Below are 230,686 nucleotides of genomic sequence, written 5' to 3'. Positions count from 1 at the left end.
CTGGAGCATGACGGTGTTGCGACGCTGGAAGACGCGACCGAACTGGTGAACCTCTACCGTGACGCACTGGATGCCGGCGAGTGTGTCGTGAAAGAGTGGCGTCCGATGAACATGCACTCTTTTACCTGGTCGCCGTACCTCAACCACGAATGGGATGAGAGCTACCCGAACAAGGTCGAAATGAAGCGCCTGCAGGAACTGGCCAAACGCATCAGTACGGTGCCGGAATCCATCGAAATGCAGGCCCGCGTTGCAAAAATTTACAACGACCGCCAGGCGATGGCGTCGGGCGAGAAACTGTTCGACTGGGGCGGCGCGGAAAACCTGGCCTATGCGACTCTGGTTGACGAAGGTATCTCCGTCCGTCTGTCCGGTGAAGATTCTGGTCGCGGCACGTTCTTCCATCGTCACGCGGTTATCCATAACCAGGCCAACGGTTCAACCTATACGCCGCTGCATCACGTCCACAATAGCCAGGGGCCGTTCAAAGTCTGGGACTCCGTTCTGTCTGAGGAAGCGGTTCTGGCGTTTGAGTACGGTTACGCCACCGCAGAGCCGCGTACCCTGACCATCTGGGAAGCGCAGTTCGGTGACTTTGCCAACGGCGCTCAGGTGGTTATCGACCAGTTCATCAGTTCCGGTGAGCAGAAATGGGGCCGTATGTGTGGTCTGGTGATGCTGCTGCCGCACGGTTACGAAGGCCAGGGTCCGGAGCACTCCTCCGCGCGTCTGGAGCGTTATCTGCAGTTGTGCGCTGAACAAAACATGCAGGTCTGTGTACCGTCAACCCCGGCACAGGTTTACCACATGCTGCGTCGTCAGGCGCTGCGCGGTATGCGCCGTCCGCTGGTTGTCATGTCGCCGAAATCGCTGCTGCGCCACCCGCTGGCGGTCTCCAGTCTCGATGAACTGGCGAATGGCACCTTTATGCCCGCGATCGGTGAGATAGACGCCCTTGATCCGAAAGGGGTTAAGCGCGTCGTTCTGTGTTCTGGTAAGGTTTATTATGACCTGCTTGAACAGCGTCGTAAGAACGATCAGAAAGACGTCGCCATTGTCAGGATTGAGCAGTTGTATCCGTTCCCGCACCAGTCGGTGCAGGAAGCGCTGAAACCGTATGCGCATGTACAGGATTTTGTCTGGTGCCAGGAAGAGCCGCTCAACCAGGGCGCATGGTACTGCAGCCAGCATCATCTGCGAGAAGTGATTCCGTTTGGGGCAGCCCTGCAATATGCAGGTCGCCCGGCCTCCGCTTCGCCAGCGGTAGGATATCTGTCCGTTCACCAGAAACAGCAACAAGCTCTGGTCAATGACGCGCTGAACGTCGATTAATTAAAGGATAAATAATGAGTAGCGTAGATATTCTTGTACCCGACCTGCCTGAGTCCGTTGCTGACGCGACTGTTGCGACCTGGCACAAAAAACCGGGCGATACCGTCCAACGCGATGAAGTGTTGGTAGAAATCGAAACTGACAAAGTGGTACTGGAAGTACCGGCATCGGCAGACGGCATTCTGGACGCAGTGCTGGAAGATGAAGGCACTACCGTAACGTCACGCCAGATTCTGGGCCGCCTGCGCGAAGGTAACAGCGCAGGTAAAGAGAGCAGCGCAAAATCTGACGCCAAAGAGTCTACCCCGGCTCAGCGCCAGCAGGCGTCTCTCGAAGAGCAAAACAACGACGCGCTCAGCCCGGCTATCCGTCGCCTGCTGGCCGAGCATAATCTTGAAGCCAGCGCCATTAAAGGCACCGGCGTCGGTGGCCGTCTGACTCGCGAAGATATTGAAAAACATCTGGCGAAAGCACCGGCGAAAAAAGAAGAAAGTAAACCCGCCGCGCCGGCTGCAGCACCTGCTGCACCGCAACTGGCGGGCCGCTCTGAAAAACGCGTGCCGATGACCCGTCTGCGTAAACGTGTAGCGGAGCGTCTGCTGGAAGCGAAGAACTCCACCGCCATGCTCACGACTTTTAACGAAGTGAACATGAAGCCGATTATGGATCTGCGTAAGCAGTACGGCGATGCCTTTGAAAAACGTCATGGCATCCGCCTGGGCTTTATGTCCTTCTACGTAAAAGCGGTGGTGGAAGCACTGAAACGCTACCCGGAAGTGAACGCCTCTATCGACGGTGACGATGTGGTGTACCACAACTATTTCGATGTCAGCATGGCGGTCTCTACGCCGCGTGGCCTGGTAACCCCGGTTCTGCGCGATGTGGATACCCTGGGCATGGCCGATATCGAAAAACGCATTAAAGATCTGGCGGTGAAAGGGCGTGACGGCAAACTGACTGTTGAAGACCTGACCGGTGGTAACTTCACCATTACCAACGGCGGTGTGTTTGGTTCGCTGATGTCTACGCCAATCATCAACCCACCGCAGAGCGCCATTCTGGGTATGCATGCCATTAAAGACCGCCCGATGGCTGTAGATGGCAAAGTTGAAATTCTGCCCATGATGTATCTGGCGCTCTCTTATGATCACCGCCTGATTGACGGCCGCGAATCCGTTGGCTTCCTGGTGGCGATTAAAGAGCTGCTGGAAGATCCGACACGTCTGCTGCTGGACGTGTAGTGTCCTTTGCCCGGCGGCGTAATGCTGCCGGGTTACAAAAACGAACACCTGCATTGTAAGCCGGATGCGCGCAGTGCCGTCCGGCGTAACAAGTCTAATGAAGGATGGATAGAACACATGAACTTACATGAATATCAGGCAAAACAGCTTTTTGCCCGTTACGGTTTGCCTGCTCCTGTAGGCTATGCGTGCACGACGCCGCGTGAAGCGGAAGAGGCTGCGTCTAAAATCGGCGCGGGTCCGTGGGTAGTGAAGTGCCAGGTACACGCAGGTGGCCGTGGTAAAGCGGGCGGTGTAAAAGTTGTTAACAGCAAAGAAGATATTCGCGCGTTCGCGGAAAACTGGCTTGGCAAACGTCTGGTGACCTATCAAACAGACGCCAATGGTCAGCCGGTCAACCAGATCCTGGTTGAAGCAGCGACTGACATCGGCAAAGAGCTGTATCTGGGCGCTGTTGTTGATCGTAGCTCCCGTCGCGTTGTGTTCATGGCGTCTACCGAAGGCGGCGTAGAAATTGAGAAAGTGGCGGAAGAAACCCCGCACCTTATCCACAAAATCGCCCTTGACCCGCTGGCCGGCCCCATGCCGTACCAGGGGCGCGAGCTGGCGTTCAAACTGGGCCTGGAAGGTAAGCAGGTTCAGCAATTCACCAAAATCTTTATGGGCCTGGCGACCATTTTCCTGGAGCGCGACCTGGCGCTTATCGAAATTAACCCGCTGGTCATCACTAAACAGGGCGACCTGATCTGCCTCGATGGCAAACTGGGCGCTGACGGCAACGCACTGTTCCGTCAATCCGAACTGCGCGAAATGCGTGACCAGTCTCAGGAAGACCCGCGCGAAGCGCAGGCAGCACACTGGGAACTGAACTACGTTGCGCTGGAAGGCAATATTGGTTGCATGGTTAACGGTGCAGGCCTGGCGATGGGGACGATGGACATCGTTAAGCTGCACGGCGGCGAACCGGCAAACTTCCTCGACGTGGGCGGTGGCGCGACCAAAGAGCGCGTAACCGAAGCGTTCAAAATCATTCTGTCTGACGAAAACGTGAAAGCCGTTCTGGTTAACATCTTCGGCGGTATCGTTCGCTGTGACCTGATTGCCGACGGCATCATCGGCGCGGTAGAAGAAGTGGGTGTTAACGTACCGGTTGTCGTTCGTCTGGAAGGTAACAACGCGGAGCTGGGCGCGAAGCGTCTGGCTGACAGCGGCCTGAATATTATTGCAGCGAAAAGTCTGACGGATGCAGCGCAGCAGGTCGTTGCCGCAGTGGAGGGGAAATAATGTCCGTTTTAATTGATAAAAACACCAAAGTTATCTGCCAGGGTTTCACCGGAAGCCAGGGTACTTTCCACTCCGAACAAGCGATTGCTTACGGTACGCAAATGGTCGGCGGCGTTACGCCAGGCAAAGGCGGCACCACCCATCTGGGCCTGCCGGTGTTTAACACCGTGCGTGAAGCGGTAGAAGCAACGGGCGCAACCGCGTCTGTTATCTATGTTCCGGCGCCGTTCTGCAAAGACTCCATTCTGGAAGCGATTGACGCAGGCATTAAGCTGATTATCACCATCACCGAAGGTATCCCGACGCTGGATATGCTAACTGTGAAAGTGAAACTCGACGAAGCGGGCGTGCGCATGATTGGGCCGAACTGCCCTGGCGTTATCACCCCAGGCGAATGCAAAATCGGCATCATGCCGGGCCACATTCACCAGCCAGGCAAAGTGGGCATCGTCTCCCGTTCTGGTACGCTGACCTATGAAGCGGTTAAGCAGACCACCGACTACGGCTTCGGCCAGTCCACCTGTGTGGGTATCGGCGGTGACCCGATCCCGGGCTCTAACTTCATCGATATCCTGAAACTGTTCCAGGAAGATCCGCAGACCGAAGCGATCGTCATGATCGGTGAAATCGGCGGTAGCGCGGAAGAAGAAGCGGCGGCTTATATCAAAGATCACGTGACCAAACCGGTTGTTGGTTATATCGCTGGTGTGACCGCGCCGAAAGGCAAACGTATGGGTCACGCGGGTGCAATCATCGCAGGGGGTAAAGGGACAGCGGATGAGAAATTCGCCGCTCTGGAAGCCGCTGGCGTGAAAACAGTTCGCAGCCTGGCCGATATCGGCGAAGCGCTGAAAGCGATTATCAAATAAGACTCAATGCCCCTCGTTGAAAGGGGCTGTAATATGTTCGACATGGTTGGCCGCTCCGAAAAGAGCGGCCTTTTTTATGCGCCGATTTTACGCACGCGGGTGTTTTCACCGGTCAATCTTTGGCCGTCAGGCGCGACCGGGGCCATCGGAGGGATGGCCTCACCGGTGCGTGTATCCACCAGCAACGAATGCGGTTCGCCCGGGGCAAACAGATGGCCTTCGCCCCACTGACGTAGTGCGACGATAACCGGAAAGAGTGATTGCCCTTTTTGCGTCAGCACATACTCCTGATACGCCGTGCCGTCAGACGCAGGCTGGGTGGCGAAAATACCCGCCTCGACCAACTTACGCAGACGGTCGGTGAGAATATTGCGCGCCATCCCCAGGCCACGCTGAAAATCGCCAAAACGCCGCACGCCGTCGAACGCGTCGCGCACGATAAGCAGCGCCCAGCGATCGCCGATGATATCGACTGACCGGGCGACCGGGCAGGGCTGGTAAGCGGGGGAGCGTTCAGATGTCATAGCCGGGCCTCGTGAAAAACTTTCAAGTTGCATTTTAAAACTGGTTTATTTACGCTTCAACTAGTTTTCTTTTGCAACCAGGTGGGGCGATGAAAGAAGAGATATGCAGTATGCCTGCTGCACCCCTATGCAGTGAAACCATGAAACCGACAGCGATGCCGCGTAGCCTGGTGTTGCTGTTTGCCATCGCCAGTGGGCTGAGTGTGGCGAATGTTTATTACGCGCAACCGCTGCTCGACATGCTGGCACGGGACTTCGCCATCAGTCAGGCTGCGGTGGGCGGTGTGGTCACCGCCACGCAGGTGGGCTGTGCGCTGGCATTACTGCTGCTGGTGCCGTTGGGGGATATTGTGGAGCGACGGCGCCTGATGTTGTTGCAACTGCTGGCGCTGATTGCTGCACTCTGTATCGTTGTGATGGCGCAATCTGCCTGGGTTTTGCTGGTGGGCATGCTGGCGACGGGGTTGCTCGGCACGGCGATGACGCAGGGGCTTATCGCCTGTGCGGCCAGTGCTGCCGATGTTCAGGAGCGTGGGCGGGTGGTCGGCGCGGCCCAGAGCGGTGTTTTTATCGGTTTGCTGCTGGCGCGTGTCTTTGCCGGTGTGATGAGCGATCTGGCGGGATGGCGCGCAGTATATGGCGCTTCTGCGTTAATGATGCTGGTACTGCTGCCGCTGCTCTGGAGACAACTACCGCGCTTTGGTGTGCATCCCGAATCCGTCAGTGCGAGACAACTGCTGTTCTCGATGCTGACATTACTCTGTACCGATCGCGTATTGCAAATTCGCGGCGTGCTGGCGTTGTTAATGTTTGCCGCCTTTACGATTTTCTGGAGTGCGATGGTGCTCCCGCTAAGTGCGCCTCCCTATGGTTTTTCACATACGGTGATTGGGCTGTTTGCGCTTGCCGGTGTGGCGGGAGCCCTTGCCGCGACCCGAGCCGGGCGCGATGCCGATCGCGGTCATGGGCAGCGCACCAGTTTTTATGCGCTGGTGCTGCTCTTACTGGCATGGTGGCCCCTGTCACAGCTTGAGCATTCCCTGGCACTGTTATTGGTAGGGATTGTGCTGCTGGATTTGGGTGGGCAGGCGCTGCATGTTACCAATCAGAGCATGATTTTGCGCACGTCAGCGGCACACGGGCGGCTGATTGCCCTCTATATGCTGTTCTACGCCACGGGAAGTGGGGTAGGGGCTATCGCGACCACTGCGGTATTTGCTCACTATGGCTGGCAGGAGGTCTGTTTATTAGGGGCGACGGTAAGTCTACTGGCGCTGATGATATGGGCGTTAACGCGGCATCTGATGCCAGATGAGAATTAAGACAACAGGGGTAATAAGATGAACGAACGGGAACTGCTGGCTGAGGCTGATGAGCGCGGCTTACGTTATCTGGAGGGGAACAGCACGCGACGCGTTTTTCCTGATGCTGATGCTATCGCCGCGCTAGGCGCGTTTGATGAACCGCTACCGCAGGCAGGGGAATCTGCTGAGCAGACGCTGGCCCTGCTGGATGATATCGGTTCACCTGCGACTACAGCATCGAACGGGCCGGGTTATTTTGGTTTCGTGGTGGGGGCGACATTGCCTTCCGCCTCAGCGGCTGAGCGGTTAATGGTCGCCTGGGATCAGTGCGCGTCGTCGTTTCTGAACTCACCGGTAGCCGACACGGTGGAACGTGTTGCGGGCCGCTGGGTGCTGGAAGCGCTGGACTTGCCGCGTGAAAGCGCCGTTGGTTTTGGCACCAGCGCAACGGCATGTACCTTAGCCGCTCTGGCGGCAGCGCGCCGTGAGCTGCTGGCACGTGAAGGCTGGGATATCGACAACGACGGGTTGCCCGGCGCGCCGGAAATCAAAGTGGTGGTCTCTGAGTTGGTTCACATCACGGTGAAAAAGGCGCTGCGTATTCTGGGGTTCGGCATGTCGCGACTGATTATTGCGCCAGTAGACGCGTTCGGGCGTGTTGACGTGCAGCAACTGCCGCCGCTTGATGCCCGTACCATACTTTGCCTGCAGGCAGGGGAGGTGAATACAGGTGAGTTTGATCCTTTCGCGCAGATTATCCCACGGGCCCACGCGGCAGGGGCATGGGTCCATGTTGACGGCGCCTTTGGTCTCTGGGCTCGCGCGTCATCACAGGCGGCGCTGACACAGGGCATTGAACTGGCTGACAGTTGGACCACCGATGCTCATAAGTGGCTCAACACGCCTTATGATTGCGCGATGGTCATTTGTCGCGATCCTCAGGTTCTGGCCGGGGCGATGAACAGCGATGCGGTCTACATGAGCGCCAGTGCCGATGCGCAGAAGAATCTGACGCTGGAGTTTTCTCGTCGCCCACGAGGAATCCCGGTCTGGGCCGCGCTGCGCGTGCTGGGGCGTGAAGGGGTACGCGAGATGGTCGACAGACACTGCATGCTGGCTCGCGTCATCAGCGAGGGGCTGAAACAGCTTGGGTTTGAGGTGCTGAACCGTGTGGTGATTAATCAGGTACTGTTTCGTTGCGGAAGTGACGCGCAAACGGAGGCCGTACTGGCTGCGGCACAAGCCTCGGGTAAAACCTGGTTTGGCACTACCCGCTGGCAGGGAAGGCCAGCGCTACGTATTAGTGTTTCATCCTGGCGCACACAGCGGCAGGATGTGGATGCGCTTCTGGAATTGTTGGGACAAATTAATGCGGAAAGCCAACAATCATAACCTTGAGGAATGTTAATAAGCCGTTCCTGTTAGATTTTTACTTAAGGCTGCGTAACACTGCGCGGCCTTTTTTATTGAATAGTAACCTTGTGGTGTTAAATATTTTTTTCTGAAAGTGAAATTATTGTGAAATAAATGAGGGGGAATAACATCACCTCTTTTTACCTGAGCGATCGGACCTTTTTTGCAAGCCGCAATGCACACCCAGGATTAAACGTTAAATAAGCGGGTAATTATTTCTCTTTCGCGACCGTTTGATAACGGTTGTCTGCGTTAAGATATACATATTGTTAACACCTTTTTTACTAAAAGGATGTCGTGTCTACAAAATTAACAGAAAGTGATGAAATTGATTTAAATCAATATTTAAAAGCTTGGAAAAGGCATCAAAAATAGTTAAATTGTCGCCGATCAAATTGGCTTAAAACTGCTAAATTCAGTATAAATTGATCACTGTCGAAAAACGTAAAACAAACACAATAAAAACCTTTTTATTGTAAGGGGTTTGCGGAGTAATATATTCGAGAGATCAATTTGGGTTTTTTATTAACGTAGTTGTAACTTTTTTGAATCAGCATCAACGTTATTGCTGATGATGATTTAAAAGTGCAACAACTTTTGTATTGGGGCATGCGCGTAAACCTTCGCTGACGAGGTTTACTCTCGGAGTCTTCATGCGATGAGCAAGGAGTCATGATGTTAGATATAGTCGAACTGTCACGTTTGCAGTTTGCCTTGACCGCGATGTACCACTTCCTTTTTGTGCCACTGACGCTCGGTATGGCGTTCTTGCTGGCCATTATGGAAACGGTCTACGTCCTCTCCGGCAAACAGATTTATAAAGATATGACCAAGTTCTGGGGCAAGTTGTTTGGTATCAACTTTGCACTGGGCGTGGCCACTGGTTTGACCATGGAGTTCCAGTTCGGGACTAACTGGTCTTACTATTCTCACTACGTTGGGGACATCTTCGGTGCGCCACTGGCCATTGAAGGTTTGATGGCCTTCTTCCTCGAGTCCACTTTTGTAGGTCTGTTTTTCTTCGGTTGGGATCGTCTGGGCAAAGTACAGCATATGGCAGTGACCTGGCTGGTCGCGCTGGGCTCCAACTTGTCCGCGTTGTGGATCCTTGTGGCAAACGGCTGGATGCAAAACCCGGTTGCTGCAGATTTCAACTTCGAAACCATGCGTATGGAAATGGTCAGCTTCGCCGAACTGGTACTCAACCCGGTTGCTCAGGTGAAATTTGTCCATACCGTGGCCTCTGGCTATACCTGTGGTGCTATCTTCATCCTCGGTATCAGCTCTTACTATCTGCTGCGCGGTCGTGACATCGCGTTCGCGAAACGCTCCTTTGCTATCGCAGCGAGCTTCGGTATGGCTGCTGTACTGTCCGTTATCGTACTGGGTGATGAATCTGGTTACGAAATGGGTGACGTGCAGAAAACCAAACTGGCGGCCATCGAAGCAGAGTGGGAAACCCAACCTGCACCGGCAGCGTTTACCCTGTTTGGTATTCCGGACCAGGATGCGCAGAAAAACCATATGTCCATCCAGATCCCTTACGCGCTGGGCATCATCGCTACCCGTTCTGTCGACACGCCGGTTATCGGCCTGAAAGACCTGATGGTGCAGCATGAAGAGCGTATCCGTAACGGTATGAAAGCGTATCACCTGCTTGAACAACTGCGTTCCGGTTCGAAAGACCCGTCCGTACGCGATGAGTTCAACAACGTGAAGAAAGACCTGGGTTACGGCTTGCTGCTCAAACGCTATACGCCGAATGTGGCGGATGCGACCGAAGCGCAGATTAAACAGGCAACGCAGGACTCCATTCCACGTGTGGCGCCGCTGTACTTCGCCTTCCGTATTATGGTGGCGTGTGGCGTGCTGATGCTGTTCATCATCGCCGTGTCGTTCTGGACCGTTTGCCGTAACCGCATCGGCGAGAAAAAATGGCTGCTGCGTGCTGCGCTGTATGGCATCCCGCTGCCGTGGATTGCTATCGAATCCGGCTGGTTTGTGGCGGAGTACGGTCGTCAACCGTGGGCTATCGGTGAAATGCTGCCGACCGCCGTGGCGAACTCGACCCTGACCGCAGGCGACCTGCTGTTCTCGATGATCCTGATTTGCGGTCTGTATACCCTGTTCCTGGTGGCTGAAATGTTCTTGATGTTCAAGTTCGCACGCCTGGGCCCAAGCAGCCTGAAAACTGGCCGCTATCATTACGAGCAGTCCACTGTGGCTTCTCAGCCGGCACGCTAAGACAGGAGTCGTCAAATGATCGATTATGAAGTATTACGTTTTATCTGGTGGCTGCTGGTTGGCATTCTGCTGATCGGTTTCGCCGTCACCGACGGCTTCGACATGGGGGTGGGCATGCTCACCCGTTTCCTGGGTCGTAGCGATACCGAACGCCGTGTGATGATTAACTCCATCGCACCACACTGGGACGGTAACCAGGTATGGCTGATCACGGCGGGTGGTGCATTGTTCGCTGCCTGGCCAATGGTCTATGCCGCCGCGTTCTCCGGTTTCTATGTGGCGATGATCCTGGTGCTGGCTTCTCTGTTCTTCCGTCCGGTAGGTTTTGACTATCGCTCTAAGATCGAAGAGAGCCGCTGGCGCAACATGTGGGACTGGGGCATTTTCATCGGTAGCTTTGTGCCGCCGCTGGTCATTGGTGTTGCCTTTGGTAACCTGCTGCAGGGCGTACCGTTCAGCGTCGATGAATATCTGCGTCTGACCTACACCGGGAACTTCTTCCAGTTGCTTAACCCGTTTGGTCTGCTGGCCGGTGTGGTAAGCGTGGCGATGATCATCACCCAAGGCGCAACCTATCTGCAAATGCGTACGGTGGGTGAACTGCATCTGCGTGCACGTACTACTTCGCAGGTTGCTGCACTGGTTACTACGATCTGCTTCGTGCTGGCCGGGGTGTGGGTGGTCTACGGTATTGATGGTTATGTTGTGACTTCCGCCATGGATCACCATGCTGCTTCCAACCCGCTGAATAAAGAAGTGGCGCGTCAGGCCGGTGCCTGGCTGGCAAACTTCAATAACATCCCGTCATTGTGGGCGATTCCTGCACTTGGTGTGGTGTTGCCGCTGCTGACGGTGCTGACTTCGCGTGCGGAAAAAGGCGCACTGGCGTTCGTGTTCTCTTCACTGACGCTGGCCTGCATTATCCTGACTGCGGGTATCGCGATGTTCCCGTTCATCATGCCGTCAAGCATTATGATGAACGCCAGTCTGACCATGTGGGATGCTACCTCCAGTCAGATGACCCTGAACCTGATGACCTTTGTGGCGCTGGTCTTCGTACCGATCATCCTGATTTACACCGCTTGGTGTTACTGGAAAATGTTCGGTCGTATTACGAAAGAAGACATCGAAAGCAACACCCACTCTCTGTACTAAGTAAGGAGCTGATAATGTGGTATTTCGCATGGATTTTAGGAACGCTTCTTGCCTGTGCTTTTGGAGTGATTACGGCGCTGGCATTTGAACACGTGGAAGCGCTGAAAGCCGGTAAGCAAGAAGAGCATTGATGAACGAGATTATCGCGAAACTTTATGCGGTAATGGATAAGCGCCCGTTAAGGGCGCTTTCCTTAATTATGGCATTAGTGCTGGCAGGCTGTATCTTTTGGGATCCCTCGCGCTTCGCGGCAAAGACCAGCGACCTGGAAATCTGGCATGGCTTTCTGCTGATGTGGGCCGTCTGCGCTGGTGTGATTCATGGGGTAGGATTCCGTCCCCGCACGATACACTGGCAAGGCATTTTTTGCCCGCTGATCGCAGACCTGGTAATGCTGGCAGGTTTGATTTTCTTCTTCTTTTGAATAAGAAATCTCCGCTTATGATATGGGCTTGCAAAAGCCCATATATTTTTACTCTCCGTTTACTTCTACCCATTCCAAACCATCTTCCCCGCGCGTATAGTAGCGAAGTTTAAAAGCTCTAACTTGAGGTTGAGTCCTGCCATTGTTCATCAGCGCCATCCGCGAACCATGACAGGACACAATTTAATTGCATTACCGGGATGTAAAGTGAATACAACGCTGTTTCGATGGCCGGTTCGTGTCTATTACGAAGATACCGACGCCGGTGGTGTGGTTTACCACGCCAGCTACGTGGCTTTTTATGAACGAGCACGCACTGAGATGCTGCGCCACCATCACTTTAGCCAGCAAGTCTTGCTGGCCGAGCGCGTCGCATTCGTGGTACGCAAGCTCACGCTGGAGTATTTTGCGCCCGCCAGACTCGACGATATGCTCGAAGTCCAAACGGAAATTACATCAATGCGCGGGACCTCTCTGGTCTTCACGCAGCGGATCGTCAACGCAGAGAATACAGTTCTGAACGAAGCTGAGGTACTGATTGTCTGTGTTGATCCACTCTTAATGAAGCCTCGTGCGCTTCCCAAGTCTATTGTCGCGGAGTTTAAGCAGTGACTGACATGAACATCCTTGATTTGTTCCTGAAGGCTAGCCTTCTGGTCAAACTTATCATGTTGATTTTGATTGGTTTTTCAATCGCATCCTGGGCCATCATCATCCAGCGAACGCGCATTCTCAACGCAGCCGGTCGTGAAGCGGAAGCCTTTGAAGACAAGTTCTGGTCGGGCATTGAACTGTCGCGTCTGTACCAGGAAAGCCAGGGGCGTCGTGATAACCTGACGGGTTCGGAACAAATCTTCTACAGCGGGTTCAAAGAGTTTGCGCGTTTACACCGTGCCAACAGCCATGCGCCGGAAGCGATTGTCGAAGGGGCATCCAGGGCGATGCGCATTTCGATGAACCGCGAGCTGGAAAACCTGGAAACGCATATCCCTTTCCTCGGTACCGTCGGCTCCATCAGCCCGTATATTGGTCTGTTTGGTACGGTGTGGGGGATCATGCACGCCTTTATCGCACTGGGTGCGGTGAAGCAGGCAACCTTACAGATGGTTGCGCCGGGTATCGCCGAAGCGTTGATCGCCACCGCAATCGGCCTGTTCGCAGCGATTCCGGCGGTAATGGCCTACAACCGCCTGAACCAGCGCGTGAACAAACTGGAGCTGAACTACGACAACTTTATGGAAGAGTTCACGGCTATTCTGCATCGTCAGGCGTTTACCAGCACCGAGAGCAACAAGGGGTAAACCATGGCCAGAACGCGTGGACGGGGCAGCCGTAACAGTCGTGGCCTCAAATCCGAAATCAATATTGTTCCGCTGCTGGACGTGCTGCTGGTGCTGTTGCTGATCTTTATGGCAACCGCACCGATCATCACCCAGAGCGTGGAGGTTGACCTGCCGGATGCGACAGAGTCGAAAACCGTCAGCACCAATGACGATCCTCCGGTCATTATTGAGGTTTCCGGTGTCGGACAATACAGCGTGGTGGTGGAAAAAGATCGCATGGATCAGCTACCGCCAGAGCAAGTGATTGCAGAAGCGCAGCGTCGCCTGCAATCAAATCCGAAAACCGTTTTCTTGATCGGTGGCGCAAAAGAAGTGCCTTACGATGAAATCATTAAAGCGCTAAACCTGTTACACAGCGCGGGTGTTAAATCGGTTGGCTTGATGACGCAGCCTATCTGATCACCGGCTTAACAGGCGGCAGTTTTTGGGAACCGAGAGTGTCAAAGGCAACCGAACAAAACGACAAACTTAAACGAGCGATAATCATTTCGGCGGTGTTGCATGTGATTCTGGTTGCACTGCTGATCTGGAGTTCGTTTGATGAAAATATTGATGCTTCTGCGGGTGGCGGCGGCGGTTCTTCTATTGATGCGGTAATGGTCGATCCCGGTGCCGTTGTCCAGAATTACAACCGTCAGCAGCAGCAACAGGCCAGCGCAAAGCGTGCGCAAGAGCAACGTGACAAGCAGGCCCAGCAGCAGGCAGAAGAACTGCGTGAAAAACAGGCTGCCGAGCAGGAGCGCTTAAAACAGCTTGAGCAGGAACGTTTGCAGGCGCAAGAAGCTGCCCGTGAGCAGGCCGCAGAACAGAAAAAAGCAGAAGACGCCGCGAAGAAAGCGCAGGAAGCGCAAAAACAGGCGGAAGAAGCTGCAGCAAAAGCCGCTGCTGATGCAAAAGCGAAAGCGGATGCACAGGCAAAAGAAGCCGCGGAAGCCGCGAAGAAAGCGGCGGCAGATGCACAGAAAAAAGCAGAAGCCGATGCAGCTAAAGCGGCGGCTGATGCGAAGAAAAAAGCCGAAGCTGAAGCGGCCAAAGCTGCAGCCGATGCTCAGAAGAAAGCCGAAGCCGAAGCCGCGAAGAAAGCTCAGCAGGATGCTGAGAAGAAAGCGGCTGCGGACGCTGCGAAAAAAGCCGCAGCAGAGAAGGCCGCCGCTGAAAAAGCCGCGGCTGCCGAGAAGGCAGCGGCAGAGAAAGCCGCCGCTGAAAAAGCCGCTGCTGCTGAGAAGGCCGCTGCAGATAAGAAAGCCGCTGCTGAGAAGGCTGCTGCCGACAAGAAAGCCGCTGCCGAGAAAGCTGCTGCAGCCAAGAAAGCGGCTGCAGAGAAAGCGGCTGCCGCGTCAGGCGTTGACGATCTGCTGGGCGACCTGAGTTCCGGTAAGAATGCGCCGAAAACAGGTGGTGGTGCAAAAGGGGCTAATGCCGCCGCCGGGAGTGGTAACACGAAAAATAATGGTGCGTCCGGGGCTGATATCAGCAACTATGCGGGTATGATCAAATCGGCCATTGAGAGCAAGTTTTATATGGATCCGTCCTTTACTGGCAAGGTTTGTACGTTACGTATAAAACTTGGCCCTGATGGTACGCTGAAAGACATTCAGTCTGAAGGTGGGGATCCTGCGCTTTGTCAGGCTGCACTGGCAGCGGCACGCCAGGCAAAAATTCCTAAGCCACCAAGCCAGGCGGTTTACGAAGTGTTTAAAAATGCGCCACTGGACTTTAAACCTTAGTAACGTTTTTCTCATGTAAAAGAGAAAATACGAGCTAAGTTGTACCAGTGTGTGAAGTAGTTTTGTCTATTTGAGTTTGTTAACATTCTGCTAAATTATCGCGGGTTTTCCGCCCGGATAAGGGAGATGAGATGAAGCAGGCATTACGTGTAGCGTTTGGTTTTCTGATGCTGTGGGCAGCGGTGCTGCACGCAGAAGTACGTATCGAGATCACCCAGGGGGTGGACTCGGCACGCCCAATCGGTGTTGTGCCCTTCCAGTGGGCAGGCCCTGGCGGCGCGCCTGAGGATATCGGCAATATCGTGGCGTCGGATCTGCGTAACAGCGGTAAATTCAATCCTCTGGATCGTTCTCGTCTGCCTCAGCAGCCGGCGACGGCCCAGGAAGTTCAGCCCGCAGCATGGTCTGCGCTGGGTATTGATGCCGTCGTTGTGGGCCAGGTCAGCCCGAACCCGGATGGCACCTATAAAGTGGCTTACCAGTTGGTCGACACCGGCGGTGCGCCGGGTACCGTACTGGCACAGAACTCCTTCAACGTCAGCAAACAGTGGCTGCGCTATGGCGCGCACACTGCCAGTGACGATGTGTTCCAGAAACTGACCGGCATTAAAGGTGCATTCCGCACCCGTATCGCGTATGTCGTGCAGAGCAGTGGCGGCCAGTTCCCGTACGAACTGCGCGTCTCAGACTACGATGGTTTCAACACTGCCGTTGTTCACCGCTCTTCGCAGCCGCTGATGTCTCCGGCGTGGTCGCCAGATGCCTCTAAACTGGCGTATGTGACCTTCGAAAGTGGTCGTTCTGCGCTGGTGATTCAGGATCTGTCCAGCACCGCGATTCGTCAGGTTGCGTCTTTCCCGCGTCACAACGGTGCGCCGGCGTTCTCTCCGGATGGTTCTAAAATTGCCTTTGCGCTGTCAAAAACCGGTAGCCTGAACATCTATGTGATGGATCTGGGGTCTGGTCAAATCCGTCAGGTCACCGACGGTCGCAGCAACAACACTGAACCCACCTGGTTCCCGGATAGCCAGAATCTGGCGTTTACTTCCGACCAGGCAGGTCGTCCACAGGTTTATAAAATTAACGTTAACGGCGGCGCTGCGCAGCGTATCACCTGGCAGGGTTCACAAAACCAGGATGCTGACGTAAGTTCTGACGGTAAGTTTATGGTAATGGTGAGCTCCGATGGCGGTCAGCAGCACATTGCCAAGCAGGATCTGGTAGCGGGTGGCGTGCAGGTTTTATCGTCAACGTTCCTGGATGAATCGCCGAGTCTGGCACCTAACGGCACGATGGTAATCTACAGCTCTTCTCAGGGGATGGGATCCGTGCTGAATCTGGTTTCTACAGATGGGCGTTTCAAAGCGCGTATTCCGGCGTCTGATGGACAGGTGAAATCCCCTGCCTGGTCGCCGTATCTGTCTAAATAATAATTGGTAATTAAAGGAATTAACGAAATGCAACTGAACAAAGTGCTGAAAGGCCTGATGCTGGTTCTGCCGATCATGGCAATCGCGGCCTGTTCTTCTAAAAAAGCAACCAACGACCAGAATGGCGAAGGTATGCTGGGTGCGGGCACTGGTATGAACGGCAACGGTAACATGTCTTCTGAAGAGCAAGCTCGTCTGCAGATGCAGCAGCTGCAGCAGAACAACATCGTCTACTTCGATCTGGACAAGTATGACATCCGTTCTGATTTCGCTGCGATGCTGGACGCGCACGCTAACTTCCTGCGTAGCAACCCGTCTTACAAAGTCACCGTAGAAGGTCACGCGGACGAACGTGGTACTCCGGAATACAACATCTCCCTGGGCGAACGTCGTGCTAACGCCGTTAAAATGTACCTGCAGGGTAAAGGTGTTACCGCTGACCAGATCTCCATCGTTTCTTACGGTAAAGAAAAACCTGCAGTACTGGGTCATGACGAAGCGGCTTACGCTAAAAACCGTCGTGCCGTACTGGTTTACTAAGAGAATTGCATGAGCAGTAACCTCAGACATCATTTATTGAGTCTGTCGTTACTGGTTGGCATAGCGGCCCCCTGGGCCGCTAATGCTCAAGCGCCAATCAGTAGTGTCGGCTCAGGCTCGGTCGAAGACCGTGTCACTCAACTCGAGCGTATTTCTAATGCTCACAGCCAGCTTTTAACTCAACTCCAGCAACAACTCGCTGATAACCAGGCGGATATTGACACCCTGCGTGGCCAAATTCAGGAAAGTCAGTACCAGCTTAATCAGGTTGTTGAACGTCAGCAGCAAATTCAGCAGCAGATCGGTAGTCTGAGTAACGGCGGTGCGGCAGGTCAAACGCAGCAGGCTTCGGGCGATCAGGGTGGGGCAGCGGCACAGGCAGCGCCTGACGAAGCGGCAACCTCTGGCGCACCGGTACAAAGCGGTGATGCCAATACCGATTACAATGCTGCGATTGCCCTGGTACAGGATAAATCTCGCCAGGATGACGCGATTGCCGCATTCCAGAACTTTGTTAAAAAATACCCTGATTCAACCTATGTTCCGAATGCCAACTATTGGCTTGGGCAGTTGAATTACAACAAGGGTAAAAAGGATGATGCGGCGTTCTATTTTGCCTCCGTGGTGAAAAATTACCCAAAATCACCGAAAGCACCAGATGCGATGTTTAAAGTCGGCGTGATCATGCAAGACAAAGGTGACACGGCGAAGGCGAAAGCCGTTTACCAGCAGGTGGTCGCGAAGTATCCGGGTACTGAAGGTGCAAAACAGGCACAGAAACGTCTCGGTTCTATGTGATGAATAGCACATGACCAGAAATCGCTTTTTTTCTGGTCTTGTCGCGTGAATCATAAGCAGTCAGGTGATCTTCCTCGAAATTCTTGTTGCGCTGCGTTCTTAAATCAGTAATATATGCCGCCGTTGCCACGGGATATCAAACAAACCAAAAGCAACGCAAAAGTGGGTCGTTAGCTCAGTTGGTAGAGCAGTTGACTTTTAATCAATTGGTCGCAGGTTCGAATCCTGCACGACCCACCAATCTTTCTGGTGGAAAGCGGTAGTTAAACGTGAAGGATAACGTTGCGTCAGCAACGGCCCGTAGGGCGAGGCGAAGCCGAGTCATCCTGCACGACCCACCACTAAGTCAGTATCCAGCGTAGTATCGGGTGATTAGCTCAGCTGGGAGAGCACCTCCCTTACAAGGAGGGGGTCGGCGGTTCGATCCCGTCATCACCCACCACTCGGGTCGTTAGCTCAGTTGGTAGAGCAGTTGACTTTTAATCAATTGGTCGCAGGTTCGAATCCTGCACGACCCACCAATTTAACGCTTTACTCCAGTGTTAAACGTGAAGGATCTCGTTGCGTTAGCAACGGCCGAATGGCGATGCAAAGCCGAGTCATCCTGCACGATCCACAGCTTTATGTGGTTCCGAGTAAAAATCTTTCAGATGACACCCGTATGGGTCGTTAGCTCAGTTGGTAGAGCAGTTGACTTTTAATCAATTGGTCGCAGGTTCGAATCCTGCACGACCCACCAATTCCAAGGTGGTCACTGGTAGAGAACGTGAAGGATAACGTTGCGTCAGCAACGGCCCGTAGGGCGAGGCGAAGCCGAGTCATCCTGTACGCCCCACCACTCTGAATGATTAAAGCAGTAAAATCCCGCAAGGGGTCGTTAGCTCAGTTGGTAGAGCAGTTGACTTTTAATCAATTGGTCGCAGGTTCGAATCCTGCACGACCCACCAATGTAAAAAAGCGCCCTAAAGGCGCTTTTTTGCTATCTGCAATATACAAGATTCGAGCCTGCTGCAGGTTCGGGTCGAACGCAGTGAGACAACGGAGCCGCCTGCGGCGACGACCCGGAGGGCGAGGCGAAGCCGAGTTATCCTGCACGACCCACCAAATTTTATGTGGCATCCTGTTATCAGGATGTGCAGGATAACGGAGTCGTTTACGACGACGGCCCGAAGGGCGAGGCGAAGCCGAGTCATCCTGCACGACCCACCAATGTAAAAATGGCGCTGGCGGCGCTTTTTTGCTATCTGCAATGCGCCCATTCATCGCTTTCCCTTGCACTTCATCACCCATCCGTTCATTTCTTGTGACTTTTACCCCTTAATCCGCTATCTTGTTTAGTATATAAAACACATTCGCCTTACCTTTGCCGCGCTGTCGTAAAAGAAAGGCATTTTGTTAAGCCAGTAAAACGAGTAAGCATGATGAGCGTAATGTTCGATCCGCAAGCCGCAATCTATCCTTTTCCCCCTAAGCCTCTCCCGCTGAGCCGTGATGAAAAAGAATTTTATCGGGAAAAAATCAAACGCCTGTTAAAAGAGCGTGATGCCGTGATGGTTGCGCACTACTACACGGACCCGGAAATTCAGCAACTGGCGGAAGAGACGGGTGGCTGTATTTCTGACTCACTTGAGATGGCGCGCTTTGGAGCTAAACATCCGGCCTCAACGCTGCTGGTAGCTGGCGTGCGCTTTATGGGTGAAACCGCCAAAATCCTCAGTCCCGAAAAAACCATCCTTATGCCGACACTCAACGCCGAGTGTTCGCTGGATTTGGGCTGTCCGATTGAGGAGTTCAGCGCTTTTTGCGATGCGCATCCTGACCGTACCGTTGTGGTGTACGCCAACACCTCAGCGGCAGTGAAAGCCCGTGCTGACTGGGTTGTGACATCCAGTATTGCCGTTGAGTTGATTGAACATCTGGATAGCCTCGGCGAGAAAATCATCTGGGCGCCTGACCGCCATCTCGGCAGCTACGTACAGAAACAAACGGGTGCGGATGTACTGTGTTGGCAAGGGGCCTGCATCGTACATGACGAATTTAAAACACAGGCGCTGACTCGCATGAAGGCGCTTTATCCGGATGCCGCCATCCTGGTGCACCCGGAATCTCCGGATTCTGTGGTCAAACTGGCCGACGCGGTCGGTTCCACCAGCCAGTTGATCAATGCCGCAAAAACACTTCCACATAAGCAACTGATTGTCGCCACTGACCGCGGTATCTTTTATAAAATGCAGCAGGCGGTGCCAGAGAAAGAGTTACTTGAGGCGCCGACCGCCGGGGAGGGAGCAACCTGCCGTAGCTGTGCTCACTGCCCGTGGATGGCAATGAATGGTCTGAAGGCCATTGCCGAAGGGTTGGAGAACGGCGGCGCGGCGCACGAGATCCATGTCGACGCCGCGCTGCGTGAAGGCGCTTTGTTGCCACTGAACCGTATGTTGGATTTTGCGGCTACACTACGTTCTTAATGAGGAAAAATGCGTAGGAATACGCTCTGGGGAAAAGATGGATTTTTTTAGCACACAGAATATCTTGGTACATATCCCGATCGGCGCCGGAGGCTACGATCTTTCATGGATTGAAGCAGTAGGGACGGTGGCGGGACTGTTATGCATCTGGCTCGCCAGCCTGGAAAAAATCAGTAATTACGCATTTGGCTTAATCAACGTAACGCTGTTTGCCATTATCTTCTTCCAGATCCAGCTCTACGCCAGCCTGTTGCTTCAGCTGTTTTTCTTTGCCGCCAATATCTACGGCTGGTACGCCTGGTCGCGGCAAACAACCGCCAACGAGGCAGTTCTGCAAATCCGCTGGTTGCCTTTACCCAAGGCTTTAGCCTGGCTGGTTGTCTGCGCGCTTGCTATCGGTTTTATGACCTTCTTTATCGATCCGGTCTTTGCGGTGCTCACGCGCGTGGCGGTCTCGATGATGCAGACGGTGGGGCTGAATGTGGCGATGCCCGAACTGCAGCCAGACGCCTTCCCGTTCTGGGATTCCTGCATGATGGTACTTTCCATCGTCGCCATGGTTTTGATGACGCGGAAATATGTCGAGAACTGGCTGCTGTGGGTCATTATCAATGTCATCAGCGTGGTGATTTTTGCCCTGCAAGGCGTCTGGGCCATGTCGCTGGAATATATGATTCTGACCTTTATCGCACTCAACGGTAGCCGGATGTGGATAAATAGCGCCCGTGAGCGCGGCTCTCACGCGTTCTCGAACTAATGATGGTGTGAATGGCTGTGGTCTGGCTGCGTCTCGCTGAGATGGCAGTCAGGCCCGCTACAGGGCTGGTACTCCATCTGAATGGTGACATGCTCAATCTGATAGTGATGCACCAGAAAATGTTCAATTTGCCGCAGTAGTCCGTCGTGATCGTGCGGTGGAATAACCTGGACATGTAACGTCATCAGCGCTTTTTCTCCCACCAGCCAGACATGCACATGATGGACATCGCGCACTTCGCTAATGGCCCGCCGCAGATGCCGTTTCAGGGCGTTGATATCCAGTGAAGTGGGCGCTCCCTCCAGCAATTCATTGACGCTTTCACGCAAGAGTGCCCACGCGCTGCGTAATACCAGCACCGAGACCAGTATGGAAAGTATCGGGTCGGCGGGTGTCCAGCCGGTAAACATAATGATCAGCGCAGCGGCAATGGCGCCCACGGAGCCCAGCAGATCGCCAAGAACATGCAGGGCTGCCGCCCGGACATTCAAATTCCGTTCTTCATTACCACGATGCAGCAGCCAGAATGCCAGGATATTCGCCAGCAATCCCATGACGGCAATCACCATCATTGTCATACCTGCCACGGGTTGAGGATGGTAAAAGCGCTGAATGGCTTCCCAGACGATAAAAAAAGTAATCAATACAAGCGCAATGGCATTAACAAAGGCAGCCAGCGTGGTCAGACGAAGCCAGCCAAAAGTGCGTCGGGGTCCTGAAGGGCGGTGGGCAAAATGCACTGCCAGCAGGGCAAAAAAGAGTGCAGCAGCATCCGTCAGCATATGCCCGGCATCGGCCAGTAACGCCAGTGAGCCTGAAACCAGTCCCCCCACCACCTCGACCAACATGAACAATGCTGTGACGCTAAAGGCCAGAAGTAATCGCCGCGCATTGGCGTCAGCAGGGAGATGAGAGTGAGAGTGTGAATGCGCCATAATGAGCCGTCCCGTGTAATTGGCGTTAGCAGCGTCTTACATCATTGCAGATCTTTTGCTAATCAGCAGAAAAAATTGAGGAGAGCCGAAGCTCTCCCCATTGTGGCCGCAGACTATTTTTACTGCGTTGTGCCGTCGGTTTTGGTATCTGTGTCATTGTTAATACCGTTACCGGTCTGAACTTTCTTATTGATATCCGGGCACTTACCGTCTTTACACTGAGAGTTTTTATGGATCTCATCTTTTGTCATGTGCTGAGTACCGACATGAGAGTTGGTGTGTTTCTCCGTGTTCAGTTTCATGCCTGAAGAATCAGAACCATTTGTTGAGGTATTTGGCGCAAGGTTCTCTTTCGCATCCGGCGCTGTCTGTCCCGCGCTGGCGGCGGCGTTTGCCTGACCATTATTGTTTTGAGAGGTAGAATCCGCAGCGAATGCCGCACCGCTTGCCAGGGTCAGAGTTGTCGTTAAGAAAAGTGTCGCTAATTTATTCATTTTCATCATGATGCTCCTGTTCTGGTCATTGTTTACCGATACGAATCATCGGCCTGACATGCGCGAACGAACTATCACGCTCAGTAGTGAAACATGTTATATACTGCCGATTAAGGCAGAATATAATCTTGAAAAATAAATCAAACTAAGTATTAACACTTAAAAAGTGTAGCGTCGTTATCGCTATTCGCTACTTTCTGACGGTTTTTAGGGGAATTCCAGGAATTTTCTGCCCGAACTGTAAATTCGCGTTTACACTACCTGACTGACAAGTTAGATTGGAGAGATTGCATTCATTAAAATAAGTATGGCAACGCTGGAACGATCATGAATTATCAGAACGACGATTTACGCATTAAAGAGATTAACGAGTTATTACCTCCTGTCGCGCTTCTTGAGAAGTTTCCTGCTACCGAAACTGCGGCCAAAACGGTCTCTCATGCCCGCAAAGCGATTCACAAAATTTTGAAAGGCAATGACGATCGCCTGCTGGTGGTGATTGGCCCGTGCTCTATTCACGATCCGGCTGCGGCCAAGGAGTACGCAGCGCGTCTGCTGACGCTGCGTGAAGAGCTCCAGGGTGAGCTGGAGATCGTGATGCGCGTTTACTTTGAAAAACCGCGCACCACCGTCGGCTGGAAAGGGCTCATCAACGATCCGCACATGGATAACAGCTTCCAAATCAACGATGGCCTGCGTATTGCGCGTAAGTTATTGCTGGATATCAATGACAGCGGATTACCGGCTGCCGGTGAATTCCTTGACATGATCACCCCGCAGTACGTTGCCGACCTGATGAGCTGGGGCGCTATTGGCGCGCGTACCACTGAATCCCAGGTTCACCGTGAGCTGGCCTCTGGCCTTTCTTGCCCGGTGGGATTCAAAAACGGCACTGACGGCACCATCAAAGTCGCCATTGACGCGATCAATGCGGCGGGAGCGCCACACTGCTTCCTCTCCGTGACCAAATGGGGTCACTCCGCGATTGTTAACACCAGCGGGAATGGCGACTGCCATATCATTCTGCGCGGTGGTAAAGAGCCGAACTACAGTGCAAAACATGTAGCAGAAGTGAAAGTGGGGCTGGAAAAAGCCGGTCTGCCTGCACAGGTGATGATTGATTTCAGCCATGCGAACTCCAGTAAGCAGTTCAAAAAGCAGATGGAAGTGGGGGCAGATGTCTGTCAGCAGATTGCTGGCGGCGAGAAAGCAATTATCGGCGTGATGATTGAAAGCCACCTGGTGGAAGGCAATCAGAGTCTCGAAAGTGGCGAACCGCTGGTCTATGGCAAGAGCGTGACCGATGCCTGCATTGGGTGGGAAGATACCGACACGGTCCTCCGTCAACTAGCGGCAGCAGTAAAAGCGCGTCGCCAGTAACTACACTTCATCCTTAAGCCTGTCTCTTTATTGGCTGCACTCAGAAACCCCGGTCACAGAGTTATCTATGCTCTCGGGGATTTCTTTCTTTGCCGCTCCGGCACAGCCTCAAATGATGTTGTGTATTGGCGCCACAAAGAAAAAAAGCGTGGATTGCTCCACGCTTTTTTTATGCTTTGCGAAAATTACTTCGCTTTACCCTGGTTGGCAACGGCAGCCGCTTTTGCAGCGATCTCGTCGGCGTTCCCCAGGTAGTAGTGTTTGATAGGCTTGAAGTTTTCGTCGAACTCATACACCAGTGGCACACCAGTCGGGATGTTCAGTTCGAGGATTTCGTCTTCACCCATGTTATCCAGGTATTTCACCAGCGCGCGCAGGGAGTTGCCGTGTGCGGCGATGATGACGCGCTCACCGCTTTTCAGGCGCGGCAGAATGGTTTCGTTCCAGTACGGCACAACGCGTTCGATAGTCAGCGCCAGGCTCTCGGTAGTCGGCAGCTCTTTCTCGGTCAGTTTTGCATAACGCGGATCGTGGCCCGGGAAACGCTCATCATCTTTCGTCAGCTCCGGTGGCGTAACAGCAAAGCCGCGACGCCACTGTTTAACCTGCTCGTCACCGTATTTCTCAGCGGTTTCTGCTTTGTTCAGACCCTGCAGCGCACCGTAGTGACGCTCATTCAGTTTCCAGGATTTCTCTACCGGCAGCCAGGCCTGATCCAGTTCGTCCAGCACATTCCACAGGGTGTGGATGGCACGTTTCAGCACAGAGGTATACGCAAAGTCGAAGCTGAAGCCTTCATCCTTTAGCAGTTTACCTGCTGCTTTGGCTTCGCTAACGCCTTTCTCGGACAGATCAACGTCGTACCAACCGGTGAAGCGGTTTTCATTGTTCCACTGGCTTTCGCCGTGACGAACCAGAACCAGTTTAGTAACAGCCATACACTTACTCCTTCATAAGCCTGATTGAATGATAACAATTCTCATTATATTGCCCTGTAATGACCAGCAGCAACGATTACCCTTAACCATAGCGAAAATAGTGGCCCAGTGTAAGGTGCTTGTGAATTAGTGGTTACCATTTTGTCGATGAGTGGCCGATATTTCAGCGAAATGGGCAAAAAAAACCCTCCGCGTGGAGGGTTGGTTATCAGGCGGGAATAAAGTGATATTCCGTCAGGCTGACATATTCATCACCGGGTTGCAGAATGCAGCTATCGTGAGGGTAGTCCGGGCGGTTCGGGCTGTCGGGTAAAAACTCGCTTTCCAGCGCCAGACCCTGCCACGCACTGTAGGCCGTATTGCCGCGTGCGGGTGTCCCTTCAAGGAAATTCCCGGAGTAAAACTGTAGCGCCGGGGCTGAGGTATAAACAGACATTTGCAGCTTATTGTCCGCCGACCAGACGTGTGCGGCAGGCTGGCTGGCATCGCCTTTGGCCTGCAGCAAAAACGCATGATCGTAACCTTTTACCACGCGCTGATCGTCATCGCTTAAGAAATCCTGTGCCAGCGTTTTCGGCTGGCGGAAATCAAAGCTGGTCTGCGCCACGTTTTTCAGATCGCCCACCGGGATGCCCATGCTGTCGACCGGTAGATAAGCATCCGCCAGCAATTGCAGCCTGTGGCTGCGCACGTCGCTCTGATCGCCGTTAAGGTTGAAGTAGGCGTGGTTGGTCAGATTCACCGGGCAAGGCTTATCCGTGGTCGCGCGATACTCAATAGCGAGGCGGTTATCTTCGCCAAGACGATAAAGCACGCTGGCGTTTACTTTACCAGGAAAACCCTGGTCGCCATCAGGCGAGGTTAATGAAAGCAGCGCTTCACTGTCATTTTGTCGCTCAATCCGCCAGCGGCGCTTATCAAACCCTTCCGGGCCGCCGTGCAACTGGTTTTCACCCTGACTTGGCACGAGCGTATAAGTTTCCCCGTCGAGGATAAACTGGCTTTTGGCGATACGGTTCGCGTAGCGCCCCACCGAGGCGCCCAGAAAGGCGTTCTGGTGGATATAGTGTTCGGGGGTGGCACAACCGAGCAGCGCTTCACGCACTGAACCATCGGAAAGCGGGACCCGTGCCGACAGCAACGTTGCGCCCCAGTCCATGACGGTGACCACCATCCCTGCGCTGTTGCGCAGGGTAATCAGACGGAAGGGCAGTCCATCTGGCGCTGCCCCGGAAGATTCATTTAGCACTGTCCCGCTCCCTGTGAAGGTTTGCACACGTAAAAGGTTTCTTTAATGCCGGTTTTAGCTTCGTACTGTGCCGCAACGGCCTCTTTCACCGCAGGCACCAGCGCTTCCGGCACCAGCGCGACCACGCAGCCGCCAAATCCGCCGCCGGTCATGCGCACGCCGCCTTTATCGCCGATGGTGTTTTTCACGATCTCCACCAGAGTGTCGATGTGCGGTACGGTGATTTCGAAATCATCACGCATGGAGGCATGGGATTCCGCCATCAGGACGCCCATACGCTGCAGGTCGCCTTTTTCCAGCGCGCTGGCGGCTTCCACGGTACGCGCATTCTCGGTCAGCACATGGCGGACGCGGCGGGCAACCACCGGATCCAGTTCGTGCGCGACGGCGTTGAACTGATCGATATTCACGTCACGCAGCGCTTTTTGCTGGAAGAAACGCGCGCCGGTTTCGCACTGCTCACGACGGGTGTTGTACTCGCTGCCCACCAGGGTGCGTTTAAAATTACTGTTAATGATGACGATGGAGACGCCCTCCGGCATGGAGACCGCCCTGCTGCCCAGCGAGCGGCAGTCGATCAGCAGCGCGCTGCCTTTTTTACCCAGCGCCGAGATAAGCTGGTCCATAATGCCGCAGTTACAGCCGACAAACTGGTTTTCCGCTTCCTGGCCGTTCAGGGCGATTTGCGTGCCGTCCAGCGGCAGGTGGTACAACTGCTGGAACACGGTGCCGACCGCCACTTCCAGCGAGGCGGACGAGCTCAGGCCCGCGCCCTGCGGCACGTTACCGCTGATCACCAGATCCGCCCCGCCAAAGCTGTTGTCACGCTTTTGCAGATGTTTCACCACGCCACGCACATAGTCTGACCACTGCTGTGAAGGGTGGGTCACAATGGGGGTGTCGAGTGAGAATTCATCCTGCTGGTTGTCGTAATCGGCGGCGATAACGCGCACGGTACGATCCTGACGCGGTGAACAACTGATCACGGTCTGGTAATCGATGGCACAGGGCAGCACAAACCCGTCGTTATAATCGGTATGTTCGCCGATCAGGTTTACGCGCCCCGGCGCCTGGATGGTATGGGTGGCAGGGTAGCCAAATTTTTCAGCAAACAGGGACTGTGTTTTCTCTTTCAGACTCATGGTTAAACTCCGGATTCGCGGAAATGAATATCGCTGACCGCGCGCAGACGTTCGGCCGCCTGTTCTGCCGTCAGGTCACGCTGCGTCTCAGCCAGCATTTCATAACCGACCATAAACTTACGTACCGTGGCGGAGCGTAATAACGGCGGGTAAAAATGCGCGTGCAACTGCCAGTGGCTCTGATCCTGCTGGGTGAAGGGGGCCCCGTGCCAGCCCATCGAGTAGGGGAAGGAGCACTGAAACAGGTTGTCGTAGCGGCTGGTCAGTTGCTTAAGGGCCAGCGCCAGGTCGCCACGCTGCGCGTCGGTTAAGTCGGTGATCCGCAGGATATGCGCTTTGGGTAACAGCAGCGTTTCAAACGGCCAGGCCGCCCAGTAGGGCACCACGGCCAGCCAGTGTTCGGTCTCAACGACGGTGCGGCTGCCGTCCTGGCGCTCGCGTTCAGCGTAATCCACCAGCATGGGGGAGCCGTACTGGCGGAAATAGGCGTTCTGCAGACGGTCTTCGCGTTCGGCTTCATTGGGCAGAAAGCTGTTGGCCCACACCTGTCCATGCGGGTGCGGGTTCGAGCAGCCCATGGCCGCGCCTTTGTTCTCAAAAACCTGAACCCACGGGTAAGTGCGGCCCAGATCGGCGGTCTGTTCCTGCCAGGTTTTCACCACCGCTTCCAGCGCGCTCAGGCTCAGTTCCGGCAGGGTTTTGCTGTGATCCGGCGAGAAGCAGATAACGCGGCTGGTGCCGCGCGCGCTCTGGCTGCGCATCAGCGGATCGCTGCTTTGCGGCGCATCCGGCGTGTCGGTCATCAGTGCCGCAAAGTCATTGGTGAAGACATAGGTGCCGGGGTAATCGGGGTTTTTATCGCCGGTGACGCGCGTGTTCCCCGGACACAAAAAGCAGTCGGGATCGTGGGCCGGCAGGGTCTGTTTCGCCGGGGTTTCCTGAGCCCCCTGCCAGGGGCGTTTGGCGCGGTGCGGCGACACCAGAACCCATTGATCGGTCAGCGGGTTGTAACGGCGATGCGGATGATCGACCGGATTAAATTGCTGCGTCATAACCCTTCCTTTAATCGCTGTAACCCTGCGGGTGGCGGGACTGCCAGCGCCAGGTATCTTGTGCCATTTCATCGAGCGTACGGGTCACACGCCAGCCCAGTTCATTATCCGCTTTGCTTGCATCTGCCCAGTAGGCAGGCAGATCGCCATCGCGGCGGGGAGCAAAATGGTACGCCACCGGCTTACCGCACGCTTTACTGAATGCGTTAACCACGTCAAGCACACTGCTGCCAACGCCTGCGCCGAGGTTATAAATATGGACGCCTTGCTTGCCCGCCAGTTTTTCCATCGCCACAACGTGCCCGTCGGCTAAATCCATCACATGGATGTAATCGCGAACGCCGGTGCCATCAGGCGTCGGGTAGTCATTACCAAATACCGCCAGAGAGTCGCGACGGCCCACGGCCACCTGGGCAATGTAAGGCATCAGGTTGTTCGGGATACCCTGCGGGTCTTCACCCATATCTCCTGACGGATGAGCGCCCACCGGGTTGAAATAACGCAGCAGCGCAATGCTCCAGTCCGGCTGGGCTTTTTGCAGGTCGGTCAGGATCTGTTCGACCATCAGCTTGCTTTTGCCGTAGGGGCTTTGCGGGGTGCCCGTCGGGAAACTTTCGACATAAGGGATTTGCGGCTGATCGCCATACACTGTTGCGGAGGAGCTAAAAATGAGGTTTTTGACGTTGGCCGCACGCATGGCATTCACCAGGCGAAGCGTGCCATTGACGTTGTTGTCGTAGTACTCCAGCGGTTTGGCTACTGACTCGCCAACGGCTTTTAACCCCGCGAAGTGGATAACCGCTTCGATTGCATGATCGTGCAGGATTTCAGCCAGCAGTGCTTCATCACGAATGTCACCCTGGATAAACAGGGCGGATTTGCCCCCCAGGCGTTCAAGCACCGGCACGACACTGCGTTTGCTGTTACACAGGTTGTCGAGGATGATGACGTCGTGGCCATTTTGCAGCAGTTGCACACAGGTATGGCTTCCAATGTAACCGCTACCACCTGTAACCAAAACTTTCATATATCACTCCATCAAGCGTATGTTATGAATTAACTTTAGCATAACAGAGATGGCAAAACTGTGATATGTGATTAATTAGTGGAATCGTTTACACTGCGATGTGTTATGTATTATCTGCCAATCCAACCTATTATAAATCAGATAAATAATGATGCAATGATGCATAAATTCTGAAAATGTTCTGAAACAGAGGCGGGGGGATGCCCCGCCTGTGAAAAACTCACTCAAACTGGTAGCGCCAGTTGTCGCCGTCTGGGACAAACTGTAAACGATGCGTGATACAAGAAGGGGCATCACTGGCATGGTGGGAGACAAACAATAATTGCGTTTCGCCTTCGCCAATCAGCACATCAACAAAGCGGCGAATCAACTGACGGTTCAGCGGATCCAGCCCTTGCAGCGGCTCATCGAGGATCAGTAAGGTCGGATGTTTAACCAACGCACGGACAATCAGCGCCAGACGCTGTTGGCCCCATGACAGGCTATGGAACGGCGCATCGGCGGTTTTCGCATTAAACCCGGCGATGTCCAGCCACTGTTGCGCCAGTTTACGCTGTTTGTCCGAAATAGCCTGATAAATGCCAATGGAGTCAAAATAGCCGGAAAGAATGACATTGCGCACGGTCGTACTAACGCGATAGTCCAGGTGCAGGCTGCTGCTGACGTAACCGATGTGCTTCTTAATATCCCAGATGGTTTCGCCGCTGCCGCGACGGCGGCCAAAAAGGGTTAAATTGTTGCTGTAGCCTTGCGCATGATCGCCGGTTACCAGGCTGAGCAGTGTCGATTTTCCCGCGCCGTTCGGCCCGCTAATTTGCCAGTGTTCCCCTGGTCGAACGGTCCAGTTGAGATGATTGATAATCGGACGATCGTTATAGGAGACGACACCCTCTTTCAGCACAATCAGCGGCTCACCGGCGGTCAGTTGATCGCGCGCTGGCGGCGCATCTGGCTCCGGCAGCGCCATTCCCGCCAGGTTCTCGCTATGCGCCAGTTGTGCGATGAGCGCCTGCTGTAACAATGCCGATTTTTCGCCGATTTCCGTTAGCGCGCAGTCAGCCAGCACGCCCGCATTCTGCACAAAATCCGGGATCTCATCGAAGCGGTTCAGAACCAGCACCAGGGTGTAACCTTCTGCATTAAGCTCGGCGAGGAGAAGAGCGAGATTTTGCCGTGAATGAACGTCCAGGCCGTCAAAAGGCTCGTCCAGAATCAGTAAATCAGGTTGCGACATCAGCGCCTGGCAGAGAAGTGTTTTGCGCGTCTCTCCTGTGGAAAGGTATTTAAAGCGGCGTGAGAGCAGGGACGTGATACCAAAACGTTCGGCCAACTGCTGGCAGCGCGCGGCGTCTTTGACCTCATCCTGGATGATTTCTGCGGTGGTGCGTCCGGTGTCATCTTCACCGGGGCTTAGCATATCGGTGTTATTACGTTGCCACTCTTCACTGACCAGTTTTTGCAACTGTTCGAATGACAGACGGGTAATGCGTGAAAAGTTACTCTGGCGATCCCCTTTAAGGAGCGTCAATTCGCCAGCCAGTGCTTTAGCCAGCGCCGATTTCCCGCTACCGTTTGCACCGACAAACGCCCAGCTTTCACCCGACTGCAGCGTTAAATGATCAATCGACAGCGTTCGGGTGTCGCCAAGACGAAACGTGCCTTGCGAAATTTGCAATGATGACATTATGTATCCCATTTTTTGCAGCGATACAGACAGGGATACGTGCTGGCAGGCAACTTGTCAATCTACTTAGCACAACGTGGCGAGAATGACCTTGTCAGCATTAAAATATGCCGTGACCTCAGCCGCTTCCTTTAGATCTTGCGCCTGCTGTGCGGGCACGGTCGCACATAACTGCTGGCCGTCGGGTAGCGCCATCAGAACTTCGTACTGCAGTTCGCCACGCTCAATATGGCTGATTCGCCCACGGAGCTGATTATCGGCCTGCTGCGCAGTGGCATGGTCGGTTGTAATGCCTACCCACGGGGCTTTCAGCAGCACCAGCACCTCTTTGCCTTGCGTCAAATCCAGGCGCTGCGCGCTTTGCGCAGTAATGGCGACTTTGAGTGATGTCGTACCATCCGCCAGAAGCACATCGACATGTTGCTGTACCTGCTGGTGGTCGAGGGCGGTAATGGTACCAAACCACTGATTACGGGCGCTGGTTTGCAGCGAAAAACGGGAAATGGCCGCCAGCAGGCTATTCAGCGGCAGGGCATCGTCGTCGCTTAACACATCAAACGCTTTTTGCTGAATCTGACCCAGTAAATCATAGAGTTGAATAAGACGCTGACCGTAGCGGGTGATAACCGCGCCGCCGCCGCCTTTTCCCCCTGTCGCGCGTTCCACCAGCGTCTGTTCGCTGAGCTGATTCATTTCATTAATGGCATCCCAGGCACTTTTATAGCTGATGTTTGCATTCTTCGCCCCCTGGCTTATGGAACCCGTCTGTTCTATCTGTTTGAGTAAATTAATCCGGCGCGGGTCAGCGAACAGCCGTTCCTGGAGCTTAAGGGTAAGAAGAATTTCAGCCTGCATAGCTTAGTGTCCTGATGTAAAAAGAATAGTGTGAAGGAAAATCGACCTGGAGCCTAGTCTTCACCTGCACGCATTGTTTTTCTAAAGATAATGTCACAATTGTCGATAGGGGAAAGAGACACTCCACTGAAGGAACAGAATATGGCAGTTAAAAAACGCCCGGCCTTGCAAGGCGAATTGGACGGAGCCTGTGGTTTTTACGCCATCGCGAACGGCATACATTTACTGGAACCAGAACTGGCGCTCCCGGAAATCTTCCCGATAATTTTGCAGCAATACGTTTTTGATGGCGATCCAATGGGGTTTGTTAACGGCATTGCTCGCGGTTCGCTTAAAAATACCCTGAGTCGGACGATGGCGCTGTTGAACGCTGAGTATGAATTTTACGACCCGAAAACCCGCGAACAATGGCAGTTCACCTTCAGCATGCCCTACTGGCATAACGATAAACCTCGCGATCGCCGGGATATCCTCGATACGTTAAGTCTGGCGAACCATAAAGAAGGGCGCGTGATTATTCAGGCTTACGATTATAATGATGGTGAGCAGGAATATAGCCACTGGACAGTCATTTCGAAAGTGACGGACGAGGGGCTGGCCACCTGGGATTCAAGCAAAGAAGTTAAATGCATTCCATTTGATAAAATACGAGTCGATAGCATTCAACATTCGAATATTGCCCGGCCATGGAATATTCGCAGCGCGGATACGTTTGTACTGAGTCGTCAACCCTTGTAAAAGGTGAGCGACGATGGCACAAAAGGCGAGTGTTTTTCTGCCAGATGCGGTTAGAATGCCCCCTTAACACTAAATGGAGTTGACCATGTTTGAGTTATTGAAAAGCTTAGTTTTTGCCGTAATCATGGTCCCTGTGGTGATGGCTATCATCCTGGGGTTGATTTATGGCCTGGGTGAGGTATTCAACCTTTTTTCAAATGTTGGTCATCGCGACCGCCCCGCGCAACGCCGCTGAATTTAAAAAACGCCCGCAATCGCGGGCGTTTTGCTATTCAAGTTCGGCATAAGCTTGCCGATATCTCATAAATCTCAGTAATTCTTGATGAGTATGACCTCACTCGGTGAATCTCTGGTAGTATCGTTATATTTCCAGTTATATAACGATACTCACAGGAGTTACAGATGACACGTACATGGTTACGCCTTTTTGCCGGGGCGACTTTATCGCTTTCTGTTGCCGGACATGCGCTGGCTGATGAAGAGAAAATTACCGTTTTTGCGGCAGCGTCGCTGACCAATGCAATGCAGGACATTGCCGCTGCGTATAAGAAAGAGAAAAACGTCGAGGTGGTCTCGTCGTTTGCTTCGTCTTCCACGCTGGCACGTCAAATCGAAGCGGGCGCGCCTGCGGACCTGTTCATTTCTGCTGACCAGAAATGGATGGATTACGCGGTTGATAAAAAGAGTATCGATACCGGCACGCGCGTAACCTTGCTGGGTAATAGCCTGGTTGTTGTGGCGCCGAAGAGCAGTGCGCAGGACGATATTACCGTTGATGCGGCCACTGACTGGGCAACCTTGTTGAAAGGCGGCCGCCTGGCGGTTGGCGATCCGGAGCATGTCCCGGCAGGTATCTATGCGAAAGAAGCGCTGCAAAAGCTGGGGGCGTGGGATAAATTGTCCCCGAGCCTGGCGCCAGCAGAAGATGTACGTGGTGCTCTGGCACTGGTTGAACGTAGCGAAGCCCCGCTGGGTATCGTCTATGGTTCTGATGCCGTGGCCAGTAAGGGCGTGAAAGTGGTCGGGACTTTCCCGGAAAACTCTCACCAGAAGGTGGAATATCCGATGGCGATTACCGAAGGTCATAAAAACGCAACGGTTAGCGCGTTCTATGACTATCTGAAAACCCCGGAAGCTTCCGCCGTGTTTAAACGTTACGGATTTACGACACACGAATGATATTAACGGATCCCGAATGGCAGGCAGTGATACTTAGCCTGAAAGTTTCATCCCTCGCAGTTGTTATTAGCTTGCCCTTTGGGATTTTCTTTGCCTGGTTACTGGTGCGCTGTACCTTTCCAGGCAAAGCCCTGCTTGACAGTCTCCTGCATCTTCCCCTGGTTCTGCCTCCGGTTGTCGTGGGGTATTTACTACTTATTGCCATGGGAAGACGTGGATTTATCGGCCAGTGGCTCTTTGACTGGTTCGGTATAACCTTCGCTTTTAGCTGGCGAGGCGCGGTGCTTGCGGCGGCGGTGATGTCCTTTCCGCTGATGGTGCGTGCCATTCGCCTGGCGCTGGAAGGCGTTGACACCAAACTCGAACAGGCCGCCCGTACCTTAGGTGCCGGGCGCTGGCGCGTGTTTATGACGATTACGCTGCCCTTAACATTGCCGGGAATTATTGTCGGCACCGTGCTGGCCTTTGCCCGTTCGCTGGGTGAATTTGGGGCGACCATCACCTTTGTCTCAAACATCCCTGGCGAAACGCGTACCATTCCTTCGGCGATGTACACCCTTATTCAGACACCCGGCGGCGAAATGGCGGCGGCGCGTTTGTGTGTGATCTCCATTATTCTGGCGCTTGTCTCGCTGCTCATTTCGGAATGGCTGGCGCGCGTTAGCCGTGAACGGACCGGGAGATAACGATGCTGGAGCTGAATTTTAGTCAGACGCTGGGAACGCACCGTCTGCAGGTTGCCGAAAACCTGCCAGCTAGCGGTATCACGGCGGTATTTGGCGTATCGGGAGCGGGGAAAACCTCTCTTATCAATGCGATTAGCGGCTTAACGCGCCCGGAGCAGGGGCGTATCGTGCTCAATGATCGCGTGCTGTATGACGCTGAGAAAAAAATCTGCCTGCCGCCGGAAAAGCGCCGGGTCGGTTATGTCTTCCAGGATGCGCGCCTGTTCCCGCATTACAACGTGTTGGGCAATTTACGCTACGGCATGGCGAAATCCATGGCCGGGCAGTTTGACAAGCTGGTGGCGCTTCTGGGGATCGAACAGCTTTTAGAGCGCCTGCCAGGCGGGCTGTCGGGTGGGGAAAAGCAACGCGTGGCGATTGGTCGCGCCCTGTTAACCGCGCCGGAATTGTTGTTGCTGGATGAGCCGTTGGCATCGCTGGATATTCCGCGTAAACGTGAGCTGTTGCCGTATCTGCAACGCCTGGCGCGGGAAATCAATATTCCTGTGCTGTATGTCAGCCACTCGCTGGATGAGATCCTGCACCTTGCCGATAAAGTGATGGTGCTGGAAGCGGGGGCGGTGAAAGCCTTTGGTAACCTCGAAGATGTCTGGGGGAGCAGCGTGATGAATCCGTGGCTACCTCAGGAGCAGCAAAGCAGTATTCTGAAAGTCAGCGTGCTGGAGCAGCATCCGCATTACGCCATGACGGCGCTGGCGCTGGGCGACCAGCATATTTGGGTGAACAGACTGGATAAGCCGCTTCAGGCTGCTGTGCGTATTCGAATTCAGGCAACGGATGTGTCGCTGGTGCTGCAACCTTCCGGCAATACCAGTATTCGTAACACTCTGCGGGCGAAAGTGGTGCAAAACTACGATCTGGACGGGCAGGTGGAAGTTCAGTTGGATGTAAGTGGAAGGACGCTGTGGGCGCGAATTAGCCCGTGGGCCAGGGATGAGCTCAATATCAAACCTGGCCTGTGGCTCTATGCACAAATTAAGAGTGTATCGATCACCGCCTGATCAGAGCAGATGGCTATAGATAAAGCTGGCAATGCTGTCGGTGGTGTTATCGCCAATCACAACGTTGGCGCGGGCTTTGACCGCGTCATCGGCATTTCCCATCGCGACCCCAAGGCCCGCCGCCTCCAGCATGCTGATGTCGTTGTAGTTGTCTCCAAACGCCACCACCTCTTTCATCGACAAGCCCTGTGAGGTGACCCACTCGGTCAGGCGTTTGCCTTTGCTATTGCCCGTGCGCGCGATATCAACCTGATCATGCCATGACCACTCGCACTCCAGTCCCAGTGTTTGCTCAACCGTGTGGGCAAACTGCTTAAGTTTATTGGTGTCTTCGTCGGTCAGGGCGAATTTCCAGATAGCGTCAACGTCACTGGCGGCAGCGCGCAGCGAGTCCACCTGGGTGAAGACCGGGCGCTGTTCCGGCGGCAGAGTTTGTGCCCAGTTATTGGTGCGAATGACATGACCGGTTGGCTTTTCATAGAGCATGGCATTATCGACATACATCAGACCGTGGACATCGTGGGATTCGAGCATTTCAATCAGTTTAACGGCTTGCGAAACTGGCAGAGGATCGGCTGTTAACACTTTTTTTGCCTGATAATCATACAAATAAGTGCCATTACAGCAAATTGCAGGTGTATCAAGCGCCAGTGCCTGATAAAAAGGATGGATGGCAACGTGATGCCGTCCGGTAACAATAATTAACTGATAGCCCGCTGCTTTTGCCCGGGCAAGCGCCTCGATAGAAGAGGGGAGCAGCGTTTTTTTAGGCGTCAGTAAGGTACCGTCTAAATCCAGTGCTAATACACGCGAGGTCATGTCGTTTTCCGTGGTCAATGTTGAATTTGGCTTTTTCGGGATGGTACACCGAGTCGCGCCATGGGCAAAATTTGCGCGTGAAATTCAGCATTAACCACGAAAAAAGGCTATCCTGGTAAATTAACGCAGTATCAAGGAAAGGAGTATTCATGAAACAAACCGTTTATACCGCCAGCCCGGAAAGTCAGCAGATTCATGTCTGGCGTTTGAATCCCGAAGGCACCCTGACGCTTGTGCAGGTGGTGGATGTTCCCGGCCAGGTTCAGCCGATGGTCATAAGCCCTGATAAACGTTACCTCTACGTGGGCGTACGCCCGGAATTCCGCGTTATTGCTTACCGTATTGCGCCAGACGATGGTGCGCTGACCTATACCGCAGAAGCGTCGCTGCCAGGTAGCCCGACGCACATCTCAACCGATCACAGTGGTCGTTTCCTGTTCAGCGGTTCCTATAACGCGGGTTGTGTCAGCGTAACACGTCTCGACGATGGCGTGCCGACCGAGACCCTGGACGTGGTAGAAGGGCTGGAAGGTTGTCATTCTGCCAATATTTCGCCTGACAATCGCACCCTGTGGGTTCCGGCGCTGAAACAAGATCGTATTTGTCTGTTTACGCTGTCCGAAGATGGCAATCTGCAACCGCAAGACCCGGCGGAAGTGACCACCGTTGAAGGGGCTGGCCCGCGCCATATCGCCTTCCATCCGAACAAACGTTTTGCCTACTGTGTGAATGAGCTGAACAGCTCTGTCGATGTATGGCAGCTTAATGATGCGCACGGGAAGATTGAATGTGTGCAGACGCTGGATATGATGCCGGCTGACTTCTCCGATACCCGCTGGGCGGCGGATATTCATATTACGCCGGATGGCCGTCACCTCTATGCTTGTGACCGTACCGCCAGCCTGATCACTGTGTTCAGCGTGTCAGAAGATGGCAGCGTACTGGCTATCGAGGGCTTCCAGCCGACAGAAACGCAGCCGCGTGGCTTTAATGTCGATCACAGCGGTAAATTCCTGATTGCGGCAGGGCAGAAATCCCACCATATCGCGTTGTATGAAATTACCGGCGAGCAGGGGCTGCTGACCGAGAAATCCCGTTATGCGGTGGGCCAGGGGCCGATGTGGGTCGTGGTTAACGCGTACTGATTTTCAGGCATAAAAAAACCTCGCCGCGGCGAGGTTTTTTCGTTTCAAAATGCTTACTTTTTCGGTTCAGCAACAACCTGGCTGCCTACGCCACGGTTGTTGAATTCCCACATGCGGTTGAAGCGCGCATCGTTCAACTGACGCTGGATATTACCTTTATCATCCACCGCGCCCGTATTACCGGCAAACGCGCGACCAGAAGCCGCTGCGGCTGCCCACGGTTTCGCCACGTTGAAGCCTTCGTTGATCACGCTATCGCGAATCACAACCTGACCGTTGGTATTGGCATCCACGTCCAGCGAGCGGCCCAGTTGCGCCACGCCATTACCGGTCGCGGTAAAGCGGCTGTTGGTCGCCAGGAAACCGAAATTAACGCTGGACAGGGTTGCCGGTGCGAACACGTAGCCTTCTTGTTGGGTACGGGAGTTCACAACGCGGAAATCGGTGTTATCAAACACAACCGCGCCGCGGCCTGCAACGATATCCACATCCCCTTCTACATAGCTGTTGGTGACCAGCGTACGGGTCTGGCGATCGTTACGCAGGGTGTTATCGACACCGCTATTGGTCACGAAGAAGGTGTTCTGGCGACCCAGGATATTGACGTTATTCAACTGAACTTTGTCGCCGTCGCTGCGGAACGCAACCGCCTGATGGTTACCGGCGTCAACGCTGTCGCCAAGGCTATTCTGGATGGTGAGGTTCTGCAGTTGCAGACCATTGTTCTGTGACCAGAAAACAGCGGAGCACATCACGCCAACGGTGGCGTTACGGTTGCTCTGGCATTTATCAAACATATACCAGGCAGGTTTACCCGGCATGTATTTGCCTGATGGATTGACCAGTTTACGCCAGGTCGTGCTGTCCATTTCAGAGTCAATAGCCAGCCCGATTTTCACGTCCAGCGGTTTTTCGCCGGTACCGTAAATGGTCACGCTGCCAGACGCCGCAGGAACATACACCGTGCCTTCGTAATCACCCGGCATCACGGCAATATACTGACGATCGCTGGAGTGTTTGTTGATGGCTGCGTCAACCGCTGCCTGAATGGTGTTGTGCGTTACGCCAGGCGTGCCCGCGGGGCCAACCACGAAGTTTGCCTGTGCAGGCAGACGGATAGCGTAAGGCTTCCACGCGGCTGCGTTCGGCGTCAGGGAGGCGAAGTAGTTATCCGCAACGAAGTTTTTCGCTTCGCCCGCCGTCAGAACAGGGCGCGATGCCGTGCCCGGCGCAGTTTGTTGAGAAGGCTGTTGATCCGGCGGCGTTGAGCTACAGGCGGTCAGTGTCACGCCAAAAGCCAGTGCCAGCGTCAGACGAGAAACCGAGAATGTGTTCAAGGGGTACTCCAGGCTGTGCAAGTTTAAATGATTTCGTCAGAAGCCTGCTTTTTTATACTAAGTTGAGCGAAACGGGAAGCCGATTGTGCAAATCGGCCTCAAATGAATGGTTTTTTAGCTAAAAAGGGCGGTGATGGAGGCGCTGGCGAGAGAATGGAAATGCACATTAAAGCCGACCATCGCACCGCTGGCGTCGGCATCGACCTCTATAGCCGGGACATCTAACGCATAGACGGTAAAAATATAGCGGTGGGTTTCACCTTTCGGCGGTGCCGCGCCGCCATAACCGGCTTTGCCAAAGTCGGTTCGTGTCTGGATAGCGCCATCCGGCAGCGCGCTTATCCCTGAACCGGCTCCTTGTTGCAATACGCGGGTATCGGCGGGCAAGTTCGCGACGACCCAGTGCCACCAGCCGGACCCCGTGGGGGCATCCGGGTCGTAGCAGGTAACCACAAAACTTTTAGTTGCAGCGGGAACATCATCCCAGGCCAGATGCGGCGAAATATTGTCGCCGTCGTAGCCCATGCCATTGAAAACGTGGCGGTGGGGCAGTTTGCCCCCGTCCTGTAAATCATGACTGATCAGTTTCATTTCACCTCCTGTCAGCGATGCAACAACTTGACGATTTCCTGTGCGGCAGCGGCCGATGACGCCGGGTTTTGCCCGGTAACCAGGTGACCGTCGGTGATTGCATACACGCCCCAGTCTTCACCGCGCTCGTACAAGCCTCCGGCCTGTTTTAACGCATCTTCAACCAGGAATGGCACAACCTGTGTCAGGCCGACGGCTTCTTCTTCGCTATTGCTAAAACCCGTCACGCGTTTGCCCTGGACCAGTGGGCTGCCATCTGGCTTATGGGCATGGCGTAGCACGCCCGGCGCGTGGCAGACGGTTCCTACCGGCTTGCCTTCGGCCCAATATTTTTCGATAAGCGCGATAGATACAGGATGTTCTGCCAGATCCCACAGCGGACCGTGCCCGCCGGGGTAAAACACCGCTTCATAATCCCCTGCGGCGATATCACTCAGTTTGTGGGTGTTTGCCAGGGCGAGCTGTGCGGCTTTGTCTTTGCGAAAGCGCTCGGTGTCCTGGGTTTGGGCATCGGGCGCATCGCTTTTCGGATCCAGTGGCGGCTGTCCGCCTTTGGGTGTGGCAAGCGCAACCTCCAGCCCTGCATCGCGAAAAACATAATACGGTGCGGCAAATTCTTCCAGCCAGAAACCGGTCTTTTGCCCGGTGTCGCCGAGGGTGTCATGCGAGGTCAGTATCATTAAAATCGCCATTATTCCTCCTGATTCCGGGATGAGTTAACCCTCCAGAGTGTAGCATCCCGGAATCAGGCGGGCGTTAAATCAGACAATGAACATCTCGTCCATGGCGACGGCGGCATTCACGGCCTGGGTTAAGCGCGTCAACTGTTCGCGGCTTATCGCATAAGGCGGCATCAGGTAAATGAGGCGGCCAAACGGGCGGATCCACACGCCTTGCCCAACAAAGAAACGTTGCAGCGCCGCCATGTTTACAAGTCGCCTGGTCTCCACTACACCGATTGCCCCCAGTATGCGAACGTCCTCCACGTTGGCGCTATCGCTCGCCGCTGCGAGCTCGTCGCGTAACTGGCGTTCAATCGCGGCCACCTGGGATTGCCATTCACCGCTTTCCAGCAGGCCGAGACTGGCCGTTGCCGCCGCACAGGCCAGCGGATTGCCCATAAACGTCGGGCCGTGCATAAAGCAGCCCGCTTCGCCGTTGCTAATAGTCTCGGCCACATGGCGCGTCGTAAGCGTGGCGGAAAGCGTCATTGTGCCGCCGGTTAAGGCCTTGCCAAGACAGAGAATATCCGGAGCAACCCCGGCGTGTTCGCAGGCAAACAGCTTGCCGGTGCGACCAAAGCCGGTGGCAATCTCATCGGCAATCAGCAATATCCCTTCCCGGTCGCACATTTTACGGATCCGCTTAAGCCACTCAGGGTGGTACATGCGCATCCCGCCGGCGCCTTGCACGATGGGCTCAAGGATCACCGCGGCAATTTCATGGCGATGCGCCGCCATCAGGCGGGCAAAACCCACCATATCGCGCTCGTCCCATTCACCGTCGAAACGGCTTTGCGGCGCGGGGGCGAAGAGGTTTTCCGGCAGGTAGCCCTGCCACAGGCTGTGCATGGAGTTGTCCGGGTCGCACACCGACATCGCGCCAAAGGTGTCGCCGTGGTAGCCGTTACGGAAGGTGAGAAACCGCTGCCGGGGCTCGCCTTTCGCCTGCCAGTATTGCAGGGCCATTTTCATCGCCACTTCCACGGCCACCGAGCCAGAATCAGCGAGGAAAACGCACTCCAGGTTGTCCGGGGTCATCGCCACCAGCTTACGGCACAGGGCGATGGCGGGTTGGTGGGTGATGCCGCCAAACATCACGTGCGACATGGCATCAATTTGCGCTTTCATCGCCGCGTTCAGTACCGGGTGATTGTAGCCGTGAATGGCGGCCCACCAGGAAGACATCCCGTCTACCAGCCGCTCGCCGCTGGCCAGCGTCAGTTCGCATCCTTGTGCGGATTGCACCGGATAAACAGGCAGCGGAGAGGTCATGGAAGTGTACGGGTGCCAGATATGGCGCTGGTCAAAGGCAAGATCGTCCGTTGTCATAATCGACTTGTAAACCAAATTAAAAACATTTAGGTTTACAAGTATAACCCGAATCGAGATTTAACAACACCCTTTGGAGAAGCCCAATGGCTCACCAGACACGCTGGACACTGTCGCAAGTCACCTCCCTGTTTGAAAAACCGCTGCTGGAACTGCTGTTTGAAGCGCAACAGGTTCACCGCCAGCATTTTGATCCCCGCCAGGTGCAGGTCAGCACGCTACTTTCGATCAAGACCGGGGCCTGCCCGGAAGACTGTAAATACTGTCCGCAAAGCGCCCGTTATAAAACCGGGCTGGATGCTGAAAGGTTGATGGAGGTGGAGCAGGTACTAGACTCGGCCCGTAAGGCGAAAAACGCCGGTTCAACGCGCTTTTGTATGGGCGCGGCCTGGAAGAACCCGAACGATCGCGATATGCCGTATCTGGAACAGATGGTTGAAGGGGTTAAGGCAATGGGCCTGGAAGCCTGCATGACGCTCGGTACGCTCACTGACAGTCAGGCGCAGCGTCTGGCGCATGCCGGGCTGGATTACTACAACCACAACCTGGACACCTCACCGGAATTCTACGGCAACATCATCACCACCCGAACCTATCAGGAGCGCCTGGATACGCTTGATAAAGTGCGTGATGCGGGAATCAAAGTCTGCTCTGGCGGCATTGTGGGGCTGGGCGAAACGGTCACCGATCGCGCCGGGTTACTGTTGCAACTGGCAAACTTGCCCACACCGCCGGAAAGCGTACCCATCAACATGCTGGTGAAAGTGAAAGGCACGCCGCTGGCGGAAAATGAGGATGTCGACGCTTTTGATTTTATCCGTACCATCGCCGTTGCCCGTATCATGATGCCCACCTCGTATGTGCGTCTGTCCGCAGGGCGCGAGCAGATGAACGAACAGACTCAGGCTATGTGCTTTATGGCCGGGGCAAACTCCATTTTCTACGGCTGTAAGTTGCTGACCACCCCCAACCCGGAAGAGGACAAAGACCTGCAACTGTTCCGTAAGCTGGGGCTGAATCCGCAGCAGACCGGGGTGCTCAACGGCGACAGAGCGCAGCAGGAACAACTGGAACAGCAGCTCGTGCATGCGGATACCGATCAGTATTACAACGCGGCTGCGCTATGAGCTGGCAACAGCGCATCGATGAGGCGTTAGCGGACCGTCGGCAGGCCGATACCTTGCGAATGCGCCAGTGCGTGGCGCAGGGGGCCGGGCGCTGGCTGGTTCGCGACGGGCAGCGCTATCGCAACTTCTCCAGTAACGATTATCTGGGCTTAAGCCAGCATCCGGCGGTTGTTCGCGCCTGGCAGCAGGGGGCAGATAAATACGGGGTTGGCAGCGGCGGTTCTGGTCACGTGAGCGGCTACACCCTGGCACATCAACAGCTTGAGGTCGGGCTTGCCGACTGGCTGGGGTATCCGCGCGCGCTACTGTTTATCTCAGGATTCGCTGCTAATCAGGCGGTGATTGCCGCGCTGGGTAAGAAAGAAGACCGTATTGTTGCCGACAGGCTAAGCCACGCCTCGTTGCTGGAAGCGGCCAGCCTCAGCCCGGCAGAACTACGCCGCTTTGCCCATAACGACGCCACGCATCTTGCGGCTCTGCTGGCAAAACCGATCGGTGGCGAACAACTGGTTGTTACCGAAGGGGTGTTCAGTATGGACGGCGACAGCGCGCCGCTGGCTGACATCGCCCGGGTGACCCGACAGGCAAATGGCTGGCTGATGGTCGACGATGCGCACGGTATTGGCGTATGCGGCGACGAGGGGCGCGGTAGCTGCCACGCCCGCCAGGTCACGCCGGATATCCTGATTGTCACGTTCGGCAAAGGGGTTGGCGTGAGCGGTGCGGCGGTGCTGTGCAGCGAATCGCTGGCCGATTATCTGACACAGTTCGCCCGCCATCTGATTTACAGCACCAGTATGCCGCCCGCCCAGGCCGCGGCAATCAGCGCCTCACTTGCTGTTATTCGATCCGAAGAAGGCGCACAACGCCGCCATAAACTGAATGCGCTGATTGCGCAATTCCGTGCGGGCGCACAGGCGCAGAAACTCCAGGTAACAGCATCTGACAGTGCCATTCAGCCGCTGATTGTGGGCGAAAACAGCCGTGCGCTGCACCTGGCCGCGCAGTTACGGGGGAACGGTTTTTGGGTAACCGCGATTCGCCCGCCAACCGTCCCGCCAGGTACCGCCAGGTTGCGCTTAACGCTCACTGCCGCCCATGAGCCGGAAGACATTACGCAGTTGCTGGAGATATTGCATGACGCGCGTTGATAAACAAGCCATTGCCGATACCTTCGGTCGCGCCGCCCACCGCTACGACCAACACAACGGATTGCAGCAACAAAGCGCAGAATTACTGCTTTCCCGTCTCCCTTCTGCCCCTGTTGAACAGGTGCTTGACGCTGGCTGCGGGCCGGGGTTGCTGAGTCGCTACTGGCGAGAGCAGGGGGCTCGGGTGACGGCGCTGGATATCTCTGCGCCCATGCTGGAGGAGGCCCGGCGCAGGCAGGCGGCAGAACGCTATGTGCTGGCGGATATCGAAGCCATGCCTTTTGCCCGCGCTGAATTTTGTCTTGCCTGGAGTAACCTGGCGGTGCAGTGGTGTGATGATGTGCGTCAGGCGCTGGCGGAGTTATACCGCGTGGTGCGCCCCGGTGGACATATTGCGTTTACCACCCTGGTGAGCGGCTCGTTACCTGAATTGAATGAGGCATGGCGCGCGATTGATGACCAGCGTCATGCCAATCACTTTCTGGCCGCTACGCAACTCCACGATGCGCTATCCGGCTGGCGCTATCAGGCGGGTATTGAGCCCATCACGCTCCATTTTGCGGGGGCACTGGAGGCCATGCGATCGCTTAAAGGGGTGGGGGCGACCCATCTGCATGCCGGACGCAGGCAAGGGCTTACGCGAGGGGGGCTGCAACGCTTGCAACTGGCCTGGCCGCAACAGCAGGGAGCATTCCCGCTGACCTATCAACTTTTCTGGGGAGTTATCACGCGTGACTGAACGCTATTTTGTCACCGGCACGGACACCGAGGTCGGAAAAACGGTGGCGAGCTGCGCGCTTTTGCAAGCGGCAAATCTTCGGGGGCTGCGAAGTGCAGGTTACAAACCGGTGGCCTCGGGCAGCGACATGACCGCACAGGGGCTGCGCAACAGTGACGCGCTGGCTTTGCAGCACAACAGCAGCGTGATGCTCGATTACGACCAGGTAAACCCCTGGACTTTTGCTGAGCCGACATCGCCGCACATTGTCAGCGCAGAGTCCGATATGCCCATTACGCTTGAGGGGATGTCTGCCGGGCTGCGGGCGCTGGAAGCGGAGGCCGACTGGATATTGACAGAAGGGGCTGGTGGGTGGTTTACGCCGCTTTCAGAGACATTCACTTTTGCCGATTGGGTGGTGGCCGAGCGATTGCCGGTGATTCTGGTGGTGGGCGTTAAGCTTGGGTGTATTAATCATGCAATGTTGACCGCACAGGCGATAGAGCAGGCGGGGTTGCGTTTTGCAGGCTGGATTGCCAATGATGTTCAGCCGCCAGGTAAACGGCATACCGAGTATCTTGCGACGCTACGGCGCGTGTTAAAGGCACCTTTTATGGGAGAAATTCCCTGGCTTGCCCACGCGCCGTTCGCTACACAAAACGGTCATTATCTCGATCTCAACGTGCTGAATCAGGCGACATCCAGTGCGACAGAAGCTGATCGTCAAGCTGTCTGACATCCCCTTCGGCGACATTGCGACCACGATGTAACAGACAGAAACGGTCAGCAACCCGGCGTATAAACGACAGATGTTGTTCGGCCAGCAGGATAGTCATACCGAAATCCTGGTTGAGCCGGACAAGTAAATTGCCGAGTTTATGGATAAACGCCTGTCCAAGCCCGCGTGTGGGTTCGTCCAGAATCAACAGCCGCGGGCGATTGACGAGCGCGCGCGCCATCGCCAGTTGGTGCTGATTATCCTCAGACAGCCCAGCGCCTTTCACCTGACGTAGCCCGTAGAGTTCGGGAAACAGGTCATAGATCTCACGATTGACGGTACTGCGCGGTTCACCAGAGGCCAGCATGGCGATATGCAAATTCTCCTCAACGGTCATTTGTGAAAATATCCGCCTGTCCTGGGGAACATAGCCTATGCCCATTGCGCTGCGATGCTCCGCCTGCAGGTTGAGTAAATCCCTGGGCGGCGCCCCCGCTTCTTGCCAGACCATGCTACCGCTCTCCACGGGCAGATAACCGGTAATGCAATTGATAAGCGTCGTCTTGCCCATCCCTGGGAGGCCAATAACAGAGGTGCATACACCGGGGGAGAGGTCGAGGTCGACATTCCACAGCGTATGTTGATTGCCGTAATACTGATTGACTGCACGTAAACTCAACACGGTTCGCTCCTTATCTCTGATCGGGTGACAGAGAAGATGTTGTAAAAGTCTGTGCAAAAGCCTTGCCAGAACCTAAAAGCGAGATTTTTTTCGGAACCCGCTGATGAATAAGAGAGTAAAAGTGCTTTTTGCGGCTGGCAGGCGAAAATATATGCTCTTTGACAGTGCCAGGGATGGTGGGAAATGGTGCAGTCAATTGGTGAAATGTGAGCAGGATCGCATGATAATTCACCGATTCGTTAGCAGATATTCTGCGAAAATAAGCGAGAAAATTTTTTTATTGACCTCAAAGAGGCTGCCAGGTGGTTTTTCGCGACAGGCGAGGCATATGGGCTGGAAGCAGTTATCCACTATTCCTGTGGATAACCTTGTGCATTAGAGTTAGAAAAAGTGCGAGAAGCGAGTAAATACGCGGCTTGCGCCTGAATTGCTGCGAAAGGCGTCTTTTGAGATATTCCTTTATTTTTTAATTAGTTAAATAAAAGCAATCCTTGTAAGAAATCTGTCACCCACTGCCACAAAACTTTCATTACCTGTCTTGACAAGTGTTAAAAAAGGAAATGTTCTGGGGATAACCCGCTTTTGCTGGTGTTTTGTACCGTCCCAGATGATTTTCGAGGTGTGCTCATCGTGCCGGGCCAGTGAGTAGAAGAGATTCCTGATTATGCCACTGTTTTTACATCCAGTATTTTTTATTGGCAAATCTCGCTGTGGTGAGTAAAATTACTTTCCTGCCCGCTCATTCCTTCATCAGGTAGCCGTCCATGAGTAAACCATTCAAACTGAATTCCGCTTTTCGTCCCTCCGGCGATCAGCCAGAAGCTATTCGTCGCCTGGAAGAAGGTCTCGAAGATGGTCTGGCTCATCAGACTTTGCTGGGCGTGACCGGTTCAGGGAAAACGTTCACCGTGGCGAATGTGATTGCCGATTTACAGCGCCCGACGATGGTGCTGGCGCCGAACAAGACCCTTGCGGCACAGTTGTATGGCGAAATGAAAGAGTTCTTCCCGGATAACGCGGTGGAATATTTCGTCTCTTACTACGACTACTATCAGCCGGAAGCCTATGTGCCGAGTTCGGACACGTTTATTGAAAAAGATGCCTCGGTGAACGAACACATTGAGCAGATGCGACTGTCGGCCACTAAAGCGCTGCTTGAACGTCGGGATGTCATTGTGGTGGCATCGGTCTCTGCGATTTACGGTCTGGGCGATCCGGACCTGTACCTGAAGATGATGCTGCACCTGACAAAAGGGATGATCATCGATCAACGCTCCATACTGCGTCGGCTGGCGGAGCTGCAGTATACCCGCAATGATCAGGCGTTTCAGCGCGGCACCTTTCGCGTGCGCGGCGAAGTGATCGATATCTTCCCGGCAGAATCGGACGATATTGCCCTGCGCGTTGAGCTGTTTGATGAAGAAGTTGAGCGTCTGTCGCTGTTTGATCCGCTGACCGGGCACGTTGAGTCGACCATCCAGCGTTTTACGGTCTATCCCAAAACTCACTACGTCACGCCGCGTGAGCGCATCGTTCAGGCGATGGAAGAGATCAAGGTCGAGCTGGCCGAGCGGCGCAAAGTGCTGCTGGAGAATAATAAGCTGCTGGAAGAACAGCGGCTGACCCAGCGCACCCAGTTTGATCTGGAAATGATGAATGAGTTGGGCTATTGCTCCGGCATCGAAAACTATTCGCGCTACCTTTCCGGGCGCGGGCCGGGCGAGCCGCCGCCGACGCTGTTTGATTACCTTCCGGCGGATGGCCTGCTGGTGATTGATGAATCCCACGTCACCATTCCGCAAATTGGCGGTATGTTCCGCGGCGACCGCGCGCGTAAAGAGACGCTGGTGGAGTACGGTTTCCGTCTGCCGTCAGCGCTGGATAACCGCCCACTGAAATTCGAAGAGTTCGAAGCGCTGGCACCGCAAACCATTTATGTATCGGCGACGCCGGGCAACTATGAGCTGGAAAAATCCGGTGGCGATGTGATTGACCAGGTTGTGCGCCCGACCGGCTTGCTCGATCCGATTATCGAAGTGCGACCGGTGGCAACCCAGGTGGACGATCTGCTCTCCGAGATCCGCATACGCGCTGCCATTAACGAGCGCGTGCTGGTCACGACACTGACCAAACGCATGGCGGAAGATCTGACCGAATATCTGGAAGAACACGGTGAGCGGGTGCGTTACCTGCACTCCGACATTGATACGGTCGAACGTATGGAGATTATCCGCGATTTACGCCTTGGCGAGTTCGATGTGCTGGTGGGCATCAACTTGTTACGTGAGGGGCTGGATATGCCGGAAGTGTCGCTGGTGGCAATTCTGGATGCGGATAAAGAAGGGTTCCTGCGTTCTGAGCGTTCGCTGATTCAGACCATTGGTCGTGCGGCGCGTAACGTCAACGGGAAGGCCATTCTCTACGGCGATAAAATTACCCCATCCATGGCGAAGGCGATGGGGGAAACCGAGCGTCGTCGCGAGAAACAGCAGCAGTACAACGAAGAACACGGCATCACCCCGCAGGGGTTGAACAAAAAAGTGGTGGATATTCTGAGCCTCGGCGAAAGCCTGGCGAAGACCAAAGGCAAAGGTCGCGGTAAATCGCGCACACCGGCTCAGGTGGAAGCTGCCGAACTGGCATTAACCCCGAAAGCGCTGCAGCAGAAAATTCACGAGCTGGAAGGGCAGATGATGCAACATGCGCAGAATCTCGAATTCGAAGAGGCGGCGAAATGCCGCGATCAACTGCATCAACTGCGGGAATTGTTTATTGCCGCCTCGTAACACGATGCCGCTCACGAAATTGACCTGTGTATCTTAATGTTTGCTTAATGAAAGCCGATTACTCTCCTGTGAAAAATCAGGAGAGTATCTATGCACAAAGAAAATCTGGCTCAGTATCTGGCCATTGCCCTGTCCCTCGCCATTATCATCGGTTTTACCCATCTCTGGGTGCTGTCTTACTGAGTTCCCCTTAACGTGCAATGGGGTTGAGTTTCACCCATGCGCGAACACCGGGGCCAGGCTGACGGTTGTGCAAGAAGAATTGCGCGTCATGAAGCTGCGCGATGCGTGAAACGATACTCAATCCAAGCCCTGAACCACCGTAGCGACTATCCATTCGCACAAAAGCTTTGCTTAACTCTCCGCTGCGGGATTCATCCACGCCTGAACCCTCATCTTCCACCGACAGCACCGGCGTCGGGCCAGCGATAAGGCTCACGATAATGGTGGTGCCGGGCGGGCTGTACCGGTGGGCGTTTTCCACCAGATTTCGCAGCAGTACTTGCAGGAGTGTGGCATCGCCTGCCACGGCGATATCTTCTGTCATTTCCGGCAACTGTAAGTGCTGCTGACGGGTGTGCAGCATTCTCTCCAGCTCACTGTGGACAGGCATGACCACATCTTCCATCAACATCACCTGCTGATAGCTGCCAGCGGAAAAAGATTGCCCGACGCGGGCGAGTTGTAGCAACTGGGCAATATTTTCGGTCATCTGGTCCAGACGCTGAAGCAGGGGGGCGACATCCAGAGCATGGCTTTTGGCCATCAACTCCAGGTGCAGACGCAGACCTGCCAGCGGCGTACGCAACTCATGGGCTACGTCGGCGGTAAACAGACGTTCGCGATCCAGTGTGACGGTAAGGCGTGAAACCAGTTGATTGATGGCAGAGGCAACGGCTTCGACCTCACGGACCGGGTTTTCCAGAACGATGGGTTCAAGGTTGCCCGGCGCACGCGCATCCAGCTCGCGCTGTAATGCTGAAAGAGGGCGGGTTATGGTTTTCAAGGCCTTAAAACAGAGCAGCAGGGCGAGACCAATGATCAGCAGGCTTGGCACCAGCAGACTGGCGACCGCCTCGTGCACTTCATGCTCCACCTGTTTGTGGTTGTTATGGCTGTGAATCGCGCTTTCCACTAATAGCTGGACTTGCTCTTTGCTCTCATGCCATAGCCAGAACACGCTGACCAGTTGACACACCACCAGAATGGCCCCGACGGTGAGCAGCAAGCGGCTTCGCATTGACCAATTCCTGAACTGAAAGATCGCCATGCTTATTCCTGTTTATCGGCGTGGATCAACATATACCCATAGCCGCGCACGGTACGGATACGCGATTTGCCGATTTTGTCACGCAGGTTATGGATATGCACTTCCAGCGTATTTGTCGCCGGTTCGTTGTCCCAGTTGTAAATGTCGTTATAAAGAATTTCACGGTGTACCGGCGTACCCACTTTCATCAGCAGGCGTGACAGCAACGCGTACTCTTTTGGCGTAAGCTCCAGTAACTCTTCGCTGAGCCATACCTGACGGCGGGTCAAATTCAGCCGCAAATTACCGTTTGTTAATTCGCTGTCTGCCTGATTATTGTGACGGCGCAGCAGGGCACGAATACGCGCGTTAAGCTCTTCAAGTGCGAAAGGCTTAACCAGATAATCATCCGCACCGGTGTCCAGCCCGGAAATACGATCGGAGAGTGTGTCCCTGGCGGTCAAAATTAGTACCGGCAGCGTGAATTTCTCGCGGCGAACACGCTCCAGGAAATGGAGGCCATCTTCGTCCGGAAGGCCAAGGTCAAGCACCATCAGACTGTAGTGTCCGGTTGCCAGACTCAGGCCCGCTTCATGCGCGGTGGATACGCCATCGCAGGCGTATCCTTCACTTTGCATGGCCAGAATCAATCCCTGTAATAACAGTGCATCATCTTCGACGACCAGAATTTTCATTTCGGCTCTCCACGACAGGCAGTCAAAATATCATCTTGCGCACGGTATTCCTTCGTACTGACCCCTGTCATACCCAACATGGTCGAGAAGAGATTATCCTGCGAAAAGTTCTTTTGCTGTGCCTCTTTTTGCAGGCACTGATTATCTACGCCGTAACGCTTTTGATAATCCTCAGACAGCCAAATAAGCATCGGAATATGTTTTTGCGTTTCCGGGGCGATGGAATAAGGCAAACCGTGTAAATAGACACCGTCTTCACCCAGCGATTCACCATGGTCGGAAAGGTAAACCAGGCTGGTGGTGAATTTATCCTGTTTCGATTGCAGTAATTTAATGGCTTTGTCGACAATATAATCAATGTACAAAATGGTGTTATCGTAAGTGTTCACCAGTTGTTCCTGCGTGCAGGTCTGAATCTGGCTGGTATCGCAGGTCGGGGTAAATTTACGAAATGCCGCCGGGTAGCGGTTATAGTAGGTTGGCCCGTGGCTACCAATGGTGTGCAATACAATGACGCCGTCATGTTGCAGATTATTGATATAGTCTTCGAGCTGATGAAATAACGCTTCATCCTGACATTCACCGTCAATACATAACCCCGGCAGATTCAGCGCAGTCACATCCTGATGAGGAACGCGATCGCAGGCGCCTTTGCAACCGCCGTCGTTTTCATTCCACAATACCTGAATACCCGCGCGCTGAATAATATCCAGCAACCCTTCCTGATGATGGGCCAGTTCTTCGTCGTAATTCTGGCGCGGCATATTAGAGAACATGCAGGGCACGGAAATGGCCGTTGCCGTCCCGCAGGAGGTGGTGTTCGGGAAATAGACCACATTATCCTGTTTTAAACGCGGGTTGGTATCATGAGCATATCCACCCAGAGAAAAGTTGGCGGCACGCGAGGTTTCACCCACGATCAAGATGGTCAGATTCTTACGCGGGCCGTTTTGCATCTGCGCACGTTGTTGTGCATCTTCACCGATACGCACCAGCGGTAAATTATCCATGCGATGATGGCTATACCAGGATAAACCGGCGGTGATGCTGTTTGACGGGCTGAGGGATTTAACCAGTTCTTTATTATTGCGAAACAGTGAGGCGTAATCTTTATAGAACAGCAGCGCGACGAAAACGATCAGTAATGCGGAAACCGCAATGCTCACGAGGCGGCTGATAATACTACGCCAGGCTGAGACCGGCGCTTTGATTTTAATCCACCAGGCGATAAGCACCATTAACGCGCCTGAGAGCAGCAGCACCACAACCATTCGTGGCGATAGCAGGGCGAAACTCTCTGCCGGGGTGGTATCGAGAATATTGGTCACCATTGAGCGGTCGATAATAATGCCAAAGCTCATGATGAAATATTGCGCCGCCGCGCTGACCAGGATAAAGAGGCTGATCGTCAGACGGTCCAGGCGTAAAAATGAAGTCAGAGTGAGCGCAATATTGATGACGCTAAAGGCCACGACGGGCATGGAGGCAAATACCAGCGCGTTATGCAATGAGTCTACCGGCAATAATCTAAATGCCTGGCGATAAAACGCGATGTTTAAAATCAGTGCGATATAAAGCGCGAACAAAATCAGAAAGCTCAGGCGGCTTAAGCTAGGCCGGCGAAGACGAAAAGTAGGCATGACAACGATCCTGACAAAGACAGGATGACTATTCTGGACAAGGATCTTTAAGACAACCTTAAGAAATTAAGGAAACGTGATGGCGCGAGCACAAATCGTGCTCGCTGCGCGATTAACCCAGCGCCTGAACCGCTTTTTCCAGCGCTTCACGCAACAAATGCCTGTCATGACGATAGGGGATATCGCTGGCCTCCAGAACCCCCTGAATAACAACCCGGTCGGAAACTGCAGAGACATCCACTTTCGGACCAACGATAACGGCATCAATGATCGGTTTACCCACATACTGCTCCATGATCGTCAGCTTATCTTTAAGCGTCAGGTTGGCGGCGGCCACGCTCAATTCTCTGCCGAGATTACCGATATAGACCACGGGCGCGGGGGGGCGGCGCAACGCCTGAGAAAGGTCTTCCAACAGCAGTAAAGGCAGCAGGCTGGTATAAAAACTCCCCGGACCAATTAAAATCAGATCCGCCTCGGCAATCGCCTGAACGGCTTCCCGCGTGGCGTGTACTTTGGGAAACAGCATCAATTCCTGTACCGGGGATTCCAGCAGGTCGATATTCACTTCGCCATAGACCATATGGCCTTCGTTGTCTGTTGCCATTAAATCAACGGGTTGTTCAGACATCGGAATAAGAAACGCATCGACCTTGAGCAGGTTGCGAATGAGATTGATCGCCTCCAGAGGCCGCACGCTGAGGTGATCTAACGCCTTTAACATCAAGTTTCCGAGGTTATGGCCGGAAAGTTCGCCATTACCGCTAAAACGGTACTCAAACATCGCCGAAGCGACGCTGGGTTCGGTAATAAGCTGGTTTAAACAGTTGCGCATATCGCCCCAGGCGATCCCTCCCTCAGATCGGCGAATCCGCCCGGTAGAACCGCCGTTATCGGTGGTCGTCACAATACCGGTGAGTCGTGAACCTAACGATGATAAAGCTGACATCACGCGGCCCAGACCGTGCCCACCGCCAAGCGCAACGACGCGATCCAGATCCGCAAGAGTGCGATTACGCATAAACCTTCCTTATAAATGATTACCGCGCTACGTTAACCTAAATACCACCTAATGACGATGCCGCGCAGGGTGGAAAATGACGTATATCAAAGCAAAAAAGGGATTTTCACGTACTCTGTTATGAAAATGCGCGATCATGTCGCTATATACATGTTTATATAGCGATAATGATGTTGGCGAAACAAAACGCTTCGCGCTACTATCGCCATAACGAATTTATCTCGTTACGCACAACATACACTCTAGCCTCTGTACCTACGTCTGACGATATGGTGCTTTGGCCGTGGCGATACCACCGGTATCAGCCGCCAGGGTGCAGGAAGAAATGACTGCATCTCCCGTATTTGGAAAGGTGTACATGGCCACACAACTGACTGACACGTTCGCGCGTAAGTTCTTTTACTTGCGTTTGTCGATCACTGATGTATGCAACTTCCGTTGCACTTACTGCCTGCCCAACGGCTACAAGCCAGGTGGCGTCACCAATAAAGGTTTTCTCAGCCTGGAGGAGATTCGTCGCGTTACGCGTGCGTTTTCTGCTATGGGGACAGAGAAAGTCCGTCTGACCGGTGGCGAACCTTCGCTGCGTCGCGACTTTACCGACATTATTGCTGCCGTGCGGGAAAACCACGCCATCCGCCAGATTGCCGTCACCACGAACGGCTATCGGCTGGCACGCGATGTGGCGCACTGGCGTGATGCCGGGCTGACGGCGATTAACGTCAGCGTCGACAGTCTCGACGCGCGCCAGTTTTTCGCGATTACCGGACAGGATAAGTTTAAGCAGGTGATGGATGGCATTGATGCTGCTTTTGCGGCAGGCTTTGAGAAGGTCAAAGTCAATACCGTGCTGATGCGCGACGTCAACCACCACCAGCTTGATACCTTTCTTTCCTGGATCAAACCTCGCCCCATTCAACTGCGTTTTATTGAACTGATGGAAACCGGCGAAGGCAGCGATCTCTTTCGAAAACACCATATCTCCGGCGATGTGCTGCGCGTCGAGCTGCTTAAACGTGGCTGGATCCAGAAGCTGCGCAGCCGCAGTGACGGCCCGGCTCAGGTTTTCTGCCACCCGGACTATGCCGGAGAGATCGGTCTCATCATGCCCTATGAAAAAGACTTTTGCGCCAGTTGTAACCGGCTGCGGGTCTCTTCCGTCGGCAAGCTGCATTTATGCCTTTTTGGCGACGGGGGCGTAGACCTGCGCGATCTGCTGCAGGATGACTATCAGCAGGCCGCGCTGGAAGCGCGCATTGCCGCGTCCCTTGCGCATAAAAAACAGACCCATTTTCTGCATCAGGGTAACACCGGCATTACGCAAAATCTGTCTTATATTGGCGGATAATGGCCGCAAGGAGAAAAAGCAATGAGTCAGGTTAGTACTGAATTTATCCCTACCCGTATCGCGATTCTTACGGTTTCCAGCCGTCGTGGCGAAGAGGATGACACCTCAGGCCATTTTCTGCGCGACTCAGCGCTGGAGGCGGGGCATAAAGTGGTGGCGAAAGCCATTGTCAAAGAGAATCGCTATGCCATTCGGGCGCAGGTCTCAGTGTGGATTGCCAGCGATGACGTCCAGGTGGTGCTGATTAACGGCGGCACCGGTTTTACCGAGGGCGACCAGGCACCGGAGGCATTATTGCCGCTGTTTGACCGTGAAGTAGAAGGGTTTGGTGAACTGTTCCGGATGCTCTCTTTCGAAGAGATAGGCACCTCTACGCTGCAATCACGTGCGCTGGCGGGTATCGCCAACAAAACGCTGATTTTCGCGATGCCGGGCTCTACCAAAGCCTGTCGCACCGCATGGGACAATATCATCGCGCCGCAACTCGATGCGCGCACGCGTCCGTGTAATTTTCACTCCCACATTAAGCCTTAATTTATGTCGCAACTGACCCATATTAACGCCGACGGCGAAGCGCATATGGTGGATGTCTCCGCCAAAGCAGAAACCGTGCGGGAAGCGCGCGCCGAAGCGTTTGTTACCATGCAGCCACAAACGCTGGCGATGATTATTGACGGCAGCCATCACAAAGGTGATGTCTTTGCCACGGCGCGTATTGCGGGCATCCAGGCGGCAAAACGCACCTGGGATTTGATTCCGCTGTGTCACCCGCTGTTGCTTAGCAAAGTGGAAGTGCAATTACAGGCACAGCCGGAACATAACCGGGTTCGCATTGAGTCGCTGTGCCGTCTGACGGGCAAAACGGGCGTGGAAATGGAAGCGCTGACGGCGGCGTCGGTAGCCGCATTGACGATTTACGATATGTGCAAAGCCGTGCAGAAGGATATGGTCATTGGCCCGGTACGTCTGCTGGCGAAAAGCGGCGGTAAGTCCGGTGATTTCAAGGTAGAAGCAAATGATTAATGTACTTTTTTTCGCGCAGGTGCGCGAACTGACCGGGTGTGACCGGTTGACGCTGGACGAAGTGTTTCCATCTGTCGAAGCGTTACGCCAACACCTTGCCGCGCGTAACGAGCGTTGGGCGCTGGCGCTGGAAGAGGGCAAACTGCTGGCGGCGGTAAACCAGACGCTGGTGAGCTTTGACACTCCCCTTACCGATGGCGACGAAGTGGCGTTTTTTCCGCCGGTGACCGGAGGCTGAGATGGCGCAGACACGTATCGTGGTTGGCCACGCGCCGTTTAACGTCGGCGAAGAGTATCAATGGCTGAATGCGCGTGATGAAGACGGCGCGGTAGTGACCTTTACCGGCAAAGTGCGTAACCATAACCTTGGCGATAATGTCAGCGCTCTGACGCTTGAACACTATCCGGGGATGACTGAAAAGACGCTGGCCGGGATTGTTGATGATGCGCGTGAGCGCTGGCCACTTGGTAACGTCACGGTGATTCATCGCGTGGGCGAACTCTGGCCTGGCGACGACATCGTCTTCGTCGGCGTGACCAGCGCACACCGCAGCAGCGCCTTTGAGGCAGGGCAGTTCATTATGGATTACCTTAAGACGCGTGCGCCGTTCTGGAAGCGCGAAGCCACGGCGCAGGGTGAGCGCTGGGTAGAGGCGCGCGATAGCGATAAACAGGCGGCGCAACGCTGGTAACGCTTTGTCGGGATTGTGTTAATCTTGAAGATGGGTATCCACTTTTTGAGGAGTCATTATGGACAGATTCCCGCGTTCCGATTCTATCGTTTCACCCGCCCGTGCCGGTTTGCAAACCTATATGGCGCAGGTCTATGGTTGGATGACCTGTGGGCTACTGCTGACGGCTTTTATCGCCTGGTATACGGTATTTAATGAAGCCGTATTAATGGCTATCTACTCCAGCCGGGTGGTCTTCTTCGGGCTGATTATTGCGCAACTGGCGCTGGTTTTTGTGCTCTCAGGCCTGATCCACAAACTCAGCGCGGGCATGGCGACCACGCTGTTTATGCTCTATTCCGCCCTGACCGGGCTGACGCTTTCGGGCATCCTGTATGCCTACACCGCGGAGTCTATTGCGGCGACCTTTGTCGTTACCGCCGGGATGTTCGGCGCGATGAGCCTCTACGGCTATACCACCAAACGCGACCTGAGCGGTCTTGGCAGTATGCTGTTTATGGGGCTAATCGGTATCCTTCTGGCTTCCCTGGTTAACTTCTGGCTGAAAAGTGAAACGCTGATGTGGGCGGTGACCTATATCGGGGTGGTTATTTTTGTCGGGCTGACCGCGTATGACACCCAGAAACTCAAAGACATCGGCACACAGCTTGATGTGAATGATAAAGCGCATTTGCGGAAATATTCGATTTTAGGGGCGTTAACGCTCTATCTCGACTTTATCAACCTGTTCCTGATGCTGTTGCGTATCTTCGGCAACCGTCGTTAATGTTATCCCGGCTTGGGGACGTCAGATAGCCAGTGAAAAGCATAAGCCGCACCCGGTTATGTCCGGGTGCGGCTTGTTCACCTCAGGGAGAAGAGATGAAACCTTTTGGTTGGCTTTCGCCGCCGCACATTAAGCCCACGGAACTTATCGTTAATATCTGCCTGTGGCTGGCTGCGGGCATGGTGCTGGGTATCGGTGTTGCCTGGCTGGCGCTGCATCTTCCCGTTATTCGGGCATGGTTTATTCCCGGCCCTGCCATCCTTGTGATGATTGCCGCCTTATTTATCAGCGGTCTTCTCCTTTACTGCCTCTTTGAGCGCTTTAGTACGCCGCTGGCGCTGTTCTGGCTCATCTTGATGAACCTGCTGACCGGGCTACTTTTTGCCTGCATCTTCTCCTGGGCGGGAATCGCCTTAGCGCTGGGCGTAACTGGCGCGATGTTCGCCATCAGCGCGGTTATCGCCCATTATGCGGGCAGCAATATCAGCGGCGGTGGCTATTATTTGTTGATGTTGCTGGTGGGGCTTAGCCTGACGGTGCTGGTTAATATCGGGTTGCACAATGGCCCATTGGAGTGGATTGGCTGCCTGGTGATGGTATTGCTGTTTGGATTAACGACGGCGGGCAGCAGTTCACGGATTCAGATATCCGCCCGCGAACTCTATATGAAACAATTTACCACGGTACAGGCCTGCGCCATCCATGGCGCATTGCGGGTCTGGCTGAATATTGCCAGTCTCGTGTTTGAACTGCTACGTCTGGCAAGCTATGTGATTGATGGCATACGCTCCCGCTAATCAACCTTTTGCCATCGCCTTTTCATTTTTCGCGCGCAGTTTCTTCGCCCGACTTTCCAGTATCAGATAGGCAATCAGCGCCAGCAGTAGCGGGATAAAATAATAGAGTACGCGGTAGGCCAGCAGGGCCGCGATGATAACCCCTTGTGACATATGTTCCCCGGCCAGCAGTGCCAGAAAGACGGCTTCCAGCACGCCAATCCCCGCCGGGATATGGACAATCACGCCGGCGATACTGCTGACCAGCAACACGCCCAGCACAAAGAAGAAGTTGGCCTGGTGCCCCATCAGTAGCCAGATAATCACCCCCATAGCTATCCAGTTGGCGCTGGAAATGGCCATCTGGGCAAGGGCAAATTTCCACGAGGGAATCACTAACTTCTGTCCTCTAATCGTGAAATGGCGACGTTTCGCAAAACCGCAGGCCCACAGATAGAAGGCGATAAAGAGTAGCAGCACCACGCCAATAATGCGCAGTGTCGTGTCGGAGATGTACCAGTGCGCCGGGATATCCACCACGCCAAAGGTAAAGATGATGCCGCCGAGTAAAATATACCCCAGCCAGTTGGTGGTGATGCTGAGCGAGAAAATCCGCGTGATGGTGCTGCTGGGTAATCCAAGGCGGGAATAGAGACGATAACGCATGCCGATCCCGCCCACCCAGGTGCTGAGCGTCAGGTTAAAGGCATAGCAGATAAACGACACCAGCATTACCTGGCGTTTAGCCAGTTTATGTCCGCAATAGGCGCGACCCAGCAGGTCGTAGCAGCCATAAATCAAATAACTGACCACGACCAGCGCGGCGGCACCCAATAACACGATGCGGTTATAGTCGTGAATAACCTTCCAGACATCATCCCAGTTGACCTTCTGGGCATACAGCACTAACAGGACGGCAACGGCGATAAAAAAGAGCCAGGTGAGAACTTTTTTTGCCAGCCGCCAGCGTGGATGTGATTTCGCCATCAGGATTTCCCTCCGGAATTTTCAGAAGCGACGCGATCCTGAGTCTCTATTTCCGGCTGGATGGGGGGCTTCACCTGGGCCAGCCTTGGCGTATGTGCGGGCAGCCAGCCAACGAGTGCAGGAAAATGGCGCAGGAAGTGGAACACCACCACGCTCTTGGCGAGATTCCACCAGGTCCGCTTAGGTGCCATCGATTCGTCCACTCGTAGGCAGTCTTTGGCGATAATCGCGTTGAGGTTGTCGCGCAGCGTCTGGTTGAATTCCCGATCGTGAATGATCAGATTGGCTTCAAGATTTAGCGACAGACTTAACGGGTCAAGGTTGCTCGACCCGACGGTTGCCCAGTGATCGTCCATTAACGCCACCTTGCCATGCAGTGGGCGACGGCGATATTCGTAGACCTGAACGCCCCCTTTCAAAAGATAGTTATAGAGCAGTTCGGCGCCAACTTTGACAATTGGCATATCCGGCTCGCCTTGTACGATGAGCTTCACTCGTACACCCCGGCGGGCCGCGTTTTTCATTGCATGCAGCAGGCGGTAGCCGGGAAAGAAATAGGCATTGGCGATAATCACTTCGCGCTTCGCATTGGCGAGCATTTTCAGGTAGTGGCGTTCAATGTCATCACGGTGATCGTCATTGTCGCGCCAGACAAACAGCGCCTGAGCTTCACCGGGCGTGCGGTTATCCTCCGCCTGGTGGCGACGTCGTTGCCACCAGCGTCTGACCGGCGCGTTTTCAGGCAGATTTTCCACTTCAAATTGCAAAATGTCAGCCACCACCGGGCCTTCAACCCGTACGGCATAGTCCTGCTTGGCTTCGGGGCCGTAGCTGGTGACATGTTCAGCGGAATAATTAATGCCGCCGACAAATGCCACCGTGTTATCGATCACCACGATTTTACGGTGCATGCGGCGAAAGACATTGGTCCGCAAACCGAACAGACGTGGACGGGGATCGTAGTAGCGGAAGACGACGCCAGCAGAGGTGAGCGTATTGACGAATTCATCGCTGAGATCCGGCGAACCATAGCCGTCGAGCAACACTTCGATATTCACGCCGCGACGGGCCGCTTTGAGTAAAACAGCATGCAACTCACGTCCTACTTCATCTTCAAACCAGATAAAGGTTTCGAGGATAACTTTCTGCTGTGCCTGCTCAATAGCGGAATACACCGCCGGGTAAAAGTTTTCGCCATTTTCGAGAAGCTCAATACGATTACCCTCTTTCCATGTGCATTTCATAGGTGGATCTCCGCACTCAGAGGGGCATGGTCGGATAAATGACGCCAGTTGCGCAGCGGCAGTGCTGTGGGCGAGCTGACACCAGCATTTTTGACATAGATACGGTCCAGACGTAACAGCGGCAGGCTGACCGGAAAGGTGCGGGCAGGGCGGCCATGGGCGCGGGTAAAGATCTCTTCCAGCCCGGCCTGGACTTTTAACGGATGGTTCGCCCGCTGCCGCCAGTCGTTAAAGTCGCCAGCCACCACCACCGGTTCATTTTCCGGCAGCGAATTTACCCATTCCGCCAGCATCGTGAGCTGTGCCTGGCGATGGGCTTCACGTAAGCCCAGATGCACACAAATCACATGCACCGGCCGCTCAATATCAGGCGGCACGATACGACAATAGAGCAGGCCGCGTTTTTCACTGCCGTCCACGGACACGTCGCGGTTCTCATAGTGTTCGATAGGAAAACGGGAAAGCACGGCGTTACCGTGGTGGCCTTCAGGGTAGACAGCATTACGCCCGTAGGCGTAATCGCTCCACATAGCGTCAGCAAGAAATTCGTAGTGGGTGGTATCCGGCCAGTTCTCCACATGCAGCGGATGAACCTCATGCGCGCCCATCACTTCTTGCAGGCAAACAATATCGGCGCTGACGGTGCGCACCGCGTCGCGAAGTTCCGGCAAAATGAAACGCCGGTTAAAGGCAGTAAAGCCTTTATGGGTATTTATGGTGAGTACTTTCAATGAAAATTGACGAGTTTGTTGGGTCATAATTCTCCTGCCAGCCTCACTATCCTGATGAAAATAAATTGTAGTCTCTGTCACAAAAAGATGCGGGGTTACGGAATTTTCTGTAAATATCAGTACTCTTTGTTAAGAGAAAAATTCGTCAGGAGAGATGCCATGAAGTGGCAACAACGTGTTCGTGTCGCAACCGGTCTGAGTTGCTGGCAGATTATGTTGCATATGCTGGTTGTGGCGGTGTTAGTAACAGCCTGGATGAGCGGCGCGCTGGTGCGGGTCGGCCTGGGTCTGTGCGTCCTTTATAGCGTAACGGTGCTGTTGATGCTGTTTTTGCAGCGCCACCACGAAGAGCGCTGGCGCGGCATTGGCGATGTGCTGGAAGAGTTGACCACCACCTGGTATTTCGGGGTTGCCATGATCGTGCTGTGGCTGCTGTCACGCGTCATGCAAAACAACCTGCTGCTGGCCCTGGTCGGGCTGGTTATCCTCGCAGGCCCAGCGGTGGTCTCCCTGCTGGCAAAAGAGAAGCGTATCCCGTCCAAATCCTTCAAAGTTTAAGGTGCGAGCGGCGTAAGGTTACATCACCTTACGCCGGAACATCGCATAGGCCGCTGAACCCGTGGTGGCCGTTATCACCAGTAGCGGCCAAACGCTTTGCCAGACAATCGCGAAGCTCGCATCCTTCAAATAGATCTGCTTGGTAATGTCCGTAAAATGGCGGATAGGGTTAACCCATGTCAGATCCTGCAGCCAGACCGGCATATTCTCGACCGGCGACACATATCCCGAAAGCAGAATAGCGGGCATCATAAAGACAAACACCCCAATAAACGCCTGCTGCTGTGTTGAGCACAGGGACGAGATCAGCAGGCCAAACCCTACCAGCGACAAGCCGTAAATCAGCATCGTGAAATAGAACAGCAGTAGCGATCCGGCAAAGGGGATGTTATAGGCAAGGATCCCGGCGAGCAGCACGATGGTAGCCTGGAACGTCGCCACCACCAGCGCAGGTACCGCTTTGCCGACAAAAATTTGCCAGGTCGCCAGCGGTGAGACCAGCAGTTGATCCAGCGTACCCTGTTCCCGTTCGCGAGCAACCGAGAGTGAGGTAACGATCATCACGCCAATGGTGGTGATCATGGCGATAAGCGATGGCACCACGAACCATTTGTAATCCAGGTTTGGGTTGTACCAGTTGCGGATCACCAGTTCGCTGTTGTTCGGTTTCGTTTTCCCCTCTATCAGTTCCTGTTGATACTCTTTAACGATCTCTTGCAGGTAATTGGCGGCAATCTGCGCGCTGTTAGAGTTTCGTCCGTCGAGAATTAGCTGTAGCGGTGCCTGGGTGAAGGTATCCAGCTTGCGGGAAAAGTCAGCCGGAAAACGCACCAGTAGCAGCGCTTTTTGCTCGTCGATTGTCGGGCGAATCTCCTGTGGGCTTTTCAGCATCAGCACATGGGTGAAGGCTTTTGCCCTGGCAAAGCGCTGGGTCAGCTCCACCGCATGTTTGCCGTTATCTTCGTTATAGACGGCAATGGTGGCGTTAGTGACCTCCAGCGTCGCGGCAAACGGGAACAGCAACACCTGGATGACAACCGGCAGAATCAAAATGGCGCGGGTCTGCGGTTCGCGCAGCAGCGACTGCAACTCTTTGCGAATCAGTGTCCATAAGCGATGAAACATGGTGCCTCCCTAATCCAGCCGCCGTTTGGTTTTCACCCACGTCAGGCCAATAAACATGATTGCCGAAGCCAACAGAAACAGCACATTGATGACCAGAACCACCGGGATATTGCCTGCCAGAAACAGGCTTTGTAGGGTACTGACGAAGTAGCGCGCCGGAATAATGTAGGTCACCGCCCGGATCACCGCAGGCATACTGTCAATCTGGAAGATAAACCCGGACAACATGATCGACGGCAAAAAGGCGGCGTTAAGCGCCACCTGTGCGGCATTGAACTGATTTCGCGTAATGGTCGAAATCAGTAACCCCATCCCCAAAGTGCTGAGCAGAAACAGGCTGGTGATGAAAAACAGGATCACCAGCGAACCGCGATACGGCACCCCGAGAATAAATACCGACACCAGCATACACAGCAACATGGCCAGCATTCCGAGGAAGTAGTAGGGGATAAGCTTGCAGAGCAGAAGTTCAGTACGGGTAACTTCGGTAGAAAGCAGCGCCTCCATGGTGCCGCGCTCCCATTCGCGCGCCACCACCAGCGAGGTGAGGATCGCGCCGATCACTGTCATGATGATGGTGACCGCGCCGGGGATAATAAAATGCTGGCTGATGGCAGCGGGGTTAAACCAGTAGCGCATCTGTACGTCAATCAGCGGTTCGAAACTTTCGCCGCGATCGTCGGCCCGCTGCTGTTGCCAGACCTGCCAGATCCCCTGTACATAGCCCTGAACGAAGTTGGCGGTATTGGGTTCGCTGCCATCGGTGATCACTTGTAGCGGGGCATCTTCACCGGGGCGCGCCATCTGTTCGGCAAAATTCACCGGAATGACCACCAGCCCGCGAATGCGCCCGGCCTGCATCATCTGAATTAATTGCTGGCGATTATCGTTGACCGTCGCGTCAAACCACGGAGAGCCGGTCATCGTATGGGCGAAGTCCAGCGCCTCTTCGCTGTGCTGCTCCAGTAAAATGCCCACGCGGAGCTTGCTGGAGTCCAGGTTTATGCCGTAGCCGAAAATAAACAGCAGCATTAACGGGATCACCACTGCAATCAGCCAGCTACTGGGATCGCGCACAATCTGGCGCGTCTCTTTGACGCAGAGCGCGCGCACGCGACGCAGGGAGAGAGGGCTATGCATCGTGATGCTCCTTATCCCAGTTATGGATCAGCGTGATAAAGGCATGCTCCATCGTCGGGTCGGTGTGCTCCGCATCGGCCGTTTGCGCTTTCAGGGCATCCGGCGTGCCGCTGGCGATAAGTTTACCGCGATAGACCAGCCCGATGCGGTCGCAATATTCGGCTTCATCCATAAAGTGGGTGGTGACCATGACCGTGACCCCTTTCTCCACCATGCTGTTAATGTGCAGCCAGAACTCGCGGCGGGTCAGCGGGTCGACGCCGGATGTCGGTTCATCGAGGAACAGAATGTCCGGCTCATGCATCAGCGCGCAGGCCAGCGCCAGGCGTTGCTTAAAGCCCAGAGGAAGGGCGTCGGTTGCCTGATTGGCTATCGCCTTAAGGCCAAACGCGTCCACCATCCGTGTGATTTTATCCTGCTGCGCCCGTCCCCGCAGGCCGTAGACGCCGGAGAAAAAGCGCAGGTTTTGCGCCACAGTCAGGTTGCCGTAAAGGGAGAATTTTTGCGCCATATAGCCAAGATGCTGGCGTGCCTGGCCGGAGCTGGTTTTTAAATCCATATTCAGTACCAGCGCTTTGCCGGAGGTGGGGACCAGCAACCCGCACATCATCTTGAAGGTGGTGGATTTCCCCGCGCCATTCGGCCCGAGCAGGCCGAAAATCTCGCCGCGCTTGACGGCAAAATCGACGTGGTCGGTGGCGGCGAAATCGCCAAATTTTTTCGTCAGTTGCCGGGCTTCGATCACTGTCTCATCCGGCGTACCTTCCACGGTATGCAGAATGGCCCCCAGCGGCGACTGGGTGAACGCGGCACCGCCCAGCAGGTCGATAAACGCGTCTTCAAAGCGCGGCGCGGTCTCTTCGATGTCTAACCGGGTCAGTGACGATGCGCTGCGCAGTGCGTCCACCGTTGATTCTTTCGCCAGAATCACCCGCACCGAACGCCCCTGAATCATCCCGTCGCTGACCTGCGGCAGTTTCAGCAGGCGTTGCAATAACTGGCGGTTGTTTTCCTGCGGGCTGCTGGCGAGAAAACTGCGCCCGGCCATGGTTTGCGTCAGCGCGCGCGGTTCGCCCTGATAAAGCAATTCCCCTTCGTTCATCAGCAGCACATCGCGGCACTGCTCGGCCTCGTCCAGATAAGAGGTGCTCCATAAAATCAGCATGCCGTCCCCGGCGAGGGTATGCACCATCTGCCACAGTTCACGGCGTGATATCGGGTCCACGCCGACACCGGGTTCGTCCAGCAACAGCACTTTCGGTTGCCCGACCAGGGTGCAGGCAAGCCCCAGTTTTTGTTTCATGCCGCCGGACAACTTGCCCGCCAGCCGCCCGGTAAAGGGGGCGAGGGCGGTGAATTCAAGCAGTCGGGCAAAAGTCTCCTGGCGCTGTTCCCCGGTGACGCTGCGCAGATCGGCGTACAGGTTGAGGTTTTCTATCACCGTGAGATCTTCATACAGGCCGAATTTTTGCGGCATGTAACCGAGCGAGGCATGCAGTTCGCTGTTGTTGGCGATGGGATCCAGGCCAATAACCTCCGCGCTGCCTTCATCGGGTTTCATCAGCCCGGCGAGCATACGCATCAGCGTGGTTTTCCCCGCGCCATCCGGGCCAACCAGCCCCGTGACGTATCCGGCTTTCACGGTGCAGTCCAGACGGGCGACGGCGGGTTTCTCCATCCCGGCGAAGCGCTTGACCAGGCCGTTCAGACGGATGGTTGCCTCACTCATTCCGTGCTCCATTGTCGAAGCTCACGGTAACCGGCATCCCCTGGCGCAGAGCGTCATCGGCGTCGGTGACGATAATGCGCAGCCGATAGACTAAATCGGTACGCAAGTCCGGCGTTTCCACGGTTTTCGGGGTGAATTCAGCCGTCGGGGAAACAAAGCCAATTTTGCCGTGGTAAGGCTTATTGGGGCGGCCATCAACGTACAACAATACCGTCTGACCGGGCTGGGCCTGATGTAAATTGGCTTCACTGATGTAGGCGCGAACCCAAACCGGGCGGGTCAGGGAGAGCGTCAGAACGGTGCTCCCGGCATTCAACATACTACCCGGCTCCACGGCGCGGGTGAGCAGAGTGCCATTAGAAGGCGACACCAGTTGGGTATCCTGCAAATCCAGTTGTGATTGCGCCAGTTGCGCCTGTGCCTGTTCGAGGCTGGCTTTGGCCTGGGCTATCTCCTGCGGGCGATTACCAGTACGGTACTGGCTGAGTTTATCTTTTGCCGATTTCAGTGTGGCTTGCGCCTGGTCGCGGGAGGAACGCGCATTTTCCAGGTCGTTGGCGGAAATGGTCCGGCTTTTCCATAGCCCCTGCTGGCGCTGATAAAAGTTTTGCGCGTAATCATAGGCCGCCTGCGCCTGATTGACCGCCGCCGCCGCCTGGGCAATCTCTTCATCGCGATAGCCCGCGGTGACCAGATCGTATTTTGCCTTCGCCGTCGAGACATTGGCTTGTGCCTGCATAAGGGCATTCTCGTAAGGGGCTTTGTCGATTTCGCCAAGCTTCTGCCCGGCGGTTATCGCATCCCCCTCATCTACCGCAAGTGAAGCGAGACGTCCGCCGACCCGGAAACTGAGGTTTACGGTGCGAATATCCACATTCCCGTAGAGCGTGAGGGTGGCTGCCTGTCGGCTTTGATACCACATCCAGCCCCCGCCAAGCGCGGCGAGTACGATAACGACAATCAACACGATGACGACAGGCTTTTTCATAACCCGGAACTCCTTGTTAATCCCTGAAGGATAAGATCGATATGGCACGTGATGACCTGGCAAATCAGGTCGGCTTTCTCATCGTCGAATTGCGCCCATCCGGTGCGCAGTAAAATGGTTTCCCGACCCAGGCGGAAGGCGAGGATCTCGCCGATCAGCGCATGGGTGTGCAAAATGGTTTGCGTATCATTGGCTTCTCTGCCGGTGTAAGCCGCAATCAGCCGGGTAAGATGGCTGTGCAACGGGGCGATCACCTGGTCATGAACTAACTGGTAGGCGCGGGTAGGGGAGAGCTGTTCGCGCGAGATAAATTTACTCAGATTCAGCGTGTCATCGTGGGTGAGCAGCATAATCATATTCTTGCAGGCCCGATGAATCAGTTCACGTATCGCCTCTTTATCGGGTTCCGCCTGGGTAAACAGGATTTCGGCGGCTTCGGCGTGGGGGCGAAAATTTGCGCCAATAAAATCGGCGATCCACTGGGCGCAGGCGAGATAGAGATCCTCTTTTGAACCGAAGTAGTAGGGGATCGCGGCAATATTCTGCCCGGCCAGCGCAGCGATATCGCGCGTGGTGGCATGCAACCCGTATTCGCCGAACTGTGCGAGGGCAGCGGCAATCAACTGGTTTCTGGCCTGCTCACCTTTACTGGTCGTCGAGTTCATATTCATCGGTGGAATAAAGTTAATCAATCGATTGATTAACTTTATGGCTATTTTTTCACCGTGTCCAGTCGGGTGTTATCACTCTCTTACCGCTAAAAATAGCGTGCCGTTCCCCAGGCCACGGGCCATACGGGTTGGGAAAATCGGAGAAATATTTCTTCAATGATTAGCAGAGCGATATTTTATGCGCTGTGTCACAAAAGCTGTTACACTCCGCCCCTTCATGACATTGTGGTTTTTGTCATCTGTCATATTATTATCTCCTCGAAAACTACACCTGTTATGGTCGGGGCGGTGCGGAGTTGTTATGTCTTTTGATTCCCTTGGCCTGAACCCGGAAATTCTGCGTGCTGTTGACGAGCAGGGCTACCGTGAGCCAACCCCTATTCAGCAACAGGCGATCCCAGCGGTGCTGGAAGGCCGCGACCTGATGGCGAGCGCCCAGACGGGTACTGGCAAAACCGCGGGCTTTACGCTGCCGCTGCTGCAACGTCTGGTACAAAAAGAGCCGCACGCGAAAGGCCGTCGCCCGGTGCGTGCGCTGATCCTGACGCCAACGCGCGAACTTGCCGCGCAAATCGGCGAAAACGTACGTGATTACAGCAAATATCTGAACCTGCGCTCGCTGGTGGTTTTCGGCGGCGTGAGCATTAACCCGCAAATGATGAAGCTGCGTAGCGGTGTCGATATCCTCGTCGCCACGCCGGGTCGTCTGCTGGATCTGGAACACCAGAACGCCGTCAAACTGGACAGCGTGGAGATCCTGGTGCTGGACGAAGCTGACCGTATGCTGGACATGGGCTTTATCCACGATATCCGCCGCGTGCTGGCTAAACTGCCTGCGCGTCGTCAGAATCTGCTGTTTTCCGCGACCTTCTCGGATGACATCAAAGGCCTGGCCGAAAAGCTGCTGCGCAACCCGCTGGAAATCGAAGTGGCGCGCCGCAACACCGCTTCTGAGCAGGTAACGCAGCACGTTCACATGGTCGACAAAAAACGTAAGCGCGAGCTGCTCTCCCAGATGATTGGCGAAGGCAACTGGCAGCAGGTGCTGGTCTTCACCCGCACCAAACACGGTGCGAACCATCTGGCTGAACAACTGAATAAAGACGGTATTCGCAGCGCGGCTATCCACGGTAACAAAAGTCAGGGCGCGCGTACCCGTGCGCTGGCAGACTTTAAATCGGGTGATATCCGCGTACTGGTTGCAACCGACATTGCGGCCCGTGGTCTGGATATCGAAGAGCTGCCGCACGTAGTGAACTACGAGCTGCCGAACGTGCCGGAAGATTATGTACACCGTATTGGCCGTACCGGTCGTGCTGCGGCAACCGGTGAAGCGCTGTCGCTGGTCTGCGTCGATGAACATAAACTGCTGCGTGACATCGAACGCCTGCTGAAAAAAGAGATCCCACGTATCGCTCTGCCGGGTTACGAGCCCGATCCGTCTATCAAGGCCGAGCCGATTGTGAATGGTCGTCAGAGCCAGGGCCGTGGTGGTCGTGGTCAGGGCGGTGGCGGTGGTCGCGGACAACAGCAGCCACGCCGTAACGACGGTGGCGCGCCGAAAGCGAAAGCGCCACGTACTCAGGAAGGAAGTAAACCGGCGGGTGAGAAACCGCGCCGTCGTCGCCCGCGTAAACCCGCGGCGAGCGCCTGACGCCTGATGTGATTAAGAAGCCCTGCCCGCGTGCAGGGCTTTTTGTTTTTGGGTTTGAGTAAGGGGCTGTATGTTCCCCTCACCCCAGCCCTCTCCCTGGAGAGAGAGGGGGCCGATCGAGCTGAGTTCGGCTCTGTTTTTCTCCCTCTCCCTGGAGAGAGAGGGGGCCGATTGAGCAGAGTACAGCTCTGTTTTTCTCCCTCTTCCTGGAGGGATGAGAGGGTCGATCGAGCTGCATTCGGCTCTGTTTTTCTCCCTCTTCCTGGAGGGATGAGAGGGTCGATCGAGCTGAGTTCGGCTCTGTTTTTCTCCCTCTTCCTGGAGGGATGAGAGGGCCGATCGAGCTGAATTCAGCTCTGTTTTTCTCCCTCTCCCTGGAGGGAGAGGGTAGGGGTGAGGGGGAAAAGGAAAAGCTTATACCGCCGTCGGCCTGAATTGTGCAATCCATGCCTGACGTTGTTCCCGCGCCCGCTGGGCCACGCGCGCCTGCGGATCAGAGTTAAAGCCGTGATACGCCCCAGGCCACACATTCATTTCTACCGCCACGCCTGCACGGATTAACGCCTGCGCAAAGCGAAGATTCTCATCAAGAAACAGATCCAGCGTGCCCACGCCGAGCCAGGTAGGTGGCAAATTAGTCAGATCCGTTGCTCGTCCCGGCGCAGCATAAGCCGACACCCCCTCCGAGCCCGGCTCGCAGCCCAACAGCGATCGCCAGCCAAAACGGTTATATTCACGCGTCCAGACAAACTCACCGGTCACCGGATTCGGGTTTTCTTCCGTCACCGTACGATCATCGAGCATCGGAAACATCAGGTTCTGAAAGGCAATACGTGGGCCATTGCGATCGCGGGCCAGCAGCGCCAGCGAGGCCGCAAGTCCGGCCCCTGCGCTGTCGCCCATCAGCCCAATATGGTCAGAATGGATACCGAGTGCGGTGGCCTGCTCGCTCATCCACACCAGCGCGGCGTAACAATCCTCCAGCGATCCCGGAAAGACCGTTTCGGGTGCCAGACGATAATCGACAGAGACAATCACGCAGTCGTGTTGCAACGCGGTGGCGCTGGTCAGCGACAGTGACTGCTCCGGGCTACCGAAAAGATGACCGCCGCCGTGAATATGCAAAATGCCCATTCGGTTCTGCCCCGGCGTAGCGGGGGTAATGACACAGACTCTGACTGCAGGATGTGCGGGTGAGGAGATAAGATGTTCTTCCACCGATAACCCAATGTCCCGGAAACTTTGCACGTTAGCCAGCGCTGCCTGCTGGCGTTGTTGGCGAAGGGCAACGAGAGCGTCTTGTGTCAGGGAGAGGGGGCGGCTATCCGCCAGTGCCGGGCGTAATTCAGGATCGACCAAATTCCATGTGTTCATCATGTAGCCTTGTCTGTCTCGGTAATATTTGCAGAGCGGGAAATCTCCCGCTCCGTCATTACCTTACAGTGTTTCGCCGTTGCTGGCGATAACCTGCTTATACCAGTCAAAGCTGCGCTTTTTGCTGCGTTTTAGCGTACCGTTGCCGTCGTTGTCCTTATCGACATAGATAAAACCGTAGCGTTTTTTCATCTCGCCGGTCCCGGCGCTGACAATATCAATCGGTCCCCACCAGGTGTAACCCATGATGTCGCAGCCATCGGCAATGGCCTCGCCCATCTCACGGATATGCTGGCGACCATAATCAATACGCGCGGTATCGTTGATGACACCGTTTTCATCTGGCTCATCCACCCCGCCATAGCCGTTTTCGACGACAAACAGCGGCTTACGATAGCGGTCCGCCAGTTCATTGCAGACGATACGGAAACCTTTGGCGTCAATCGGCCAGCCCCAGGCGGTTTTTTCGAGATACGGATTGTCCTGACCGACGGTTCCGCCAGTATCGACGCGAAACTCACCGCCAGCCTGATGCAGCACGCTGCGATAATAACTAAAGCCCAGGTAATCGGACGGGTAACGGGCGATAAGGTCGAGATCGCCATCCTCCATGACCAGCTCAATGTTCTGCTCGCGAAACAGGCGTGGTGTCCAGGCCGGATATTCACCCAGCATCATCACATCAGAGTAGAAGAGTGAACGGCGGCGCAACTGCATGGTCGAGAAAATATCTTCCGGGTTGCAGGTGGCCGGGTAGACCGTGCTCAGCGACAGCATGCAACCTATCTTCGCGTCCGGGATAATCTCATGACACAGCTTGTTGGCCAGCGCGTTGGCGACAAACTGATGATGGTTTGCCTGATATAGCTCCTGCGGCGTGGAGCTGGGGTCAACCGCGCCTGTCGCAAAGGGCATCCGGTTCATATTGTTCAGTTCGTTAAAGGTCATCCAGTATTTGACCTTCTCGCGATAACGCCTGAACACCACCTCACAGTAGCGGGTGAAGAAATTCACCAGTTTGCGGTTCTTCCAGCCGCCATACTCCTGATACAGCGCCAGCGGTGTTTCGTAGTGGGAGAGCGTAATCACCGGCTGAATACCATATTTCAGCAGCTCATCAAACAGGTCATCATAAAATTTCAGCCCGGCCTCGTTAGGCGAGGTTTCATCGCCACGCGGGAAGATGCGCGTCCAGGCGATAGAGGTGCGAAAACAGGTAAAGCCCATCTCAGCGAACAGCGCCACGTCTTCTTTGTAATGGTGATAGAAATCGATGGCTTCATGGCTGGCGTAGTATTTATGCGGATCGATAACCGCATCGTGTTTGCCGGAGGCGATACCGCCGCGTACCACATCGGAGATAGACGGCCCTTTGCCGTCCACATTCCATGCCCCTTCTGCCTGGTTGGCGGCAATGGCACCGCCCCATAAAAAATCGTTCGGGAAAACAGACATATCCACTCCTTAATCCGCCAAATCTTCGCCATTGGAGGCGATCACTTTTTTGTACCAGTGGTAGCTCTTTTTCAGGGAACGCTTCTGGGTGCCGTTACCCATGTCATCCTGATCGACATAGATAAACCCGTAGCGTTTGGAAATTTGCGCGGTGCCCGCGCTCACCACGTCGATTGGCCCCCACCAGGTGTAACCAAACAGATCCACGCCATCGGCCAGCGCCTCGCGCATCTGTTCGATATGCAGACGCAGATACTCAATGCGGTAATCGTCGTCGATAGAGCCGTCCGGATTCACCGTGTCCACTGCGCCAAGACCGTTTTCGGCAATAAACAGCGGCTTCTGATAGCGGTCATATAACTGATTTAGCGCCAGGCGCAGCCCTTTCGGATCAATCTGCCAGCCCCACTGGCTGGTGGGCAGATGCGGGTTACGAACACCGCCGGTGATCAGGTTGCCCTCGGCCCCTTCCAGTTTTTCCGGGTGGGCGCTGACGGTGCTGGACATGTAATAACTGAACGAGACGAAATCCACCGGGTGCTGACGCAGGATCTCATCGTCACCCACCACTTTTTGCAGCGTGACGCCTTTCTCTGCCAGCATACGGTCGGTATAAGCCGGGTAGTAGCCGTGCGCCTGCACATCGCTAAAGAACAGCGACACGCGCTGCATCTCTTCGCAGGCCTGCAAATCGTCCGGGTGACAGGTGTGGGGGTAGAGCATCTGGTAGCTGATCATGCAGCCGACTTTCGAGTCGGGAATGATCGCATGGCAGGCTTTAGTCGCCAGGGCGCTGGCGACGAACTGGTGATGCGCCCCCTGGTATTTATCCTGCTCCAGGTGCGGGTTATCCTCTTCAATCACCCCGACGCTGACGTACGGGTGGTGCTTCACGCAGTTAATCTCGTTGAAGGTCATCCAGTACTTCACTTTTTTGCGATAACGGGTAAAGCAGGTCGTGGCGAAACGCACATAGAAATCCACTAACTGACGGTTCGGCCAGCCGCCGTAATCGGTCACCAGCGCCAGCGGCATTTCGTAATGGGAGAGGGAAACAATCGGTTCGATACCGTGAGAGTGCAGGGTGTCAAACACCTCGTCGTAGAACTTAAGCCCGGCTTCGTTAGGCTCGCTTTCGTCACCACGCGGGAAGAGACGCGTCCAGGCAATCGACATGCGGAAGCATTTAAAGCCCATCCCGGCGAAGAGAGCGATATCCTCTTTGAAGTGGTGGTAAAAGTCATTGCCCTTGCGTTTCGGGTAATATTTGGCGCTGTTCGGATCCTGCGCTTCACGCACCTGCGCGTGGGTCATTCCCAGCCATTGATCGAGCCAGCGCTCTTTGGGCGTATTGATGTCAAAGGTATAGACATCGGACACGGACAGCCCCTTGCCATCGACGTTCCACGCCCCTTCGAGCTGGTTTGCCGCCGTCGCGCCACCCCACAAAAACCCTTCCGGAAATGATTTAGAAAATGTCATGCGCTTGCTCCTCATGCCGCTGATGCGGTCAGTGTCAGAAATTCGTCGCGGCTGGCAACATCGCCGTTCGCTTTAACCGGGCTGATATCGCCGTAGCATTCACTGTTGGTCACCACCAGGATGACGCTCGGATCAATGCCTTCGGCCCGTAAGGCGTCAAGATCAAAGGTGACCAGCAGGTCGCCCACTTCGATAAACTGTCCGGCCTCGATATGGCTGGTGAAGTGCCTGCCGCCGAGTTTGACGGTGTCGATACCGATATGAATCAGGATTTCCGCCCCGGTATCGCTTTGCAGCGCCAGCGCGTGGTGAGTTTCAAAGACCGATGCCACCTTGCCGTTAACAGGGGAACGTAACTCACCGGTGGTGGGATAAATTGCCAGTCCTTTGCCGAAAATCTCGTCGGCAAAGACCGGGTCGCTCAGGGTGTTAAGCGCTTTCAGCTCACCGCTTACTGGCGCAAACAGCTTCTCTTCTGAGCGGGCGATGGGCATCGGGCTTACGCCTGCGACCACCGGCTGGGCTGCTTCTTCAAACCCCAGAATCACCGTGAGGGTGGCGGCACAGACAAAGGAGATGGCGATACTGACCAGCGCCCACAAAAAGGTTGGGCCCACCAGCGCCGGAAGACCAGGCAGGCCGCTTAAAGCGAAGGCGTAGGTTTTCACTCCCATCGCCATGGCGAAGGCACCGCCGCAAGCCCCGCCTGCTAACGCTGCGGCAAAAGGCCGTTTGTAGCGGATGTTGACCCCGTACATCGCCGGTTCGGTAATCCCCATCATGGCGCTAAAGCTGGTGGTCAACGCCAGTGATTTGAGCTTTTTATCACGAGCACGCAAGAAGACGCCGAAGGCGGCACCGGCCTGCCCGAGGTTGGCAATGTAAAAAAGGATCTTGATAGGGTCGAAGCCCATGGTACTGATGTTATTGATCATGATCGGCACGATCACATAGTGCATGCCGGTAATGATGATCAGCGACAGCGTGCCGCCGACCACGACGCCTGCCACGATCCCCATATTCTCCACCAGCCAGATAATGCCGCCAGAGAGGGCATTGCCGGTATAAATCCCCACCGGGCCGATGGCGATAAGGGTAATGGGCGTGACAATCAACAGGCACAGCAACGGCACAAACATGGTTTTCAGCGGGCCGGGCATAAAGCGGTCAATGAGGCGCTCAACACGACTAAGCAACCACACGGCAAGCAGAATCGGGATCACCGTTGAGGCGTAATTCACGGTGGGAACCGGTAAGCCGATAAAATTCACCGGCGCGCCGGCTTTAAACAATGTCTGGATAGCCGGATGAAAGAGAACGGCGGCAAGTGCGACCGCAACGTAAGGGTTAGCACCGAATTTCTTCGCTGCGCTAAAGGAGAGCGCTAACGGCATGAAGTAAAAAACGCCGTCACTGATTGCCAGCAGGATTTGATAGGTCTGGTTAGTGGTTTCCACCCATTGCATGGCCACCATCAACGCCAGCATACCTTTCAGAATACCGGCCCCGGCAATGGCCGGAATAATCGGCGAAAAAATACTCGACAGGCCTTCCAGTACCACCGAAACCGGGTTACGCCGTTTGGTGGGGCGAGCGGCATTGTCGAGATCGGGGAGCACTGCGAGTAGGGCTTTGCACAAGGGTTCGACGTCGTTACCAATAATAAGCTGGAACTGGTCGCCGGAAATATTCACACCCATGACGCCATCAAGAGCTTCGAGGGCGGCGCGGTCAGCCTTGTCGTTATCCTTAAGCAGAAAACGCAGGCGGGTAATGCAGTGAAACAGTGAGAGTACGTTCTCTTTGCCGCCAATCCTGTCGATGATTTGGCGAACCGTGTCCTGATAATTCATAAAAATTCCTCCAGACTGAAGTCAAAAACCGACTTCATCCACAATGACCGGCGTTTGCCGGGACCTTGTTTCCTCTGGGGTTTGCCTGATCTACCCGTCTATTTAGGGGATGAACAGTAACAAGCCTGGATGGAATAACGATATGTTTCAGACTTCCTGACGCGTTAAACTTTCCCTGCGTCGGGCACCGTCCGCTGCACAATATTCTCGATGTGCACCGCAAGGTAGAGCTTTTCCGAGTTGCTCATGGGGTGGTGATAATTCTTGCTGACGAACTCATTCATTGCTTCGACACATTTCAGCGTAGTTTGATAACGGCGCTGGACCAGTTCGAAGAACTCTTCGTCGTCATTATTTAACACCACCCCATCAATCACCCGTTGGGCAAAGAACTTGAGATGAGTAATAAATCGCTGGTAATTCAGACTATGCTCATCAAGCGGGATATTAAAAAAATACTTCACAATGTTTTGTAACTGATAAATAAGCCGTGTAATTTGTGCGGTTTTTCCCATGGTGTCATTGAGCCCGGCATTCACAATATGCAGAGCGATACTACACGCCTCGCTGTCGGGTAATAATGTTCCGGTGCGGGCGACAACCATCCCCAGCGCCTGGCGGCCAATGGCGTATTCCGCGGTGTAGAAATGGCGAACTTCCCACTCCAGCGGATTGGGTAAAACTTCATTGTTTTGTTGGCGTTGCAGCGCAAAATGCAGGTGGTCTGCGAGGGTCACATAGAGCCCATCGCTGAGCTTGTGCGTCAGTACGCTGCGGGCGTGAGTGATGATATCGGCGGTTAACTGCAAAATATCCACCGGCACTTCGCTGACCAGGTCTTTAAAACGAGCAGAAATTTGCGAATCTTCCAGACGGAATATTTTATCGATGGCGTCACGGTCGATGCTGGCACCGTTGTGGGTATTAAACCCCAGCCCCCGACCGGTTAAAATAACCTCCAGACCATCCTCATCCACTGCGCTGACAACATTATTATTTAATATTTGTTTGACCAGCATCGCCAACTCCTGAAAACAAAAACGGGCAAGACATAAATACAGATATGGGCGGATTGGCCCCTCAGTCTGCATTTAGGTTTTGCCCGATAGTCGGTAACAAGCGTAATGCAGTTAAAACCTAGCACCGCGAAAAAAATAATTCAATGTGACAAAAGGCGTTGCGTAAATTCGTATGTCAAATTGTGATCCGGTCTGCGAAAACGGGCGCGGCGACGGAAAATGTCTGTCAGGTCGCAACCCGGAACCCTTACCCGGCTTAACCAGGTGAATGCGAAGAACGGTTTTATCCGCGGGAGGCCGGGTGGCGGTTTGCCGAGAGTCATTTTTGCGAGCGGCTTTCCGTAATACGAAAAAGCGTTACCCCTGAAACGTGAAAAATGCCACAATAGTGGCTGTTTATACAGTGTTTCAGGTTTATCGATGGCCCTCACCGCCGCGCTAAAAGCGCAAATTGCCGCCTGGTATAAGGCGTTGCAACAACAGATTCCGGACTTTATTCCTCGTGCACCGCAGCGGCAGATGATCGCCGATGTGGCGAAAACGCTCGCCGGGGAAGAGGGGCGGCATCTGGCCATTGAAGCGCCGACAGGCGTCGGTAAGACCCTGTCGTACCTCATTCCCGGCATTGCCATCGCCCGTGAAGAACAAAAAACGCTGGTGGTCAGTACCGCCAACGTCGCCTTGCAGGATCAGATCTACAGCAAAGATTTGCCGCTGCTGCGTAAAATTATCCCCGATTTGCGCTTTACCGCTGCCTTTGGGCGTGGGCGCTACGTCTGCCCGCGTAACCTGACCGCGCTGGCGAGCACCGAGCCTTCGCAGCAAGATCTGCTGGCCTTTCTGGATGACGAATTAACCCCTAATAATCAGGAAGAGCAGAAGCGCTGCGCGAAGCTGAAAGCCGATCTCGACAGCTACAAGTGGGACGGCTTACGCGATCATACAGATCAGGCTATCGAAGACGATCTCTGGCGGCGGCTCAGCACCGACAAAGCCAGTTGTCTCAATCGTAATTGTCACTACTACCGTGAATGCCCGTTTTTTGTCGCCCGGCGTGAGATCCAGGAAGCCGAAGTGGTGGTGGCTAACCATGCGCTGGTGATGGCGGCGATGGAAAGCGAGGCGGTGTTGCCGGAGCCGAAAAACCTGCTGCTGGTGCTGGATGAAGGCCATCATCTGCCGGATGTAGCGCGTGATGCGCTGGAGATGAGTGCCGAGATCACCGCCCCCTGGTTTCGTCTTCAACTTGACCTTTTCTGCAAGCTGGTGGGGACCTGCCTTGAGCAATTTCGCCCGAAAACCACGCCGCCGCTGGCGACGCCTGAGCGTCTGAATGCCCACTGCGAAGAACTCTACGAACTGATTGCTTCGCTTAACAACATCCTCAATTTATATATGCCCGCCGCCCAGGAGGCCGAACACCGGTTTGCGATGGGGGAGTTGCCCGACGAGGTGATGGCTATTTGTCAGCGGCTGGCCAAACTCACCGATATGCTGCGCGGCCTGGCAGAACTGTTTCTCAACGACCTGAGCGAGAAAACCGGCAGCCACGACATTGTGCGTCTGCACCGGGTTCTGTTGCAGATGAACCGGGCGCTGGGAATGTTTGAGGCGCAAAGCAAGTTATGGCGGCTGGCGGCAATGGCGCAGGCCTCTGGCGCGCCGGTAACAAAATGGGCAACCCGTGAAGTGCGCGACGGGCAACTGCATATGTACTTCCACTGTGTTGGCATTCGCGTCAGCGATCAGCTGGAAAAACTGCTCTGGCGCAGCGTGCCGCATATTGTTGTGACCTCTGCGACCCTGCGCTCGTTGAACAGTTTTTCGCGCCTTCAGGAGATGAGCGGGCTGAAAGAGAAAGCAGGCGACCGCTTCGTGAGCCTGGATTCGCCGTTCAATCATGTTGAGCAGGGCAAAATCGTCATTCCACAAATGCGCTATGCCCCGCTGGTAGAGAACGAGGCGGAACATCTTGCCGAGATGGCGGCTTATTTCCGCGAACAGGTTGAGAGCAACGCTCACCGGGGGATGCTGGTTTTGTTCGCCAGTCAGCGGGCGATGCAGCTCTTTTTGACGTTTGTGACCGATCTGCGCCTGTTGTTGCTGGTGCAGGGCGATCAGCCGCGCTACCGTCTGGTGGAACTGCACCGTAAACGTATCGACGGCGGCGAGCGTAGCGTGCTGGTGGGGTTGCAGTCCTTCGCCGAAGGGCTTGATTTAAAAGGTGACTACCTGACCCAGGTGCATATCCATAAAATTGCCTTCCCGCCTATCGACAGCCCGGTGGTGATTACCGAAGGCGAATGGCTTAAAAGCCTCAATCGATACCCTTTCGAGGTGCAAAGTCTCCCCAGCGCCTCCTTTACGCTGATTCAGCAGGTGGGGCGTTTAATACGTAGCCACAGTTGTCACGGTGAAGTGGTGATTTATGACAACCGCCTGCTCAGTAAAAGCTATGGCAAACGTCTGCTGGACGCGCTGCCGGTTTTTCCTATTTCCCAACCAGATGTACCAGACGTTATAGTGAAGAAACCGAAACAAAGCCGCCGTAAGCGCCGCTGACATTGTGAGCCTGTAAGGAGTTTTGATGGATTACCGCAAAATCATTAAAGAGATTGGCCGGGGGAAAAATCATGCCCGCGATCTGGATTTTGATACCGCCCGGGGGCTTTACACCCGGATGCTGGAGGGTGATGTACCCGATCTGGAATTGGGGGGCATCCTGATAGCTCTGCGTATTAAAGGTGAAGGCGAAGCGGAAATGCTCGGTTTTTACGAGGCTATGCAGCAACGTACGATGCGCCTTACGCCTCCGGTCGCGAAACCGATGCCGATTGTTATCCCAAGCTACAACGGTGCGCGTAAACAGGCAAACCTGACGCCACTACTGGCTATTTTATTGCACAAACTGGGTTTCCCGGTGGTGGTCCACGGCGTCAGCGAGGATCCGACGCGGGTAGTCAGCGAAACCATTTTCGCGCTGCTGGGTATTGAGGCGACGCACCATGCGGGTCAGGCCCAGGCACGGCTCGATGGACATCAGCCAGTGTACATTCCGGTGAGCGCGCTGTGCCCGCCGCTGGAAAAACAGTTAGCGCTGCGCTGGATAATGGGCGTGCGTAACAGCGCTCATACGCTGGCGAAACTGGCCACACCGTTTGAGAAAGACGCCGCGCTGCGCCTCTCCAGCGTGTCGCATCCCGAATACGTCTCGCGTGTGGGGAAATTCTTTAGCGATATCGGTGGGCGAGGTTTGTTGATGCACGGAACGGAAGGGGAGGTTTACGCCAATCCACAACGCTGCCCGCAAATCAATCTGATTGATGCGCAGGGGAGCCGCGTTATCTATGAACGTCAGGATGAACTCACAGATGTCGTTCTGCCTGCGGCCAAAGATGCCGAAACCACGGCTAAATGGATTGAACGCTGCCTGGCCGGAAGTGAGCCTGTTCCTCAGTCGATAAAAATTGAGATGGCGTGCTGCCTGGTGGCAACCGGCGAGTCAGAGACGCTTGAGAGCGCATTAGCGCGTATCGACGCGAGTTTTTAAGCGTGGTTTAAACGAAAAAAAGCCCGTCTCATCACTGGACGGGCCAAAAAGGGTAACAACAACAGGGTCAATGAGGGTTGGAGCAGTGTCCGTCGGAGGGTCGCCGACGGGGTAAAACATTCTTATTTGTAGATAACCGCAGTACCGCTCATTTTATTATTGCTATTCGCGGACGTGATGCTGTAACCCGTTGCGCCAGCGGCGGCTGCTTTCTCAGCCAGTTGTGCTTCAAGGCCGTCCAGCGTGGTCGCGCCGTCAGCAGATACGACACCGACTTTATTCATGCTCTGTGCCTGAGACGGGCTGATGGCCTGTGCAGCGAAAGCACCGAAAGAAAGGGTTGAAAGAGCGATAGCGGCTACAGCATATTTGATGGTTTTCATGGTCATAATCTCGCAGGTTATTCTGTTAAGGAGACGTTGTTCCGTCGATGTGATAAGTATCACAGTTTTTTGCGAGAGAGAAAATCTAAGAGAATTGACGACCTTGTTCTAAAAAATTGAACAATCACCAAGTTAATGAAATTATTGTGATTTATTGATGTAAATTATGTATTTTGCCGTTTCGGCAGCCGCGGGATTTTTTTCTGGCACAGAATGCTACTTTATCTGCGGAATTTTGTGCGCAAGGAAGCAACCGCTTGCGCTGATGAGAGAGGTAAAGAACAGTCAACGAAGCTGGCTATCCTTCGATCCTCTGCGATTATATCCTGCATGTGTAGAGTTATGTAAATCTTTCTGTTGCTGGCATTGCAGACAGAAACGAACGCCGGGAATCGCTTTGCGACGCGCTTCCGGAATCGGTTCGCCGCACTCTGCACACTCTTTAAGGCTTTCTCCTTTCGGCAAGTCGTGACGCGCACGCGCCACCGCATCTTCAATGGTGCTGTCTATTTGATCCTGTACCGCCCCGTCATTTGCCCAACCGGATGCCATTGTGTTTTCTCCTCAGTGAGTAAGGACATACCAGTATAATATTTGCGCAAATATTCGCCATTTCAATGTGTGGGTGAACGAAACAGTGTCCACCTGACACATATTTATACCTTAGCGATCATCCGGACGACGCATATCAAAACGCTGCGCGTCGGTAACAGTGTAATAGGCCGTCGGGCCACCCGCGCGCAGGATCGGCTGCGCTTTGGCCGTCTGATAGATGCCATTTTCAAGCAGGGATTCATCAATATGAATGGCAACCGCCTCACCCAGTACCAGCCAGCTATCCAGCGCCTCACCGTTTGCTTTGGTCAGTTGAATGCACTGAGACAGGCGGCACTCAAAATGCACCGGACTTTCTGCGACACGCGGTGCTTTAATCATGCGGCTGGCAAGCGGGGTCAGGCCGCTAAAGGCGAACTCATCTTCGCCGTGTGGGAGTGAGGCGGATGTCTCGTTCATTCGCTCCGCCAGCGCACGGGTCGTCAGATTCCAGACGAACTCTTTGGTCTCACAAATATTGCGCACGCTGTCTTTCCAGCCGCTGCTGGCAAAGCCGATAATAGGCGGGCGGTAATTGAAACAGTTAAAGAAGCTGTACGGGGCGAGATTCTGTCGCCCTTCGCCATCAAGCGAGGAGATCCAGCCGATAGGCCGTGGGCCGATAATCGCATTGAGCGGGTCGTGGGGCAGGCCATGGCCTTGAGACGGTTCGTAAAAATACATTGCGAGTCCCTTTGGGAAGCGAGTTTCTTTAGCCTCACTTATTTACCCTGCCGCCGTCAACGGGTATCTTACGCCGCTGCCAACAGGAGAAAGCCATGAAAGCCCAGAAGCCGGGATTGCACCCGCGTAACCGTCACAATAGCCGCTACGATCTTGACGCCCTTTGCGCCACGATGCCCCCATTGCGTGAATTTATGATTACCAGTCCGGCGGGCGAACCGACGGTTAATTTTGCCGATCCCCTGGCCGTGAAAGCGCTGAATAAAGCGCTGCTGGCGCACTTTTATGGCGTAAAAGAGTGGGATATTCCGCCGGGCTTTCTTTGCCCACCCGTTCCAGGTCGCGCAGACTATATTCACCATCTTGCCGATTTGCTCGCCCAGGACACGGGCGGGGCTGTTCCGTCGCAGGCCAGCGTGCTGGATATCGGCACCGGTGCAAACTGTATCTATCCGCTGATTGGCGCCCATGAATATGGCTGGCGCTTCACCGGCAGCGAAGTCGACAATGCCGCATTCGCCAGCGCACAGGCGATTATCAACGCCAATCCTGGCCTGAGCCGTTCAGTGCGTTTACGTCGACAAAAAGATCCGGCGGCGATCCTGGCGGGCATCATCCATAAAAATGAGCAGTATGATGCCACGCTCTGTAACCCACCTTTTCACGACAGCGCGCAGGCTGCGCAGGCGGGCAGTGAGCGTAAACGCCGCAATCTTGGGCTTGATAATGACGCAGCGCTCAACTTTGGCGGCCAGCAGCAGGAGCTGTGGTGCGAAGGCGGGGAAGTGGCGTTTATCAGCAAGATGATTGATGAGAGCAAACAGTTCGCGCGTCAGGTTCTTTGGTTTACCTCGCTGGTTTCTCGTGGTGATAATTTACCGCCGCTATATCGCGCGCTGACCCAGGCCGGTGCCGTTAACGTGGTCAAAAAAGAGATGTCACAAGGGCAGAAGCAGAGCCGCTTTATCGCCTGGACATTTCAGGATGAGGCCCAGCGCAAGCGCTGGGCGCAAACCCGATTTAAGGCGCAGGCTGAACAGGCGGCTGCGGCGCGTTAACCGCTTGTGGCGCAGGGGTACTGCCCGGCATGGGCAGTATCTGGTAGGTTTGTACCGGCGCGCGAACGTCGGCTAAATCGAAGTGTTTTTTCACCATGCTGTCCAGCGCAAAGCGCACTGTCCACTGTTTAAGCGGCAGCGTGGTGCATGTCACCCTCAGCGTAAACGCGGTATTGGTTAGTCCGACCAGCCCGGCAAATGTCGGCTCGCCAATAATCAGCCCACGAATATCCTCCATCTCCATCAACTCCGCGACCGCATCTTTTAATGCCTGATTCGCTTTTTCCGTGTTTTCGTGGCGATCCACATCATAGTTGGCGACAACCGAACCGATCCCGCGCACGAAGTTGGCAAAGGTGGTTATCGATGACCACGGAATAATATGGTACGCCCCGGTATCCTGGCGTACGCCAACGGAACGAATCGACATCCGTTCAACCGTACCGGTGAGCGGGCCAATGGTCACGAGATCCCCGGTGTTCATCCCATTTTCAAACTGAATAAAGATGCCGGTAATAATATCTTTCACCAGGGTTTGCGAACCGAAAGAGATCGCCAGACCCAGTGCTCCGGCACCCGCCAGCAGCGGCGCGATATTAACGCCTATCTCCGAGAGCACAATCATCACCGTGATGGTACTGATCACCACCGCCAGCGCGTTACGGAACAGGGTTAACAGCGTACGGGTACGCGCGCTGGGAAGCGGCCTGCCGTGAATATCGGAGGCGAGGCGGTTTTCGATAATGCTTGCCAGCACCGTCCAGCCCACGGCAGAGAAAAACAGAATCAGGGCAATGCGAATAATAATATCAACCGCTTTTTCGCCTGCGCCATAGGTCAGCCAGTACCAGAAATCGAACAGGCCCCAGGCGTTGAGCAACAGCAGTACGGTGGCGCAAACAATGAGGATTCGTGCCGCTTTCATCGACGCAGAAAGCCAGCCGTTAAGCCGCTTTTGCAGTTCCGGGTAGTTACGCTGCACCTGCGGTGACAGGGTGATGGTCTTATTAATCCAGCGCGACAGCATGCCGGAAAGAAACGCCGCGATGCTTAAAATCGCCACACTGTGCAATGACGCTCCCATCATAAATTTCAGGCTGTTGCCGGGATCAAAGAGTGAGAAGAAGAACAGCACGATGAAGTAAGCGCTGGCGAGCCAGTGCCAGATAAGCGCGAAAGCGCGAATAAACAGACTAAAGAAGGCAAGTGAATGGTCCGCCAGATGGATCAGGTTGTGCTGGATGATGCGCTTATTGCGAAAGATCAGATACAGCGCCCAGACGGTAATACAGAGCATGATGGTCACGTTAGCCAGCGCGCCTACCTGCACATTCACCTGATTGGAGATAATCGGCACGGCGACAAGCAAACCGTAGCCGATGAGGCTGCTCAGCGCACTGAGTCGCAGATGCCAGTAGCGGGCGGTGTCGTCCTCAATACGAAATGGGCGCAGCTCCGGAATGCGTGGACAGAAGATAAGCCGCAGAATGGCTTTAAAGAATTCAATCAGTGCAAAAGCATTTAAAAACAGGCTTTGCTGAAAAGCGATGGTCCGGTTTCCATTATTCAGATTGGCGCTAAGTATCTGACCGACAAACAGCGTTAGCGCCAGCAACAGCAGGTCAACGATAAACGCCCCGATAATCATCGCCGGAAGCTGTAACCAGTTATTGCGCTCGCGGTTTTTATTACGCCCCCAGTAGCCCATTTTGCGGTACAACGGCATCACGGCAAGACGCACCAGCAGCCAGAAGGCGAACACCAGTATGGCGAGCAGTAAAAAATGTCCGGCGGCACTGGTAAAGGTTTCCGGGTTAAACGCCTTATGCGGAGAGCCGGTAATGTTGCGATAGAGTTGAGCAAACCGCGACGCGAACTCTTCACCATAGTGGCTGCTGACTTCCGTAACGTTCTCCAGTACCGTTTTTTGCTCAACGATTTGCGGTGGCGTAATGACGGGAACGGGTTCTTGTGGCGGTGTCGCTGCGACTTTGCGCAGTTGATCAATCAGCTCCTGGCGTGATTGCGGGTTATCCAGCACATCGGCCAGCGCGGCATAGGCGGCTTTTTTCTGCTCAATATCGGGGGTTGGGGTTTCGGCGGTGGGCTGTGTGCTCGTGGCCCCGGTTGTAACGCCGGGAATACCAGCCGCCTGCGCGGGCAGCCAAATAAGACTGATGAGTAACAGGATCCACGGCATGGGTGCCTCCGGCGAGAAAGTCCAGCAAAATGATAAGTATAGATGCCGGGAAACGCGTCGAAGGAAATGAGATAAATCCGGGGAGAAGGGAAGATAACCCTCTTCCCGACGGGAAGAGGGTAGCGACAACTCAGGAGACGTGCTGCAAGAATTCCTGCAAGCGCGGGCTTGGCGGGTTCTCGATAAGCGTCTGTGGATTGCCGTCTTCGGCAATACGGCCTTTATCAATGAAGATCAGACGAGAGGCCACTTTCTCGGCAAAACCGATTTCGTGCGTCACGATAACCATCGTCATGCCTTCTTCGGCCAGATCCTGCATGACTTTCAGCACCTCATGGCGCAGCTCCGGGTCGAGTGCGGAGGTCGGTTCATCAAACAGCATCATCTTTGGTTTTACCGCCAGCGCGCGGGCGATAGCCACACGTTGCTGTTGGCCGCCGGACAACTCAGACGGATAGTGATGCGCACGCTCGGCAAGGCCGACTTTCGCCAGCAGCTCTTTTGCCAGTTTCTCGGCTTCGTCTTTTTTCGCACCGCGCACGCGCAGCGGACCAAACATAACGTTTTCCAGCGCGGTCAGGTGTGGGAACAGATAAAACTGCTGAAACACCATCCCGGCTTCCTGACGAATCAGACGCTCGTCAACTTTGGGATCGTTCACTTTCAGGCCATCAACAATCAACTCACCGCTGGTGATCTCTTCGAGCTTGTTGATGCAGCGCAGCAGGGTAGATTTACCTGAGCCCGACGGCCCGATAATCACCACCACTTCGCCCTGGGTAATGTTCAGGTCGATGTTATGCAGCACCTGGGTTTGACCAAAGTGCTTGGAGACATTTTTAAATTCAATCACAGGATTTTCATCCTTCTTTCAAGACGACGCAAAATAAAGCTCAGCACCAGGGTGATGATCAGATAAACAACCGCAACGGCACTCCAGATTTCCAGGGCGCGGAAGTTGCCGGCGATGATCTCCTGGCCCTGACGGGTCAGCTCGGCGACGCCGATAACAATGAACAGAGAAGTGTCTTTAATGCTGATGATCCACTGGTTACCCAGCGGTGGCAGCATACGACGCAGCGCCAGTGGCAGGATAACGTGGCGGATGGTTTCACCCTTAGACAGCCCCAGCGCCAGGCCTGCTTCACGAAAACCTTTATGAATGGACAGTACCGCACCACGGGTGATTTCCGCGATATACGCGCCCGAGTTAATCATGATGGTGATAACGGCGGCGCTAAAGGGGTCGATACGCAAATCGTTGAATGCCATGGGCAGGGCGAAGTAGATAAACATCACCTGAACAACAATCGGGGTACCGCGAATAATCTCAATAAAAACGAGTGCGATGTGGTTGGCGATCCAGCCGCCAAAGGTGCGTGCGAAACCTGCCGCCAGTCCAATAATCAAGCCGCCAACTAAGCCGAGGACCGAGATCCAAAGCGTCATTTTTGCGCCTTCAATCAGAAGCGGAATGGCAGGCCAAATGGCACTCCAGTCAAACTGCATGATGAATTCCTGTAAACCGTGGTGGAAATATACAAACACCCATAGTGCCGGTTTCCCGGCCTACGGGTGATAAGTCTGCTTACGTAGGCCCGGTAAGCTTAGCGCTGCCGGGCAACACTACCGCACAGAACAAAATATTATTTAGGCTCGGTACCGAACCATTTTTTATAGATTTCGTTGTAAGTACCGTTATCGCGCAGCGTTTTCAGCGCGCCGTTCACTTTTTCACGCAGCTCGTCGCTACCTTTCGGGAACGCGATACCGTACTGCTGTGCTTCCAGTGAATCACCTACCGCTTTGAACTGACCGTTACCTGCGGTTTTGATGAAATAGAGAATGTTCGGAGTATCGTGCAGGACCGCATCAGCACGGTTGGTACCCAGTTCCATGTACGCGTTGTCGATGTTCGGGAACTGACGCAGGTCTTTGGTTTTGATATTCGCTTTCGCGTAATCAACAGAACCGGTACCGCTCTTCACGGCAACCACTTTACCGTCGAGATCTTTTACGCTTTTTACGTCGTTATTATTGGCTTTAACCATCACCATCAGGCCGCTTTTGTAGTAGCCATCAGAGAACTCAACCGCTTTCTTACGTTCTTCGGTGATGGTGATACCAGCCAGCGCCAGGTCAACGTTTTTAGTTTGCAGAGCCGGGATGATGCCGCTGAAATCCATCGGCTTTAACTCGTAATCCAGTTTCAGTTCTTTCGCGATAGCGGCCCACAGATCAACGTCGAAACCAACGTATTTGTCGCCCTGCTTGAATTCGAATGGAACGAATGCGGTGTCGGTTGCGACAACCAGTTTGTTTGCAGCCTGGGAAGAAACAGCAAAGGCGAGAGCGAGTGTAGCCAGGGAAAGTTTGAATACAGACTTCATAGTTTTTCCTTTTATATCCACGGGGCGATCCCCTGCGAGAACGTACGCAGTATGAAAAAATCATGCCAGGTTTACAACCTGTTGTTTTGTAAAGAGGCGATCTTCTGAATCTGTGCCCTGAACGAAGCGCAAGTGACGTTATGCACCATTTTGGGGCTTCATATTGGTGCGTATTAACTTCTGCACAGAAAACACGATTATTTAGCGCAGGAATGCACCATTTAACAATCTTTTCTTAACAATTTTGTGAAGTGATGATAACAGTCTGGCGGTCTTTCGAGTGGGGAAGAACAAAATGATGCACCATAAAAGTGCAAACCCCTTTGCCGGGGCGGCAAAGGGGTCATCTGAAGTATTTATGTTAGCGACAGGGCTTATTCGATGTTGGATTCGATAAACCACAGGAATTTATCCAGGTCGCGTGAAGCAGCGGTAAAGATATCTGCGGTATCTTCATCTTTTGCTTCGCTGATGGCTTTGCGTACATCGTTCGCGACGATAGCATAACGGTCAGCCAGTTCTTTCAGGTGATCCTGGACGCTGTGAATGTCCAGCGGGTAACTTTTCAGTGCCGTTTTGCTGTTGATGACCTGCGTTGTGCCCAGTGCGACACCACCTAACTGCACGGCACGCTCTGCCATGGTATCAAGGTGATCAACAAGGGCAGTACGGAAGCCGTCGAGCATTTCATGGACGGCGATGAAGTTAGCACCGCGCATATTCCAGTGAGCCTGTTTTGTGATCAGTGACAGGTCAATGAACTGGATCACCTGGCGATTAAGCAACTCGATAGTCGCTTTTTTATCGCTGTCTGATACATCGTTACGGGTATAAAGCAGATTAGACGCTTTCGTTTTAACCAGTTTAGCGGTACTCATAATCTCATATCCTCTTGATGTTTGTGTCCCAGGTAATTATCGAAACTAAGTATAGCACCAGATTTTTGATTGCTGTTTTGGATATACCTATCGGTTCAATAGCAGCGATAAACATACCTCTATACTGGAGAGTAATAATTATTATTTCGCCATTGACGACGGGTATAAATTATCGGGAACGTGGCTTTGGGATGTAAGAATATATATTGAAGTGTGACAATTTATCGCAATGAAACAGCTTTTATTGGCATGAATGCTTATTCAGCATGATACGATAACCATGCTGAATAATAATTATTATCCCATCTCCACCTTCTCGACTTTTACTTTTCTGCGTAGCGTCATGGTTGAGCCTATTGAGGCAATAACGATGCACATCAGCGCGGCAACCTGTTGAAGGGAAAGCGTTTCACTCAAGAAGACCATGCCTGATACTGCCGCCAGGGCGGGTTCCATGCTCATCAGTGTCCCAAAGGTGCGCGTCGGTAACCGGGTGAGGGCAATCATTTCCAGCGAATAAGGCAGTGCGGTCGATAATATTGCGACCGCTATTCCCAGCGGTAGCACAGACCATTGCCATAATAGAGCGCTGGACTGGAAAGTGCCTAAAGGTACAAAAACCAGCGCGGCTATTAATGAACCCAGTGCAACGGTTGCCGGACCATGTTCTTCCCCGGCCTTATGACCAGAAATAATATATACAGCCCAGCATGCGCCTGCGCCGAGCGCATATGCCGCGCCGGTTAAATCGACATGGGAAACATTGTCACCAAGCGGTAATAAATACCACAGACCGAGCACCGCCAGAATGACCCACAGAAAATCAATGGGGCGACGGGAGCCAAAAAGAGCAACGGACAGGGGGCCGACGAACTCCAGCGCAACCGCAATACCCAGAGGTATAGTCTGAATAGAGAGATAAAACATGTAGTTCATCGCCCCCAGCGATAAACCATAGGCCAGAAGGGGCAGGCGCTGTTCGCGGGTAAAACGCAGACGCCAGGGTTTAAAGATAACCACCAGAATCAGCGTACCCAGTGCCAGACGGAGCGCGGTCATTCCCGGTGCGCCCACTATCGGAAATAGCGATTTTGCCAGTGATGCGCCCCCCTGTATCGAACACATCGCAATGAGCAACACCACCACAGATAACCAAACCGGTATCTTACGAGACGACCCAGGCATCCTTTCTCCTGTCAAATTATGTCAATCAAAGTAAAACCTGCAGTCTACTTGAAATAGCCCCGGCTGGTTGAGACTTTGTTGAAAAACAGTGGCTAAAAATACGTAAAATAGATGACAGTTGATGGTTAATTAACCTGTCCGATTAGGAATAATCTGGATGAACATGCCGGGTAACACGCTTCATAATGGCATGTCCTGCGGAAAAATGACCGTTTAATGAAAGAGTTAGTAAGCTTATGAAATGTTCTGTTACATGAAATGGGCCATTAGACATCGTTTATCCCAAAGAGTTTCTTAACAATTTTTGATATATTTAAAACTTAGGATTTACTTGAAGCACATTTGAGGTGGTTATGAAAAAAATTGCATGTCTTTCAGCACTGGCCGCTGTTCTGGCGGTATCCGCAGGTTCCGCTTTTGCAGCTACTTCCACTGTTACCGGTGGTTACGCACAGAGCGACGCTCAGGGTGTAGCGAACAAAGCAAACGGCTTCAACCTGAAATACCGCTACGAGCAGGACAACAACCCGCTGGGTGTTATTGGCTCCTTCACGTACACTGAAAAAGATCGCACTGAAGATGGCGTCTATAACAAAGGCCAGTACTACGGTATCACTGCAGGTCCGGCTTACCGTCTGAACGACTGGGCAAGCATCTACGGTGTTGTAGGTGTTGGCTACGGCAAATTCCAGCAGACCGTTGACACTGCTAAAACTTCCGATACCAGCGACTACGGCTTCTCCTACGGCGCGGGTCTGCAGTTTAACCCGATGGAAAACGTTGCACTGGACTTCTCCTACGAGCAGTCTCGCATTCGTAGCGTTGACGTAGGCACCTGGATCGCAGGCGTCGGCTACCGTTTCTAATTCGGCTGGCAATAAAAAATCCGCCTCAAGGGGCGGATTTTTTTTGCCTGCTATTCAGAAATTCGCTTAGCGGTGCGTATCGAAAACATCGGTCGCCAGGCGGTCGTAGTCAATTTTCTGTAACTTAAAGTTGGTAATGTAGACTGGCTCGGCTTTTTGCTCGGACATGAACGGGTAAGAATTTTTAATCTCTTGTGTGGTAATCCCCGTCCACTGCGAGAAGAAGCTCAGGAAATCGTTCGCAGAACGGCGCGCTTTAATCACCCGATGCTTTGTGTCATCGCTCGACAGCACCATAAACGGCACCTGGAAGTTTTGTTTAAACAGGTCGTCATGCGCCAGATATTGCACATCCGTCCCACGCTCTCTGAATGTCAGACCATGGTCAGAGAAGTAGACCATTGAGAAACTGTCATTCGTGGCGACCAGTTGGGAGTAGAGTTTACCCAGCAGTTCATCCGTTGCGGTGATGGAATAGAGATAGCAAGAGGTCTCTTTTGACTGGACGAACTCGCTGTATTTACCGCCGGAGCGCTCGCAGGTTGAAGGGTGTGAGCCCATCAGATGCAGCACAATTAACTGCGGCTGGTTGCGTTTGGTGGCCAGTACCTGATTAGTCAGCTTAAGCAGATCGTCATCACGGGTGTTTTTATCCGCTTCGAAATCACCGCTTTTCAGGAACTGCACTTCATCCGCGCGTTTCGCGATACTGGCAATGGCGGTGTCGTACTCGCCAATTTGCCCCTGATTGGAGAACCACCAGGTCTGGAAGCCCGCACGGTTTGCGAGGGTGACAAAGTTATCCTGATACTGCGGCTTATCATCGACCACACGGTTGAGCGTCAGGCCCAGCGATTTCTGTGTCGAGCCGCTGGCAGAGATGTAATCCATAAAGAATGTGCCATTGGCCTGGCTTTCGAACGGCGTGTTGTTCCAGTGGCCGCCAAAGGCGCCCGCCGCGTCACGGCGTACACTCTCGCCAATCACCACCACATAGGTGTGATACTTTGGTTTGACGCCAAGGACGGTCCAGGTGTCCTTCATACTGGCGAGCTGCGCCATGTTTTCCTGCTCTTTCACCACTTCGTAGTTGTTCACTGCCACATCGCGCACGAAGCGCAGCACCGGAACGCCGGTATCAATGAGCCTGAACTCAAAGCCGCGGAAGTGGTTTTGTACCGGGCCAATAAAATAGGACGCAACGCAAAATACCACGCCGAGCGTATCCCATTTCAGCCACGGGGTTGACGGCTGCGTTACCCGGCGACGCATTGACACAATACCCATCGCAAAGATAAATGCTCCGATAGCGTAGTGGTGCCACGGGAAAATAGTCAGAATTTCCGTCGACTCTTCCATATTGGTCGAGTGCAGGGCCAGCAGGGTATTAAAGTTCGGTGCGCCATAGGCCTGGCCAAACGGGAAATAGCTGGCGGCGACAAGCGAGGTAATACCGATGACAATTTTTTGCGCCCGGGGCGCATGCCGCCACAGTACGCACAGAGCACAGGTAAAGACCACGGCGTACAGGACACTAAATTCATAACCAAGAGCAAAATTAATCAACATTGACTGGAGAAAGTAGAAACCTGTCCACGGATTGATCGTCTGGCTGCGGAAGGCAACGGATTCTTTAAGGATTATGCTCATAGATTACTTCACGAAAACGCCATGTGCTCACCCTGGCGAAAGGGTCAAAACCTGCCGGACAGTGCGTGGAGAGGGGAAGAGGTCCGCTTCTGCGAGCCGCAATTTGTGCAGGGCTGCGCAAAGATAAAGTTAGCCGTGCTGAAGGTCAACACCTGCTACCGTGTCGTTTTGGGAGGGCGGTTGCAAATCAAACAAATAAGTGAAAATTATGTGCGGGCAATCCGATGATAACGGGAGAATGTGACGGAAAAATGAAGCGGCGTACCGCGACGCCGCATTAATGAGAAGTTTTATCGTCTTTCTGTGGCTTACCGTTAAACATATCACACAGCATGTTCAGCAGCAGCAGACGAACCTTAAACGGGGAGTGAGTAAACACGCTCATGCACCTCTGAAATTCGTTCATATTGACCTCCTTACTGACTTGTTCGCTCCCGACCATCCATGCCCGGTTGAACGTATTACATACAGATATAGCACAGGCTATATTTTATAGCTATGGCTAAGACGTTAATTTTTTGTGCTGGTTCACCTATGGTTTACAATGTGCCTTCTCTTATATGATGCGGGTATCGCGTCACCCCTCAGAGGAAGCACAATGAACCGTCGCGCAGGTAAGCAAACAATAAAAAAAGTGACGCTGGTAAATGTTGAAGAGCACGTGGAAGGCTTTCGTCAGGTGCGCGAAGCGCATCGCCGCGAGCTGATCGACGATTATGTTGAATTGATTTCAGATTTAATCCGCGAAGTGGGCGAAGCTCGCCAGGTGGATATGGCCGCGCGGCTGGGTGTCTCTCAGCCAACGGTAGCAAAAATGTTAAAACGTCTGGCGACGGTAGGGCTGATTGAGCAAATTCCCTGGCGCGGGGTGTTTCTGACGCCGGAAGGGGAGAGACTCGCCCAGGCCAGCCGCGAACGCCATCAAATTGTTGAAAGCTTTTTACTGGTGCTCGGTGTGAGCCCGGAGATTGCACGCCGTGACGCGGAAGGAATGGAACACCACGTCAGTGAAGAAACGCTTGAGCGTTTTCGTCTGTTCACTTTGCAACAAGGGTTGCCGTCTGAATGAACCTTCCATTCTTTCGCGCGTTACTGCGCGATCGCTTTTTGCACCTCCTGCTGGTTATTGGTCTGGGTCTCTGTTTTGCCGTTCCTTTTGCGCCTGCCACCTGGCCGGGTGCCATTGACTGGCACACCATTATTACCCTCAGCGGTTTGATGCTGCTGACGAAAGGTGTGGAGCTGAGCGGCTATTTTGATGTGCTGGGGCGTCGTATGGTTCGGCGTTTTCGTACCGAGCGGCAACTGGCCATGTTTATGGTCCTGGCGGCGGCACTCCTTTCCACTTTCCTGACCAATGACGTGGCGCTGTTTATCGTGGTGCCGCTTACCATCACCTTAAAAAAACTGTGCGAAATCCCGGTCAATCGGTTGATCATTTTTGAGGCGCTGGCCGTAAACGCGGGTTCGTTGTTAACCCCCATTGGCAACCCGCAAAATATCCTGATTTGGGGACGTTCCGGGATGTCATTCCCGGCCTTTATCTGGCAGATGACACCCCTGGCGCTGGCGATGATGGTGACGCTGCTGGTGCTGTGCTGGTTCTGTTTTTCCAGTAAGACGCTTAATTACCATAGCGGCGTTAAAAACCCGGACTGGAAACCCAGGCTGGTCTGGAGTTGCCTGGGCTTTTACCTGGTCTTTATTACGGCGCTGGAGCTAAAGCAGGAGCTGTGGGGACTGGTGGTGGTGGGTGTGGGCTTCTTATTGCTCGCAAGACGCGTTGTGTTAAGCGTGGACTGGACGTTGCTGCTGGTGTTTATCGCCATGTTTATCGACGTGCATTTACTGATCCAGTTGCCCGCATTGCACCATTTGCTCGCCAGTACCAGCCAGCTTTCGCCGTCCGGTCTGTGGCTTACGGCGATTGGTCTGTCGCAGTTTATCAGTAATGTACCCGCGACCATTTTACTGCTCAATTATGTGCCGCCAGACACTCTGCTGGCCTGGGCGGTCAATGTCGGTGGATTTGGCCTGTTGCCCGGCTCGCTGGCGAATCTGATTGCGCTGCGTATGGCGAATGACCGTCGCATCTGGTGGCGCTTCCACGTTTATTCCCTTCCCATGCTGCTGTGGGCCGCGCTGGTTGGCTACGGACTATTCCTGGTCAGATAGTGCTGATTTGTCAGTTTATCCTGGCAAATGTATAGCTACCGCCTAAGTTTAGTGAACGGCGTAACTGTGACGCCGTTCACTGACAGGACTGTTGCGTACTATGGCAGAACATTCAACCGCCCCTGAGAACGGGCAGGAAACTCAAACAGAAGAGACGCAAAACCGCAAACGCCCCGGTAAAAAGCCCCTCATTATCCTCGGCATTGTGGTGATTGTGATGGTTGTCGTCGCGCTGGTGTGGTGGTTACTGACCCGCAATGAAGAGACGACAGACGATGCGTTCACCGACGGCGATGCGGTCACCATTGCGCCGAAGGTGGCGGGCTACGTCACTGAACTGCGAGTCAAAGATAACCAGCAGGTGAAAAAGGGCGATCTGCTGGTGGTGATTGATCCCCGTGACGCCACGGCGCAGCGCGATCAGGCGCAGGCGCAACTTGGGCTGGCAACGGCGCAGCTCCACCAGGCGCAGGCACAACTGGATTTGTCAAAAGTGCAATACCCGGCCCAGCGCGACGAAGCGCGGGCGCAGGTGTTGAAGGCGCAGGCGGATTTAGCTAACGCGCAGGCTGCCTATAAACGCCAGCGCGGTGTCGATCCTCGCGCCACGACACAACAAAATATCGACAGCGCCAATGCGCAGTTACGCAGCGCGCAGGCACAACTGGCGAGCGCGCAGGCGCAACTGGAAGTGGCGGATCAGGTGCAGTTGCAGATTCGCCAGCAGGAGACCAATGTCGAGGCCCGTCAGCGTCAGGTGGATCAGGCGAAAGCACAGCTTGAAACCGCCGAGCTGAATCTCTCCTGGACTGAGGTCCGTGCGCCGTTCGACGGGTTTGTCACCAAACGTAATGTACAAACCGGCACCCTGGTGCAGGCGGGTACGGCGCTGTTTTCGCTGGTCTCACCGCAAATCTGGGTGACGGCGAATTTCAAAGAATCGCAGCTTGAACGCATGCGTCCGGGCAATAAAGTGACGGTGAAGGTCGATGCCTGGCCGGATCTGGAGCTGGAAGGGCACGTTGACAGTATTCAGCAGGGGAGCGGTTCGAAGTTCTCTGCTTTCCCGTCCGAGAACGCTACCGGTAACTTTGTCAAAATCGTCCAGCGCGTACCGGTGAAAATCGTCATTGATAAAGGGCTGGATACGAACCGTCCGTTGCCGCTGGGTCTGTCAGTTGAACCGAAGGTAACCGTGGAATGACAGACGTTAGCCATGAAAACTGGCGACCGGCCAGTAATCCATGGGCCGTCGCCTGGGTGGTGACGCTGGCGGTCTTTATGGAGATCCTCGATACCACCATCGTTAACGTCGCACTGCCGCATGTTGCCGGTTCGCTTTCCGCCAGTTACGACGAATCCACCTGGGTACTGACCAGTTATCTGGTGGCCAATGGTATCGTGCTACCCATTTCGGCGTTTCTCAGCCGCGTGTTCGGTCGCAAGCAGTTTTTCCTGATTTGCATCGTGATGTTCACGATTTGCTCCTTCTTGTGCGGTATCGCGACGGAACTGTGGCAAATCATTCTTTTTCGCGTGCTACAGGGCTTTTTTGGCGGCGGCTTGCAGCCAACGCAACAGTCGGTGCTGCTGGATTACTTCAAGCCTGAGGATCGTGGCAAAGCGTTTGGCCTCTCTTCGATTGCCATCATTGTTGCCCCCGTAATGGGGCCAACATTGGGCGGCTGGATCACCGATAACTACTCCTGGCGCTGGGTCTTTTTTATCAATATCCCGGTCGGTATTGTCACGGTACTCGCGATTTATCAGCTACTGGAAGACCCGCCGTGGGAGCGTAAATCGGACAAAAAATTGACCATCGACTGGCCGGGGATCGGCCTTATCGCCCTCGGACTCGGTTGCCTGCAGGTGATGCTGGACCGTGGGGAAGATGAAGACTGGTTCGCCTCTGATTTTACTCGCATTTTTGCCGTACTGACGGCAGTCGGCATTGTCGGCGCGATTTACTGGCTGCTATATGCCAAAAAGCCAGTGGTGGATTTGCGCTGTATGGCCGATAAAAACTTTGCTGTCTCCAGTCTGCTGATGGCGGGTATGGCGATGATCCTCTATGGCAGCTCCGTGGTGATCCCACAACTGGCGCAGCAGGATCTGGGCTACACCGCTACCTGGTCCGGGCTGGTACTGTCACCGGGCGCGGTACTTATTGTGCTGACTATCCCGCTGGTGCTCAAACTGATGCCCATCGTGCAAACGCGCTGGATCATCGCCTTTGGCTTTTTCTGCCTCGCGGCCTCGTTCTGGTGGTCGCGTACGCTGACGCCGGATATCGATTTTGAAACCCTGATGCTGTTTCGCAGCGCGCAATCGATAGGCCTGGGCTTCCTGTTTGTACCGCTGACCACCATTGCTTTTATTACCATTCCTCGCCAGCTTAATGCCGATGCGGCCGCGCTGTTCACGATGTTCCGCAATGTCGCGGGATCGGTGGGCATTTCGCTTTCGACGGCGGCGATAACCGAACGGTCGCAGGCGCACAGTGCGCATCTGGCCTATAACATGTCGCCGCTTAATGAACAATTCCAACTGGCGGTGCGCGAATCAGCGCAGGCGATCCGCAATTTCACTGCACTGGTGGGTGACCCGATGAATACAGCGATGGGGCAGATGTATAAAACGATGATCGCGCAGTCGCGTTTTCTGGCCTATATCGACGTGTTCACACTGCTCAGTATTGTCGCACTGTTATTGATTCCTTTTTGTTTACTGCTATCGCCGATTAAGAGCGAAGGCAGCGCAGGAGCACATTAATATGTCCAGGCGTGGTGTTTCACTGACATTTCTCTCTCTTTGGCTGGCAGGCTGTAGCGTGGGTCCGGATTACCAGCAGCCGTCGCCGCAAACCCCAACGCACTGGAACGATCCGGGCGATAAAACCGTGGCCTCGCAGACCGTGTCGCAGGCGGTTAACCCGCGCTGGTGGACCACCTTTCAGTCACCGCAACTTAATAGCCTGATTGAGCGTGCTATCGCCGGGAATCTCTCGTTGCAACAAACGGTGCTACGTATCGCAGGGGCGCGTGAACAGATTAATCAGGCTGGCGGCGCATTTTTACCGGCGGTCAACGGCAGCGTCAAAGCCACGCGCCAGCAACTGGGGCTGGAAGGGGAGCTGAAATCCCACGATGTTTACGGCCAACTGGACAATGTTGACCCGCAAATCGCCGGGGCGCTGGGGGCGTTAACGCAGCCGGTGAACCTTTATCAGGGCAGTTTCGACGCGCAGTGGGAGTTGGATCTGTGGGGTAAAGTACGCCGTCAGGTTGAAGGGGCGCAGGCGCAGCAGCAGCAGGCGATTGAACAGCGTAACGATGCGCTGGTGTCGCTGGAGGCGGAAGTAGCGCGTGCGTGGCTGCAACTGCGCGGCGCGCAAAGCGTTATCTCCACTTTGCAGACGCAAATCGAGACGGCGCAGCAAACCTATACCCTGACGGATAACCGCCAGCGTAGTGGGTTGTCGCCGCAAATGGACGTTGAAAATGCCCGGGCCCAGGTGGGTAGCCTGGAAGCGCAACTACCGCAGTATCAGGCCCAGGAGCGTCAGGCCATGAATGCGCTGGCGATTTTGCTCGGCAAACCGCCAGGTGCGCTGGATAGCGAACTCAGGAATGTGCAGCCATTGCCGAAGCTGCCTGCGCTGGTCTCAACCGGCATTCCGTCGACGCTTGCCCGCAGACGCCCGGATATTCGTGAGGCAGAGGCGTCATTACACGCCGCGACGGCGCAAATTGGCGTCTCTGTCGCGCAGCTTTTCCCGAGCCTGACGCTGAGCGGGCAGTTTGGCTTGCGTAACAGTGAGACCGACTGGCTCACCGACTGGAGCAGCCATTTCTACAGTTTCGGCCCGCAGATTTCTATCCCTATCTTTCAGGGCGGGCGGCTGGTCTCGAGCGTGAAACTGGCCCGCGCGCAGCAGGGGGCGGCGGTGCTCAATTACCGCCAGACGGTGCTGGAAGCGCTGGGGGATGTGGAAAATGCGCTGGTCAGCTATCGCGCCGATCAGCAGCGCGAGGCCGGGCTGGATAAAACCCTTGATGCGCTGCATAACGCCTTTACGCTGGCCAGCGACAGTTATCGGCAAGGTATTGCCAGCTTTATCGATGTGCTTGATGCCCAACGTCAACTGGCGCAGGCGGAGCAGCAACGTGCGCAGGCGCGGGTGCAGAGCAGTCTGGATTTAGTGGCGCTGTATAAAGCGCTTGGCGGCGGCTGGGAGCCTTATCAGCAGGTGCGTTTGCCGGAATATTCTGTCTTTGGCGATGCCCCGCGCGGATAAGGTTTAGAGGATTGGGCAAGAAACAGACAGGATCGCCACATTCCACAGCACGCCGTATTGCGTATAACTATCTGCGTCAACCAACAGTGTGAGGAGACGCCAAATGCGTTATCAAAAACTCGGCAATACCGGTCTGTTTGTTTCTGAACTGTGCCTCGGCACCATGACGTTCGGTGGTGAGGGCGGCATGTGGGGCAAAATTGGGCAACTGGATCAGGCGCAGGCGGACAAGCTGGTCGGCAGCGCGCTGGACGCAGGCATCAACTTTATCGATACCGCTAACGTCTATTCCGAAGGTCGCTCCGAGCAAATCACCGGGCAGGCACTGAAAAACCTCAAGGTGCCGCGTGAAAATGTGGTGGTGGCGACCAAAGTGTTCGGCGAAACCGGCACGGCGGGGGTGAACTCGCGCGGCAGTTCCCGCTATCACATTATTGGCAGCGTGAAAGAGAGCCTGAAACGGATGCAGCTCGATCATATCGATCTCTATCAGTTGCACGGCTTTGACCCGGCGACGCCCATGGAAGAGATGCTCTACGCGCTGGATAACCTCGTACAACATGGGCATGTCCGCTATATCGGCGTATCCAACTGGGCGGCGTGGCAGATTGCCAAAGCACTGGGCATATCTGAACGGCTTGGGCTGGCGCGTTTCGCGTCCTTGCAGGCCTATTACACTATTGCCGGACGTGACCTGGAGCGTGAACTGGCGCCGATGCTGCAAAGCGAAAATGTGGGCCTGATGGTCTGGAGCCCGCTGGCGGGCGGCCTGCTTAGTGGTAAATATAGCCGCGATGGCAAGGGCGAAGAGGGCAGTCGTCGTCTGGCGTTTGACTTCCCGCCGGTGAACAAAGACCGCGCGTTTGACTGCATCGACGTGATGCGCGTTATCGCCGAGGCAAAAGGTGTTTCTGTCGCACAGATAGCGCTGGCCTGGCTGCTTCATCAGCCGGTAGTAAGCAGCGTGATCATCGGCGCTAAACGCCCGGATCAGCTTGAGGACAATATCGCCGCGACCCATATTCGCTTAACGGAAGAGGAGTTGCGCCAGCTTGATGCAGTGAGTGCGTTGCCGCGCGAATACCCCGGCTGGATGCTCGAACGCCAGGGTGAATATCGTCGTAACCAGTTAGCCCACAAGTAACCCCGCATTTTGATTTTTCCCCGGCGGCATGTCGCTGACCGGGGATTTTTCTTCCCACCTAATTTCTCAATCCCGCTCACAAAAACGATCCTTTCGTTTTGCCTGACTTTTCACCTTTGACTATATGACTAGTCATATACATGAAATGACTAGTCATATGATGAGGGAGATGTCCAGATGAGTAAAACGTTGCCGCCAGGCTTTTTATGGGGAAATTCCGTTTCCAGTATGCAGACCGAAGGGGCATGGAATGAAGGTGGAAAAGGGCCATCGGTTTACGACATTCGCGAAGCCAGCGAGTTTGCTTCTGACTGGAAAGTCGCGACCGATTCCTACCATCGTTATCAGGAAGATTTTGATTACATGCGCGATTTGGGCATGAACTGCTACCGCTTTCAGATATCCTGGAGCCGTGTCTGCCCGGACGGTGACGGCGCGTTCAACGAGGAAGGTATCGCCTTCTACGATCGCTTTATCAACGATCTGCTCGCTCGCGGTATCGAACCGATGATCTGCCTGTACCACTTCGATATGCCGCTGGCGCTGGCGGAAAAATACAATGGTTTTACCGATCGTCACGTGCTGGACGCGTTTGTCCGCTATGGGCAGAAGATGATCGACTGCTTTGGCGATCGCGTAACCTGGTGGCTGACGTTCAACGAGCAGAATATCTACCATATGCCGGAAGCGTTTCGGGTTAGCGGCTATCTGCGTGGCGACAAAACGTTGCGTGAGCTGTATCAAATTCAGCACCACGTGATGATGGCCCACGTACAGCTAACCCAGTACCTGCATGAGACCAAACCCGGCAAACTGATGGGCGGTATGCTGGCCCATCAGCTTGTCTATCCTGCGACCTGTAAACCGCGTGATGTTTTTTGTGCCCAGCAATACGACGAGTTTCTCAATCAGAATCTCCTTCGGGTGTTTGCCGGCCAGGGCTATAGCCCGGCGGTGATGGCGGTGGTTGAGCGCGAAGGCTTTAGCGATATCTATCGTGCTGAGGATCTGGCGCTCATTGCCCGTGTGAAAAGCGACTATATGGCGTTTAGCTATTACGCCAGCAAGGCGCTTAACAGCGATGCGATCGCACCAGACGCGCCGGTGAACTATTACCTGCAACAGGGCGATGTGCCTAATCCGTATTTGCACGCCACCGAATGGAACTGGCAAATCGACCCCCTCGGTTTTCGCGCCATTATCACCCGCTACTACAACGACTGGTGCTTGCCGGTTTTCCCTATTGAAAACGGTATCGGCGTGATTGAAACCTGGGACGGGGTGAATCCTATTAATGACGATTACCGCATTGCCTATCACCGTGATCACCTGCAGGCGATGAAAGACGCCATGTTTGAAGATGGCGCGCAGGTGGTGGGCTATCTCGGCTGGGGGCTTATCGACATTCTCAGCTCACAGGGTGATATGCGTAAGCGTTATGGCGTGGTCTACGTCAATCGCGAAAACCATGACCTAAAAGATCTTAAACGCGTGCCGAAACGGAGCTACGCCTGGTTAAAACAGGTGATACACAGCAACGGCCGCGAATTGTAAACAGCAGCGTACCGTTTGATGCCGAACGAAGGGAGACCATGATGCCTGAAACAAAAACAACAGCGAACATGCAGTCTTTTGTGGATAAGTTCGTCGATTTTTCCGCCCGCCTGGCCAACCAGGTTCATCTGCGTTCCTTAAGGGACGCCTTTGCCGCCGTGATGCCGATCTTTATCCTTGCCGGCCTGGCGGTTCTGGTCAATAACGTGGTGTTCCCGTGGATCCTGGAGGGCGAGACGTTAGTGCGCTTCAAGGTCTGGGGGGAAGCGGTCATCAACGGTACGTTGAACATTGCAGCACTATTGATTGCCCCCATGACCGCCTGGTCGCTGGCGCGCAATCGCAACTTTGATAACCCGGTTTCGGCGGTGGTTATCGCGCTCTCCAGCTACATTATGATGATGCCGATGCATCTGGAGGTGGTGCCGGACGGGGCGAAAGCGACCGTTACCGTCAGCCAGATGCTCTCTTTTGCCAATATTGGCTCCACCGGTATTTTCGCCGGGGTGATTATCGGTTTGCTGTCGACGGAGTTGTTTATCCGCATCGCCAGCATTGAAAAGCTGAACATTTCACTGGGTGAAAATGTACCACCGGCGGTGGGTAAATCCTTTTCCGCTCTGATTCCGACCATTATCACCCTGTCGACGTTCGCGGTGATCGCCGCCGTACTGGCTAATGTGCTGCATACCGACTTAATTCATCTGATCACTACGCTTATCCAGCAACCGCTGCGGCTGATTAACACCAGCCTGCCAGGAACCATTTTTATTTATAGCTTCGGCAACTTCCTGTTTACCCTGGGGATTCATCAGTCGGTGGTAAATGGGGTGATTCTGGAACCGTTCCTGCTTATCAACACCAATGAGAATATGCTGGCCTTTGCCAATGGTCAGCCGATTCCACATATCATCAATAATATCTTTGTGCCGACCTTCGGCATGATTGGCGGGACGGGCAGTACGATTTCCCTGTTGCTGGCCATATTCATTTTCTCGCGTCAGAAATCGGCGAAACAGGTGGCGCGGCTGTCGATTTCACCGGGGCTGTTTAATATAAACGAACCGGTTATCTTCGGTCTGCCGATTGTTTTTAACCTGCCGCTGATGATCCCCTTTGTTTTGCTGCCCGCCATCGGCATTTACTTTGCCTGGCTGTGTACCACGCTGGGGTGGATGTCGCGTTGTGTGGTGATGATCCCGTGGACGACACCACCCATTTTAAGCGCCTGGCTGGCGACCGCGGGAGACTGGCGGGCGGTGGTGGTTCAGTTGATAATCATCATCTTTGGTGTATTCTTCTACCTGCCTTTCCTCAAAATAGCCGAGAGAGTGGCCTTAAGAAACAATGGGATAGCTGAATAACAAGAAGGAAAGGCAATGGCGTCGAAATACATTTCTATTGCGCGCGAAATTAAACAACGGATCCTGAGTCAGCAGTACTCGTCCAATGAGCCATTGCCCGATCAGTTTGCCCTTGCGGCTGAATTCAATACCAGCCGCATGACCATCCAGCAGGCGATGCGTCAGTTGATTGTCGAAGGGCTGGTCTATACCCGTAAAGGATTAGGCACCTTTGTACGCAAGAATTTTATGCAACTCTCCCGCTGGGATTTACCGGGCAGCGACTATTACGGTGCGACCAAGACCTGGGAAAACGTTGGCCAGGTCACCAGTAAAATCATCAAATTCGAGCTGCGTTTCCCGACGGAAAAAGAGCAGGACTCGCTACTGCTGGGGCCAGACGAGCCGGTCTACGACTTTAATCGCTTACGCCTGCTGGAAGGGGAGCCGGTGTCGCTGGAATTTACCCTGATGCCGGTAAACCTGGTGCCAGGGCTTAACCGTGGACATCTGGAAAGTTCGGTGTTTCGCTATGTGCAGGACGATCTGGCGCTCAAGATTATGGGGTCTTATCGCATCGTGCGCGCGCTGAAACCTGGCGTTGAGGACCGTGAATATCTGAACTGTGACGAGACGGACCCTGTGCTGGAAGTGGAGCAGGTGATTTATCTGGAGGACGGCACGCCGCTGGAGTATGCCCATTGCCGTTACCGCTACGATCATGGCGGCATTATTGTGGTAAATAACGGATAAAAAAAGCGGGTTTTAAACCCGCTTTTTTCATGCTTGCGCAAGGATCAGTTCACACGAACCGGCATACCGGAGCGGTTCTGGATTGCCTGGTCTACGATGTTCTGGTCAACGTCAGACTGGCTGGTAACGCTCTGTACACTCTTGGTCAGCGCGATCGGCACGATTTCGCCGCCGTTGAACTGCGCTTCGGTGGTGGACAGCGGGTTGTGTACTTCGATGTAGCGGCTGCCATCCGGCTCGGTGGTGGCTTTTACCGGCTCATCAATAAACTGTACGCGCGTGCCGACCGGTACGTTTTCGAACAGGAATTTGATGTCGTCGTTACGCAGACGCACACAACCGTGGCTTACGCGCAGACCGATACCGAAGTTGGCGTTGGTCCCGTGGATCGCATACAGGCGACCAATGTACAGTGCGTACAGACCCATCGGGTTATCCGGACCCGCCGGGACGACTGGCGGCAGCGGTTGACCTGCGGCGGCATATTCAGCGTGCATTTTCGCCGTTGGGGTCCAGGTTGGACCGGCTTTCTTACGTTCTACTTTAGTGGTCCAGGCAATCGGGGTGTCTTTACCCAACTGGCCGATACCGATCGGCAGAACGATAACGGTTTTGGTCCCTGCCGGGTAATAGTACAAACGCATTTCGGCGCTGTTGATAACGATACCTTCATGGACGGTATCCGGCAGAATCAACTGCTGAGGCACGTTCATCACCGTACCGCCTTTCGGCAGATAGGCATCAATACCCGGGTTCGCTTCCAGCATATTGGAAAGACCCATCTGATATTGCGCGGCAAAGTACTCCAGCGGCTGGCTGTTGTTCTCTGGGATGGTTACGACCTGATTTTGACCGATCACTCGGCTGCCATCGGTCGGAAGCGGATAAGTTACAGCAGACGCGGTTTTGCAAAAGCCCACGACGGCAAACGCCGCCGCTAAAAGCGTTGTTAATTTCATATTCATGGTGTGCGAGATTCGTGCCACAGGCCGTTAGGTTAATGGTTCTTTCTAATAGATGGGAGCGCATTATATGTGCATTCCCGCGCACAGGGAATTGAGATGTGTACGAAATCACACTTTTTTCCCGTTGGTTTCATTTTAGCCCTTCGTTTCCGGGCAGGAATCTAATTCGGAATTGTGGCATAATAGGGTGTTTGTCACACATTTCAGGATAATTCCGTGTTAGTCACCAGCAACGTCACCATGCAGTTCGGCAGCAAGCCGCTGTTTGAAAACATTTCCGTCAAATTTGGCGGCGGCAACCGTTACGGCCTGATCGGCGCCAACGGGAGCGGTAAATCCACCTTTATGAAAATCCTTGGCGGCGATTTAGAGCCGACGCTGGGGAATGTCTCCCTCGATCCGAATGAACGCATCGGTAAGCTGCGTCAGGATCAGTTCGCCTTCGAAGAGTTCACTGTCCTCGACACCGTGATCATGGGTCATGGTGAGCTGTGGGAAGTGAAGCAGGAGCGCGACCGTATCTACGGTCTGGCCGAAATGAGCGAAGAGGACGGCTACAAAGTCGCCGATCTTGAAACGCAATATGGCGAGATGGACGGTTACTCCGCCGAGGCGCGCGCAGGCGAACTGCTGCTCGGCGTCGGGATCCCGGTTGAGCAACATTACGGTCCGATGAGCGAAGTGGCACCCGGCTGGAAACTGCGTGTCCTGTTGGCACAGGCACTGTTTTCCAATCCGGACATCCTGCTGCTCGACGAACCGACGAACAACCTGGACATCGATACTATTCGCTGGCTGGAGCAGGTGCTGAACGAACGTAACAGCACCATGATCATCATTTCGCATGACCGTCACTTCCTGAATATGGTCTGCACCCATATGGCTGACCTGGATTACGGCGAGCTGCGCGTTTATCCGGGCAACTACGACGAATATATGACGGCGGCAACCCAGGCGCGTGAACGTCTGCTGGCGGATAACGCCAAGAAGAAAGCGCAAATTGCCGATCTGCAGTCGTTTGTTAGCCGCTTTAGCGCCAACGCCTCTAAATCTCGCCAGGCTACATCACGTGCGCGCCAGATTGATAAAATCAAACTGGAAGAGGTTAAAGCCTCCAGCCGTCAGAACCCGTTCATCCGTTTCGAGCAGGACAAGAAACTGTTCCGTAACGCGCTGGAAGTGGAAGCCCTCGCTAAAGGGTTTGATGAAGGCCCGCTGTTTAAAGGCGTTAACCTGCTGCTGGAAGTGGGTGAGAAGCTCGCGATCCTCGGTGCGAATGGCGTGGGTAAATCCACCATGCTGAAAACGCTGGTGGGTGAACTGGAAGCGGACAAGGGCACCGTGAAATGGTCGGAAAATGCGCAGATTGGTTACTACGCGCAGGACCACGAATACGAGTTCGAAAACGACCTCACCGTGTTTGACTGGATGAGCCAGTGGAAACAAGAGGGCGATGATGAGCAAGCGGTACGCAGCATTCTGGGGCGTCTGCTGTTCAGCCAGGACGACATCAAAAAGCCCGCTAAGGTGCTGTCCGGTGGTGAGAAAGGCCGCATGCTGTTCGGCAAGCTAATGATGGAAAAACCCAATATTCTGGTGATGGACGAACCGACCAACCACCTGGATATGGAATCTATCGAATCGTTGAACATGGCGCTGGAGATGTATCAGGGTACGCTGATTTTCGTCTCTCACGACCGTGAATTTGTGAGCTCGCTGGCGACCCGCGTCATTGAAATTACGCCGGAGAAAGTCATCGACTTTACGGGCAATTACGAAGATTATTTGCGCAGTAAAGGCATCGAGTAATTTCTTTACGCTTTCTTCCATCCGGAAGAAAGCGTTTTTATTTTTTCTGATTCCGTGTAAACCAAATTTTAGTTCTATTTCCTTATTAAGAGAATACGGTAGACTTTTTTAACGTGCGGGATGCACATCTGCAATAAACACAAGGAGCGTTTTTCGTGGAAAGGCATATTGGCAGAACATTTATTATTCCAGTCATTATTTTTATTTATGGTTTATGGCAATATTTGCGGGTGAGCGGCCTGGCGAAGTTGGCTTTTTATTTCCAGGATAATACCGTTATTTTTCGTTACGGCATGACTTGCCTTGGTATTGTCTTTGCTGTCCTTGCAGCCGTTACAATTGGCTATGCTATGGCGTTGTGTCATTTCAGCGCGCGCGCTTCCCGAAAGTCGCAGGATATATTAATTACGAAATTTACCCGTTGCCGACGACTGTTGCCATTTTTAATGGTAGGGGAAATGGTATTTTGTGGGCTGGCCATAGTCTGTATAGCGCTGTCGGAAATAGCATGGTTTACCGATAATTTTCGATTGAACGGCGGGGGAATAAAAATAGTCCTAATCGCCCTGTTTACGCTTTTGAGTATTCTCTGGATGCTGTTTAAAGGCATTCTCTCTATCAAAAAATGTTTCGCTATTTTCCAGCAGGATGATTCACATATTTACGGTGTGAATGTTCTGCGCGACGATGCGCCTGCGCTTTGGTCATGGGTCGAAACGTTGGCGCAGCGCGCCGCGCTTATTGTACCGGACAATATTGTTATCGGTTATTTTGACTGCTTTTACGTCACGGCTAACGCTATTCAACTGGAACAGGGGGCGCGCCTGACCGGGAATACACTGTACCTGCCCCTGGGTTACGCCGCGCTGATGGATAAAGAAGAAATAGCGGCGGTGATCGGCCATGAACTGGGGCACTTCACCGGCAATGATACCCAGTACAGCCTGCGTTTCGCGCCGCTCTACGCTGGCATGATAACCAGCCTGCATGAGATAGCGAATGGGGCGCAGGTTGGCTCGTGGGTGGACAAGGTTGTGCTTATCCCGTCACTGGATATGGGGGCGTGGTTTCTTGACCGTTTTCATGAAACCGTGAGCCACTGGAGCCGCATTCGTGAATATGCGGCTGATGAAGCAGGCGCGCGTGCGGCATCTGCGCCCGCCCTGTCCAGTGCGTTGCTACGCATTACTGCCCTGAGCGAGTATGTGGATAAAAATGCAGATGCGGCGGCGAGCGGTGACGTTTCTCTGGTTGGCTGGGTTGAAAACCTTATCGCCGAACAGCAAAACGGCAAGCCGTTAAAAGTAGAGGCGGGGCTGGAGACGGCGCTTGAGCATCCCATGGACAGCCATCCTGCTACACGGGCACGCATTGAGAATCTCGGCGTCGCACTGCATCCCACTCTTTTTGAGCGCGCGGCTCGTCCGGTCACGCAAGACGGATGGCTGATGTTCAGCGCCATGTTTAACGATCTTCCGAAGTTATGCCTGCCGCTGGCGCAAAAGGTTGAAGCCGAAATTCACCAACAAAAAGCCGCTTATCGGGAGGCGCTTGAGTCCCATGTACAGCAGTCTCAGACGACACTCGATTTTTGGGGGAATAAGGCAGGGGCGTGGTTTTCGCTCGTATTAGGTGGTCTGTTTGGTTTGGGTGGGCTGACGATGCTCTTTTTATCTTTATCCCATAGCGAGCCCTTTTTCCCGCTTCTTGGCTGTATCCTGCTTTTACCCGGATTGCTGCTGATCCTTGCCGGATATAAGCAGATAAAACAGGCTGCGCATCCGCTCTTCTCCTTAAACGAGGAGAGCATTACCAGTTGTTTTATTGCGAAGCCATTGCCGCTACATAACATTGACTCTTTGCTCGTTCGCCAGTCATCGGAAACGGTAACGGTAGAGCTCTATCTTCGCGACGGGTATGAACCCGATATCACGACCAAACGCTTTATGCGCGCCATTCGCTTTGACCCAGGCAAGCGTGCCGTGACCATTTTACTGGCCGGCAAACTTATTCAGAGCGATGAAAACGGCAAACAGAAGCTGGACGGCGCGGAGGTTGCTGAGCGAATTGCGCAGTACCTCTACGCAGTGCATGCGCGGGATGAGCTAAAACAGCTACAGGCAGATAACGCAAGCCTTGCGGGTTAATTATTTGCCCGAAGCAGTATTCACCCTCTCCCTTTTGGGAGAGGGCCGGGTGAGGGGACTACAGCACCCACTCGCTCCGCGCTTCGCCGTTGATCAGAAGCTTACGTCCTTCGCCTGCCGGTAACGATACCTTAAGCGACGGCCATGCCGGACGGTAATCACCGGTTGCGGCGATCGTCAGATTGATAGAGTCCGCGTCGCAGGCCATTGTCCATTCCAGCCACAGAGCATTCCCGTTCTGATAACCCCAGCTCTCACCATCATCTTCAAACAGCAACCCGTCTGAGCGCCCCGTTCCTTTCACCGGAAACAGTTTCAGCTCACGGGTATCATCCGCCGTCGCGCTAACATGCCTGATTCGCGCGCTGAGCGGCAATCCCGCCCCGGCGCGGACCAGCAATGGCAGTTTTTCCAGCGGCGCGTCGCGCACAATCCACTGCCCGCCGCAGAACCACTCGTGAGTGTAAAAATCATACCAGCCGGTCTCGTTCGCAGGTAGCCAGACACGGCGTTCGCGCTGACCTTCTTCGACTACGCTGGCCACCAGAATATCGCGGCCCAGCAGGAAATCGTCGCACTCTTCAAACGTCTGCGTGTCATGCTCGTGATCGAGGAAAGTCGGGCGCAGCATCGGTTCGTCATCCGCATGCGCCTGCCACAACAGGGTATAAAAATAGGGCAGCAGACGGTAACGCAGTTCGATGGCGCTGCGAATGGCCGGTGTCACCCCCGGATACATCCACGGCTCATTCACCGTATGATCGTCATTCCATGAATGGATGGTGAAACGAGGGTGCATCACGCCGTTTTGTACCCAGCGAACAAACAGTTCAGCATCCGGTTTATCCCCGGAGAAGCCGCCCACATCGTGCCCCACGTTATACAGCCCGGACAGACTCATCCCTAGCCCCATTCGCGTGTTAAAGCGCAGCGTATCCCAATTGGTCCGGTTATCACCGCTCCAGGTTTGTACGTAGCGCTGCATCCCGGCGCAGCCAGAGCGGGAGATCAGGTACGGACGTTTATCCGGGGCGAATCGTTGCTGTGCTTCCAGCGAGGCGCGCATCATCAGCAGCGGCATCACCGGGCGAATATGTTTGATGGCAATCTCGCGGCCAAAACCGTAGCAGCGGGCTTCGCCATCCCACACTTCAAACTCGTTGTTATCATTCCACGTAGAGTCGATGCCCATCTCCAGCAGTTGCGTGGTCACGCCTTGCTGCCACCATTTGACGGTCTGCGGATTCGTAAAGTCGAGGTGCGACCCTTCATCGTCCCAGAAGCTCGAACGTTCTGGCGCATCCTTTTCTGAATCGCGAATGAACAGCCCTTTCTCTGCCACTTCGTTATAGCGTGGATGGTCCTGCAGCAGGCACGGCTTGATATTGGCCGCCAGTTTCAGGCCCGCATCGTGGAAGGCCTGGCTCATGACTTTTGGCTGCGGCACCTTGTCGTAGTTCCAGTTAAAGACGTAGCGCTTACCATTAATGGAGGTATAGCCCGAAGAGAGCTGGAACGAATCGCAGGGAATCGCATGCTCAGAACACAGGCGAATAAAGTTCATTAGCTGGTTTTGCGCATCCGGCGCATCGGTGTAATGCATAGTGGATCCGCTGTAGCCCAGACTCCACTTCGGCCCAAACAGGGTTTTCCCGGTCAGGCGGACAAACGCTTTGGTGACATCCAGCGCCCGCGCGCCGGTAAACAGGTAATAATCGATATCGCCCGCTTCGGCCTGCCAGCGGCGATAGGCGGTATGGTAATTATCGATTTCATTACCCAAATCCAGCCAGCAACTGCTCAGGTTGTCATAAAACAGACCGTAGCTGATGTCGTCCCGGCGGGTGAGGGTAAACGGAATATGTTTGTAGAGAGGATCGGTACTGGCTGCGTTATAGCCCATCGCGTCCAGATTGCGCATTTCATAACGTTTGCCGTTACGCTGCAAATTGCCTGCTTTCTCGCCCAGACCATAAAACCGCTCATCGTTTTTACGGCTCAGATAATGCGCCACACCGTCGCCATGCGCATTAAGTTGATAGGCGCTGGTAGGACGATCGCCTGCCAGCCATTGCCACTCCCCGGCCTCATTACGATAGTGCCATTCCAGCCACAGCGGCTGGTGCACGGTGACCCGTAACGCTTCGGTGGCGAGAACCAACTGCTGGTCGTGTTGCTCAAGCGTCCAGTCCGGGCAGGTAAAGCCGCTGATATCTTCACGGTGACGGCCTTCCCATGGCACATCCTGCGTGGGGGCAATACTCCAGGTTCTGTCCAGCGCCAGCTCACCTTTACGTTTTAACAGCACGCGGAACAGCGTTTTTTCCAGCACATACAGGCACAGCGTATGCTGCCCATCCACCAACAGTTCAATATGGTGAGCCGCCTGTTTTTGTAAGGTCCAGTTTTTCAACGTTTTCATATCAGACATCCATTATCAGACGCGTTTTGCGCGACGTTCAGCAATAAATGACACCAGGAAAATGGCCCCAATCAGGTCAAAAAAGCCCATTGCGATAAACAGCGGATTGAAACCGATTTTGTCAGCGGTAACGCCAATCAGCAGAGAGAAGAGGAAACTGGCGATCCATGCCGCCGAGCCGCGCATACCGTTAACGGTAGCCATCTGGCCCTTATCAAAGGATTCCACCACCAGCGCGCTCAGCATGCAGGAGATGATCTGGTGGCCGAAACCGCCAATCGAGATCAGCACGATAGTGATATAGGGATCGCGGGTAATTGCGACGATGCCCAGCGAGATCATCAGAAACGCACCGGTGACGGAGCTTGCCACCACCGAGTTCACCCGAGAGCAGCCGAACCAGCGGGTATACAGTTTGGTGAGATAGCCGCTTGCCACGCTGCCCAGATCGGCGGCAAGGAAGGGGAGCCAGGCAAACATGGCGATTTGCTTAAGATCCATCCCGTGCTCTTTCGCCAGATACAGGGGTACCCAAAAGCTCAGCACGGCCCAGGCGGGTTCCGCCATAAACGCCGGGATGGCGATACCGTAAAAGCGTTTGTTTTTGGCGACGGTTTTCAGCGCGGAAAAGAAGGGCAGTTTGACCGCAGGCGCCTCGTTGTCCTGCTTGATATAGGCCAGTTCCTCTTTGCTCAGGTTCGGGTGTTTTTCCGGGTTATAGTAAAACGCCCACCACAGCAGCACCCACACCAGCGCCAGAACACCGGTAAACATAAACGCGCCCTGCCAGCCAAAAGAGGCATGGGCAAAATAGATAATTGGCGGTGCCAGCATGGCGCCAATCGAGAAACCAACGCCAGCCCACCCTGCGGCAACCGGGCGCTCCGATTTCGGGAACCACTCGCCCAGGGTTTTGGCATTCGCTGGCGTGGCGGCCGCTTCGGATGCCCCCATCGTGAAACGCAAAATAGCCAGTTGCAACCAACTGCTCGCCCCGGCGTGGAAAATACAGGCCAGCGCCCAGATGATGGCACAGACCATAAAGCCCACTTTCAGGCCAATCACGTCAATCAACCAACCGCATAATGGCTGGAAAACGGTATAGGCTAACTGAAAAGCGCCCACAATCCATGAGTACTGCTCGGTCGTAATGCCCATACTGGTTTTCAGTTCGGGGGCAAGAATGCCGAGCGAGTTACGGGTGATGTAGTTCACCGTGACGCCCAGTAAAAACAGGACCAGCACCCACCAGCGTAAGTTTTTGACTATCCGGCGGCTTTTGCTTGCCACCACTTCATTATTGTTGATTCCCTGGCTCATTTTTTTCTCCACGCACCGTTCTGTAGGGAAGTCGTTGCGGGCCATTCGAAATTTGTTATACCGATCTGGACCGCCTGGGGATTTTTTTCTGCTTTAGCCTGAAATACGCCGACAACTAGTATGGAAGTTGTACGACATCTTTACGTTAGGGGAGAAAAAAGGTCAGCCATAGTGGATTTTGTGCAAAGATTCTCATCAATTCGCCAAAGAAAAGGGCACTATGCTTTCCAGATCAGTATTCATGAGGCCTGTGTTTCATGAAAATTTTCCCATTGCGGAAACGGAGCAAGATCACAAAATGGATAAAAAGCTAAAAATCACTGAAATCGCCCGGCGCACCAACCTGTCGACCAGCACCGTTTCCCGTGTGCTGGCGGGTAAGGCCAATACCAGCGAAACGGCCAGACGCCTGGTACTGGGATGTGCGCGTGAGTTAGGGGTAATGGAGGGGATTGCCGCCGGGAGGTTGCTGCTCAATAACCTGGTGATCTTCGCGCCACAGCGGGCGTTCGATGAGCGCTCCGATATCTTTTATTACCGCGTGATTCAAAGCATCAGTAAGGCGCTGGATTCTCATGAGGTGCGGCTGCGTTACTGCCCGCTGGAGGAGCTGGATAGCGATGCTAATGTATTTATTTCACGAATGAATGAGCCGGAAACCCAGGCGGCAATTTTGTTGGGGATTGACGATCCGCATATTCACGAACTGGCCGCGGATTTTGCCAAACCTTGCGTACTGATTAACTGCCGCGATAAGCGGATGCGCCTGCCGACGGTGGCCCCGGATCACCGGGCAATCGGTGAGTTTGCCGCTGACTATCTGTTTGACTCCGGCCATCGCGATATGGTGGTCGTGATGTGTCTGCGCCGCTACACCATGGATCTGCGGCTGGCGGGCATTAAAGAAGCCTGGCAACAGCGAAATCTGCGCTTTCAGAGTAAGCGCGATCTGATCACTGTTCCCAGTTTTAGCGCCAGAGAAGCCCAGCAGCGGGTTGCAGAGTGGCTCGACAGTCCCGCACATAAAAACCCGCCGACCGCGTTTTTAGTCGGGGGAGATTTTATGGCGGAAGGGACCGTGCGGGCGCTGCAACAACGCGGCTTACGCGTTCCGCAGGATGTCTCGGTGATGAGCATTGATGCCTTCAACCTGGCCGCCATTCAGGACGTACCGCTGACGGCGGTTCATGTGCCGCGCGATGAACTTGGTACTGAGGCCGTTCACATGTTGCAGCAACGGCTGATTCGCCCGCAGGCGGCAATTGGCTCGCTGCTGATTAATGGCATGCTGGTAGTGAGGGAGTCGGTACGGCGGATACGTCCGGGACAACGACGTACCGCCGTGGAGCGAGAAGGGCTGTATGACGTTTAGTCTATGCCCAGCGCCCGTTTTCCATAGGCGTTTAAATCGGCCAGCGTGAAGCGCCCCTCCCAGTTTGCTTCATAATCTTCGCGCGGAAAATCACCTGGCGATACGCCATTTTCCAGCGCGACTTTTGCTTTACGCGCCCAGGCGAGGTTTTTCTCGCACAGGGGGGCGGCGGGGATATACATCACGTTACCCCAGCCCTGTTGATCGTTTACCGGGGCGACGGAGTGAATCACATCGCAATGCCACCAGACGGAGTCGCCCGCTTCCAGCGCCGGGATGGAGGTTAACGCCTCTATCAGCAGCGGGTGCCATTTCTCCGAAATGGGGAGCACCTTACCCGGAGCCACACCGCACAGCTCATCTTCCGGCACATCATCCAGCAGTGGGCGTAGCAGAATATAGGCCATTGCCTCCGGGATCGGCACGACATGCAACAACCCCTGGCCTGGGATCATATCGGAGAGCGCCGTCCAGCCCTGGAAGGTACGGAACACTGAACATTTGGTGGTGTTCTCGACGGTATATTCTTCCACCTCGGTACGATGCGCGGCATCCCACGGATCGTATTCGTCCAGTTTGCCGTTAAAGACGTTGGCAAAGACCCGTTGATACGCCGGAAGCAGCCAGCGTTCCAGGGCGCCGGAATCGGTATGGGCACCTAAACCTTTTGACGTCGTTCCCGGCGGACGGCGACGAATACGGTCCGGGTAAATCACGCTGACATCCGGGTCAAACCACGTTGTCCCTTCGCTTTCAAAGCGCCACAGGCGGTTGAGGAACGACTGCACGGCAGCCATTTCGTCGCTCTGGCGTGCCTGCATTTGTGACTGCGACCAGTAGATAGGGTAAATTTCCGGGCGAGAGGCATCGAGAGATCCAAAGAAGTTATCGCCTGGCCCTTTGTAGACATCATCAAAGTGGTTTTGCTCAAGGTAGGCCATCATGTCGCGGTCCCAGCCGAGCGCCCGCTCGCGGGGGAAATGCCCTTTGAACACCGCACAACCGCGTTGTTTAATCAGCGCACGCTGTTGCTCGCTTACCCGCCCCTGTTTTACCGCTTCAAAGGGGATCACCGGCCAGACATCCTCGCCCTGCGCCTTTAACGCGTTGATCTCTGCGACGCGCTGGCTAATCCGCGCGTGGAGTTGATTGAATACGGCTTTTACGTCACCGATTTGCTGGCGCAATTCCTGCTTCATTTGCCGGATAGCCGCTTTATGGTCGACGGGTAAAGTTTCGCTGGTGAACGTCATAATGGCCTCGCAATCTTTCATTCGAAAGTAATTAAGCTTACAAGTGATAATTTAAGTTAAAAATAAGTTAATGCAAGTTTAAAAACTTGATGCAGAGCACAAAGCTGAAAGAAGGGCAGGGAAAGAGAGAAGGGGAAAGGCCGGAGCGACGACTCCGGCCGGGAAAATCACTGGAACGGGGGAGCACCGTCCAGTACCGCCTGAATCACATTCAGCGCGCCCTGGTGGTTGTTGTCATCGGTGCGATGACGGGCAATGGCTTTGATGGCGTCGCTGGCGTTACCCATGGCGAACGAAAACGCCGTCATGCGCAACATTTCGGCGTCGTTGCCGCTATCGCCAATCGTCACACACTCTTGCGGCGACAACTGCCAGCGTTTCAGCAGACGGGTAATGCCGTTGGCTTTGTGCAGACCGGGAATAATCAGGTCGACAAAACCAAAGCCGCTGGTCACAGGCTTCATGATGCCATCCAGCGAAACATGCAATTTATCAATCAGTTGCGGGATGTCACTGTCCGGTAAATTGAGCGAGAATTTGAACAGGGTATCGTTAATCTGGTGGTAGTCGCTGATGCGTTGCAGACGATGATAGTGCTTTGCCATCAGGTCGATAAAGCTATCCGGCGCGTTTTCGCTGACCCAGGCGCTTTCCAGCCCACAGGCGACGAAATTCAGCGCTTTGTCTTTCAGTAACTCGCCGATAACGACCTGGGCTTCATGACGGGTAAGTTCACCGTGAAACAGTTGTTGACCGTGTTCAAAGACCAGCGCGCCGTTTTCGGCGACAAAAGAGATCTGATCTTTCAGTTCCGGAAAAAAGGAGATGAGCTGGTAATACTGGTTGCCGCTGGCGACGACAAATTCAATATCACGCTGCCTGAGTTGGGCAAACTGTGCCATAAAACGATCGCGGTCGTATTGTTTGGCGTCGTCAAGAAAAGTTCCGTCCATATCAGTGACGATAACTTTTACAGTCATACATAAGCTCCTGGTCTGGGTACCACTCGTAACATTGTAATAACAGTGTGACCTGAAGCACAAATTTATTTCATTCGAAAGCAAGGTGAAAGCAAAACGGCAACCCCCTGGTTGCCGTTTTTGGTGTTTGCACCCTCTCCCGTGGGAGAGGGCCGGGGTGAGGGCACCAGACCGCAGAGGTCATGCCAGGGTTAAAGCGTATGCTCGGTACGCGCGATAATATCATCCTGCGCATCCGGTGACAGCGCGGTAAAGAATGCAGAATAGCCTGCTACACGCACCACCAGGTCGCGATATTGATCCGGGTGTTTCTTCGCTTCCAGCAACGTCTCACGGGACACAATATTGTACTGAATATGCCAGCCCTTATGATCCTCAAAGAACGTGCGCAACAGCAACATCAGTTTCTGCCTGTCACTGTCATTTTCAAGCGTTGACGGGTTTAGCTTCTGATTAAGCAACACGCCGCCGAGGATCGCCGCCGTCGGCAGTTTCCCCACTGAACCGATCACCGCTGTCGGGCCGAGATGGTCAGTGCCCGATGCCGGGCTGGCCCCTTCGGCGAGCGGCGTTTTGGCTTTACGTCCGTCCGGCGTCGCCATGGTTGCCGCACCAAATGGCACGTTGGCGGAAATAGACGATGTCCCGGCGTAATAGTTGCCGCCAATCGGGCCGCGTCCGAAACGTGGATTATGGTAATTTTTCAGTTCATCGATATAGGTCTGGTAAGCGCGTACCAGCAGCGCATCCACGCTATCATCATCATTGCCATACTTCGGCGCGTTGTTGATCAAACGCTGACGCAACTGCTCATGCGTCAGACCGTCGAAATCAGCGGCCAGCGCCTCCGCAAGCTGCTGTTGCCCGATGGCCCCCTGTTCGAAGACCAGTTTTTTCACCGCCGCCAGGCTATTGCCGAGGTTGGCGATGCCCACCTGCAGGCCGGACACCCAGTCATATTTCGCGCCACCCTGTTTAATGCTTTTCGCCCGCTCGATACAGTCATCCACCAGCGCGGAACAGAGAATATCGTGGACATTCTCTTCGAGCATGGTGTCGACAACATACTCAATCTCAATCGATTTCCGGGTGTAGTAGCGAATCTGCGTATCCCAGTCGGCCATCACCTCGTCGAAGTGGGTGAAGTTGCCTTTCGACAACGCATGCTCCTGCGGCAGGAACACTTTGCCGCTGGTGGCATCGCGACCGCCTTCCAGCGCTGCCAGCATCACACGGGCAAAGTTGATAAAACTCATCCCGGTGCAGCGATACCCCCATTTGCCACCGACGGCGGTTTCGATACAGCCGATCGCCGCGTAGTCATACGCATCCTGTGGTTCGACGCCAAGCTTAATAAACTCAGGGATCACGATTTCATCGTTGTTAAACGCCGGCATCCCGAAGCCGCAGCGGATCACCTGTACGCAGGCGTCGAGGAAGTCGTTACTCATGCCCGCGTGGTAGCGCACGCTGAGGTTCGGCTGGGTTGAGCGCAGGCGGCCACAGGATTCCAGAATCGCGTAAGAGAGCGGGTTCACGGCATCCATCGGTGCATTGTTGACCAGTTTCTGACCGCCAATGGTGACGTTCTGGTAAAGCGGGCTGCCCGCAGAGGCTTTGGAGTGCGAGCCGGAGCGGATTTTGTTCACTTCCAGCAATTTCAGCCAGCAGCCGTGCAGCATTTCGATGGCCTGCTCGCGGGAAAGCGACTGGTCCAGCTCCACATCGCGGCGATAGTACGGATACAGATACTGATCCATACGGCCAAAGGAGACAGAATGGCCGTTGGATTCGATTTGCAGGATCAACTGAATGAAGTAGCACAGTTGCAGTGCCTGCCAGAAGGTTTTCGGCGGCTCATGGGCTATCACATCGCAGTTTTCCGCCAGCGCCAGCAGTTCATCGCGGCGACTGGTGCGGGTTTCTGCACGGGCCATTTGACGGGCGAGGTTGGCGAAACGCTCAATGTGCAGGCTGACGGCATCCAGCACGATATCAATCGCTTTCAGGAACTGCTCACCGTGCAAATCTTCCAGAACGGTAAGGTTAATACGTGAACGGCGTTCATCCACTTTATGGCGCAGGCCGTCCAGCCCTTTTTCCAGCAGTAGCGGGAAATTCACCGCCAGATGCGCATCGCCCGAGGTCATATTGCCTTCGGCCTTGATGATGCCGGTTTCCAGCAGCGCTTTTTGCTCATCGGTAAACATACCGTAGCAGCGATCCTGCACGGTCTGGCCACGCCACCACGGGCAAATGGCGTGCAGCACCTGTTTATTTTCTTCACTTACCGCAAAGCCAGCCCCTGGACGATCTGCCAGGTCATCGATCTCTTTTTCAATCCAACTGACGGTATATTCCGGAAAGATCGGCGCGGCGCGCACTTCGCTTGCCTGGTTGCCGATGATCAGCTCATCGTGCTTGATCCAGATGGTACGCGCCGCCAGATGATGCGCCAGCGCCAGCGCGCGGCGTACCGGAATGGGCTTATCCATGTGCTGCTGATACATCTCGGTGTAGTGCTGCGCACGCTCGGTACACACCGGGGGTTTTACAATGTGCACCAGTGCGTTCTTATGCGCCTTAATACGGTCGGTCAGGGTCGAGAGTTGTAACGTCGTCATGAGATTATCCTCGTAATATCGCTGTCAGCCCTTTCTCGCAGGCGTAGTTCTGGGCGAATGTCAGTAACGCCGGTGCATCAAGCGGCTTGTCAGGGGCGGTGTAGGGTTGACTGAGTAAGGTGTATTTATTCATGCCCAGCGTGTGATAGGGCAAAAAGTGGATCTCGCGGACGTTCAGTTCGTCGGCGGCAAAATTGGTAATATCGGCAATGGATTTTTCATCGGCATTGAAGCCGGGAATCAACGGCACGCGAATGGTCATCTGCTTACCGGCTTGTGCCAGTCGTTTCAGGTTGTCCAGCACGCGTCTGGCGCTGCCGTCGGTCCACTGTTTAAACGCGCCGCTATCAACATGTTTCAGGTCGGCGAGAAACAGATCCACATAGGGCAGAGAGGGCTCAATGTAGCGCCATGGCACATGCAGGCAGGTTTCAACGGCAGTGTGGATCCCGTGTTCGTGGCTGGCTTTAAAAAGGGAGAAAGCCAGCTCCGGGTGCATAAACGGCTCGCCGCCGGAAAGGGTAATACCGCCGCCGCTGCGGGTATAAAAGGCTTTATCACGCAACACTGTCGCCATGATGTCCTCAACGGATTTATCTTCCCCGCAGACGGTCAGTGCCTGCGTCGGGCAGCAGTCGGTCAGAGCGTTAAGGTCGCTATCCGTCAGATTTTCACGGGCAATAAGCAGGCCGTTAAGCGCCCGGCTAATGGCTTTCGGGGCGGCCTGCTGGCAAAGATCGCAGCCTTCCAGGCACAGTCTGGCATCGAACAGCACTTCGCGTTCGCGGGCGCGGCTCTCCGGGTTCTGACACCAGCGGCAGCCTAATGAACAGCCCTTTAGAAAGACGACGGTGCGAATACCGGGGCCATCATGGGTGGAATAGCGTTGAATATTGAAAATCATAGGTTGCCCTCATCTTGCGTATGAAGATTAAATTACTTTCGAATGAAAGTTATATTGATAAAGGTCAACTCCAGGGCAGGTTGGTGCGTGTTAGTTTTAAAGCATGCTGAATCTCACATTTTGAGGGTGAAAGAATGGAACTGTATCTCGATACATCAGACGTGGCGGCGGTGAAACGGCTGGCGCGCATTTTTCCGCTGGCGGGCGTGACCACCAATCCGAGTATTGTGGCGGCAGGCAAAACGCCTGTTGAGGTGTTGCTGCCGCAACTGTACGACGCGCTGGATGGCAAAGGTCGCCTGTTTGCCCAGGTAATGGCGAACACCGCTGAGGGGATGGTGGCGGATGCTCATAAGCTGCGTGCCATTATTCCCGACCTGGTGGTGAAAGTGCCGGTGACGGCGGAGGGGCTGGCAGCCATTAAATGTCTGAAAGCGGAAGGCATTCCAACGCTTGGCACGGCGGTATACGGCGCCGGGCAGGGGTTGTTATCTGCACTCGCGGGGGCAGAGTATGTCGCGCCGTATGTGAACCGCGTGGATGCGCAGGGCGGTGACGGAGTTCAGACGGTAAATGATTTACAGCGTTTGTTGAGCCTGCATGCGCCAGGGGCGAAGGTGCTGGCGGCCAGCTTTAAGACACCGCGCCAGGCGCTGGCGTGTCTGCTGGCAGGCTGTGAGTCGATTACGCTGCCGCTGGATGTGGCGCAACAGTTTATCGCCGCGCCCGCGGTAGAGGCTGCTGTCGCGAAGTTTGAGCAGGACTGGCAAGCGGCGTTTGGCCGGACATCGATTTAACCCTGTGGGGGCTACACAGGGTTCCACATCAATGTCTTTCCCGGATGGCGGCGTAAACGCCTGATCCGGGCGACCACCGGTTTTCTCCCTCTCCCCCGGGGCTGAGGAATCCCAACAAAAAACGCGAGCACGAACGGTCCCCTCTCCTCGTTGGGGAGAGGGCCAGGGTGAGGGGGAAAATGCGGCTCGGGAGGTGGGTTCCGTTCACCTTATGTTCATGGCGAAATGGACCTCCCGAACACGTGAACGGGTAAAGGGGAACACCGCGTTCCCCTTTACAATCCCCGCGGCCCCGCAAAGAAATCGGTGCTTCGCACTGCGTTCGCCTCCCGCCCCGCTGCCTGCGGTCGGTTTGACTCGACGTCCTGTCTCGACAAACCTCAGACCGCCATCCCTGGCGGCCTGACCTTGTCATCAGGTCTTCGTCTCACCGATTTCAGCGGGGACTTAACCCCCTCGCTGTACGCTCTGCGCCAGGGGGGGACAAAGATGTCGCTATGGTTGCTATGTGGGAAAACGAGTTAGCCGTGGCTAACAAGGTTGAAGACGTTTACAGCATCTACCGGGCAATTTACCCTGTGCGGTCTGATGCCCTCACCCCGGCCCTCTCCCACGGGAGAGGGAGCAAACATTAAAAAGGCAACTTACGTTGCCTTTTGCTGTTTACCTCCGCAGACCTCACACTGGGGGTTGCGCAGCAACTTCATTTCCCGGAACTGGCAGGTCATCGCGTCATACATCACGATTTTCCCGGCGGCGGGCACGCCAAAGCGCGTCAGCACTTTAATCGCTTCCAGCGCCTGTAATGAACCCATCACCCCCACCAGCGGCGCCATCACGCCTGCTTCGACACAGGTCAGCGCGTTTTCACCAAACAGACGGCTCAGACAGCGGTAGCAGGGCTCGCCGTCCCCCCAGGTAAAGACACTGATTTGCCCCTCCATACGAATGGCGGCACCGGAGACCAGCGGAACACTTAGCGCAAAACACCCGGCGTTGAGCTGATTGCGAATGGCGACATTATCCGTGCAATCCAGCACCAGATCGTGGGCGGCAATCTGCGTCGACAGGGCGCTTTCATCCAGTAGGGCGTGAAGGGTGTCGAGCTGAACATGTGGATTGATTCGCGCCAGGGCAGCTTTGGCGGATTCCACCTTTGGCTCGCCAATTGTCGCGTCGCTGTGCAACGTCTGGCGCTGGAGATTAGAGAGCGCCACGGTATCGAAATCCAGCAGCGTCATCTGACCAACCCCCGCCGCAGCCAGATACTGTGCGGCTGCGCAGCCAAGACCGCCTAATCCCACCACCAGCACGCGTGATGCTTTTAACCGCTCCTGGCCATCAAAATCGAAGCCGCGCAGAATAATCTGCCGGTTATAGCGCAGCATCTCTTCATCGCTCAACTCGTCTGCCATCTTAGCCTCCGAAGAGATGGTTAAAGGTTTCAACCTCGACCCATTCACCGGCTTCCACATGACCGCGCTCACGCTCCAGCACCACAAAGCAGTTGCCCTGACTAAAGGAGCTGAAAATATGTGAACCTTGCGGGCCGGTGGTGCTGACAATCAGCTCTCCGTCGCTATCACGGCTGAGGATGCCGCGCTGGAAATCAAGGCGACCCGGTGTTTTCTTAAGGCGGGTTGCCGCACGGGCGCGCAGGCGTAGCGGCAGTGGGCTGGCGGTATTACCGCTCAGCTTCGCCAGCAGCGGCAGTACTAACTGGTAGAAGGTCAGCGCGGCAGAGACCGGGTTACCGGGTAAGCCACAGAACCAGCTATTCTTGAGATGGCCGAAGGCGAACGGTTTGCCAGGTTTGATAGCAAGCTTCCAGAAGGTGATTTCACCCAGCTCATCCAGGATAGTTTTGGTGTAATCCGCTTCCCCCACCGACACGCCGCCGGAGCTTATCACCACGTCGGCCTGCTGGTCAGCCGTGATAAAAGTTTCGCGCAGTGTGGCCGGATCGTCACGCACGATACCAAGGTTGATGACCTCACAGCCCAGTTGTTCCAGCATCAGGTGAACCGTCAGGCGATTGGTATCGTAGATTTGTCCGTCCGCCAGCGGTTGACCAGGCAGTTGCAGCTCATCGCCGGTGGAAAAGAGCGCCACGCGGATTTTACGGACGACTGGCACCTCGGCAATGCCCAGTGAGGCGAGCACCGGAAGTTCGGCGGCGGTCAGTTTCTTCCCGGCGCTGAACACGGCGGCGCCCGCGCGAATATCTTCACCCAACAGGCGGATGTTTTGCCCGGCTTTAACCTTACCGGTAAAGCGCACGCCCGCGTCGGTTTGCTCAGTCTCTTCTTGCATCACTACGGCTTCGCAGCCAGACGGTACAGGGGCACCGGTCATGATGCGCACGCAGGTGCCTGTAGGCCACTCGCCGTGAAAGGGCTGCCCGGCGAACGCTTTTCCGGCAACCGGCAGCGGTTCACCTTTTTCGAGATCGGCCAGGCGTACGGCATAACCGTCCATGGCGGCATTGTCAAAGCCCGGCACATTCAGCGGCGAAATCACATCCTGCGCCACAACGCGACCAAAACAGCTCAGCAACGGTAGGGTTTCGCTCTCGGTGAGTGGCGAAATGCGGGACAGCATTTGCGCCAGGGCTGAATCCAGCGGGATCAAGCCTGCGGTATATTCCATAATTTACTCCAGCACCACGCGTGAAAGGAGCCATTATGGCAGAAAATGAGGCCTGACTGCATGTACTCCTCAAGAGCCATAGTGAGATGCCTGCTTTACATCGCAGGATCGACTTTCTATATTCAAAAATTGTATGAAGCTGTGACGACGATAATGATATTTATAGAAAAAGCAGCAAGCTATCCTGACCGGGCGATAAAAAAATGACCAAAGCGGTAATTGCAATTCACGGTGGCGCAGGGGCCATCTCCCGCGCGCAACTGAGCCCGGAAAAAGAACGGCAGTACATTGCCGCACTATCGGCCATTGTCGAAACCGGCCAGAAGATGCTCAATGCTGGTGAAAGCGCGCTGGACGTGGTGACCGAGGCCGTGCGCTTACTCGAAGAGTGTCCGCTGTTTAACGCGGGCATTGGTTCTGTTTTTACCCGCGATGAAACCCATGAGCTGGATGCCTGCGTGATGGACGGGTATTCACTGCGCGCGGGTGCCGTCGCCGGTGTAAGCCGCTTACGTAATCCGGTGCTGGCGGCGCGTCTGGTGATGGAGCGCAGCCCCCATGTGTTGCTGGTGGGGGAAGGGGCGGAGAACTTCGCCTTTGCCGAAGGGATGGAGCCGGTATCGCCCGAGCTTTTCTCGACGCCGGAGCGTTACGAGCAGCTTCTTGCCGCCCGCGCGGAGGGGCAGACCGTGCTGGATCATGGCGGTGCGCCGCTGGATGAAACGAAAAAAATGGGCACCGTCGGTGCGGTGGCGCTGGATAAGCAGGGAAACCTGGCGGCGGCGACTTCGACAGGGGGAATGACCAATAAATTACCGGGTCGGGTAGGGGACAGCCCGCTGCCCGGCGCGGGATGTTATGCCAACAACGCCAGCGTGGCGGTCTCCTGCACCGGAACCGGGGAGGTGTTTATTCGCACGCTGGCTGCCTATGATATCGCCGCGTTAATGGATTACGGTGGTTTAAGCCTGCACGAAGCCTGTGAGGCGGTGGTAATGGAAAAACTGCCTGCGCTGGGCGGTAGCGGCGGCCTGATTGCCGTCGATCGTGAAGGTAACATTGCACTGCCTTTTAACAGTGAAGGGATGTATCGCGCCTGGGGCTATGCCGGAGATGCGCCAAGCGTAGGGATTTATCGTGAATAAGGAGAGTAGGGTGTCGCACGGGTATGAAACAGACGCCGATGTGGTGCTGGATGTCAGCAATCTGAATGTCGCGTTTCGCCATGACAAACAGCTCACCCAGGCGGTGCGTAACCTGTCGTTTACCCTCAAACGCGGTGAAACGCTGGCGATTGTCGGGGAGTCGGGGTCCGGTAAGTCGGTCACCGCCATGTCGCTACTGCGCCTGCTGGAACAATCCGGCGGCGAGGTGAGTTGCGATCATATGCGCCTGTTGCGCCGTAACCGGGAGCGTGTCGATCTGGCGACGCTCAACGCCTCTCGCCTGCGCGGCGTGCGTGGGGCCGACATTGCTATGATTTTTCAGGAGCCTATGACCTCACTGAATCCGGTCTTTCCGGTGGGTGAGCAAATTGCCGAATCCATCCGTCTGCATCAGGGGCTGGGCAAAGAAGAGGCGATAGCGGAAGCCCGGCGAATGCTGGACCTGGTGCGCATCCCTGAATCACAGGCCATTTTGTCTCGTTATCCGCATCAGCTTTCCGGCGGTATGCGCCAGCGGGTGATGATTGCAATGGCGCTCTCCTGCCGTCCGGCGGTGCTGATTGCCGATGAGCCGACCACGGCGCTGGATGTCACTATCCAGGCGCAGATTCTGCAACTTATCGCCGTGCTGCAAAAAGAGATGGCGATGGGGGTGATTTTTATCACCCACGATATGGGGGTTGTGGCGGATATTGCCGACCGCGTGCTGGTGATGTATCAGGGCGAAGCGGTGGAAACCGGCACCGTAGAAGAGATTTTTAGCGCACCGCAGCATATTTACACGAAAGCCTTGCTGGCGGCGGTGCCGCGCCTTGGCGCGATGAACGGCAGCGATCTGCCGCGTCGTTTTCCGCTGGTTTCGTTACAACATCCTGAAAATCAGGAGCCGGAAACCGAGCAGGACACCGTGGTGGCGGGCGAGCCGATTCTGCAGGTTCGCGACCTGGTGGCGCGCTTCCCGCTGCGCAGCGGGGTGTTAAATCGCGTCACCCGAGAAGTGCATGCGGTGGAAGGGGTGAGCTTCGACCTGTGGCCCGGCGAAACGTTATCGCTGGTGGGGGAGTCCGGCTGCGGCAAGTCGACGACCGGGCGGGCGCTGCTGCGGCTGGTGGAAAGCCAGAGCGGGGTGATTACCTTTAAAGGCGAGCGTATCGATACGCTTCCCGACAGTAAGTTGCAGCCACTGCGTCGGGACATTCAGTTTATTTTTCAGGATCCCTACGCCTCCCTCGACCCCCGGCAGACCGTGGGCTATTCCATCATGGAGCCGCTGCGGGTGCATGGCGTAATGAATGAAGAAGATGCCCAGCGGCGCGTGCTGTGGTTACTGGAACGTGTCGGGCTGAAACCGGAACATGCGTGGCGTTATCCCCATGAGTTTTCCGGCGGTCAGCGCCAGCGTATCTGTATTGCCAGAGCGTTGGCCTTAAACCCGCGCGTGGTGGTGGCAGACGAATCGGTTTCGGCACTGGATGTCTCGATCCGTGCGCAAATCATTAATTTGTTACTCGATTTACAACGGGAGATGGGGATTGCGTTTCTGTTTATCTCTCATGACATGGCGGTTGTGGAGCGAATCAGCCACCGTGTGGCGGTGATGTATCTCGGTCAGATTGTGGAAATTGGCCCACGTCGCGCCGTGTTTGAGAACCCGCAGCACCCTTACACCCGTAAACTTATGGCCGCCGTTCCGGTGGCCGACCCGTCTCACCCGAGGGCGCAACGGGTGTTGTTGTCGGATGAAATCCCCAGCAACATCCATAAACGCGGCGAGACGGTACAGCGTGTGCAGTTACATAACATCGGCCCGGGTCATTTCGTCGCCCGTTCGACACCGGGCAGCACACAATCACGTTTTTGACAGAAACAGGCAGGGACACTCAGGAGAACAACATGACACAACCTTTACCACGTAAATGGCAGATTGCGTTCGCAGTTGCCATCGCGCTGAGCGCCGCGCCAGCACTGGCTGCCAAAGATGTTGTGGTCGCAGTGGCGTCAAATTTCACCACTCTCGACCCCTACAATGCCAATGATACATTGTCGCAGGCTGTCGCTAAGTCATTTTATCAGGGGCTGTTTGGCCTTGATAAAGACATGAAGCTGCATAATGTGCTCGCCGAAAGCTATACGGTGTCGGATGACGGGCTGGTATATACCATCAAGCTGCGTCAGGGAGTGAAATTCCAGGATGGAACCGACTTTAACGCCCAGGCGGTGAAGGCGAACCTCGATCGCGCGAGTAATCCGGAAAATGCGCTCAAGCGCTACAACCTCTATAAAAACATCGCCAAAACCGATGCGGTGGATGCGACAACGGTCAAAATCACCCTGAAACAGCCGTTCTCGGCCTTTATCAATATCCTGGCCCATCCGGCGACGGCGATGATCTCGCCTGCCGCGCTGGAAAAATACGGTAAGGACATTGGTTTTCACCCGGTGGGGACAGGTCCTTATGAACTGGACACCTGGAACCAGACCGACTTTGTGAAGGTGAAGAAATTCGCCGGATACTGGCAAAAAGGGCTGCCTAAACTGGACACCATCACCTGGCGTCCGGTGGTCGACAATAATACCCGAGCGGCGATGTTGCAGACGGGCGAAGCGCAGTTCGCTTTCCCGATTCCCTATGAGCAGGCGGCGGTGCTGCAGAAAAACAGCAAACTGGAGCTGGTGGCCAGCCCCTCGATCATGCAGCGCTACATCAGCATGAACGTAACGCAAAAGCCGTTCGACAACCCGAAAGTTCGTGAAGCCATCAACTACGCCATTAACCGTCAGGCGCTGGTGAAAGTGGCGTTTGCCGGGTATGCAACACCGGCAACCGGCATTGTTCCACCGTCACTGGCGAATGCGCAAACCTATCAGCCGTGGCCTTACGATCCGGCAAAAGCCCGCGAACTGTTGAAAGAGGCTGGTTATCCAAACGGGTTCAGCACCACGCTGTGGTCATCGCATAACCACAGTACCGCGCAAAAAGTGCTGCAGTTTACCCAGCAGCAACTGGCGCAGGTGGGTATCAAAGCGCAGGTGACGGCGATGGATGCCGGACAGCGTGCGGCGGAAGTGGAAGCGAAAGGGCAGAAAGAGAGCGGCGTGAGGATGTTCTACACGGGCTGGTCGGCGTCGACCGGGGAAGCCGACTGGGCGTTGTCGCCGCTGTTCGCCTCGCAGAACTGGCCGCCAACCCTCTTCAACACGGCGTTCTACAGCAACCCGCAGGTGGATAAAGACCTGGCCGACGCGCTGAAAACCACCAATAATGAGGAAAAAACCAGGCTCTACAAGGATGCGCAGGATATCATCTGGAAAGAGTCCCCCTGGGTGCCGCTGGTGGTGGAGAAGCTGGTTTCCGCTCACAACAAGAACCTGACAGGGTTCTACATCATGCCGGACACCGGCTTTAGCTTTGACGAGGCCGACCTGAAATAAGAGCGCATGTCCCCTCTCTTCGTGAGAGGGGAGTGACGGAAGAGACGATGCTGAATTATGTTTTGAAACGCCTTCTGGGTCTTATCCCGACGCTACTGATCGTGGCGGTACTGGTGTTTTTATTTGTTCACCTCTTACCGGGCGATCCGGCACGGTTGATCGCCGGGCCGGAGGCCGATGAGCAGGTGATTGGGCTGGTACGCCAGCAATTAGGTCTCGACAGGCCGCTCTATATCCAGTTCGGGCACTACATTGTTAATGTGCTGCAGGGTGATTTCGGTATCTCGATGGCTTCCCGCCGTCCGGTAGTGGAAGAGATCGCCAGCCGCTTTTTCCCGACGTTCTGGTTGACCATCGCCAGTATGACCTGGGCGATGCTGTTTGGCCTGGTGGCGGGGATTGCCGCCGCGGTATGGCGTAACCGCTGGCCGGACAGGCTCGGCATGGCGCTGGCGGTGACCGGGATCTCCTTTCCGGCTTTTGCGCTGGGCATGCTGCTGATGCAGGTTTTCTCCGTGGAGTTGGGCTGGTTGCCGACGGTCGGGGCCGATAGCTGGCGGCACTATATTTTGCCGTCGATAACGCTGGGGGCCGCCGTGGCCGCGGTAATGGCGCGCTTTACCCGCGCGTCCTTTGTCGATGTGCTCAATGAAGACTACATGCGTACCGCGCGCGCCAAAGGGCTCAGCGAAAAATGGGTCATACTCAAGCATGGCCTGCGCAATGCGCTGATCCCGGTGATCACCATGATGGGGCTACAGTTCGGCTTTTTGCTTGGCGGCTCGATTGTCGTCGAGAAAGTGTTCAACTGGCCCGGCCTCGGGCGTTTGCTGGTGGACTCCGTTGATATGCGCGATTATCCGGTTATCCAGGCGGAAGTTCTGCTCTTCTCGCTGGAGTTTATTCTTATTAATTTAGTGGTGGATGTGCTGTACGCCGCCATTAACCCCGCTATCAGGTACAAGTAAGGATGCGATTGTTAAACTGGCGTCGAGCGGCGATTTTAAACGCCATGCCTGGGCTGAAACCGGACCAGGTGCGTACCCCGTGGCATGAGTTCTGGCGGCGTTTTCGTCGTCAGCCCCTGGCGATGACCGCCGGGTTGTTTGTGCTGATTCTGATTTTGTTGGCTATCGTCGCCCCCTGGATTGCCCCCTTCGATGCCGAAAACTATTTCGATTACGACCGCCTTAATGACGGACCATCGCCATTGCACTGGTTTGGCGTGGATTCCCTGGGCCGCGATATCTTTAGCCGCGTGCTGTTGGGGGCGCGAATTTCGCTCGCAGCCGGGGTGCTGGCGGTACTGATTGGCGCGCTGATTGGTACCGTGCTGGGTTTGCTGGCCGGGTATTACGAAGGCTGGTGGGATCGCATCATCATGCGCATTTGCGATGTGCTGTTCGCTTTTCCCGGTATTTTGCTGGCGATTGCCGTGGTAGCGGTGATGGGCAGCGGTATGGCGAATGTCATCATTGCCGTGGCGGTTTTCTCTGTTCCGGCTTTCGCCCGGCTGGTGCGCGGCAATACTCTGGTCCTTAAACACCAGACCTTTGTCGAGTCGGCGCGCAGTATTGGCGCAAGCGATATGACCATTCTGTTTAGCCATATTCTGCCGGGTACGGTGTCGTCGATCGTCGTCTATTTCACGATGCGTATCGGCACGTCGATCATTTCGGCGGCGAGCCTCTCCTTCCTCGGACTGGGGGCGCAACCGCCCACACCGGAGTGGGGCGCCATGCTCAATGAAGCACGCGCGGATATGGTGATTGCTCCCCATGTCGCGCTGTTCCCCTCCCTGGCGATTTTCCTGACCGTGCTCGCGTTTAACCTGCTGGGCGACGGGCTCCGGGACGCGCTGGATCCCAAAATCAAAGGGTAATTAATACCTCACTCAGGGCCTTGAGAAACGCGGGAAGCACCGGGTTTGGATTGGCCTTTGAGTACACCAGAAAGTTGTGTGCCTGAATATTGACCCCTTCGATGTTCATAAAGGTGACATTGGCCATGCCCAGCGCGCGCGATGATGCAGGCACGATGGCGCATCCGAGCCCGGCATTCACCATTCCGAGGATCGTGTGGGTCTGGGCCAACTGATATTTAAAATCCGGCGTGATGTCGTTAAAGACGAACAGGTCGGTAATGCGGTCGTAAAAGTGGCGCGCTTCATCCGGGCTGTAGAGAAAAAAGGGCTCATTGTTAAAGGCGCTGAGGGGAATTTTTCGCTTGCGTGCCAGCGGGTGATCGCAGTGAAAGGCGGCGACAAATGTCTCCCCCTGTAGAGGCTGATACGCCAGCAGTGGGTTGGGTGGGACATGGCGCACAAAACCAACGTCAATACTGTTATTTTCGACAGAGCTAATTTGTTTGTGCGAGACCTGCTCAAATAGACGGAAATCCACCCCCGGTAATTTCACCGACAGCGCTTTAAGCAACTGCGGAATAAAACTCCAGGCAAATACCGCCGTAAATCCCATAGATAACGTGCCGATTTCGCCGGATGCGCATTGCTGAACGGAGGATTCAAGTCGGTCTGCTAATTTCAGTATTAATCGTGACTCCGTCAGCAAATGTTGACCCATATGGGTAAGCTGCACGTGACGGTTATTCCTTTCAAACAACGCTCCGCCCAGACTCTTCTCCAGAAGCTGTATCTGGCGGCTGAGCGGCGGCTGGGTCATATGTAGGCGGGCTGCGGCGCGTCCGAAGTTCAATTCTTCAGCAACGGCGATGAAACAACGCAACTGATGTAAATCCATAATTCAATTCTTATATTAATGAATACCGGATTTATATTAGACATGAATTATTGCCCTGTCCATCATCTGGTTATTAACTACGCGACGGATGATAGATATGACGAATAATATTGCTCAACAAAAAACACACATTTTATTAACCCAGGCGGTGCCAGCACCAATTGATGAAATATTACGGCGCGATTACGAAGTGCATCGTCTTTACCAGGCGAGCGAGCCGCAAAAAATGCTGGCAGATATTGGCCCACGGATTGAAGGCGTGGTGACCGGCGGCGCAAAAGGGCTTTCCCGGGAGATAATGGAATGTCTGCCGGCGCTTAAAATTATCGCCATCAGCGGTATCGGCACAGATGCCGTCGACCTGGCGTATGCCGCAAAGCACGGTATCTATGTCACCACCACACCCGGCGTGCTGACCGATGACGTGGCGGATATGGCGCTGGGCCTGTTGATTTCCACCCTGCGACAAATGAGCGAAGGTGAGCAGGTCGTCCGTGCGGGGCGCTGGCCGCAAACCAACCTGCCGCTGGCGCGCAAAGTCACTGGCACGACGGTGGGGATTATCGGCATGGGGCGTGTTGGCCAGGCCATTGCCAGACGGGTCGCCGCCTTTGACGCCCGTATTCTCTATACCGACCTCGCGCCGATTGCCGCCCTTGATTACACCTTTATTGCTGATATTCAGGCGCTGGCGCAGGAAGTAGATGTTCTGGTGCTTGCGGCCTCTGCCGATAGCGGCGAGGTGATCATCAGTGAGTCGGTGCTGGAGGCGCTGGGGCCCGAGGGCTATTTCATCAATGTGGCGCGCGGCAAGCTGGTGGATGAAGCGGCGCTGCTTGATGCCCTGACCCACAAGCGTATTGCCGGAGCCGGGCTGGATGTGTTTGCCCATGAGCCGCACGTACCGGAAGGCTTTTTCACCCTCAATAATGTCACCCTGCAGCCGCACCGCGCCAGCGCGACCGTTCAGACTCGCCTGGAGATGGGCAACATTGTGCTGGCGAATCTGGCGGCCTGTTTTAGCGGCAACGTGCCGCCACACCGGGTATAGCCATCGTTTCTGAACCCTACAAATAAAAGTGAGAAAACAATGAGCAAACAAATGGATGTCTCGCTGGAGCAGGTCAAACGGGTCGGACATCACCGCTATTGGGTGCTGGGGTTGATTTTCATCATCACCGTTATCAACTATGCCGACCGCGCGACCATGTCGATTGCTGGCACCTCGGTAGTGAAAGAGCTGGGCCTCGACCCGATGATGTTGGGGATGATCTTCTCCGCTTTCGCCTGGGCCTACGCGCTGGGGCAGATCCCCGGCGGCTGGCTACTGGACCGCTTTGGTGCCAAAAAAGTCTACGGCATGAGTCTGGTGCTGTGGTCCGTGTTCACTATGCTACAGGGCACCGTGGGCTGGATCGGGATGACCGGTAGTCTGGCGGCAATGACCCTGTTTCTGATGCGCTTCATGCTGGGCCTGGTGGAATCCCCCGCATTCCCGGCAAACTCCCGTATCGTCTCCAGTTGGTTCCCGACGCGTGAGCGTGGCGTGGCCTCGGCGCTGTTTAACTCCGGGCAATACATGGCGGTAGTGGTCTTCACGCCGATCATGGCCTGGCTGACCCATGCATGGGGCTGGGAGCATGTGTTTCTGTGGATGGGGGGAGTGGGGCTGGTGCTGGCGACCGTCTGGTTTGCCTGGTATAAGGAGCCGCATAAAGACCCGCGTCTGACAGAAGAAGAGAAAAACCTGATGCGCGAGGGCGGGGCGCTGGTGGATCTGGACAGTGAAGGGGCGGCAAAGGCGAAGAAAACCTCGCTGCGCGATGCCAAATGTCTGTTTACCAACCGCAACCTGTGGGCCATTTATCTGGGGCAGTATTGTATTACCGCGCTGACCTACTTTTTTATTACCTGGTTCCCTATCTACCTGATTCAGGGGCGCGGTATGACCATCATGCAGGCGGGGTGGGTTGCCGCACTGCCTGCCATCTGTGGCTTTACCGGCGGTCTGCTGGGGGGCTATCTGTCTGATATTCTGATTAGCCGGGGCATGCATCCTTCCTGTGCCCGTAAAACACCCTTTGTGCTGGGAATGGGGCTGTCCACTATGCTGGTATTCGCCAATTTCGTCGACAGTAATAGCGCGGTAATTTTCCTGATGGCAATGGCGTTCTTCGGTAAAGGCTTCGCGGCCGTGGGCTGGGCGGTATTGTCCGATGTTGCGCCGAAAACCATGATTGGCCTGTGCGGTGGCGTGTTTAACGGTATCGGTAATATTGCCGGGATCGTGACACCATTGGTGATCGGTTATGTGGTGACGGTGACCGGCTCGTTTAATAACGCGTTGTGGTTTGTGGCGGCGCACGGTGTGCTGGCGGTGGTGAGTTACGTAGTGATTGCGACACGCTTTGAACGTGTTGACGCGGCATAAAGAGAGAAAGGCGCCGCCTGGAAACAGGCGGCGACAGGGTTAGACGCGGCTACCCCACAGATCGTACTCGTCGGCGTTTTCGACTTTCACGCGGATGATATCGCCCGGTTTCACTTTCGTTTCCCCGTTCAGATAGACCGCACCGTCGATTTCCGGTGCATCCGCCATGCTGCGGCCAATTGCCCCTTCTTCATCGACTTCATCGATAATGACCAGAATTTCGCGGCCCACTTTTTCCTGCAGACGCTCAGCGGAAATCTGCTGCTGGAGCTGCATAAAGCGGTTCCAGCGCTCTTCTTTGATCTCTTCCGGCACCTGATCGGCCAGTTCGTTGGCGGTCGCACCGTCTACCGGGCTGTATTTGAAGCAGCCAACGCGGTCCAGACGCGCTTCTTTGAGGAAATCGAGCAGCATCTGGAAATCTTCTTCGGTTTCGCCAGGGAAGCCGACAATGAAGGTCGAGCGCAGGGTCAGTTCCGGGCAGATTTCGCGCCACTGCTTGATGCGCGCCAGTTGACGATCCACGGAGCCAGGACGTTTCATCAGTTTCAGGATACGCGGGCTGGCGTGCTGCAACGGAATATCCAGATACGGCAGGATTTTGCCCTCTGCCATCAGCGGAATGACATCATCAACGTGCGGGTAAGGGTAGACGTAGTGCAGACGCGTCCAGATACCCAGTTTTGCCAGTTGTTCGCACAGACCAACCATGCTGGTTTTTACCGGTTCGCCATTGTGGAAGCCCATACGGTGCTTCACGTCCACGCCATAGGCGGAGGTGTCCTGGGAGATAACGAGCAGCTCTTTCACACCCGCATCCACCAGACGTTTGGCTTCACTTAAAACGTCGCCAATAGGACGGCTTACCAGATCGCCACGCATTGAGGGAATAATGCAGAAGGTGCAGCGATGGTTGCAGCCTTCGGAAATTTTCAGATACGCGTAATGACGAGGGGTCAGTTTGACGCCCTGTTCCGGCACCAGGCTCAGGAACGGGTTGTGCTTCGGTTTCGGCACATAGTGGTGCACATGCTCAAGCACCTGCTCGTAGTTATGCGGACCGGTGATTTCCAGCACTTTTGGATGGACTTCACGAATCTGATCGACTTTGGCGCCCAGACAGCCGGTGACAATCACTTTGCCGTTTTCATTAAGAGCTTCGCCAATGGCTTCCAGCGACTCTTGTACCGCGCTGTCGATAAAGCCGCAGGTGTTGACGATAACCATATCGGCGTCGTTGTAGCTCGGTACCACGTCATAGCCTTCGGTGCGCAGTTCGGTGAGGATGCGCTCGGAGTCAACGAGGTTTTTCGGGCAACCGAGAGAAACAAAGCCGATTTTCGGCTGCAGGGTCACATTGCTCATAGTTCAAAAAATAATCAGTTAAGGGATACTCAGGGCAGGGATTGTACAGATAACGCCGGGAGATTTATAGAGGATTCTCGGCCGGGCAGGGTGAAAAAACGACTGCCTGCCTGGCAACGGCTTCGTTATAATTTAATACGACGAAAATTGCCGCTATCAAAATTCATCAACCGTATCCCGGTCAGCATGAATAACGGTAAACGCTAAATAATCCTGAACGACATTGAAGCTGATACTGGTTTCATAAACATCTTCAATATTCATGTCCTGGCATAAATTAAAGATGAAGTAGTTAATTTGATAATAAAGGACGTAAGTATTGTCGTGTAGATGCTCAACCCTGCTGATAACGAAATCGTTGGTTGAGCGCGCATGCGGGCTGATGAAGGTTAAGTCCATGTTCAGAATAGGGATAAGCGCCGGATTTTGTCGGTTTTGCTCAAGATAATGCTGAAGCTGTACGGCGGAATCTGCATTGTGCTTATGAATAGCGACTGGCAGCGGAAACGTGTTCATAGCGACCCTTGTAATACGGTGTATGGCATTAACATAACACGCACTTCGTGGTTCTTCATAAACCGTTAACGGGGTATTTCGGGGTACGAAATCGGGCTGGGGGAAATACCTCTAAAGGATATCTCTGCGGATTGAATTTGCACCGAAAAGGCTCCGGTGTTTGCGTGTAAATATAAAAACCAAAAAAAAGCCGCTCGGACGAACGGCATAGAGACAACACGGAATTACGCAGAAACATAATGATTTACGAGCTAAATAATAGCTTGCTAATGATATCTTGTCTGCCATATTTATCGCTAAATTTTGGCTAAATGTGCGTTGTGATGGCCGTCAACATAGTATAAAAATCAGACAGAGTATGATTTGTGCCGCTGCGCTCGTGTGAACGCCCGTGTGAAACAGTGGCGGCGTAAAGCATCATGCATTTGCATGCCCCCATGAGCAGAGCCTGGATTTCATGCACATGGGGATTTTCTCTACTCTCTATATATCTCTACATAGAAAGCGTTGCATCACGGGGTACCGTTATTTCCATAGCGCAGGAAAGCAGGGCGCAGATTTAAGCGTTCAAACCATGCCTCCACTGCCGGGAAATCCGGGTGTTCAAAGGGCGTCATCTTCCAGCGGTTCACCGACAATCCCAGCACGATATCGGCAAGAGTGAACGTCTCCCCGGCGGCCCAGGCGCCTGTGCGTTGCAACTGTTGGTCGAGAATACCGACGCAGTGATTCCACTCCCTGATACCGGCGGCAACCGCATTCTGATCGTTGTAGTCAGGGTTTTTACGCACCAGTGCCGGGAAAACGTAGCGCCATGCGCTATTAAAGTCGGTGGCCTGCCAGTCCATCCAGTGCTCCACATTCGCGCAAGCTCGCGGTTCGCCAGGAAGCAGATCGTCGCGGCCTGCTTTACGCGCCAGATAGCGGCAAATGGAGTTGGATTCCCACAGGATAAAGTCATCATCAAGGAGTACCGGCACCATCGCATTTGGGTTCATGGCCCGGAAGGCGTCCGTCTGCGTCGAGGCAAAGCCGCTGCCATAGTCTTCCTGTGAATACGCCAGCCCCGCTTCTTCGCAGGTCCACAACACTTTACGCACGTTAATTGAAGACGTTTTACCCAATATTTTCAGCATGACGCGAATCGCCTTTTGCGAGATTAATCGTTTAAAAACAATACACCAGCAGCGCATCACCTGGCTACAGGGCCCTTGAGCACCAGTATGGTGCGCTGCCTCATTCTGGTTCACCAAAATGGGTACGTTTGCCCTGAGTTATCGCTAAGTTACTGAAATGTCATCAATCGCAACCTGGCATAGTGCTTGCAATAACGCTAACGCAGTGCAACACACAATTTGATAAATAGCTGGCTAGGGTTCCGGTTCGCTAAGGCGGATGTCTGGTCCAAGAGCTGGCGACCTCTGAGAGGTTACACGGCGGGACAAAAACCCGGGAGACAGCAGCACCAGTGGGTGTCGCGCTGCCCCCTTTTTTTGTACCAATCAGAGGTCAATAATGAAGAAATCTCCATTACTCCGCTCTCTCGTGCTGTCGCTGGTCATGCTGACCACTCTCCCAACCTTTGCCGCCGTGAAGAAAGAGTTCAATGTCTGCTGGACCATCTACGCAGGCTGGATGCCGTGGGGCACCATCAGTAACAGCAAAATCATTGATAAATGGGCCGACAAATACGGTATTAAAATCAATATCGTACAACTCAACGACTATATCGAATCTATTAACCAGTATACCGCAGGCCAGTTTGATGGCTGCACCATGACCAACATGGATGCGCTGACCATACCGGCGGCGGGCGGCGTGGATAGCACCGCGCTTATTCTCGGCAGCTACTCCGAAGGCAACGACGGCGTGGTGATGAAAGGCGAGGGCAAAACCCTCAAGGATCTGAAAGGCCAGCAGATCTACCTGCCTGAACTGTCCGTTTCCCACTATCTGCTGGTGCGCGGCCTGGAGAAAGCCGGTCTGGCAGAAAAAGATGTCACCGTGGTGAATACCTCCGATGCCGATATCGTCTCTGCCTTCGCCACCCCGAAAGTGCAGGCGGCTGTAGCCTGGAACCCGCAACTGTCGGTTATCAAAGGCACGCCGAAAACCACCGAAGTCTTTAGCTCCTCGCAGGTACCTGGCGAGCTTATCGACATGATGGTGGTCAACACCCAGACCCTGAAAGATAACCCGGCGCTGGGCAAAGCCCTGACTGGCGCATGGTACGAAATGATGGCGCAGATGAAGGCGCAGAATAAAGAGGCGCTGAGCGCCATGGCGGCGGCGTCCGGCACCGATCTGGCGGGCTATCAGGCGCAGCTTAAAACCACCCATCTCTTCTACACCCCGGCCGATAATCTGGCGTTTATCAGCTCCCCGGATCTGGCGAAAACCATGCAGCGCGTCGCGGCATTCTCCTTTGAAAAAGGGTTGCTGGGTGACGGCGCGCAAAGTGCGGATTTCATCGGCATGGCCTTTCCGGGCAACGTTTCTGCCGGGGATGCCGCCAACGTGAAGCTGCGCTTTGACGACAGCTTCGTGAAGATGGCCGCCGACGGCAAGCTTTGAGCGAATGACAGGAACTCACGCCATGCGACACATTAACCGCCATCCGACCCGGGGCATGCGTCTGACGCTTGTTCTGCTGCCTTTCGTCATTTTGCTGGCGGCGTACTTTCTGGGCTCTGCGGTGCGGCTGGAGGCCAACCCGCAGGATAAGCTGCTGCCTGGCATGCAGCAGATGCTGGACGCAATGTCGCGAATGGCGTTCACCCCGGATAAACGCAGCGGCGACTACCTCTTCTGGATGGATACGCTGGTGAGCCTGGCGCGTCTGTTGACCGGGCTGGCGATTGCCTCGCTGATTGGTCTGTGCCTGGGCATTACCGCCGGGGTCTTTCCGATGTGGCGCGCCTCGCTCTCGCCGCTGATGACCGTGCTGTCGATGATCCCGCCGCTGGCGATCCTGCCGGTGCTGTTCATTGTCTTCGGGCTGGATGAGTTGTCAAAAGTAATGCTGATTGTGATTGGTATCACCCCGATGCTCGCCCGCGACCTTGAGCATCGCGCCTGCGAAATTCCGCCGGAAATCCTGATCAAGGCGCAAACGCTGGGCGCATCAAGCTGGACGCTGGTGCTGCGGGTGGTACTGCCGCAGCTTCTCTCCCGCCTGTTGACCTCGCTGCGCCTGCTGTTGGGATCGGCCTGGCTGTTTCTTATCTCGGCAGAGGCCATCTCCTCAACGGCAGGGCTGGGGTATCGCATTTTTCTGGTGCGCCGCTATATGGCGATGGACGTCATCATCCCCTACGTGGTGTGGATAACGTTGCTGGCATGGCTGATGGACCTCGGCCTGCGCCAGTTGCATAAAACCTGTTTTCCCTGGGCGGAAGGAGGGAAGGCATGAGTTTTATCGAAATCAACAATATCTGGCAAGAATATGGCGCCCATGTGGTGCTCGAACGCCTCAACCTGCGGGTCAATGCCGGGGAGTTTTGCTCAATGGTGGGGGCATCCGGCTGCGGGAAATCGACTTTTCTGCGTCTGCTGCTGGGCCAGGAAGCGCCGAGTCGCGGCACCATTTTGCTTGATGGCAAGCCGTTGCAGGCTGAGCCGGACCGCAGCCGTGGCGTGGTCTTCCAGCGTTACTCCGTCTTTCCCCATTTAAACGTGCTCGATAACGTCACCATTGGTCTTGAGTTGCCGAATGCGCGCTTCCTCGGGCGTCTGTTTGGCGCCAGCAAACGTGAGGCGCGGGAGCGCGCCGTGTGGATGCTGCAAAAAGTGGGCCTTGGCCAGGCGCTGGATAAATACCCGGCCCAGCTCTCCGGCGGTATGCAACAGCGCCTTGCTATTGCCCAGGCGTTCATTATGCAACCGCGCGTGTTGCTGCTTGATGAGCCCTTTGGCGCACTCGACCCCGGCATTCGCAAAGATATGCACGCCCTGTTGCTGCAATTGTGGGGCGAAACCCGGATGACGGTTTTTATGGTCACCCACGATCTCTCCGAGGGCTTTAACCTCGGCACCCGGCTGCTGGTGTTCGACAAGGTGCGTATCGACCCGCACGAACCCAATGCCTACGGCGCGCGCATTACTTATGACATTCCGCTCAATGAAGCGCGTCTGGCGGAAATGACCGACCCGCAGCCCGATAACGTCTACGCATTAAGGAGTTAACTTAATGACTTTATTAGATAAAGAAACATCTGTTCTGCGTGAAGAGACGCTGCCAGGCGGCGGCAGTCTCTCCTTTATTCTCAAGCGCGGGCAGATCCTGCGCATGACCGACACCGAAGGTGGGGCAAACGTCAGCCTGATGATGCTTAACCCGCATGAAAAGAGCGAACGTCTGAACCTGCCCGATACCTTAAAAGGCCAGCACACCGCGCGCCTGACGGCAGGCCACTGTTTTTACTCCGATATGGGGCGTGTGCTGGCGGGGATTATCGCGGATACCTGCGGCTGGCATGACCCGTTTGGCGGCGTGCTGAATGCCGCAGAAGTGAAGGAGAAATATGGTCAGGGGCGTTATCAGGATTTGCGTAACGGTTTTTTCCGCAACGGCACCGACAACCTGCTCGTTGAGATGGGCAAATGGGATTTGAACCTTGAAGACCTGCTGATGGTGGTGAACTTCTTTAGCAAAGTCACGGTGGATGAGCACGGCGCTTTTACCTTCCACAGCGGTGCGTCGAAGGCTGGCAGCTACGTTGAACTGTTTGCGCCAATGGATGTGCTGGTGGTGCTCACTGCGCTGCAACACCCGATGGACCCCGCCGCAGATTATGCGCCGCGCCCGGTACAACTGGCCTGGCGACAGGCGGCAGACGAAAACGCCGCCATTGAGGCTTTGATGACGCGCCCGGAAAACACGCGTGCCTTCACCAACACCCGTTTATTTGCCCTGTAAGGAGCCGCATGATGAATGTCACCAGCCAGAAGCACCCCGACGAGGCCGTTTTTCGCCATGTGATCCCGGCAGGGGAGCCGTACCTGTTTGAAGTGAAAAAGGGCCAGACCCTGCGTTTGCTCGACCTTGAAGGGAACCAGGCCGTGGATACGCTGTTTTATAACGCCGACAACCCCCGGGAACGCTACGATCCGCAGCGCACGTTGCGCCGCCAGGGCAATGCGTATCTGACCACCGGCAGCGTGCTGTGGTCCAATATGGGTAACCCGTTGCTGACCATTGTCGCCGATACCTGTGGCCGCCATGACACTCTCGGCGGCGCGTGCGCCCAGGAGAGCAACACCGTGCGTTATGCGCTGGATAAACGCCATATGCATAGCTGCCGCGATAACTTCCTCTGCGCCTGCCTGCACGATGGACGTCTGCATAAGCGCGACATTGGCGCCAACATCAACTTCTTTATGAACGTTCCGGTGACCCCGGAGGGCGGACTGACCTTCGAAGATGGCATCTCAGCGCCTGGCAAATACGTTGAACTGCGTGCCGAATGCAACGTCATCGTGCTCATCTCCAACTGCCCACAGTTGAACAACCCGTGCAATGGCTGGAACCCGACCCCGGCGGAGGTGCTGGTATGGAACTGAGCCGGGGTGCGCGTCTGCGCCTTTTTATTTACCGCCTGTTTGACGTGCGTGCGAACCGTTTACCGCTCAGTCAGACGCGCCAGACACCACCGCGTCCGTAAACGACCAGCCCCTTATGGACGGCCATAAGGCGAGCCGAATTTCGGCGGGACGACCCGCCACGATTGAGTCCTGACTATGTTTACGAAACTCCTTATCGCTAACCGTGGCGCGATCGCCTGCCGTATCCTGCGCACCTTGCGCACACTCAATGTCACCGGCGTTGCCGTCTGGTCTGAGGCCGACGCCAGCAGTCTGCATATTCGTGATGCCGATGAAGCCATTAGCCTGGGCGACGGCCCGGCGGCACAGACCTATCTGGTCAGCGAAAAAATTATTGATGCGGCCCGCCAGAGCGGCGCACAGGCGATTCATCCCGGCTACGGTTTTCTTTCTGAGAACGCCGCCTTTGCCGAAGCCTGCGAAGCCGCAGGAATAGCATTTGTGGGCCCGACGCCGGAACAACTGCGGGTCTTTGGCTTAAAACATACGGCCCGCGCGCTGGCCAAATTGCATGGCGTACCGATGCTGGAAGGCACAGAGCTGCTGGCAAACCTCGATGAAGCGCAGCACGCTGCCGCGCAGGTGGGGTTCCCGGTGATGCTGAAAAGCACCGCGGGCGGCGGCGGTATCGGGATGCGGGTGTGCTATAGCGCCGATGAACTGGCCGATGCCTTTGACGCGGTAGTGCGGCTGGGCAAAAACAACTTTAGTGACGCGGGTGTGTTTATTGAGAAGTACATCGAGCGCGCGCGTCATCTGGAAGTGCAAATTTTTGGCGACGGTAAGGGTGAGGTGGTTTCCCTTGGCGTGCGCGACTGCTCGGTACAACGCCGTAACCAGAAAGTGCTGGAAGAGACCCCCGCGCCGAACCTGCCGGATGGCATGGAAGCGGCGCTGTGCTCAGCGGCCATCAAACTGGGTAAAGCGGTGAATTACCGCAGCGCCGGGACCGTTGAATTTGTCTATGACAGTGACGCAAAACGCTTTTACTTCCTGGAAGTGAACACCCGTTTGCAGGTGGAGCATGGTGTTACCGAGCAGGTCTGGGGCGTAGATCTGGTGCGCTGGATGATTGAACTGGCCGCTGGCGATCTGCCGCCGCTGACCGAGCTGGTTGCAGGGCTCACGCCGCAGGGACATGCCGTGCAGGCGCGCGTTTATGCCGAAGATCCGGGCCGCCAGTTCCAGCCGTCGCCGGGGCTACTGACCGACGTGGCGTTTCCGGCCGACGATCGCCGCACGCTGCGCATTGACACTTGGGTGGAAGCGGGCTGCGAAGTGCCGCCATTTTTTGATCCGATGCTGGCGAAAATCATCACCTGGCAGCCCACGCGTGCGCAGGCGATTGCCTGCCTGGATGCCGCGCTGGGCGAAACCCGTCTGTATGGCGTAGAGACCAACCGCCAGTACCTGCGCCAGATTTTAGCCTTTGCCCCGTTTGCGGAGGGCGAGCCCTGGACGCGCTGCCTGGAAGGGTTGCGCTACCAGGCCACTACCCTTGAGGTGGTGAGCGCCGGAACTCAAACCACGGTGCAGGATTACCCTGGCCGCCAGGGCTACTGGGCGGTGGGTGTGCCGCCGTCCGGCCCGATGGATGATCGCGCGCTGCGTCTGGGCAATGCGTTATTGGGGAATGCGGCAACCGATGCTGCGCTGGAAATCACGCTCAGCGGTCCGACGCTGAAATTTAATACCGACGCCGTGGCGGTAGTGACCGGGGCGAGTATCGGGGTCACGCTCGACGGTACAGCGCTTGCGATGCATACCGTGTTTACGATTTCCGCGGGTAGCACCCTGCGTCTGGGGGAGGTGAGCGGTGCCGGGGTGCGCAGCTATCTTTGCCTGCGCGGTGGCATTAATGTGCCGGATTATCTTGGCAGCAAAAGCACCTTTACCCTCGGGCAGTTTGGCGGTCACGCCGGGCGCGCGCTGCGTACCGGCGATGTGCTGCATCTCAACCCGCTGACGAACCGCGCAAGCGGTGTTGTGCTCGCGCAGGCGTTGCAGACCACACTGCCTGCCGTGCGTGAACTGCGCGTGATCTATGGGCCGCATGGGGCACCGGAATATTTCACCGGCGCGTATATCAACACCTTTTTTGCCACCGACTGGGAAGTGCACTTCAACTCAAGCCGAACCGGGATCCGCCTGATTGGGCCGAAGCCGGAGTGGGTGCGCGAGAGCGGCGGCGAGGCGGGGCTGCACCCGTCCAATATTCATGACAACCCGTATGCCATTGGCGCGGTGGATTTCACCGGGGATATGCCGGTTATCCTCGGCCCGGATGGCCCAAGCCTCGGCGGTTTTGTCTGCCCGGTGACGGTTATCGAAGCGGATTTGCACCAGCTTGGGCAACTGAAAGCGGGGGACAAGGTGCGTTTTGTCCCGGTGGACGTGGCAACGGCGCGTCGGCTGGCACAGGCCAGCCGCCAGGAAGTGGAAACACTGCAACCTGTCGCCGTCAACTGGCATCCTGCCGCGCTGGCTTCCCCGGTGGTGCTGGAGACCGGGGAAGCGGATAAGCGGCTGGTGGCGCGTCTTTCAGGCGATACCCATCTGCTGCTGGAAATAGGCGAACCGGAACTCGACCTGGTGCTGCGTTTTCGCGGTCACGCCCTAATGCAGGCGCTGGAATCCCGCGCGCTGGAGGGGGTTATCGATCTGACGCCGGGGATCCGTTCATTGCAGGTGCATTATCAGCCGGAAACCCTGGCGCTGAGCCGTTTGCTGGCGATTATTCACGATCTATGGGCCGATGTGTGCCAGCGCGAAGATCTGGATGTGCCGTCGCGAGTGGTCTGGCTGCCGCTCTCCTGGGATGACCCGGCCTGTCAGAAGGCGATTGAAAAATACATGACCACCGTGCGCCGCGACGCGCCATGGTGCCCGAGTAATCTCGAATTTATCCGCCGGATTAACGATCTGGAAAATATCGACGAGGTCTACAAAACCGTCTTTGATGCCCGTTATCTGGTGATGGGGCTGGGAGATGTTTACCTTGGCGCGCCGGTGGCGACACCACTCGACCCGCGTCACCGTCTGGTGACCACCAAATACAACCCGGCGCGTACCTGGACGGCGGAAAACTCCGTCGGCATTGGCGGCGCATACCTCTGTGTGTATGGCATGGAAGGGCCGGGGGGATATCAGTTTGTGGGCCGCACCCTGCAAATGTGGAATCGCTATCGTGCGGTCGCTGATTTTGGCGGTAAGCCGTGGCTGCTGCGCTTTTTCGATCAGATTCGCTTTTACCCGGTCTCTGCCGATGAACTGCTCACCATCCGTCGGGACTTCCCGCTTGGCCGCTACCCGCTGCGCATCGAACAGACCACTCTGCGCCTGGCGGAATATCAACAGTTCCTGGCCGATGAAGCGCAGAGCATTGCGGCGAACCGCACCCATCAACAGCAGGCGTTTGCCGCTGAGCGCGATCGCTGGATTGCCAGCGGCCAGGCCCATTTCGACAGCAGCGATGTGATTGCCGACGAGGGGAACGATGCCCCGCTCAGGGCCGGGGAAAGCGGCGTCGACAGCCCGGTTTCCGGCAACCTCTGGCAGGTCAATGTGGAAGTGGGCTCCGTGGTGAAAGAGGGCCAGACGCTGGTGGTGCTGGAGTCGATGAAGATGGAAATTCCGTTAACTGCGCCGCATGACGGCGTGGTCAGTCAGGTTCGGGTGCAGCCGGGAAGCTCCGTGCGCGCCGGGCAATGCGTAGTGGTGATGGAGAAAGCACAATGACACAGACCTTTGATTTGCGCCTCGATACACTGGCGAAACGCTACCGCAGCGGTGAGATAACGCCGCGTGCGCTTATCATGCAATTGCGCGAGCGGGCGATGGCGCTCAACCCGGAATTTCATCTGTTCATTCATATTCTGAATGAAGCTGAACTGGAACCGTATCTGTCGGTGCTGGAGCAACATCAGCCGGAGGATCTGCCGCTGTACGGCATTCCGTTCGCCATCAAAGACAATATCGATCTCGCAGGCGTTCCCACCACCGCGGCCTGCCCGGCATTTGCTTATATGGCCGGGCAGGATGCCACCCTGGTGCGCCAGTTGATTGCCCTGGGGGCGATTCCGTTGGGTAAAACCAACCTCGATCAGTTTGCCACCGGACTGAACGGCACTCGTTCGCCTTATGGCGCCTGTCGCAACAGCGTTCATCCTGAGTATCCGTCGGGTGGCTCCAGCGCCGGGTCATCGCTGGCGGTGGCGCTGGGCGTCGCCAGTTTTTCATTAGGCACCGACACCGCCGGCAGCGGGCGCGTCCCCGCGTCGCTGAACAATCTGGTGGGGCTGAAAGCCACCAAAGGGCTGATTTCAACGGCGGGCGTCGTGCCAGCGTGCCGAACCCTGGATTGCGTCACCTTCTTTACCGCCACGGCAGCCGAGGCCAGTACCCTGCTGGCGCTGACCGCAATCCAGGACCCGGATGACGACTACAGCCGTTGCAATCCGCTGTGGAACAGCAAACAGGCGTTTGGCGTGCCGCAGGCCGGGTTCCGTTTTGGCGTGCCGGATAAGCTGGAGTTCCTGGGCTGTGCCGAGAGTGAAGCGCTCTTTTATCACGCCAAAGCGCAACTGGAGGCGCTGGGGGGAATACCGGTCGCGCTTGATTTCACACCGTTTCTGGCGGCGGCAAAACTGCTTTATGAAGGGCCCTGGGTGGCGGAGCGCTACCATGTGGCAGGCCATTTGATTGAGCAGCAGCCGGATGCGGTGCTGCCGGTTATCCGCGATGTTCTGCAAAAAGCCCCGACCACCGATGCGGTTAGCGCGTTTGACGGTCTTTATCGGTTGCAGAGCTATAAACGGCAATGCGATGCCTTGCTCGATGCGCTGGATTGCGTACTGACGCCGACCTACCCGCGTCCGGTAACGCTGGCTGAACTGCGCGATGAACCGGTGAAGCGCAATTCTGATCTCGGGTACTACACCAATTTCATGAACCTGCTCGATTACGCGGCCGTCGCGGTTCCGGTCGGGTTTATGTCCAATGGACTCCCCTCGGGCGTGACCCTGTTTGGCCGCGCCTTTACCGATCAGTATCTGCTGAGCGTGGCGGATGCCTTGCAGCGTGTGAATCCGCTGAGCCTGCCTGGGGGCACGACCATCGAGGCTGATGCCCCCACGCATGCTGCGGTAAATGATCGGGTAAACGTGGTGGTCTGCGGTGCACATCTTGACGGTCTGGCGCTCAATTATCAGTTGCGCCAGCGTCAGGGACATCTGGTGGAGGCGACGCTAAGTGCACCTGCTTACCGCCTGTATGCGCTGGCGGATGGCAAGCGTCCGGGGATGGTTCGCGTTAGCGAAGGCGGCAGGGCCATTGCCGTTGAGGTGTGGGCGTTGCCGTCCAGTGAATTGGGATCATTTCTGGCGGGGATCCCGGCACCGCTCGGGTTAGGCAAAGTGGAGCTCGAAGAGGGGCAGTGGCTGACCGGATTCATTTGTGAAAATAATGGATTAGAGGGCGCAACGGACATCACAGAATATGGCGGCTGGCGCGCGTGGCTTGCCAGTCGGGGATAATGTTAAGCAGCCCTAAAGTGTAAAGAAGTTTCGTCTGCGTTTAATAATTGAAGTTGCGCATGCTTTCGCTCAAAAAATAGCCATACTATAAGTTGTGCCTGATGGCTGACAAGGGGGGGAACGTATGACCGTTGACGAACTTACACAATGTCTGTTGGACAAACTGGTCGATGCCAGAGCTGATCTTGCGACCTATATCCAGATGCGAAAAGCGAAAGGGTATATGTCAGTCAGCGAAAACGATCAATTACGCGAGCACTTCTTCGATCTTGCCAGGGAAATACGCGATAACGGTGTGCAACTGAACACATTGCAGGATGCCGATACCCGAGGGGCGCTATATCGCGCGGAGGAGGCTATCTCCTCTGTGGCGGTGTGCCTGTTAAGCGGGCGCCAGGATTGCCCAACCTATATAGCGGTGAACGTCGAAAAACTGGAAAGAGCCTTTAACGTGCTGAATTTCAGTATCAAGTATCTTTCCGAACATGTATCGCTTGCCGAAATCTAAACGCGGGGGAGGCCACTCCCCCCTTTCTTTTTAAGCTTTTGTAAAAATCCCCTTTCGCCTTGCCGTGCTGGCTAACCTTTATGCAAACCATGAATAAAGGAGTGGGTCATGCATCGTTCCGCCGCGTTTATTATTCCTGCGATATTCCTTTCAGCCTCTGTCATCGCAGCCCCCGCGCCCGTGAAGGTTGAGGTGTTACAAACCAAACTCGATCACCCCTGGTCTCTGGCTTTTTTGCCAGGCGATCAGGGCATGCTGATAACGATGCGCGGCGGTCAGTTGCGACAATGGCAGCCGGGGAACGGCCTTTCTGACCCGATAACCGGCATTCCGAAGGTTTGGGCTAACGGGCAGGGAGGTCTGTTGGATGTGGTGCTGGCCCCGGACTTTGCTAAGTCGCGACGGGTCTGGCTGAGCTACGCCGAAGCCGGGCAGGACGGCAAAGCAGGCACAGTCGTGGGGTATGGCCGCCTTAGTGATGATGCAAAACACCTTGAGGCTTTCCAGGTGGTTTTTCGCCAGCAGCCCAAATTGTCGACCGGCAATCACTTTGGCGGACGCATGGTGTTTGACGGTAAAGGCTACCTGTGGATTGCGCTGGGGGAAAATAACCAACGCCCCACTGCACAAGACCTCGACAAATTACAGGGCAAACTGGTTCGTCTGACCGACCAGGGTAAAGTCCCGCCGGATAACCCCTTCGTTGGGAAAGCCGGAGCACGGTCGGAAATCTGGGCATACGGGCTTCGTAACCCACAGGGGATGGCGATGAATCCGTGGAGTCACACCCTGTGGATGCATGAGCATGGTCCGCGCGGCGGTGATGAAATCAATATTGCCGGGAAAGGAAAAAATTACGGCTGGCCGCTGGCGACCTGGGGGATAAATTACAGCGGATTACCCATTCCCGAGGCGAAAGGGGGGAGGGTCGAGGGGACCGAACAGCCCATTTTCTACTGGAAAAAATCGCCGGCTATCAGCGGCATGGCGTTCTATAACTCCGATGTCTTCCCCGAGTGGAAAAATAAACTCTTTATCGGTGCGCTGAAAGATGAAGATGTCATTGTGATGAGCGTAAGCGGCAACACCGTGACCGAAGACGGACGCATCCTTAAAGACCGCAAGGCGCGCATTCGCGATGTCCGCGTCGGGCCGGATGGTTATCTGTATGTGCTGACCGATGCGTCAGACGGTGAACTGCTAAAAGTCAGCCCGGCGCGGTAAGGGGGCACCGGGCAGGCTTATCAGGTTACCGGAATCATCACCACGTCACGAAACGCCGGGCGCTGCGTCAGCGTCTGGTACCAGCGTTCAAGATGTGGGCGTGGCGTCCAGCTTAGCCCGATGTTGTAGAGGTTGTAGATAAAGGGCGCGACGGCAATATCACCGGGGCCGAACTCCGCGCCGGAGAGCCACGGCTGTTGGGCCAGGGCGTCGTCAAGCAGGGCAAAGAGCGCTTCACAGGCATTGATACCCGCTTCAATAGCCGCATTGTCGCGTTTTTCGACGGGGGTGCGCACCAGCCCCACCAGCAAAATACCGTGTTTCGGCGCCAGCGTGGACAGCGCCCAGTCCATCCACTTTTCCCCCTGTGCGCGCACCGCGGGTTCATCGTTCCACAGGCGGCGTTGACCATACTGCGCGGCCAGGTAGCGAACAATGGTATTGGATTCCCACAGCACAACGTCAGTTTCGTCATCGCGCAGCAATGGCACCAGACCGTTGGGATTCATTGCCAGAAATTCGGCTTCGCGGTTCAGGCCAAACGCGCCGCCCGCGAGAATGTGTTCGTACGGCAGTTCAAGCTCTTCAAGTATCCAGCGCACTTTTTTGACGTTGGAGGAGTTATTCCTGCCCCATAGCGTAATCATGTTACCCCCTTGTGTTTACCACCCAGTCTGAGGCCTTCCATGTTGAGATAAAGTTAACGTTCTGGCAACGATTTACAAAATTATCCACGCGCCAGAGCACAACAATATGTTATTGCATAAACTTTACTTTCCAGTGCTTTTATTCACGCTTGTTATGCGCTATTACTCACGGCTTGTTGCTGCACGGTGGTGCGACGTTGATTTCAGAATGGATACCTGGGTGGCCTATATGACGCATTTTTCTTTATTTCCACGCGGCCTGGCGGCGGGAGCCGCATTGATCGTTCTCTTTTCACCTTCTCTGTATGCAGTGGAACAAGCGCCGGAGGCTCCGCCTGTTGATGCCCGCGCATGGATCCTCATGGATTACGCCAGCGGTAAGGTGCTGGCAGAAGGGAATGCCGATGAGAAACTGGACCCTGCCAGCCTCACCAAATTGATGACCAGCTACGTTGTCGGCCAGGCGTTGAAGGCAGGGAAGATTCACCTGACCGACATCGTGACGGTAGGTAAAGATGCCTGGGCTACCGGAAACCCGGCGTTACGGGGCTCTTCACTGATGTTCCTCAAGCCGGGCGATCAGGTCTCGGTGGCTGACCTCAACAAAGGGGTCATTATTCAGTCTGGCAATGACGCCAGCATCGCCATTGCCGATTTCGTGGCGGGCAGCCAGGATTCTTTCGTCAGCCTGATGAACAGCTACTCGCAAAAGCTCGGCCTGACCAACACCACCTTCAAGACCGTCCACGGGCTGGACGCGCCGGGGCAGTTTAGTACCGCCCGCGATATGGCGTTGCTCGGTAAGGCGCTGATTCACGATGTGCCGGACGAGTACGCTATCCACAAAGAGAAAGAGTTCACCTTCAACAAAATTCGTCAGCCGAACCGCAACCGTCTGCTGTGGAGTACCAGCATGAACGTTGACGGGATGAAAACCGGGACAACGGATGGCGCTGGGTACAACCTGGTGGCGTCGGCAACAATGGGTGACATGCGCCTGATTTCTGTGGTGCTGGGGGCGAAAACCGACCGCATCCGTTTTAACGAGTCGGAAAAGCTGTTGACCTGGGGCTTCCGCTTCTTCGAAACGGTCACGCCTATCAAGCCAGACGCCACCTTTGTAAATCAACGCGTCTGGTTTGGCGCGCAAAGCGAGGCAAAACTGGGCGCGGGGGAGGCCGGTTCGGTCACCATCCCGAAAGGGCAACTGAAAAACCTGAAAGCCTCTTATACCTTAACCGAACCGCAGCTTACCGCACCGCTTAAACAGGGGCAGGTTGTCGGCACTATTGATTTTCAGCTTAACGGACAGACCATTGAGAAGCGCCCGCTGATTGTGATGGAAGCAGTTGAAGAGGCCGGATTCTTTGGCCGGATGTGGGATTTTGTGCTGATGAAATTCCACCAGTGGTTTGGCTGGTTCGCCTGATAACGGCACGCCGTGCCCCGTGGGGCACGGTCAGAATACCAGTTTGATCTGCTCGGCTTTGGCGAACTCAACCAGCGCTTCGTCCGGGCGACAGTCGCTGACGATAGCGTCAAAATGGCTCAAATCTCCCATGCACGCCGGACGCACTTTGCCGAACTTACTGTGATCAACTACCAGGACATGAAATTGCGCGCTCGCCATCGCCCAGTGTTTTAGCGGTAACTCTTCCAGATTAAAGCAGGTAACCCCCTGCTCAATGTGAACCCCGGCGGCAGAATAAAAGGCCATATCCGGGCGCAGATAGCTCAGTGTCTCTTTGAAATTGAGCGGCTGAAAAATGGCATTACTGGCATGAAATTCGCCGCCGCTCAGGATGGCACGGCACAGCGGCTTTTCCTGGAGGGCAAGGAACGTATTCAGGGAGTAGCACACCCCGGTGAATGGCAGGTCGGCCGGAATGGCTTCGATAATCCAGGGGGTGGTGGTGCCGCAGTCAAAAAACACCATTTGGTGTGGCTGCACCAGTTGCGCGGCTAATTGTGCCGCGCGGCGCTTTTCATCGACCAGACGGGTTTTCTGATCGCTTAGCAGATAATGGCTGGCGGTGCGCGGCTCAAGCACGATATAGCCGCCCAGTAGCACAACCGGCGCGCTGTTGGCGCTGAGATCGCGGCGAATCGTCATTTCTGAAACACCCAGAAGGGCAGCGGCCTCTTTCAGATGCAGCTTATCGCTGCGCTTGAGCGCCGACAGTAACTGGCTTATCCGTTCGTCACGTCTTGTTTCCATAATACCCCTGAATAAAAGAAAGCCCCGCGTTTAGCAGGGCGTTCATCTTACCTTTGCCGCCGGGCTTAGTCACGTACCCAGCCCCGGCGAATCGGAAAGGCAAAACAGAGGCGGTAAATATGCTGTAGCGTGCGGTGCAGCGCCGGACCGAAGATCTGCCACAGTATCTGCGCGCTCAGACAACCGCACAGACCAACAAACAGACCGCCCACCATATCGAGCGGCCAGTGTACCCCCACGTACACGCGAGACCAGGCAATCGCCAGCGCAACCAGCATCAGTACCGCGCCGGACCAGGCCCGATGCCAGGCAATGAAGGCAATGGCAAACGTAAAAATCACCGTACCGTGATCGCTCGGGAACGAGTAATCCGGCGAATGGGGCAGAAAGTTGTAACCGACATGATCGACAAACGGGCGGTTATGAGGGAACAGATGCCCCAACACCAGCGAAAGACTCATGCTGATCGCCATCGCCATGGTGACTTTAATGACTAACTGGCGCTGTGCGCTAAGCTGTTTACGCGGCCCCCAGAGCCATAGTGCTACGGCAAGTAGCGGCACGATGCTAATTACATCGTTGGCGATAAACCGTGCGGCGGCAATCATCCATGCGGGGGAATCCGGTGTGGCGTTGATCATCGCGAACAGCGTGTAATTCAGATTTTCCAACATGCTCTTTATGACTCCGGGCTCTGGCTGATGTGAATGTTTGATGACAGCGCTCACCTTAAAAGCGGCGCGATAAACGGTAAAGTCGTTTCCGCTTATTTCACGGAGAGTTAGACGATTCTTAAGCCGATTATTGCATTGATGTGACACGGTACGCAGGGATGATTAAGTAAACCTTAAGGTTGAAAAAAGTGCTTTCCACGGTGCGACTGGCATAATTCGCTATCGTCGACCGACTGCTTTGATTACACTCTGCGCGATTTTTCACGTAAAAGAGATGGCATGCAAAACCCTACACTTACTGGTCGCCGCCTGGGACGGCAGGCACTGTTATTTCCCCTTTGCCTGGTCCTGTACGAATTCTCAACCTATATCGCCAACGATATGATTCAGCCCGGTATGCTGGCCGTGGTCGAGCAATATCAGGCAGGGATTGAGTGGGTGCCGACATCAATGACCGCCTACCTTGCGGGCGGCATGTTTTTACAATGGCTGCTGGGGCCGCTGTCGGACCGTATTGGCCGTCGACCGGTTATGCTGACCGGCGTGGTGTGGTTCGTAGTGACCTGTCTTGCCACGCTGCTGGCGCAAACCATTGAACAGTTCACCCTGCTGCGCTTTTTGCAGGGGATCAGCCTGTGCTTTATTGGCGCGGTCGGCTATGCGGCCATTCAGGAATCTTTTGAAGAGGCGGTGTGCATTAAGATAACCGCGCTGATGGCCAACGTGGCGCTTATCGCACCGCTGCTCGGCCCGCTGGTGGGTGCAGCCTGGGTTCATGCCGCGCCCTGGCAGGGGATGTTTGTACTGTTTGCCGTGCTGGCGGCGGTGGCGTTTGTCGGGCTGCAACGGGCGATGCCAGAAACCGCCACCCGGCTGGGTGAACCGCTTTCGTTAAAAGCCCTGTGGCACGACTATGCGCTGGTGATGAAAAACGTTCGCTTCGTCGCCGGGGCGCTGGCAACCGGCTTTGTCAGCCTGCCGCTGCTGGCCTGGATTGCCCAGTCACCGATTATTATTATCAGTGGCGAACAGCTCAGCAGTTATGAATATGGGTTATTGCAGGTGCCGATTTTTGGCGCGCTGATTGTCGGCAACCTTTTGCTGGCGCGGCTGACTTCGCGGCGTACCGTGCGGTCGCTGATTATTCTTGGCGGCTGGCCGATTGCTGCCGGGCTTATCCTTGCGGCCATTGCAACGGTAGCCTCTTCGCATGCATATCTCTGGATGACGGCAGGTTTGAGCCTGTACGCGTTTGGTATTGGTCTGGCTAACGCCGGGCTGGTGCGCCTGACGCTGTTTGCCAGTGATGTCAGTAAAGGCGCGGTTTCGGCGGCGATGGGCATGCTGCAAATGCTGATTTTCACCGTCGGTATCGAAGTCAGTAAACATGCGTATCTGGTCGGCGGCAACGGCCTGTTCAGCCTCTTTAATTTGCTCAACGGCCTGTTCTGGCTGGGGCTGATGGTGATTTTCCTGCGTGATAAAAGCGTCGGGAACTCGCTCGAAAGCTAAGGCTTCCGGCGGGTGAGGGGAGAGCATCATTCGGCAATGATGCGCTTTCGTTACCCGCGTTAGCCTGCGGGCAGCGGGTATCGCGCAAGCCTGCGCCACTCGTTATTCTGCCTGTGATTATATCGACATATCTGTTATCACTTCCGGCGTGTCACCTTTACTGAAAACGCGTATCTTTGATGGCGATATTGCGGAGCACGACGCACCTGCCTGTTCGCAAACTATTCAGAAAAACGTTAGGGACACCACCGATGACCTTCAGAAAGACGCTGATTTCTTTAGTGACCACATACACTCTTTTCCATTTAAGCCCTGTGCTGGCCGCTTCTGCGCCGGCATTCACGCCTGAGCAGGAAGCGCAAATCGGTAAAATCGCCGCCGACTACCTTGTTGCCCATCCGGAGGTGCTGGTGCAGGTCAGCCAGAAATTGCAGCAGCAAGAGCAGGAGCGTCAACAGATGGCGCTTACCCAGAAGGTAATGGAGAACCAGGAAGCCCTCTTGCGTGACAAAGATACGCCGGTGATTGGTCCACAGGATGCGAAAGTGGCGGTTATCGAATTCTTCGATTATCAGTGCATTTATTGCAGCAAACTCGCCCCGGAGCTGGAGAAAGTGATGAAGACCAGTCCGGACGTACGTTATATCTTCAAAGAGTGGCCTATTTTCGCATCGCGCTGGGAGAACTCAGAGAAAGCCGCGCTGCGCGGTCTTGATGTCTGGAAGCAGAAAGGCGCTGCCGGGTATGCCATCTATCACAACAGCATTTACCATACCGGGCATAACGAAGGCCAACTGACCGTCGAGGATATCAATGCTGCTGCGAAGGCTGCCGGTGCCACGGATAAGCTGCAGGCGGATTACAGCAATATCCTTGAGAGCACCAATACACTGGCGCAGACGCTGGAACTCACCGGGACGCCAGGGCTGATTGTGATGCCGGTTAAAGGCGCAACCCCGGAGAACATCACCGTATTCCCTGGGCTGGCGAGCGCGGAACAGATTCAGGCCGCGATTAAAAAAGCCAGCCACTGATTCGCAACATTGCCGTCGGTAAACATTACCGGCGGCAATGCCAGTTATTGGTGTGGTGACGAATTAAAAAAGTATTAAACGTAAAACGCTCTGTTAATTATTTTATCGAAAAAGTAGTCTCAGTACTTTCGGGGGATTTATCTGTTATTCGCCATTCTTTTTTCGCCATTGCCCGGGCGGCGCATTATGAATTTTCTTAAAAGTCTTTGAGAAGCTTTGCTGATCGTCAAATCCGTACTTAGAGGCTATTTCAATAATAGGCATACTGGTTTTTTGTAGATCTGATGTCGCTTCCATGATCTTTTTTTGTCTGATGTATCGAGCAAGGCTGAGCCCTGTATGATCTTTGAAGATTCTTTGCAGGTGCCTTTTAGAATACCCCGCTCTTTTTGCAGCGATTGCTATGGTGATGTTTTTATCCAGGTTGGCGTCAATCCACATTGTTATTTCCATGATTACCGTTGCTTGTAATTGTGGCATTTTTCTGCGCCTCGCCATTATCTCTTTTTCGTCTATCCTCACTCTCCATTTTTGAAAACGTGTAGTTAGAATGTATAGGTGATGGCACCGGTAAAAGAGAACGTATTTCGTCTGAAAACAATAGGGCTATTTGCAACATCATCATTCAGCCAGTTATAACCCGCACTTAAGGTTGTTCCCCAATGCGTGTCAATTTGGTGGTTCCACAGCAGATTTGTACTTATGCCATATAAGCCGCCGCCAGGGGTAAATGTTTGATATCCCGTGCGATCGCTCTGTTTTTGGCTGACACCATAATGAATTTGCATATATCGACGATCGCCGAACATGGCTGTATTCTGCAGTGCGATAGTATCGATTTCATTCTGCAAAGGAATAAGCGTAAAGGAAGCCTGATATTCTACCCCCTGGCTATCAGTGACAGGAAGAATGGCTTTTCCTTCAATGCTTACCCAAGGGGCTATGGACCAGCCAACTGCCAGCGCAGTATTCATGGCCGCTTTAATATTGCCCATTCCTTTTAATTCATTTGCGCCATCCCGCCAGTTGGAATTACGATCAGAACGCCCCAGGCTATAACCCAGCGAGTGTTCTAAATACAGGCCGTTGTCGGCCTGCAGGTCATATCCCAGACCCTTTTCCGAATCAACAAAAAACGCGCCTTTTCGCCCTTGAATAACGGGCAAGATCTGGAAAAATTGATGATTTGACCCGCTGTAACGCGGCGCGTATTGCCCTGCAATCCCCATGGTAAACGTGTCTGTATTAGCGGCAGTCTCATCCGCATTCGCAAATGACGTTACCGAGGTAAGGAGTAAACCTGCCATCAACGGTACTGTTTTTTGGGGGAACATTGAGCATCTCCGGAATCATTAAAAGCGTATTATTTCAGCGCATGGTTTTCTGATAGTTCAGTATGAAGGGCTGTTATCAATAAACAGTCAGGGAATTGTTAAGATACTGTCAAGTTCCGCTTTTTAGCGCGCTGTCTCTGATGAATTTAATCTTCTCCGGGCGGTTTATATCATTTGTCATTTTATTAATGCGCATTGACTGTCATAAAAAGGGTATTGTATGTATTGGCGTAACAGATCGGCAATTGCTGTTCTCTAAAAAACCAGGGTACATAAATGGTTTGTCGAAAAATATTGATAATTGAAGACGATACGGATGCTGCCGACGTACTGGAAGCCTACCTCCGTCGGGATAGTTTTGACGTATTGATAGCAGAAAACGGGACTAAAGGGCTGGAAATGGCGCGGCGGCTTAAACCCGATCTCATTCTGTTGGATATTATGCTGCCGGGCATAAGTGGCACCGAAGTGCTGGCTTCCATTCGGCGCGACAGCGATGTCCCGGTCATTATGGTCACCGCAATGGGGGAGGCGTCGGAACGTATTGGCGCATTGCGCTATGGCGCTGATGATTTTGTTGTTAAGCCTTATTTTCCTGGTGAAGTCGTTGCGCGAGTCCAGGCTGTATTGCGCCGCACCGCGCGCGCTGAAAAACCCGAAGAGACACTTAACTGGCAAAATCTGTCGGTCAATACGGTGGCGATTACCGCCATTGTGACCGATCGCGAAAAACCGGCGATTGTTCTGGATCTTACGCCCTCTGAATTTTCCATGCTGACGACGCTAATGCGCCATCCCACGCGCCCTTTTACGCGGCAATTCCTGCTGGAACAATGCCTTCCGGACAGCGATGCGCTAGAGCGCGTTGTGGATACACATATTTATAATTTGCGTAAAAAATTAGAGAGCGCTGGGGTCACTGGCGTTCTGGCAAACGTGCGCGGTATTGGATACAGGTTCCAGCAACTATGAAAAGCCCCGTTCATCAGTCCCTGTGGCGCTGGATTTGCGCCCGTATCCTTGCCCTTGCCATCGGGACTGTGATTATCATTGCGCTGTGCATGTGGCTACGTTATGCCGTCCAGAATTACTGGGCTTTGCATGATATGCCCGCCAGTGTCAGAGCCGAATTCCTCGCATTGAAAGACAACCCGCATGTGAACCCGGATCGCTTCCATTACATTGTCGACACGTGGTGGGGAATCAGTTACTCGACCCCCTCCATTGCCTCGACCGACTGGATCATGGTTGGCGTACTTGTTCTGGTGATGATCCCTTTTATCGTCATTATGGGTCTACGCTACGCGCGGCCCTTATCCTCTCAGTTCAGCCGGTTACGAGAGGCGGCTGATAAAGTCACACAAGGGCAATTCGGCAGCCAGGCGGAACTTATCAAGGATGCGCCTGCAGAAATGATACGTTTCGCCGTTGATTTTAACAGCATGACACAGCAACTTGCCCTGTATGAACGCGAACTGCGCGCTTCGCATGTGGCGATGGCGCATGAACTTCGCTCCCCGTTAACGGCGGCCATAGGTCGGCTGCAGGGGATGCTGGATGGCGTCTTTAGCCCTACGCAAGAGCAACTGAGTATGGTGATGAACCAGTTGCTACTCCTGAACCGTCTTACCGGGGAATTACACTTACTTTCACTGGCGGACGCCGGACAGTTGACGCTCGATCGCCATCCTCTTTGCCTTGGGGAGCTATTGCGTGAGCGTGCAGCCTGGCTAAAGCTACAGGCGGATACATCAGGCGTGAGTATTAATGTTGTTGATAATGCACCTGCGCTTTTCAATGGGGATGCGCTGCGTCTGGGGCAGGCCTTCACGATTATTATGGAAAATGCCTTGCGCTATGGCCGACAGGGTGGGCATCTAAACATTGGCATTCGTCGGGATGCTGAGGTGTTCAGCATCACTTTTGCGGATGACGGCCCTGGCGTGGACCCCGATTTCTTACCGATCATTTTCGAGCGCTTCACGCGGGCCGATGCATCGCGGGCGCGGCATTCCGGGGGCAGTGGATTGGGGCTATCCATAGCCAGGGCTATTTGCCTTGCCCACGGTGGCAATATTGCCGCGTCTTTACCTGAAAAGGGCGGTCTGTTGATAGAAATAACACTGCCGTCTGACAACAGATAAGTGCATTCTTGATGAATCCTTGATGAAAAATGAAGAGAATCTCGACTTCATAAAGATGTAATGGCGCCATTACCGATCAGGAGTGGCGTTATGTCAGAAGAACTCACCGTGTTATTTCGTCAAAGTGTGCATCATCTTTTTAATGCCGCGCGTCAGTTTTCTATTCTTTCTTTTTTGCCTTTTATCGCCCCGCTGGTGTTCATTTTTTTACTGACCGGCTGTGGCGAGAAGGATACGCACAAGGCTGCGCCGCCGCGGCCCGTTCGCTACGTGGTTATCCAGACGTTATCCTCTTTGCCGGTCGATGTGCGAACCGGAGAAATACGTGCCCACGATGAAACCCTGCTCGCTTTCCGACTGAGTGGCCGCATGGTGAGCCGTCTCGTTGATATCGGCGATCATGTGCATGCGGGACAAGTGCTGGCCACATTAGAAAACCAGACCGGCACAAATGAGCTTTCCAGCGCCAGCGCCGATGTGGAGAGCGCCAAAGCCGCCGAACAAGTCGCGTTGCTGAATTTGAATCGCATGCAAAAATTGTTGCCCTCCGGCGCTATCGCCCGTACTCAGCTTGATACGGCGCGCGCTGACTGGCAATCGGCGGCCTCACGCCTTAAAAGTAGTATGGCCGCGTTGCGCAATGCGCAGGATAACCTTGCCTGGACAAAACTGACTGCGCCTGCAGATGGCGTGATTACCCGCGTCAGTGTTTCTGCAGGGCAGGTCGTCAGTGCAGGACAAACGGTCTTTACCCTTGCGACCAGTGAGGCACGCGATGTGGTATTTGATATTGCTGACCCGCAGCAACTTTCCGCACCCGATGCAAAAGAGCGGGTATTTCAGGTCGCGTTGCTGTCGAATCCAGACGTAAAGACCACCGGCATACTGCGTGATATCAGCCCGCAGGCCGACCCACAAACCCGAACCTGGCAAGTCAGGGTCGCTCTTAACGACCAGCCCGCAATGGCGTTAGGGGCAAGCGCGACCATTGAAATACCGTCGTCAACATTGCCTGGTTATAGGATCCCAGCCTCCGCGCTGAGTCGCAGGGGCGATAAACCCGCCATCTTTGTTATTGGTAATAACGGAGAGGCGCAGTTACGTGAGGTCACTTTATCAGGCTACTCGGCTGCTTCCGCGTTCGTTTCATCCGGCCTGCATCCCGGCGATAAAGTCATTACCGCAGGGGTAAATAAGTTACGCGATGGCGAAAAAATTATTCCGGGGGAGCGCCAGTCATGAAGGCTCCCGATAAAAAGCAACGCTTCAACCTTTCCGCCTGGGCGCTTGAACATCAGCAACTGGTAAGCATGTTTATGATGCTGATTCTCGTGGCGGGGATCCTCTGTTATCAAAAGCTCCCGCGTAATGAAGATCCGGCATTTACCATAAAAACGGCGGTGGTCTCTGCGCAGTGGCCCGGCGCCAACATTGAGGATACGACCCGGCTGGTGACCGATGTGCTGGAGAAAAAACTGCAGGAGACACCCTGGCTTGATTATATAGAAAGTGAAACCCGGGCAGGCAGTAGCGTGATTTATGTGAACTTGCGAGACGACACGCCACCGCAGAACGTTCAGGGGATCTGGTATCAGGTGCGTAAAAAAATGCAGGATATCGCAACCTCGTTACCCGAGGGGGCGCAAGGGCCTGCTGTGAATGATGAATTTGATGATACGTTCGGCACTATTTATGCTTTCACTGCAGACGGTTTCACTTCGCGGGAGTTACGCGATCGCGTAGAAGCTGTCCGGCGTAATCTGATGTCGGTGAAAGATATCGGGAAGATTACGCTTCTGGGTGAACAGCAGGAGCAGATGGTTATCGCCTTTTCCCCCCGACAACTTGCCGGTATGGGATTAGATGTTCAGCAGGTGAGCGAGGCATTAAAGGCCCAGAATGCCGTTGAACCCTCCGGAACGATTCGTACCGGAAACGATAACGTTGCCTTGCGTGTGAGCGGTGCATTGACCTCAGAAGAGAGTCTTCGCGGTGTCACACTGCATATCAATGATCGCTACATTCCCCTGACGGATATTGCGACCGTCACGCGTCAAATTGCCGAGCCCGCCACCCCTGTTTTTCGGGTAAACGGACAGCCTGCGATAGGGCTTGCGATTTCGATGGCCTCAACCGGCAACATGTTGCTTTTCGGTAAGACGCTTAACGCCAGAATGGAGGAGGTCAAAAACCAGTTACCGCATGGTATTGAAATGGTAAAAGTTGCCGATCAGTCTGTGGTCGTGAGCGATGCAGTCAGCAGCTTTGTCCGCGTGCTTATCGAAGCCGTTCTGATCGTTCTGGCTGTTTCATTTATCTCGCTCGGTATGCGCGCCGGGCTGGTCGTTGCTGCGGCAATACCTCTGGTACTGGCAATGACATTTGTCGGCATGATGCTGGCCAATATTGGCTTGCAGCGCATCTCTCTGGGCGCGCTCATTATTGCGCTCGGGCTTCTGGTCGATGATGCGATGATAACGGTTGAAGCGATGGTGGCGCGGCTTGAGGCGGGCGACTCGCGTAAAAACGCCGCCACTTATGCGTTCAAAACCACGGCTTTTCCCATGTTGACGGGCACCCTGGTGATGATAGCGGGGTTTATTCCTGTCGGCTTTGCGGCGTCGAGTGCCGGAGAATATTGCTTCTCACTGTTTGCCGTTGTCCTGATTGCGCTACTTTGCTCCTGGGTCGTCGCCATCCTGTTCTCGCCACTGACCGGTACCTGGTTACTTCCTGCGCATGTTAAGCATCATGGCGGGAGCGCAGGCAGGCTTTCTCAGGCCTATCGTGCGTTACTGGATCGCGTGTTGCGTTATCGGTTGAGGACAATCGGAATTGCCCTGCTGGCGCTTATTTTGTCAGGCGTTGGGGCGACCTACATGCAGGGGGAATTTTTCCCGGCATCGGATCGGCCCGAACTGCTGGTCAGTCTCTCGCTCCCGGCGAATACGTCACAACCCGAAACAGAACGGCAGGCCGAGCGTCTCGAAAAAGCGATAAGCGGTAATGAAAATATTGATCACTACACGACCTATGTCGGATCGGGCGCCGTACGTTTTTATTTGCCGATGGAAGTCTTGCTGGATAATGAAAACACTGCGCAACTCGTTATCGTCGCCAAGGATTTAGCGGCAAGAGACCGTTTACAACGGCAACTCGCGGCTCTGTTAGCCAGCCAGTTTGGCGAGCTGACGACGCGGGTATCCCCCCTCGAATTAGGGCCGCCAGTAGGCTGGCCGATAAAATACCGCGTGAGCGGGCCTGACTATGCCCAGGTGCGCTTAATCGCCAATCGTGTTGCCGCTAAAACGGGAGCATCGCCTTTCACTCGCGAAGTTAACCTGACCGCGGGCGAACCGGAAAGAGTGATCACCTTTAATGTTAACCAGACTGCTGCACGGGCGGCAGGCGTCTCTTCAGAGGATATTGCTCAAACGCTTAATACGGTCTGGTCTGGTCGGACCGTCACCACCGTGCGGGATAATGATCGCCTCGTGGATGTGGTGCTACGTGCAAACGATAAGGAACGTCTTGATATCAGCACGTTATCGTCACTGGTGCTGACAACCTCGGCGGGAAAGAAAATTCCCCTTAGCGAAGTCGCCACGCCCGTATGGGGCGTTGACGATCCGGTTATCTGGCGTCGCCAACGGCTGCCTTTCATTACCGTGCAAACAGACCTGGCGCCGGGCCTTAATGCACAGACCGTATCGTCTGCTCTGCGTGCGGATATCGATACATTACGCGCGCAACTGCCCGCGGGATATCACATCGAAGAAGGGGGCACGGTCGCGGAATCGGAGAAGGGAAATAGCTCCGTTTTCGCGGTGTTACCTGTGACGCTCATCGCCATGCTGGTTCTGTTAATGATTCAGTTGCAGCGTTTCTCCCGCATGTTGCTGGCACTCTTTATGGCGCCTTTTGGCTTGCCTGGCATCGTATTAGCCATGCTGCCGACAGGTACGCCGATGGGGTTTGTGGCATTGCTGGGCGTGATCGCGCTGGCAGGGATGATTATTCGCAATGCGGTCATCCTGATAAGCGAAGTGGACAGTAACCTGGCGCAGGGGATGGCTTCGCGCGACGCTATCGTTGCGGCAGCGGAACATCGTTCTCGTCCCATTGTTTTAACGGCCTGCGCGGCAATACTGGGGATGATCCCCATATCACATCAGGTTTTTTGGGGGCCGATGGCCTATGCCATTATCGGGGGGCTTCTTGTGGCCACGCTGGTAACACTGACGGTATTACCTGCTTCATTGAGCCTGCTGCTAGCCAGAGAAGAGAGGACAACTAAACAGAAATAAATAAGAAAATGCGCGCGCGTTATTTCTGTTGAAGGGTTAGTGATGATCGTCAATCTGATGTTCGATGATCATCCCTTCACCGACGCTTGCCAGATGGCGGGCACGAGGTGCAACGCGGACCACAGGCGCAGGGGCAACGACCTGCGGCGCAACATAGGTTGTTTGCGCTGTCGGGGTGTTGATGGGGACTAACTCGATTTTGTAACCGTCCGGGACATTGACCGTCACGTTTTGCGCCAGAGCGCCGATGGAGAGCGTACTAAACAGCAGTGCCGTTAACAGTTGAATTTTCATTTTCGCCTCGATAATTGATGGTGGCTGGCAGAGCGCCAGCCACGCAGTGGGGCGAAGTATGCGTAATCGATCCCGGCAATGTGTTGCCGCGTGTGCGCATTACTCGGTTGCGGATTGCATGTCGCGCTCCGGCTTTGCTACCGCTTTAGCAACCAGTGCGGCAACCAGCACGAGGCCTAACACCACCAGCATCGCGCTGCGCAATCCGTAGTGTTCCCCTAAGAAACCAAGCAGCGGCGGCCCCACCAGAAACGCCAGATAACCCGTAGTGGCGACTACGCTGACGCGGGTTGGCGCATCGGGGCCGGTATCGCTGGCGGCAGAAATGGTCAGCGGGAAGCCCAGCGATGCACCCAGTCCCCAGAAGATCACCGACATTCCGGCAATCCATGCATTATCGACAAAAATAATCAGCCCAATACCCAATGCGCCCATCATTGCGCTGGCGCGAACCACGGCGACGCGGCTGTAGCGGTCGATAAACCAGCCGCCGGTAAAGCGCCCGACCGTCATGCCGAGGGTAAAACCGGCATAGATCAACGAGCCGGAGGTGGGGTTAAACCCGTGTCCATCGACCATCAGTAGCGGCAGCCAGTCATTGGCAGAACCTTCGGCAAAGGCCATTGCCAGCACCACCACCCCAATCAGCAGCAGTTGAATATCGCGATAAAAGGGCAGGCCCGCTTTGTTACGTGCTTTATCTTCCGGCGTGTCTTTTCCCGTCCCTTCGGGAATGGCAGAAATAGCCAACACGATAGGCGTAATGGCGACCACGGCCGCCAGCAGAATGTGCAAGGTTGCCGGTGTACCCAATGCGGTCAGGGTCATACCAACCCCTGCGCCAGCCAGCGTGCCGAGGCTGTAGAAGCCGTGCATCATCGGCAGAACGGTTTTGTTCATTTCGCGCTCGACCACCGCGCCTTCAATATTTATCGCCACTTCGCCAGCCCCCATACTGCCGCCAAAAAACGCCAGTCCAACGGCAAACAGCAACGGGGAAGCCAGCCACAGGGCGAGACTTAACACCAGCATGCCGGCGATGGCGGCAGCCATACTGGCACGAATGACTTTGCGCGTACCAAAGCGTTTAACCAGCCAGCCGGATGAGAGGATGCCACTCATGGAGCCTACGGAGAGGCCAAACAGCACGGCACCCATTTCCGCCGTTGAGACAGATAAGATGTCGCGGATGGCCGGGGTACGGGTCGCCCACGACGCCATCAACAGTCCCGGGATGAAGAAGAAGGTGAAAAGCGCCCAGAGCCGGTGTTTTAGCGCATTACGATGTGAGGTGACTGGCATTACGTCGCATCCTGCAAGGAAAAGAGAGGACAACACTAGCAAGCATGTGTACATTTGTACACATCTGATTGCGAGGATTTATGAGCCGACGACCGAACGACCCGCAGCGGCGTGAACGCATCCTGGATGCCACGCTGGAGACCATTGCGCAGCACGGTATTCATGCCGTCACCCACCGAAAAATTGCCAGTTGTGCCGATGTGCCGCTCGGTTCAATGACCTACTATTTTACCGGCATTGATGCGCTGCTGGATGAAGCTTTTACCCGCTTTACGCAGCAAATGTCCGCGCAATATGCGGCCTTTTTTACTCAGGTTGATAGCGCCGCAACCGCCTGTGATGCCGTTACTGAGCTGATTTTCAGTGCTCAGGTGACGACACCGCACAATATGGAGTTGATGTATCAGCTTTATGCCCTGATGAGCAAAAAACCGATGCTGAAAAGCGTAATGCAAAACTGGATGCGCACCAGTCAGACCACGCTGGAGCGATGGTTCGATCCGGTAACCGCCCGTGCGCTGGATGCCTTTATCGAAGGGATGACGCTGCATTTTGTGGTGGACCGGGAACCGCTGAGCCGTGCGGATATTCGCGCGATGGTGGGCAGGATTGCGGGTGAGTGAGGGAAGGGGACAGTTTTAAGGCAACAAAAAACCCATCAACCTTGAACCGAAATGGCGGGGTTTTTTGTGCTGCAAATATGCCGACATCTGGCTTAAGCCTTAATGTAATTTATTAATTATAAAAAAATTTAGGCAACGAAAAATAGGGTATCAAGAGTTGGTGCGGCCTGTAGGGTAATGTCCTGATGTGGAGAATCTGAAAAATGCTAACTGGAAAATCAATAGTCGGTTGATTATTCTTTGCACTGCAAATCATTAACTCAAAGGGATTGTATGGATATTTCGCAGATAGCTAATGGTATTGCCGATAGTTTGTCCAGCTTGCCGAGGGGCTTTGGTCTGGGGGTGGTTAGAACATGGGAAGGCGCAGGAATTGTCAACCGTGGGGATAAATACCGCAACGAGGAAGAGAACGAACGGTTTTTCAGAATGATAAAGGGAATGGGTAATCCTGAAACGCCGTTAAGACGGCTTATCACTATAATTATTAATGATTTTTATCAAAAGCTGGGAGCAAAGGGAAAAGAGGCCATTAATAATAAGCTGCTTTATGGTGGTGGTGCCGTAGCGGGAAAAGTTGGGGGGCAGATAGCAGTTGCCCAAACGGCAGCAGCTATCATCATTCGTAAGGTTGTGATCGAAAAGGCATACCAGCATTTTATCAGGTTCGCATCCTCTGCCAGTCTTAACCTTATTATGATTCAGGGCTTGATTGAGGAAGCGGCCAGAGCATCACGCAGAATGAGGGATGAGTACCCTACTGTTTATATGGCTGTTCAGCGTGAAGACCTTGATATGATTTATTTTTTAGTTGAGAAAGAGATGGAGCCATACCTGATGTTTATTAAAGGTCATCCTTTCACTTGCAAAGGAGTAGAGGATGAACTCTGTAAAATCATTTCTGGTTAAAATGACTTCACATGCACTTGAGGGAACCATTACGTTTCTGTCAGTGCTTTTTGCTATGGGTTCACTTTACTGGTTTGAGAGCGGATGGCTTAAGTTTGCAGGAATGGTGGGTTCGTTGATCGCCGGGTATGTGATTACATATTGGGTCGCCCGGATGAGAGATTAGCTTTCATCATATCCAGAGTCGCGGTGTATCTTCTGTTGTCCTCCAAAAAATAAATGTGCCGCCATTTTGCCGCCATATAGCTTTAAACCTGCCAATAAAACGATGTTTTTAAATGGTTATTTTTACAGGCAACAAAAAACCCATCAACCTTGAACCGAAATGGCGGGGTTGATGGGCTCCACAAATTGGGGACATCAAAGAAAAGCAGTGGCACTAGTTATGACTAATGCTGAGAAAAAAAGTTCTCCAGGTGTTAATTATTTTTTTAAGTTAGGAGTTATCCTAAGCCCGGCCAGACAATGATTATCAGCGTCCCCGCCAGCGTAAGCAGTACGTTCGCTATCGCATAGGTGCCCGCGTAACCCAGTGCCGGAATGTTACTGCGCGCGGTATCGCTGATAATCTCCATCGCTGGCGCACAGGTACGTGCCCCCATCAGCGCGCCAAACAGCAGTGCGCGGTTCATTTTCAGCACCCAGGCACCGAACAGGAAACAGATCATCACAGGCACCAGGCTGACAATCAGGCCCGCGATCAGCATCTGTCCGCCCACTTCACCCAGGCTGTTACCAATGCCGCTACCGGCGCTTAAGCCGACACCTGCCATAAAGACCATCAGACCAAACTCTTTCACCATATTCAGCGCACCCTGCGGGATGTAACCAAAAGTCGGGTGGTTGGCGCGCAGAAAGCCGAGCATGATCCCGGCAAACAGCAGGCCCGCCGCGTTGCCGATACCAAAGCTGAAGGTGCTGAACTGGAAAGTGATCATGCCGATCATCAGGCCAACAATAAAGAAAGCGCAGAAGGCGAGCAGGTCCGTGACCTGACTATGAATAGAGATAAAGCCGATGCGGTCAGCGATGGCTTTCACACGACGGGCATCACCGCTCACCTGCAAGACATCCCCTTTATTGAGCAGGATGTTGTCGTCAATTGGCATCTCAATCTGGCTGCGGATAACGCGGTTGAGGAAACAGCCATGGTCGGTCAGCTTAATCTGAGCCAAACGGCGCCCCACCACATTGTGGTTTTTCACCACCACCTCTTCGGTGACAATGCGCATGTCGAGCAGGTCGCGGTCGAACACCTCTTTTCCGTTACGGAAACTGGGGTCGAGGCGCGCATGCGCATCGGGATAACCAACCAGCGCGATTTCGTCGCCCATTTGCAGCACCGCATCGCCATCCGGGTTCGCGAGAATACCGTTACGACGAATACGCTCGATATAACAGCCCGTCTGGCGATAAATACCCAGTTCACGCAGATTTTTGCCGTCCGCCCAGGCCACAAGCTCCGGGCCGACGCGATAGGCGCGAATGACCGGCAGATAGACCTTCCGGTTGGTGTCGGTGTCCAGCCCACGCTCACGGGCGATCTGTTGGGCGCTGGTCTGCAGATCCTGATGCTGCAACTTCGGCATATAGCGAGCGCCGACAATCAAACTGACCAGGCCAATAAGGTAGGTCAGGGCGTAGCCGAGGCTTAAGTGATCGAGTGCTTGTGAAAGCTGGGTACTGTCCATACCCGAATGACGTAGCGTATCACCGGCACCCACCAGTACAGGCGTGGACGTCATTGCGCCTGCCAGCATCCCCGCCGTCAGACCAATATCCCAGCCGAACAATTTGCCGAGCCCAAGGGCAATCAACAATGCGCTGCCGACTAATACCAGCGCCAGCATCAGGTAATTTTTGCCATCGCGGAAAAAAATAGAAAAAAAGTTTGGCCCAGCTTCCACTCCTACGCAAAAAATAAACAGCATAAAACCTAAATTGAGGGCATCAGTGTTTATGCTGAAATGTTGCTGACCTAATAATAAGGAAACCACTAAAACGCCAATGGAATTACCGAGTTGTACAGAACCCAGGCGTAATTTCCCCAGACAGAGTCCGAGCGCCAGAACAACAAATAATAACAGTATGTAATTCCCGTTTAACAAATCTGCGACGTTTATATTCACGGAGGCTAACTTCTTGTTTACTTGTAAGCTATTGAAAGAATGGGTTATTTGGGCTACTGTTTTGCGAAGAATCTGAGTTAGAAAAACGCACTAGTGCGTCCTTATTCCCGGCAACACAATAACTGGCCGATAGTTTAATCGTATTGAATTGCAACGGCTAGTAAGAATCATCTATTCGCGCGGGGGTTTTTCGGCAGGGAGTGCCATAACGCTTTATCTGACCGTTCGTTCATTGCAACGGATGAAGAGTTTGATAGAGAAAAGTCAGGAGGATTGTTTGAAACATAAACGCGGACTTGCAGGCATCATTTGTTGTTTTTTACTTTTCATTGTCGTCTGTTTTTTAGAAGTGACGAATATGAAAGGTGCCTTTCGTGCGTCCGGGCATCCTGAACTGGGGTTGCTGTTTTTTACGTTACCGGGCGCTGTTGCCAGTATTTTTTCACGTCGCCGTAAAGTGATGTTGCCACTGTTTGGCGCGATTCTCGCCGCACCGCTCTGCTTCGTCGTCATGCGTCTGTTTTTTACCCCGGTGCGTTCTGTGTGGCAGGAGCTGGCGTGGCTGTTTAGTGCGGTATTCTGGTGTGCGCTGGGCGCGCTCTGTTATCTGTTTATCAGCAGTTTCTTTGGCAACGGGACGCGTTAAGGCCAGCGTCGCCCCGGTTGTTGCCTCTTTATTTTATTCTACCGAACTGTTTACGAACGAACTTATCGAACTCGGTAAAGCTGCCAATGTGTTTTTGATCGACAAAAATTTGCGGCACCGTTTCGATGGGTTTGCCTGCGGCTTGTTCCAGTGCCGCGCGGGTAACGCCGTCCGCATGGATATCAACATAGCGCCACTCAAAATTATCCTGTGTTTTGCTGACTTTTTCAGCCAACTCTTTTACGCGTGCGCACTGCGGACAACCTGCGCGACCAAATATCACTGTGTACATGAATCCTCCTTAAACCAGACGGTAAGCAGGGATATAATGCGGCTTTTGCGCCCACGCATAAAACAGGTTGTGCCTGTTATGTTAATTTCCGCAACCTTTCAACACATTTTGGCGAGCATTTCCGGCCTGAGTGTTCGCTATAATGGGGGTTTTGTTTCCAGGGAAAACGACCATGACTCCAGTTATCGATCTGCTCCGCGCCCACCGCTCTATCCGCCATTTCACCCAGGAACCCATTACCGCAGCGCAGCGTAAAGCGATTATTGCCGGTGCCCAGGCCGCCTCCAGTTCCAGCTTTTTACAGTGCAGTTCAATTATTCGCGTGACCGACCCGGCGTTACGCCAACAACTGGTTACGCTAACCGGCGGTCAACAACATGTGGCTGAAGCCGCTGAATTTTGGGTGTTTTGCGCCGATTTTAATCGCCATCTGCAAATTTGCCCGCAGGCGCAACTGGGGCTGGCGGAACAACTGCTTCTCGGTGTCGTCGATACGGCCATGATGGCGCAAAATGCCATGACGGCTGCGGAATCACTCGGACTTGGCGGTGTGTATATCGGTGGGATCCGTAACAGCATTGAGGCGGTGACCGAATTACTTCATCTGCCTCAGCATGTTTTGCCACTCTTTGGGCTCTGTCTTGGCTGGCCTGCCGACGATCCGCAGGTGAAGCCGCGTTTACCCGCTGCGCTGGTGGTGCATGAAAACAGCTATCAGCCTGTCGATGCGGACATCCTTGCACAATATGATGCGCAAATTGCCGCGTATTATACGTCGCGAGGCAGCAATACCCGTCAGGATACCTGGAGCGATCATATCCGGCGCACCATTATTAAAGAGAACCGCCCGTTCATCCTCGACTATTTGCATAAACAAGGGTGGGCAGTGCGCTAATTCCCGTTCATCCTGTGTCTCGCTGCGTGTATGATACGCAGGCTTTCTACTCGTCATGCTTCTCGTTGCCAGTGCGTTTGCTATATCACTGTGCGCCCTGGTCATAGCGTTATCTCTGCTGCCGGGGCTAACTGACTTGCCGCCTTCCGGCAACGTGAAAAAGGTAGAGTATTGCCAGTCTATTCAGAGAGGTGCAGGGTGAAAATCGCCATATTGTCCCGGGACGGAACGCTCTATTCATGCAAACGCCTGCGCGAAGCTGCCATTGCGCGCGGGCATCTGGTCGAAATTCTCGATCCGCTGTCGTGTTATATGAACATTGACCCCGCGGCGTCTTCGGTCCATTACAAAGGCCGTCAACTTCCCCATTTTGATGCGGTGATCCCGCGAATTGGTTCTGCTATTACCTTTTACGGTACCGCCGCGCTGCGCCAGTTTGAAATGCTGGGCAGCTATCCGCTCAATGAGTCGGTGGCGATTACGCGCGCGCGTGACAAATTGCGTTCTCTGCAACTCCTGGCCCGCCAGGGGATTGATCTGCCGGTGACGGGGATCGCCCATTCACCGGATGACACCAGTGATCTGATTGCCATGGTCGGCGGCGCGCCGCTGGTGGTAAAACTGGTAGAAGGGACACAGGGGATCGGCGTGGTCCTTGCCGAAACACGGCAGGCGGCAGAAAGTGTGATTGACGCTTTTCGCGGCCTGAACGCCCATATTCTGGTTCAGGAATACATTGAGGAAGCGAAGGGACGGGATGTTCGTTGCCTGGTGGTGGGCAACGAGGTTGTCGCGGCGATTGAGCGGCAGGCGAAAGAGGGCGATTTTCGCTCCAACCTGCATCGTGGCGGCGTGGCCAGCGTGGCGACAATCGCCCCGCGTGAGCGGGAGATGGCGATTAAAGCCGCACAGACTCTCGGTCTGGATGTCGCCGGGGTGGATATCCTTCGTGCCAACCGGGGGCCGCTGGTGATGGAGGTGAATGCGTCGCCTGGGCTTGAAGGTATTGAGAAGACCACAGGGGTGGATATCGCGGGTAAAATGATTGCCTGGATTGAGCGCCATGCCACGCCCGGCTATTGCCTTAAAACCGGCGGGTAGTCGATTTTCCGCGCTACGTAATGGTATGCGGCCTGCTTTTTGCGTAAGCTATGGCTCCCATTTTTTCGTCAGAGGTTGTTTTGCGCATGAATTCACTCGTCGCACCTGGTCTGGACACGCTTCGTCAATGGCTTGATGAACTGGGTATCAGTTTCTTCGAATGCGATACCTGCCAGGCGTTACACCTGCCGCATATGCAGAATTTCGACGGGGTATTTGACGCCAAAATCGATCTGATTAACGACGTTGTCCTGTTTACGGCGATGGCGGAAGTGAAGCCTTCCGCCTTGCTGGCACTGGCCGCCGATCTTTCCGCCATTAATGCCAGTTCTTTGACGGTGAAAGCATTTCTTGATATTCAGGATGATAACCTACCTAAGCTGGTCGTTTGCCAGACATTATCCTCAGGCGCCGGGGTGACGCTCGAACAATTTGCATGGTTCATGCGCCAGAGCGAAGAGCAAATTTCAATGGTGATCCTTGAAGCCCGCGCCCATCAGATGCTGTTTGTTCCCGAAGAAGAAGAGCTCAAAGCTGGCGAAGACGCGCACAATTTTCTTCACTAAACCTGCCTGACATTAGCGCAGTCGCTGCCAGAGCGGCTGCATAATGAATGTTTTAATTCTGCTTTTAACCTTCTTTTAAAGAATTATTCACCGCTATTCCCGCCGTTTCGGCTTATCACATAGACAGAATCTGCATAAAAAATTGATAAAAGGCGTTTTTTAATCTGCCCTATAGCCTCTAACCCTGGCTACAGTTATTCTTGCGGTGCTTTGAAAGCATGCGGCGTCGGCCGAAAGAATTTTCCTCTTCGACCAGTGCAGACTGACAAAATATGCATGAATTTTGCATATCTTAAATGCGTACACTTAGTTCGTATGGTAACGGACTTTCCAGAAGGAATGAGATATGACCGCTTTGAGTAAAAAATGGTTATCAGGTCTTGTTGCGGGTGCATTAATGGCTGTCTCTGCCAGCACACTCGCCGCAGAGCAAAAGACGCTGCATGTGTATAACTGGTCTGACTATATTGCGCCGGATACGGTCGCAAACTTTGAAAAAGAGACCGGGATTAAAGTTGTTTACGACGTGTTCGATTCCAACGAAGTGCTGGAAGGCAAATTGATGGCGGGCAGCACCGGTTTCGACCTGGTGGTGCCTTCTGCAAGCTTCCTTGAGCGCCAGTTAACCGCCGGTGTGTTCCAGCCGCTCGATAAGAGCAAGCTGCCGAACTGGAAGAACATGGACCCGGATGTGCTGAAAATGGTTGCTCAGCATGACCCGGACAACAAATACGCGGTGCCGTACCTGTGGGCCACTACCGGCATTGGCTATAACGTTGATAAAGTCAAAGCGGTATTGGGCGATGTGCCGGTCAACAGTTGGGATCTGGTGCTGAAACCGGAAAACCTCGAAAAACTGAAAAGCTGCGGCGTCTCCTTCCTGGATGCGCCAGAAGAGATTTTCGCGACCGTGCTGAACTACCTGGGTAAAGATCCGAACAGCACCAAAGCGGACGATTACTCCGGCCCGGCAACCGATCTGCTGCTGAAACTGCGTCCGAACATTCGCTACTTCCACTCCTCTCAGTACATTAACGATCTGGCAAATGGCGATATCTGCGTAGCCATCGGCTGGGCGGGCGACGTGTGGCAGGCGGCTAACCGTGCTAAAGAAGCGAAGAACGGCGTGCATGTTAACTACATCATTCCGAAAGAGGGCGCCCTGGCGTTCTTCGATGTCTTCGCCATGCCTGTTGATGCGAAAAACAAAGACGAAGCGTATCAGTTCCTGAATTACCTGATGCGTCCTGACGTTATCGCGCACATCAGTGACCACGTCTTCTATGCTAACGGTAACAAAGAGTCCAAACCGTTGATCAGCGCAGAAGTACGTGACAACCCGGCAATTTATCCGCCGGCGGATGTTTTCGCGAAACTGTATACGCTTAAAGTGCAGGATCCGAAAATTGACCGCGTAAGAACCCGCGCGTGGACAAAAGTAAAAAGCGGCAAATAATCAATCACCTGAACAGTGATTGCGTTGCACCAGGGCGGTGCAATTGCCCTAAACCTGGACAGAGGTCATCGGCCTCTGTCCGGTCATTTGTAGACAACTAGCTGGTACTGGTTGAGTTTTTTTGCCGGAGAGCACTTGAGTGAATGACGCTATCCCCCGCCCACAGGCGAAAACCCGTAAGGATTTAACGCCTCTGCTTGAAATCCGCAATCTGACCAAATCGTTTGACGGCCAGCACGCCGTTGATGACGTCAGTCTGACCATTTATAAAGGCGAAATCTTCGCGCTGCTGGGTGCATCTGGTTGCGGCAAATCAACGCTGCTGCGAATGCTGGCAGGCTTTGAACAGCCAACGACCGGGCAAATTATGCTCGATGGTGTCGATCTGGCGCATGTGCCGCCTTATCTGCGTCCTATCAATATGATGTTTCAGTCCTATGCCTTGTTCCCGCATATGACCGTTGAACAGAACATCGCGTTTGGCCTCAAGCAGGACAGGCTGCCCAAAGCGGAAATCGCCAGCCGTGTTGCGGAGATGCTGAGTCTTGTGCACATGCAGGAGTTCGCGAAGCGTAAACCGCATCAGCTTTCTGGCGGTCAGCGTCAGCGTGTCGCATTGGCCCGTAGTCTGGCAAAACGCCCGAAACTCCTGCTGCTTGATGAGCCGATGGGTGCGCTGGATAAGAAACTGCGTGACCGTATGCAACTGGAAGTGGTGGACATTCTGGAGCGCGTTGGCGTGACCTGCGTTATGGTCACCCACGATCAGGAAGAAGCCATGACCATGGCCGGACGTATCGCCATTATGAACCGCGGTAAGTTTGTGCAAATTGGCGAACCTGAAGAGATTTATGAACACCCGACCACCCGCTACAGCGCCGAATTTATCGGCTCGGTTAACGTGTTCGAAGGCCTGCTTAAAGCGCGTGAGGACGACGGTCTGGTGATTGATTCGCCGGGGCTGGTTCATCCGCTGAAAGTGGACCCGGATGCCTCTGTTGTGGATAACGTGCCGGTCTATGTTGCGCTGCGCCCGGAGAAAATCATGCTCTGCGAAGAGCCGCCTGCTGACGGTTATAACTTCGCGGTGGGTGAGGTGGTGCATATTGCCTACCTTGGCGATCTGTCGATTTACCACGTTCGTCTGCAAAGCGGGCAAATGATCAGTGCGCAGTTGCAGAACGAGCACCGCTATCGTAAAGGTACCCCGACATGGGGCGACGAAGTTCGCCTGTGCTGGGATGCCGACAGTTGTGTGGTTCTGACGGTTTAAGGAGCGGTGATGAGTACACTTGAACCACCGACCCGCGTCGAAAAACCGGGCGGTTTTAACCTGTGGTTGGCGCGTTTTCAGATGAAGCACGGGCGCAAGTTCGTTATCGCGCTGCCCTATATCTGGTTGATCTTACTGTTTTTACTGCCGTTCCTGATTGTCTTCAAAATCAGTCTGGCAGAGATGGCGCGCGCGATCCCGCCCTATACGGATCTGGTGGAGTGGGCCGATAATCAGCTCACCATTTCGCTCAACATCAATAACTTCCTGCAACTGACCGACGATCCGCTCTATTTTGAAGCGTATCTCCAGTCATTACAGGTCGCGGCGGTGTCGACGATCTGCTGTCTGGTTCTGGGGTATCCGCTGGCCTGGGCCGTTGCGCACAGTAAGCCATCAACGCGTAATATTCTGCTGTTGCTGGTTATTTTGCCTTCATGGACCTCTTTCCTGATTCGCGTCTATGCCTGGATGGGGATTCTGAAAAGTAACGGCGTGCTGAATAATTTCCTGATGTGGCTGGGGATTATCGATCAGCCGCTGACGATTTTGCACACCAACCTGGCGGTGTATATCGGTATCGTTTATGCCTATTTGCCGTTTATGGTGCTGCCTATCTACACCGCGCTGACGCGTATTGACTACTCGCTGGTTGAAGCGTCGCTGGATCTGGGCGCGCGCCCGCTGAAAACCTTCTTTAGCGTGATCGTGCCGTTGACCAAAGGGGGTATTATCGCAGGCTCCATGCTGGTGTTTATCCCGGCGGTGGGTGAGTTCGTGATCCCGGAATTGCTCGGCGGCCCGGACAGCATCATGATTGGTCGCGTCCTGTGGCAGGAGTTCTTTAATAACCGCGACTGGCCGGTGGCCTCGGCGGTGGCGATTATTATGCTGCTGCTGCTGATCGTGCCAATCATGTGGTTCCATAAACATCAGCAGAAACAGATGGGAGACAACGCATGAATAACTTGCCGGTAGTGCGTTCCCCGTGGCGTATTTTGATTCTGGTGCTGGGGTTCACGTTCCTCTATGCGCCGATGCTGATGCTGGTCATCTATTCCTTTAACAGCTCCAAACTGGTGACGGTGTGGGCCGGCTGGTCAACGCGCTGGTATAGCGAGTTGTTCCATGATGACGCCATGATGAGCGCGGTGGGCCTGAGTCTGACCATTGCCGCCTGCGCCGCGACGATGGCGGCGATCCTCGGTACGATTGCGGCAGTGGTGATGGTGCGCTTTGGCCGTTTCCGTGGTGCCAACGGTTTTGCGTTTATGATTACCGCGCCGTTGGTGATGCCGGATGTGATCACCGGGCTGTCGCTGTTGCTGCTATTTGTTGCCCTTGGTCATGCGATTGGCTGGCCATCGGATCGTGGCATGCTCACCATCTGGCTGGCGCATGTGACCTTCTGTACGGCTTATGTCGCGGTGGTTATCTCCTCACGTCTGCGTGAACTCGACAGGTCAATTGAGGAGGCGGCGATGGATCTTGGCGCGACGCCGCTGAAAGTGTTCTTTGTTATTACGCTACCGATGATCATGCCAGCGATTATCTCTGGCTGGCTGCTGGCGTTTACCCTCTCTCTCGACGATCTGGTTATTGCCAGCTTCGTTTCCGGCCCGGGGGCGACAACGCTGCCGATGCTGGTCTTCTCGAGCGTACGTATGGGGGTGAACCCGGAGATCAACGCCCTGGCGAGCCTGATACTGGGTGTCGTGGGGATTGTTGGTTTAATCGCCTGGTATCTGATGGCGCGCGCGGAAAAGCAGCGAGTGCGCGATATCCAGCGTGCAAGACGGGGACAATGATTCTAGAATCTTAAACGTTGTGTCACGGATGCCGCGCTTGTCGCGGCATTTTTCACAGGGAATATTGCACATTGGGATTCTTTACTAAAGCGCATCAGTCTCACGCCCGTCCGAATGTACCCGCACTGGTACAAGTGGCGGCTATCGCCATTATTCTTATCCGCTGTGTGGATGTCTTCATGCTCTGCAATGTGCTGGGCATACGGGGAATGATCGACTTCGTGGTACGCAGCGCGCAAACCTGGAGCCTGACGCTGATTTTCTTCGGCAGCCTGGTGCTGGTCTTCGTTGAAATCCTCTGTGCTTTTTCCGTGGTGAAGGGGCGAAACTGGGCGCGCTGGCTGTATCTGTTGACGCAAATTATTGCCACCGGTTATCTGTGGGCGGCATCGCTGGGGTATGGATATCCTGAGCTGTTCAGTATTGCCGGCGAATCAAAACGTGAGATTTTCCGTACGCTAATGATGCAAAAAATGCCCGACCTGCTGGTACTCTTCCTGTTGTTTGTCCCTTCTCCCAGCCGACGCTTTTTCCGTCTGCAATAACGGGGTACAATCGCCGCCCCGCAATTAAGAAGGTTTTATTATGCAGTGCGCACTCTTTGACGCCAGGCGCTGTCACTCCTGTCAGTGGATTGAACAACCGACTGGCGACCAACTCTGTGCAAAAATGACCGATCTCCGCACCTTGCTGGCGGATTTGCCGGTGACAGAATGGTGCGCACCGGTTAGCGGCCCGGAACAGGGGTTTCGTAATAAAGCCAAGATGGTGGTGAGCGGCAGCGTGGAGAAACCGCTGCTCGGCATGTTGCATCGCGACGGTACCCCCGAAGATTTGACCGATTGCCCGCTTTATCCCGCCTCGTTTCAGGCGGTTTTCGCCGTCCTTAAACCTTTTATCGCCCGTGCGGGCTTAACGCCCTACAACGTGGCGCGTAAACGCGGTGAGCTGAAATACCTGCTATTAACCGAAAGCCAGCACACGGGCGGCATGATGCTGCGTTTTGTGCTGCGTTCACAGACCAAGCTTGAGCAGCTTCGTGCCGCGCTGCCGTGGTTACAGGCGCAATTGCCGCAGCTTCGCGTCATTTCAGTCAATATCCAGCCGGTGCACATGGCCATTATGGAAGGGGAGACGGAAATCTTCCTGACTGAGCAGCAGGCGCTGGCGGAAAATTTCAACGGCGTGCCGTTGTGGATCCGCCCGCAGAGTTTCTTTCAAACCAATCCGGTTGTCGCCAGTGCGCTGTACGCTACGGCGCGTGAGTGGGTAAGGGCGCTGCCGGTACGCCATATGTGGGATCTGTTTTGCGGTGTCGGCGGTTTTGGTCTGCACTGTGCAACCCCGGAGATGACGCTCACCGGTATCGAAATCGCCCCGGAGGCGATTGCCTGCGCGAAGCAGTCCGCGGCTGAGCTGGGGCTGACCGATTTGCACTTTCAGGCGCTGGACTCCACCCGGTTCGCGACCGCCCAGACGGATGCGCCACAACTGGTGCTGGTAAACCCGCCGCGTCGTGGAATTGGCCAGGCGCTTTGCGATTATCTGAGCCGGATGGCGCCGCCGTATATCGTCTATTCAAGCTGTAATGCCCGCACGATGGCGGCAGACTTGCACGCGCTGCCGGGTTATCGCGTGGAGCGTGTACAACTGTTTGATATGTTCCCCCACACGGCGCATTACGAAGTGCTGACACTGTTGGTGAAATGTTCTACGGTTTAAGGCATTCGCTCATCAGGGGGTACTGACCATGCGTATGCCATCTCGTTACTTATTCCCTCTTAAACCTGCCGCACCGGGTTCCGGTGTGGTGGCGTTCGTCGTTCTGTTTGCGCTGTTGGCTGGGGTTCTTTACGGCGCTTATTGCCTGTTGCGTGACTTTGTGAGCACGGGGAATCCTTTTATTTTTGCCGTTGCGCTGTTTGTGGTGCTGTTGAGCGTTTCCGGGATTGTCGACAGCCGCAAGCGGCGCGCAAGGCTCCTGGCACTGGCGCAGGCGCGTCAGGGCGAAAGCATTTGCCAGTTTGCGCGCGCATTTCCTCGACGGGATGTGGACGCCTGGGTGATCCGCGCTGTCTGGGAAACCGTGATGGCGTGGGGCGGGCGTGACCTGGTGCGGCTGAATTTCCCCCTGCGGGCGGACGACAGCCTGGCACTTTTTGCTTTAGACGATGACGAAGAGCTTTTCGATGCGCTCTCTGATGCGGCGACAAGGGCCGGGCGTACACTGGAAAATGTTGACCACAACCCGTTTTTTCCCCTCATCACGCTGCGTGATATGGTCATGGCGTTGAATGCGCAGCCCATGACGCCAGAGCGGCAACAAAAAAGAGACATCGTTCTGGATTAGGGTAAACAGTGGGCGCAGCCCGGCCAGTGACCCCGGCAATACTGCCCGGGGTGCTGGCGGGGAGATTATTTGTCCATGCCGTCCGATTTTTTCTTCATCATGTCGTCGTCTTTGCCCATGGTCCCTTTTTTCGCCATGTCGCCGTGCTTCATCGTGCTCTCTTTTTTTGTCATCCCGTCATGTTTCATCGGCGCCTTTTTCTTCATCATGGTGCTGTCGTCCTGCTTTTTCATACCGTCCTGGCTCATCGCGTCGGCGGCATGGGCGTTAGCCACCCCAAAGGCACAGAGGGTGGCGAGGGTGAGGATCATCTTTTTCATGGTGGTTTCCTTGCAAGGTGAGAGGGGGTGTCACCTGACTCTCTTGCCTGACTCCGGAAAGTGTGGGTGACAGGCCGCAGCTTACGCCTGGACCGGTCACGACTTCCTCACGGAAATATAAATTATTTGTGATAACTCAATGCGCGACTATTGGGTAAGCTAATAAAGAGAAAGGCAACCGGAACGGGCTATGGAAACCGCAAAAAAAATACTGCTGGTCGAAGATGATCGGGATATTGCTGGCCTGCTGCGGCTTAATTTGCAGGACGAGGGCTACCAGATTGTGCATGAAGAGGATGGGGCGCGTGCGCTCGCCCAGCTTGAAAAGACCGACTGGGATGCGGTGATCCTCGATCTGATGCTGCCGAATGTCGATGGGCTGGAGATTTGCCGCCGCATCCGCCAGATGACCCGCTATCTGCCGGTCATTATCATCAGCGCCCGAACCAGTGAGACACATCGGGTTCTGGGGCTGGAAATGGGGGCGGATGATTACCTGGCGAAGCCGTTTTCGATACTGGAACTGGTGGCGAGGGTGAAGGCGCTGTTTCGTCGCCAGGAGGCGATGGGACGCAACCTGCGTCTTGATATGGGCAGTATTGCCTGTCACGGTTTAACCATCGACCCGCTCCCCCGCGAGGTGCGCCTGCGCGGCGAGTTGATTGATCTGACGCCGCGCGAGTTCGATCTGCTCTACTGGTTTGCCCGTCACCCCGGCGAGGTTTTCTCGCGCCTGGCGCTGCTCGATCAGGTGTGGGGATATCAGCATGAAGGCTATGAGCACACAGTTAATACCCATATCAACCGTCTGCGTATGAAGATTGAAAAGGATGCCGCCGCACCGGAAATTATTCTGACCGTCTGGGGGAAAGGCTATAAATTTGCCGTTTCGGAGCCTGAGGGGGAATGATGCGTCGTTTAAGTCTGACTCAGCGCCTGACGCTGCTCTTCACCGTGCTGCTCCTGCTCTGCGCCGCCGCAGCCTGCAGCGTTCAGCTCTACAGTAGCACCCGCTACGGCGATGCGATGGTGCAACGGCTTTCTGCGGGTCTTGCTCAGCAAATTGCCAGCAGTGAGCCGCTGCTTGATTCCCAGGGCAAAGTGAATCGCCAGACGCTGAAATCGCTGTTTGACCGCCTGATGACGCTCAACCCCAGCGTCGAGCTGTATATGATCTCCCCGGAAGGCGACTTGCTGGCCGATGCCGCGCCGCCGGGGCATCTTCGTCGCGAGCATATCAATGTTGCCCCGTTGCAGCACTTTCTATCCGGCGCGGCCTGGCCGGTCTACGGCGACGATCCGCGCAGTGTCGACAAACAAAAAGTCTTTAGCGTGTCGCCGATTCGCCTCGATGGTCAGTTGCGGGGTTATCTCTACATTATTTTGCAGGGTGAGAACCTGAACGCGCTGGCGGATACTGCCTGGCAAAAAGCGCTGTGGAGCGCATTACTGTGGTCGTTGCTGTTAGTGGCGGTGTTTGGCGCACTGGCAGGCGGTCTTACCTGGTGGTGGGTGACGCGTCCGGTGAAAAAATTGACCCGCGAGGTGCAGGGGCTGGAGCAGGATAGCATCAGCGCCATCAAGCAACTGGCGTTGCGTGCGCCGGATCCTGAGGCAGGAAATGAAGTCGCGGTCCTGGAAAACGCCTTTATTGAGCTTTCCCGGCAGATAGCCAGCCAGTGGGATCAACTGGCAGACAATGACCGACAGCGACGGGAGTTTGTCGCCAATATTTCGCACGATTTACGTACCCCGCTGACTTCATTACTGGGCTACCTGGAAACCCTTTCGGTGAAGGCCGGGCATTTAACGCCGGAAGAGTCGAAGCATTATCTGAGCATCGCCCTGCGTCAGGGAAACAAAGTCCGGCACCTGTCTCAACAGCTCTTTGAACTGGCGCGGCTGGAACATGGTGGCATCAAACCGCAGCCGGAACCCTTCTCAATGGCGGAACTTTTGCAGGATGTGGCACAAAAATTCGATCTGATGGCGGAAACGCGCGACATCAGATTACTGCTGGAGTTGCCCACCAACCTGCCGCTGGTGTATGCCGATTTGTCGATGATGGAACGGGTGCTCACCAATTTGCTGGATAATGCGGTGCGTCATACGCCCAACGGTGGGAAGATTTATCTGCGCGCCCGTCAGCAGGATGACCAGCTTATGGTTGAGGTTGAGGACAACGGGGCCGGTGTACCGGGTGCGCTGCGGGCTACGTTATTCCAGCGCCCGTCGGTGCTGGACAAGGCCAGTGCGGGAGAGTCGCGCGGCGGGCTGGGGCTGATGATTGTCCGGCGTATGCTGCAACTGCACGGTGGCGATATCCGGCTGGTGGATGCGCAACCGGGGTCGTGTTTCCGCTTTACGCTGCCGTTTCAGGGAGCGTGAGAGCATAAAAAAAGCCGCGTCACGCGGCTTTTTCTCTTCAATTCCGCTTACTGCGGGAACCACTGATCGCTGATTTTCTGGTAAGTGCCGTCAGCTTTGATGGCCGCCAGGGCCGCGTTCAGTTTTTCCAGCAGGGCTTTGTTATCCGGGCGTACCGCGATACCAAGGCCTGTGCCGAAATACTGCGGATCGGTCACTTTCGGAGTCGCAACACCCAGTTGCGGGTTGGTTTTCAGCCACTCGTTGACCACCGCGGTATCACCGAACACGCCATCGATACGGCCATTTTTCAGGTCGATAATCGCGTTCTGGTAGCTGTCATAAGCCACGGTTTTCACTTCCGGATGTTTGTCCTGCAAGTATTTCTGGTGCGTGGTGCCGTTTTCCATACCGATACGTTTGCCTTTCAGGTCATCGAAGGTTTTATACGCATCTTTTTTGGCGATAACCACGGCGGAGTTGGCGTAGTACGGCTCGGTGAAGGAGACCTGTTTGCTGCGCTCAGGCGTGATATCCATGCCGGAGATAACCGCGTCATATTTTTTGAATTTCAGGGACGGGATCAGGCTGTCAAAGGCATGGTTGGTGAAAGTACACTCTGCTTTCATCTGGGTACAGAGCGCGTTTGCCAGGTCGATATCAAAGCCCACAATCTTGTTATTCGCATCCATGGATTCAAACGGCGGGTAGGTAGCAGAGACACCGAAATTAATTTTATCCGCGGCGGTTGCGCCAGCAGCGAAAGAGGCAAGTAATGCGGCCAGAATCAGTTTTTTCATTTTTGGAGCTCCTGTCTGTCAATCTTATTGTTTTGCGGTTGCCGTGTCTGAGGCATGGGGCTAACAATGCCATTTAATGAATTTATATGCAATATATTTGATTAGTTATTTTATTTTTCACATAAAAAAAGCGAGCAATTAATAAGTTGCTCGCTCTCTTGTTTACTATTTATGCATTTTGTGTGGTTTTAGTTGCGACGCTCAAAGGCCAGCGCTTTACGCTCAATCAGACGCATCATCAGGGTCAGCAGGCCGTTAACGATAAGATAAATCGCCCCGGCAGCACCAAATACCATCACATCGTAGGTGCGTCCGTACAGCAACTGGCCGTGCCCCATCACTTCCATCAGCGTAATGGTATAGGCCAGCGATGTACTCTTGAACACCAGCACCACTTCGTTCGAATAGGACGATAAGGCGCGTTTGAATGCATACGGCAGCAGAATCGCCAGCGTGTCTTTCTTGCTCATCCCCAGCGCGCTACAGGACTGCCACTGACCTTGCGGAATGGCGCGGATCGCCCCGTAAAACAGCAGCGTGGTATAGGCCGCGCTGTTCAGGGAGAGCGCCAGCAAGGCACACAGCCAGGGTTCCGACAGCAGGTGCCAGATAACCGGATATTCCTGCAGCACCGGGAACTGGCCCGGACCGTAGTAAATCAGGAAGATCTGCACCAGCAGCGGGGTACCGGTAAACAGCGTGATATAGCCACGGACTATCCATGACAGAACGGGCGTCTTTAGCGTCAGCACAATGGTAAAGAGCAACGACAGAACCAACGCGGCAATCAGCGATGCCACGGTGAGCGTCAGGCTGGTGTGCAGGCCTTTCAGCAGCTCGGGTAAGTACTCAAGCATCAGTCTGGTCTCCGTTCAAAGCGTGTGGCGCGCAGATCGATACGCTTAAGGATCCACTGACTGAGCAGGGTGACCACCAGATAAATCGCTGCCGCCACAATGTACCAGGTAAATGGCTCCTGGGTACGGGTGGCGATACTTTTGGTTTGCAACATCAGGTCATTAACGCTGATAAGCGACACCAGCGCGGTATCTTTCAACAGTACCAGCCACTGGTTGCCAAGGCCCGGCAACGCGTGACGCCACATTTGCGGCATGACCAGACGGAAGAAAATGGCGCTTTTTGACAGCCCCAGCGCCTGGCCCGATTCCCACTGACCTTGCGGTACCGCTTTTAACGCGCCACGTAAGGTCTGTGACGCGTAGGCGGAGTACAGCAATGACAGGGCGATCACGCCGCAGAAGAACGGGCTGACATCAAAGTTCTCGATCTGCACCTGTATCGGGAGTTGCACGAACCCCAGATTGAGGGTGAAACCGTCAGAAAGAATTAACAGTAGCTGTGACGAGCCGAAATAGATAAACAGCACGACCAGAATTTCTGGTAAGCCGCGCAAAATAGTGACCAGCGCCGAGCCAGCCCACGCAACGGGACGCCATTTGGCTGACTCCCATACCGCAAAGATCATCGCCAGAACCAGGCCGATGATCAGTGCGCAAACGGCAAGGCCGACGGTCATCCCGGCGGCGCTTGCTAATGGAAAAATTTCATTCATCAAGGATTACTTCTGGAACCATTTGTTGTAGATGGTTTCGTAGGTGCCATCTTTCTTCACTTTTTCCAGCGCAGTGTTGAATTTCTGCTGCAACTCGGTGTTGCCCTGACGAACGGCGATACCCAGGCCCGTGCCGAAGTACTCTTTATCGGTCACTTTGTCGCCAACGGCAGCCAGTTTATCGTTCGATTTCAGCCATTCTGTGACAACTGCGGTGTCACCGAATACGGCATCGATACGGCCATTCTGCAGATCCAGCTTGGCATTCTGATAGCTGTCGTACGGAACGGTGGTGATTTCCGGGTGCTTATCGTTGATGAATTTCTGGTGAGTAGTGCCGTTCTGCACGCCCACTTTCTTGCCTTTCAGGGCATCGATGCTGGTGTATTTACCGGTTTGACCCACGAACAGCGCTGAGTTGTCATAGTATGGAGTGGTAAACAGAACCTGTTTCTCACGCTCCGGGGTGATGTCCATACCGGCCATTACCGCGTCGAAACGACGGAATTTCAGGCTGGGGATCAGGCTATCGAACGCCTGGTTGGTGAAGGTACAGGTGGCATCAATCTCTTTACACAGCGCGTTTGCCAGGTCCACATCGAAACCAACGATTTTGTTGTTGGCGTCGGTAGATTCAAACGGAGGGTAGCTTGCTTCGGTGGCGAAACGGATAGTCTGTGCTGCGGAAGCAGACAGGCTGACGCTTGCAAGTAGCGCGGCGATCAATACTTTTTTCATTGTCATTTCCCCGAGAACTCAGTGAGATAAATAATATTTAAACGCGTCGGTCTGCGGCGAAGCAAAGCAGCTCGCATCCCCTTGTTCGATAATATGACCGTTTTCCATATAGACCACGCGGCTGGCGGTTTTGCGCGCCACTTCCACTTCATGGGTCACGATAACCTGCGTAATGCCGGTTTCTGCCAGTTCACGAATGATGCTGACGATTTGCGCGGTAATTTCCGGGTCCAGCGCGGCTGTCGGTTCATCAAACAGCAGAACCTGTGGCTCCATCATCAGAGCGCGGGCAATCGCCACACGCTGCTGTTGGCCGCCGGAAAGATGCAGCGGATAACGATCGCTGTAGGGCTTAAGACGTAAACGTTCCAGCAGTTTGTCCGCACGGGCGAGCGCCTCATCTTTACTCAGACCCAGCACGCGGCACGGGGCTTCAATCAGGTTCTGGGCTACCGTTAAGTGCGGCCAAAGATTGTATTGCTGAAACACCATACCCACGTTCTGACGTAAATCGCGAATCGCTTTGTCAGAAGGGGCTTTGGCAAAATCGAAGTGATTGCCTGCGATGCTTAACTGACCGGAGCGCGGCATCTCAAGCAGGTTCAATACGCGTAATAATGAGCTCTTACCCGCGCCACTCGGGCCAAGCAGCACAAGTGTTTCACCCTGCGGGCAGTCAAGCGTAATGTCAAAGAGCGCCTGGTGCGCACCATAGAAGCAGTTAATGCCGTTTAATTTTATACTCATCGAGGCAATCTAATAGCAATTGAGGCCGCAAATAGTAACGTTCGCAGAATAGTTATGCAATATTTGTGCGTTAAAACTTAAATATAAACCGCATTCACACATAAAGTTAGCACAAAATACCGGGGCGTGATGGAAGCAGGCATAAATGTCGGCATTCACGCTGGAATGCCAGACATTTTGCGGGGATTAATGCATATTTCCCACTTTCATGGGCATCTTGTTAGCGATGCTCAACAGACTGGCGCAATGTCCCGGCCGGAGCATGCGCCGCGCCACCGAGGTAGCGCACATCATCCACAGCCCAGCACTGACCTTCACGGATCATCAGCACCTCATCCTGCCAGCTTTGGGAGCCCTGAGTCAGGGTGACCCGCAGTGGAATGTTTCGCGCATCGGTGTTCGGGATCGTTGAGGCGCTGGCAACGCTCGCTTTCTCCGGCATGACGGTTCTGCTGGAGAAGGGATCGGATTTCAGGAGCGTGGTATTGCGATTATCTTTACTGGCCGCGGTGAGTGAAGCCGCCAGATCGTCGCTCAGGTACGGACGCAGTGCGGAAAAATCATTACTGCGGTGCTCAATGCGATAATCGTAAAATTGTTGTGCAACAGTATCGGGGCCGCCTTCGATACAAGGGCCGCTGCGGGTTCCGATATCCTTAAACGCTGGTGTGACCGTGGTACAGGCGCTGAGCAGCAGCGCGCACGGTAAAACGAGAGTCAAAGCAGAGTAGCGCATATTGATTTCCTTATTTTCTCTTCGGATATAACCACCTTTCAAGAATAGTGTATTGCTCCGATAATGTGCTTTATAACGCACTGAGTATCAAAAGGAGACGCTGATGCAATTTTCAACAACACCCACCCTTGAAGGCCAGCCGATTGTCGAATACTGCGGCGTCGTCACCGGCGAAGCGATTCTGGGGGCCAATATTTTTCGCGACTTTTTCGCCGGTATTCGCGACATCGTGGGGGGCCGTTCAGGCGCGTATGAAAAAGAGCTGCGCAAGGCGCGTGAAATTGCGTTTCGCGAGATGGGCGAGCAGGCAAAAGCGCTGGGCGCGAATGCCGTTGTGGGTATCGATATCGATTACGAAACGGTGGGCAAAGACAGCAGCATGCTAATGGTGAGTGTGAGCGGTACGGCGGTGAAAACACGCTGATGAGCCGCTTTTTATCCTTACTGTTGTTAGCGCTGCTTCTGGTGGGTTGTGCGGGTGAGAAGGGGATCGTCGATAAAGACGGTTACCAGCTTGATACCCGCCGTCAGGCGCAGGCGGCGTATCCGCGTATCAAAGTGCTGGTGGTGCACTACACGGCGGATGACTTTGATGTTTCGCTGGCGACGCTCACCGATAAGCAGGTGAGTTCGCACTATTTGATTCCGGCGCACCCGCCTGTCCATCACGGTAAGCCGCGTATCTGGCAACTGGTGCCGGAAAGTGAGCTGGCCTGGCATGCGGGGATCAGCTACTGGCGCAACGCTACGCGAATCAATGATACCTCTATCGGTATTGAGCTGGAAAACCGTGGCTGGCAAAACGTGGCAGGGATGAAGCGATTTACCCCCTTTGAGCCAGAACAGATTGCCGCGCTGGTTCCGCTGATGAAAGACATTGTCAGTCGTTATCACATCCAGCCACAGAACGTGGTGGCGCATTCGGATATCGCCCCGCAGCGCAAAGATGATCCGGGGCCACTTTTCCCGTGGCGTGAACTGGCGTCACAGGGGATAGGGGCATGGCCCGATGCCGCGCGTGTGGCATTCTATCTGAATGGTCGCGCGCCGTATGAAGCGGTAGAGACGGCCTCACTGCTCGATCTGCTGGCGCGCTACGGTTATGAGGTCAAACCGGAGATGAGCGCCGCCCAGCAGAAAAGGGTGATTATGGCCTTCCAGATGCATTTCCGCCCGGCATTATGGAATGGCATAGCCGATGCGGAAAGCCAGGCGATTGCCGAGGCACTGCTGGAAAAATATGGTCAGGGATGAGGACGCTTGAGGGAAGGGCCGTTTAGCGCGGCAACTTCCCGTGATCCCGCAGCCAGTAAGCCGTGCGGGCAATGCCCTCATCGACAGAGACAATAGGCTCATACCCCAGCTCGTCCTTCGCTCTTTGGATATCCAGCGTGAAATCGAAGTTCAGCTTGGATACCCCATAATGGGTGAGCGAAGGCTCTTTCGCTGATTTGTCGCCGAAACGTTCCATGCTGCGTGCGATCATATCCAGCATCGCATAAGGCACCGAGCGGATGCGGCAGTCCATCCCTAAATCGTCAATTAATTTTTGCACGATGCTACGCAGGGTGCGCGGCTCGCCGTTAGTGATGTTGTACGTTCGCCCGGACGGCAGCGCATCACAAACGGGCTGGCTTGCCAGCCACATCGCATGCACCGCGTTTTCGTAGTAGGTCATATCGACCAGCGCTTGCCCACCGCGCGGCAGTAAGATGCTGCGGTAGTGGTGCATCATCTGCGCCAGGCGGGGGATAAAGACTTTATCGTGCGGCCCGAACAGACTCTGCGGGCGTAAAACTGTAAAACGGGTATTGGGGTTGGCCTGCGCAAGCAGTTGAATCACCTCTTCGCTGGCGGCTTTACTGCGGGCGAACTCGTTAGCTAAGCGCGCCGGACGGAAATCCTCACGAATGTCGTGATGGTGGTGATAATCGAAATAGAGTGATGGCGATGAAATGTGAATGAAGTTACGCACGCCCCAGGCCACGGCCCATTCGCCGAGGCGGCGGGTTGCCCGGACGTTCGCCAGGTCAAAGGCTGCCTGTGTACCCCAGGGAGAGGTAAAACTGGAACAGTGCCACAGGGTGTCCACCCCGGCGAGCATCACTTTGGCCTGCGAAGAGACCAGCTCGGTCAGATCGGCGTGAATAAACTCAGCGCCCATTTTTGTCAGCAACTCGCCCATGGCTTTGTTGCGGCCCGTTGCGCGTACGCTAATGCCTTTTTGACGCAAATATTCGACGGCGTTTCGGCCTAAACCGCTGGTTGCGCCTGTGACCAGAACCTTCATAGCAATCCACTATAGTGACCCGCAATCATTGCGTGCGCATTCTTCCGTGAAACAGGGCGGTATGCAATGGGAAACATGAAAGAATAATGTCTGAATTTACTTTTTTTCTGCGTTTTGTTCTGCCAGTCGCGCAATTCGCCGCGCCATGCCCCGAAAAATAAACAGATGCGCGGGGATCATCAGCAGCCAGTAGAGCAGCCCTGGCATACCGTGCGGATGCCACCAGGCGCGCACATCCAGCAGACGGTATTGACCTTTGTCGGTGAGGGTAAAGCTCAGGCGACCCAGCCCCGGCGCTTTCATCCCGAACAGCAGTGCTAATTGCTTTTGCGGCTCGGCGATGATCACTTTCCAGCTATCAACCTGGTCGCCTGGCTGCAAAAACGGACGCTGCGGACGGCCTTTCGCCAGACGATGGCCGATCAGATGATCCAGCGCGGCGCGGGTTTGCCAGAGAACATTGCCAAAAAAGTAACGCTCTTTACCGCCGATCTGATTAACCACCTCCCACAGCGCCTCCAGACTGGCGGCAGTTTCAACGGTGAAGCCTGCCTGTTTGGGGAAATAGCCGTATTGCGGACGCCAGCGTGCAAATGCCTGCGGGGAATATCCCCAGTCGCTGGAATTCACCAGTTTCTCTTCTTCGCGAAGCGTACGACGAACCGCTTCGTCGAAAGTGATCAGCGGTTGGGGGATGAGCTGGCGAAGGGGGCCATCGTCAGCCAGCAGATCGTGCTTTAACCCCTGAATCAGCGCGCGCGCAATAGTCGGCGGCACGGACGTGATGACCTGTAAAAACCAGACCGAGATAAGCCGGGTGGGCAGAGGGACAGGGATCATCGGACGGGTAACGCCACTGACCGTCATAAAGTGTTCAAACTGTTGCTGGTAACTCAGCGTTTCCGGGCCGGCAGCCTCAAAAACGCGGTGCTCTTGCGACGGATGATGGCGTAACTCCAGCAGGTAGTGGAGCAGATTCTCCAGCGCAATGGGAGTGGTACGTGAACGCACCCACAGCGGCGGCGTCAGCACCGGCAGGTTATAAACCATATCGCGCATCACTTCAAACGCGGCCGAGCCTGCGCCAACAATAATCCCGGCGCGCAATTCCGTAACAGGAACCCCCGCGTCGCGCAGGATATCGCCGGTGAGCTGGCGGGCAATCAAATGGCTGGAGTCACTGGATCCTTTGGCCTGCAGTGAACTGAGAAAAATCACCTGCCGGACCGGGCATTGCCGCAGCGTATCGCGCACGTTGAGGGCAATTTGTCGCTCCTGGGCGATAAAGTCGCCGCTCTCGCCCATGCTATGCACCAGAAAGTAGAGGGTATCGATCCCCTGAAACAGCGCCGGGAGATTGTCCGGCCAGATAAGATCCGTTTCATGGCAACTTACCCCCGGCAACTGCTGTTTTTGCAGGCGAGTAAGATGGCGTGCCACAGCGAGAATCTCATGACCCTGCTGACTTAACGCCTGGATCAGGTGCTGACCAATGTAGCCGCTGGCCCCGAGCACCAGAATTCGTTGCGGCACACCCTGCTCCTTAACGCTGCAAAAAAGCCTGCCAGTGAGAAACAACATCGGCAAGCTGATCGCGGCTGACGTCCAGATGGGTCACCAGGCGCACAATCGGCGAAGCGTTAATCAGCACATCGCGCTCACGCATAAAGGCTCCGAGCGCCGCCGCGTTTTCTTCCCCTACGCGGACAAACAACATATTGGTGTCATTGCGCATCACGTCGGCGCCAATTTCACGCAACTGTGCCGCCAGCCAGGCCGCGTTATCGTGATCGTCTTTCAGTCGCTGGACATTGTGCTCAAGCGCATAGAGACCGGCTGCCGCCAGTATTCCCGCCTGACGCATGCCGCCGCCGGTCATTTTACGCCAGCGGGTAGCGCGCCTGATGTAATCCTTGCTTCCCACCAGCAGTGACCCGACGGGCGTGCCAAGACCTTTAGAGAGGCAAATAGTAAACGAGTCGCAATATTGGGTGATGTCGCGCAACGCACAGCCATATTCCACCACGGCATTGAAAATACGCGCGCCATCAACATGCAGCGCAAGATTGCGCTGGCGGGTAAACTCCCACGCCTGACGCAGGTAGTCGCGTGGCAGGACTTTACCGTTGTGAGTGTTTTCCAGGCTTAACAGGCGGGTGCGGGCAAAGTGGATATCGTCCGGCTTGATTTTCATGGCCACTTTATCGAGCGGCAGGCTGCCGTCCGGTGCGGCGTCGATAGGCTGCGGCTGGATACTGCCCAGAACGGCAGCGCCACCGGCTTCGTACAGGTAATTATGTGCGGCCTGGCCAACAATGTACTCTTCGCCGCGCTCGCAGTGGCTGAGCAATGCCACCAGGTTTGCCTGGGTACCCGTAGGCAGAAACAGCGCGGCTTCCTTACCGCCCAGCGCAGCCGCGTAACGCTGCAGTTCATTGACGGTCGGGTCATCCCCGTAAACATCGTCCCCGACGGGCGCTGCCAGCATATGTTCCAGCATGGCGCGCCCCGGGCGGGTGACGGTATCACTGCGTAAATCGATCATGGCACTTCCTTATTTACACGTCATCCCTCAGGCTGCCTCTGTGGAGGCTGTGCCCGCTAACCCCCGTCGCATTGTTATCTCCGCGTCTGGGGTTAGACGATGTGCCATCCTGATGCATCATGAAGGATTTTGTGTTGAGGCAAAAAGGATGTTTTACCTGAGCCAGTTCGTTTTCGCCAGTTCCATCACCTCATCGCCACGTCCGTTGATAATGGCGCGCAGCATATAAAGGCTAAAGCCTTTGGCCTGTTCCAGTTTGATCTGCGGTGGGATGGCCAGCTCTTCTTTGGCGACCACCACATCCACCAGCACCGGGCCATCAATGGAGAAAGCCCGTTGGAGAGCCTCATCCACATCGGCGGATTTTTCCACCCGGATACCGGTAATCCCGCATGCTTCGGCAATGCGGGCAAAATTGGTATCGTGCAGTTCCGTGCCATCGGTGAGATACCCGCCAGCCTTCATCTCCATCGCCACAAAGCCAAGCACGCTATTGTTAAAAACGATGATTTTGACAGGCAGCTTCATTTGCACCACCGAGAGAAAATCCCCCATCAGCATGCTGAAACCACCATCGCCGCACATCGCCACAACCTGCCGTTGTGGGTAGGTTGCTTTCGCCCCCAGTGCCTGGGGCATCGCATTGGCCATCGAACCGTGGTTGAACGATCCCAGCAGGCGGCGCTTACCGTTCATTTTCAGATAACGTGCAGCCCAGACGGTCGGTGTGCCTACATCGCAGGTGAAGATGGCGTCGTCGCTGGCGAAATGGCTGATCTGTTGCGCCAGATATTGCGGGTGGATGGCTTTCTCACTGGGTTTTGCCAGATCGTCCAGCCCCTTACGCGCATCGCGATAGTGCTCCAGCGCTTTGTCCAGAAAACGGCGATCGGTTTTTTCTTCCAGCAGCGGAAGCAGGGCGGTGAGGGTGGCATTGATATCACCCACCAGCGCCATGTCTACCTTGCTGTGGGCGCCAATGCTGCCTGGATTGATATCAATTTGAATGATTTTGGCATCCGTGGGATAAAACGCCCGATAGGGGAACTGGGTGCCGAGCAGGATTAACGTATCGGCATTCATCATGGTGTGAAAACCCGACGAGAAGCCAATCAACCCGGTCATGCCAACATCGTACGGGTTGTCATACTCCACATGCTCTTTACCGCGCATGGCATGCACGACAGGCGCTTTCAACTTACCGGCAAACTCGATCAACGCACTGTGCGCGCCCGCACAGCCACTGCCGCACATCAGTGCGATGTTGCTGGAGTAGCGCAGCAACTGCGCCAGTTTTTTCAACTCTTCCTCAGCGGGTACTACCACCGGTTGTGGGGCCGGATACCAGTGGCTGCTGGCGCTCTCTGGTGCCGGTTTCAACGCCACATCTCCGGGGATGACGACAACGGAAACACCACGGTTAAGTATGGCTTTGCGCATGGCGATGGCCAGCACCTGCGGGATCTGTTCGGGGGTCGAAACCAGCTCACAATAGTGGCTGCATTCGCGGAACAACTCCTGCGGATGGGTCTCCTGAAAGTAGCCGCTGCCGATTTCGCTTGAAGGAATGTGAGCGGCAATCGCCAGCACAGGTACGTGGTTGCGATGACAGTCGAACAGCCCGTTAATCAAATGCAGGTTGCCAGGCCCGCAGGAGCCAGCACAGACGGCCAGCTCACCGGTAAGTTGCGCTTCCGCGCCTGCCGCAAATGCAGCAACTTCTTCATGGCGCGTGGACATCCAGTCAATGGTGCCCATGCGGTTAAGGCTGTCGCTTAATCCGTTTAACGAATCTCCGGTTACACCCCAGATGCGTTTCACCCCTGCCTGCTCAAGTGTTCTGGCGATATAAGCGGCTACAGTCTGTTTCATCGTTACGCCTCCATCTTATTGTTCCGTCTACAAGCGTAGTCGATGAAATGTCATTATTTGTGCGTAAATTGCCCCTTATTAGTTAGGGCTTTATTTATTTTTGGATTAGGAATAATCTGCATACAGTCGAATAAAAATAGGAATCATTTCAAATGGTTAAATCTATGTTAGGTTCTGTTAATAAGATGTTGGCACACGAAGACTTTGGTCGTTTATTGCTGCGTTTGACTGTCGGTGGATTGATGTTGTTCCACGGATTGCACAAGCTCATCGGCGGTATTGATGGCATCGCGGGTATGCTGGTGGCGAAAGGATTGCCTGGCTTTATCGCTTACGGTGTGCTGATTGGTGAAGTGGTTTGCCCGGCCCTGATCATTCTGGGTATTCTGGTCCGTCCGGCAGCGCTGGTGCTGGCATTTACAATGGTCGTTGCCTGGTTGATGGTGGGTATTAACAACACGGCAATGTTGGATAAGACGGGCGCATGGGCGATCGAAAGCCTGGTCTATTTCTTTGTTGCTGCACTGGCACTGGCCTTCCTGGGCGCGGGGCGTTACTCCGTTGCGCCAGCCGAGTGGCGTTAAGGTTTAAAAAAAGCCCTCCCTGAAAAGGAAGGGCTTTTGCTTAACAGGGTACTGGCGGTTATGCCAGTACCAGATCGCTTTCCGGGTGACAGGAGCAGGCCAGAACATAACCCTCAGCAATTTCCTGTGGTGTTAATGTCATGGTGCTGGTGACGCTGTACTTACCGGACATCACTTTCGTTTTGCAAGACCCGCAGACACCCGCACGACAGGCCGCATTGACCGGCACCTTGTTACTTTCGAATGCTTCCAGCAACGTAGTGCCAACCGGACCGTAGAACGTTTTCGCCGGCTGTAATTTGGTGAATGTCAGACCGCTGGTTGCCGCTTCTGCCACCGGGGTGAAGAACTTCTCATTAAAGAACTGCGTCACACCCAGAGCTTTAACGTCTTTCTCAACCTGGTCCATATAAGGCGCTGGCCCACAGGTCATGACGGTACGGGCAGCAAGGTCCGGGACGCTGCGCAGGATCTCTTGCGTCAGGCGACCGGCAAGGAAGCCAGCCGTGGCGTTGTTTTCCGCCACCAGGGTAACCGGATAGTTTTTCCACTCATCGGCAAAAATCACATCCTGGGGTGAGCGCACGCTAAAAATAACCTGCACATCAACCTGCGGGCGGTATTTTGCCAGCCAGCGGCGCATCGACATGATCGGTGTTACCCCACAGCCTGCCGCCAGCAAGAGTAATTTATCACTGGCTTTGTTGTCGCAGGTGAACTCCCCTTGCGCATCAGACAGCCAGAGATAATCGCCGCGTTTGACGTCTCGCGTCAGCCACTCTGAGCCCAGACCGCCATCAAGACGACGGATGGTCAGCGTGATGTATTCGCTGACGCCCGGCGTGGAGGAGATCGTATAGGCACGCATCTGCTCAGCGCTGTTGCGAATACTGACCAGCGCATATTGTCCTGCGCGGTACGGGTAATAATCGTGGCATAACAGCGACAGCGTCCAGACATCCGGTGTTTCTTGTTGGATGTGGTGAACCTGCATACGCCACGGACACTGCGGGGTTGGCATCGTCATTCTCTACTCCTTACGCGCCCAGTAACTGCTGCATATCCTGCTCTACGGTCGTGATTGAACGCAGACCGAATTTCTCATTCAGTACTGCCAGCAGATCTGGCGTCAGGAAGCCAGGCGCCGTTGGGCCGGTCACTATATTGGTGACGCCGAGTGAGAGGAGAGTCAGCAGAATCACAATCGCTTTCTGTTCAAACCAGGAAAGCACCAGTGACAGCGGCAGGTCGTTCACGCCACAGCCCAGTTTCTCTGCCAGCGTGACGGCAAGAATAATGGCCGAGTAGGCGTCGTTACACTGACCGGCATCCACCAGACGCGGCAGGCCTTCGATATTGCCGAAGTCCAGCTTGTTAAAGCGGTATTTACCGCACGCCAGGGTCAGGATCAGGCAGTCATCCGGTACGCTGGTGGCGAAGTCGGTAAAGTAGTTACGTTCACCACGCGCGCCATCACAGCCGCCAAGCAGGAAGATGTGACGCAGTTTTTCACGGCTCACCAAATCAATCAGGGTATCGGCTGCCCCGAGCAGCGTCTGACGGCCAAAACCAACGGTGATCAGGTGCTCGATTTCGCTGTACGGGAAGCCTGCCAGTTGTTGTGCCTGATCGATAACGCGGGTGAAGTCATCGCCTTCCAGATGATTGACACCCGGCCAGCCGACGATGCTGCGCGTCCAGATACGGTCATCATAGGAACCGACAGTCGGGTCGATGATGCAGTTAGATGTCATTACGATGGGGCCCGGGAAGCGGGCAAATTCAACCTGCTGGTTCTGCCAGCCGCTGCCGTAGTTACCTACCAGATGTTTATATTTACGCAGTTCCGGGTAGCCGTGGGCTGGCAGCATTTCGCCATGGGTATAGACGTTAACACCCGTGCCTTCGGTCTGCAGCAGCAGGTTATGCAGGTCTTTCAGATCGTGACCGGAAATCAGGATGCATTTACCGGCAACCGCTTTTACGTTGACCTGAGTCGGCGTCGGGTGACCGTAGGCGCTGGTTTCGCCCGCATCCAGGATGCTCATCACTTTAAAGTTCATCTGACCGATTTCCATCGAGCAGTTGAGCAGGGCATTCATATCAGCAGGCCAGGTACCCAGCCACGCCATAATTTTATGGTACTGGGCGTAAATCTCGTTGTCGTACTGGCCGAGTACGTGGGCATGCTCCATATAGGCTGCGGCCCCTTTCAGGCCGTACAGGCACAGCAGGCGCAGGCCGAGAATATTTTCACCGATAACCGCTTTATCAATATTCGGTGTGAAGGCTGCCGCCTGACGCTGCAGATCGCCCAGGTCGTCGCTGACCAGTTGCAGTTCTGCCATCGGGTTATCAACTGCGGCTGCCGGATCTTTGCTCAGGCACTGTGCTTTTAAGGCTTCACGGTAGGCAATCGCTTCACGCGCATAGCCAACGATACGCACGGAATCGAAGTTGACGTTGGTCAGCGTAGAGAAGAAGGCGCGCGGGGCAAAGTTGTCGATGTCATGAACGATAATGCCGTATTCACGCGCTTTGCTGGCCCAGGCTGACAGCCCTTGCAGCGCGGCAATCAGCAGATCCTGCAGGTCCGATGTTTCGGCCGTTTTGCCGCACATACCCTGCGCATAAGCGCAGCCATCACCAGCCGGGGTACGGATGGTCTGTTCACATTGCACACAAAACATAGTCACACCTTATAAATTAAAGTTATATTTAAAATGCATGTTTAAGATTATGCTGCTCCCGAAAGGCTTAAAAGATGTTTTTTATGCAATGTGCAGAGAGATTGATTTAGCGCAATTTTAAGGCCGCCAGTCTACCGCTTAAGGGGTAAATGTTAAAACGAGAGAGGGCGCTTAATAATAAAGAGAATTATTAGCAATACTGGCAGAGGCGAAGATACCGGCGTCTCCCTTAAATGAAAAACGCCGGTTGCCGCTTAGAGGCAGAAGGAATGTTCGGAGTAACTGACAACGTAAAACGAAGAGATAAAATAAACCAATAACCTATTGGCTTAATTCGAATTAATCACGTTTTTCCAGCAGAGTGCGATACAAAATCCCCCCAAGGATGCCGCCAATAATTGGCATGACCCAAAATAGCCATAATTGATTTAGCGCCCAGCCACCCTGAAAGAGTGCCACTGCGGTGCTACGTGCCGGGTTAACGGAGGTATTTGTTACAGGGATACTGATCAAATGTATCAGCGTTAAAGCAAGACCAATGGCAATAGGGGCAAAACCAGCAGGTGCATATTTATCCGTCGCGCCGAGAATAACTAACAGGAAGCCACAAGTCAGAACAACTTCTATTATGATGGCTGAGGTCATGGAATATTGACCAGGAGAATGTTCGCCGTAGCCATTTGACGCAAAGCCGCTGGCGACAGCATCAAAGCCCGCTTTACCGCTGGCAATCAGGTATAGCACACCGGCAGCAATTATCCCGCCAGCCAGTTGCGCAATAATATAGCCGATAATCTCTTTTGCCGGGAAACGACCACCCGCCCATAACCCCAGGGTTACGGCGGGATTAAAATGCCCACCAGAAATATGCCCGACAGCGTAAGCCATCGTTAATACGGTTAAACCAAATGCCAGCGCTACGCCAACAAAACCAATTCCCAGTTCTGGGAATGCCGCAGCTAATACCGCGCTCCCGCAACCACCAAATACCAGCCAGAATGTACCAAAACATTCCGCCGCTAATTTTCTAAACATAATATCCTCAATAAAAATCTACATCCTGTGAAGACAGCCAAAAACATTTTTCTGGCTGCTGTGTCACTATTTTAGAAATAATGACGCGTGAGGACCAGCCAAATAAATGGCTTAAATTTGATTTAAGGCAAAATGATGATAATAGCCTTTCGATGAACGAAGAAACGCAGTAGGGAATAATTTCGAATGAAAGAAGCCATGCGCTAAAAAATTAAACCATAAGCGCGTCGATACGCTGGCTCACATTCAAAGATGCTTAATCTATGATAAATACGGTGTTTTGCCCCGTTTCATGCCGCTATACTTGAGCTAACTTAATGGAAAAAAGACATATTTCCCGGAGGGGCTATGATTCTGGAGCGCGTAGAGATTGTCGGGTTTCGCGGTATCAATCGGCTATCGCTGATGCTGGAACAAACCAACGTCCTGATCGGGGAAAATGCCTGGGGTAAATCAAGCCTGCTGGATGCGCTGACGTTGTTGCTCTCGCCGGAAACAGATTTATATCATTTTGTACGTGAAGATTTTTGGTTTCCGCCGGGAGATATTCAGGGGCGGGAACACCATCTGCACATTATCCTGACGTTTCGTGAATCCGAACCGGGGCGGTATCGTACACACCGTTATCGACCGCTTCAGCCCTGCTGGGTGCCCAGCGATGATGGCTATCAACGTCTGTTTTACCGTCTGGAAGGGGAACTGGCGCAAGATGAGAGCGTCATGACGCTACGAAGCTTTCTTGATGCCCAGGGGCACCCGCTGATACTCGACGATATTGATGACCTGGCGCGCCATCTTATCCGCCTGATGCCGGTGCTACGTCTGCGTGATGCGCGTTTTATGCGACGTATCCGTAATGGTTCGCTGCCGCAGACGCTGGAAGTAGAAGCAACCGCGCGTCAGCTTGATTTTCTCTCACGGGAACTGGTGACCCATCCGCAAAACCTGACGGACCGGCAAATTCGCCACGGGCTTTCAGCCATGGTGCAACTGCTGGAGCACTATTTTGCCGAACAGGGCAGCGGTCCATCCCATCAGCGCCTGATGCGCCGTCGCTCTCACGATGAGCAGCGTAGCTGGCGTTACCTCGATATCATTAACCGTATGATCGATAAACCCGGCGGCCGTATGTACCGGGTCATTCTGTTAGGCTTTTTTGCGACGTTGTTACAGGCCAAAGGGACAGTGCGCCTGGACCGCGACGCCCGACCGCTTCTGTTGGTTGAAGATCCGGAAACACGGCTGCACCCCATTATGCTTTCCGTCGCCTGGCAATTACTCAACTTGCTGCCGTTACAGCAAATCACGACCACTAACTCAGGAGAACTGCTTTCGCTCACCCCGGTTGAGCATGTATGCCGCCTTGTGAGGGAGTCCTCACGGGTTGCTGCATGGCGGCTGGGGCCGGGCGGCATGAACGCAGAGGAGGGGCGGCGTATTGCCTTCCATATTCGTTTTAACCGTGCATCGGCGCTGTTTGCCCGCTGTTGGCTTCTGGTAGAAGGGGAAACGGAGACCTGGGTGATTAACGAACTGGCACGTCAGTGCGGGCACCATTTCGACGCGGAAGGGATTAAGGTTATTGAGTTCGCCCAGTCCGGGTTAAAGCCCTTGATCAAATTCGCCAGACGCATGGGCATTGAATGGCATGTGCTGGTCGACGGGGATGAAGCGGGCAAAAAATATGCGGCAACGGTGCGCGGTCTGCTGAACGAGGAACGTGACCAGGTGCGTGAGCACTTAACCGAACTGCCGGCGCTGGACATGGAGCATTTTATGTTTCGCGAGGGGTTTGACGATGTGTATCGCCGTGTGGCGCAGTTGCCTGAAAATGTGCCGATGAATATGCGGCGTATCATTATCAAAGCGATTCATCGTTCGTCGAAACCCGACTTAGCTATTGAAGTCGCGATGGAAGCGGGGCGGAGGGGCGTGGAGTCGGTGCCATTACTTCTACGTAAGATGTTCTCCCGCGTACTCTGGTTGGCGCGCGGGAGAGCGGATTAACGGTGTAAAATCTGACGCATCTGGTTTTGCAGTGAATCCAGTAAATCATAGCGGCGGCGATACTCCGCGCGTTTTTTACTGGCAATCTCTTCCATGGTTTTTCGCACAATCAACATTGGCAGGCGGAAGGTTCCCTCAGCGGTACGTTCGCCGCTGAGCGATTCCCAGAAGCTGTCGTAGTCGGCGTGCAGCTTATCCTGTTTTTTCTTGCGGTAGCGCCAGCTCTGGTAAATATGCGTGTCATTACTGACGGCGATAATCTGCTCCATACCCAGGTAAGATGCCAGCTCTGTACAGGCTTCCAGCAGCAGACGTTTAGGAAATAAGCCGTGGCAACTCTTGGTTGCGGCCTGGATAAACTCATGGGGAATATTCGCTTTTGCGCCCTGCAGGCCACCGATAAACAGCGTGCGTTTCCCTTCGTATAGACACAGCGCGAAGGTCATTCCCGCCAGTTGGGTTCGCTGCTCATCGCAAAAAACCAGTGTCGCTTCACCTTCTTTGTCCTGCATCGGGTCCGTATAAAAACGGATAGTATACTGCTCCCCATTCTTGCCGGTTAATTTAGCAAAGGTGACGCCCTGTGGCGTAAAAAAACCTGAACGTACCTCGGTGGGTAAGCGCGCATAAAGGGTTTTGTAATGATAATCGAGCGCGGCGAGTGTTTTTTTCTCATCGAAGGTTAATGACAGCCACGGGCGGTGTAATCGGCAGGGCAAACCCGGCTGGGCATTAAGAATAAGCAATAAATCCGGGTGCTGTGCCAGGCTGGATAGCAGTTTCGCGGTGCCGAGTGGTTTGAGCAAAGAGCGCAGCAGAAATTTTCGCCGATAAGAGGGATTTTTCCAGGCAAAACCTGACATTAATTTGCCACTGGCAAGACGGCAAAAAAGTTGCCAGCCTGTTTTTGCACAGAGTACGGGTGAAGCGATTCCAGCGATAGTGGACATGACACAAACTCGAATTGTAAGCGTAATGTCAATATTTCAACAAAATATGTCTTAACGTCGAATAAATGAATTATGTGAAAAAAAAGAAGATTGGGTTTCGTTGAGCAATTGTTTAATGAATACTGGCATCAATAGGGTCAGTTTGGATATCTGGAAAAGTTATGAATTTGAAGGGAAGAAGTCGAAAAATCTGGCTGGTGCTGATAGTACTGATCGTACTGGCGGCGATATGGCTCTTTAAGCAGTTGAATGCGCCAGTGCCTCACTATCAAACCTTGATCGTTCGCCCGGGCGAATTGCAGCAGAGCGTGCTGGCGACCGGTAAGCTGGATGCTTTGCGCAAAGTTGATGTTGGCGCTCAGGTCAGCGGGCAGCTCAAAACGCTGTCGGTGAATATCGGTGATAAAGTTAAAAAAGATCAACTGCTCGGTGTTATCGATCCGGAACAGGCAACAAACCAGATCAAGGAAGTGGAAGCGACCCTGATGGAGTTGCGTGCGCAACGTCGTCAGGCTCAGGCTGAGCGCAAACTGGCTGCGGTCACGCTCACACGCCAGCAACAACTAGCTAAAACGCATCTTATCTCGCGTCAGGATCTGGACACGGCGATTACCGACCTGGCGGTTAAAGAGGCGCAGATTGGTACTATAGATGCCCAGATTCAGCGTAATCAGGCGACGCTCGACACGGCGAAAGCCAATTTTGATTACACCCGCATTGTTGCGCCTATGGCGGGTGAGGTGACGGAAATCACCACCTTGCAGGGCCAGACGGTCATTGCCGCTCAGCAGGCTCCGAATATTCTGACCCTCGCCGATATGAGTACCATGCTGGTGAAAGCGCAGGTATCCGAGGCTGATGTTATCCACCTCAAACCAGGACAAAAGGCCTGGTTTACCGTGCTGGGTGACCCGGACACCCGCTATGAAGGCAAACTTAAGGATATTCTCCCCACGCCGCAGAAAGTGAATGACGCCATTTTTTACTATGCGCGTTTTGAGGTGCCTAACCCGCAAGGCATTCTTCGTCTGGAAATGACGGCGCAGGTACATATTCAGCTAACGGGTGTGAAAAATGTCCTTACTGTGCCGCTTGCTGCGTTAGGCGATCCGGTGGGGGATAACCGCTACAAAGTGAAAGTGCTACGTAACGGTGAAGTGCGCGATCGTGAAGTGACGCTGGGTGCCCGCAATGATACTGATGCTGAGGTGACAAAAGGGCTGGATGCCGGAGAGGAGGTGGTCATTTCGGAAATCAAACCGGGGGCTAATAAATGACGGCGTTGCTCGAACTTAAAGGCATTCGCCGTAGTTATCCTTCCGGTGACGGGCAGGTAGAGGTTCTTAAAGGCATTACCCTTGATATCCATGCCGGCGAGATGGTGGCGATTGTCGGGGCTTCCGGGTCCGGCAAATCGACATTAATGAATATCCTGGGTTGCCTGGATAAGCCGACCAGCGGCAGCTATCGGGTTGCGGGGATTGATATTGCAACGCTCGATGGCGATGCGCTGGCCAGGCTGCGCCGGGAACACTTCGGTTTCATTTTTCAACGCTATCATCTGTTGTCGCATCTTACGGCCGCGCAGAACGTCGAAGTTCCCGCCGTTTATGCAGGCGTTGATCGTAAGGCACGTCTGGCGCGGGCAAAGGAGCTACTGGCGCGACTGGGCTTAGATGAACGGATGGAATATCCGCCGTCGCAGCTCTCAGGTGGGCAACAGCAGCGCGTTAGTATCGCGCGCGCCCTGATGAACGGCGGGCAGGTTATCCTTGCTGACGAACCTACCGGCGCACTGGATAGCCATTCGGGTGAAGAGGTGATGGCTATCCTGCATCAGCTTCGCGATCGTGGCCACACGGTCATTATCGTCACCCACGATGCGGACATTGCCGCACAGGCTGAAAGAGTTATCGAAATCCGCGATGGCGAGATAATTAATAATCCCCCCTCTACGAAGCACGACAACGCGCCGAAGACAATGAGTGCAGGGACGGAACCCGGCAACTGGCGACAATTCTCCGGGCGTTTGCAGGAAGCGCTGATGATGGCGTGGCGGGCGATGGCGGCAAATAAGATGCGTACCTTGCTCACCATGCTCGGCATCATTATTGGCATTGCCTCGGTGGTGTCGATTGTGGTGGTGGGCGATGCCGCTAAACAACTGGTACTGGCTGATATTCGAGCCATCGGCACCAACACCATTGATGTCTACCCCGGTAAAGATTTCGGCGATGACGACCCTCAGTATCAACAGGCGCTGAAATACGACGATATGGTTGCCATCCAAAAGCAGCCATGGGTGCGCTCGGCCACGCCATCTGTCTCGCAAAACGTGCGCCTGCGCAGTGGAAACATTGATGTGGCGGCCAGCGCGAATGGCGTTAGCGGTCAGTATTTCAACGTCTATGGCATGACCTTTAGCGAAGGGAACACCTTCAACAGCGAGCAGGAAAAAGGACGGGCACAGGTGGTGGTTCTCGATAGCAATACGCGTCGCCAGCTCTTCCCGAACAAAGCGCAGGTTACCGGCGAAGTGATTCTGGTGGGAAATATGCCCGCCACGGTGATTGGTGTGGCAGAAGAGAAGCAGTCAATGTTTGGCAGCAGTAAGATTTTGCGCGTCTGGTTGCCTTATCCCACCCTCTCGGCCCGCGTTCTGGGCCAGTCCTGGTTGAACTCCATTACCGTGCGAGTCAATGAAGGTTACAGCAGTGAGCAGGCGGAGCAGCAGCTTACGCGGTTGCTGTCATTACGCCACGGCAAAAAGGATTTCTTCACCTGGAATATGGACGGTGTATTGAAAACGGCAGAAAAGACCACACGTACTCTTCAGCTGTTTTTAACGTTGGTTGCGGTAATCTCACTTCTGGTTGGCGGTATTGGTGTAATGAATATTATGCTGGTATCAGTAACAGAACGAACCCGAGAGATTGGTATCCGCATGGCGGTGGGTGCGAGGGCGAGCGATGTACTGGCGCAGTTTTTGATTGAAGCCGTGCTGGTGTGTCTGGTGGGGGGCGCGCTGGGTGTGGCGCTCTCGATGGCTATCGCTTTCACGCTGCAATTGTTCCTGCCGGGTTGGGAGATAGGCTTTTCGCCAGTTGCGCTATTGACGGCCTTTATCTGCTCAACCTTTACTGGCGTGCTGTTTGGCTGGTTGCCAGCCCGCAGCGCGGCGCGACTGGACCCGGTGGATGCGCTGGCTCGCGAGTAAATAAAAATGCCAGTCGACTGGACTGGCATTTTAACTGCGGCATGTACACAATGAAGAAAGCGCCGTCAGGCGACGGCTTCTGCTTCTACGGGCACGATGAGACTGGCATGATTGCCTTTAGGGCCCTGATGTACATCAAACCGGACGGTTTGCCCGGCTTTTAGCGTTCTGTAACCATCCATCTGAATGGTGGAGTAATGTGCGAAGATATCTTCGCCGCCGCCTTCGGGGCAAATGAAACCAAACCCTTTGGCATTATTGAACCACTTAACAGTACCCGTTTCCATGCTTCGACATCCTTCGTAAATCTTATTTAAGTAAGATGGAATGAACCGGTGGCAGAGTGTGGGTTTGTTCAAAACCTCGCCAACTCTCGCCTGTACAATTTAGAGAAATCAGGCATCGCGTCAAGCGTTTGGCAGGGGTTATGCGGGGTGCATCAATCAAAAATTTGAAGCAGTTAACGCTATTGGAGGGGTTTGTGACAGCCGTCGCGGATGACAACGATAGATGATAGTTATCTAACACCTGATGTAGATTAAAAATACATCTAGACTCATGTAATCGGCCGATTGATTTGGGTCGGAACCTGTAACCTAAGATGAAAACTGACGATGGGCAAGACCAATAACTGGCTGGATTTTGACCACCTGGCGGATGAAAAACTGCGTGACGCGCTAAAGCCGCCATCCATGTATAAAGTTATGTTAATGAACGATGATTACACGCCAATGGAATTTGTTATTGACGTGCTACAAAAGTTCTTTTCTTATGATGTAGAACGTGCAACGCAATTGATGCTGACTGTGCACTATCGTGGAAAGGCAATTTGTGGTGTTTTCACCGCAGAAGTCGCAGAAACGAAAGTGTCGATGGTAAATAAATATGCCAGGGAAAACGAGCATCCGTTGTTGTGTACGCTGGAAAGAGCCTGAATGCAGGCATAAAACTTGGGGGAGGTGCCAATGCTCAATCAAGAACTGGAACTCAGTTTAAACATGGCTTTCGCCAGAGCGCGTGAGCACCGACATGAGTTTATGACCGTCGAACACCTGTTACTGGCATTGCTCAGTAACCCCTCGGCCCGCGAAGCGCTGGAAGCGTGTTCTGTGGACCTGGTGGCGTTGCGACAGGAACTCGAAGCCTTCATCGAACAAACCACACCCGTCCTGCCGATGAGTGAAGAGGAGCGCGATACTCAACCGACGCTCAGCTTCCAGCGTGTCTTACAGCGCGCGGTGTTTCACGTTCAGTCCTCCGGTCGTAGCGAAGTTTCCGGGGCGAACGTGCTGGTTGCCATTTTCAGCGAGCAGGAGTCGCAAGCGGCTTATCTGCTACGCAAACATGAAGTGAGCCGCCTTGACGTGGTTAACTTCATCTCTCACGGCACACGTAAAGACGAGCCGGGACAATCCTCTTCTGATTCAAGCAGTCAGGCGAATAATGAAGAGCAAGCAGGCGGGGAGGAACGTATGGAAAACTTCACCACCAATCTCAATCAGCTTGCTCGTGTCGGCGGTATTGACCCGTTGATTGGGCGTGACAAAGAGCTTGAGCGCACTGTTCAGGTTCTCTGTCGTCGCCGTAAAAATAACCCGTTGTTGGTGGGAGAATCCGGTGTCGGTAAGACGGCGATTGCCGAAGGTCTGGCATGGCGTATTGTGCAGGGTGACGTGCCTGAAATTATGGCCGATTGCACCGTCTATTCGCTGGATATCGGTTCTCTGCTGGCGGGCACCAAATACCGCGGTGACTTTGAGAAGCGTTTCAAAGCGCTGTTGAAACAGCTTGAGCAGGACAGCAACAGCATTCTGTTTATCGACGAAATTCACACCATTATTGGTGCGGGTGCCGCGTCGGGTGGACAGGTGGATGCCGCTAACCTGATCAAACCGTTGCTCTCCAGCGGTAAGATTCGCGTGATGGGGTCGACGACCTATCAGGAATTCAGCAACATTTTTGAGAAAGACCGTGCGCTGGCGCGTCGTTTCCAGAAAATTGATATTACTGAGCCCTCTGTCGAAGAGACTGTGCAGATTATCAATGGCCTGAAACCGAAATACGAAGCACACCATGACGTGCGCTATACCGCGAAAGCGGTGCGTGCGGCGGTGGAGCTGGCGGTGAAATACATCAACGATCGTCATCTGCCGGATAAAGCGATTGATGTGATTGACGAAGCAGGCGCGCGTGCACGACTGATGCCCGTCAGCAAGCGTAAAAAAACCATCAACGTGGCGGATATCGAATCGGTGGTGGCCCGCATCGCGCGTATTCCTGAGAAGAGTGTGTCGCAAAGCGATCGCGATACGCTGAAAAATCTCGGCGATCGCCTGAAAATGCTGGTCTTTGGGCAGGATAAAGCCATTGAGGCATTAACCGAAGCCATCAAGATGAGCCGTGCGGGTCTGGGCCACGATCATAAGCCGGTCGGTTCCTTCCTGTTTGCCGGTCCTACCGGGGTCGGGAAAACCGAGGTGACGGTCCAGCTTTCCAAAGCGCTGGGTATCGAACTGCTGCGTTTTGATATGTCCGAATATATGGAGCGTCATACCGTCAGCCGTTTGATTGGTGCGCCTCCAGGATATGTCGGCTTTGATCAGGGCGGCTTACTGACGGATGCGGTCATTAAACATCCTCATGCGGTCCTGCTGCTTGATGAGATCGAGAAAGCGCATCCGGATGTCTTTAACCTGCTGTTGCAGGTCATGGATAACGGTACGCTGACCGATAACAACGGGCGCAAAGCGGACTTCCGCAATGTGGTGCTGGTGATGACTACCAACGCCGGGGTGCGTGAAACCGAACGTAAATCGATTGGTCTTATCCACCAGGATAACAGTACTGATGCGATGGAAGAGATCAAAAAGATCTTTACGCCGGAGTTCCGCAACCGTCTGGACAACATCATCTGGTTCGATCATTTGTCGACTGAGGTGATCCATCAGGTGGTCGACAAATTTATCGTCGAGCTCCAGGTGCAGTTGGATCAGAAAGGCGTGTCGCTGGAAGTCAGTCAGGATGCCCGCAACTGGCTGGCGGAAAAAGGCTATGACCGTGCGATGGGGGCACGTCCAATGGGACGCGTCATCCAGGATAACCTGAAAAAACCGCTCGCCAATGAACTGCTATTTGGTTCGCTGGTTGATGGCGGCCAGGTAACGGTAACACTGGATAAAGAGAAAGATGAGCTGAAATATGACTTCCAGAGTGCACAAAAGCACAAACCGGAAGCCGCACATTAATCTTCCTGCCTGAAATAAAAAACCGGACTGATGTCCGGTTTTTTTATGCGTAGCATACTGGTGTTGATGTTGGCATCATCCCCGAAAAGCGGGGCGCATCGTATTCAGAAACGAAAAAAGCCGGACTGCGCGTCCGGCTCTCAAATTCTTGCACGTGCGTGCTTCAATAATTAACGGCTACGGAAGACAATGCGGCCTTTGCTCAGGTCGTACGGGGTCAGCTCAACTGTCACTTTGTCGCCCGTCAGAATGCGGATGTAGTTTTTACGCATTTTACCGGAGATATGCGCAGTGACCACGTGACCGTTTTCCAGTTCTACGCGGAACATAGTATTAGGCAACGTTTCCAGAACGGTGCCCTGCATTTCAATATTGTCTTCTTTGGCCATCTAATCCTCGGGGGTATCACTACCATATTTTTTTGAACCGGCAAGATAATGCCGAAGTTCGTCTGTTAAGTAAAGATTTGTGCGATAAAACGCAGCAAAGCGGCTTTTGCGCATTACCCTCACGCCACACTCACGGCACGCAATATGCGCAACGTGTAAAGGGGAACGAAGAAGGAAATGAAGGACGTCCCTGATACAAGCTTTCCCGAATGGTGGCGGGGTAACAGGCAGAAGCTGCTCTGAGCGTCCATTATAACACCCTGATAAAAAATGTGCCGAAAACATTCATCAGGCGGGTAAAAACAGTTCCCTGGGCACCCAGAAATGGGAAGGGAGCTTTTGCAAACGGAGCTCTCTAAGCCATTCAAGGTACTCGCGCCGCGGAATTTCCACGGCGCCCAGCGAGGCGGTATGCGAGTTCAGCACCTGGCAATCAATCAATTGACCCCCATCGCGAGCGAAGGCATGGCTGAACACCATTAACGCGGTTTTGGATGCGTTAACGCGGCGGCTGAACATCGACTCGCCGCAAAACAATCTCCCCTGCGATACGCCGTACATACCACCGACCAGTTCATCCTCCTCCCAGACTTCAATTGAATGGGCATGTCCTAACTCATGCAGTCGGTGATAAGCCAGCACCACATCCGGTGTGATCCAGGTTCCCTCATCACGATCCTCTGTGCAGCCGTCGATTACCCGCCCAAAGGCATGATTGATCGTAACGCGATAGGGGGAGGATTTGTGAAAACGCTTCATACTACGGCTGACATGAAACTCTGTCGGCCACAGCACGGCACGTGGGTCTGGCGACCACCAGAGAATGGGATCGCCTGGCGAAAACCACGGGAAGATACCGCGTTGATACGCCATCAGGAGACGGGCAGGGCTAAGATCCCCACCCAGTGCCAACAAGCCATTTGGTTCACGCAACGCCGCTTCCGGCGAAGGGAACGCAAGGGTATGACGAGACAGCTGGACCAGGCGCATGACACAACGCTCCACAACGCAACAAGGAATACCCCATATATATCGTCACTTCCGGCACAGCACTTTAGAATCACCCCTTAATGGGCGGCTGAAAATGACGACATCCATAGACTACAGACGTTGCTTAAACTGGTAGTATCGACCCTGTTTTGCCATTAACGCTGCGTGATTACCTTGCTCAATTATTTGTCCGTTGTCCATCACAATTATCTGATCAAAGCGACTCAGTCCACGCAGGCGATGTGTCACCATAAGCACGGTTTTTTTCTGCATCACTTCTTCAAGTAACTCAAGGATTTGGCTCTCCGTGGCAGCATCAAGCCCCTCGGTCGGCTCATCCAGCAGGACCAGCGGCGCATCGTGCAATAACGCTCGTGCGATAGCCAGACGGCGAAGCTCACCGCCGGACAGTTGACGACCGCCTTCACCCAGCCAGGCATTCAGGCCGCTGTCATCGAGTAATTTCTCAAGACCCGTGCGGGTAAGTACATCAGCCAGCGCCTCATCAGTTGCCTGCGGTGCGGCTAACAGCAGGTTATCGCGCAGCGTTGCGCTGAACAGATGCACACGTTGCGGTACCATACTGATACTCGCACGTAGCGCCGTTTCCCCGTATTGAGTCAGTGGCACTCCGTTGAGTAATACCTCGCCGTGCTGCGGGTCCCAGGCACGCGTTAATAGCTGTAGCAGCGTTGATTTACCACACCCTGTACGCCCCAGCACAGCAACATGTTCGCCAGCGGCAATAGACAGGCTAATGCCATCCAGCGCCTTTTGCGGTTGCTCAGGATAGCTAAATGAGATGTCCTGCAGGTTGACATTGACCTCAGTGGGGGCCATCGCTGAGGTTTGCGGGAACTGCACTTCCGGCGGACAGTCGGTAATTTGCGTAATCCGTATCGCCGAGGCGATAACTTGTCCAAGGTGTTGGAATGCACCGGTAACCGGGGCCAGCGCTTCAAAAGCCGCTAAAGCACAGAACACGAAAAGGGCAATAAGCGCACCTGGCTGCGTGTTATCGCCCACGCCGCCTGCGGCGAACCACAGCATAGTCAGCACTGCAATCGCGCCAATCAGTAACATCACTGCCTGGGACGCGGCAGTCAGATCGGACTGGCGACGCTGGGCGTCATGCCAGCTTAGTTCCGTATTTTCCATCTGTTCGCGGTAGCGCTGGCTGGCGCCGAAAATCGTGAGTTCCGCCTGGCCCTGTAGCCAGGTGGTTAACTGCTGACGGTATTGTCCGCGAAGCTGCGTCAGATTTTCGCCGGTGGGTTTCCCGGCACGATAAAAGAGCGGCGGCAGGATAATCAGCGTAGCCAGCATAATTCCACCCAGCATCAGCGCCAGTGGAACATCCAGTACGCTTAGCCCGACGGTGACCACAACAATCACCACAAGAGCGCCAACAAGAGGTGAAATCACGCGCAGATACAAGTGGTCAAGCGTGTCGACATCCGCAACCACGCGATTGAGTAACTCTCCCTGGCGAAAACGTGACAGGCCGGCAGGAGAGAGCGGCAGCAGTTTGCTGAATGTAGTGACGCGCAGATGTTGCAGCACGCGGAAGGTTGCATCGTGGCTGACCAGCCGTTCAAAATAGCGCCCGGCGGTACGGGTAATCGCGGCACCGCGAACGCCTGCAGCCGGGAGCATGTAATTAAAGCTGTAGAGTCCGGCGGCGCCGACCACCGCGGATGCCGATAAAAACCATCCGGACAATGTCAGCAGGCCGATACTGGCCAGTAGTGTGACAATCGCGAGGATCACACCCAGCAACAGCAGCCAGAAGTGGCGTTTATACAGAGCGAGATAGGGCAGAAGTGCGCGCATTTAAATGTCCTCCTGGCGATGGGCGAGGAGCGCGGCAAAGGCTCCCTGCGCTGTGGAGAGTTCCGCGAAAGTCCCCTGTTCGATGATTTTTCCGTCATCCATGACCCATATGGCGCTCCAGTCGGCCAGCCCTTCTAACTGATGTGTCACCATCAGCGTTGTCTGGTTCAGTGAGGCATCATTAAGCGCTTGCATCACGCGCTGTTCACTGTGCGCGTCAAGGCTGGCGGCGGGTTCATCGAGCAGCAATAGTTGGCATCGGTTAAGCAGGGCGCGGGCAACCGCAACGCGCTGGGCCTGGCCTACGGAAAGACGCGTTCCCTGATCGCCACAAGCTGTTTCCAGCCCTTGTGGTAAGAGCGGTAAAAATTCGCTCACCCAGGCTTTATCCAGCACGGCCTGCAATTCAGCGGCGCTGGCATCCGGGCGAGACAGGAGGATATTTTCCCGTAATGTGGTGGCCGGAAGCTGCGGGTTTTGCCCGACCCAACTGATAAGCTGACGCCAGCTCTCCGGGGCCAGGTCTCGTAACTCAATGCCATTTATCCGCAGGGAGCCCTCATACGGCAGGAACCCGGAAAGGGCATTCACCAGCGAACTTTTACCGGAGCCGCTTTTCCCCACCAGCACCACGCGCTGACCGGCTGGCAGCGTAAAGTTCAGTGGCCCGGCAAGGACGCTGCCTTCTGGCGATTTGAGAACCAGATCTTCCGCTGTGATGCTCACCGCCTCATCGGCTTTCAGCGTGATATCGCCACGCTGCGGATGGGCAAGTGGCGCTTCCATAAAGGTTTTCAGGCTGTCGGCGGCACCAATAGCCTGGGCTTTCGCGTGATAGAACGTCCCCAGATCGCGCAGCGGCTGGAAGAACTCCGGAGCCAGAATCAGGGCCAGGAAACCGGCAAACAGCGTTACGCCCATGCCGTAATGGCCAAAATTGAGTTCGCCCAGGTAAGAGAAGCCAAAATAGACGGCCACCAGAGCGATGGACAACGAGGTGAAAAACTCCAGCACGCCGGAGGAGAGAAACGCCATACGCAGGACTTCCATCGTACGGCTGCGAAAATCCTCTGAGGCCTGACGAATATTTTCTGTCTCTGCTGCGCCACGATCGAAGATACGCAGCGTCTCCATGCCGCGTAAGCGGTCAAGGAAATGGCCGCTCAGGCGCGCCAGTGCTTTGAAGTTGCGTCGGTTCGCATCGGCTGCGCCCATCCCCACCATCGCCATAAAGATCGGAATGAGCGGCGCGGTTGCCAGCAGAATCAAGGCTGCGGCCCAGTTAATTGGAAAGAGGGTAATGACAATCAGCAACGGTACACTGGCTGCCAGTGCCATCTGAGGCAGATAACGTGCATAAAAATCATGCATATCGTCGATTTGCTCGAGGATAAGCGTAGCCCAACTGCCTGCGGGCTTACCCTGAATCCACGCTGGACCAGCTTGCTGTAACCTGTCGAGCACCTGACGGCGTATTTCGAAACGGATGTGGACGCCGGCATGAAAACCGACGCGCTCACGCAACCAGACGACCCAACTGCGTAAAACAAAAATCAGCACCAACAAGGCAAAAGGCAGCAGCAATGCTTCGCGCGGGATATTTTCCATAATCATATGATTCAGGATTTTGGCGAGTATCCAGGCCTGAGCAACGATAAGAACGCCACTCACCACGCCCAGCAGGCGAGACATCATAAGCCAGCGACGGGAAATGACACTTTGCTGTTTTAACCAGCGGGTTAACTCTTGTTGACGGGTTTTATTCATTGCGCGCTTTGCAGGTGAAGTTATCGGAATTTTTGAGCTTCGCAATGTTACATCGGCGCAAAAATAAAGGCGACTTATAGTCGCCTTATTTACCTTTGTTACTGAGTTGTAACGTTTATTTACTTTGTGCTAACCCATCAAGATAACGTTCTGCATCCAGTGCCGCCATACAGCCGGTACCGGCCGAGGTGATCGCCTGACGATAGATATGATCCATAACATCACCCGCAGCGAAAACGCCTGGAATACTGGTCTGGGTGGCATTGCCATGAATACCTGACTGTACTTTGATGTAGCCATTTTCCAGTTCAAGTTGACCATCAAAAATGGCGGTGTTCGGGCTGTGTCCAATAGCGACAAACAGGCCGGCGACATCCAGTGATTCAATATTATCCGCATTTTCGGTATCGCGAATGCGCAGACCGCTAACGCCCATCTGATCGCCCGTCACCTCTTCCAGGGTGCGGTTGGTGTGCAGCACGATATTGCCACTGGCCACTTTATCCATCAGACGTTTAATCAGGATTTTCTCCGCGCGGAAAGAATCACGACGGTGAATCAGGTGTACCTCAGAGGCGATGTTTGCCAGGTACAGCGCTTCTTCAACGGCAGTATTACCCCCACCAATGACCGCGACTTTCTGATTGCGATAGAAGAAACCATCGCAGGTGGCGCAGGCAGAAACACCGCGGCCTTTAAATGCTTCCTCAGATGGCAGACCCAAATAACGCGCGGAGGCGCCGGTGGCGATAATCAACGCATCACAGGTATATTCGCCGCTATCACCGATAAGACGGAACGGACGATTTTGCAGATCAACCTTATTGATATGATCGAACAAAATTTCGGTATCAAATTTTGCGGCATGTTCATGCATGCGCTCCATCAGGAGCGGCCCGGTCAGATCGTGCGGGTCGCCTGGCCAGTTTTCCACCTCAGTGGTCGTGGTGAGCTGACCGCCTTTCTCCATACCGGTAATTAACACCGGTTCCAGGTTTGCACGTGCAGCATAGACCGCAGCGGTGTATCCCGCAGGCCCTGAACCAAGGATAAGCAGCTTACTGTGTTTGGCCGTACCCATGAGATCCTCATTATTGTTTGGCAGACATTGGGCTGGATTGTAGGGAATTTACAGGCGTAAAAAAAGGGCACAGCGGTTTTGTTAACGATATGTGTAATAGATGGCACTAATCATTTAACACTGAGTGAGATCCTAAATATAACTATTTCTACTGAAAAACGGGCCGTTATAAGGTGATTAAATGAGTATTGCCTAAGGGTGATGATGAATATCTGGCATGTTGTACTAAAAAAAGATGTTTTGCTTTGACAATCCCCTGCGCATTTGCGAAAACATCAAAGGAAGAAAAAAAGCAGTGTTTCGCGCGTGATGCAAATTCATGCATGTAAATACCATTTTTACCGGGCTAGCGAAATCTACGCATGGCGTGGACAGACGCCATTCGTGATGTCGATAGCTGCCGTATGGCAACGGACTTCTTAATGCAGACCCTGGGATTACATGCGGCGTTATCGTTATTAACCCGCACGTAAAGCGACGGGCAAAGACCCTGAACAGTGAAGTGCACAGGGTCAAGACAGGAGTAGGGAAGGAATACAGAGAGACAATAATAATGGTAGATAGCAAGAAGCGCCCTGGCAAAGATCTCGACCGCATTGATCGTAATATTCTGAACGAATTGCAAAAAGATGGGCGTATTTCCAACGTCGAGCTTTCTAAACGAGTGGGACTTTCTCCTACGCCGTGCCTTGAGCGCGTGCGCAGGCTGGAAAGACAGGGCTTCATTCAGGGCTATACAGCGCTGCTGAACCCGCATTATCTGGATGCATCACTTCTGGTATTTGTTGAGATTACTCTGAATCGTGGCGCCCCGGATGTGTTTGAGCAATTTAACGCCGCAGTACAAAAACTTGAAGAAATTCAAGAGTGTCATTTGGTGTCCGGTGATTTCGACTACCTGTTGAAAACACGTGTGCCGGATATGTCTGCTTATCGCAAACTGCTAGGGGAAACCCTGCTGCGACTGCCGGGCGTGAATGACACCCGTACTTATGTGGTGATGGAAGAAGTCAAACAGAGCAACCGTCTGGTTATCAAGACGCGCTAATACGGAACAGGTGCAAAATCAGCTTTTTTTGATTACACTCCTGTTAATCCATACAGCAACAGTGCCGGGGTAACCCGGCGCTGTTGTCCGTTTTAGCTGGAGAGCCTTACTTGAGCCAGGAATACACAGAAGACAAAGAAGTCACACTAACCAAGCTAAGCAGCGGGCGTCGACTCCTTGAGGCGTTGCTGATCCTTGTTTCTCTGTTTGCCGTCTGGTTAATGGCGGCCCTCATTAGTTTTAATCCTTCCGATCCCAGTTGGTCGCAAACTGCGTGGCATGAACCCATACATAATCTGGGTGGCGCGCCGGGAGCGTGGCTTGCGGATACATTATTCTTCATTTTCGGTGTAATGGCTTACACCCTGCCGGTGATTATCATCGGTGGTTGCTGGTTTGCTTATCGACATCGTGCCAATGAAGACTTTATCGATTATTTCGCCGTTTCATTACGTCTTATTGGCGCGCTGGCGCTGATCCTGACCTCTTGCGGTCTGGCGGCTATCAACGCTGACGATATCTGGTATTTCGCCTCTGGCGGCGTCATCGGTAGTTTGCTGAGCACAACGTTGCAACCGTTGCTGCATAGCAGCGGGGGCACCATCGCCTTATTGTGTGTCTGGGCAGCCGGGCTCACGCTGTTTACCGGCTGGTCCTGGGTGACCATTGCTGAAAAACTCGGTGGCATTATCCTCGGTATTCTCACCTTCGCCAGTAATCGCACGCGCCGTGACGATACCTGGGTTGATGAAGAGGAATATGAAGAAGAGGAGTACGACGACGAGCCCGCAGCCCCGCGCGAATCGCGTCGTGCCCGTATTCTGCGTGGAGCACTGGCGCGCCGTAAACGCGTCGCGGAGAAATTCGCCAACCCACTTGGCCGTAAAACCGACGCAGCATTGTTCTCCGGAAAACGGATGGATGATGATGAAGAGGAGATTGTCTACAGTGCCCGCGGTGTCGCAGCAGATGCTGATGATGTCCTGTTTTCTGGCCATAGAGCCACACAACCGGATATCGACGCTTACGATCCGCTGTTAAGCGGGCAACGCGCAACCGAACCTGTTTCAGCCGCCGCTGCAGCCATGACAGCGGCACAAGCGTATGCTGCGCCAGCCAGCCCGGTGGTCCAGCCCCCGGTGGAAACGCCGCCGTGGCAGCCAGCTTCTGGCGACTATGCGGCGCAATATGAGCCAGAGCCAGAGCAGGTTCCGCTTTCGCATTACGCCGCGCCTGCACAGAATAATGAGTGGCAGCCGGAAGCGCCGCCTGTTGCACCACAGCCGCAAGCATATCAGGCGTGGCAAGAGCCTCAATACGAAGAGCCCGCGCCAGCGCCGGAGATTGAGCCGGAAGTGGTAGAAGAGGTGAAGCAGACGCGCCCGCCACTTTACTATTTTGAAGAGGTTGAAGCCCAGCGAGCACGTGAGCGTGAACAGCTTGCCGCCTGGTATCAGCCCATCCCGGAGCCGGTACAAGAACCGACGCGTCCGGTCGCGCCAGCAATGCCTTCTGTTCCTACTGCGCCGACAACGCCTGTTGAACCCAGCGTTGTGCCGACAGTCGCGCCTGTTGCTGCAGGCGCGAAAGATGTCGCTGCGACAGCGGCAGTGGCTACTGCGCCGGTGTTTAGTCTTGCCGAGGGCGGTGCTGCTCGTCCGCAGGTGAAAGAGGGCATTGGACCACAACTGCCGCGCCCGAACCGTGTCCGCGTGCCTACACGTCGTGAACTGGCTTCCTATGGCATCAAACTGCCCTCGCAGCGCATGGCAGAAGAGCGCGCGCGTGAAGCCGGGCGCCAACAAAATGGTGCGCTGGATGATGACGATGCCGACATGCTGCAACAACATGAGTTGGCGCAACAGTTCGCGACCAGTCAGCAGAACCGCTATGGCGAGGAGTATCAGCACGATACGACAGCCCCCATTCTTGATGACAATGAGGCCGAAGAGGCTGAACTGGCGCGTCAGTTTGCCGCCACCCAGCAGCAGCGCTATTCCGGTGAACAGCCGACAGGGGCTCATGCCTTTTCAGCTGATGATTTTGCATTCTCGCCGTTTAAAGCGCTGGTGGATGATGGCCCTGGCGAGCCATTGTTTACGCCTGGCGTGATGCCAGAAGCTGAACCGCCAACGCAGCAGCCTGCTGTCAATTATACTGCTCAGCCTTCCGCGCCTGTCCATGCGCAACCTGCAGCGGCCAGACCACAAGCACCTGCGCCTCAGGAAAGCCTGATTCATCCGCTGTTGATGCGTAACGGCGACAGCCGGCCGTTGCCAAAACCGACGACACTACTGCCTTCGCTGGATTTGCTGACGCCACCGCCGGCTGAGGTTGAGCCGGTTGATACTTTCGCGCTGGAGCAAATGGCCCGTCTGGTGGAGGCGCGCCTGGCCGATTTCCGTATTAAAGCTGACGTGGTGAACTACTCTCCGGGTCCGGTGATTACACGTTTTGAACTGAACCTGGCGCCGGGCGTGAAAGCGGCACGAATTTCTAACCTGTCGCGTGACCTGGCGCGTTCCCTGTCGACCGCAGCGGTTCGTGTTGTAGAAGTGATTCCGGGTAAACCTTATGTTGGTCTGGAGTTACCGAACAAAAAGCGTCAGACCGTCTATCTGCGCGAAGTGCTGGACTGCGCGAAATTCCGCGAAAGCCCGTCGCCTTTGACTGTCGTGTTGGGCAACGATATCGGTGGCGAGCCGGTGATTGCTGATTTGGCCAAAATGCCCCATCTGTTAGTTGCGGGGACCACGGGTTCTGGTAAATCCGTTGGGGTTAACGCCATGATCCTCAGCATGCTCTACAAAGCGCAGCCGGAAGACGTGAAATTCATCATGATCGACCCGAAAATGCTGGAACTTTCCGTGTACGAAGGTATCCCGCATTTGCTGACAGAAGTGGTCACCGACATGAAAGACGCCGCCAACGCATTGCGCTGGAGCGTTAATGAGATGGAACGTCGGTACAAACTGATGTCGGCGCTTGGTGTGCGTAACCTCGCGGGTTACAACGACAAAATCGCCGAAGCGGCGAAAATGGGCCGTCCAATTCCGGATCCATACTGGAAACCGGGTGACAGCATGGTGATTGAGCATCCGGTGCTGGAAAAACTGCCGTACATCGTCGTGCTGGTCGATGAATTTGCCGACCTGATGATGACCGTGGGTAAAAAGGTGGAAGAGCTGATTGCCCGCCTGGCGCAGAAAGCGCGTGCTGCGGGTATTCACCTGGTGCTGGCGACGCAGCGTCCTTCTGTTGACGTTATCACCGGTCTGATTAAAGCCAACATCCCGACCCGTATTGCTTTTACCGTGTCGAGCAAAATCGACTCCCGTACCATCCTTGACCAGGGCGGTGCAGAATCGCTGCTGGGGATGGGGGATATGCTTTACTCAGGGCCAAACTCGACCATGCCGGTGCGTGTTCATGGTGCGTTTGTGCGTGACCAGGAAGTGCATGCCGTGGTGCAGGACTGGAAAGCGCGCGGCCGTCCGCAATACGTTGATGGTATTACCTCTGATAGCGAAAGCGAAGGGGGCGGCGGCGGTGCTTTTGACGGCGGTGAAGAGTTGGATCCGTTATTCGACCAGGCGGTTAATTTCGTCACCGAAAAACGCAAGGCTTCTATCTCTGGCGTACAGCGTCAGTTCCGTATCGGTTATAACCGCGCGGCGCGTATCATTGAGCAGATGGAAGCGCAGGGCATCGTCAGCGAGCAGGGGCACAATGGTAACCGTGAGGTGTTAGCGCCTCCGCCGTTCGAGTGATTGCAAAGATCGGTAAAGCCGTAAAAATTCAGTCTTTTCTTCTGTCACTTGTGGCAATGAGCTTTTAGAGTGACAGAAGTGTTCTCCCGTACCGGGAGCGACGTTTTTGAGGAAAAACAATGAAAAAAATCGCGATAACCTGTGCGTTAATTGGCAGCTTTATGGTGAGCAGCGTGTGGGCGGATGCTTCCAGCGATCTGAAAAGCCGTCTCGACAAAGTGAGCAGTTTCCATGCGAGCTTTACCCAAAAAGTGACGGACGGAAGCGGTGCGGCGGTACAGGAAGGTCAGGGCGATTTGTGGGTCAAGCGTCCAAATCTGTTCAACTGGCATATGACGCAACCCGATGAGAGTGTCCTTGTTTCCGATGGGAAAACATTGTGGTTCTACAACCCCTTTGTTGAGCAGGCTACGGCAACCTGGCTGAAAGATGCTACCAGCAACACACCGTTTATGCTGATTGCGCGTAACCAGAGTAGCGACTGGCAGCAGTACAATATTCAGCAGAACGGCGATAATTTTGTCCTGACACCAAAAAGCAGCAATGGCAACCTCAAGCAGTTCACGATCAACGTTGGCAGTGATGGTACCATTCACCAGTTCAGCGCGATTGAGCAGGATGACCAGAAAAGTAACTACCAGCTAAAAGCCCAGCAAAATGGCACGGTAGATGCTGCTAAGTTTACCTTTACTCCACCAAAAGGCGTAACGGTCGACGATCAACGTAAGTAAGAGGCATGCGTGAGCAATCTGTCGCTCGATTTTTCCGACAATGCGTTTCAACCTCTGGCCGCGCGTATGCGGCCAGAAAATTTGGCGCAATATATAGGTCAGCAACATTTGCTGGCTCCGGGTAAACCCCTGCCTCGGGCGATTGAAGCCGGTCATCTGCATTCGATGATTTTGTGGGGACCGCCCGGAACGGGAAAAACGACGCTGGCAGAGGTGATTGCCCGCTATGCCAGTGCCGATGTTGAACGCATTTCTGCGGTCACGTCGGGCGTGAAAGAGATTCGTGAAGCTATTGAGCGAGCCCGGCAAAATCGCAATGCGGGGCGTCGCACGATCCTGTTTGTTGATGAAGTCCATCGCTTTAACAAAAGCCAGCAGGATGCCTTTTTACCCCATATTGAAGACGGTACGATCACTTTCATTGGTGCTACCACCGAAAATCCCTCTTTCGAACTCAATTCCGCTTTGCTCTCTCGTGCGCGCGTCTATCTGCTGAAATCTTTGACGACAGCGGATATTGAACAGGTATTAACGCAAGCGATGGAAGATAAGGCGCGGGGCTATGGCGGTCAGGATATTTCTCTGCCGGATGAGACCCGTCGCGCGATTGCTGAGCTGGTCAACGGCGATGCGCGCCGGGCGCTTAATACGCTGGAAATGATGGCCGACATGGCTGAGCTGGATGACTCCGGTAAGCGCGTCCTGCAACCCTCGCTTCTGACGGAGATTGCCGGTGAGCGCAGTGCGCGTTTTGATAACAAAGGCGACCGTTTCTACGATTTGATCTCAGCGCTGCATAAGTCGGTGCGCGGTAGTGCGCCAGATGCGGCGTTGTACTGGTATGCACGTATTATCAGCGCCGGGGGCGATCCCTTGTACGTGGCGCGCCGCTGTCTGGCGATTGCGTCTGAAGATGTTGGTAACGCCGATCCGCGCGCGATGCAGGTGGCTATTTCGGCCTGGGATTGTTTCACCCGCGTTGGGCCTGCGGAGGGTGAACGGGCCATTGCGCAGGCGATTGTTTATCTGGCCTGTGCCCCGAAAAGTAATGCGGTTTATACCGCCTTCAAAGCCGCACTGGCTGATGCGCGCGAACGTCCGGATTACGACGTTCCCGTCCATTTACGTAATGCGCCAACCAAACTGATGAAAGAGATGGGTTATGGTCAGGAGTATCGCTATGCTCATGACGAACCCAATGCCTATGCGGCTGGCGAGTCTTATTTCCCCGAAGAGTTAGCACAAACACGCTATTATCATCCGACAAACAGAGGCCTTGAAGGCAAGATTGGCGAAAAGCTCGCCTGGCTCGCTGAACAGGATCATAAAAGCCCCACAAAACGCTATCGCTGAGAGTGGCGTTGCGGTAATGTTGTCGGTGTATCTCTGTGGCCGCAGGCTGCGGTCACTTTCTCATTTTTTCAATTCGATAAGCACAGGATAAGCATGCTCGATCCCAATCTGCTGCGTACCGAGCCAGACGCAGTCGCAGAAAAACTGGCACGCCGGGGCTTTAAGCTGGATGTAGATAAATTGCGCGCTCTTGAAGAGCGTCGCAAAGTTTTGCAGGTAAACACCGAAAACCTGCAGGCAGAGCGTAACTCGCGATCGAAATCCATCGGCCAGGCGAAAGCGCGCGGGGAAGACATTGAGCCATTACGCCTGGAAGTGAACAAACTGGGTGAACAACTGGACGCGGCGAAAGCCGAGCTGGAAACGCTGCTGGCGGAAATCCGTGATATCGCCCTGGCAATCCCCAACATTCCGGATGACAGCGTTCCGGTTGGTAAAGATGAAAACGACAACGTTGAAGTGAAACGCTGGGGTACGCCGCGTCAGTTCGACTTTGAAATTCGTGACCATGTCTCGCTCGGCGAAATGCACGCGGGGCTGGATTTTGCTGCAGCGGTTAAACTGACCGGCTCCCGTTTTGTGGTGATGAAAGGTCAAATCGCTCACCTGCATCGTGCACTGGCGCAGTTTATGCTCGACCTGCATACCGAGCAGCACGGCTATAGCGAGACCTATGTTCCATATCTGGTTAACCAGGATACGCTGTACGGTACGGGGCAATTGCCGAAGTTCGCGGGCGATCTGTTCCACACGCGTCCGCTGGAGGAAGAAGCTGACAGCAGTAACTATGCGCTGATTCCGACCGCAGAAGTGCCGCTGACTAACCTTGTTCGCGATGAAATCATCGACGAAGACGACTTGCCGATTAAGCTGACGGCGCATTCACCATGCTTCCGTTCAGAAGCCGGTTCTTATGGTCGTGATACGCGCGGTCTGATCCGTATGCACCAGTTCGACAAAGTCGAGATGGTACAGATTGTTCGTCCGGAAGACTCTATGGCCGCACTCGAAGAGATGACCGGTCACGCGGAAAAAGTGCTGGAGCTGCTCGGCCTGCCGTACCGTCGTGTTGCACTCTGCACGGGTGACATGGGTTTTGGTGCCTGCAAAACATTCGACCTGGAAGTGTGGGTACCGGCGCAAAATACCTATCGCGAAATCTCCTCCTGCTCCAACGTCTGGGACTTCCAGGCGCGCCGTATGCAGGCTCGTTGCCGTAGCAAATCCGATAAAAAAACACGCCTGGTACATACCCTGAACGGGTCCGGTCTGGCGGTCGGTCGTACGCTGGTTGCGGTGCTGGAAAACTATCAGCAAGCCGACGGTCGGATTGAGATCCCGGAAGTCTTGCGTCCTTATATGCGTGGGCTTGAGTATATCGGCTAGCACTCCCGTCTTATAAAAAGCGCCTGCGGGCGCTTTTTTTTGGCCACCTTGATTTCCGACAATAACCTTACTTTTAATAAGGTTAATATTCACTTTGCCGAATCAGAATAAATCACTGAAAAGTTGAGATTTCGTTATATAGAAAATTATATATCGGACTCGCATTTTAATTTTGTAAGCAAAGTGAGTACATATGAAAACTAAGACCCCCGATACACTACTCGGTGTGGAGGTGAGTCGACGTGGGCTGATGAGAACAACCGCTATTGGCGGGCTCGCGGCGGCAGGAAGCGCCTTCACTTTACCTTTTTCCCGACTCGTCAGCGCCGCTGACGCCATTTCTCCACCTTCCACCAGTGAAAAAGTTGTCTGGAGTGCCTGTACGGTCAACTGCGGTAGCCGATGCCCGCTGCGCATGCATGTCGTGGATGGCGAGATTAAATACGTCGAAACTGACAATACCGGCGATGATAACTACGATGGATTGCATCAGGTTCGCGCCTGCCTTCGTGGCCGCTCAATGCGCCGTCGTGTCTACAACCCCGATCGTCTGAAATATCCGATGAAGCGCGTTGGCAAACGCGGTGAAGGTAAATTCGAGCGAATCAGTTGGGAAGAAGCATACGACACAATCGCGCAGAATATGACGCGTCTTATTAAAGACTACGGTAACGAATCCATCTATCTGAATTATGGTACCGGTACGCTGGGCGGCACAATGACGCGTTCGTGGCCACCGGGAAAAACGTTGGTGGCACGCCTGATGAACTGTTGTGGCGGTTACCTTAACCATTATGGCGACTACTCCTCGGCACAAATTGCCGCGGGGCTTAATTACACTTACGGTGGCTGGGCGGCGGGTAACAGTCCGTCAGATATCGAAAACAGCAAACTGGTCGTGCTATTTGGTAACAACCCTGGCGAAACGCGTATGAGCGGTGGTGGGGTGACCTATTATCTTGAACAGGCGAGGGCAAAATCGAATGCCCGAATGATTATCGTCGATCCGCGTTATACCGATACCGGCGCAGGGCGTGAAGATGAGTGGATCCCCATTCGTCCCGGTACAGACGCCGCACTGGTAAATGGCATTGCATGGGTGCTGATTACGGAAAACCTTGTTGATCAGCCATTCCTCGATAAGTACTGCGTTGGTTACGACGAAAAAACGTTGCCAGCCAGTGCACCTGCCAATGGTCATTACAAAGCCTATATTCTTGGGCAGGGGAAAGACGGTGTGGCCAAAACGCCTGAGTGGGCGTCGACAATTACCGGTGTGCCTGCTGAGCGTATTGTGAAGCTGGCACGAGAAATCGGTAGCACCAAACCCGCGTTTATCAGCCAGGGATGGGGGCCACAGCGCCATGCCAACGGTGAGATTGCGACCCGTGCAATTTCAATGCTGGCTATCCTGACAGGCAATGTCGGGATCCACGGCGGCAACACAGGGGCGCGCGAGGGGTCTTACGCCCTGCCATTCGAACGAATGCCGACGCTGGACAACCCGGTACAAACCAGTATTTCCATGTTCTTATGGACGGATGCCATTGAGCGAGGGCCTGAGATGACGGCGCTGCGTGATGGTGTGCGCGGCAAAGAGAAGCTGGACGTGCCGATTAAGATGATCTGGAACTATGCTGGTAACTGCCTCATCAACCAGCATTCAGATATCAACCGTACGCATAACATCCTGCAGGATGATAAAAAATGCGAGCTGATTGTGGTGATTGATTGCCATATGACGTCATCAGCAAAATATGCCGATATTTTGCTGCCAGATTGCACGGCGTCAGAGCAGATGGACTTCGCGCTTGATGCCTCCTGCGGCAATATGTCTTACGTCATTTTTAATGATCAGGTCATCAAGCCGCGTTTCGAGTGTAAAACCATCTACGACATGATGTCCGGGCTGGCAAAACGTCTTGGCGTTGAGCAGCAGTTTACCGAAGGTCGCACGCAGGAAGAGTGGATACGTCACCTGCACGCGCTTTCACGCAAAGCGATCCCGGATTTGCCGGATTTTGACACCTTCCGTCAGCAGGGAATGTTCAAACAGCGCGATCCGGATGGGCACTACGTCGCCTATAAAGGGTTCCGCGACGATCCACAGGGCAACCCGCTGACCACACCGTCAGGTAAGATCGAGATCTATTCAGAAGCGCTGGCAACGATCGCGGCAACCTGGGAATTACCGGAAGGTGATGTTATCGACCCGCTGCCGATTTATACCCCTGGGTTTGAGAGTTACAACGATCCGCTGAACAAAACATTCCCCTTACAGCTTACTGGTTTCCACTATAAGTCCCGTACGCACTCAACCTATGGCAACGTTGAGGTATTGAAAGCGGCCTGTCGACAGGAGATGTGGATCAACCCGCTTGATGCGCGCAAACGTGGGATAAGCAACGGTGATCGCGTACGCATTTTTAACGATCGTGGCGAAGTTCATATTGAAGCGAAGGTGACACCGCGCATGATGCCGGGCGTCGTCGCGTTGAGTGAAGGCGCCTGGTATGCGCCGGATGCGAAAGGCATAGACCAGGCGGGTAGTATCAACGTCCTGACGACTCAGCGTCCTTCACCGTTGGCGAAGGGTAACCCATCGCACACTAACCTTGTTCAGGTCGAGAAGGCGTAAGGAGTAAAAGATGGCTACGCAATATGGATTTTATATCGACTCCGCACGCTGCACCGGCTGCAAAACCTGTGAGCTTGCGTGTAAGGATTACAAGAACTTAACCCCGGATGTCAGCTTCCGCCGCATTTACGAATACGCGGGGGGAGACTGGCAAGAGGATAACGGTGTCTGGCACCAGAACGTTTTCGCCTATTACCTCTCCATCGCCTGTAACCACTGCGAGGATCCGGCCTGTACCAAAGTCTGCCCCAGCGGGGCGATGCACAAACGCGAAGATGGCTTTGTGGTGGTGGACGAAGATATCTGCATCGGCTGTCGTTACTGCCATATGGCCTGCCCGTACGGCGCGCCGCAGTTCAACGCCGAAAAAGGCCATATGACCAAATGCGACGGCTGCTACAGTCGTGTCGCCGAGGGGCATAAGCCGATTTGCGTGGAATCCTGCCCGCTGCGTGCGCTGGACTTCGGTCCCATTGAAGAGCTGCGTAAAAAATACGGTGAACTGGCGGCTGTCGCCCCGCTCCCGGCGTCGCACTTCACGAAGCCGTGCATCGTGATTAAACCTAACGCCAACAGCCGCCCGACAGGGGATACCACCGGCTATCTGGCAAACCCGCGGGAGGTGTGAGATGGGTAACGGATGGCATGAATGGCCGCTGATGATCTTCACTGTCCTTGGCCAGTGTGTGGTGGGTGGCTTCATTGTACTGGCTGTGGCGCTCCTGAAAGGAGATGCTCACTCCGGGACGCAGCAACGTATTGTCCGCGTGATGTTCGGTCTGTGGGTGCTGATGGGTATTGGTTTTATTGCATCAATGCTGCACCTTGGTACGCCAATGCGGGCGCTGAACTCCCTTAACCGGGTCGGCTCCTCAGCGTTAAGCAATGAAATTGCCTCAGGATCGCTGTTTTTTGCTGTTGGTGGTATCGGTTGGCTGCTGGCTATGGCAGGAAAGTTGTCGCAGGGTTTGCGCCAGCTGTGGCTCATTGTGACGGCAGTACTGGGCGTGGTGTTTGTCTGGATGATGGTGCGCGTATACAACACCATTGATACGGTACCGACCTGGTACACGCTCTGGACGCCGCTCAGTTTCTTCCTGACGCTATTCATTGGCGGCCCGCTACTTGGCTATTTGTTGCTGCGCATAGTGGGCGTTGAAGGCTGGGCAATGCGACTGCTGCCAGTGATTACTTTGCTTGCACTGGTTGCCAGTATGGTTGTCGTGCTGATACAGGGAAGTGAACTTGCGTCTGTTCATAGCTCCGTCCAGCAGGCGTCTGCGCTGGTACCGGATTACGGGGCGTTAATGGCATGGCGCGTCGTTGCGCTGGTCCTGGCTGTAGTATGCTGGGTGGCACCGCAACTGAAAGGCCACTACCCGGCGGTCCCGTTACTGAGCCTGGCATTTGTCCTGGTGCTGGTGGGGGAAATGATTGGTCGTGGTGTATTTTACGGCCTGCACATGACCGTGGGTATGGCGGTGGCAGGGTAACGTTGTAACAGCCGGGGCGGAAGTCCCGGCTTTTCAGGGCTGTTTTCACAAGAAATCATCATGAATTTTTTCAACTGAACCCTGTCGATGCCATTCTGATATAAGCCAGTCTAATCAATCACGTAATGAAACTTTTAACCCTACGGAAACTTCGCTGGATTAGTTTTATATATCGTCCTGGCGTAAAACGTACCGATGGATAAAAGTGGTAGATTGACAATGTTTTTGCCAGTGGCATGATGCGCACGAATCTTGAACTTCCTCACGGTTTTTACCCATGCCCACTTATACTCGCCCAGTGCTTTTGTTGCTCTGTGGCTTGCTGCTGTTGACGCTGGCGATTGCAGTGCTGAACACGCTCGTCCCGCTTTGGCTCGCCCATGAAAACATGCCTACCTGGCAGGTTGGTATGGTCGGTTCATCCTATTTTACCGGCAACTTATTGGGGACACTGCTGACCGGGCGTGTGATCCAGCGGCTTGGGTTTAACCGCAGTTATTACATTGCATCCATCATCTTTGCGGTTGGTTGCGCAGGGCTGGGGCTGAATGTGGGTTTCTGGAGCTGGCTTAGCTGGCGTTTCGTCGCGGGTATCGGTTGCGCAATGATTTGGGTTGTGGTGGAAAGCGCATTGATGTGCAGCGGAACATCCCGTAATCGCGGGCGCTTACTGGCGGCCTATATGATGGTCTATTACGTGGGCACGGTGCTGGGGCAGTTGATGGTGAGCAAACTGTCCACTGAACTGATGCATGTGCTGCCCTGGGCGGTGGGGTTAATACTGGCGGGGATTTTACCGTTACTCTTCACGCGCATTATGGAGCAGCGCGATGAATCTCACGGTACTACGGCAATCTGGCCTATGCTTCGCCTGCGTCAGGCGCGGCTTGGCGTTAATGGCTGCATTATTTCCGGGATCATTCTGGGCTCCTTGTATGGGCTGATGCCGCTTTATCTGAACCATAAGGGCATCAGTGATGCGGGTATTGGGTTCTGGATGGCGTTAATGGTGAGCTCCGGTATCATTGGGCAATGGCCAATTGGCCGCCTGGCAGATCGTTTTGGACGACTGCTGGTGCTGCGTGTTCAGGTCTTTGTTGTGATCCTTGGTTGTTTCGCAATGCTCAGCAACGCGGCGATGGCCCCGGCGTTGTTTGTATTGGGGACTGCCGGTTTCACACTCTATCCGGTGGCGATGGCGTGGGCCTGCGAAAAAGTCGAATACCATCAACTGGTGGCGATGAACCAGGCTTTGCTGTTGAGCTATACCGTTGGCAGCCTCTCAGGACCAACGCTGACCGCAATGCTGATGCAGAGCTATTCCGACAGTCTGCTGTTTATCATGATTGCCAGCGTGTCCTTTATCTATCTGCTAATGCTGATGCGTAAAGCTGGTCAGCATCCAACGCCAGTGGCGCATGCCTGATTTTAAGCCTGCATACGCAGGCTTTTTCTCTTTACAGACGAAAATTCTCCATTATGGGAGTTCTCCCTATTGTGACCCGTTGAATATCTCAGATATTCTGCGCCTGGACTCACTTTAAGAAGGCCTCCATCATGATGTCTTTACGTCGTTTCAATACTGCCGCATTGGCTGTCTTTCTCGCGTGTTCCCTTGTATCCATACCTGCTATGGCTAATCCCGGTAATGGGAATGGTAATGGCGGAGGGCAGGGCAATAGCGGCAACCATGGTAATTCCGGCTCACATGGTGATAACGGAAATCATTCGGCAAATAATCAACACAAATCCGCTAAACAAAAAGACGGTAATGATGTTTCAGTGAATGTCAGCTACGACCGTGCGCGTACGCTGGCTGTGAATTATGGCTTGACGGGCTATGACTCTTTGCCGCCGGGAATCGCAAAAAACGTTGCGCGCGGTAAAGCACTACCGCCAGGTATTGCGAAGAAAACGATGCCTGCGTCTATGCTGGGGCAGTTACCATCCTATCCGGGATATGAATGGCGAATTATAGGCGACGACTTAGTTTTGGTGGCGCTGAGTACTGCCGTTGTGACGGCAATTATTAATGGTGTATTCAAATAAAATAATAACGCCCGGGAAACCGGGCGTTTTAATTAATACATTACTTTGTGACCATACTGTTCCAGGATGCCTTTCACGCGCTCCATGGTCTCTTTCTTCGGCGGATGAACGCCATCCAGTTTGTACTCTTCACCCATCGCTACCCATTTGTGTTTACCCAGCTCATGGTAAGGCAGCAGTTCGATTTTCTCGACATTGCCCATATCGCGGGTAAATTCACCGAGGCGATGCGCGGAGTCGTCATCGTCAGACCAGCCCGGTACAACAACGTAGCGGATCCAGACCTTAATGTTTTTATTCGCCAGGTATTTCGCGAATTCCAGCGTACGGTGATTAGAAACGCCCACCAGATCCTGATGAATTTCATCATTCATCTGTTTGAGATCGAGCATCACCAGGTCAGTCACTTCCAGCAGCTCATCAATCACCGGATCGTAACGGCGAACAAAGCCATTAGTATCAAGACAGGTATGAATGCCCTCTTTTTTGCAGGCGCGGAACCAGTCGCGGACAAACTCTGCCTGCAAAATGGCTTCTCCGCCAGAGGCAGTCACGCCGCCGCCGGACGCATTCATAAAGTGACGATAGGTCACCACGTCTTTCATCAGATCTTCGACGGTGATTTCTTTGCCGCCATGGGTGTCCCAGGTATCGCGGTTATGGCAATACAGGCAACGCATCAGGCAGCCCTGGAAGAAGGTGATAAAGCGGATACCCGGGCCATCAACGGTGCCACAGGATTCAAAGGAGTGGATGCGACCAATAACTGACATTGCGGTGTTTTCTCCAGATGTGGCCCATCCGGGGCCTGTATTGATGCACAGCTCACCGGCTGTGTTTAAGTCTATTTTGGCTGATATCCATCGTTTTGGCATAGATATCTGGCAAAGCAGACTGGAGAGGGTGTTAAAAAGGCCCCACTTGTGTGGAGCCTTTATTGTACGCTTTTTAAATCGCGATTTCAGTCACTACCCGTCGTCTTTCAGGCTGCATATTTGTTGGCTTCGTTTACTCACCCGAATCACTTACGTGAGTAAGCTCATCGGGATTCGCGCACTTGCCGCTTTGATGCAACCCGAAATCCATCGGGTTACACCAATTACATGGTCTGAGTGAAAGTACGGGTAATAACGTCCTGCTGCTGTTCTTTAGTCAGGGAGTTAAAACGTACTGCGTAGCCAGATACACGGATGGTCAGCTGCGGATATTTTTCCGGATGTTCCATCGCATCGAGCAGCATTTCGCGGTTCATTACGTTCACGTTCAGGTGCTGACCACCTTCGATGGACGCTTCATGGTGGAAGTAACCATCCATCAGGCCTGCCAGGTTAGTCTTACGAACTTCGTCGTCTTTGCCCAGTGCGTTCGGAACGATAGAGAAGGTGTAAGAGATACCATCTTTAGCGTAGGCAAACGGCAGTTTAGCAACGGAAGTCAGAGAAGCAACAGCACCTTTCTGGTCACGACCGTGCATCGGGTTAGCACCTGGTCCGAACGGCGCACCTGCACGACGACCGTCTGGGGTGTTACCGGTTTTCTTACCATACACAACGTTAGATGTGATGGTCAGAACAGACTGTGTCGGGATGGCGTTACGGTAAGTAGTCAGTTTCTGAATTTTCTTCATGAAACGTTCTACCAGGTCAACAGCCAGGTCATCTACACGCGCATCGTTGTTACCAAACTGCGGGTATTCGCCTTCGATTTCGAAGTCAACAGCCAGACCGTCTTCGTCACGAATCGGTTTAACTTTCGCATATTTGATAGCAGACAGGGAGTCAGCCGCAACGGACAGACCTGCGATACCACACGCCATGGTGCGAATAACGTCACGGTCATGCAGCGCCATCAGGGAGGCTTCGTAACTGTATTTGTCATGCATATAGTGGATGACGTTCAGCGCGGTGACATACTGTTTAGCCAGCCAGTCCATGAAGTGATCCATACGATCCATCACTTCAGCGAAGTTCAGCACATCGCCTTTGATCGGCTCAGATTTCGGACCAACCTGCATTTTCAGTTTTTCATCAACGCCGCCGTTGATGGCATACAGCATGGTTTTCGCGAGGTTAGCACGCGCACCGAAGAACTGCATTTGTTTACCAACGACCATCGGGCTTACGCAGCAAGCGATAGCATAGTCATCGTTGTTGAAGTCAGGACGCATCAGATCATCGTTCTCATACTGCAGAGAAGAGGTATCGATGGAGACTTTTGCAGCAAATTTCTTGAAGTTCAGTGGCAGTTTTTCAGACCACAGAATAGTGATGTTCGGCTCCGGAGACGGCCCCATGGTGTACAGGGTGTTCAGGAAACGGAAGCTGTTTTTGGTAACCAGAGTACGGCCATCAACGCCCATACCACCGATAGATTCAGTTGCCCAAATCGGGTCACCGGAGAACAGTTCATCATACTCAGGGGTACGCAGGAAGCGGACCATACGCAGTTTCATGACCAGGTGGTCAACCATTTCCTGCGCTTCTTGTTCGGTGATTTTGCCTGCTTTCAGGTCGCGTTCGATGAACACGTCCAGGAAGGTAGCGGTACGACCGAAGGACATTGCTGCGCCGTTCTGGGATTTAACAGCAGCCAGGTAGCCGAAGTAAGTCCACTGGATAGCTTCCTGAGCGGTAGTAGCCGGACCAGAGATATCGCAACCGTATTTAGCGGCCATCTCTTTGATCTGACCCAGAGCACGGTGCTGTTCAGCGATTTCTTCACGCAGACGGATAGTCGCTTCCAGGTTTACGCCGTTTTCCATGTCAGACTGCAGAGACAGGAACTGAGCGTATTTGTCTTTCATCAGGAAGTCGATACCGTACAGCGCAACGCGACGGTAGTCACCGATGATACGGCCACGGCCATAGGCATCCGGCAGACCGGTCAGCACGCCAGATTTACGGCAATTCAGGATGTCTTTGGTGTAAACGTCAAAAACGCCCTGGTTATGAGTTTTGCGGTATTCAGTGAAGATTTTTTTCAGGGCCGGGTCCAGCTCGCGGTTGTACGCTTTGCAGGAACCTTCAACCATTTTGATACCACCGAACGGGATAATCGCACGTTTCAGCGGTGCTTCAGTCTGCAGACCAACGATTTTCTCAAGCGCTTTGTTGATGTAGCCAGCGTCGTGAGAGGTGATGGTAGAAGCAACGGAGGTGTCGAAGTCAACAGGCGCGTGAGTGCGGTTTTCCTGTTTAACGCCTTCCATTACTTTGTCCCACAGCGTGGTGGTCGCATCAGTTGCGCCAGCCAGGAAGGACTCGTCACCCTCGTAAGGGGTATAGTTTTTCTGGATAAAGTCGCGTACGTTGACTTCTTTCTGCCAGTCACCTTTCGCAAAACCTTCCCAGGCTGTGGCTAACTTTTCATTAAGCTCGGACATGTAACACCTACCTTCTTAAGTGGATTTTTTATTTACTGCCTGAAACAAGCATCAATTAATGATGATTATCGCCACGCAGGTAAATGACCCAGTATGTCAACCCAACTAACAATCCTCCACCAATGATATTCCCAATTGTTACCGGAATCAGATTATCGGTGATGAAATTTGCAATAGTCAGGTGAGAAAAACTTTCCGGGCTGGAGCCGATAGCGGTCCAGAACTCCGGGCTCGCAAAGTGACGGATTACGATACCCATCGGAATCATAAACATGTTTGCGATACTGTGCTCAAAACCGCTGGCAACAAACATGGCCACCGGCAGCACCATAATCAACGCTTTATCGGTCAGACTGCGACCTGAGTAGCTCATCCATACGGCCAGACAGACCATCAGGTTCGCCAGAATACCCAGTGCGACAGCTTCAATAAAGGTATGGTGCAGTTTGTGGTCGGCTGTTTGCAGGACATTCAGGCCCCAGCCGCCATTTGCTACCATATACTCCCCGGATAACCACATCAGCAGCACGAACAACAATGCGCCAATCAGGTTACCGATATAGACGTTTACCCAGTTACGAGCCAATTGGCCCCAGGTGATACGCCCACTGGCTTTCGCCACCACGATCAACACCGTTGATGTGAAAAGGTCTGCGCCGCAGATGACGCAAAGAATTAACCCTAATGAGAAGCATATCCCACCAACCAGTTTAGCCATGCCGTACGGCATTGATGCTGTCCCTGTGGTGGCAGTAATATAAAAAACAAACGCGATGGAGATAAAGACACCTGCTGTAATCGCCAAAAAGAACGTTGTCAGCGGTTTCTTAGTTGCTTTGTAGACACCTGCTTCTTCGGCAACTTTGGCCATCGCAGCTGGAAGTATTAGATCAAAAGGGTTGTCAGCTTTCACACTAACTCTCTCTTTATTTAAGTCGGCGACGAGATACTAACAAAGCATTATAGAAGAGAATTTGATATGGATCATATCTCGCCTGGCTTATAGGACTGCAAAGTGCATGGTTTTTCAGCAAATGCAGAGTAACGTGTTGATTATCCAAGTAAAAATAAAGTTTAAAATTTGCAATTACAGTTGAATTTTTTTATGCGGCCTCCCAAACAACAGTTAATTAAAATGGGGTAATTGCCATAAAGAGTAACAATAATCCCTGGGTTTATATAAATATATTCACCCAAGGTTAACTTAATTATTACAATTGGCGCTCATTGCCGAAATATAAATAAAAAGGGGCAATGAAATTGCCCCGTAATATAACGTAGACCTGTGATTAAGCCTACAGATTGTCGTGTTACTTGTCGTTAATTCGACCAAAAGGCACGTTTGGCCCGTTGTAATTTTTCGTAAGCCGCTAACAAGCCCAGATGCGCCGGAAACGCCGTCAGTGAACCATCCGCTGCCTGCAGACCATAGAAAGGCGCTTCTCCGCTTAGCGCCGCGCTGGCCGCTTCAACCGCATCTGCACCGTACATGCGCACAAAAGCGTTCAGATATTGCAGCGGCTGACGCTCTTCTTCCTGAGACAGTTGCAACAGCGTTTGCAAGCAACGGTAATAATTGATGCGCTCAGCGCCGAAGACCGAACCATTGAATTCAATTGTCCATTCCGTCCACGAGAGCGCCTGATCAAGGTCGCCACCCGCCAGCGCGAGCATCGCTTTCAGTTCGCCAATACGTAGCGTAAACCAGCCATTGTCTTTACCGGTCGCCACACCCAGCAGCTCCCGGACGCGGGTGAAATCGTCATGACCTTCTTCATCAAGCTGATCAATAAGATTCAGGTAGTCTTCTTTTTCCCACTCGCTGCCTGGCAGAGAGAGGATTGTTTCACGCAGATGGCTGCCCATGCTGTTGTTTGCCAGCCAGAGATCTTCCGCCGGATAAATATCTGACATGCCCGGAACCAGGATGCGGCAGGCGTAAACGCCCAGATGCTCGTAGTCGGCGATGTACACTTCTTTATCTTCTGCATTGAAGATGGCCATAAGGGTGGCAAACTCTTCTTCGGTTGTTCCGGCAAAGCTCCAGTCAGCAAACGGGTAGTCTGCATCCTGCTTGAACAGATCCCAGGAGATCGAACCGCTGGAGTCGATAAAGTGCGTTTCGAGGTTGGTATGCTCTGCGACTTCTTCATCATCAAACGTCGGCGGGGTAAAGACATCCAGATCTTTCAGGCTGCGGCCCTGCAGCAGTTCGGTCACGGTACGTTCGAGTGCCACGCCAAAATCCGGGTGTGCGCCGAATGAGGCAAAGCAGGTGCCGTTAGCCGGGTTAAACAGGACAACGCAAATCACCGGATATTGACCGCCCAGCGAGCCATCATAGGCAAAAATCGGGAAACCTTCGGCTTCCAGTTTCTCAATAGATGCCACAATGCCAGGATAGCGTGCAAGAACCTCGGCAGGAATTTCAGGCAGGCTGATACGTTCGCTGATGATACGGTTTTTAATATGACGTTCGAAAACCTCGGACAAACCCTGGACGCGAGCTTCATTACGGGTATTGCCCGCTGACATGCCATTGGAGACATACAGGTTACCGACGATATTCATCGGAATATAGACGGTTTGTTCATCTGACTGGCGGGTAAAGGGCAGGGCGCAAATCCCGCGTTCTTCATTGCCGGACTGCAGATCGATCAGCATGCCTGCCGTCAGTTCGTTTTCCGGATCGTAAAATGCGCGCAGACGCGGATCGAGAATACCTTCCGGCAGTGTGTCGTCTTCGGTCAGCGGGAACCATTTCTCATTTGGATAATGGACGAATGGGCCATTAGCCACTTCATCACCCAGCCAGAAATCGGCAAAGAAATAGTTAGTGGACAGACGCTCAAAATATTCACCCAGCGCAGATGCCAGTGCCGCCTTTTTGGTTGCGCCTTTACCGTTAGTAAAGCACAGCGCGCAGTCTTTATCGCGAATGTGCACGGACCAGACGTTCGGTACCGGGTTTAGCCAGGAAGCTTCTTCAATATTGAAGCCGAGGTCGAGCAGTTTTTGCTGGAAGCGAGCGATGGAATCTTCCAGTGCGGCGTCTTTGCCGGGGATATAGGTTTGCGTCATAGCAGTCACTTTTTTGTACGTAAAGCGGGCAATCATACGGGTTTTACGTGACTGACGCTATCTTCGGGGCCCGGTCTGCGAAAATAAAACTTTTGACTATCATTAATGAACCTAACTCGTTGTTCGGACATAAAAAAATGAAAGCGTTTGATCTCCACCGCATGGCGTTGGATAAAGTTCCTCTGGAGTTTCTTGGCGAAGTGGCGCTTCGCAGCCTCTATACCTTTGTTTTGGTCTTTATATTTCTCAAAATCACGGGGCGGCGCGGCGTGCGTCAGATGTCGCTCTTTGAAGTATTAATCATCCTGACGTTAGGCTCAGCGGCAGGCGACGTTGCGTTTTATGACGATGTGCCCATGCTTCCG

The 230,686-nt window shown here is 54.3% G+C and carries 205 protein-coding genes, 5 tRNA genes, 1 other RNA gene, 1 pseudogene and 2 riboswitches (2 of these 214 running past the window's edge); of the genes and pseudogenes, 120 read left to right on the top strand and 92 right to left on the bottom strand.

The window, feature by feature from the left end:
* From sucA to sucD, 4 genes are all read left to right on the top strand, one after another.
* Positions 1-1,332 carry the 3' portion of a 2-oxoglutarate dehydrogenase E1 component gene (gene sucA / locus C5523_RS19390; RefSeq protein WP_041852079.1) on the top strand. It extends 1,476 nt beyond the left edge of the window, so 1,332 of the gene's 2,808 nt are visible here — the last part of the coding sequence; its start codon lies beyond the left edge, outside the window; the stop codon is at positions 1,330-1,332.
* 14 nt (positions 1,333-1,346) lie between these two features.
* Entirely contained in the window at positions 1,347-2,573 is a 1,227-nt protein-coding gene (odhB, locus tag C5523_RS19385; RefSeq protein WP_041852078.1) for a 2-oxoglutarate dehydrogenase complex dihydrolipoyllysine-residue succinyltransferase, read from the top strand.
* A gap of 117 nt (positions 2,574-2,690) precedes the next feature.
* On the top strand, positions 2,691-3,857 hold the full coding sequence (gene sucC, locus C5523_RS19380; protein ID WP_041852113.1) for an ADP-forming succinate--CoA ligase subunit beta: 1,167 nt from the start codon (positions 2,691-2,693) through the stop codon (positions 3,855-3,857).
* Complete coding sequence (sucD, locus tag C5523_RS19375; RefSeq protein ID WP_041852077.1) at positions 3,857-4,726, top strand: succinate--CoA ligase subunit alpha; 870 nt, start codon at positions 3,857-3,859, stop codon at positions 4,724-4,726. Before sucC ends, sucD begins: the two co-directional genes overlap by 1 nt.
* A gap of 74 nt (positions 4,727-4,800) precedes the next feature.
* Here sucD and C5523_RS19370 read toward each other — a convergent pair whose 3' ends face one another.
* The gene (locus C5523_RS19370) at positions 4,801-5,250 is read right to left on the bottom strand and encodes a helix-turn-helix domain-containing protein (protein ID WP_041852076.1); all 450 of its coding nucleotides are present in this window, start codon (positions 5,248-5,250) and stop codon (positions 4,801-4,803) included.
* Between the two features lie 155 nt (positions 5,251-5,405).
* Here C5523_RS19370 and C5523_RS19365 point away from each other — a divergent pair, with 155 nt between their 5' ends.
* The 21 genes from C5523_RS19365 (at position 5,406) to pnuC (ending at position 20,850) form a co-directional block, all read left to right on the top strand.
* Positions 5,406-6,572, top strand: coding sequence for an MFS transporter (locus tag C5523_RS19365; protein ID WP_108702360.1), 1,167 nt, complete (start codon positions 5,406-5,408; stop codon positions 6,570-6,572).
* 18 nt (positions 6,573-6,590) lie between these two features.
* On the top strand, positions 6,591-7,946 hold the full coding sequence (locus tag C5523_RS19360; RefSeq protein WP_108701789.1) for a pyridoxal-dependent decarboxylase: 1,356 nt from the start codon (positions 6,591-6,593) through the stop codon (positions 7,944-7,946).
* 696 nt (positions 7,947-8,642) lie between these two features.
* Complete coding sequence (cydA, locus tag C5523_RS19355; RefSeq protein WP_041852073.1) at positions 8,643-10,211, top strand: cytochrome ubiquinol oxidase subunit I; 1,569 nt, start codon at positions 8,643-8,645, stop codon at positions 10,209-10,211.
* 15 nt (positions 10,212-10,226) lie between these two features.
* Positions 10,227-11,366: a cytochrome d ubiquinol oxidase subunit II gene (gene cydB, locus C5523_RS19350; protein ID WP_041852072.1), complete on the top strand. Its 1,140-nt coding sequence runs from the start codon at positions 10,227-10,229 to the stop codon at positions 11,364-11,366.
* A 14-nt stretch (positions 11,367-11,380) separates the two neighbouring features.
* Positions 11,381-11,497 (top strand): cytochrome bd-I oxidase subunit CydX, encoded by a 117-nt coding sequence (gene cydX / locus C5523_RS19345; RefSeq protein ID WP_064572420.1) that lies wholly within the window; start codon positions 11,381-11,383, stop codon positions 11,495-11,497.
* Positions 11,497-11,790, top strand: a complete 294-nt coding sequence (gene ybgE / locus C5523_RS19340) for a cyd operon protein YbgE (RefSeq protein WP_079498350.1) — start codon at positions 11,497-11,499, stop codon at positions 11,788-11,790. The genes cydX and ybgE overlap by 1 nt, the downstream gene beginning before the upstream one ends.
* A 207-nt stretch (positions 11,791-11,997) precedes the next feature.
* A complete protein-coding gene (ybgC, locus tag C5523_RS19335) occupies positions 11,998-12,402 on the top strand; it encodes a tol-pal system-associated acyl-CoA thioesterase (RefSeq protein WP_041852070.1) in 405 nt (134 codons plus the stop codon).
* The gene (tolQ, locus tag C5523_RS19330) at positions 12,399-13,091 is read left to right on the top strand and encodes a Tol-Pal system protein TolQ (RefSeq protein ID WP_090081892.1); all 693 of its coding nucleotides are present in this window, start codon (positions 12,399-12,401) and stop codon (positions 13,089-13,091) included. The genes ybgC and tolQ overlap by 4 nt, the downstream gene beginning before the upstream one ends.
* Before the next feature lie 3 nt (positions 13,092-13,094).
* Entirely contained in the window at positions 13,095-13,532 is a 438-nt protein-coding gene (gene tolR / locus C5523_RS19325; protein ID WP_041852068.1) for a colicin uptake protein TolR, read from the top strand.
* 38 nt (positions 13,533-13,570) lie between these two features.
* Complete coding sequence (gene tolA / locus C5523_RS19320) at positions 13,571-14,860, top strand: cell envelope integrity protein TolA (RefSeq protein WP_108701788.1); 1,290 nt, start codon at positions 13,571-13,573, stop codon at positions 14,858-14,860.
* A 131-nt stretch (positions 14,861-14,991) separates the two neighbouring features.
* Complete coding sequence (tolB, locus tag C5523_RS19315; protein WP_041852066.1) at positions 14,992-16,290, top strand: Tol-Pal system beta propeller repeat protein TolB; 1,299 nt, start codon at positions 14,992-14,994, stop codon at positions 16,288-16,290.
* Positions 16,291-16,317: 27 nt separating this feature from the next.
* Complete coding sequence (gene pal, locus C5523_RS19310) at positions 16,318-16,830, top strand: peptidoglycan-associated lipoprotein Pal (protein WP_041852065.1); 513 nt, start codon at positions 16,318-16,320, stop codon at positions 16,828-16,830.
* A gap of 9 nt (positions 16,831-16,839) precedes the next feature.
* Positions 16,840-17,628, top strand: coding sequence for a cell division protein CpoB (gene cpoB / locus C5523_RS19305; protein ID WP_041852064.1), 789 nt, complete (start codon positions 16,840-16,842; stop codon positions 17,626-17,628).
* A 164-nt stretch (positions 17,629-17,792) separates the two neighbouring features.
* Positions 17,793-17,868, top strand: a tRNA-Lys gene (locus C5523_RS19300).
* 126 nt (positions 17,869-17,994) lie between these two features.
* Positions 17,995-18,070, top strand: a tRNA-Val gene (locus C5523_RS19295).
* A 3-nt stretch (positions 18,071-18,073) separates the two neighbouring features.
* Positions 18,074-18,149, top strand: a tRNA-Lys gene (locus C5523_RS19290).
* 142 nt (positions 18,150-18,291) lie between these two features.
* Positions 18,292-18,367, top strand: a tRNA-Lys gene (locus C5523_RS19285).
* Positions 18,368-18,499: 132 nt separating this feature from the next.
* Positions 18,500-18,575 (top strand) — tRNA-Lys (locus tag C5523_RS19280).
* A 29-nt stretch (positions 18,576-18,604) separates the two neighbouring features.
* A non-coding RNA gene (locus C5523_RS19275) (RtT sRNA) lies at positions 18,605-18,732 on the top strand.
* A 317-nt stretch (positions 18,733-19,049) separates the two neighbouring features.
* A complete protein-coding gene (gene nadA, locus C5523_RS19270) occupies positions 19,050-20,093 on the top strand; it encodes a quinolinate synthase NadA (protein WP_041852063.1) in 1,044 nt (347 codons plus the stop codon).
* Between the two features lie 37 nt (positions 20,094-20,130).
* Positions 20,131-20,850: a nicotinamide riboside transporter PnuC gene (gene pnuC, locus C5523_RS19265; protein WP_041852062.1), complete on the top strand. Its 720-nt coding sequence runs from the start codon at positions 20,131-20,133 to the stop codon at positions 20,848-20,850.
* Here the strand turns inward: pnuC and zitB are convergent.
* Together zitB and C5523_RS19255 are read right to left on the bottom strand one after the other, a co-directional pair.
* Positions 20,847-21,785: a CDF family zinc transporter ZitB gene (zitB, locus tag C5523_RS19260; protein WP_041852061.1), complete on the bottom strand. Its 939-nt coding sequence runs from the start codon at positions 21,783-21,785 to the stop codon at positions 20,847-20,849. The genes pnuC and zitB overlap by 4 nt on opposite strands.
* 119 nt (positions 21,786-21,904) lie before the next feature.
* Entirely contained in the window at positions 21,905-22,285 is a 381-nt protein-coding gene (locus C5523_RS19255) for a protein YbgS (protein ID WP_041852060.1), read from the bottom strand.
* 321 nt (positions 22,286-22,606) lie between these two features.
* On the opposite strand from C5523_RS19255, the gene aroG reads away from it, so the two are divergent.
* On the top strand, positions 22,607-23,659 hold the full coding sequence (gene aroG, locus C5523_RS19250; RefSeq protein WP_041852059.1) for a 3-deoxy-7-phosphoheptulonate synthase AroG: 1,053 nt from the start codon (positions 22,607-22,609) through the stop codon (positions 23,657-23,659).
* Positions 23,660-23,844: 185 nt separating this feature from the next.
* Here the strand turns inward: aroG and gpmA are convergent, their stop codons facing one another.
* The 7 genes from gpmA to modE form a co-directional block, all read right to left on the bottom strand.
* A complete protein-coding gene (gene gpmA / locus C5523_RS19245; protein WP_041852058.1) occupies positions 23,845-24,597 on the bottom strand; it encodes a 2,3-diphosphoglycerate-dependent phosphoglycerate mutase in 753 nt (250 codons plus the stop codon).
* Between the two features lie 208 nt (positions 24,598-24,805).
* Positions 24,806-25,846 (bottom strand): galactose-1-epimerase, encoded by a 1,041-nt coding sequence (gene galM / locus C5523_RS19235; protein WP_071194385.1) that lies wholly within the window; start codon positions 25,844-25,846, stop codon positions 24,806-24,808.
* Positions 25,840-26,988 (bottom strand): galactokinase, encoded by a 1,149-nt coding sequence (galK, locus tag C5523_RS19230; protein WP_103245808.1) that lies wholly within the window; start codon positions 26,986-26,988, stop codon positions 25,840-25,842. Before galK ends, galM begins: the two co-directional genes overlap by 7 nt.
* A 2-nt stretch (positions 26,989-26,990) precedes the next feature.
* Positions 26,991-28,040 carry a galactose-1-phosphate uridylyltransferase gene (gene galT, locus C5523_RS19225; RefSeq protein ID WP_103245807.1) on the bottom strand — a complete coding sequence of 350 codons (1,050 nt, stop codon included), beginning with the start codon at positions 28,038-28,040 and terminating at the stop codon, positions 26,991-26,993.
* A gap of 10 nt (positions 28,041-28,050) precedes the next feature.
* Positions 28,051-29,067: a UDP-glucose 4-epimerase GalE gene (gene galE, locus C5523_RS19220; RefSeq protein WP_071195580.1), complete on the bottom strand. Its 1,017-nt coding sequence runs from the start codon at positions 29,065-29,067 to the stop codon at positions 28,051-28,053.
* Between the two features lie 220 nt (positions 29,068-29,287).
* Positions 29,288-30,751 carry a molybdate ABC transporter ATP-binding protein ModF gene (gene modF, locus C5523_RS19215; RefSeq protein WP_071195581.1) on the bottom strand — a complete coding sequence of 488 codons (1,464 nt, stop codon included), beginning with the start codon at positions 30,749-30,751 and terminating at the stop codon, positions 29,288-29,290.
* Positions 30,752-30,817: 66 nt separating this feature from the next.
* Positions 30,818-31,606, bottom strand: a complete 789-nt coding sequence (modE, locus tag C5523_RS19210) for a molybdenum-dependent transcriptional regulator (protein ID WP_039077257.1) — start codon at positions 31,604-31,606, stop codon at positions 30,818-30,820.
* A 141-nt stretch (positions 31,607-31,747) separates the two neighbouring features.
* On the opposite strand from modE, the gene C5523_RS19205 reads away from it, so the two are divergent.
* The 5 genes from C5523_RS19205 to modC all read left to right on the top strand — a co-directional run bounded on the left by C5523_RS19205 (position 31,748) and on the right by modC (position 35,270).
* Positions 31,748-32,344, top strand: coding sequence for a hypothetical protein (locus tag C5523_RS19205; protein ID WP_039077256.1), 597 nt, complete (start codon positions 31,748-31,750; stop codon positions 32,342-32,344).
* A gap of 85 nt (positions 32,345-32,429) precedes the next feature.
* Positions 32,430-32,579: an AcrZ family multidrug efflux pump-associated protein gene (locus C5523_RS19200; protein WP_039077255.1), complete on the top strand. Its 150-nt coding sequence runs from the start codon at positions 32,430-32,432 to the stop codon at positions 32,577-32,579.
* Between the two features lie 167 nt (positions 32,580-32,746).
* Positions 32,747-33,523 carry a molybdate ABC transporter substrate-binding protein gene (gene modA, locus C5523_RS19195; RefSeq protein WP_071195582.1) on the top strand — a complete coding sequence of 259 codons (777 nt, stop codon included), beginning with the start codon at positions 32,747-32,749 and terminating at the stop codon, positions 33,521-33,523.
* Positions 33,520-34,209, top strand: coding sequence for a molybdate ABC transporter permease subunit (gene modB / locus C5523_RS19190; protein ID WP_039077253.1), 690 nt, complete (start codon positions 33,520-33,522; stop codon positions 34,207-34,209). The genes modA and modB overlap by 4 nt, the downstream gene beginning before the upstream one ends.
* Before the next feature lie 2 nt (positions 34,210-34,211).
* A complete protein-coding gene (modC, locus tag C5523_RS19185; RefSeq protein ID WP_039077252.1) occupies positions 34,212-35,270 on the top strand; it encodes a molybdenum ABC transporter ATP-binding protein ModC in 1,059 nt (352 codons plus the stop codon).
* Here the strand turns inward: modC and C5523_RS19180 are convergent, their stop codons facing one another.
* Positions 35,271-36,089 carry a pyridoxal phosphatase gene (locus C5523_RS19180; RefSeq protein ID WP_071195583.1) on the bottom strand — a complete coding sequence of 273 codons (819 nt, stop codon included), beginning with the start codon at positions 36,087-36,089 and terminating at the stop codon, positions 35,271-35,273. It abuts the gene before it with no gap.
* Positions 36,090-36,238: 149 nt separating this feature from the next.
* Between C5523_RS19180 and pgl the strand changes: the two genes are divergently transcribed.
* Complete coding sequence (pgl, locus tag C5523_RS19175) at positions 36,239-37,234, top strand: 6-phosphogluconolactonase (protein WP_039077250.1); 996 nt, start codon at positions 36,239-36,241, stop codon at positions 37,232-37,234.
* Between the two features lie 53 nt (positions 37,235-37,287).
* Here the strand turns inward: pgl and C5523_RS19170 are convergent, their stop codons facing one another.
* The 4 genes from C5523_RS19170 to bioA form a co-directional block, all read right to left on the bottom strand.
* On the bottom strand, positions 37,288-38,571 hold the full coding sequence (locus C5523_RS19170) for a putative acyl-CoA thioester hydrolase (protein ID WP_039077249.1): 1,284 nt from the start codon (positions 38,569-38,571) through the stop codon (positions 37,288-37,290).
* A 114-nt stretch (positions 38,572-38,685) separates the two neighbouring features.
* Complete coding sequence (locus C5523_RS19165) at positions 38,686-39,162, bottom strand: kinase inhibitor (protein WP_039077248.1); 477 nt, start codon at positions 39,160-39,162, stop codon at positions 38,686-38,688.
* Between the two features lie 11 nt (positions 39,163-39,173).
* A complete protein-coding gene (locus C5523_RS19160) occupies positions 39,174-39,854 on the bottom strand; it encodes a type 1 glutamine amidotransferase domain-containing protein (RefSeq protein WP_039077247.1) in 681 nt (226 codons plus the stop codon).
* Between the two features lie 69 nt (positions 39,855-39,923).
* On the bottom strand, positions 39,924-41,213 hold the full coding sequence (bioA, locus tag C5523_RS19155) for an adenosylmethionine--8-amino-7-oxononanoate transaminase (RefSeq protein WP_071195584.1): 1,290 nt from the start codon (positions 41,211-41,213) through the stop codon (positions 39,924-39,926).
* Positions 41,214-41,299: 86 nt separating this feature from the next.
* Between bioA and bioB the strand changes: the two genes are divergently transcribed.
* The 4 genes from bioB to bioD are packed head-to-tail and all read left to right on the top strand — an operon-like array spanning position 41,300 to position 44,945.
* On the top strand, positions 41,300-42,340 hold the full coding sequence (bioB, locus tag C5523_RS19150) for a biotin synthase BioB (protein ID WP_039077245.1): 1,041 nt from the start codon (positions 41,300-41,302) through the stop codon (positions 42,338-42,340).
* The gene (gene bioF / locus C5523_RS19145) at positions 42,337-43,491 is read left to right on the top strand and encodes an 8-amino-7-oxononanoate synthase (RefSeq protein WP_071195585.1); all 1,155 of its coding nucleotides are present in this window, start codon (positions 42,337-42,339) and stop codon (positions 43,489-43,491) included. The genes bioB and bioF overlap by 4 nt, the downstream gene beginning before the upstream one ends.
* Positions 43,478-44,230 (top strand): malonyl-ACP O-methyltransferase BioC, encoded by a 753-nt coding sequence (gene bioC, locus C5523_RS19140; RefSeq protein WP_071195586.1) that lies wholly within the window; start codon positions 43,478-43,480, stop codon positions 44,228-44,230. Before bioF ends, bioC begins: the two co-directional genes overlap by 14 nt.
* Positions 44,223-44,945: a dethiobiotin synthase gene (gene bioD, locus C5523_RS19135; RefSeq protein WP_071195587.1), complete on the top strand. Its 723-nt coding sequence runs from the start codon at positions 44,223-44,225 to the stop codon at positions 44,943-44,945. The genes bioC and bioD overlap by 8 nt, the downstream gene beginning before the upstream one ends.
* On the opposite strand, the gene C5523_RS19130 is transcribed toward bioD, so the two are convergent.
* The gene (locus C5523_RS19130; RefSeq protein ID WP_039077241.1) at positions 44,887-45,609 is read right to left on the bottom strand and encodes an ABC transporter ATP-binding protein; all 723 of its coding nucleotides are present in this window, start codon (positions 45,607-45,609) and stop codon (positions 44,887-44,889) included. The genes bioD and C5523_RS19130 overlap by 59 nt on opposite strands.
* A gap of 764 nt (positions 45,610-46,373) precedes the next feature.
* Between C5523_RS19130 and uvrB the strand changes: the two genes are divergently transcribed.
* On the top strand, positions 46,374-48,395 hold the full coding sequence (uvrB, locus tag C5523_RS19120) for an excinuclease ABC subunit UvrB (protein WP_071195589.1): 2,022 nt from the start codon (positions 46,374-46,376) through the stop codon (positions 48,393-48,395).
* A 190-nt stretch (positions 48,396-48,585) separates the two neighbouring features.
* Here the strand turns inward: uvrB and pmrB are convergent, their stop codons facing one another.
* The 4 genes from pmrB to yvcK all read right to left on the bottom strand — a co-directional run bounded on the left by pmrB (position 48,586) and on the right by yvcK (position 53,000).
* Complete coding sequence (pmrB, locus tag C5523_RS19115) at positions 48,586-49,665, bottom strand: two-component system sensor histidine kinase PmrB (RefSeq protein WP_071195590.1); 1,080 nt, start codon at positions 49,663-49,665, stop codon at positions 48,586-48,588.
* A gap of 2 nt (positions 49,666-49,667) precedes the next feature.
* A complete protein-coding gene (gene pmrA / locus C5523_RS19110; RefSeq protein ID WP_039077237.1) occupies positions 49,668-50,339 on the bottom strand; it encodes a two-component system response regulator PmrA in 672 nt (223 codons plus the stop codon).
* A complete protein-coding gene (eptA, locus tag C5523_RS19105) occupies positions 50,336-51,979 on the bottom strand; it encodes a phosphoethanolamine transferase EptA (RefSeq protein WP_039077236.1) in 1,644 nt (547 codons plus the stop codon). The genes pmrA and eptA overlap by 4 nt, the downstream gene beginning before the upstream one ends.
* Before the next feature lie 112 nt (positions 51,980-52,091).
* Positions 52,092-53,000 carry a uridine diphosphate-N-acetylglucosamine-binding protein YvcK gene (gene yvcK, locus C5523_RS19100; RefSeq protein WP_108701787.1) on the bottom strand — a complete coding sequence of 303 codons (909 nt, stop codon included), beginning with the start codon at positions 52,998-53,000 and terminating at the stop codon, positions 52,092-52,094.
* Between the two features lie 226 nt (positions 53,001-53,226).
* Positions 53,227-53,371: riboswitch (molybdenum cofactor riboswitch) on the top strand.
* Between yvcK and moaA the strand changes: the two genes are divergently transcribed.
* From moaA to C5523_RS19065, 7 genes are all read left to right on the top strand, one after another.
* Entirely contained in the window at positions 53,359-54,348 is a 990-nt protein-coding gene (gene moaA, locus C5523_RS19095) for a GTP 3',8-cyclase MoaA (RefSeq protein ID WP_155525415.1), read from the top strand. (Overlaps the previous riboswitch by 13 nt.)
* 21 nt (positions 54,349-54,369) lie before the next feature.
* Positions 54,370-54,882: a molybdenum cofactor biosynthesis protein B gene (gene moaB / locus C5523_RS19090; RefSeq protein ID WP_039077233.1), complete on the top strand. Its 513-nt coding sequence runs from the start codon at positions 54,370-54,372 to the stop codon at positions 54,880-54,882.
* 3 nt (positions 54,883-54,885) lie between these two features.
* Complete coding sequence (moaC, locus tag C5523_RS19085; RefSeq protein WP_107222938.1) at positions 54,886-55,371, top strand: cyclic pyranopterin monophosphate synthase MoaC; 486 nt, start codon at positions 54,886-54,888, stop codon at positions 55,369-55,371.
* Complete coding sequence (gene moaD, locus C5523_RS19080; RefSeq protein WP_108701786.1) at positions 55,364-55,609, top strand: molybdopterin synthase sulfur carrier subunit; 246 nt, start codon at positions 55,364-55,366, stop codon at positions 55,607-55,609. The genes moaC and moaD overlap by 8 nt, the downstream gene beginning before the upstream one ends.
* A gap of 1 nt (position 55,610) precedes the next feature.
* Positions 55,611-56,063: a molybdopterin synthase catalytic subunit MoaE gene (gene moaE, locus C5523_RS19075; protein WP_039077230.1), complete on the top strand. Its 453-nt coding sequence runs from the start codon at positions 55,611-55,613 to the stop codon at positions 56,061-56,063.
* Between the two features lie 58 nt (positions 56,064-56,121).
* On the top strand, positions 56,122-56,829 hold the full coding sequence (locus C5523_RS19070; RefSeq protein WP_039077229.1) for a Bax inhibitor-1/YccA family protein: 708 nt from the start codon (positions 56,122-56,124) through the stop codon (positions 56,827-56,829).
* Positions 56,830-56,924: 95 nt separating this feature from the next.
* Positions 56,925-57,626: a Bax inhibitor-1 family protein gene (locus C5523_RS19065; RefSeq protein WP_108701785.1), complete on the top strand. Its 702-nt coding sequence runs from the start codon at positions 56,925-56,927 to the stop codon at positions 57,624-57,626.
* On the opposite strand, the gene C5523_RS19060 is transcribed toward C5523_RS19065, so the two are convergent.
* Genes C5523_RS19060 through C5523_RS19050 form a run of 3 tightly spaced genes read right to left on the bottom strand, consistent with a single transcriptional unit; the run spans position 57,627 to position 60,594 of the window.
* Entirely contained in the window at positions 57,627-58,592 is a 966-nt protein-coding gene (locus tag C5523_RS19060; RefSeq protein ID WP_079498586.1) for a YbhN family protein, read from the bottom strand.
* On the bottom strand, positions 58,592-59,836 hold the full coding sequence (gene clsB / locus C5523_RS19055; protein WP_071195600.1) for a cardiolipin synthase ClsB: 1,245 nt from the start codon (positions 59,834-59,836) through the stop codon (positions 58,592-58,594). Before clsB ends, C5523_RS19060 begins: the two co-directional genes overlap by 1 nt.
* On the bottom strand, positions 59,833-60,594 hold the full coding sequence (locus C5523_RS19050; protein WP_039077225.1) for an endonuclease/exonuclease/phosphatase family protein: 762 nt from the start codon (positions 60,592-60,594) through the stop codon (positions 59,833-59,835). The genes clsB and C5523_RS19050 overlap by 4 nt, the downstream gene beginning before the upstream one ends.
* A 132-nt stretch (positions 60,595-60,726) precedes the next feature.
* Here C5523_RS19050 and C5523_RS19045 point away from each other — a divergent pair, with 132 nt between their 5' ends.
* Positions 60,727-61,125, top strand: a complete 399-nt coding sequence (locus C5523_RS19045) for a YbhQ family protein (protein WP_039077224.1) — start codon at positions 60,727-60,729, stop codon at positions 61,123-61,125.
* 18 nt (positions 61,126-61,143) lie between these two features.
* On the opposite strand, the gene C5523_RS19040 is transcribed toward C5523_RS19045, so the two are convergent.
* The 5 genes from C5523_RS19040 to cecR are packed head-to-tail and all read right to left on the bottom strand — an operon-like array spanning position 61,144 to position 66,778.
* A complete protein-coding gene (locus tag C5523_RS19040) occupies positions 61,144-62,250 on the bottom strand; it encodes an ABC transporter permease (protein WP_108701784.1) in 1,107 nt (368 codons plus the stop codon).
* Between the two features lie 9 nt (positions 62,251-62,259).
* Positions 62,260-63,390 carry an ABC transporter permease gene (locus C5523_RS19035; RefSeq protein WP_108701783.1) on the bottom strand — a complete coding sequence of 377 codons (1,131 nt, stop codon included), beginning with the start codon at positions 63,388-63,390 and terminating at the stop codon, positions 62,260-62,262.
* The gene (locus C5523_RS19030) at positions 63,383-65,119 is read right to left on the bottom strand and encodes an ATP-binding cassette domain-containing protein (RefSeq protein WP_108701782.1); all 1,737 of its coding nucleotides are present in this window, start codon (positions 65,117-65,119) and stop codon (positions 63,383-63,385) included. Before C5523_RS19030 ends, C5523_RS19035 begins: the two co-directional genes overlap by 8 nt.
* Complete coding sequence (gene hlyD, locus C5523_RS19025) at positions 65,112-66,107, bottom strand: secretion protein HlyD (RefSeq protein ID WP_108701781.1); 996 nt, start codon at positions 66,105-66,107, stop codon at positions 65,112-65,114. The genes C5523_RS19030 and hlyD overlap by 8 nt, the downstream gene beginning before the upstream one ends.
* Positions 66,104-66,778, bottom strand: a complete 675-nt coding sequence (gene cecR, locus C5523_RS19020; RefSeq protein ID WP_039077219.1) for a transcriptional regulator CecR — start codon at positions 66,776-66,778, stop codon at positions 66,104-66,106. The genes hlyD and cecR overlap by 4 nt, the downstream gene beginning before the upstream one ends.
* Before the next feature lie 301 nt (positions 66,779-67,079).
* Between cecR and rhlE the strand changes: the two genes are divergently transcribed.
* A complete protein-coding gene (gene rhlE, locus C5523_RS19015; RefSeq protein WP_039077218.1) occupies positions 67,080-68,432 on the top strand; it encodes an ATP-dependent RNA helicase RhlE in 1,353 nt (450 codons plus the stop codon).
* A gap of 414 nt (positions 68,433-68,846) precedes the next feature.
* Here the strand turns inward: rhlE and C5523_RS19005 are convergent, their stop codons facing one another.
* The 5 genes from C5523_RS19005 to licT form a co-directional block, all read right to left on the bottom strand.
* Positions 68,847-69,806, bottom strand: a complete 960-nt coding sequence (locus C5523_RS19005) for an alpha/beta hydrolase (RefSeq protein WP_108701779.1) — start codon at positions 69,804-69,806, stop codon at positions 68,847-68,849.
* 63 nt (positions 69,807-69,869) lie between these two features.
* On the bottom strand, positions 69,870-71,261 hold the full coding sequence (locus C5523_RS19000) for a glycoside hydrolase family 1 protein (protein WP_108701778.1): 1,392 nt from the start codon (positions 71,259-71,261) through the stop codon (positions 69,870-69,872).
* Between the two features lie 9 nt (positions 71,262-71,270).
* Positions 71,271-72,743, bottom strand: a complete 1,473-nt coding sequence (locus C5523_RS18995) for a glycoside hydrolase family 1 protein (protein ID WP_108701777.1) — start codon at positions 72,741-72,743, stop codon at positions 71,271-71,273.
* A gap of 11 nt (positions 72,744-72,754) precedes the next feature.
* The gene (locus tag C5523_RS18990) at positions 72,755-74,596 is read right to left on the bottom strand and encodes a beta-glucoside-specific PTS transporter subunit IIABC (RefSeq protein WP_108701776.1); all 1,842 of its coding nucleotides are present in this window, start codon (positions 74,594-74,596) and stop codon (positions 72,755-72,757) included.
* A 164-nt stretch (positions 74,597-74,760) separates the two neighbouring features.
* Positions 74,761-75,615 (bottom strand): BglG family transcription antiterminator LicT, encoded by an 855-nt coding sequence (gene licT / locus C5523_RS18985; protein ID WP_039077213.1) that lies wholly within the window; start codon positions 75,613-75,615, stop codon positions 74,761-74,763.
* Positions 75,616-76,035: 420 nt separating this feature from the next.
* Between licT and dinG the strand changes: the two genes are divergently transcribed.
* Positions 76,036-78,177, top strand: a complete 2,142-nt coding sequence (gene dinG / locus C5523_RS18975) for an ATP-dependent DNA helicase DinG (protein ID WP_108701775.1) — start codon at positions 76,036-76,038, stop codon at positions 78,175-78,177.
* Positions 78,178-78,202: 25 nt separating this feature from the next.
* Positions 78,203-79,165, top strand: coding sequence for a DNA-binding protein YbiB (ybiB, locus tag C5523_RS18970; protein ID WP_039077211.1), 963 nt, complete (start codon positions 78,203-78,205; stop codon positions 79,163-79,165).
* A gap of 122 nt (positions 79,166-79,287) precedes the next feature.
* Here ybiB and ybiJ read toward each other — a convergent pair whose 3' ends face one another.
* The 3 genes from ybiJ to C5523_RS18950 form a co-directional block, all read right to left on the bottom strand.
* Positions 79,288-79,548: a DUF1471 family protein YbiJ gene (gene ybiJ, locus C5523_RS18965; RefSeq protein WP_039077264.1), complete on the bottom strand. Its 261-nt coding sequence runs from the start codon at positions 79,546-79,548 to the stop codon at positions 79,288-79,290.
* A 285-nt stretch (positions 79,549-79,833) separates the two neighbouring features.
* Positions 79,834-80,100: a DksA/TraR family C4-type zinc finger protein gene (locus C5523_RS18955; RefSeq protein WP_039077210.1), complete on the bottom strand. Its 267-nt coding sequence runs from the start codon at positions 80,098-80,100 to the stop codon at positions 79,834-79,836.
* Positions 80,101-80,211: 111 nt separating this feature from the next.
* Positions 80,212-80,826, bottom strand: coding sequence for a flavin reductase family protein (locus C5523_RS18950; protein WP_107222929.1), 615 nt, complete (start codon positions 80,824-80,826; stop codon positions 80,212-80,214).
* A 95-nt stretch (positions 80,827-80,921) separates the two neighbouring features.
* Here C5523_RS18950 and rlmF point away from each other — a divergent pair, with 95 nt between their 5' ends.
* Positions 80,922-81,884, top strand: coding sequence for a 23S rRNA (adenine(1618)-N(6))-methyltransferase RlmF (rlmF, locus tag C5523_RS18945; RefSeq protein ID WP_108701774.1), 963 nt, complete (start codon positions 80,922-80,924; stop codon positions 81,882-81,884).
* Here the strand turns inward: rlmF and ybiO are convergent.
* The 6 genes from ybiO to rhtA all read right to left on the bottom strand — a co-directional run bounded on the left by ybiO (position 81,847) and on the right by rhtA (position 88,537).
* Positions 81,847-84,084, bottom strand: a complete 2,238-nt coding sequence (gene ybiO / locus C5523_RS18940) for a mechanosensitive channel protein (protein WP_108701773.1) — start codon at positions 84,082-84,084, stop codon at positions 81,847-81,849. The genes rlmF and ybiO overlap by 38 nt on opposite strands.
* A gap of 130 nt (positions 84,085-84,214) precedes the next feature.
* Entirely contained in the window at positions 84,215-84,937 is a 723-nt protein-coding gene (gene glnQ, locus C5523_RS18935) for a glutamine ABC transporter ATP-binding protein GlnQ (protein ID WP_039077206.1), read from the bottom strand.
* Entirely contained in the window at positions 84,934-85,593 is a 660-nt protein-coding gene (gene glnP, locus C5523_RS18930; protein WP_071195613.1) for a glutamine ABC transporter permease GlnP, read from the bottom strand. Before glnP ends, glnQ begins: the two co-directional genes overlap by 4 nt.
* A 137-nt stretch (positions 85,594-85,730) precedes the next feature.
* Positions 85,731-86,474, bottom strand: coding sequence for a glutamine ABC transporter substrate-binding protein GlnH (gene glnH, locus C5523_RS18925; protein WP_039077204.1), 744 nt, complete (start codon positions 86,472-86,474; stop codon positions 85,731-85,733).
* A 374-nt stretch (positions 86,475-86,848) separates the two neighbouring features.
* Positions 86,849-87,352 carry a DNA starvation/stationary phase protection protein Dps gene (gene dps / locus C5523_RS18920; RefSeq protein WP_039077203.1) on the bottom strand — a complete coding sequence of 168 codons (504 nt, stop codon included), beginning with the start codon at positions 87,350-87,352 and terminating at the stop codon, positions 86,849-86,851.
* Between the two features lie 297 nt (positions 87,353-87,649).
* Positions 87,650-88,537, bottom strand: coding sequence for a threonine/homoserine exporter RhtA (gene rhtA, locus C5523_RS18915; protein WP_108701772.1), 888 nt, complete (start codon positions 88,535-88,537; stop codon positions 87,650-87,652).
* Between the two features lie 353 nt (positions 88,538-88,890).
* On the opposite strand from rhtA, the gene ompX reads away from it, so the two are divergent.
* A complete protein-coding gene (gene ompX, locus C5523_RS18910) occupies positions 88,891-89,403 on the top strand; it encodes an outer membrane protein OmpX (RefSeq protein ID WP_039077201.1) in 513 nt (170 codons plus the stop codon).
* Between the two features lie 66 nt (positions 89,404-89,469).
* On the opposite strand, the gene C5523_RS18905 is transcribed toward ompX, so the two are convergent.
* Entirely contained in the window at positions 89,470-91,053 is a 1,584-nt protein-coding gene (locus tag C5523_RS18905) for a phosphoethanolamine transferase (RefSeq protein WP_108701771.1), read from the bottom strand.
* Between the two features lie 277 nt (positions 91,054-91,330).
* A complete protein-coding gene (gene mntS / locus C5523_RS18895) occupies positions 91,331-91,459 on the bottom strand; it encodes a manganase accumulation protein MntS (protein WP_039077199.1) in 129 nt (42 codons plus the stop codon).
* 192 nt (positions 91,460-91,651) lie between these two features.
* Here mntS and mntR point away from each other — a divergent pair, with 192 nt between their 5' ends.
* From mntR to C5523_RS18850, 9 genes are all read left to right on the top strand, one after another.
* A complete protein-coding gene (gene mntR / locus C5523_RS18890) occupies positions 91,652-92,122 on the top strand; it encodes a manganese-binding transcriptional regulator MntR (RefSeq protein WP_039077198.1) in 471 nt (156 codons plus the stop codon).
* Entirely contained in the window at positions 92,119-93,228 is a 1,110-nt protein-coding gene (locus C5523_RS18885; protein ID WP_039077197.1) for an anion transporter, read from the top strand. Before mntR ends, C5523_RS18885 begins: the two co-directional genes overlap by 4 nt.
* 100 nt (positions 93,229-93,328) lie before the next feature.
* The gene (locus C5523_RS18880) at positions 93,329-94,432 is read left to right on the top strand and encodes an HlyD family secretion protein (protein WP_103245799.1); all 1,104 of its coding nucleotides are present in this window, start codon (positions 93,329-93,331) and stop codon (positions 94,430-94,432) included.
* On the top strand, positions 94,429-96,000 hold the full coding sequence (locus tag C5523_RS18875) for a DHA2 family efflux MFS transporter permease subunit (RefSeq protein WP_071195617.1): 1,572 nt from the start codon (positions 94,429-94,431) through the stop codon (positions 95,998-96,000). Before C5523_RS18880 ends, C5523_RS18875 begins: the two co-directional genes overlap by 4 nt.
* A gap of 1 nt (position 96,001) precedes the next feature.
* On the top strand, positions 96,002-97,525 hold the full coding sequence (locus tag C5523_RS18870; RefSeq protein WP_039077194.1) for an efflux transporter outer membrane subunit: 1,524 nt from the start codon (positions 96,002-96,004) through the stop codon (positions 97,523-97,525).
* Positions 97,526-97,628: 103 nt separating this feature from the next.
* A complete protein-coding gene (locus tag C5523_RS18865; protein WP_039077193.1) occupies positions 97,629-98,669 on the top strand; it encodes an aldo/keto reductase in 1,041 nt (346 codons plus the stop codon).
* 177 nt (positions 98,670-98,846) lie between these two features.
* Positions 98,847-100,223 (top strand): glycoside hydrolase family 1 protein, encoded by a 1,377-nt coding sequence (locus C5523_RS18860; RefSeq protein ID WP_108701770.1) that lies wholly within the window; start codon positions 98,847-98,849, stop codon positions 100,221-100,223.
* 41 nt (positions 100,224-100,264) lie between these two features.
* Positions 100,265-101,587, top strand: a complete 1,323-nt coding sequence (locus tag C5523_RS18855) for a PTS sugar transporter subunit IIC (RefSeq protein WP_071195620.1) — start codon at positions 100,265-100,267, stop codon at positions 101,585-101,587.
* A gap of 15 nt (positions 101,588-101,602) precedes the next feature.
* The gene (locus C5523_RS18850) at positions 101,603-102,319 is read left to right on the top strand and encodes a GntR family transcriptional regulator (protein WP_039077190.1); all 717 of its coding nucleotides are present in this window, start codon (positions 101,603-101,605) and stop codon (positions 102,317-102,319) included.
* Positions 102,320-102,363: 44 nt separating this feature from the next.
* On the opposite strand, the gene ldtB is transcribed toward C5523_RS18850, so the two are convergent.
* On the bottom strand, positions 102,364-103,284 hold the full coding sequence (gene ldtB, locus C5523_RS18845; protein WP_039077189.1) for a L,D-transpeptidase: 921 nt from the start codon (positions 103,282-103,284) through the stop codon (positions 102,364-102,366).
* Positions 103,285-103,500: 216 nt separating this feature from the next.
* Between ldtB and C5523_RS18840 the strand changes: the two genes are divergently transcribed.
* Together C5523_RS18840 and C5523_RS18835 are read left to right on the top strand one after the other, a co-directional pair.
* Complete coding sequence (locus tag C5523_RS18840; RefSeq protein WP_039077188.1) at positions 103,501-105,093, top strand: ABC-F family ATPase; 1,593 nt, start codon at positions 103,501-103,503, stop codon at positions 105,091-105,093.
* Positions 105,094-105,671: 578 nt separating this feature from the next.
* Positions 105,672-107,240: a M48 family metalloprotease gene (locus tag C5523_RS18835; RefSeq protein ID WP_172960907.1), complete on the top strand. Its 1,569-nt coding sequence runs from the start codon at positions 105,672-105,674 to the stop codon at positions 107,238-107,240.
* Between the two features lie 58 nt (positions 107,241-107,298).
* On the opposite strand, the gene C5523_RS18830 is transcribed toward C5523_RS18835, so the two are convergent.
* Positions 107,299-109,662, bottom strand: a complete 2,364-nt coding sequence (locus tag C5523_RS18830) for a TIM-barrel domain-containing protein (protein WP_108701768.1) — start codon at positions 109,660-109,662, stop codon at positions 107,299-107,301.
* Positions 109,663-109,677: 15 nt separating this feature from the next.
* Entirely contained in the window at positions 109,678-110,982 is a 1,305-nt protein-coding gene (locus C5523_RS18825; RefSeq protein WP_039077185.1) for an MFS transporter, read from the bottom strand.
* 298 nt (positions 110,983-111,280) lie between these two features.
* Between C5523_RS18825 and C5523_RS18820 the strand changes: the two genes are divergently transcribed.
* Positions 111,281-112,354 carry a LacI family DNA-binding transcriptional regulator gene (locus C5523_RS18820; protein ID WP_108702359.1) on the top strand — a complete coding sequence of 358 codons (1,074 nt, stop codon included), beginning with the start codon at positions 111,281-111,283 and terminating at the stop codon, positions 112,352-112,354.
* Here C5523_RS18820 and C5523_RS18815 read toward each other — a convergent pair.
* From C5523_RS18815 to C5523_RS18800, 4 genes are all read right to left on the bottom strand, one after another.
* Positions 112,351-113,607: a DUF1479 domain-containing protein gene (locus tag C5523_RS18815; protein ID WP_108701767.1), complete on the bottom strand. Its 1,257-nt coding sequence runs from the start codon at positions 113,605-113,607 to the stop codon at positions 112,351-112,353. The genes C5523_RS18820 and C5523_RS18815 overlap by 4 nt on opposite strands.
* 167 nt (positions 113,608-113,774) lie before the next feature.
* Entirely contained in the window at positions 113,775-114,587 is an 813-nt protein-coding gene (locus tag C5523_RS18810; protein WP_071195624.1) for a Cof-type HAD-IIB family hydrolase, read from the bottom strand.
* A gap of 191 nt (positions 114,588-114,778) precedes the next feature.
* Complete coding sequence (locus tag C5523_RS18805) at positions 114,779-117,211, bottom strand: formate C-acetyltransferase/glycerol dehydratase family glycyl radical enzyme (RefSeq protein WP_108701766.1); 2,433 nt, start codon at positions 117,209-117,211, stop codon at positions 114,779-114,781.
* 4 nt (positions 117,212-117,215) lie between these two features.
* Positions 117,216-118,115, bottom strand: a complete 900-nt coding sequence (locus C5523_RS18800) for a glycyl-radical enzyme activating protein (RefSeq protein ID WP_108701765.1) — start codon at positions 118,113-118,115, stop codon at positions 117,216-117,218.
* 134 nt (positions 118,116-118,249) lie between these two features.
* On the opposite strand from C5523_RS18800, the gene fsa reads away from it, so the two are divergent.
* Complete coding sequence (gene fsa, locus C5523_RS18795; protein WP_108701764.1) at positions 118,250-118,912, top strand: fructose-6-phosphate aldolase; 663 nt, start codon at positions 118,250-118,252, stop codon at positions 118,910-118,912.
* 644 nt (positions 118,913-119,556) lie between these two features.
* Here fsa and moeB read toward each other — a convergent pair.
* Positions 119,557-120,327: a molybdopterin-synthase adenylyltransferase MoeB gene (gene moeB / locus C5523_RS18790; RefSeq protein WP_108701763.1), complete on the bottom strand. Its 771-nt coding sequence runs from the start codon at positions 120,325-120,327 to the stop codon at positions 119,557-119,559.
* A gap of 1 nt (position 120,328) precedes the next feature.
* Positions 120,329-121,561, bottom strand: coding sequence for a molybdopterin molybdotransferase MoeA (gene moeA, locus C5523_RS18785; RefSeq protein WP_071196043.1), 1,233 nt, complete (start codon positions 121,559-121,561; stop codon positions 120,329-120,331).
* A 203-nt stretch (positions 121,562-121,764) separates the two neighbouring features.
* Here moeA and iaaA point away from each other — a divergent pair, with 203 nt between their 5' ends.
* Genes iaaA through gsiD form a run of 5 tightly spaced genes read left to right on the top strand, consistent with a single transcriptional unit; the run spans position 121,765 to position 128,041 of the window.
* Entirely contained in the window at positions 121,765-122,706 is a 942-nt protein-coding gene (iaaA, locus tag C5523_RS18780; protein WP_108701762.1) for a beta-aspartyl-peptidase, read from the top strand.
* Positions 122,707-122,716: 10 nt separating this feature from the next.
* On the top strand, positions 122,717-124,588 hold the full coding sequence (gene gsiA, locus C5523_RS18775) for a glutathione ABC transporter ATP-binding protein GsiA (RefSeq protein WP_079498290.1): 1,872 nt from the start codon (positions 122,717-122,719) through the stop codon (positions 124,586-124,588).
* Positions 124,589-124,620: 32 nt separating this feature from the next.
* A complete protein-coding gene (gene gsiB, locus C5523_RS18770; protein WP_039077175.1) occupies positions 124,621-126,159 on the top strand; it encodes a glutathione ABC transporter substrate-binding protein GsiB in 1,539 nt (512 codons plus the stop codon).
* Positions 126,160-126,206: 47 nt separating this feature from the next.
* Complete coding sequence (gene gsiC / locus C5523_RS18765) at positions 126,207-127,127, top strand: glutathione ABC transporter permease GsiC (RefSeq protein WP_039077174.1); 921 nt, start codon at positions 126,207-126,209, stop codon at positions 127,125-127,127.
* A 2-nt stretch (positions 127,128-127,129) separates the two neighbouring features.
* Entirely contained in the window at positions 127,130-128,041 is a 912-nt protein-coding gene (gene gsiD / locus C5523_RS18760; protein WP_039077173.1) for a glutathione ABC transporter permease GsiD, read from the top strand.
* Here the strand turns inward: gsiD and C5523_RS18755 are convergent.
* On the bottom strand, positions 128,031-128,918 hold the full coding sequence (locus tag C5523_RS18755) for a LysR family transcriptional regulator (protein ID WP_039077172.1): 888 nt from the start codon (positions 128,916-128,918) through the stop codon (positions 128,031-128,033). The genes gsiD and C5523_RS18755 overlap by 11 nt on opposite strands.
* Positions 128,919-129,015: 97 nt before the next feature.
* Between C5523_RS18755 and C5523_RS18750 the strand changes: the two genes are divergently transcribed.
* Positions 129,016-129,969 (top strand): 2-hydroxyacid dehydrogenase, encoded by a 954-nt coding sequence (locus C5523_RS18750; RefSeq protein WP_108701761.1) that lies wholly within the window; start codon positions 129,016-129,018, stop codon positions 129,967-129,969.
* A gap of 39 nt (positions 129,970-130,008) precedes the next feature.
* Positions 130,009-131,349, top strand: coding sequence for an MFS transporter (locus tag C5523_RS18745; RefSeq protein WP_039077170.1), 1,341 nt, complete (start codon positions 130,009-130,011; stop codon positions 131,347-131,349).
* Positions 131,350-131,388: 39 nt separating this feature from the next.
* Here the strand turns inward: C5523_RS18745 and rimO are convergent, their stop codons facing one another.
* The 3 genes from rimO to C5523_RS18730 form a co-directional block, all read right to left on the bottom strand.
* Positions 131,389-132,714 (bottom strand): 30S ribosomal protein S12 methylthiotransferase RimO, encoded by a 1,326-nt coding sequence (rimO, locus tag C5523_RS18740; RefSeq protein ID WP_108701760.1) that lies wholly within the window; start codon positions 132,712-132,714, stop codon positions 131,389-131,391.
* 156 nt (positions 132,715-132,870) lie between these two features.
* On the bottom strand, positions 132,871-133,230 hold the full coding sequence (locus tag C5523_RS18735) for a hypothetical protein (protein WP_071196050.1): 360 nt from the start codon (positions 133,228-133,230) through the stop codon (positions 132,871-132,873).
* A 512-nt stretch (positions 133,231-133,742) separates the two neighbouring features.
* Positions 133,743-134,366, bottom strand: coding sequence for a glutathione S-transferase family protein (locus C5523_RS18730; RefSeq protein ID WP_108702358.1), 624 nt, complete (start codon positions 134,364-134,366; stop codon positions 133,743-133,745).
* Positions 134,367-134,589: 223 nt separating this feature from the next.
* Positions 134,590-134,688: riboswitch (guanidine-I (ykkC/yxkD leader) on the top strand.
* 57 nt (positions 134,689-134,745) lie between these two features.
* On the opposite strand from C5523_RS18730, the gene C5523_RS18725 reads away from it, so the two are divergent.
* From C5523_RS18725 to C5523_RS18685, 9 genes are all read left to right on the top strand, one after another.
* Entirely contained in the window at positions 134,746-135,804 is a 1,059-nt protein-coding gene (locus tag C5523_RS18725) for a putative urea ABC transporter substrate-binding protein (protein ID WP_039077167.1), read from the top strand.
* 22 nt (positions 135,805-135,826) lie between these two features.
* Positions 135,827-136,642 (top strand): ABC transporter permease, encoded by an 816-nt coding sequence (locus tag C5523_RS18720; protein ID WP_039077166.1) that lies wholly within the window; start codon positions 135,827-135,829, stop codon positions 136,640-136,642.
* Positions 136,639-137,415 carry an ABC transporter ATP-binding protein gene (locus C5523_RS18715; protein ID WP_039077165.1) on the top strand — a complete coding sequence of 259 codons (777 nt, stop codon included), beginning with the start codon at positions 136,639-136,641 and terminating at the stop codon, positions 137,413-137,415. The genes C5523_RS18720 and C5523_RS18715 overlap by 4 nt, the downstream gene beginning before the upstream one ends.
* Positions 137,416-137,419: 4 nt before the next feature.
* Positions 137,420-138,148, top strand: coding sequence for an urea amidolyase associated protein UAAP1 (locus C5523_RS18710; protein WP_108701759.1), 729 nt, complete (start codon positions 137,420-137,422; stop codon positions 138,146-138,148).
* A gap of 11 nt (positions 138,149-138,159) precedes the next feature.
* Positions 138,160-138,792 (top strand): urea amidolyase associated protein UAAP2, encoded by a 633-nt coding sequence (locus tag C5523_RS18705; protein WP_108701758.1) that lies wholly within the window; start codon positions 138,160-138,162, stop codon positions 138,790-138,792.
* A 177-nt stretch (positions 138,793-138,969) separates the two neighbouring features.
* Positions 138,970-142,572 carry an urea carboxylase gene (gene uca / locus C5523_RS18700; RefSeq protein ID WP_108701757.1) on the top strand — a complete coding sequence of 1,201 codons (3,603 nt, stop codon included), beginning with the start codon at positions 138,970-138,972 and terminating at the stop codon, positions 142,570-142,572.
* On the top strand, positions 142,569-144,368 hold the full coding sequence (atzF, locus tag C5523_RS18695) for an allophanate hydrolase (RefSeq protein WP_108701756.1): 1,800 nt from the start codon (positions 142,569-142,571) through the stop codon (positions 144,366-144,368). Before uca ends, atzF begins: the two co-directional genes overlap by 4 nt.
* A 124-nt stretch (positions 144,369-144,492) precedes the next feature.
* On the top strand, positions 144,493-144,876 hold the full coding sequence (locus C5523_RS18690) for a biofilm formation regulator BssR (RefSeq protein WP_039077160.1): 384 nt from the start codon (positions 144,493-144,495) through the stop codon (positions 144,874-144,876).
* 108 nt (positions 144,877-144,984) lie between these two features.
* Positions 144,985-146,100 carry a PQQ-dependent sugar dehydrogenase gene (locus tag C5523_RS18685; RefSeq protein ID WP_108701755.1) on the top strand — a complete coding sequence of 372 codons (1,116 nt, stop codon included), beginning with the start codon at positions 144,985-144,987 and terminating at the stop codon, positions 146,098-146,100.
* A gap of 20 nt (positions 146,101-146,120) precedes the next feature.
* Here C5523_RS18685 and C5523_RS18680 read toward each other — a convergent pair whose 3' ends face one another.
* Positions 146,121-146,747: a glutathione S-transferase family protein gene (locus C5523_RS18680; protein ID WP_039078475.1), complete on the bottom strand. Its 627-nt coding sequence runs from the start codon at positions 146,745-146,747 to the stop codon at positions 146,121-146,123.
* A 229-nt stretch (positions 146,748-146,976) separates the two neighbouring features.
* Here C5523_RS18680 and dacC point away from each other — a divergent pair, with 229 nt between their 5' ends.
* Positions 146,977-148,176, top strand: a complete 1,200-nt coding sequence (dacC, locus tag C5523_RS18675; protein WP_039078756.1) for a serine-type D-Ala-D-Ala carboxypeptidase — start codon at positions 146,977-146,979, stop codon at positions 148,174-148,176.
* Between the two features lie 30 nt (positions 148,177-148,206).
* On the opposite strand, the gene deoR is transcribed toward dacC, so the two are convergent.
* Both deoR and ybjG read right to left on the bottom strand, forming a co-directional pair.
* Positions 148,207-148,965: a DNA-binding transcriptional repressor DeoR gene (gene deoR / locus C5523_RS18670; RefSeq protein WP_108701754.1), complete on the bottom strand. Its 759-nt coding sequence runs from the start codon at positions 148,963-148,965 to the stop codon at positions 148,207-148,209.
* A 65-nt stretch (positions 148,966-149,030) separates the two neighbouring features.
* Positions 149,031-149,639 (bottom strand): undecaprenyl-diphosphate phosphatase, encoded by a 609-nt coding sequence (ybjG, locus tag C5523_RS18665; protein WP_108701753.1) that lies wholly within the window; start codon positions 149,637-149,639, stop codon positions 149,031-149,033.
* Between the two features lie 279 nt (positions 149,640-149,918).
* Here ybjG and C5523_RS18660 point away from each other — a divergent pair, with 279 nt between their 5' ends.
* Together C5523_RS18660 and C5523_RS18655 are read left to right on the top strand one after the other, a co-directional pair.
* The gene (locus C5523_RS18660) at positions 149,919-151,151 is read left to right on the top strand and encodes an MFS transporter (RefSeq protein ID WP_108701752.1); all 1,233 of its coding nucleotides are present in this window, start codon (positions 149,919-149,921) and stop codon (positions 151,149-151,151) included.
* Positions 151,152-151,402: 251 nt separating this feature from the next.
* A complete protein-coding gene (locus C5523_RS18655) occupies positions 151,403-152,185 on the top strand; it encodes a DsbA family protein (protein ID WP_079498305.1) in 783 nt (260 codons plus the stop codon).
* 144 nt (positions 152,186-152,329) lie between these two features.
* On the opposite strand, the gene C5523_RS18650 is transcribed toward C5523_RS18655, so the two are convergent.
* Complete coding sequence (locus tag C5523_RS18650) at positions 152,330-152,665, bottom strand: helix-turn-helix domain-containing protein (RefSeq protein WP_039078480.1); 336 nt, start codon at positions 152,663-152,665, stop codon at positions 152,330-152,332.
* A gap of 65 nt (positions 152,666-152,730) precedes the next feature.
* Complete coding sequence (locus tag C5523_RS18645; protein ID WP_108701751.1) at positions 152,731-153,519, bottom strand: MipA/OmpV family protein; 789 nt, start codon at positions 153,517-153,519, stop codon at positions 152,731-152,733.
* 276 nt (positions 153,520-153,795) lie between these two features.
* Here C5523_RS18645 and C5523_RS18640 point away from each other — a divergent pair, with 276 nt between their 5' ends.
* From C5523_RS18640 to C5523_RS18625, 4 genes are all read left to right on the top strand, one after another.
* Positions 153,796-154,491, top strand: a complete 696-nt coding sequence (locus C5523_RS18640; RefSeq protein ID WP_079498308.1) for a response regulator — start codon at positions 153,796-153,798, stop codon at positions 154,489-154,491.
* Positions 154,488-155,663, top strand: coding sequence for a cell wall metabolism sensor histidine kinase WalK (locus C5523_RS18635; protein WP_079498309.1), 1,176 nt, complete (start codon positions 154,488-154,490; stop codon positions 155,661-155,663). The genes C5523_RS18640 and C5523_RS18635 overlap by 4 nt, the downstream gene beginning before the upstream one ends.
* A 90-nt stretch (positions 155,664-155,753) precedes the next feature.
* On the top strand, positions 155,754-156,905 hold the full coding sequence (locus C5523_RS18630) for an efflux RND transporter periplasmic adaptor subunit (RefSeq protein WP_108701750.1): 1,152 nt from the start codon (positions 155,754-155,756) through the stop codon (positions 156,903-156,905).
* Complete coding sequence (locus tag C5523_RS18625; RefSeq protein WP_108701749.1) at positions 156,902-159,970, top strand: efflux RND transporter permease subunit; 3,069 nt, start codon at positions 156,902-156,904, stop codon at positions 159,968-159,970. Before C5523_RS18630 ends, C5523_RS18625 begins: the two co-directional genes overlap by 4 nt.
* A gap of 36 nt (positions 159,971-160,006) precedes the next feature.
* Here the strand turns inward: C5523_RS18625 and C5523_RS18620 are convergent, their stop codons facing one another.
* Both C5523_RS18620 and C5523_RS18615 read right to left on the bottom strand, forming a co-directional pair.
* Positions 160,007-160,264, bottom strand: coding sequence for a hypothetical protein (locus C5523_RS18620; protein ID WP_039078486.1), 258 nt, complete (start codon positions 160,262-160,264; stop codon positions 160,007-160,009).
* 99 nt (positions 160,265-160,363) lie between these two features.
* Entirely contained in the window at positions 160,364-161,566 is a 1,203-nt protein-coding gene (locus tag C5523_RS18615; protein ID WP_039078487.1) for an MFS transporter, read from the bottom strand.
* A gap of 80 nt (positions 161,567-161,646) precedes the next feature.
* On the opposite strand from C5523_RS18615, the gene C5523_RS18610 reads away from it, so the two are divergent.
* Both C5523_RS18610 and C5523_RS18605 read left to right on the top strand, forming a co-directional pair.
* The gene (locus tag C5523_RS18610; RefSeq protein ID WP_039078488.1) at positions 161,647-162,189 is read left to right on the top strand and encodes a TetR/AcrR family transcriptional regulator; all 543 of its coding nucleotides are present in this window, start codon (positions 161,647-161,649) and stop codon (positions 162,187-162,189) included.
* A 273-nt stretch (positions 162,190-162,462) separates the two neighbouring features.
* Positions 162,463-163,098, top strand: coding sequence for a hypothetical protein (locus C5523_RS18605; protein ID WP_108701748.1), 636 nt, complete (start codon positions 162,463-162,465; stop codon positions 163,096-163,098).
* A gap of 443 nt (positions 163,099-163,541) precedes the next feature.
* Here the strand turns inward: C5523_RS18605 and C5523_RS18600 are convergent, their stop codons facing one another.
* The gene (locus C5523_RS18600; RefSeq protein ID WP_039078489.1) at positions 163,542-165,227 is read right to left on the bottom strand and encodes an aspartate:alanine antiporter; all 1,686 of its coding nucleotides are present in this window, start codon (positions 165,225-165,227) and stop codon (positions 163,542-163,544) included.
* A gap of 277 nt (positions 165,228-165,504) precedes the next feature.
* On the opposite strand from C5523_RS18600, the gene C5523_RS18595 reads away from it, so the two are divergent.
* Positions 165,505-165,873 (top strand): inner membrane protein YbjM, encoded by a 369-nt coding sequence (locus C5523_RS18595; RefSeq protein ID WP_071196063.1) that lies wholly within the window; start codon positions 165,505-165,507, stop codon positions 165,871-165,873.
* A 28-nt stretch (positions 165,874-165,901) separates the two neighbouring features.
* Here the strand turns inward: C5523_RS18595 and C5523_RS18590 are convergent, their stop codons facing one another.
* A complete protein-coding gene (locus C5523_RS18590; protein ID WP_039078491.1) occupies positions 165,902-166,165 on the bottom strand; it encodes a GrxA family glutaredoxin in 264 nt (87 codons plus the stop codon).
* 172 nt (positions 166,166-166,337) lie between these two features.
* Here C5523_RS18590 and nfsA point away from each other — a divergent pair, with 172 nt between their 5' ends.
* The 10 genes from nfsA (at position 166,338) to C5523_RS18540 (ending at position 175,614) form a co-directional block, all read left to right on the top strand.
* A complete protein-coding gene (gene nfsA, locus C5523_RS18585; RefSeq protein WP_108701747.1) occupies positions 166,338-167,060 on the top strand; it encodes an oxygen-insensitive NADPH nitroreductase in 723 nt (240 codons plus the stop codon).
* A 198-nt stretch (positions 167,061-167,258) separates the two neighbouring features.
* Positions 167,259-168,161, top strand: coding sequence for a 30S ribosomal protein S6--L-glutamate ligase (gene rimK, locus C5523_RS18580; protein ID WP_108701746.1), 903 nt, complete (start codon positions 167,259-167,261; stop codon positions 168,159-168,161).
* A gap of 86 nt (positions 168,162-168,247) precedes the next feature.
* Positions 168,248-168,727, top strand: coding sequence for a YbjN domain-containing protein (locus tag C5523_RS18575; protein WP_039078494.1), 480 nt, complete (start codon positions 168,248-168,250; stop codon positions 168,725-168,727).
* Positions 168,728-169,073: 346 nt separating this feature from the next.
* Positions 169,074-170,183 carry a spermidine/putrescine ABC transporter substrate-binding protein PotF gene (potF, locus tag C5523_RS18570; RefSeq protein ID WP_039078495.1) on the top strand — a complete coding sequence of 370 codons (1,110 nt, stop codon included), beginning with the start codon at positions 169,074-169,076 and terminating at the stop codon, positions 170,181-170,183.
* Between the two features lie 139 nt (positions 170,184-170,322).
* Complete coding sequence (gene potG, locus C5523_RS18565) at positions 170,323-171,456, top strand: putrescine ABC transporter ATP-binding subunit PotG (protein ID WP_039078496.1); 1,134 nt, start codon at positions 170,323-170,325, stop codon at positions 171,454-171,456.
* Positions 171,457-171,465: 9 nt separating this feature from the next.
* The gene (gene potH / locus C5523_RS18560; protein WP_039078497.1) at positions 171,466-172,419 is read left to right on the top strand and encodes a putrescine ABC transporter permease PotH; all 954 of its coding nucleotides are present in this window, start codon (positions 171,466-171,468) and stop codon (positions 172,417-172,419) included.
* The gene (gene potI / locus C5523_RS18555; RefSeq protein WP_071196065.1) at positions 172,416-173,264 is read left to right on the top strand and encodes a putrescine ABC transporter permease PotI; all 849 of its coding nucleotides are present in this window, start codon (positions 172,416-172,418) and stop codon (positions 173,262-173,264) included. The genes potH and potI overlap by 4 nt, the downstream gene beginning before the upstream one ends.
* A 71-nt stretch (positions 173,265-173,335) precedes the next feature.
* Entirely contained in the window at positions 173,336-173,809 is a 474-nt protein-coding gene (locus C5523_RS18550; RefSeq protein ID WP_039078499.1) for a YbjO family protein, read from the top strand.
* A 40-nt stretch (positions 173,810-173,849) separates the two neighbouring features.
* On the top strand, positions 173,850-174,986 hold the full coding sequence (gene rlmC / locus C5523_RS18545) for a 23S rRNA (uracil(747)-C(5))-methyltransferase RlmC (protein ID WP_108701745.1): 1,137 nt from the start codon (positions 173,850-173,852) through the stop codon (positions 174,984-174,986).
* A 28-nt stretch (positions 174,987-175,014) separates the two neighbouring features.
* Positions 175,015-175,614: a hypothetical protein gene (locus tag C5523_RS18540; RefSeq protein ID WP_108701744.1), complete on the top strand. Its 600-nt coding sequence runs from the start codon at positions 175,015-175,017 to the stop codon at positions 175,612-175,614.
* 65 nt (positions 175,615-175,679) lie between these two features.
* Here the strand turns inward: C5523_RS18540 and C5523_RS18535 are convergent, their stop codons facing one another.
* Entirely contained in the window at positions 175,680-175,934 is a 255-nt protein-coding gene (locus tag C5523_RS18535; protein ID WP_039078502.1) for a hypothetical protein, read from the bottom strand.
* 190 nt (positions 175,935-176,124) lie between these two features.
* Here C5523_RS18535 and C5523_RS18530 point away from each other — a divergent pair, with 190 nt between their 5' ends.
* Together C5523_RS18530 and C5523_RS18525 are read left to right on the top strand one after the other, a co-directional pair.
* Complete coding sequence (locus C5523_RS18530) at positions 176,125-176,844, top strand: response regulator transcription factor (protein WP_039078503.1); 720 nt, start codon at positions 176,125-176,127, stop codon at positions 176,842-176,844.
* Positions 176,841-178,322 carry a sensor histidine kinase KdpD gene (locus C5523_RS18525; protein ID WP_108701743.1) on the top strand — a complete coding sequence of 494 codons (1,482 nt, stop codon included), beginning with the start codon at positions 176,841-176,843 and terminating at the stop codon, positions 178,320-178,322. Before C5523_RS18530 ends, C5523_RS18525 begins: the two co-directional genes overlap by 4 nt.
* Positions 178,323-178,369: 47 nt before the next feature.
* On the opposite strand, the gene artJ is transcribed toward C5523_RS18525, so the two are convergent.
* The 6 genes from artJ to C5523_RS18495 all read right to left on the bottom strand — a co-directional run bounded on the left by artJ (position 178,370) and on the right by C5523_RS18495 (position 182,895).
* Positions 178,370-179,101 (bottom strand): arginine ABC transporter substrate-binding protein ArtJ, encoded by a 732-nt coding sequence (gene artJ, locus C5523_RS18520; RefSeq protein WP_039078505.1) that lies wholly within the window; start codon positions 179,099-179,101, stop codon positions 178,370-178,372.
* Positions 179,102-179,289: 188 nt separating this feature from the next.
* Positions 179,290-179,958, bottom strand: a complete 669-nt coding sequence (gene artM / locus C5523_RS18515) for an arginine ABC transporter permease ArtM (RefSeq protein ID WP_039078506.1) — start codon at positions 179,956-179,958, stop codon at positions 179,290-179,292.
* Positions 179,958-180,674 (bottom strand): arginine ABC transporter permease ArtQ, encoded by a 717-nt coding sequence (artQ, locus tag C5523_RS18510; protein WP_039078507.1) that lies wholly within the window; start codon positions 180,672-180,674, stop codon positions 179,958-179,960. The genes artM and artQ overlap by 1 nt, the downstream gene beginning before the upstream one ends.
* A gap of 6 nt (positions 180,675-180,680) precedes the next feature.
* Positions 180,681-181,412 carry an arginine ABC transporter substrate-binding protein ArtI gene (artI, locus tag C5523_RS18505; protein WP_071196069.1) on the bottom strand — a complete coding sequence of 244 codons (732 nt, stop codon included), beginning with the start codon at positions 181,410-181,412 and terminating at the stop codon, positions 180,681-180,683.
* 18 nt (positions 181,413-181,430) lie between these two features.
* Entirely contained in the window at positions 181,431-182,159 is a 729-nt protein-coding gene (artP, locus tag C5523_RS18500) for an arginine ABC transporter ATP-binding protein ArtP (protein ID WP_039078509.1), read from the bottom strand.
* Between the two features lie 220 nt (positions 182,160-182,379).
* The gene (locus tag C5523_RS18495) at positions 182,380-182,895 is read right to left on the bottom strand and encodes a lipoprotein (RefSeq protein ID WP_071196070.1); all 516 of its coding nucleotides are present in this window, start codon (positions 182,893-182,895) and stop codon (positions 182,380-182,382) included.
* A gap of 103 nt (positions 182,896-182,998) precedes the next feature.
* Between C5523_RS18495 and C5523_RS18490 the strand changes: the two genes are divergently transcribed.
* Positions 182,999-183,319 (top strand): heavy metal-binding domain-containing protein, encoded by a 321-nt coding sequence (locus tag C5523_RS18490; RefSeq protein WP_039078511.1) that lies wholly within the window; start codon positions 182,999-183,001, stop codon positions 183,317-183,319.
* Complete coding sequence (locus C5523_RS18485) at positions 183,319-184,149, top strand: N-acetylmuramoyl-L-alanine amidase (RefSeq protein ID WP_108701742.1); 831 nt, start codon at positions 183,319-183,321, stop codon at positions 184,147-184,149. Before C5523_RS18490 ends, C5523_RS18485 begins: the two co-directional genes overlap by 1 nt.
* Positions 184,150-184,171: 22 nt before the next feature.
* Here the strand turns inward: C5523_RS18485 and C5523_RS18480 are convergent, their stop codons facing one another.
* The 4 genes from C5523_RS18480 to poxB all read right to left on the bottom strand — a co-directional run bounded on the left by C5523_RS18480 (position 184,172) and on the right by poxB (position 189,602).
* Positions 184,172-185,185, bottom strand: a complete 1,014-nt coding sequence (locus C5523_RS18480) for an NAD(P)-dependent oxidoreductase (RefSeq protein WP_107222898.1) — start codon at positions 185,183-185,185, stop codon at positions 184,172-184,174.
* Positions 185,186-185,281: 96 nt separating this feature from the next.
* On the bottom strand, positions 185,282-186,718 hold the full coding sequence (locus C5523_RS18475) for an SDR family oxidoreductase (RefSeq protein ID WP_108701741.1): 1,437 nt from the start codon (positions 186,716-186,718) through the stop codon (positions 185,282-185,284).
* Between the two features lie 10 nt (positions 186,719-186,728).
* Positions 186,729-187,730 (bottom strand): low-specificity L-threonine aldolase, encoded by a 1,002-nt coding sequence (gene ltaE, locus C5523_RS18470; protein ID WP_107222897.1) that lies wholly within the window; start codon positions 187,728-187,730, stop codon positions 186,729-186,731.
* 153 nt (positions 187,731-187,883) lie between these two features.
* Entirely contained in the window at positions 187,884-189,602 is a 1,719-nt protein-coding gene (gene poxB / locus C5523_RS18465; protein ID WP_039078516.1) for a ubiquinone-dependent pyruvate dehydrogenase, read from the bottom strand.
* A gap of 152 nt (positions 189,603-189,754) precedes the next feature.
* Between poxB and C5523_RS18460 the strand changes: the two genes are divergently transcribed.
* A complete protein-coding gene (locus C5523_RS18460) occupies positions 189,755-190,186 on the top strand; it encodes a DoxX family protein (RefSeq protein WP_039078517.1) in 432 nt (143 codons plus the stop codon).
* Between the two features lie 58 nt (positions 190,187-190,244).
* On the opposite strand, the gene hcr is transcribed toward C5523_RS18460, so the two are convergent.
* The 3 genes from hcr to aqpZ all read right to left on the bottom strand — a co-directional run bounded on the left by hcr (position 190,245) and on the right by aqpZ (position 193,911).
* A complete protein-coding gene (gene hcr, locus C5523_RS18455) occupies positions 190,245-191,213 on the bottom strand; it encodes an NADH oxidoreductase (protein WP_071196075.1) in 969 nt (322 codons plus the stop codon).
* Between the two features lie 10 nt (positions 191,214-191,223).
* Positions 191,224-192,876, bottom strand: a complete 1,653-nt coding sequence (hcp, locus tag C5523_RS18450; RefSeq protein WP_108701740.1) for a hydroxylamine reductase — start codon at positions 192,874-192,876, stop codon at positions 191,224-191,226.
* Positions 192,877-193,215: 339 nt separating this feature from the next.
* Positions 193,216-193,911 carry an aquaporin Z gene (gene aqpZ, locus C5523_RS18445; RefSeq protein ID WP_079498330.1) on the bottom strand — a complete coding sequence of 232 codons (696 nt, stop codon included), beginning with the start codon at positions 193,909-193,911 and terminating at the stop codon, positions 193,216-193,218.
* Between the two features lie 348 nt (positions 193,912-194,259).
* Here aqpZ and C5523_RS18440 point away from each other — a divergent pair, with 348 nt between their 5' ends.
* On the top strand, positions 194,260-195,918 hold the full coding sequence (locus C5523_RS18440; protein ID WP_108701739.1) for an ATP-dependent endonuclease: 1,659 nt from the start codon (positions 194,260-194,262) through the stop codon (positions 195,916-195,918).
* Here C5523_RS18440 and C5523_RS18435 read toward each other — a convergent pair.
* Positions 195,915-196,868, bottom strand: a complete 954-nt coding sequence (locus C5523_RS18435; RefSeq protein WP_071196078.1) for a VirK/YbjX family protein — start codon at positions 196,866-196,868, stop codon at positions 195,915-195,917. The two genes, C5523_RS18440 and C5523_RS18435, sit on opposite strands and share 4 nt — an antisense overlap.
* A gap of 161 nt (positions 196,869-197,029) precedes the next feature.
* On the opposite strand from C5523_RS18435, the gene macA reads away from it, so the two are divergent.
* Together macA and macB are read left to right on the top strand one after the other, a co-directional pair.
* Positions 197,030-198,145, top strand: a complete 1,116-nt coding sequence (gene macA, locus C5523_RS18430) for a macrolide transporter subunit MacA (RefSeq protein ID WP_071196079.1) — start codon at positions 197,030-197,032, stop codon at positions 198,143-198,145.
* The gene (macB, locus tag C5523_RS18425; RefSeq protein ID WP_108701738.1) at positions 198,142-200,085 is read left to right on the top strand and encodes a macrolide ABC transporter ATP-binding protein/permease MacB; all 1,944 of its coding nucleotides are present in this window, start codon (positions 198,142-198,144) and stop codon (positions 200,083-200,085) included. The genes macA and macB overlap by 4 nt, the downstream gene beginning before the upstream one ends.
* 65 nt (positions 200,086-200,150) lie before the next feature.
* Here the strand turns inward: macB and cspD are convergent, their stop codons facing one another.
* The gene (gene cspD / locus C5523_RS18420; RefSeq protein WP_039078525.1) at positions 200,151-200,372 is read right to left on the bottom strand and encodes a cold shock-like protein CspD; all 222 of its coding nucleotides are present in this window, start codon (positions 200,370-200,372) and stop codon (positions 200,151-200,153) included.
* Between the two features lie 327 nt (positions 200,373-200,699).
* On the opposite strand from cspD, the gene clpS reads away from it, so the two are divergent.
* Entirely contained in the window at positions 200,700-201,020 is a 321-nt protein-coding gene (gene clpS / locus C5523_RS18415) for an ATP-dependent Clp protease adapter ClpS (RefSeq protein WP_039078526.1), read from the top strand.
* Between the two features lie 30 nt (positions 201,021-201,050).
* Positions 201,051-203,330, top strand: coding sequence for an ATP-dependent Clp protease ATP-binding subunit ClpA (clpA, locus tag C5523_RS18410; RefSeq protein WP_039078527.1), 2,280 nt, complete (start codon positions 201,051-201,053; stop codon positions 203,328-203,330).
* 170 nt (positions 203,331-203,500) lie between these two features.
* Here clpA and infA read toward each other — a convergent pair whose 3' ends face one another.
* The 6 genes and pseudogenes from infA to trxB all read right to left on the bottom strand — a co-directional run bounded on the left by infA (position 203,501) and on the right by trxB (position 209,390).
* Positions 203,501-203,719 carry a translation initiation factor IF-1 gene (gene infA / locus C5523_RS18405; protein WP_001040187.1) on the bottom strand — a complete coding sequence of 73 codons (219 nt, stop codon included), beginning with the start codon at positions 203,717-203,719 and terminating at the stop codon, positions 203,501-203,503.
* Positions 203,647-203,816 (bottom strand): annotated as a pseudogene (locus C5523_RS27805) (hypothetical protein); the annotation flags it as partial. The pseudogene C5523_RS27805 and the gene infA, both read right to left, overlap by 73 nt.
* 191 nt (positions 203,817-204,007) lie before the next feature.
* On the bottom strand, positions 204,008-204,709 hold the full coding sequence (gene aat, locus C5523_RS18400) for a leucyl/phenylalanyl-tRNA--protein transferase (protein WP_071196081.1): 702 nt from the start codon (positions 204,707-204,709) through the stop codon (positions 204,008-204,010).
* 111 nt (positions 204,710-204,820) lie between these two features.
* Entirely contained in the window at positions 204,821-206,542 is a 1,722-nt protein-coding gene (cydC, locus tag C5523_RS18395; protein ID WP_108701737.1) for a cysteine/glutathione ABC transporter ATP-binding protein/permease CydC, read from the bottom strand.
* Complete coding sequence (gene cydD, locus C5523_RS18390; protein ID WP_108701736.1) at positions 206,543-208,309, bottom strand: cysteine/glutathione ABC transporter permease/ATP-binding protein CydD; 1,767 nt, start codon at positions 208,307-208,309, stop codon at positions 206,543-206,545.
* A 115-nt stretch (positions 208,310-208,424) separates the two neighbouring features.
* Complete coding sequence (gene trxB, locus C5523_RS18385; RefSeq protein ID WP_039078531.1) at positions 208,425-209,390, bottom strand: thioredoxin-disulfide reductase; 966 nt, start codon at positions 209,388-209,390, stop codon at positions 208,425-208,427.
* Positions 209,391-209,943: 553 nt separating this feature from the next.
* Here trxB and lrp point away from each other — a divergent pair.
* From lrp to C5523_RS18330, 10 genes are all read left to right on the top strand, one after another.
* Positions 209,944-210,438 carry a leucine-responsive transcriptional regulator Lrp gene (gene lrp, locus C5523_RS18375; RefSeq protein ID WP_000228469.1) on the top strand — a complete coding sequence of 165 codons (495 nt, stop codon included), beginning with the start codon at positions 209,944-209,946 and terminating at the stop codon, positions 210,436-210,438.
* Positions 210,439-210,548: 110 nt separating this feature from the next.
* On the top strand, positions 210,549-214,208 hold the full coding sequence (locus C5523_RS18370) for a DNA translocase FtsK 4TM domain-containing protein (protein WP_108701735.1): 3,660 nt from the start codon (positions 210,549-210,551) through the stop codon (positions 214,206-214,208).
* Between the two features lie 119 nt (positions 214,209-214,327).
* A complete protein-coding gene (gene lolA / locus C5523_RS18365; protein ID WP_108701734.1) occupies positions 214,328-214,939 on the top strand; it encodes an outer membrane lipoprotein chaperone LolA in 612 nt (203 codons plus the stop codon).
* Positions 214,940-214,948: 9 nt separating this feature from the next.
* On the top strand, positions 214,949-216,292 hold the full coding sequence (rarA, locus tag C5523_RS18360) for a replication-associated recombination protein RarA (protein ID WP_039078534.1): 1,344 nt from the start codon (positions 214,949-214,951) through the stop codon (positions 216,290-216,292).
* 93 nt (positions 216,293-216,385) lie between these two features.
* Positions 216,386-217,678, top strand: coding sequence for a serine--tRNA ligase (gene serS / locus C5523_RS18355; RefSeq protein ID WP_039078535.1), 1,293 nt, complete (start codon positions 216,386-216,388; stop codon positions 217,676-217,678).
* Between the two features lie 193 nt (positions 217,679-217,871).
* On the top strand, positions 217,872-220,316 hold the full coding sequence (dmsA, locus tag C5523_RS18350) for a dimethylsulfoxide reductase subunit A (protein WP_108701733.1): 2,445 nt from the start codon (positions 217,872-217,874) through the stop codon (positions 220,314-220,316).
* Positions 220,317-220,326: 10 nt separating this feature from the next.
* The gene (locus C5523_RS18345; RefSeq protein WP_079498341.1) at positions 220,327-220,944 is read left to right on the top strand and encodes a DMSO/selenate family reductase complex B subunit; all 618 of its coding nucleotides are present in this window, start codon (positions 220,327-220,329) and stop codon (positions 220,942-220,944) included.
* Between the two features lies 1 nt (position 220,945).
* On the top strand, positions 220,946-221,809 hold the full coding sequence (locus C5523_RS18340; RefSeq protein ID WP_108701732.1) for a dimethyl sulfoxide reductase anchor subunit family protein: 864 nt from the start codon (positions 220,946-220,948) through the stop codon (positions 221,807-221,809).
* Positions 221,810-222,086: 277 nt separating this feature from the next.
* Positions 222,087-223,235, top strand: a complete 1,149-nt coding sequence (locus tag C5523_RS18335; RefSeq protein WP_039078539.1) for an MFS transporter — start codon at positions 222,087-222,089, stop codon at positions 223,233-223,235.
* 134 nt (positions 223,236-223,369) lie between these two features.
* Positions 223,370-223,858, top strand: coding sequence for an anti-virulence regulator CigR family protein (locus C5523_RS18330; protein ID WP_108702357.1), 489 nt, complete (start codon positions 223,370-223,372; stop codon positions 223,856-223,858).
* Between the two features lie 32 nt (positions 223,859-223,890).
* On the opposite strand, the gene pflA is transcribed toward C5523_RS18330, so the two are convergent.
* From pflA to ycaO, 4 genes are all read right to left on the bottom strand, one after another.
* Positions 223,891-224,631, bottom strand: a complete 741-nt coding sequence (gene pflA / locus C5523_RS18325) for a pyruvate formate lyase 1-activating protein (protein ID WP_039078540.1) — start codon at positions 224,629-224,631, stop codon at positions 223,891-223,893.
* Positions 224,632-224,957: 326 nt separating this feature from the next.
* Positions 224,958-227,240, bottom strand: coding sequence for a formate C-acetyltransferase (pflB, locus tag C5523_RS18320; RefSeq protein ID WP_039078541.1), 2,283 nt, complete (start codon positions 227,238-227,240; stop codon positions 224,958-224,960).
* Between the two features lie 55 nt (positions 227,241-227,295).
* On the bottom strand, positions 227,296-228,153 hold the full coding sequence (gene focA, locus C5523_RS18315; RefSeq protein ID WP_039078542.1) for a formate transporter FocA: 858 nt from the start codon (positions 228,151-228,153) through the stop codon (positions 227,296-227,298).
* Between the two features lie 407 nt (positions 228,154-228,560).
* Complete coding sequence (gene ycaO / locus C5523_RS18310) at positions 228,561-230,321, bottom strand: 30S ribosomal protein S12 methylthiotransferase accessory factor YcaO (protein ID WP_108702356.1); 1,761 nt, start codon at positions 230,319-230,321, stop codon at positions 228,561-228,563.
* A 137-nt stretch (positions 230,322-230,458) separates the two neighbouring features.
* Here ycaO and C5523_RS18305 point away from each other — a divergent pair, with 137 nt between their 5' ends.
* On the top strand, positions 230,459-230,686 hold the start of the coding sequence (locus tag C5523_RS18305) for a DUF421 domain-containing protein (protein WP_039078543.1). 465 nt of this gene lie beyond the right edge of the window; 228 of the gene's 693 nt are visible here — the first part of the coding sequence; its start codon is at positions 230,459-230,461; its stop codon lies off the right edge, out of view.

Source organism: Phytobacter sp. SCO41 (assembly GCF_003073275.1).
In the GTDB taxonomy this organism is placed as follows: Bacteria; Pseudomonadota; Gammaproteobacteria; order Enterobacterales; family Enterobacteriaceae; genus Phytobacter; species Phytobacter diazotrophicus.
Note: the sequence above shows the minus strand (reverse complement) of the source record. Positions and strands in the feature narration are given on the sequence as shown.

Bases quoted from the DNA above. Each gene is read 5' to 3' on its own strand.
- odhB (WP_041852078.1), top strand. From the start codon at position 1,347: ATGAGTAGCGTAGATATTCTTGTACCCGACCTGCCTGAGTCCGTTGCT.
- bioA (WP_071195584.1), bottom strand. From the start codon at position 41,213: ATGACAACGGACGATCTTGCCTTTGACCAGCGCCATATCTGGCACCCG.
- modC (WP_039077252.1), top strand. From the start codon at position 34,212: ATGCTGGAGCTGAATTTTAGTCAGACGCTGGGAACGCACCGTCTGCAG.
- C5523_RS18855 (WP_071195620.1), top strand. From the start codon at position 100,265: ATGCCTGAAACAAAAACAACAGCGAACATGCAGTCTTTTGTGGATAAG.
- C5523_RS18955 (WP_039077210.1), bottom strand. From the start codon at position 80,100: ATGGCATCCGGTTGGGCAAATGACGGGGCGGTACAGGATCAAATAGAC.
- moaB (WP_039077233.1), top strand. From the start codon at position 54,370: ATGAGTCAGGTTAGTACTGAATTTATCCCTACCCGTATCGCGATTCTT.
- C5523_RS18525 (WP_108701743.1), top strand. From the start codon at position 176,841: ATGATGCGTCGTTTAAGTCTGACTCAGCGCCTGACGCTGCTCTTCACC.
- uvrB (WP_071195589.1), top strand. From the start codon at position 46,374: ATGAGTAAACCATTCAAACTGAATTCCGCTTTTCGTCCCTCCGGCGAT.
- artI (WP_071196069.1), bottom strand. From the start codon at position 181,412: ATGAAAAAAGTATTGATCGCCGCGCTACTTGCAAGCGTCAGCCTGTCT.
- C5523_RS18620 (WP_039078486.1), bottom strand. From the start codon at position 160,264: ATGAAAATTCAACTGTTAACGGCACTGCTGTTTAGTACGCTCTCCATC.
- hcr (WP_071196075.1), bottom strand. From the start codon at position 191,213: ATGACGATGCCAACCCCGCAGTGTCCGTGGCGTATGCAGGTTCACCAC.
- C5523_RS19065 (WP_108701785.1), top strand. From the start codon at position 56,925: ATGAAACCTTTTGGTTGGCTTTCGCCGCCGCACATTAAGCCCACGGAA.
- ybjG (WP_108701753.1), bottom strand. From the start codon at position 149,639: ATGTTGGAAAATCTGAATTACACGCTGTTCGCGATGATCAACGCCACA.
- C5523_RS18815 (WP_108701767.1), bottom strand. From the start codon at position 113,607: ATGACGTTCACCAGCGAAACTTTACCCGTCGACCATAAAGCGGCTATC.
- C5523_RS18745 (WP_039077170.1), top strand. From the start codon at position 130,009: ATGAGCAAACAAATGGATGTCTCGCTGGAGCAGGTCAAACGGGTCGGA.
- modA (WP_071195582.1), top strand. From the start codon at position 32,747: ATGACACGTACATGGTTACGCCTTTTTGCCGGGGCGACTTTATCGCTT.
- artM (WP_039078506.1), bottom strand. From the start codon at position 179,958: ATGCTTGAGTACTTACCCGAGCTGCTGAAAGGCCTGCACACCAGCCTG.
- rhtA (WP_108701772.1), bottom strand. From the start codon at position 88,537: ATGCCTGGGTCGTCTCGTAAGATACCGGTTTGGTTATCTGTGGTGGTG.
- C5523_RS18705 (WP_108701758.1), top strand. From the start codon at position 138,160: ATGAATGTCACCAGCCAGAAGCACCCCGACGAGGCCGTTTTTCGCCAT.
- modB (WP_039077253.1), top strand. From the start codon at position 33,520: ATGATATTAACGGATCCCGAATGGCAGGCAGTGATACTTAGCCTGAAA.
- C5523_RS18650 (WP_039078480.1), bottom strand. From the start codon at position 152,665: ATGCCACAATTACAAGCAACGGTAATCATGGAAATAACAATGTGGATT.
- cpoB (WP_041852064.1), top strand. From the start codon at position 16,840: ATGAGCAGTAACCTCAGACATCATTTATTGAGTCTGTCGTTACTGGTT.
- C5523_RS18690 (WP_039077160.1), top strand. From the start codon at position 144,493: ATGACCGTTGACGAACTTACACAATGTCTGTTGGACAAACTGGTCGAT.
- C5523_RS18905 (WP_108701771.1), bottom strand. From the start codon at position 91,053: ATGAGCATAATCCTTAAAGAATCCGTTGCCTTCCGCAGCCAGACGATC.
- hcp (WP_108701740.1), bottom strand. From the start codon at position 192,876: ATGTTTTGTGTGCAATGTGAACAGACCATCCGTACCCCGGCTGGTGAT.
- nfsA (WP_108701747.1), top strand. From the start codon at position 166,338: ATGACTCCAGTTATCGATCTGCTCCGCGCCCACCGCTCTATCCGCCAT.
- C5523_RS18635 (WP_079498309.1), top strand. From the start codon at position 154,488: ATGAAAAGCCCCGTTCATCAGTCCCTGTGGCGCTGGATTTGCGCCCGT.
- C5523_RS18610 (WP_039078488.1), top strand. From the start codon at position 161,647: ATGAGCCGACGACCGAACGACCCGCAGCGGCGTGAACGCATCCTGGAT.
- C5523_RS19045 (WP_039077224.1), top strand. From the start codon at position 60,727: ATGAAGTGGCAACAACGTGTTCGTGTCGCAACCGGTCTGAGTTGCTGG.
- C5523_RS18335 (WP_039078539.1), top strand. From the start codon at position 222,087: ATGCCCACTTATACTCGCCCAGTGCTTTTGTTGCTCTGTGGCTTGCTG.
- clpS (WP_039078526.1), top strand. From the start codon at position 200,700: ATGGGCAAGACCAATAACTGGCTGGATTTTGACCACCTGGCGGATGAA.
- C5523_RS18825 (WP_039077185.1), bottom strand. From the start codon at position 110,982: ATGAGCCAGGGAATCAACAATAATGAAGTGGTGGCAAGCAAAAGCCGC.
- macB (WP_108701738.1), top strand. From the start codon at position 198,142: ATGACGGCGTTGCTCGAACTTAAAGGCATTCGCCGTAGTTATCCTTCC.
- ybiB (WP_039077211.1), top strand. From the start codon at position 78,203: ATGGATTACCGCAAAATCATTAAAGAGATTGGCCGGGGGAAAAATCAT.
- aqpZ (WP_079498330.1), bottom strand. From the start codon at position 193,911: ATGTTTAGAAAATTAGCGGCGGAATGTTTTGGTACATTCTGGCTGGTA.
- C5523_RS19365 (WP_108702360.1), top strand. From the start codon at position 5,406: ATGCCGCGTAGCCTGGTGTTGCTGTTTGCCATCGCCAGTGGGCTGAGT.
- trxB (WP_039078531.1), bottom strand. From the start codon at position 209,390: ATGGGTACGGCCAAACACAGTAAGCTGCTTATCCTTGGTTCAGGGCCT.
- mntS (WP_039077199.1), bottom strand. From the start codon at position 91,459: ATGAACGAATTTCAGAGGTGCATGAGCGTGTTTACTCACTCCCCGTTT.
- yvcK (WP_108701787.1), bottom strand. From the start codon at position 53,000: ATGCGTAATCGCACTCTTGCGGATCTGGATCGCGTCGTTGCGCTTGGC.
- pnuC (WP_041852062.1), top strand. From the start codon at position 20,131: ATGGATTTTTTTAGCACACAGAATATCTTGGTACATATCCCGATCGGC.
- pflB (WP_039078541.1), bottom strand. From the start codon at position 227,240: ATGTCCGAGCTTAATGAAAAGTTAGCCACAGCCTGGGAAGGTTTTGCG.
- iaaA (WP_108701762.1), top strand. From the start codon at position 121,765: ATGACCAAAGCGGTAATTGCAATTCACGGTGGCGCAGGGGCCATCTCC.
- C5523_RS19005 (WP_108701779.1), bottom strand. From the start codon at position 69,806: ATGAACACATGGAATTTGGTCGATCCTGAATTACGCCCGGCACTGGCG.
- serS (WP_039078535.1), top strand. From the start codon at position 216,386: ATGCTCGATCCCAATCTGCTGCGTACCGAGCCAGACGCAGTCGCAGAA.
- C5523_RS19205 (WP_039077256.1), top strand. From the start codon at position 31,748: ATGGCAGTTAAAAAACGCCCGGCCTTGCAAGGCGAATTGGACGGAGCC.
- pal (WP_041852065.1), top strand. From the start codon at position 16,318: ATGCAACTGAACAAAGTGCTGAAAGGCCTGATGCTGGTTCTGCCGATC.
- dmsA (WP_108701733.1), top strand. From the start codon at position 217,872: ATGAAAACTAAGACCCCCGATACACTACTCGGTGTGGAGGTGAGTCGA.
- ompX (WP_039077201.1), top strand. From the start codon at position 88,891: ATGAAAAAAATTGCATGTCTTTCAGCACTGGCCGCTGTTCTGGCGGTA.
- dinG (WP_108701775.1), top strand. From the start codon at position 76,036: ATGGCCCTCACCGCCGCGCTAAAAGCGCAAATTGCCGCCTGGTATAAG.
- aroG (WP_041852059.1), top strand. From the start codon at position 22,607: ATGAATTATCAGAACGACGATTTACGCATTAAAGAGATTAACGAGTTA.
- artP (WP_039078509.1), bottom strand. From the start codon at position 182,159: ATGAGTATAAAATTAAACGGCATTAACTGCTTCTATGGTGCGCACCAG.
- mntR (WP_039077198.1), top strand. From the start codon at position 91,652: ATGAACCGTCGCGCAGGTAAGCAAACAATAAAAAAAGTGACGCTGGTA.
- C5523_RS18680 (WP_039078475.1), bottom strand. From the start codon at position 146,747: ATGATTACGCTATGGGGCAGGAATAACTCCTCCAACGTCAAAAAAGTG.
- galK (WP_103245808.1), bottom strand. From the start codon at position 26,988: ATGAGTCTGAAAGAGAAAACACAGTCCCTGTTTGCTGAAAAATTTGGC.
- C5523_RS18590 (WP_039078491.1), bottom strand. From the start codon at position 166,165: ATGTACACAGTGATATTTGGTCGCGCAGGTTGTCCGCAGTGCGCACGC.
- pgl (WP_039077250.1), top strand. From the start codon at position 36,239: ATGAAACAAACCGTTTATACCGCCAGCCCGGAAAGTCAGCAGATTCAT.
- atzF (WP_108701756.1), top strand. From the start codon at position 142,569: ATGACACAGACCTTTGATTTGCGCCTCGATACACTGGCGAAACGCTAC.
- C5523_RS18865 (WP_039077193.1), top strand. From the start codon at position 97,629: ATGCGTTATCAAAAACTCGGCAATACCGGTCTGTTTGTTTCTGAACTG.
- C5523_RS18330 (WP_108702357.1), top strand. From the start codon at position 223,370: ATGTCTTTACGTCGTTTCAATACTGCCGCATTGGCTGTCTTTCTCGCG.
- zitB (WP_041852061.1), bottom strand. From the start codon at position 21,785: ATGGCGCATTCACACTCTCACTCTCATCTCCCTGCTGACGCCAATGCG.
- bioB (WP_039077245.1), top strand. From the start codon at position 41,300: ATGGCTCACCAGACACGCTGGACACTGTCGCAAGTCACCTCCCTGTTT.
- uca (WP_108701757.1), top strand. From the start codon at position 138,970: ATGTTTACGAAACTCCTTATCGCTAACCGTGGCGCGATCGCCTGCCGT.
- lrp (WP_000228469.1), top strand. From the start codon at position 209,944: ATGGTAGATAGCAAGAAGCGCCCTGGCAAAGATCTCGACCGCATTGAT.
- C5523_RS18720 (WP_039077166.1), top strand. From the start codon at position 135,827: ATGCGACACATTAACCGCCATCCGACCCGGGGCATGCGTCTGACGCTT.
- C5523_RS18625 (WP_108701749.1), top strand. From the start codon at position 156,902: ATGAAGGCTCCCGATAAAAAGCAACGCTTCAACCTTTCCGCCTGGGCG.
- C5523_RS18605 (WP_108701748.1), top strand. From the start codon at position 162,463: ATGGATATTTCGCAGATAGCTAATGGTATTGCCGATAGTTTGTCCAGC.
- dps (WP_039077203.1), bottom strand. From the start codon at position 87,352: ATGAGTACCGCTAAACTGGTTAAAACGAAAGCGTCTAATCTGCTTTAT.
- C5523_RS18640 (WP_079498308.1), top strand. From the start codon at position 153,796: ATGGTTTGTCGAAAAATATTGATAATTGAAGACGATACGGATGCTGCC.
- C5523_RS18645 (WP_108701751.1), bottom strand. From the start codon at position 153,519: ATGTTCCCCCAAAAAACAGTACCGTTGATGGCAGGTTTACTCCTTACC.
- moeA (WP_071196043.1), bottom strand. From the start codon at position 121,561: ATGGAATATACCGCAGGCTTGATCCCGCTGGATTCAGCCCTGGCGCAA.
- C5523_RS19160 (WP_039077247.1), bottom strand. From the start codon at position 39,854: ATGGCGATTTTAATGATACTGACCTCGCATGACACCCTCGGCGACACC.
- clsB (WP_071195600.1), bottom strand. From the start codon at position 59,836: ATGAAATGCACATGGAAAGAGGGTAATCGTATTGAGCTTCTCGAAAAT.
- C5523_RS19200 (WP_039077255.1), top strand. From the start codon at position 32,430: ATGTTTGAGTTATTGAAAAGCTTAGTTTTTGCCGTAATCATGGTCCCT.
- C5523_RS18615 (WP_039078487.1), bottom strand. From the start codon at position 161,566: ATGCCAGTCACCTCACATCGTAATGCGCTAAAACACCGGCTCTGGGCG.
- C5523_RS18345 (WP_079498341.1), top strand. From the start codon at position 220,327: ATGGCTACGCAATATGGATTTTATATCGACTCCGCACGCTGCACCGGC.
- C5523_RS18725 (WP_039077167.1), top strand. From the start codon at position 134,746: ATGAAGAAATCTCCATTACTCCGCTCTCTCGTGCTGTCGCTGGTCATG.
- C5523_RS18870 (WP_039077194.1), top strand. From the start codon at position 96,002: ATGTCCAGGCGTGGTGTTTCACTGACATTTCTCTCTCTTTGGCTGGCA.
- C5523_RS19040 (WP_108701784.1), bottom strand. From the start codon at position 62,250: ATGTTTCATCGCTTATGGACACTGATTCGCAAAGAGTTGCAGTCGCTG.
- tolB (WP_041852066.1), top strand. From the start codon at position 14,992: ATGAAGCAGGCATTACGTGTAGCGTTTGGTTTTCTGATGCTGTGGGCA.
- C5523_RS18850 (WP_039077190.1), top strand. From the start codon at position 101,603: ATGGCGTCGAAATACATTTCTATTGCGCGCGAAATTAAACAACGGATC.
- ltaE (WP_107222897.1), bottom strand. From the start codon at position 187,730: ATGATCGATTTACGCAGTGATACCGTCACCCGCCCGGGGCGCGCCATG.
- rhlE (WP_039077218.1), top strand. From the start codon at position 67,080: ATGTCTTTTGATTCCCTTGGCCTGAACCCGGAAATTCTGCGTGCTGTT.
- C5523_RS18755 (WP_039077172.1), bottom strand. From the start codon at position 128,918: ATGGATTTACATCAGTTGCGTTGTTTCATCGCCGTTGCTGAAGAATTG.
- sucC (WP_041852113.1), top strand. From the start codon at position 2,691: ATGAACTTACATGAATATCAGGCAAAACAGCTTTTTGCCCGTTACGGT.
- C5523_RS19030 (WP_108701782.1), bottom strand. From the start codon at position 65,119: ATGAGTGAGGCAACCATCCGTCTGAACGGCCTGGTCAAGCGCTTCGCC.
- C5523_RS18535 (WP_039078502.1), bottom strand. From the start codon at position 175,934: ATGAAAAAGATGATCCTCACCCTCGCCACCCTCTGTGCCTTTGGGGTG.
- C5523_RS18880 (WP_103245799.1), top strand. From the start codon at position 93,329: ATGGCAGAACATTCAACCGCCCCTGAGAACGGGCAGGAAACTCAAACA.
- C5523_RS18480 (WP_107222898.1), bottom strand. From the start codon at position 185,185: ATGAAGGTTCTGGTCACAGGCGCAACCAGCGGTTTAGGCCGAAACGCC.
- cydC (WP_108701737.1), bottom strand. From the start codon at position 206,542: ATGCGCGCACTTCTGCCCTATCTCGCTCTGTATAAACGCCACTTCTGG.
- C5523_RS18995 (WP_108701777.1), bottom strand. From the start codon at position 72,743: ATGACATTTTCTAAATCATTTCCGGAAGGGTTTTTGTGGGGTGGCGCG.
- bioF (WP_071195585.1), top strand. From the start codon at position 42,337: ATGAGCTGGCAACAGCGCATCGATGAGGCGTTAGCGGACCGTCGGCAG.
- C5523_RS18685 (WP_108701755.1), top strand. From the start codon at position 144,985: ATGCATCGTTCCGCCGCGTTTATTATTCCTGCGATATTCCTTTCAGCC.
- cydD (WP_108701736.1), bottom strand. From the start codon at position 208,309: ATGAATAAAACCCGTCAACAAGAGTTAACCCGCTGGTTAAAACAGCAA.
- C5523_RS19035 (WP_108701783.1), bottom strand. From the start codon at position 63,390: ATGCATAGCCCTCTCTCCCTGCGTCGCGTGCGCGCGCTCTGCGTCAAA.
- ybiJ (WP_039077264.1), bottom strand. From the start codon at position 79,548: ATGAAAACCATCAAATATGCTGTAGCCGCTATCGCTCTTTCAACCCTT.
- glnP (WP_071195613.1), bottom strand. From the start codon at position 85,593: ATGCAGTTTGACTGGAGTGCCATTTGGCCTGCCATTCCGCTTCTGATT.
- moeB (WP_108701763.1), bottom strand. From the start codon at position 120,327: ATGGCAGACGAGTTGAGCGATGAAGAGATGCTGCGCTATAACCGGCAG.
- pflA (WP_039078540.1), bottom strand. From the start codon at position 224,631: ATGTCAGTTATTGGTCGCATCCACTCCTTTGAATCCTGTGGCACCGTT.
- potI (WP_071196065.1), top strand. From the start codon at position 172,416: ATGAATAACTTGCCGGTAGTGCGTTCCCCGTGGCGTATTTTGATTCTG.
- cecR (WP_039077219.1), bottom strand. From the start codon at position 66,778: ATGAATATGAACTCGACGACCAGTAAAGGTGAGCAGGCCAGAAACCAG.
- C5523_RS19255 (WP_041852060.1), bottom strand. From the start codon at position 22,285: ATGAAAATGAATAAATTAGCGACACTTTTCTTAACGACAACTCTGACC.
- modE (WP_039077257.1), bottom strand. From the start codon at position 31,606: ATGCAGGCTGAAATTCTTCTTACCCTTAAGCTCCAGGAACGGCTGTTC.
- C5523_RS18990 (WP_108701776.1), bottom strand. From the start codon at position 74,596: ATGAATTATCAGGACACGGTTCGCCAAATCATCGACAGGATTGGCGGC.
- licT (WP_039077213.1), bottom strand. From the start codon at position 75,615: ATGCTGGTCAAACAAATATTAAATAATAATGTTGTCAGCGCAGTGGAT.
- C5523_RS18830 (WP_108701768.1), bottom strand. From the start codon at position 109,662: ATGAAAACGTTGAAAAACTGGACCTTACAAAAACAGGCGGCTCACCAT.
- C5523_RS18950 (WP_107222929.1), bottom strand. From the start codon at position 80,826: ATGTATTTTTACGAACCGTCTCAAGGCCATGGCCTGCCCCACGACCCG.
- C5523_RS18530 (WP_039078503.1), top strand. From the start codon at position 176,125: ATGGAAACCGCAAAAAAAATACTGCTGGTCGAAGATGATCGGGATATT.
- C5523_RS18750 (WP_108701761.1), top strand. From the start codon at position 129,016: ATGACGAATAATATTGCTCAACAAAAAACACACATTTTATTAACCCAG.
- moaA (WP_155525415.1), top strand. From the start codon at position 53,359: ATGGCCACACAACTGACTGACACGTTCGCGCGTAAGTTCTTTTACTTG.
- C5523_RS18435 (WP_071196078.1), bottom strand. From the start codon at position 196,868: ATGTCCACTATCGCTGGAATCGCTTCACCCGTACTCTGTGCAAAAACA.
- ybiO (WP_108701773.1), bottom strand. From the start codon at position 84,084: ATGCCGTGGATCCTGTTACTCATCAGTCTTATTTGGCTGCCCGCGCAG.
- ybgE (WP_079498350.1), top strand. From the start codon at position 11,497: ATGAACGAGATTATCGCGAAACTTTATGCGGTAATGGATAAGCGCCCG.
- rimO (WP_108701760.1), bottom strand. From the start codon at position 132,714: ATGAGCAATGTGACCCTGCAGCCGAAAATCGGCTTTGTTTCTCTCGGT.
- rlmF (WP_108701774.1), top strand. From the start codon at position 80,922: ATGAAAGCCCAGAAGCCGGGATTGCACCCGCGTAACCGTCACAATAGC.
- deoR (WP_108701754.1), bottom strand. From the start codon at position 148,965: ATGGAAACAAGACGTGACGAACGGATAAGCCAGTTACTGTCGGCGCTC.
- pmrA (WP_039077237.1), bottom strand. From the start codon at position 50,339: ATGAAAATTCTGGTCGTCGAAGATGATGCACTGTTATTACAGGGATTG.
- moaE (WP_039077230.1), top strand. From the start codon at position 55,611: ATGGCGCAGACACGTATCGTGGTTGGCCACGCGCCGTTTAACGTCGGC.
- C5523_RS18630 (WP_108701750.1), top strand. From the start codon at position 155,754: ATGTCAGAAGAACTCACCGTGTTATTTCGTCAAAGTGTGCATCATCTT.
- nadA (WP_041852063.1), top strand. From the start codon at position 19,050: ATGAGCGTAATGTTCGATCCGCAAGCCGCAATCTATCCTTTTCCCCCT.
- C5523_RS18715 (WP_039077165.1), top strand. From the start codon at position 136,639: ATGAGTTTTATCGAAATCAACAATATCTGGCAAGAATATGGCGCCCAT.
- galT (WP_103245807.1), bottom strand. From the start codon at position 28,040: ATGACGCAGCAATTTAATCCGGTCGATCATCCGCATCGCCGTTACAAC.
- C5523_RS18875 (WP_071195617.1), top strand. From the start codon at position 94,429: ATGACAGACGTTAGCCATGAAAACTGGCGACCGGCCAGTAATCCATGG.
- dacC (WP_039078756.1), top strand. From the start codon at position 146,977: ATGACGCATTTTTCTTTATTTCCACGCGGCCTGGCGGCGGGAGCCGCA.
- C5523_RS18885 (WP_039077197.1), top strand. From the start codon at position 92,119: ATGAACCTTCCATTCTTTCGCGCGTTACTGCGCGATCGCTTTTTGCAC.
- poxB (WP_039078516.1), bottom strand. From the start codon at position 189,602: ATGAAACAGACTGTAGCCGCTTATATCGCCAGAACACTTGAGCAGGCA.
- cydA (WP_041852073.1), top strand. From the start codon at position 8,643: ATGTTAGATATAGTCGAACTGTCACGTTTGCAGTTTGCCTTGACCGCG.
- artQ (WP_039078507.1), bottom strand. From the start codon at position 180,674: ATGAATGAAATTTTTCCATTAGCAAGCGCCGCCGGGATGACCGTCGGC.
- pmrB (WP_071195590.1), bottom strand. From the start codon at position 49,665: ATGGCGATCTTTCAGTTCAGGAATTGGTCAATGCGAAGCCGCTTGCTG.
- gsiB (WP_039077175.1), top strand. From the start codon at position 124,621: ATGACACAACCTTTACCACGTAAATGGCAGATTGCGTTCGCAGTTGCC.
- C5523_RS19060 (WP_079498586.1), bottom strand. From the start codon at position 58,592: ATGGCGAAATCACATCCACGCTGGCGGCTGGCAAAAAAAGTTCTCACC.
- C5523_RS19070 (WP_039077229.1), top strand. From the start codon at position 56,122: ATGGACAGATTCCCGCGTTCCGATTCTATCGTTTCACCCGCCCGTGCC.
- fsa (WP_108701764.1), top strand. From the start codon at position 118,250: ATGGAACTGTATCTCGATACATCAGACGTGGCGGCGGTGAAACGGCTG.
- C5523_RS18660 (WP_108701752.1), top strand. From the start codon at position 149,919: ATGCAAAACCCTACACTTACTGGTCGCCGCCTGGGACGGCAGGCACTG.
- moaC (WP_107222938.1), top strand. From the start codon at position 54,886: ATGTCGCAACTGACCCATATTAACGCCGACGGCGAAGCGCATATGGTG.
- C5523_RS18805 (WP_108701766.1), bottom strand. From the start codon at position 117,211: ATGACGACGTTACAACTCTCGACCCTGACCGACCGTATTAAGGCGCAT.
- C5523_RS18490 (WP_039078511.1), top strand. From the start codon at position 182,999: ATGCAATTTTCAACAACACCCACCCTTGAAGGCCAGCCGATTGTCGAA.
- infA (WP_001040187.1), bottom strand. From the start codon at position 203,719: ATGGCCAAAGAAGACAATATTGAAATGCAGGGCACCGTTCTGGAAACG.
- rlmC (WP_108701745.1), top strand. From the start codon at position 173,850: ATGCAGTGCGCACTCTTTGACGCCAGGCGCTGTCACTCCTGTCAGTGG.
- sucD (WP_041852077.1), top strand. From the start codon at position 3,857: ATGTCCGTTTTAATTGATAAAAACACCAAAGTTATCTGCCAGGGTTTC.
- C5523_RS18485 (WP_108701742.1), top strand. From the start codon at position 183,319: ATGAGCCGCTTTTTATCCTTACTGTTGTTAGCGCTGCTTCTGGTGGGT.
- ldtB (WP_039077189.1), bottom strand. From the start codon at position 103,284: ATGAATATGAAATTAACAACGCTTTTAGCGGCGGCGTTTGCCGTCGTG.
- C5523_RS18710 (WP_108701759.1), top strand. From the start codon at position 137,420: ATGACTTTATTAGATAAAGAAACATCTGTTCTGCGTGAAGAGACGCTG.
- C5523_RS19050 (WP_039077225.1), bottom strand. From the start codon at position 60,594: ATGACCCAACAAACTCGTCAATTTTCATTGAAAGTACTCACCATAAAT.
- C5523_RS18820 (WP_108702359.1), top strand. From the start codon at position 111,281: ATGGATAAAAAGCTAAAAATCACTGAAATCGCCCGGCGCACCAACCTG.
- cspD (WP_039078525.1), bottom strand. From the start codon at position 200,372: ATGGAAACGGGTACTGTTAAGTGGTTCAATAATGCCAAAGGGTTTGGT.
- C5523_RS18655 (WP_079498305.1), top strand. From the start codon at position 151,403: ATGACCTTCAGAAAGACGCTGATTTCTTTAGTGACCACATACACTCTT.
- C5523_RS18340 (WP_108701732.1), top strand. From the start codon at position 220,946: ATGGGTAACGGATGGCATGAATGGCCGCTGATGATCTTCACTGTCCTT.
- C5523_RS19360 (WP_108701789.1), top strand. From the start codon at position 6,591: ATGAACGAACGGGAACTGCTGGCTGAGGCTGATGAGCGCGGCTTACGT.
- gsiC (WP_039077174.1), top strand. From the start codon at position 126,207: ATGCTGAATTATGTTTTGAAACGCCTTCTGGGTCTTATCCCGACGCTA.
- C5523_RS19180 (WP_071195583.1), bottom strand. From the start codon at position 36,089: ATGACCTCGCGTGTATTAGCACTGGATTTAGACGGTACCTTACTGACG.
- ycaO (WP_108702356.1), bottom strand. From the start codon at position 230,321: ATGACGCAAACCTATATCCCCGGCAAAGACGCCGCACTGGAAGATTCC.
- macA (WP_071196079.1), top strand. From the start codon at position 197,030: ATGAATTTGAAGGGAAGAAGTCGAAAAATCTGGCTGGTGCTGATAGTA.
- tolR (WP_041852068.1), top strand. From the start codon at position 13,095: ATGGCCAGAACGCGTGGACGGGGCAGCCGTAACAGTCGTGGCCTCAAA.
- clpA (WP_039078527.1), top strand. From the start codon at position 201,051: ATGCTCAATCAAGAACTGGAACTCAGTTTAAACATGGCTTTCGCCAGA.
- gsiD (WP_039077173.1), top strand. From the start codon at position 127,130: ATGCGATTGTTAAACTGGCGTCGAGCGGCGATTTTAAACGCCATGCCT.
- C5523_RS18810 (WP_071195624.1), bottom strand. From the start codon at position 114,587: ATGACTGTAAAAGTTATCGTCACTGATATGGACGGAACTTTTCTTGAC.
- gpmA (WP_041852058.1), bottom strand. From the start codon at position 24,597: ATGGCTGTTACTAAACTGGTTCTGGTTCGTCACGGCGAAAGCCAGTGG.
- galE (WP_071195580.1), bottom strand. From the start codon at position 29,067: ATGAAAGTTTTGGTTACAGGTGGTAGCGGTTACATTGGAAGCCATACC.
- C5523_RS18730 (WP_108702358.1), bottom strand. From the start codon at position 134,366: ATGCTGAAAATATTGGGTAAAACGTCTTCAATTAACGTGCGTAAAGTG.
- C5523_RS18540 (WP_108701744.1), top strand. From the start codon at position 175,015: ATGCGTATGCCATCTCGTTACTTATTCCCTCTTAAACCTGCCGCACCG.
- aat (WP_071196081.1), bottom strand. From the start codon at position 204,709: ATGCGCCTGGTCCAGCTGTCTCGTCATACCCTTGCGTTCCCTTCGCCG.
- artJ (WP_039078505.1), bottom strand. From the start codon at position 179,101: ATGAAAAAACTGATTCTGGCCGCATTACTTGCCTCTTTCGCTGCTGGC.
- C5523_RS18800 (WP_108701765.1), bottom strand. From the start codon at position 118,115: ATGATTTTCAATATTCAACGCTATTCCACCCATGATGGCCCCGGTATT.
- C5523_RS18495 (WP_071196070.1), bottom strand. From the start codon at position 182,895: ATGCGCTACTCTGCTTTGACTCTCGTTTTACCGTGCGCGCTGCTGCTC.
- eptA (WP_039077236.1), bottom strand. From the start codon at position 51,979: ATGCCTACTTTTCGTCTTCGCCGGCCTAGCTTAAGCCGCCTGAGCTTT.
- lolA (WP_108701734.1), top strand. From the start codon at position 214,328: ATGAAAAAAATCGCGATAACCTGTGCGTTAATTGGCAGCTTTATGGTG.
- modF (WP_071195581.1), bottom strand. From the start codon at position 30,751: ATGTCATCATTGCAAATTTCGCAAGGCACGTTTCGTCTTGGCGACACC.
- C5523_RS19000 (WP_108701778.1), bottom strand. From the start codon at position 71,261: ATGTCTGTTTTCCCGAACGATTTTTTATGGGGCGGTGCCATTGCCGCC.
- cydX (WP_064572420.1), top strand. From the start codon at position 11,381: ATGTGGTATTTCGCATGGATTTTAGGAACGCTTCTTGCCTGTGCTTTT.
- C5523_RS19370 (WP_041852076.1), bottom strand. From the start codon at position 5,250: ATGACATCTGAACGCTCCCCCGCTTACCAGCCCTGCCCGGTCGCCCGG.
- C5523_RS18860 (WP_108701770.1), top strand. From the start codon at position 98,847: ATGAGTAAAACGTTGCCGCCAGGCTTTTTATGGGGAAATTCCGTTTCC.
- glnH (WP_039077204.1), bottom strand. From the start codon at position 86,474: ATGAAGTCTGTATTCAAACTTTCCCTGGCTACACTCGCTCTCGCCTTT.
- cydB (WP_041852072.1), top strand. From the start codon at position 10,227: ATGATCGATTATGAAGTATTACGTTTTATCTGGTGGCTGCTGGTTGGC.
- C5523_RS18735 (WP_071196050.1), bottom strand. From the start codon at position 133,230: ATGAACACGTTTCCGCTGCCAGTCGCTATTCATAAGCACAATGCAGAT.
- C5523_RS18460 (WP_039078517.1), top strand. From the start codon at position 189,755: ATGGTTAAATCTATGTTAGGTTCTGTTAATAAGATGTTGGCACACGAA.
- hlyD (WP_108701781.1), bottom strand. From the start codon at position 66,107: ATGAAAAAGCCTGTCGTCATCGTGTTGATTGTCGTTATCGTACTCGCC.
- C5523_RS19165 (WP_039077248.1), bottom strand. From the start codon at position 39,162: ATGAAACTGATCAGTCATGATTTACAGGACGGGGGCAAACTGCCCCAC.
- C5523_RS18440 (WP_108701739.1), top strand. From the start codon at position 194,260: ATGATTCTGGAGCGCGTAGAGATTGTCGGGTTTCGCGGTATCAATCGG.
- bioC (WP_071195586.1), top strand. From the start codon at position 43,478: ATGACGCGCGTTGATAAACAAGCCATTGCCGATACCTTCGGTCGCGCC.
- C5523_RS18575 (WP_039078494.1), top strand. From the start codon at position 168,248: ATGAATTCACTCGTCGCACCTGGTCTGGACACGCTTCGTCAATGGCTT.
- potF (WP_039078495.1), top strand. From the start codon at position 169,074: ATGACCGCTTTGAGTAAAAAATGGTTATCAGGTCTTGTTGCGGGTGCA.
- moaD (WP_108701786.1), top strand. From the start codon at position 55,364: ATGATTAATGTACTTTTTTTCGCGCAGGTGCGCGAACTGACCGGGTGT.
- potH (WP_039078497.1), top strand. From the start codon at position 171,466: ATGAGTACACTTGAACCACCGACCCGCGTCGAAAAACCGGGCGGTTTT.